At 38.8% G+C, this 230,686-nt stretch carries 178 protein-coding genes, 2 tRNA genes and 2 pseudogenes (2 of these 182 running past the window's edge); 81 read left to right on the top strand and 101 right to left on the bottom strand.

The features are described from left to right. From ACSSS3_RS13925 to ACSSS3_RS13905, 5 genes are all read right to left on the bottom strand, one after another. On the bottom strand, nt 1-606 hold the 5' portion of the coding sequence (locus tag ACSSS3_RS13925; protein ID WP_442845141.1) for an MG2 domain-containing protein. It extends 2,100 nt beyond the left edge of the window; 606 of the gene's 2,706 nt are visible here — the first part of the coding sequence; the start codon lies at nt 604-606; the stop codon falls past the left edge of the window. A 445-nt stretch (nt 607-1,051) separates the two neighbouring features. Then, nucleotides 1,052-1,411, bottom strand: a complete 360-nt coding sequence (locus tag ACSSS3_RS13920; protein WP_442845140.1) for a PA14 domain-containing protein — start codon at nt 1,409-1,411, stop codon at nt 1,052-1,054. Between the two features lie 100 nt (nt 1,412-1,511). Next, nucleotides 1,512-1,706, bottom strand: coding sequence for a hypothetical protein (locus ACSSS3_RS13915; protein WP_442845139.1), 195 nt, complete (start codon nt 1,704-1,706; stop codon nt 1,512-1,514). A 108-nt stretch (nt 1,707-1,814) separates the two neighbouring features. Next, complete coding sequence (locus ACSSS3_RS13910; protein ID WP_442845138.1) at nt 1,815-2,078, bottom strand: sulfatase-like hydrolase/transferase; 264 nt, start codon at nt 2,076-2,078, stop codon at nt 1,815-1,817. A gap of 280 nt (nt 2,079-2,358) precedes the next feature. After that, on the bottom strand, nt 2,359-4,050 hold the full coding sequence (locus ACSSS3_RS13905; RefSeq protein ID WP_442845137.1) for a helix-turn-helix domain-containing protein: 1,692 nt from the start codon (nt 4,048-4,050) through the stop codon (nt 2,359-2,361). An 834-nt stretch (nt 4,051-4,884) separates the two neighbouring features. Here ACSSS3_RS13905 and ACSSS3_RS13900 point away from each other — a divergent pair. From ACSSS3_RS13900 to ACSSS3_RS13860, 9 genes are all read left to right on the top strand, one after another. Next, nucleotides 4,885-8,100: a SusC/RagA family TonB-linked outer membrane protein gene (locus tag ACSSS3_RS13900; RefSeq protein WP_442845136.1), complete on the top strand. Its 3,216-nt coding sequence runs from the start codon at nt 4,885-4,887 to the stop codon at nt 8,098-8,100. An 11-nt stretch (nt 8,101-8,111) separates the two neighbouring features. After that, nucleotides 8,112-9,554 carry a SusD/RagB family nutrient-binding outer membrane lipoprotein gene (locus tag ACSSS3_RS13895; RefSeq protein ID WP_442845135.1) on the top strand — a complete coding sequence of 481 codons (1,443 nt, stop codon included), beginning with the start codon at nt 8,112-8,114 and terminating at the stop codon, nt 9,552-9,554. 65 nt (nt 9,555-9,619) lie between these two features. Further along, on the top strand, nt 9,620-11,275 hold the full coding sequence (locus tag ACSSS3_RS13890) for an alkaline phosphatase family protein (protein WP_442845134.1): 1,656 nt from the start codon (nt 9,620-9,622) through the stop codon (nt 11,273-11,275). A gap of 9 nt (nt 11,276-11,284) precedes the next feature. Continuing rightward, nucleotides 11,285-12,652, top strand: coding sequence for a (R)-1-hydroxy-2-aminoethylphosphonate ammonia-lyase (gene pbfA / locus ACSSS3_RS13885; protein ID WP_442845133.1), 1,368 nt, complete (start codon nt 11,285-11,287; stop codon nt 12,650-12,652). After that, on the top strand, nt 12,649-14,232 hold the full coding sequence (locus ACSSS3_RS13880) for a fibronectin type III domain-containing protein (protein ID WP_442845132.1): 1,584 nt from the start codon (nt 12,649-12,651) through the stop codon (nt 14,230-14,232). The genes pbfA and ACSSS3_RS13880 overlap by 4 nt, the downstream gene beginning before the upstream one ends. A 7-nt stretch (nt 14,233-14,239) precedes the next feature. Further along, a complete protein-coding gene (locus ACSSS3_RS13875; RefSeq protein WP_442845131.1) occupies nt 14,240-15,283 on the top strand; it encodes an alkaline phosphatase family protein in 1,044 nt (347 codons plus the stop codon). A 156-nt stretch (nt 15,284-15,439) separates the two neighbouring features. Continuing rightward, entirely contained in the window at nt 15,440-16,717 is a 1,278-nt protein-coding gene (locus ACSSS3_RS13870) for a DUF5690 family protein (RefSeq protein WP_442845130.1), read from the top strand. Next, nucleotides 16,707-17,861, top strand: coding sequence for a TIGR03364 family FAD-dependent oxidoreductase (locus tag ACSSS3_RS13865; RefSeq protein WP_442845129.1), 1,155 nt, complete (start codon nt 16,707-16,709; stop codon nt 17,859-17,861). Before ACSSS3_RS13870 ends, ACSSS3_RS13865 begins: the two co-directional genes overlap by 11 nt. Before the next feature lie 6 nt (nt 17,862-17,867). Further along, nucleotides 17,868-18,566: a phosphonatase-like hydrolase gene (locus ACSSS3_RS13860; protein ID WP_442845128.1), complete on the top strand. Its 699-nt coding sequence runs from the start codon at nt 17,868-17,870 to the stop codon at nt 18,564-18,566. 17 nt (nt 18,567-18,583) lie between these two features. Here the strand turns inward: ACSSS3_RS13860 and ACSSS3_RS13855 are convergent, their stop codons facing one another. From ACSSS3_RS13855 to ACSSS3_RS13825, 7 genes and pseudogenes are all read right to left on the bottom strand, one after another. Beyond that, nucleotides 18,584-19,165, bottom strand: coding sequence for a helix-turn-helix domain-containing protein (locus ACSSS3_RS13855; RefSeq protein ID WP_442845127.1), 582 nt, complete (start codon nt 19,163-19,165; stop codon nt 18,584-18,586). A gap of 217 nt (nt 19,166-19,382) precedes the next feature. Then, nucleotides 19,383-19,490 (bottom strand): annotated as a pseudogene (locus ACSSS3_RS13850) (transposase); the annotation flags it as partial. Between the two features lie 518 nt (nt 19,491-20,008). Next, nucleotides 20,009-22,315 carry a GAF domain-containing protein gene (locus ACSSS3_RS13845; protein WP_442845126.1) on the bottom strand — a complete coding sequence of 769 codons (2,307 nt, stop codon included), beginning with the start codon at nt 22,313-22,315 and terminating at the stop codon, nt 20,009-20,011. A 29-nt stretch (nt 22,316-22,344) separates the two neighbouring features. Further along, entirely contained in the window at nt 22,345-22,944 is a 600-nt protein-coding gene (locus ACSSS3_RS13840) for a TetR/AcrR family transcriptional regulator (RefSeq protein ID WP_442845125.1), read from the bottom strand. 7 nt (nt 22,945-22,951) lie between these two features. Beyond that, nucleotides 22,952-24,220 (bottom strand): TolC family protein, encoded by a 1,269-nt coding sequence (locus tag ACSSS3_RS13835; protein ID WP_442845124.1) that lies wholly within the window; start codon nt 24,218-24,220, stop codon nt 22,952-22,954. A gap of 15 nt (nt 24,221-24,235) precedes the next feature. After that, entirely contained in the window at nt 24,236-27,358 is a 3,123-nt protein-coding gene (locus ACSSS3_RS13830; RefSeq protein WP_442845123.1) for an efflux RND transporter permease subunit, read from the bottom strand. 18 nt (nt 27,359-27,376) lie between these two features. Then, nucleotides 27,377-28,402 (bottom strand): efflux RND transporter periplasmic adaptor subunit, encoded by a 1,026-nt coding sequence (locus tag ACSSS3_RS13825; RefSeq protein WP_442845122.1) that lies wholly within the window; start codon nt 28,400-28,402, stop codon nt 27,377-27,379. 370 nt (nt 28,403-28,772) lie between these two features. On the opposite strand from ACSSS3_RS13825, the gene ACSSS3_RS13820 reads away from it, so the two are divergent. The 5 genes from ACSSS3_RS13820 to ACSSS3_RS13800 all read left to right on the top strand — a co-directional run bounded on the left by ACSSS3_RS13820 (nt 28,773) and on the right by ACSSS3_RS13800 (nt 33,930). Beyond that, complete coding sequence (locus tag ACSSS3_RS13820) at nt 28,773-29,516, top strand: helix-turn-helix domain-containing protein (RefSeq protein ID WP_442845121.1); 744 nt, start codon at nt 28,773-28,775, stop codon at nt 29,514-29,516. A gap of 1,163 nt (nt 29,517-30,679) precedes the next feature. Next, the gene (locus tag ACSSS3_RS13815; protein WP_442845120.1) at nt 30,680-31,294 is read left to right on the top strand and encodes a class I SAM-dependent methyltransferase; all 615 of its coding nucleotides are present in this window, start codon (nt 30,680-30,682) and stop codon (nt 31,292-31,294) included. Nucleotides 31,295-31,967: 673 nt separating this feature from the next. Next, nucleotides 31,968-32,546: a Crp/Fnr family transcriptional regulator gene (locus ACSSS3_RS13810; RefSeq protein ID WP_442845119.1), complete on the top strand. Its 579-nt coding sequence runs from the start codon at nt 31,968-31,970 to the stop codon at nt 32,544-32,546. A gap of 85 nt (nt 32,547-32,631) precedes the next feature. Beyond that, the gene (locus ACSSS3_RS13805) at nt 32,632-32,955 is read left to right on the top strand and encodes a putative quinol monooxygenase (protein WP_442845118.1); all 324 of its coding nucleotides are present in this window, start codon (nt 32,632-32,634) and stop codon (nt 32,953-32,955) included. Nucleotides 32,956-33,378: 423 nt separating this feature from the next. Further along, nucleotides 33,379-33,930, top strand: a complete 552-nt coding sequence (locus ACSSS3_RS13800) for a DUF998 domain-containing protein (RefSeq protein ID WP_442845117.1) — start codon at nt 33,379-33,381, stop codon at nt 33,928-33,930. Nucleotides 33,931-33,968: 38 nt separating this feature from the next. Here the strand turns inward: ACSSS3_RS13800 and ACSSS3_RS13795 are convergent, their stop codons facing one another. Beyond that, nucleotides 33,969-34,193, bottom strand: a complete 225-nt coding sequence (locus ACSSS3_RS13795) for a transposase (RefSeq protein WP_442845116.1) — start codon at nt 34,191-34,193, stop codon at nt 33,969-33,971. A gap of 437 nt (nt 34,194-34,630) precedes the next feature. Between ACSSS3_RS13795 and ACSSS3_RS13790 the strand changes: the two genes are divergently transcribed. The 9 genes from ACSSS3_RS13790 (at nt 34,631) to ACSSS3_RS13750 (ending at nt 51,906) form a co-directional block, all read left to right on the top strand. Next, nucleotides 34,631-35,182 carry an RNA polymerase sigma-70 factor gene (locus tag ACSSS3_RS13790; protein WP_442845115.1) on the top strand — a complete coding sequence of 184 codons (552 nt, stop codon included), beginning with the start codon at nt 34,631-34,633 and terminating at the stop codon, nt 35,180-35,182. Nucleotides 35,183-35,373: 191 nt separating this feature from the next. Next, on the top strand, nt 35,374-36,534 hold the full coding sequence (locus ACSSS3_RS13785; protein ID WP_442845114.1) for a FecR family protein: 1,161 nt from the start codon (nt 35,374-35,376) through the stop codon (nt 36,532-36,534). 173 nt (nt 36,535-36,707) lie between these two features. Beyond that, nucleotides 36,708-40,298: a SusC/RagA family TonB-linked outer membrane protein gene (locus ACSSS3_RS13780; RefSeq protein WP_442845113.1), complete on the top strand. Its 3,591-nt coding sequence runs from the start codon at nt 36,708-36,710 to the stop codon at nt 40,296-40,298. Between the two features lie 10 nt (nt 40,299-40,308). Then, nucleotides 40,309-41,733 (top strand): RagB/SusD family nutrient uptake outer membrane protein, encoded by a 1,425-nt coding sequence (locus ACSSS3_RS13775; RefSeq protein WP_442845112.1) that lies wholly within the window; start codon nt 40,309-40,311, stop codon nt 41,731-41,733. Nucleotides 41,734-41,800: 67 nt separating this feature from the next. Beyond that, nucleotides 41,801-42,847, top strand: coding sequence for a thioredoxin family protein (locus ACSSS3_RS13770; protein ID WP_442845111.1), 1,047 nt, complete (start codon nt 41,801-41,803; stop codon nt 42,845-42,847). Between the two features lie 23 nt (nt 42,848-42,870). Further along, nucleotides 42,871-44,010, top strand: coding sequence for a thioredoxin-like domain-containing protein (locus ACSSS3_RS13765; RefSeq protein ID WP_442845110.1), 1,140 nt, complete (start codon nt 42,871-42,873; stop codon nt 44,008-44,010). Between the two features lie 203 nt (nt 44,011-44,213). Beyond that, the gene (locus ACSSS3_RS13760) at nt 44,214-46,277 is read left to right on the top strand and encodes a cytochrome c biogenesis protein CcdA (protein WP_442847429.1); all 2,064 of its coding nucleotides are present in this window, start codon (nt 44,214-44,216) and stop codon (nt 46,275-46,277) included. Next, nucleotides 46,274-49,066, top strand: a complete 2,793-nt coding sequence (locus ACSSS3_RS13755; RefSeq protein ID WP_442845109.1) for a M16 family metallopeptidase — start codon at nt 46,274-46,276, stop codon at nt 49,064-49,066. The genes ACSSS3_RS13760 and ACSSS3_RS13755 overlap by 4 nt, the downstream gene beginning before the upstream one ends. Nucleotides 49,067-49,092: 26 nt before the next feature. Further along, nucleotides 49,093-51,906 carry a M16 family metallopeptidase gene (locus ACSSS3_RS13750; protein WP_442845108.1) on the top strand — a complete coding sequence of 938 codons (2,814 nt, stop codon included), beginning with the start codon at nt 49,093-49,095 and terminating at the stop codon, nt 51,904-51,906. A gap of 969 nt (nt 51,907-52,875) precedes the next feature. On the opposite strand, the gene ACSSS3_RS13745 is transcribed toward ACSSS3_RS13750, so the two are convergent. From ACSSS3_RS13745 to ACSSS3_RS13705, 9 genes are all read right to left on the bottom strand, one after another. Continuing rightward, nucleotides 52,876-54,165, bottom strand: a complete 1,290-nt coding sequence (locus tag ACSSS3_RS13745; RefSeq protein WP_442845107.1) for a PepSY-associated TM helix domain-containing protein — start codon at nt 54,163-54,165, stop codon at nt 52,876-52,878. Between the two features lie 3 nt (nt 54,166-54,168). After that, entirely contained in the window at nt 54,169-56,598 is a 2,430-nt protein-coding gene (locus ACSSS3_RS13740) for a TonB-dependent siderophore receptor (RefSeq protein WP_442845106.1), read from the bottom strand. A gap of 480 nt (nt 56,599-57,078) precedes the next feature. Further along, nucleotides 57,079-58,557 (bottom strand): aminotransferase class V-fold PLP-dependent enzyme, encoded by a 1,479-nt coding sequence (locus ACSSS3_RS13735; protein ID WP_442845105.1) that lies wholly within the window; start codon nt 58,555-58,557, stop codon nt 57,079-57,081. Nucleotides 58,558-58,679: 122 nt separating this feature from the next. Then, nucleotides 58,680-60,827: a protein-disulfide reductase DsbD family protein gene (locus ACSSS3_RS13730; RefSeq protein ID WP_442845104.1), complete on the bottom strand. Its 2,148-nt coding sequence runs from the start codon at nt 60,825-60,827 to the stop codon at nt 58,680-58,682. A gap of 17 nt (nt 60,828-60,844) precedes the next feature. Further along, nucleotides 60,845-62,251: an alpha/beta hydrolase family protein gene (locus ACSSS3_RS13725; protein WP_442845103.1), complete on the bottom strand. Its 1,407-nt coding sequence runs from the start codon at nt 62,249-62,251 to the stop codon at nt 60,845-60,847. Then, a complete protein-coding gene (locus ACSSS3_RS13720; protein WP_442845102.1) occupies nt 62,251-64,257 on the bottom strand; it encodes a TlpA family protein disulfide reductase in 2,007 nt (668 codons plus the stop codon). Before ACSSS3_RS13720 ends, ACSSS3_RS13725 begins: the two co-directional genes overlap by 1 nt. A 9-nt stretch (nt 64,258-64,266) precedes the next feature. Then, complete coding sequence (locus ACSSS3_RS13715; RefSeq protein WP_442845101.1) at nt 64,267-65,682, bottom strand: RagB/SusD family nutrient uptake outer membrane protein; 1,416 nt, start codon at nt 65,680-65,682, stop codon at nt 64,267-64,269. Nucleotides 65,683-65,692: 10 nt separating this feature from the next. After that, nucleotides 65,693-69,253 (bottom strand): SusC/RagA family TonB-linked outer membrane protein, encoded by a 3,561-nt coding sequence (locus ACSSS3_RS13710; RefSeq protein WP_442845100.1) that lies wholly within the window; start codon nt 69,251-69,253, stop codon nt 65,693-65,695. A 104-nt stretch (nt 69,254-69,357) separates the two neighbouring features. After that, nucleotides 69,358-70,473 carry a FecR family protein gene (locus ACSSS3_RS13705; protein ID WP_442845099.1) on the bottom strand — a complete coding sequence of 372 codons (1,116 nt, stop codon included), beginning with the start codon at nt 70,471-70,473 and terminating at the stop codon, nt 69,358-69,360. Nucleotides 70,474-70,574: 101 nt separating this feature from the next. Between ACSSS3_RS13705 and ACSSS3_RS13700 the strand changes: the two genes are divergently transcribed. Continuing rightward, on the top strand, nt 70,575-71,153 hold the full coding sequence (locus tag ACSSS3_RS13700; RefSeq protein WP_442845098.1) for an RNA polymerase sigma factor: 579 nt from the start codon (nt 70,575-70,577) through the stop codon (nt 71,151-71,153). Nucleotides 71,154-71,393: 240 nt separating this feature from the next. Here the strand turns inward: ACSSS3_RS13700 and ACSSS3_RS13695 are convergent, their stop codons facing one another. The 8 genes and pseudogenes from ACSSS3_RS13695 to ACSSS3_RS13660 form a co-directional block, all read right to left on the bottom strand. Next, nucleotides 71,394-72,665 carry a site-specific integrase gene (locus ACSSS3_RS13695; protein ID WP_442845097.1) on the bottom strand — a complete coding sequence of 424 codons (1,272 nt, stop codon included), beginning with the start codon at nt 72,663-72,665 and terminating at the stop codon, nt 71,394-71,396. Between the two features lie 443 nt (nt 72,666-73,108). Next, the gene (locus ACSSS3_RS13690) at nt 73,109-74,212 is read right to left on the bottom strand and encodes a Fic family protein (protein WP_442845096.1); all 1,104 of its coding nucleotides are present in this window, start codon (nt 74,210-74,212) and stop codon (nt 73,109-73,111) included. 423 nt (nt 74,213-74,635) lie between these two features. Beyond that, on the bottom strand, nt 74,636-75,547 hold the full coding sequence (locus tag ACSSS3_RS13685) for a TPR end-of-group domain-containing protein (RefSeq protein WP_442845095.1): 912 nt from the start codon (nt 75,545-75,547) through the stop codon (nt 74,636-74,638). Between the two features lie 64 nt (nt 75,548-75,611). Next, nucleotides 75,612-76,016, bottom strand: a complete 405-nt coding sequence (locus ACSSS3_RS13680) for a helix-turn-helix domain-containing protein (protein ID WP_442847428.1) — start codon at nt 76,014-76,016, stop codon at nt 75,612-75,614. A gap of 81 nt (nt 76,017-76,097) precedes the next feature. Beyond that, nucleotides 76,098-76,403, bottom strand: a pseudogene (locus tag ACSSS3_RS13675) (hypothetical protein); the annotation flags it as partial. Between the two features lie 231 nt (nt 76,404-76,634). After that, nucleotides 76,635-77,633 carry a hypothetical protein gene (locus ACSSS3_RS13670; RefSeq protein ID WP_442845094.1) on the bottom strand — a complete coding sequence of 333 codons (999 nt, stop codon included), beginning with the start codon at nt 77,631-77,633 and terminating at the stop codon, nt 76,635-76,637. Nucleotides 77,634-77,698: 65 nt separating this feature from the next. Beyond that, entirely contained in the window at nt 77,699-78,949 is a 1,251-nt protein-coding gene (locus ACSSS3_RS13665; RefSeq protein ID WP_442845093.1) for a hypothetical protein, read from the bottom strand. A 68-nt stretch (nt 78,950-79,017) separates the two neighbouring features. Next, nucleotides 79,018-79,419 carry a helix-turn-helix domain-containing protein gene (locus ACSSS3_RS13660; RefSeq protein ID WP_442845092.1) on the bottom strand — a complete coding sequence of 134 codons (402 nt, stop codon included), beginning with the start codon at nt 79,417-79,419 and terminating at the stop codon, nt 79,018-79,020. A gap of 234 nt (nt 79,420-79,653) precedes the next feature. Here ACSSS3_RS13660 and ACSSS3_RS13655 point away from each other — a divergent pair, with 234 nt between their 5' ends. From ACSSS3_RS13655 to ACSSS3_RS13640, 4 genes are all read left to right on the top strand, one after another. Beyond that, nucleotides 79,654-80,469 (top strand): hypothetical protein, encoded by an 816-nt coding sequence (locus ACSSS3_RS13655; RefSeq protein ID WP_442845091.1) that lies wholly within the window; start codon nt 79,654-79,656, stop codon nt 80,467-80,469. Between the two features lie 85 nt (nt 80,470-80,554). Then, nucleotides 80,555-80,926, top strand: a complete 372-nt coding sequence (locus tag ACSSS3_RS13650; protein WP_442845090.1) for a hypothetical protein — start codon at nt 80,555-80,557, stop codon at nt 80,924-80,926. Beyond that, nucleotides 80,904-81,239, top strand: a complete 336-nt coding sequence (locus ACSSS3_RS13645) for a hypothetical protein (protein WP_442845089.1) — start codon at nt 80,904-80,906, stop codon at nt 81,237-81,239. Before ACSSS3_RS13650 ends, ACSSS3_RS13645 begins: the two co-directional genes overlap by 23 nt. Nucleotides 81,240-81,264: 25 nt before the next feature. Next, nucleotides 81,265-81,594 (top strand): hypothetical protein, encoded by a 330-nt coding sequence (locus ACSSS3_RS13640; RefSeq protein ID WP_442845088.1) that lies wholly within the window; start codon nt 81,265-81,267, stop codon nt 81,592-81,594. 778 nt (nt 81,595-82,372) lie between these two features. On the opposite strand, the gene ACSSS3_RS13635 is transcribed toward ACSSS3_RS13640, so the two are convergent. The 11 genes from ACSSS3_RS13635 to ACSSS3_RS13585 all read right to left on the bottom strand — a co-directional run bounded on the left by ACSSS3_RS13635 (nt 82,373) and on the right by ACSSS3_RS13585 (nt 106,354). Beyond that, complete coding sequence (locus ACSSS3_RS13635; protein WP_442845087.1) at nt 82,373-85,150, bottom strand: DEAD/DEAH box helicase; 2,778 nt, start codon at nt 85,148-85,150, stop codon at nt 82,373-82,375. Nucleotides 85,151-85,152: 2 nt separating this feature from the next. Beyond that, complete coding sequence (locus tag ACSSS3_RS13630) at nt 85,153-86,178, bottom strand: HamA C-terminal domain-containing protein (RefSeq protein ID WP_442845086.1); 1,026 nt, start codon at nt 86,176-86,178, stop codon at nt 85,153-85,155. A 72-nt stretch (nt 86,179-86,250) separates the two neighbouring features. Continuing rightward, nucleotides 86,251-87,495 (bottom strand): site-specific integrase, encoded by a 1,245-nt coding sequence (locus ACSSS3_RS13625; RefSeq protein WP_442845085.1) that lies wholly within the window; start codon nt 87,493-87,495, stop codon nt 86,251-86,253. A gap of 395 nt (nt 87,496-87,890) precedes the next feature. Beyond that, nucleotides 87,891-91,385, bottom strand: a complete 3,495-nt coding sequence (locus ACSSS3_RS13620) for a T9SS type B sorting domain-containing protein (protein ID WP_442845084.1) — start codon at nt 91,383-91,385, stop codon at nt 87,891-87,893. Between the two features lie 417 nt (nt 91,386-91,802). Beyond that, nucleotides 91,803-96,239 carry an RHS repeat domain-containing protein gene (locus tag ACSSS3_RS13615; protein WP_442845083.1) on the bottom strand — a complete coding sequence of 1,479 codons (4,437 nt, stop codon included), beginning with the start codon at nt 96,237-96,239 and terminating at the stop codon, nt 91,803-91,805. Between the two features lie 14 nt (nt 96,240-96,253). Next, nucleotides 96,254-101,338 (bottom strand): hypothetical protein, encoded by a 5,085-nt coding sequence (locus ACSSS3_RS13610; RefSeq protein WP_442845082.1) that lies wholly within the window; start codon nt 101,336-101,338, stop codon nt 96,254-96,256. Between the two features lie 128 nt (nt 101,339-101,466). Beyond that, nucleotides 101,467-102,069: a hypothetical protein gene (locus ACSSS3_RS13605; RefSeq protein WP_442845081.1), complete on the bottom strand. Its 603-nt coding sequence runs from the start codon at nt 102,067-102,069 to the stop codon at nt 101,467-101,469. A 56-nt stretch (nt 102,070-102,125) separates the two neighbouring features. After that, nucleotides 102,126-102,743 carry a hypothetical protein gene (locus tag ACSSS3_RS13600; protein ID WP_442845080.1) on the bottom strand — a complete coding sequence of 206 codons (618 nt, stop codon included), beginning with the start codon at nt 102,741-102,743 and terminating at the stop codon, nt 102,126-102,128. After that, entirely contained in the window at nt 102,740-103,276 is a 537-nt protein-coding gene (locus ACSSS3_RS13595) for an OmpH family outer membrane protein (RefSeq protein ID WP_442845079.1), read from the bottom strand. Before ACSSS3_RS13595 ends, ACSSS3_RS13600 begins: the two co-directional genes overlap by 4 nt. Nucleotides 103,277-103,298: 22 nt before the next feature. Then, nucleotides 103,299-104,462: a hypothetical protein gene (locus ACSSS3_RS13590; RefSeq protein ID WP_442845078.1), complete on the bottom strand. Its 1,164-nt coding sequence runs from the start codon at nt 104,460-104,462 to the stop codon at nt 103,299-103,301. A gap of 200 nt (nt 104,463-104,662) precedes the next feature. Beyond that, on the bottom strand, nt 104,663-106,354 hold the full coding sequence (locus ACSSS3_RS13585; RefSeq protein WP_442845077.1) for a helix-turn-helix domain-containing protein: 1,692 nt from the start codon (nt 106,352-106,354) through the stop codon (nt 104,663-104,665). Between the two features lie 226 nt (nt 106,355-106,580). On the opposite strand from ACSSS3_RS13585, the gene ACSSS3_RS13580 reads away from it, so the two are divergent. From ACSSS3_RS13580 to ACSSS3_RS13560, 5 genes are all read left to right on the top strand, one after another. Next, complete coding sequence (locus ACSSS3_RS13580; RefSeq protein WP_442845076.1) at nt 106,581-106,991, top strand: hypothetical protein; 411 nt, start codon at nt 106,581-106,583, stop codon at nt 106,989-106,991. Between the two features lie 469 nt (nt 106,992-107,460). After that, entirely contained in the window at nt 107,461-108,879 is a 1,419-nt protein-coding gene (locus ACSSS3_RS13575; RefSeq protein ID WP_442845075.1) for a GspE/PulE family protein, read from the top strand. Between the two features lie 105 nt (nt 108,880-108,984). Continuing rightward, complete coding sequence (locus ACSSS3_RS13570; protein WP_442845074.1) at nt 108,985-111,063, top strand: type II secretion system protein GspD; 2,079 nt, start codon at nt 108,985-108,987, stop codon at nt 111,061-111,063. 3 nt (nt 111,064-111,066) lie between these two features. Beyond that, nucleotides 111,067-112,173: a PilN domain-containing protein gene (locus ACSSS3_RS13565; protein WP_442845073.1), complete on the top strand. Its 1,107-nt coding sequence runs from the start codon at nt 111,067-111,069 to the stop codon at nt 112,171-112,173. Then, the gene (locus tag ACSSS3_RS13560) at nt 112,173-112,685 is read left to right on the top strand and encodes a hypothetical protein (RefSeq protein WP_442845072.1); all 513 of its coding nucleotides are present in this window, start codon (nt 112,173-112,175) and stop codon (nt 112,683-112,685) included. The genes ACSSS3_RS13565 and ACSSS3_RS13560 overlap by 1 nt, the downstream gene beginning before the upstream one ends. Nucleotides 112,686-112,745: 60 nt before the next feature. Here the strand turns inward: ACSSS3_RS13560 and ACSSS3_RS13555 are convergent, their stop codons facing one another. From ACSSS3_RS13555 to ACSSS3_RS13415, 29 genes are all read right to left on the bottom strand, one after another. Further along, a complete protein-coding gene (locus ACSSS3_RS13555; RefSeq protein WP_442845071.1) occupies nt 112,746-113,393 on the bottom strand; it encodes a hypothetical protein in 648 nt (215 codons plus the stop codon). 174 nt (nt 113,394-113,567) lie between these two features. Continuing rightward, on the bottom strand, nt 113,568-113,771 hold the full coding sequence (locus ACSSS3_RS13550) for a hypothetical protein (protein WP_442845070.1): 204 nt from the start codon (nt 113,769-113,771) through the stop codon (nt 113,568-113,570). A 537-nt stretch (nt 113,772-114,308) separates the two neighbouring features. Then, the gene (locus ACSSS3_RS13545; RefSeq protein ID WP_442845069.1) at nt 114,309-115,271 is read right to left on the bottom strand and encodes a hypothetical protein; all 963 of its coding nucleotides are present in this window, start codon (nt 115,269-115,271) and stop codon (nt 114,309-114,311) included. Nucleotides 115,272-115,374: 103 nt separating this feature from the next. Then, nucleotides 115,375-116,247 carry a hypothetical protein gene (locus ACSSS3_RS13540; RefSeq protein ID WP_442845068.1) on the bottom strand — a complete coding sequence of 291 codons (873 nt, stop codon included), beginning with the start codon at nt 116,245-116,247 and terminating at the stop codon, nt 115,375-115,377. Continuing rightward, entirely contained in the window at nt 116,240-116,899 is a 660-nt protein-coding gene (locus ACSSS3_RS13535; protein ID WP_442845067.1) for a hypothetical protein, read from the bottom strand. Before ACSSS3_RS13535 ends, ACSSS3_RS13540 begins: the two co-directional genes overlap by 8 nt. Nucleotides 116,900-117,166: 267 nt before the next feature. Then, nucleotides 117,167-117,457 (bottom strand): IS110 family transposase, encoded by a 291-nt coding sequence (locus ACSSS3_RS13530; protein ID WP_442845066.1) that lies wholly within the window; start codon nt 117,455-117,457, stop codon nt 117,167-117,169. Between the two features lie 283 nt (nt 117,458-117,740). Then, nucleotides 117,741-117,962: a hypothetical protein gene (locus ACSSS3_RS13525; protein ID WP_442845065.1), complete on the bottom strand. Its 222-nt coding sequence runs from the start codon at nt 117,960-117,962 to the stop codon at nt 117,741-117,743. Further along, nucleotides 117,963-122,375, bottom strand: coding sequence for an RHS repeat-associated core domain-containing protein (locus tag ACSSS3_RS13520; protein WP_442845064.1), 4,413 nt, complete (start codon nt 122,373-122,375; stop codon nt 117,963-117,965). Between the two features lie 39 nt (nt 122,376-122,414). Further along, nucleotides 122,415-128,021, bottom strand: coding sequence for a hypothetical protein (locus tag ACSSS3_RS13515; protein WP_442845063.1), 5,607 nt, complete (start codon nt 128,019-128,021; stop codon nt 122,415-122,417). A 128-nt stretch (nt 128,022-128,149) separates the two neighbouring features. Beyond that, nucleotides 128,150-128,752, bottom strand: a complete 603-nt coding sequence (locus tag ACSSS3_RS13510) for a hypothetical protein (RefSeq protein ID WP_442845062.1) — start codon at nt 128,750-128,752, stop codon at nt 128,150-128,152. 56 nt (nt 128,753-128,808) lie between these two features. Continuing rightward, nucleotides 128,809-129,426: a hypothetical protein gene (locus ACSSS3_RS13505; RefSeq protein ID WP_442845061.1), complete on the bottom strand. Its 618-nt coding sequence runs from the start codon at nt 129,424-129,426 to the stop codon at nt 128,809-128,811. Next, the gene (locus tag ACSSS3_RS13500) at nt 129,423-129,959 is read right to left on the bottom strand and encodes an OmpH family outer membrane protein (RefSeq protein ID WP_442845060.1); all 537 of its coding nucleotides are present in this window, start codon (nt 129,957-129,959) and stop codon (nt 129,423-129,425) included. The genes ACSSS3_RS13505 and ACSSS3_RS13500 overlap by 4 nt, the downstream gene beginning before the upstream one ends. Nucleotides 129,960-130,009: 50 nt before the next feature. Continuing rightward, complete coding sequence (locus tag ACSSS3_RS13495) at nt 130,010-130,972, bottom strand: hypothetical protein (RefSeq protein ID WP_442845059.1); 963 nt, start codon at nt 130,970-130,972, stop codon at nt 130,010-130,012. Nucleotides 130,973-131,073: 101 nt separating this feature from the next. Beyond that, a complete protein-coding gene (locus ACSSS3_RS13490; RefSeq protein ID WP_442845058.1) occupies nt 131,074-131,769 on the bottom strand; it encodes a hypothetical protein in 696 nt (231 codons plus the stop codon). A 39-nt stretch (nt 131,770-131,808) separates the two neighbouring features. Further along, on the bottom strand, nt 131,809-132,801 hold the full coding sequence (locus ACSSS3_RS13485; RefSeq protein WP_442845057.1) for a hypothetical protein: 993 nt from the start codon (nt 132,799-132,801) through the stop codon (nt 131,809-131,811). A 37-nt stretch (nt 132,802-132,838) separates the two neighbouring features. Beyond that, complete coding sequence (locus ACSSS3_RS13480; protein WP_442845056.1) at nt 132,839-133,801, bottom strand: hypothetical protein; 963 nt, start codon at nt 133,799-133,801, stop codon at nt 132,839-132,841. A 19-nt stretch (nt 133,802-133,820) separates the two neighbouring features. After that, a complete protein-coding gene (locus tag ACSSS3_RS13475) occupies nt 133,821-134,864 on the bottom strand; it encodes an interleukin-like EMT inducer domain-containing protein (protein ID WP_442845055.1) in 1,044 nt (347 codons plus the stop codon). Then, the gene (locus ACSSS3_RS13470) at nt 134,854-135,489 is read right to left on the bottom strand and encodes a hypothetical protein (protein WP_442845054.1); all 636 of its coding nucleotides are present in this window, start codon (nt 135,487-135,489) and stop codon (nt 134,854-134,856) included. The genes ACSSS3_RS13475 and ACSSS3_RS13470 overlap by 11 nt, the downstream gene beginning before the upstream one ends. 45 nt (nt 135,490-135,534) lie before the next feature. Beyond that, nucleotides 135,535-136,395: a hypothetical protein gene (locus ACSSS3_RS13465; protein ID WP_442845053.1), complete on the bottom strand. Its 861-nt coding sequence runs from the start codon at nt 136,393-136,395 to the stop codon at nt 135,535-135,537. A 5-nt stretch (nt 136,396-136,400) separates the two neighbouring features. Next, entirely contained in the window at nt 136,401-137,498 is a 1,098-nt protein-coding gene (locus tag ACSSS3_RS13460; protein WP_442845052.1) for a hypothetical protein, read from the bottom strand. An 11-nt stretch (nt 137,499-137,509) separates the two neighbouring features. After that, the gene (locus tag ACSSS3_RS13455; protein WP_442845051.1) at nt 137,510-138,607 is read right to left on the bottom strand and encodes a hypothetical protein; all 1,098 of its coding nucleotides are present in this window, start codon (nt 138,605-138,607) and stop codon (nt 137,510-137,512) included. Beyond that, complete coding sequence (locus ACSSS3_RS13450) at nt 138,604-139,533, bottom strand: hypothetical protein (RefSeq protein WP_442845050.1); 930 nt, start codon at nt 139,531-139,533, stop codon at nt 138,604-138,606. Before ACSSS3_RS13450 ends, ACSSS3_RS13455 begins: the two co-directional genes overlap by 4 nt. 102 nt (nt 139,534-139,635) lie before the next feature. Beyond that, nucleotides 139,636-140,622 carry a type II secretion system F family protein gene (locus ACSSS3_RS13445; RefSeq protein WP_442845049.1) on the bottom strand — a complete coding sequence of 329 codons (987 nt, stop codon included), beginning with the start codon at nt 140,620-140,622 and terminating at the stop codon, nt 139,636-139,638. A 147-nt stretch (nt 140,623-140,769) separates the two neighbouring features. After that, nucleotides 140,770-141,222 carry a prepilin-type N-terminal cleavage/methylation domain-containing protein gene (locus tag ACSSS3_RS13440; protein WP_442845048.1) on the bottom strand — a complete coding sequence of 151 codons (453 nt, stop codon included), beginning with the start codon at nt 141,220-141,222 and terminating at the stop codon, nt 140,770-140,772. Further along, nucleotides 141,212-141,544, bottom strand: coding sequence for a hypothetical protein (locus ACSSS3_RS13435; RefSeq protein WP_442845047.1), 333 nt, complete (start codon nt 141,542-141,544; stop codon nt 141,212-141,214). Before ACSSS3_RS13435 ends, ACSSS3_RS13440 begins: the two co-directional genes overlap by 11 nt. Next, on the bottom strand, nt 141,532-142,815 hold the full coding sequence (locus tag ACSSS3_RS13430) for a hypothetical protein (protein ID WP_442845046.1): 1,284 nt from the start codon (nt 142,813-142,815) through the stop codon (nt 141,532-141,534). The genes ACSSS3_RS13435 and ACSSS3_RS13430 overlap by 13 nt, the downstream gene beginning before the upstream one ends. Next, complete coding sequence (locus tag ACSSS3_RS13425) at nt 142,815-143,285, bottom strand: hypothetical protein (RefSeq protein ID WP_442845045.1); 471 nt, start codon at nt 143,283-143,285, stop codon at nt 142,815-142,817. The genes ACSSS3_RS13430 and ACSSS3_RS13425 overlap by 1 nt, the downstream gene beginning before the upstream one ends. Continuing rightward, nucleotides 143,286-143,945 carry a hypothetical protein gene (locus ACSSS3_RS13420; protein ID WP_442845044.1) on the bottom strand — a complete coding sequence of 220 codons (660 nt, stop codon included), beginning with the start codon at nt 143,943-143,945 and terminating at the stop codon, nt 143,286-143,288. 12 nt (nt 143,946-143,957) lie between these two features. Beyond that, nucleotides 143,958-144,734 (bottom strand): hypothetical protein, encoded by a 777-nt coding sequence (locus tag ACSSS3_RS13415; RefSeq protein WP_442845043.1) that lies wholly within the window; start codon nt 144,732-144,734, stop codon nt 143,958-143,960. 345 nt (nt 144,735-145,079) lie between these two features. On the opposite strand from ACSSS3_RS13415, the gene ACSSS3_RS13410 reads away from it, so the two are divergent. Then, nucleotides 145,080-147,263 (top strand): peptidase domain-containing ABC transporter, encoded by a 2,184-nt coding sequence (locus ACSSS3_RS13410; RefSeq protein WP_442845042.1) that lies wholly within the window; start codon nt 145,080-145,082, stop codon nt 147,261-147,263. A 1-nt stretch (nt 147,264) separates the two neighbouring features. Next, nucleotides 147,265-148,557: an HlyD family secretion protein gene (locus ACSSS3_RS13405; protein WP_442845041.1), complete on the top strand. Its 1,293-nt coding sequence runs from the start codon at nt 147,265-147,267 to the stop codon at nt 148,555-148,557. Between the two features lies 1 nt (nt 148,558). On the opposite strand, the gene ACSSS3_RS13400 is transcribed toward ACSSS3_RS13405, so the two are convergent. The 4 genes from ACSSS3_RS13400 to ACSSS3_RS13385 all read right to left on the bottom strand — a co-directional run bounded on the left by ACSSS3_RS13400 (nt 148,559) and on the right by ACSSS3_RS13385 (nt 155,120). Further along, nucleotides 148,559-150,736: a prolyl oligopeptidase family serine peptidase gene (locus ACSSS3_RS13400; protein WP_442845040.1), complete on the bottom strand. Its 2,178-nt coding sequence runs from the start codon at nt 150,734-150,736 to the stop codon at nt 148,559-148,561. A 50-nt stretch (nt 150,737-150,786) separates the two neighbouring features. Next, nucleotides 150,787-150,915, bottom strand: a complete 129-nt coding sequence (locus ACSSS3_RS13395; protein ID WP_442845039.1) for a hypothetical protein — start codon at nt 150,913-150,915, stop codon at nt 150,787-150,789. A 61-nt stretch (nt 150,916-150,976) separates the two neighbouring features. Further along, nucleotides 150,977-152,677, bottom strand: a complete 1,701-nt coding sequence (locus ACSSS3_RS13390; protein WP_442845038.1) for a helix-turn-helix domain-containing protein — start codon at nt 152,675-152,677, stop codon at nt 150,977-150,979. Between the two features lie 13 nt (nt 152,678-152,690). Further along, nucleotides 152,691-155,120 (bottom strand): aminotransferase class I/II-fold pyridoxal phosphate-dependent enzyme, encoded by a 2,430-nt coding sequence (locus ACSSS3_RS13385; RefSeq protein WP_442845037.1) that lies wholly within the window; start codon nt 155,118-155,120, stop codon nt 152,691-152,693. Between the two features lie 218 nt (nt 155,121-155,338). Between ACSSS3_RS13385 and ACSSS3_RS13380 the strand changes: the two genes are divergently transcribed. The 4 genes from ACSSS3_RS13380 (at nt 155,339) to ACSSS3_RS13365 (ending at nt 157,577) form a co-directional block, all read left to right on the top strand. Beyond that, nucleotides 155,339-155,719 (top strand): DUF7793 family protein, encoded by a 381-nt coding sequence (locus ACSSS3_RS13380; protein WP_228228412.1) that lies wholly within the window; start codon nt 155,339-155,341, stop codon nt 155,717-155,719. Nucleotides 155,720-155,762: 43 nt separating this feature from the next. Next, nucleotides 155,763-156,710 carry a helix-turn-helix domain-containing protein gene (locus ACSSS3_RS13375; RefSeq protein WP_442845036.1) on the top strand — a complete coding sequence of 316 codons (948 nt, stop codon included), beginning with the start codon at nt 155,763-155,765 and terminating at the stop codon, nt 156,708-156,710. Nucleotides 156,711-156,778: 68 nt separating this feature from the next. Then, the gene (locus ACSSS3_RS13370) at nt 156,779-157,216 is read left to right on the top strand and encodes a MauE/DoxX family redox-associated membrane protein (protein ID WP_442845035.1); all 438 of its coding nucleotides are present in this window, start codon (nt 156,779-156,781) and stop codon (nt 157,214-157,216) included. Between the two features lie 82 nt (nt 157,217-157,298). After that, nucleotides 157,299-157,577, top strand: a complete 279-nt coding sequence (locus ACSSS3_RS13365; RefSeq protein ID WP_442845034.1) for a DUF6520 family protein — start codon at nt 157,299-157,301, stop codon at nt 157,575-157,577. Nucleotides 157,578-157,636: 59 nt separating this feature from the next. On the opposite strand, the gene ACSSS3_RS13360 is transcribed toward ACSSS3_RS13365, so the two are convergent. The 5 genes from ACSSS3_RS13360 to ACSSS3_RS13340 form a co-directional block, all read right to left on the bottom strand. Beyond that, on the bottom strand, nt 157,637-160,459 hold the full coding sequence (locus ACSSS3_RS13360; RefSeq protein WP_442845033.1) for a M16 family metallopeptidase: 2,823 nt from the start codon (nt 160,457-160,459) through the stop codon (nt 157,637-157,639). Further along, a complete protein-coding gene (locus ACSSS3_RS13355; RefSeq protein WP_442845032.1) occupies nt 160,446-161,840 on the bottom strand; it encodes a RagB/SusD family nutrient uptake outer membrane protein in 1,395 nt (464 codons plus the stop codon). The genes ACSSS3_RS13360 and ACSSS3_RS13355 overlap by 14 nt, the downstream gene beginning before the upstream one ends. Before the next feature lie 4 nt (nt 161,841-161,844). Continuing rightward, nucleotides 161,845-164,844, bottom strand: a complete 3,000-nt coding sequence (locus ACSSS3_RS13350) for a SusC/RagA family TonB-linked outer membrane protein (protein ID WP_442845031.1) — start codon at nt 164,842-164,844, stop codon at nt 161,845-161,847. A gap of 801 nt (nt 164,845-165,645) precedes the next feature. Further along, nucleotides 165,646-165,813, bottom strand: a complete 168-nt coding sequence (locus tag ACSSS3_RS13345) for a hypothetical protein (protein WP_442845030.1) — start codon at nt 165,811-165,813, stop codon at nt 165,646-165,648. Between the two features lie 149 nt (nt 165,814-165,962). After that, entirely contained in the window at nt 165,963-166,097 is a 135-nt protein-coding gene (locus tag ACSSS3_RS13340; protein ID WP_442845029.1) for a hypothetical protein, read from the bottom strand. Between the two features lie 896 nt (nt 166,098-166,993). Here ACSSS3_RS13340 and ACSSS3_RS13335 point away from each other — a divergent pair. The 11 genes from ACSSS3_RS13335 (at nt 166,994) to ACSSS3_RS13285 (ending at nt 178,318) form a co-directional block, all read left to right on the top strand. Next, complete coding sequence (locus ACSSS3_RS13335; protein ID WP_442845028.1) at nt 166,994-167,242, top strand: hypothetical protein; 249 nt, start codon at nt 166,994-166,996, stop codon at nt 167,240-167,242. 536 nt (nt 167,243-167,778) lie between these two features. After that, nucleotides 167,779-167,991 carry a helix-turn-helix transcriptional regulator gene (locus tag ACSSS3_RS13330; RefSeq protein WP_442845027.1) on the top strand — a complete coding sequence of 71 codons (213 nt, stop codon included), beginning with the start codon at nt 167,779-167,781 and terminating at the stop codon, nt 167,989-167,991. A gap of 3 nt (nt 167,992-167,994) precedes the next feature. Next, nucleotides 167,995-170,316, top strand: coding sequence for an N-6 DNA methylase (locus ACSSS3_RS13325; protein ID WP_442845026.1), 2,322 nt, complete (start codon nt 167,995-167,997; stop codon nt 170,314-170,316). Further along, nucleotides 170,316-171,695 (top strand): restriction endonuclease subunit S, encoded by a 1,380-nt coding sequence (locus ACSSS3_RS13320; protein WP_442845025.1) that lies wholly within the window; start codon nt 170,316-170,318, stop codon nt 171,693-171,695. Before ACSSS3_RS13325 ends, ACSSS3_RS13320 begins: the two co-directional genes overlap by 1 nt. Before the next feature lie 2 nt (nt 171,696-171,697). Then, the gene (locus tag ACSSS3_RS13315) at nt 171,698-172,156 is read left to right on the top strand and encodes a hypothetical protein (RefSeq protein ID WP_442845024.1); all 459 of its coding nucleotides are present in this window, start codon (nt 171,698-171,700) and stop codon (nt 172,154-172,156) included. A gap of 6 nt (nt 172,157-172,162) precedes the next feature. Next, complete coding sequence (locus ACSSS3_RS13310; RefSeq protein ID WP_442845023.1) at nt 172,163-173,680, top strand: AAA family ATPase; 1,518 nt, start codon at nt 172,163-172,165, stop codon at nt 173,678-173,680. Then, nucleotides 173,667-174,359: a hypothetical protein gene (locus ACSSS3_RS13305; RefSeq protein WP_442845022.1), complete on the top strand. Its 693-nt coding sequence runs from the start codon at nt 173,667-173,669 to the stop codon at nt 174,357-174,359. The genes ACSSS3_RS13310 and ACSSS3_RS13305 overlap by 14 nt, the downstream gene beginning before the upstream one ends. 712 nt (nt 174,360-175,071) lie before the next feature. Continuing rightward, nucleotides 175,072-175,635, top strand: a complete 564-nt coding sequence (locus ACSSS3_RS13300; RefSeq protein WP_442845021.1) for a Crp/Fnr family transcriptional regulator — start codon at nt 175,072-175,074, stop codon at nt 175,633-175,635. Nucleotides 175,636-175,706: 71 nt separating this feature from the next. Next, nucleotides 175,707-176,633, top strand: a complete 927-nt coding sequence (locus ACSSS3_RS13295; RefSeq protein ID WP_442845020.1) for an alpha/beta fold hydrolase — start codon at nt 175,707-175,709, stop codon at nt 176,631-176,633. Between the two features lie 11 nt (nt 176,634-176,644). Beyond that, the gene (locus tag ACSSS3_RS13290) at nt 176,645-177,562 is read left to right on the top strand and encodes an NmrA family NAD(P)-binding protein (protein WP_442845019.1); all 918 of its coding nucleotides are present in this window, start codon (nt 176,645-176,647) and stop codon (nt 177,560-177,562) included. A gap of 624 nt (nt 177,563-178,186) precedes the next feature. Further along, entirely contained in the window at nt 178,187-178,318 is a 132-nt protein-coding gene (locus ACSSS3_RS13285) for a hypothetical protein (protein ID WP_262490528.1), read from the top strand. 80 nt (nt 178,319-178,398) lie between these two features. Here the strand turns inward: ACSSS3_RS13285 and ACSSS3_RS13280 are convergent, their stop codons facing one another. Then, nucleotides 178,399-178,857 (bottom strand): hypothetical protein, encoded by a 459-nt coding sequence (locus tag ACSSS3_RS13280; RefSeq protein ID WP_442845018.1) that lies wholly within the window; start codon nt 178,855-178,857, stop codon nt 178,399-178,401. 175 nt (nt 178,858-179,032) lie between these two features. On the opposite strand from ACSSS3_RS13280, the gene ACSSS3_RS13275 reads away from it, so the two are divergent. Further along, on the top strand, nt 179,033-180,046 hold the full coding sequence (locus ACSSS3_RS13275; RefSeq protein WP_442845017.1) for a hypothetical protein: 1,014 nt from the start codon (nt 179,033-179,035) through the stop codon (nt 180,044-180,046). A gap of 123 nt (nt 180,047-180,169) precedes the next feature. Here the strand turns inward: ACSSS3_RS13275 and ACSSS3_RS13270 are convergent, their stop codons facing one another. Next, the gene (locus tag ACSSS3_RS13270; RefSeq protein ID WP_442845016.1) at nt 180,170-181,036 is read right to left on the bottom strand and encodes a DUF3037 domain-containing protein; all 867 of its coding nucleotides are present in this window, start codon (nt 181,034-181,036) and stop codon (nt 180,170-180,172) included. Continuing rightward, the gene (locus ACSSS3_RS13265; protein ID WP_442845015.1) at nt 181,033-181,884 is read right to left on the bottom strand and encodes a HipA family kinase; all 852 of its coding nucleotides are present in this window, start codon (nt 181,882-181,884) and stop codon (nt 181,033-181,035) included. The genes ACSSS3_RS13270 and ACSSS3_RS13265 overlap by 4 nt, the downstream gene beginning before the upstream one ends. A 684-nt stretch (nt 181,885-182,568) precedes the next feature. Here ACSSS3_RS13265 and ACSSS3_RS13260 point away from each other — a divergent pair. The 3 genes from ACSSS3_RS13260 (at nt 182,569) to ACSSS3_RS13250 (ending at nt 185,279) form a co-directional block, all read left to right on the top strand. Further along, nucleotides 182,569-183,858, top strand: a complete 1,290-nt coding sequence (locus ACSSS3_RS13260) for a hypothetical protein (RefSeq protein ID WP_442845014.1) — start codon at nt 182,569-182,571, stop codon at nt 183,856-183,858. A gap of 563 nt (nt 183,859-184,421) precedes the next feature. Then, entirely contained in the window at nt 184,422-184,841 is a 420-nt protein-coding gene (locus tag ACSSS3_RS13255) for a thioredoxin family protein (RefSeq protein WP_442845013.1), read from the top strand. After that, nucleotides 184,842-185,279, top strand: a complete 438-nt coding sequence (locus ACSSS3_RS13250) for a hypothetical protein (RefSeq protein WP_442845012.1) — start codon at nt 184,842-184,844, stop codon at nt 185,277-185,279. Nucleotides 185,280-185,482: 203 nt separating this feature from the next. On the opposite strand, the gene ACSSS3_RS13245 is transcribed toward ACSSS3_RS13250, so the two are convergent. Next, complete coding sequence (locus ACSSS3_RS13245; RefSeq protein WP_442845011.1) at nt 185,483-185,737, bottom strand: helix-turn-helix transcriptional regulator; 255 nt, start codon at nt 185,735-185,737, stop codon at nt 185,483-185,485. 1,002 nt (nt 185,738-186,739) lie between these two features. Here ACSSS3_RS13245 and ACSSS3_RS13240 point away from each other — a divergent pair. The 12 genes from ACSSS3_RS13240 (at nt 186,740) to ACSSS3_RS13185 (ending at nt 201,630) form a co-directional block, all read left to right on the top strand. Further along, entirely contained in the window at nt 186,740-187,096 is a 357-nt protein-coding gene (locus tag ACSSS3_RS13240) for a DUF6970 domain-containing protein (protein ID WP_442845010.1), read from the top strand. A 129-nt stretch (nt 187,097-187,225) separates the two neighbouring features. Further along, entirely contained in the window at nt 187,226-188,047 is an 822-nt protein-coding gene (locus ACSSS3_RS13235; RefSeq protein ID WP_442845009.1) for an RteC domain-containing protein, read from the top strand. 257 nt (nt 188,048-188,304) lie between these two features. After that, on the top strand, nt 188,305-188,589 hold the full coding sequence (locus ACSSS3_RS13230) for a helix-turn-helix domain-containing protein (RefSeq protein ID WP_442845008.1): 285 nt from the start codon (nt 188,305-188,307) through the stop codon (nt 188,587-188,589). A gap of 3 nt (nt 188,590-188,592) precedes the next feature. Further along, nucleotides 188,593-189,309, top strand: coding sequence for a hypothetical protein (locus ACSSS3_RS13225; RefSeq protein ID WP_442845007.1), 717 nt, complete (start codon nt 188,593-188,595; stop codon nt 189,307-189,309). After that, complete coding sequence (locus ACSSS3_RS13220) at nt 189,293-189,955, top strand: ATPase (protein ID WP_442845006.1); 663 nt, start codon at nt 189,293-189,295, stop codon at nt 189,953-189,955. The genes ACSSS3_RS13225 and ACSSS3_RS13220 overlap by 17 nt, the downstream gene beginning before the upstream one ends. Before the next feature lie 111 nt (nt 189,956-190,066). Next, nucleotides 190,067-190,843 carry a LytR/AlgR family response regulator transcription factor gene (locus tag ACSSS3_RS13215; protein ID WP_442845005.1) on the top strand — a complete coding sequence of 259 codons (777 nt, stop codon included), beginning with the start codon at nt 190,067-190,069 and terminating at the stop codon, nt 190,841-190,843. A gap of 1 nt (nt 190,844) precedes the next feature. Continuing rightward, on the top strand, nt 190,845-192,446 hold the full coding sequence (locus ACSSS3_RS13210; protein ID WP_442845004.1) for a sensor histidine kinase: 1,602 nt from the start codon (nt 190,845-190,847) through the stop codon (nt 192,444-192,446). 96 nt (nt 192,447-192,542) lie between these two features. Continuing rightward, nucleotides 192,543-195,101 (top strand): zinc-dependent metalloprotease, encoded by a 2,559-nt coding sequence (locus ACSSS3_RS13205; RefSeq protein ID WP_442845003.1) that lies wholly within the window; start codon nt 192,543-192,545, stop codon nt 195,099-195,101. 5 nt (nt 195,102-195,106) lie between these two features. Further along, complete coding sequence (locus tag ACSSS3_RS13200) at nt 195,107-198,403, top strand: SusC/RagA family TonB-linked outer membrane protein (protein WP_442845002.1); 3,297 nt, start codon at nt 195,107-195,109, stop codon at nt 198,401-198,403. A 9-nt stretch (nt 198,404-198,412) separates the two neighbouring features. Further along, nucleotides 198,413-199,729 carry a RagB/SusD family nutrient uptake outer membrane protein gene (locus tag ACSSS3_RS13195; RefSeq protein WP_442845001.1) on the top strand — a complete coding sequence of 439 codons (1,317 nt, stop codon included), beginning with the start codon at nt 198,413-198,415 and terminating at the stop codon, nt 199,727-199,729. Between the two features lie 88 nt (nt 199,730-199,817). Continuing rightward, complete coding sequence (locus ACSSS3_RS13190; RefSeq protein ID WP_442845000.1) at nt 199,818-200,855, top strand: hypothetical protein; 1,038 nt, start codon at nt 199,818-199,820, stop codon at nt 200,853-200,855. 145 nt (nt 200,856-201,000) lie between these two features. Next, nucleotides 201,001-201,630: a M48 family metalloprotease gene (locus tag ACSSS3_RS13185; protein ID WP_442844999.1), complete on the top strand. Its 630-nt coding sequence runs from the start codon at nt 201,001-201,003 to the stop codon at nt 201,628-201,630. Between the two features lie 235 nt (nt 201,631-201,865). Here ACSSS3_RS13185 and ACSSS3_RS13180 read toward each other — a convergent pair whose 3' ends face one another. Continuing rightward, complete coding sequence (locus tag ACSSS3_RS13180) at nt 201,866-202,081, bottom strand: hypothetical protein (protein ID WP_442844998.1); 216 nt, start codon at nt 202,079-202,081, stop codon at nt 201,866-201,868. Nucleotides 202,082-202,117: 36 nt separating this feature from the next. Next, nucleotides 202,118-202,711 carry an N-acetylmuramoyl-L-alanine amidase family protein gene (locus ACSSS3_RS13175; protein ID WP_442844997.1) on the bottom strand — a complete coding sequence of 198 codons (594 nt, stop codon included), beginning with the start codon at nt 202,709-202,711 and terminating at the stop codon, nt 202,118-202,120. A gap of 159 nt (nt 202,712-202,870) precedes the next feature. Between ACSSS3_RS13175 and ACSSS3_RS13170 the strand changes: the two genes are divergently transcribed. The 9 genes from ACSSS3_RS13170 to ACSSS3_RS13130 are packed head-to-tail and all read left to right on the top strand — an operon-like array spanning nt 202,871 to nt 210,153. Beyond that, on the top strand, nt 202,871-203,158 hold the full coding sequence (locus tag ACSSS3_RS13170; protein ID WP_442844996.1) for a hypothetical protein: 288 nt from the start codon (nt 202,871-202,873) through the stop codon (nt 203,156-203,158). 11 nt (nt 203,159-203,169) lie between these two features. After that, nucleotides 203,170-203,454 carry a hypothetical protein gene (locus ACSSS3_RS13165; protein ID WP_442844995.1) on the top strand — a complete coding sequence of 95 codons (285 nt, stop codon included), beginning with the start codon at nt 203,170-203,172 and terminating at the stop codon, nt 203,452-203,454. Next, nucleotides 203,441-205,870, top strand: a complete 2,430-nt coding sequence (locus tag ACSSS3_RS13160) for a TraG family conjugative transposon ATPase (RefSeq protein ID WP_442844994.1) — start codon at nt 203,441-203,443, stop codon at nt 205,868-205,870. The genes ACSSS3_RS13165 and ACSSS3_RS13160 overlap by 14 nt, the downstream gene beginning before the upstream one ends. 19 nt (nt 205,871-205,889) lie before the next feature. After that, a complete protein-coding gene (locus ACSSS3_RS13155; RefSeq protein ID WP_442844993.1) occupies nt 205,890-206,489 on the top strand; it encodes a conjugal transfer protein in 600 nt (199 codons plus the stop codon). Nucleotides 206,490-206,491: 2 nt separating this feature from the next. After that, the gene (locus ACSSS3_RS13150) at nt 206,492-207,334 is read left to right on the top strand and encodes a hypothetical protein (protein ID WP_442844992.1); all 843 of its coding nucleotides are present in this window, start codon (nt 206,492-206,494) and stop codon (nt 207,332-207,334) included. Nucleotides 207,335-207,344: 10 nt separating this feature from the next. Then, nucleotides 207,345-207,962 carry a conjugal transfer protein TraK gene (locus ACSSS3_RS13145; protein WP_442844991.1) on the top strand — a complete coding sequence of 206 codons (618 nt, stop codon included), beginning with the start codon at nt 207,345-207,347 and terminating at the stop codon, nt 207,960-207,962. A gap of 17 nt (nt 207,963-207,979) precedes the next feature. Beyond that, nucleotides 207,980-208,909, top strand: a complete 930-nt coding sequence (traM, locus tag ACSSS3_RS13140) for a conjugative transposon protein TraM (RefSeq protein ID WP_442844990.1) — start codon at nt 207,980-207,982, stop codon at nt 208,907-208,909. Between the two features lie 11 nt (nt 208,910-208,920). Further along, the gene (locus ACSSS3_RS13135) at nt 208,921-209,769 is read left to right on the top strand and encodes a DUF4138 domain-containing protein (protein ID WP_442844989.1); all 849 of its coding nucleotides are present in this window, start codon (nt 208,921-208,923) and stop codon (nt 209,767-209,769) included. A gap of 6 nt (nt 209,770-209,775) precedes the next feature. Further along, on the top strand, nt 209,776-210,153 hold the full coding sequence (locus ACSSS3_RS13130; RefSeq protein ID WP_442844988.1) for a hypothetical protein: 378 nt from the start codon (nt 209,776-209,778) through the stop codon (nt 210,151-210,153). A gap of 51 nt (nt 210,154-210,204) precedes the next feature. Here the strand turns inward: ACSSS3_RS13130 and ACSSS3_RS13125 are convergent, their stop codons facing one another. The 14 genes from ACSSS3_RS13125 to ACSSS3_RS13060 all read right to left on the bottom strand — a co-directional run bounded on the left by ACSSS3_RS13125 (nt 210,205) and on the right by ACSSS3_RS13060 (nt 223,142). Further along, on the bottom strand, nt 210,205-210,984 hold the full coding sequence (locus tag ACSSS3_RS13125; protein WP_442844987.1) for a hypothetical protein: 780 nt from the start codon (nt 210,982-210,984) through the stop codon (nt 210,205-210,207). Nucleotides 210,985-210,988: 4 nt separating this feature from the next. Beyond that, nucleotides 210,989-212,278, bottom strand: a complete 1,290-nt coding sequence (locus ACSSS3_RS13120; protein ID WP_442844986.1) for an amidohydrolase family protein — start codon at nt 212,276-212,278, stop codon at nt 210,989-210,991. A gap of 207 nt (nt 212,279-212,485) precedes the next feature. Then, nucleotides 212,486-214,063: a type IV secretory system conjugative DNA transfer family protein gene (locus ACSSS3_RS13115; RefSeq protein ID WP_442844985.1), complete on the bottom strand. Its 1,578-nt coding sequence runs from the start codon at nt 214,061-214,063 to the stop codon at nt 212,486-212,488. An 8-nt stretch (nt 214,064-214,071) separates the two neighbouring features. Further along, nucleotides 214,072-215,103 carry a MobB family relaxase gene (mobB, locus tag ACSSS3_RS13110; protein WP_442844984.1) on the bottom strand — a complete coding sequence of 344 codons (1,032 nt, stop codon included), beginning with the start codon at nt 215,101-215,103 and terminating at the stop codon, nt 214,072-214,074. 11 nt (nt 215,104-215,114) lie between these two features. Continuing rightward, the gene (locus tag ACSSS3_RS13105; protein ID WP_442844983.1) at nt 215,115-215,486 is read right to left on the bottom strand and encodes a BfmA/BtgA family mobilization protein; all 372 of its coding nucleotides are present in this window, start codon (nt 215,484-215,486) and stop codon (nt 215,115-215,117) included. Between the two features lie 455 nt (nt 215,487-215,941). Next, nucleotides 215,942-216,073, bottom strand: a complete 132-nt coding sequence (locus ACSSS3_RS13100; protein WP_442844982.1) for a hypothetical protein — start codon at nt 216,071-216,073, stop codon at nt 215,942-215,944. 62 nt (nt 216,074-216,135) lie between these two features. Then, a complete protein-coding gene (locus tag ACSSS3_RS13095; protein ID WP_442844981.1) occupies nt 216,136-216,585 on the bottom strand; it encodes a JAB domain-containing protein in 450 nt (149 codons plus the stop codon). 10 nt (nt 216,586-216,595) lie between these two features. Beyond that, entirely contained in the window at nt 216,596-216,976 is a 381-nt protein-coding gene (locus ACSSS3_RS13090) for a DUF6876 family protein (protein WP_442844980.1), read from the bottom strand. A 73-nt stretch (nt 216,977-217,049) separates the two neighbouring features. Next, nucleotides 217,050-217,388, bottom strand: coding sequence for a single-stranded DNA-binding protein (locus ACSSS3_RS13085; RefSeq protein ID WP_228231454.1), 339 nt, complete (start codon nt 217,386-217,388; stop codon nt 217,050-217,052). A gap of 769 nt (nt 217,389-218,157) precedes the next feature. Further along, nucleotides 218,158-218,994, bottom strand: a complete 837-nt coding sequence (locus ACSSS3_RS13080; protein ID WP_442844979.1) for a DUF932 domain-containing protein — start codon at nt 218,992-218,994, stop codon at nt 218,158-218,160. Between the two features lie 204 nt (nt 218,995-219,198). After that, the gene (locus ACSSS3_RS13075) at nt 219,199-220,482 is read right to left on the bottom strand and encodes a site-specific integrase (protein WP_442844978.1); all 1,284 of its coding nucleotides are present in this window, start codon (nt 220,480-220,482) and stop codon (nt 219,199-219,201) included. Between the two features lie 228 nt (nt 220,483-220,710). Further along, nucleotides 220,711-220,785 (bottom strand) — tRNA-Pro (locus ACSSS3_RS13070). Between the two features lie 87 nt (nt 220,786-220,872). Further along, a tRNA-Ser gene (locus tag ACSSS3_RS13065) sits at nt 220,873-220,956 on the bottom strand. 140 nt (nt 220,957-221,096) lie between these two features. Beyond that, nucleotides 221,097-223,142: an HD family phosphohydrolase gene (locus ACSSS3_RS13060; RefSeq protein ID WP_442844977.1), complete on the bottom strand. Its 2,046-nt coding sequence runs from the start codon at nt 223,140-223,142 to the stop codon at nt 221,097-221,099. A gap of 254 nt (nt 223,143-223,396) precedes the next feature. Here ACSSS3_RS13060 and ACSSS3_RS13055 point away from each other — a divergent pair, with 254 nt between their 5' ends. Together ACSSS3_RS13055 and ACSSS3_RS13050 are read left to right on the top strand one after the other, a co-directional pair. Then, a complete protein-coding gene (locus ACSSS3_RS13055) occupies nt 223,397-224,572 on the top strand; it encodes an acetyl-CoA C-acyltransferase (protein WP_442844976.1) in 1,176 nt (391 codons plus the stop codon). 169 nt (nt 224,573-224,741) lie between these two features. Beyond that, entirely contained in the window at nt 224,742-225,491 is a 750-nt protein-coding gene (locus ACSSS3_RS13050) for a C40 family peptidase (protein WP_442844975.1), read from the top strand. 187 nt (nt 225,492-225,678) lie between these two features. Here ACSSS3_RS13050 and ACSSS3_RS13045 read toward each other — a convergent pair whose 3' ends face one another. Further along, nucleotides 225,679-226,839: a THUMP domain-containing class I SAM-dependent RNA methyltransferase gene (locus ACSSS3_RS13045; protein WP_228231443.1), complete on the bottom strand. Its 1,161-nt coding sequence runs from the start codon at nt 226,837-226,839 to the stop codon at nt 225,679-225,681. Between the two features lie 75 nt (nt 226,840-226,914). Here ACSSS3_RS13045 and ACSSS3_RS13040 point away from each other — a divergent pair, with 75 nt between their 5' ends. Together ACSSS3_RS13040 and ACSSS3_RS13035 are read left to right on the top strand one after the other, a co-directional pair. Next, complete coding sequence (locus ACSSS3_RS13040; RefSeq protein WP_442844974.1) at nt 226,915-227,583, top strand: ZIP family metal transporter; 669 nt, start codon at nt 226,915-226,917, stop codon at nt 227,581-227,583. Between the two features lies 1 nt (nt 227,584). After that, a complete protein-coding gene (locus ACSSS3_RS13035; protein ID WP_228231441.1) occupies nt 227,585-228,013 on the top strand; it encodes a DUF4268 domain-containing protein in 429 nt (142 codons plus the stop codon). Here ACSSS3_RS13035 and trhA read toward each other — a convergent pair. After that, entirely contained in the window at nt 228,010-228,645 is a 636-nt protein-coding gene (trhA, locus tag ACSSS3_RS13030; RefSeq protein WP_442844973.1) for a PAQR family membrane homeostasis protein TrhA, read from the bottom strand. The two genes, ACSSS3_RS13035 and trhA, sit on opposite strands and share 4 nt — an antisense overlap. 176 nt (nt 228,646-228,821) lie before the next feature. On the opposite strand from trhA, the gene ACSSS3_RS13025 reads away from it, so the two are divergent. Together ACSSS3_RS13025 and ACSSS3_RS13020 are read left to right on the top strand one after the other, a co-directional pair. After that, nucleotides 228,822-229,628 (top strand): 3-keto-disaccharide hydrolase, encoded by an 807-nt coding sequence (locus ACSSS3_RS13025; protein ID WP_442844972.1) that lies wholly within the window; start codon nt 228,822-228,824, stop codon nt 229,626-229,628. Then, nucleotides 229,628-230,686: the 5' portion of a Gfo/Idh/MocA family protein gene (locus ACSSS3_RS13020; RefSeq protein WP_442844971.1), read on the top strand. Its footprint extends 414 nt past the window's final position; 1,059 of the gene's 1,473 nt are visible here — the first part of the coding sequence; it begins with the start codon at nt 229,628-229,630; its stop codon lies off the right edge, out of view. The genes ACSSS3_RS13025 and ACSSS3_RS13020 overlap by 1 nt, the downstream gene beginning before the upstream one ends.

Here is a 230,686-nt window from a genome sequence, read left to right as displayed (position 1 = left end):
GTAATCGAGACTGTAGTTTTCGTTTTTTCCTTTACCTAGAGCCAGCGTATCTTTTTTGTCATCAAGAGTTATGAATACGGTTAGTTTATTCCGGTGGGATGAATTAATAGCTTTTGGGTTAAAATGAACCTGCAAATGCCTGTTGTTCTCTTCATCCTCTATTAAGCTTATGTTTTCAATGGGGTCTACACCTTTATCATCTGCACCAAAAATGTAAATATATTCTTCAAAGAAAAAGTCGTTTTCAAAATTCTCATTCCACCGGGTGTAAGCTCTCACCAGGTATTTGCCCTCGCTTGCATTTTTATTTAAAACAAAATACCCCTCGCCAATTCCATTTTCCAGTTTGATCAATTGTTTTTTATAAAGGGTTTCATCTTCCTGGATGAGTTCTACGTGCAACACCCCACTTAAAGTAGAAGGCGTATGCTGTGAAGCATTTAAAAGAATACTTTTAAACCAAATGGTATCTGTAGTAGTGTATAAATTCCGGTCTAACTGAAGGTATATTTTTTCTGCGGATACAGCTTGTGAACTTATTAACTTAGGCTCTTGTGACCAAACAGCCGTCGTCATTAAAACCAGGAGGACAATTATATTTTTCATACACTGCAGAAGTACAAGACGGAAAGGCTGGTTAAATCAGGAATTTCATTCGCTTTTAAAGGAACAGGGCTTTTAAAGACGAAAGACAAACCAATCAAAATGCTCTTGTAAGATAGTGAATCGTGAATTAAAATCTATCAACTCGCTCACTAAACTGCTCAATATCAAAACCTATCAATAAATAAGGTATAAATAAAAAGGTTCGGTTACTTCAAGTTTATGATCTTCTCGATTGAAATTTCACGTTAAAGCCATCCTAAGCTTGAGGCTATTTTAGGTTGAAGAGATGCGAATTTATGAGAGGTTCAGAAACAACTTATAAAATAAATTTAAGAAATAGCTTAAACCCCTAAATCTGAACAGCTGTCTCCTGAAACTTCAGAAATAAGAAAGGCTTTCAATTTGATTGACAAAAAGATCCCGGTTCTGTGAAAAGCAAATTTGATTACTCTATCCAAAATTCATTATTCACGTTACATTCACTTCGCATTTCAATTGTCCAAGAGAGATCAAATGGTGCTACTTTATCATCTGTATTCCTGAAGTAAATTTTCACTTTATGTAATCCTTTTTGAAGATTGACTCTGCGTTTTAAAGTACTATTTGGTTTATCAAAATCAGCGTCAAAAAGTAAGGCCCTGTGTAGTTTTACCAAGCATTGCTCCTTCGTATTTAAGCTAAACGTATAACTGTCGTCTTCAGGTATTTCAATAAATGCTTCCAGCAAATAGTAATTACTTTTTAGATGCTGTAAATCTTTAACTTCGGCATATTTTTTTTCGGTTATAGGTTTTAGAAGATCCAATTTAGGAAGATACGGATACTGAACATCAAACTCTTTAAGAATAAAACCCTTTGAAATTTTAAGCCCTTTTAAGGAAGGAATACCTGCATCATCATAAGGCCTAATATAATCGAGCAGCGTAGCATAAAAGTATCCCCCCTTTAGGACTGCCTACTTCCCAGCCTCCTTTGTTAATATCGTATCCATTTGTTTCAGGGAAAGAATCGCCATCGCCCAGATGCCATTTACCGGCAAAGAAAGTAGCATAGCCAACGGCCTTTAAGGCTTCGGGTAGTGTGATTGCCTGCTGCCGCAACTGATGCCTGTAAGTTGCAGGAAGCGTTTTGTCATATCGGTTTAAATCGCGCCAGGCTTCGCCTTCCGGTGCTCCGATCCAATCTGTAATTTCGTGACGGGCGGTAAACTACCCCAGCATAATACTGGCCCGCGATGGACTGCAAACCCTACTGGCGGCATAAGCCTGAGTAAAAACGGTTCCTTCGTTAGCTATACGGTCAATATTGGGGGTCTCATAATACCGGCTGCCCGTGATACCCAGATCGTGATACCCCAAATCATCTGCAAGAATAAAAAGAATGTTGGGACGCGAAGAAGAATCAAAGGTTTGAGCTTCCAGAGAATTTGAAAAACCCAAAAGGAATAGCCAAAATAATAGCGGTTTATACATACGCCTAAAATAATAGTAGTCCTTTAAGGATGGGGGTACTTCAAATTCAAATACGGGGTTAAATCAATCAACCAGCAATGGCATATCTGTTTATTTGTACTTAACGTAAAAAATACACTGCAACCTTCAAGTCACTTAATGCTGCAACACCCTATTAAGTTGCATATCGTTCAAATACCTACGAATTTTCAGTTTAGATTTAGCGAAAAACTGCGCTACTGAACCGGAGAAATTCGTTTCAACGACTACTATTTTGAAATTGAAACCTAAACTAAAAGTTTCAGCCTAGATTTTTAATAAAAACAGATGGGTATAAATTGGTGATTCTTTTGAAGGCTTTTGAGAAAGATTCAGCACTAGAGTAACCAAATTCTTTGGATATAGCTTCTATTGTATAGGATCTTAAAATGGTGTCGCTCTTTAATTTATTTACTGCTTCAGCAATTCGAAGCTCGTGTATATAATTTGCAAAAGATTGCTTTTTGTAGGCATTTATAACTTTTGAAAGATAAGAGCTGTTGGTTTTTAAATGAGAAGAAACATTTCTCAATCCTCCTATTTTGATAAATTCTTTTTTAGCCTCAAAATCATCTAGTTTTTTGAGAATATCTTTTACTACAACAACATCAATACCTAAATCAAGGGTAGAATCTGCATCCTTTTGCTCATATGTAACTACCTGCTCAGCCTGCTGCATTTTTTGTGATGTATCCTTATTTTTAGGATCTGGGCTCCTAAATAGAAAGCCTCCCTCCAAAAGCATGGAGAATTTATCAGTTACTTCAGCCCTCTTAATGAATAGAATTATTAAAACAAAGAGCAATAAAGTCGCTATAATCAATAAAAAAACCAAACCTGTTTTATTGAATTCTGATTTTGAAATGATTGCAGAGGAATGATTGAGGGAGTTACTTTTGCTGTTAATGTATTTATTTAACTCTTCAAAACGAGATTTTTCTTCATTCTGAACGCGAATAAAACGATCTATATATACCTGCTGCATTTCAAAATTCTTTGCGTCGCTGGCATCGCAGATTAGAAAACTGTATAAATCATTCAACTGTTGCGGAAAAACCTCACTATCAACAAATAAAGAGTCGGCTCTAATAAAATCTTTTTTAGCTTCTGCATAATTTCCTAAAAGTTGCTTCGCATTAGCCCTATCAATTAAGAAAGTTATTCTTTTGCTTAAATCAAAATCCGATGCGTCGGATCGCTCATAAAAATTGAGTGCCGTTTCATAATCCTGCCTCTTAAATGCAAGGTAACCTTTATCGTGATTAACCGTATTATTGTATTCACTAACTTTAAGTGTATTGACTAGACTATGAGCCTTCACAAAAAATGCTTCTGCCATATCCAAATCGTTGATATCTAAGTAAGAATAAGCGATACTTTGGCATACCTTAAAATAGGATTCAAAATATTTGCTTTGGAAATCATTTTGCTTTTCAATGATTACCAAAGTTTCCCTTTCGTACTCGATATTACCGCTTCCAACTAATTTATGAATTGCAGAAATACCCATTCTGTAAGTCAAAACCTTATCTAAATCACCGTTTAAGACAAACTGCTCTGATTCCTCAAAATTAACTAACGCATTTACAAAATCATCTTTGATATAGTAATAAAACCCCTTTAGTAAATAACCGATTGCAGGGTAACTTTTATGATTTTCCAGATTTTTACTTACCTGAATAATAGAATCGGCATATTTTAAATTGGTGTCCGTATCATATACCCTCGCCATAAGGTCATATCCTCTGGCTAACTTGATCTTATCATTTGATGCTTTAGCTAATTCTAAATAACGATTAGCAATAAATTGTAAACTATCTAAATCAGCAAATGAATCGTAATATTTTAAAAGTTCCTCTTCAGAAAGTCTTTCAAACCTGTTACTTTTCTGTGCCTGTAAGCTTACTGATATGAGTGAAATAATGATGAAACAATATTTTATATTAAAATACACGGGCTCTGGTTTTAGTCAAAATCAATAGTGAAGAACCTGATTTTATTACAAATGTTAATTAAATGCAAATATAAATAATACATCAGTCACTTTTCGATCTTTTAAATGATTGCACATAATATAAAGCTCCCCAACATAGAAGTACTAAAAAATATCTGCCACCACATAAAAAGAAGCCTGCGGAGATTCCTGAAAAATTAAAAGATACAAGGAGTATTAGTTCTTATGCGATGTCCTTAGAAATAAAAGGCGTTTAGATCCTTTACGCTTTGCCGCTTTTACAATTACTTAATTTTCCAAACATGGTTTAAAATTACTTCGACTCCTAATTGAAGTAAAATTGAGGTTTTTGGAATCGAAATTACTGTCCCGGATTTAGAGATACCTAACTTATAAATGTTGTGGTAATTGCAAACATTTTACATCCTAATAAAAGCATACGCTTTGAGATTTATTTATTAATCTGTATGGTTATTGTAGGACGGGTCACTCAGAATATATTAAATCTAATAATTCTACGAAGTGCTGATATTCATACCGTTTTAATACACTGAGAATATTCATTAATAACGCGCTGTTAAAAATTATCTGGCTCGACATTTACCTATTCATTATACAATATCAATTTTCAGGTTTAAGATGGAGTTAACATTTCACATCAATTACAAACGATTTCGTTAGATCTGATTTAAGATTAAGTTAACATACTTAGCATTTAGGGCATAAATTCTTCAAGTCCAAATGATGATTTCTTAAACCATTAATATTTACATATAATCAATTTTAAATCAATTTTGCTATCAATAATTTACTAATAGTAACATTTGATACACAATGAAAAAATTAATTTATGTAACACGTCTCCTGTTATTTCTCGTAACCTCTGTGCTTGTTGCTCAGAATAGGACAGTACAGGGTACGGTAACTGACACGAATGGAATGCCTTTACCCGGAGCCAGCGTTGTCGTAAAAAACACAGATACCGGAGCCGTAACAGACTTTGATGGAAACTTCACCATTAATGTTCCTGAAACCAATCAACTTTTAACGGTAAGCTTTATGGGGTTCAAGCCTCAGGAGGTAGATGTAACCGGAAAAACGTCCTTAACAATAAGCCTTGAGGAAGATGCTCAGGGTCTTGATGAAGTAGTCGTAACCGCTTTGGGTATCAAACGCGAAACTAAAAAACTAGCCTATGCGGTTCAAAAAGTAGAAAGTGATGAACTAACCGAAGCTAAAGAAACCAATGTGATTAATTCTCTTGCCGGCAAAATGGCTGGTGTTCGGGTTACGGGAGGTAACAGCGGTGTAGGCTCGAGTTCACAGATAATTATACGAGGTGAAAACTCGCTAAACCCTAGTCCGAACGCCAATTCTCCTTTATTTGTCGTAGATGGTATCCCTATTAATAACAATGTAAATAATACCGGTGGTGAGGGCAACATGGGAGTTGATTATGGCAACGGCGCGATGGACATCAACCCTGATGATGTTGCTGAAATGACCGTTCTTAAAGGACCAAATGCAACCGCATTGTATGGATCCCGTGGAGCAAACGGCGTAGTGTTAATTACTACCAAATCAGGTAGAGGAACTAAAGGAATAGGTGTTTCTATCACCCACAACTCTACGGTGGAAACCCTGCTTACCTTGCCGAAATATCAAAACCGTTATGGGCAGGGTTCTAATGGTCAGTTTGCGTTTAATGACGGTGGACAGAACCGCTCTGTAACCGGAGGTATTAATGACCACGTTGATGAAAGCTGGGGACCTGCACTCGATGGTCAACTCATTCCTCAACACGACAGTCCAACCACAAGTGGTTTTAGAGCCGGTGATGTGGATCTTAGACCACGCAATGCTGATGGCACATTTGCAGACGAAATAATTGCTACTCCCTTTATTTCAAATCCAGATAATATCAGGGATTTCTTTGAAACCGGCTTTACCATGAGCAATAACGTCGCTCTTACCGGCGCAAATAAAGACGGTAATTTCAGGGTCTCCTTTACCGATCTCAACAGCCAAAGCATAGTGCCTAATTCCAATTTTAAAAGACGCACCTATGCAATTAATGGGGCTTATGACTTAACCAACTGGCTTAAAGTAACGGCTTCTATGAACTACATCAATTCTAATTCAGACAACCGTCCCAACAACTCCTACGGAACAGAAAACGTGATGTACTTATGGATTTGGTTTGGTCGTCATATTGATATGAATTCGTTAAGAGATTATTGGCAGCCTGGTTTAGAAAACCAACAGCAGTTCAATTACAATTACAACTATCATGATAATCCATTTTTCACGGTTTATGAAAATACAAACGCCTTTAACCGGGATCGCGTTATTACCAATTTGCGAGCAGATGCTAAAATCACTGACGGTCTAAACTTTATGCTACGAACCGGTTTGGATTATTCCAATGAATTGGATATGCGCAAGAGAGCATATTCTACACAGCGTTTCCCCAATGGTCAGTACCGTGAAGATTACATCTATGCACAGGAACAGAACACAGACTTTCTGCTGTCTTACACTAAAATCCTGACGGAAGATTTAGATTTTGGGATATCTATAGGAGGTAACCATCGTGTAGCTAAAAACCGCTATCAGCGCATCAGTGCTAACTCACTTTCTATTCCTGCTATATACAATTTCGGGAACTCCGCCGAGCCTTTGACCACTAGCGATTACGACAGTGAGTTTAGAGTAAATAGTGTCTATGCCTTTGGTAATCTATCTTATAAGGATTACCTCTTTCTTGATTTAACTGCGCGAAATGACTGGTCTTCTACCCTACCCAAAGATAATAACAGCTACTTCTACCCTTCTGCCGGTTTAAGTATGATACTTTCTGATATGCTCAAAATGCCTGAAGCTATAAGTTTTGCCAAATTTAGAGCAGGATATGCTGTGGTGGGTAATGATACTAACCCTTATAATCTTGCTGCCACCTACGGGTTTGGAGACACGTTCAATGGTTTTTCAAGGGTATATAGTCCGTCAGAACTGAAAAACTCAGATCTTAAACCCGAAAAAACAAACTCTATTGAATTAGGTGCCGATGTCCGATTTTTCGGTAATCGCCTTGGGCTTGATGTCGCCGTATATCAATCAACTACTAAAAACCAAATTATTTCTCTTCCGGTATCTAACACTTCTGGTTTCAGCTCTCGTGTAATCAATGCCGGTGAGGTTCAAAACCGAGGTCTCGAAATTACTTTGAATGCAACTCCTGTACGAACAGACAATTTTCGTTGGGATGCTTCTGTAAACTTTACTACAAATCGCGGTAAAGTTATTGAACTCACAGATGGTCTTGACTTTTACACGATTAAAAGTAATTACCTAACGGTGGGTGCCGCAGTTGGTGAACGAATTGGGGATTTATACGGCACCGGTTTTAGAAAAGTAGAAGACCGTAATAGCCCGTTTTTCGGTCAATGGATCATTAATCCTGATTCCGGTTTACCAATTGTAGATAATACCTTAAGAAAATTAGGAAATTACAGTCCTGACTTTATGGTGGGCCTTCAGAATAACTTCACTTATAAAAATTTCAATTTCAGCTTCCTTTTTGATTGGAGGCAAGGTGGCGAATTTCACTCCCGTACTGTAGCCATTGGCGGAACAACGGGAATGCTTGATTTCACGGTTCCCGGTCGTGAAACTGGAATTGTAGCTGAGGGAGTAATTGATAACGGAAATGGTACATACACTCCAAATACCAAAAACGTATCGGCTTCCAATTATTATTCACACGTATACAACCGAAGCAACGAAGAAAGTTCCATGTTTGATGCTACTTATGTAAAACTACGTGAAGTCAAACTTGGATATAATCTTCCAAAAAAATGGTTTAAGACCGTTCCCTTTACATCAGCTAGTATTGCGCTGGTAGGTCGTAACCTGGCCCTATGGACCGAGAACGACCACGTAGATCCCGAGACCATTTCCTTATCAGGTGGATCAATAGTACCGGGAGTTGAAGATATGGCACTCCCCAGTACCCGCAGTTTCGGTGTAAACCTAAATCTTGAATTTTAAGACCAAAAACGATGAAAAAAGTCAACCTTATACAGATACTTATCGCTGCCTGTTTCCTGTTTACAGCCTGCACCGATAATTTTGAAGAAATCAACTCAAACCCTAATGCTCCCGAAGGGGTAAGCGCCAATCTGCTTACTTCAACTGTAACATCAGAAATTACTCGTACTCTAACTGAGGAAGGTTATAGCGATGGAAACACCATCACTCAGCTAATGGCTAAAAACAACTTTCCGGGATTTGCTCAATTTGACTGGGGAGATCAGGGAATGTGGAATTTCTTCTACGGAATCCTTCCGGAAATCAATGATATTCTGGAAATCTCAAGAACAGAAGAAACCCAAAACAGCACTTATGAGGGAATTGCTCTTACGCTTAGGGCATTATGTTTCGCTAACCTTACTGATCTATATGGCAATGTTCCATACACCCAGGCCCTATCCGGTAAAACAGAAGGTATCTTTACTCCGGTTTACGACGCACAGGAGGATATCTATGACGGCCTACTACAGGATTTAGCCGATGCAGATGTAGCATTAGCCAAAAATCAATCCATCAGAGGTACAACCGGTGATGTGATTTATGATGGAAATCCCTCTAAATGGCGTAAACTGGCAAATTCCTTACGCCTGCGATATTTATTACGCATCTCTAAAAGACGGGATGTTTCACAGCAGATGCAAGCCATCATCAGTGCAGGTAATTATATTAATAACAATGCAGACAATGCCATCCTTACTTACAGCGGTACATCTAATACAGACTCCTGGCCACAAAGTACCGGGCGAATTGGAGGTTTTGATGAAAAAAGTCTATGTATAACCGCGCTTGGGTATTTTACAAAATTTAATGATCCTCGTCTTGATATCTGGTTTGATCGCAACAGCAATGGCGATTGGGTAGGAATGCCTATAGGCCTGAATCAGGACAATGCCCGTGCCTTTGATGATGCAAACAGTCCCAGCAGGCTCGATGTAAATCTTTTTTATTACTCTGCTACAGACGCTGAAGCATTTATAATGAAAAATTCTGAGGTACAATTTATTCTGGCAGAAGCTGCTGAGCGTGGGTTTATTTCAGGTAATCCTGAAACATTTTACAACGCCGGAGTACGTGCCAGTTTAAGTTATTGGGGTGTTTCAGAAGCAGACATAGCCGCTTATCTGGCACAACCTGCTGTTGCCTACGATGGTTCGCTTGAATTGTTGCTTACGCAAAAAACTATTGCTTTGTGGAATGTAGATTATCAGGGCTGGTTGAATTACCGAAGAACAGGGCTTCCCGCTTTAAAGCCGGGACCAGACACTTTAAACGGTGATCTTTATCCGGTGCGATTTCTTTATCCTTCATCTGAACAAACCCTTAATACGGCAAATTATAAAGCTGCCGTTGCAGCTATGGGAGGTGATAACATCAATACTAAAGGTTGGTGGGAAACCGGAACCCGATACTAATTTCTAAACTTAAAAATTTGGTTAGGTTGCCCTGAACGGGCAACCTAAACCTATTTAAATAAAATATGAAACATACACTCAAAATTATATCTATACTGACGGCTTTAATAGTGATATGCTCCTGCTCTTCTCCAAAGACACCTGATCTGGGCATCAAACACATCATCGTCATTGGCATAGATGGCCTAAGTCCCGATGGGATCAGGCAAGCCTATACCCCGGTACTCGACAGTCTTGTTCAAAACGGGGCTGCGACCTTTGAAGCCCGCTCCGTTTTGCCCTCCAGTTCCAGTTCTAACTGGGCCAGTATGCTTATGGGGGCAGATACCGAACAACACGGCATTACTTCTAATGGCTGGGAACTGAACAATCATACCCTACCGCCTGTTGTAACCGCTCACGATGCCCATTTTCCTACGATCTTCACCCTGTTCCACGATCAAAGACCCGAAGCTCAAATAGGTGCCATTTACGACTGGGATGGTTTTGGCCGACTTTTTAGTCCGGACGATGTTGATTTTAATATAGATGGCGATCACGAAGACGGCACTACCCGGGAGGCGATCGCCTATGTTAAGGAACATAAACCTGACTTTACCTTTATTCACCTGGATCATGTAGACTACGCCGGGCATAGCGAAGGTCACGGCACTCTACCCTATTACCGGGCCGTGGAAAAAGCAGACAGTCTCATCGAAGCAATCATTCAGGCGACAAAAGATGCCGGAATCTTTGAGCAGACCCTCTTTATCGTATCTTCAGATCATGGAGGCCTTGGTACCGGGCACGGAGGCGAATCTTTGGCAGAAGTGCAAATCCCTTTTATCCTCTATGGCGCGGGTGTAAAAAAAGGATACACCATTGAAGAAACAGTGTATCAATACGACAATGCGGCGACCGTTGCTTTTGCTGCTAATCTGAAGACTCCGCAGGCTTGGATAGGCCGACCTGTGAAAAGCGCATTCGAAGGTTATGAAAAACCGGTATTGACTTATGCCGCCCCCAAACGTCTACAAGCACCGGTTTTACTTCCGGCAAATGGTCCCTATGCCCCTGCGGGCGGTTTGTTTATAGATGAAAAAACCACCGTTACGATCACCAACCCCAGTACAACGGGAAGCATCAAATATACTCTGGACGGTTCTGATCCTTCCGCCGAAAATGGGCTGGACTACACCACTCCTTTTGAATTAGACAGTACAACCCTTGTAAAGGCTGTGATTATCGATGATACAAAGGCTACCAGTACCCTTGCTTCGGGTAGTTACAGATTGATCCCTTCCACGCATCAGGCAGGTGTGTCGTATGCTATATATAAAATGAAAGAAGCAACCCGTTTGCCCGATTTTGAAACGCTAAGCCTTTCGCAAAGCGGAAATACCATGGAAATAAATACCGAAATACTGAACGCTCTTAAGGAAGCCGGCAATACTGCAATCATTTTTAGGGCAAAACTAAAGATTGATAAGACAGGAGAATATACGTTTTACACCAATAGTGACGACGGCAGCAAATTGTATCTCGACGGAAAATTAGTAGTTGATAATGACGGCGACCATGGCGTGCAGGAACGCAGCGGCAGCATCAAGCTCAGTCAGGGCTTGCACGATCTGCAAGTGGACTATTTTAACGGCGGCGGAGGCTATTACCTGGATGTGCAGTATAAAGGCCCCGGCCTCGGTAAGCAGATCATTCCCGCTAATAAACTAATTAAGCCCTAACTTATAGGTATGCAAAAGCCAGGACTCTCAGATCACGAACGCATCGTTGAAGGGGATATCAACCAAAGTGCAGCCCGACAAAACTGGATGAATGAAGCCGTAGATGCCGAAACCAAAAAGCTTTTGGAAAAAGATGCCCAATACTTTTTGCACCAGGCTTTGTCGACGCCTTGTCTTGATGTGTTGAGTCACGCACAAGGCCCATTTCTCATTAACAAAAACGGAAAAAAATATTACGACTTTCACGGAAATAATGTGCATCAGCTGGGATTTTCACATCCAAAACTTATTGCAGCCCTTAAACAACAGCTAGACGCGCTCACGTTTTCTACCCGCAGGTATACCAATGAGACCGCAATTGCTTTTGCCGAAAAACTTACCAGTCTAACCCCCGGCTTAGACAAAATCCTGTTGACGCCCAACGGAAGTTCGGCGGTGGGTATTGCACTAAAACTGGCGCGGGCAGTTACAGGCAAATACAAGGTTTTGTCTTTTTGGGACTCCTTTCACGGGGCTTCCTTAGATGTGATCAGCGTAAGTGGAGAGTCGGTTTTCAGGGAAAATATGGGTCCTATGATGCCGGGTGTCGAGCGGATACCACCACCCATCACCTACCGCGGAATCTATGAGGGTAATGAGGATAAGGCGATTGAATATCTGGAATATGTACTTTCTAAAGACAATCAGATTGGTGCTTTTCTGGCAGAAACCGTTCGCAATACCGATGCGCAGATTCCTTCTAAAAAATTTTGGCAAACCGCCCGAAAACTTTGTGACCGGTTTGGAGTTTTACTCATATTGGATGAAATCCCTATTGCCCTGGGGCGTACCGGAAAACTTTTTGCCTACGAGCATTATGACATCATCCCGGATATTCTTTGCCTGGGCAAAGGCCTGGGTGGCGGTATCATTCCACAGGCAGCCATTGTGACCAAAAGTGAATATGATCGCTTTAATCACATTTCACTCGGCCACTACACTTTTGAGAAAAGTCCTATGGGAGCCGCAGCCGGTTTGGCCACCCTCAACATTCTGGAAGAAGAAAACATTCTGGAACACGTGGCAACTTTAGAAGAAATAATGCTGAGTAAATTGACAATGCTTCAAAACCAGTTTCCGCTCATTGGTGATGTGCGCGGCATCGGACTGCTCTGGGGACTCGAATTGGTAAAGGATCCTATCTTCAAGGAAGAAGCGCTTCAGGAAGCCGAAGCCATTATGTACGAATGCCTTAAAAACGGACTCAGCTTTAAAGTGTCTAAAGGCAACGTGCTACAACTCTGCCCCGCACTTACGATTACTGAACACGAACTGGAAGAAGCACTTGGCATTCTTCAAAAAGCATTTCAAACGATCACAACTCAATACAAACTATGAAAAATTATATTTTAGTAACCTTATTCAGCCTTAGCCTCTGCTTTCCCTCCTTTGCACAGCAGAATGACTTTGTTGTAGAGCCGTATTTACAAGATGCAGAACCCACTTCAATCATCATCAAATGGGAAACTGCTACTTCAGGCGAAAATCTGGTAGAATGGGGTACAACACCCAAACTGGGCAAAAAAACCACGGGTAGTTCATATCCCGTAAACTTTGGCGAATCCCGCCTACACGAGGTTCAACTTACGGGACTGGAACGCTTTACCACCTACTATTACCGGGTGAAGACCGGCACCTTGAAATCAGACATATTTCAATTTAAAACTCCGCCTTTTTCAGGTGAAGAAAAACCGTTTAACCTGATCGCCATGAGCGATATGCAAATCGATAGCAGTGAGCCTAACAAATTTAATGAGGTGGTCAACGAAGGTATTTTAAAGTATTTAGACCAGGAATTTGGGGGCGAGTTGCCAGACAACCTGGCGCTGGTTATGATTCCCGGGGATTTGGTTTCTGACGGTACCGTTTATGAGCAGTGGAACGATCATTTTTTTAAACCTGCATCCAAGTTGTTTGCAGAAGTACCGGTATATCCTGTACCCGGCAATCACGAGAAAAATTCGCAGTTTTTCTTTACCTATTTCAGCCTTCCCAAAAATGGCGATGCCGCTTATGCCGAGCACTGGTGGTATAAAGATTATGGTAATGTGCGCATTATAGGACTGGACTCTAACTCAGGCTATCGCGATCTTAGGGAACAATATAAGTGGCTGGAACAAATATTAAAAGAAACCGAAACCAATGAGGATATCGATTTTGTCTTTGCGCAGCTCCACCATCCCTACAAGTCTGAATTGTGGATTCCCGGCGAGGAAGAACACACAGGGAAAGTAGTGAAAATGCTCGAAGCCTTTTCAGACAAAACCGGAAAACCAAGTATTCACTTTTTTGGTCATACACACGGCTACTCCCGCGGCCAGTCGCGCGATCACAACCATCTCTGGGTCAATGTGGCTTCGGCAGGAGGTGCAATTGACAACTGGGGCGAATTTGAAGGCCGCGATTACGACGAGTTTACCGTTACCCAGGATGAATACGGCTTTGTAATGGTCGAGTTAGATCCCAATCCTGCAGATCCCCGGATTACTCTAAAACGCATCAGTCGGGGCAATACCGATAAAAGCCGGGATAATGAGCTTCGGGACAGCGTAACTGTTTTCAAACTGAATCAAAAACCTAATGCTCCTTTGGCTCTTTCACCGAATAACAAAACGGAAGCAATCACCGGTGTTACTTTAAAAGCAAGCTCATTTGAGGGCGGAAGGCCTTCCAGCACACACACTGCATCGCACTGGCAAGTGGCAACTTCACCTGATTTTGAAAAACCTGTCGTGGACAGCTGGAAACAATCTGAAAACTGGTATTACGAGGAAAACCGTCAAAAAAACGACGACCTAACAGATGAAAGTTTAAGGCGGCTGGCTCCCAATTCTAAATATTACTGGAGGGTGCGTTACCGCGATCAATACCTGAGCTGGAGCGACTGGTCGCAACCTGCAACGTTTACCACCAACTAATTTAAATATGATGATCAAAAAATTAAGTATTCTCGTTTTGCTTATTTCAAGCAATTTGCCCTCCCTTAAGGCACAAACCCAGATAGACGAAAAAGTGATTTTAATTACGCTCGATGGCTTTCGCTGGCAGGAACTTTTTACCGGTGCTGACCCGCTGCTCATTCGCAACAAAGAGTATGTGGATGACACCACCGCTTTAAAAGCAAGTTTCTGGAGGGAAACACCCCGGGCGCGACGCGAAGCATTGCTTCCCTTTATTTGGACTGAAGCGGTTGAGCTGGGGGAATTACACGGGAACCGAAACAGAGGCAGCAAGGTAAACCTCACCAACACTATGTGGTTTTCGTATCCCGGTTATAACGAAATCCTTACCGGTAAGGCCGATGATGAACACATCACCAGCAATGATAAGATTTACAATCCAAACGTAACGGTACTGGAAGAACTCAATAATACAGATACATACCGGGGTAAAGTGGCCGCTTTTGGCAGCTGGGATGTCTTCCCCTACATTATCAATGATAAACGCAGCGGTATCCCTGTAAATGCAGGATTTACGCCTGCAAACGGAATTGATTTGACCCAGAGGGAGGTTTTCCTTAACAAGCTTCAACAGGAGATCCCGAGTCCCTGGGGAAGTGTTCGCCTGGATGCCTTTACCCACAACTATGCTTTAGAGTACCTGAAGAAAAACCATCCCGTACTTACCTATATCGCCTATGGCGAAACCGATGATTTTGCCCACGATGGTGAATATGATGCCTATCTCCATGCTGCACACACCACCGATGCATTTCTTAAAGAGTTGTGGGAGTTTGTTCAGACTGACGGGTTTTACAAAGACCAAACCACCCTGATCATCACTACAGATCATGGTCGCGGCACACAACCGCTCGAAACCTGGAAAAGCCACGGAAGTAACATTCCCGGCGCCGATGAAACCTGGATGATTATTTTGGGAAGTCAAGCTAATTCTAAAGGCGAAGTCACAAGCCCGGAACAACTGTATACTACTGAAGTTGCCAAACGCATCCGGAAGAGTTTAAAATGACAAAATGTTTACAATTACGAAACATAATTCAGTTTTGAATATGATATTTTTACCTCAAGTAACATCTTTAAGTGTTTCGTTTAAGTTTGTTTTTATTGGATTTTTTTTAAACCAGCCGGCAGCATATTTCCGGCTGGTTTATTTCAACCTGAAATCATGGGTATAAAAATCGAACAGCTCAAGTTTATCAGCCGGGCGTCTGTTGCCGCCTTTGGCGCCTACTTTTGTATGTATGCCTTTCGAAAACCCTTTGCAGTAGCCACTTTTGAGAACCTGACCTTTTTAGGGATTGATTATAAAATACTGCTTGTTATCGCGCAGGTACTGGGTTATATGCTTTCCAAGTTTATAGGCATAAAGGTCATTTCTGAACTACAGGCCAAACAACGCTTCGTGTATTTAGTTAGTCTAATCGGACTTTCAGAAGTAGCCCTGATACTTTTTGGCTGGGTTGCCAAACCCTACAACATCTTCTTTATGTTTTTAAACGGTCTGCCTCTGGGAATGATCTGGGGCATCGTTTTCTCGTACTTAGAAGGCAGAAAATATACCGAAATACTGGGCGTTTTATTATGCACCAGCTTTATCGTCTCCAGTGGTGTGGTCAAATCGGTAGGCTTGGCCGTAATGAGCGGTTGGGGTATTTCCCAATTCTGGATGCCCGCCGTTACCGGAGCCCTGTTTATGCTTCCGCTTTTGTTTTTTGCCTGGGCACTGGAGACCATTCCGCCCCCTACCCAGGAAGATAAAATCCTACGCGTAGAACGGGTACCGATGAAACAAAAAGAACGACTGGCCGTACTGAAGCAATTTGCGCTTCCGCTGGTGACACTTATTGTATTTTATACCTTGCTGACGGCGTTTAGGGACCTTCGGGACAATTTTGCAAGGGAACTCTGGGACAGTTTGGGATATGCCGGTGCTATTTCGGTGTACAGCAGTTCTGAGACCGCAGTTGCAATTTTGGTACTTAGCATCCTGGCATCGGTTTATAAAATAAAGAACAACCTCAAAGCTTTACTTACCTATCATGGTATTTTACTTATGGGTACGTTTGCCATAGGCAGCTCCACATTTTTGCTACAGGCAGGGCTTCTTGATCCGTTTTACTGGATGGTAATTTCGGGCTTTGGGCTGTACACCTGCTACGTGCCTTTCAACGCGTTGTTCTTTGATCGGTTTATTGCAGCGTTTCGTATCAACGGAAATGCAGGCTTCCTCATCTATCTTGCTGATGCCTTTGGTTATTTGGGCAGTATAGGCGTTTTGCTTTATAAGAATTTTGGCCTCAGCAGTATTTCGTGGCTTAGGTTCTTTGTAAACGGAGCTTATGTACTGGCCTTTTTGGGCACACTTAGCGTTGTTATTTCCTATTTCAACCTGCGCAGGAAGCACCGTAAAAGCCATTTCAATGCTCTGGCTTATGAAAACTAAATATGACCTTCTCATAATAGGTGGCGGTGTTTTGGGCACCTTTCACGCCTATCACGCCCTTGGTAAAGGGTTAAAAGTTGCAATTCTGGAAAAAGACAACCGCCCGCAGGGTGCAACCACCCGGAATTTTGGGCAGGTAGTACCTTCGGGAATGAATACCAAATGGCAACATTATGGGCGCGAAAGCCTTCGAGTTTACAAGGAAATTCAGAAAACTTTTGACATCAGTATGCGCCAAAACGGTTCGGTTTATCTGGCTTCGAATGAAGAAGAAGTACAACTACTAGAAGAACTTGCAGCTATAAATAAGCAAAACGCATACCCCTCTTCATTACTCACAAAAGCTGAATGCCTGTCTAAATACCCTGGCTTGCGTGCAGACTATGTAAAAACCGGATTGTTCTTTCCTGAAGAAGTAACCGTTGAGCCAGGCACAATGATTCATCGTTTGCTTAAATATCTGATTGACTTTAAAAAACTGGATTTTTATGCCAATACACAGGCCATATCTCTGGAGCAAAATACAGAAGAAGTGCACATCAATACCGCCACCGGGAGTATTTTTAAAGCAGCAAAAGTCCTGATCTGTAACGGCAGCGATTTTAAAACCCTTTACCCTAAACTATTTGCGGAAAGCGATCTGCAACTTTCAAAACTTCAGATGCTTCAGACCAAACCGCAACCCAATTACAAACTGCCCGGATCTATCCTGACCGGATTATCTATCAGACGTTATGAAGCCTTTGCCGAATGTCCTTCGTTTGCTGCGATTAAAGCCAAAGAAAATCCCGATACTCCGGAAAAGAAATGGGGCGTGCATATCTTATTTAAGCAAGCCACAGATGGTTCAATAATCTTAGGTGACTCGCACGAGTATGCTGATGCCGGGCGGGCTGAAGACCTGGGTTACGGACTTAATATGGACATTGATAATTTTATGATTGCCGAAGCCCAAAAGATTTTTGATCTGCCCACGTATGCAATTCAGGACCGCTGGTACGGTATCTACTCGCAATGCAAAACCCGGGATATTTATCTGGAAAACATTGGGGAACGCATACACATCGCCACCGGAATAGGCGGTAAGGGAATGACCGGAAGTGCCGGTTTTTCTAAAGAACACATAAACACCCTTTTTAATTAAAGCCCTATGAATACCATAAAGCTTGCTGTTTTTGATATGGCAGGAACCACCGTTAATGAACACAACATCGTTTATAAAACCGTACAAAAAGTCATCAATGACCTGGGGTATAAGGTAAGTCTGGATCAGGTGCTTAAGTATGGTGCCGGGAAAGAAAAGCATCAGGCCATTATTGACGTTTTGCAAAACTGCACCAGGTCTAAAGCCATCAAACAGGAAGCTCAGACCGCCTTTGCCGCATTCAAACCTGCTCTGGAATCAGCTTACGACACTCAGGAAATCGGCACTTTCAAAGGTATATTGCCTTTCTTTAAGAAGCTGAAAACCCACGACATCAAAGTCGTTCTTAACACGGGTTATGATGCCAAAACGGCTACTAAAATATTGACTAAGTTGGACTGGAAAACAGGTCGCGAAATAGATTTAATGGTAACCGCAGACGATGTAGAAAACGGCAGACCAAACCCTGATATGATTTATAAAGCCATGCGTGAATTCAATATCACGAATGCCAAAGCAGTTCTCAAAGCCGGGGATTCTGAAATAGACATTATTGAAGGGAAAAATGCAGGCTGCAGACTTACTATAGGTGTGCTAAGCGGGGCTCAGAACCGGCAACAACTGGAAGCCGCAAAACCCGATTATATCCTGGATGTGATAACCGATCTTGAAGAACTGCTTTTTGGCGAAAACCTGTTTCATTAAACAGGACTGGCAAGTTGCTAGTTTTCTAAATCTGGTAAATAAAAGTAAATCACCAGCATTTTGGTGGGGATATCACCTCTGTTGATAGGCACATGAGGAATTCTTCCGTCAAAAAAGATGGAATCGCCTTCATTTAAGATGACCTCTTCGTCCCCTATGAAATACACACAATTTCCGCTGAGCATATATTTAAACTCGTAGGCATTGGTCTCTACCTTGGCACGTTCAGAACCTGGTTGTATTTCGAGTAACACAGCTTCAAAGGCTATTGATGATAGTGCCTTTCCAAAAATCGATTTATACTCAAATCCACGGGCATCAACTTCCTTCTCCAGGATTGCATAATCTGCTTTACGCGAAACCAAAAAGCTGGCCTTTCCCCTTTGGGGCAGACTACCAAAAAAGTCGGCTACAGCTACATCAATCGCATTAATTATATTTAAAAGAACTGGCAGTGATGGAATGGTTCTTCCATTTTCGATACGCGATATTAATCCGTTACTCACTTCTGCATCTGCTGCAATTGTACTAATGGTAAGTCCTTTCTCCTTTCTAATTTCTCGTATTCGCTTACCAATATCTATTATATAATCATTCACTTGTCTAATTTTTTAACAACGCTAAATATCCTAAATGTTTTCATTCAAAAAGCCTTATTGAACAAGATTTCCTTGAATCTTAAATACCAATTACTCCAGAGTTGCGAAATATCATTCAACAATATAAATCTTTCAATAAGTAATTGAAAATGCTCCACATTAGGAATACTCGGGTAAGTGGAATACTGAAATTAAAACACAGAAAAAGATTATCTATTTAAATGGCCGGACGCTTTTTGAGCAGTTCGGGTTCAAAACTACTTTGACGGTCCTGCGGGGTATCAATCTCAAAAGAGCCGAGACCAGTCTTGAGGTTTTTCTTTCCCTTCCCATTACGCTAATTATTCCCGGGGTCGGTCATCAATGTCCAGATGCTCATCCATATCGGCAGAAAGGGCTTTTCTATGAAGTTCTTGAGCACAGGACAAAAAGCATCATCCTTACAAACAAACTCTTATCTGAAAAAACTGATGAGGCACTTTCTACTCAAATTCTTGATTCCCTTTTGGTGTCATAATTCTGTTTCATTCAAATTAATGAATATATCAAATAAGACAGAGTTTAGTTTAACCCTTCCAACTTCCTCGTTATTAATTTTCCATTCCATGAACTCCTTATCCTCCAGTTCCTGTAGATTAAGGAGTAGTGCTCGTCTAACACATTTTAAATATATGATATTGAGATGCTTATAATATAAATCTGCAACTTAATCAAAATACGATGGGTACTAGTTGAAAATGAAATTAAGTGTTTAAACTTCCGAAAAATATTGTAGCGTATTAAATGCTTTTTTTGTCGGATAAAAAGGTCTGAAGTATGCGTTTTACCTCTTCTCCTTAACTATCAGTTTTCGAACCTTTCATAATTTGGTTTTACCCGAATAACTTTCAATCCACTAATTCCCTGTAAGTCTTCGACTTCCAAGACTTCCAAATCTGGGGTTAAATATCCCTTATGCTGAAGGTATTTAGCATATCGTATGTAGTCTTGTCTATCACGCTCCCTCTGGTATACGATAGCAATAGTATGAGGTGCTGTAATTCGCTCTGAGGTTCCTTTTACATGTGCCTTATCAATTCTTTTTTTTACCATTTCATAACGTGCATTATAAGTACCGTCTACATCGAATTGCTTTTCATCAATTCGGAATCGGATGGAAAGTGGTGCACCATAAACAAATATTAGGGAAGACACCTCTAACTGACATGGGAGCTGTCTGTTTTGTTTGTGATGAAGAAACTCCATCTCACAAATAGTTTCCAACTGAAACAATCTTAAGTTATCAATATAAAATTTTCCAAATTTTCGATCAGGTGCTATGGAAGCTCCTATATAGAGGTTATGTTCTACTCCGTCAGTTTTGAATCTCTCGTAGTAGTGCGGAAACATTTTCTGAGCCTTTAAGTTTCTGGCATCTAATAAAGACGTAAGTGAATTATTAATCATCATAATGGTATCATCCATATCCCGTCTGGCCTTAAAGAATAATCCTGTATTCTTATCAGTAAGCCCAAAATAGGTATTAATAGCATCTTGATATTTCTGCTCACACAAACTCGAAAGAATAGGATGTATCTCCTGCACTATAAAATAGTGTACGTGTTCCAACTCATTTTGAAAGAACGCCTCTAATTCGGTCTCAAAATTCTTCAGCGTAAATAGCGTTTGCTGTATTACAGGTACAGGATATGCCTCTTCCAAAAGACTAAATAATGATTGCAGGTATTTCAGCTGTGCCTTGAGATCCTGTAAGATAGCTTCATTTTTTTTCAAAGAGGAATCTTTGATATCTGTTTGTCCATAAAGAGCGTAGACATCTTTAAATACAATATCCTCAAATACCTTATTTTCACGGTTTAAATGATTTATACCGAAGGGATCGATTTTTTTTATTACTTCTTCTCTAAATTTCCAATAAACACTGGGGTGAATGGAAGTATATTCCCTTTGAATCACTGCCTCTATCTCATTTTCCATCTCCAAAACCAAGCGTTCAATACTATCGGTAAGAATGGGTATCACCAGCTGTAATTTTTCTTCTATAACTGCATGGATTGCCCCTCTTTGAGCTGAATAAAACAGTACTACACCTATGGGTTTTTGCTGCCGTATTGCAGGAGCCAGGATACAACTTGCGATTCCTTCAGCGACTAACTGTTTTGCTAAGCCCATCGCTTCCTTCTGTGAACAATTGCTCGTGTCTGATATAATCAAAGGGCGATTATTGGATAGGACTTGCAGCATACAGTCGTGTACAACTTGTTCAAGATGTATTTCCAGTGACGTTGATTGCGTAATCCCATCAAAACGTCGAAGTGTACCGAACTGCTTTTGAGCGTGATCAAAAAGGTAAAAACTTCCGTTGAGATCACAAATATTGAATAGCGAGCGAAACAGCGGTAAAATCTGTTGCTGCACATCTAAATCTGAATCAAGGGATCGCACCAATATAGATTTCAATTTTGAGATGGCTGTCTCTGAAGTTACCTCCTGTAAACTAACGACCATAAAACCCCTGAGTACATAACTTTCAACCGGAAAAAAACGTTTCCAGATCTCCATATCAGGACCGCTATCCAACAGGAACTTTATTTCTTCGGGCTTTATTTTTCTGGTGCGATTGGTAGTCTTAATTTCTGCAAAATCTAAATGATAGTTCAGTTTATAATACTGAATAACTCCCTTAGCATCGGGAATATTCATTATAATGGGAAAATCTATCTTCAGATCATATTTATAAAGCGTTTTTAAAATGTAACAACAGGCGAGGATATAAAAATTTTCGGCAGAAATATTATCTATCGTAGGTTTATAGTCAGTTCCTGCTTCTTCTAAAATTGTTGAAAAGGCTTTATTTACATAAAAAAAATGGGTTGTAAAAGGAGCAGCTATAGCTTTAATTTCCAAATGTGCCAAAGGTTGGGTGAAGAGTTCATTTAATACAGCTCCTACAAGTTCATTATTCAAATAGTCCTTCGAAGGATCCAATACCGATTCGGCAAGCCCCGCAGCTTCGACATCCCTAAGTAAGGTCTGGGCATAGCTACTTTTATAGTTTTCTGCATCACTGGCCAGCTTTTCCCAATATGCAAGCATCTTTGTTAAGGACATTTCTATACAAAAAGGACTTTCATCGTAGATTTTTCTCATAGATGAGTACATATAATGAGATGAAAAAATTATTCGGTAGTTCGTAAAGAGAGATAAACTTCTCCTTTCTGGGTTGCAATACTTCTTAAAAACATATAGGCTATATGTCTGGAAATTTGATGCCTTTCCTCTCTTTTAAGTTGAACATCGTGCAAGAGTTGCTCCTGTTGATAGCAGTACACCTTTGCATCAAGTTGTTTGTCAATGGTGTTTTTATAAAACCCCTCTTTTATTCCCCTGTCTAAATTTTGAACGATAAAAGGTTCAAGCACATGTTTTTTTTGATACTCGATGATTTCTGTTACATCCGGATAATAACGTCTCAATTTTACAAATACATCAGGTAGCACATACCTGAACTTTTTTTCAAAGAAAGAATCATATGCCAACATTTCTGCCATAGCATTGGGCGCTAACTCACCATTCAATCTTAAAAACTGTTCCACATCCTTGCTATAAATGAGTACCAGTTCCATAAGCATTGCTTCCTTACTTTCGAAGTATCGGTAAAAGGTTTTCTTAGAGATTCCGCAGCTTGAAGCTATTTTATCAACAGAAGCCAACCTTATCCCCTGCTCCAGAATAAGGTCGACTGCTTTATCAATAATATCGGATTTCTTATTGGCCATTGTATAACTATAATGTTCCTGTCGTTTTCTTATAGGTTGCCAAATTAATCCTATATTCTACCTTGGCCTCTACCAGAGCCAGTATTGCTTGTTCCCAGATTACCTGTGCTTCCAGAACATCATTACCGGTTATGGTTCCAACACTGTACCGATCATTGGCGAGTCTCAAATTTTCTTCTGCCTGTTGCAAGGAAGCTTCTGAAAGCAGTATTTTCTGATAGGACTGATTTACCTGCATTTGCGCATTAGTTGCCTCCAGGCTATAGAGCTCTTTACTATCCTCCATTTCCACTCGAGCCGCTTCTACCTTGAATTTTTGTTCTTTGACACTATTTTTGTTCCTTCCCCAATTAAAGATAGGAATCGATACACTTAGCATCCCGTAATACGTATACATCTGATTGGTCGTATCTGAAAAATTCACTCCATCCCCATATGCTGCAAGACCACTTAAAGAAAAACCTACTTGAGGCAATCGGTCTGCCTGCAGTATCTTGGTTTGGTATTCATTAATTTCCAAACTTTTCTCCAGGATTGCTATTTCAGGACGTTTGTCAATGGATCCTTGTTCTACAACAGGTTGATAGGTGTAGTCAAGTGCTTCAACCAATGTAAACTCTGAATCTGAGGGATGACCTATAACCTGTGCCAGGGATAGTTTGCATATTTTTAAGTAATCTTTAGCCTGAAGGATGGATAATTCGGCATTATTCAGGTTAACTTCAGCACGTAATAAATCATTTTTATAGGTCAATCCGGCATCTACCGAATTTTTAAACAATTGTCTCAAATCTTTTAACATGTCCCTGTATTTATTGGCAACCTTAACATTTTCGGTCGCCTGCACCACCTGCCAATAATAGGTCTCGACAGACAGTAATACCTCAGCTTCCGTCATTGCCTTTTGACTCTCGTAAAGCTCAACTGATTTAGCTACCCTCTTTTTACCATAGCGCATTTTATTTCCGGAATAAATATTTTGTTTTATATCAAGTCCTGCATTAACCATCTCAGATGGTAATAGCGTACTTAAAGGATCTCCCAAATGAACCCCCTGCAACGAGCCATCGAGGGTGGGTAATGCTGAAGCATTGGTAGAAGCCATAGCCGCTTTGGCAGCATCAATATTATAAGTTGCTTTTTGTATCTTTTTATTATTGGCAAGCGCCATGGCACGACACTCTTCTAAAGTGTATTCTTTAGTTTGTGCTATAATACCTCCCACCATACCTAGTGAAAGCAGTACTAAAAAATATAAGGTTCTTAGTGTTTTCATGATTTTCCTTGTGATTTAATGACGGTAAGACGCATTTTGGATTTGCATATCATCTTGATTGTCTGATTCAGGGCTTTCCGGCTTAATAAATTTGTAATACATCACCGGAATGACAAACAAAGTCAACACCATGGATACTAACAATCCAAAGGCCAGTACACTTCCCAATGGTGCCCATAACGGAGACTTGCTTATAATCATTGGTACCAATCCCACAGCACCAGCTGCCGAGGTTAAGAAAATAGGCCTCATTCTTCGCTTGGCAGCTGTTAAAGCGGCTTCTTTAATTGTATAACCATGGTCTTTGATGAGCTCATCGGTATAATCAACCAAAATGATTCCATTTCGTACTACGATTCCTATCAATGCTATAATTCCCATAAATGCTGTCATTCCCATAGGGTTTCCAGTTACAAACAAGCCCAGGAAAGCACCTAAAAGACTCAATAAAAAGGTAGATAGTACAATAAGTGCCTTAACCAGTGTCTTAAACTGAAATAATAAAGTCAGAAATATTAAAATTATACTCACTGCCAGCGCAGTAAGCATTCCCGGCATATTATCTGCACTGGATTCTGCATCTCCACCATAAGCAATTCGTATCCCCGATGGAAGATCTAATGCATCAATTTCAGGTTGTATTTCCGCAAGAATACTTGCGGCTTTAATTCCAAGTTGGGCTTCTGAAAGTACGGTAAGCGTTCGTAAACCATTTCGGTGTGCGATAACTCCAGTATGCCAGCTAGGCCCTATTTCCGCTACTTCCTTTAACGGAACTCCAATTCCATAAGAACTGGTTACATGCAGGTTTTCAATACTACTCAGTTCATCTCTGTTATTGGCATCGAGTCTTATGAAAATATCAATAGGCTTATCTTTTTCCCACACTTTGGAGACAGAGTATCCTTTTAATCCTGATCCCAACGTCTGGGTAATGGCTTCATTTGATACCCCTAAGCGTGATGCAGCACTCTCATTGATACGTAAACTGATCCCTAAGTAATCTTCCTCATAATCACTACGTACCCAATTGGTACCATTTGCGTTTTCCAGTATAGAGATGATCTTATCTGCCACCATCTGTTGGTCTTTCATATCCTCACCAATCACCCGAATGGCTATGGGTGCTCCTTCCTGAAGACTCAACTGCTTAAAACGTACATAGCCATCGCTTAAAAAACCTTCAAATTTGGGACGGTATTCATTAACCAATTCTTGCGTAGCTTCATCACTAATGGTGGTAATTAACAACTGTGCAAAATTTCTGCGTGGACTTTCAGGCGAATAAGAAGTATGAAATCGAGGAGCGCTGGTTCCTATAAAGCTAGCAATGCTCTCAATTCTTTCATCTTTTCCTAAAATTTCTTCTACACGTAATGCAGCAGCCTCTGTTTCCTGTAAGGCAGTGCCGCTAGGTAACCAAAGCTCTACACTGAACTGATCCCTTTCACTCACAGGGAAAAACTCCTGCTCAACATTTCCGGCTATTACAAATGCCAAAACAATCGCTAGCACACCTCCCGCTAAGGTTAATTTAGGTCGTTTAAAGCAGTAGGCTACTGCTTTGTCAAATAACGATTGCATACGATCTAGCAAGGATTTCCTGTGTTTTTTTTCCGGATCTTTCTCATGATGAAGCCCTTTCTTGATAAAGACAAAACACATATACGGGGTTAAAAACAATGCTATCAACATAGATGCAGTTAGTGCCACTGCTATCACCACCGGTAAAGAAGCCATAAAGTCTTTGGCGATCCCTTCCATAAAAATAGCAAGGGGTAAAAAGGCAAAAATAATGGCGAGCGTAGCGGTAAAAATAGAAAGTGCTAATTGTTTGGCTGCTTTGTAAGCAGCTTCCCATGGAGTGATTCCTTCATCCAGTTTATCAATATAATTATCTACAACCACAACCGCATCATCTACCAACATTCCAAGGACTATAATTAGTCCGGCAAGTGAAACCTGATGCAATTCGATACCGATAATATTCATGATTCCAAACGTCACCATAACTGCAATGGGAGCTGCTAAAGAAGAAACAGCTGCCATTCTAAAGGGTAATAACAACATTACAACGACGACTACCGATATAATGGCCAATCCAAATTCGAGCATAAAGTGACTAACACTATGCTCAACTACTTTAGGCTGGCTGAAAATGGTATTAATGTTAATGTCGTCTGGAAAATCCTGTTGAATTTCTGTAAGTCGTTCTGTAATCTTCTCTCCAAAGGCTACAATGTTATTACCGGATTGCATTTCAATAGATAAAAGCACAGCTCTTTCATTACCCAGTCTGATATAAGACGCTTCCTCTTCATAGCGGCGTTCTACCTTCGCTACATCCTTAAGCCGCACAACTACTCCTTTGGGGGTTGTGTAAATAATCTGATCTGCTATTTCTTTTTCTGAATGGTATTGACTTTCAGTAAATACAGGTATGGTATTTTCATTAACGGTTACCTCTCCTGAATAGCCGGTCACATTATGGTTTTGCAATACCTGGGTAATTGTTCCTACATCAAACCCATACTGTTGCATTTTTCGATCATCAAGGGTTACATAAATTTGTTCCTTTTGCTCTCCCGATCTATTTATTTTAGATACCTCTGGTATCGTCTTCAAATTATCTTCCAGTACGTCCAAGTAATTTTCAAGTTCCCTATAGGAGCGGGTAGCAGAAGATATGGAGATAATCTCTGCAGAAACATCGCTAAAATTACTATTAACTACAGGCCCTTGCACGCCCGATGGCAGCTCTTGTTTCAATTCTGAATTAAGCCCGTGCTGTAAGGTGGACCAAAACTTTTTACGATCTTTTACCTTTGAAAAAAGTTCAACGGTAACAAATACCTGACCATCTTTGGTCTGAGAGCGCGTTTTACGCTTATCGATTTCTTCAAAAGAAAAGAGGTATTGCTCCAGTTTTTCTGTAACCTGTTTTTCTGTTTGAATTTCGTCTGCTCCTGGATAAAATGCATATACCATGGCTACCGGCATATCTATCTCAGGATTCTCTGCCCGAGGCATATTAAAAAGAGAATATATTCCAAAAACTACCAGTAAAGAGACAACTACAATAGTGACCTCTTTGTTCTTCATGGCAGCTTCGATAAAATTAATTTTTCGTGTTTTCATTATTCTTGTATCGCGCTGTTAAAATGTTACTGCTACTCCATCTTTTAATTGGGTCATACCGGATACCACCACTTTATCTCCGGAATGTAAGCCTTGCTCCACCACGATGTCCTGCTTACCGGTAATCGAGCCGATAGTAATACGTTGACGAACGGCCATATGCTTGTCGTTGACCAAAAAAACATAGGTCAAATTATCAGCATCTCTCACTACTGCTGTGGCAGGAATAACAATTCCCTTTCTAACTTTGTCAGAATAAATAGTTACTTCTGAGAACATTCCGGGCAGTAACAATTGTTCCTTATTATCTAACTTCACTTTTACCTGATACGTTTTAGAAATATTATCCGCTTGCGGATTGATGATATTGATTTCACCTGTAAGGGTATCATTTAAAGTCGGTACAAAAACAGCTACCTTCATTCCCTTGCGTAAGGCTCCTACCTCAACCTCAGGAACGGCCATCGTTGCATAAACCTTATCGGTTTTAATAATGGTAAAAGCACTAATGTTGGGTCCTGCGGTGCTACCTCTTTCTATATTTTTTCTGGTTATTATGCCTGACATAGGAGCGAGCAGTTTACAGTCTGATAAGTCCTTAGCACTCATGCGCTTGTTAGCTTCTGCCTGCTCTAATTGCGCTTGTATCCTTTTAAAATCACTCGCAGGTAAACTTCCCTTATCATACAATTCCTTCTGTCTGGTATATAAGTCAAGTGTCTGCTCGTAACTTGAGTTAGCAATTTGATAGGCATTGCTATAAGAAGTTGCGTCTAATGTGGCGAGCAATTGACCTTCCTTGATATATTGTCCCTCCTCTACAGCAATACTCTTAACAATCCCAGATACGGCAAAACCTATCTGAGCTGTATTGTCCGGTTCGATATCGGCCGAATACAATAACTCTTGGTCTATTTCCGATTCGGAAATGGTTTGAAATGCCACTTTAATTAATTTTTGTTTAGGTGCTTCTACTGTTTCCTGACAACTAATAACAGTGAATACCAGCACAATGGCTATTGAAAAATTTTTTAATTGATTCATAAAACGAAAATTGAGTTCTATATTTATACTAATTACATCGACAAAAGTAGTGGCTCCTTCACCCGTTAAAAAGAGCCATAAATCTGTAAGATTGGTCTAATTGTCGTTTTTTTTAGCTACTGATAAACTTTTCTTTTCAATAACAACAGCGTGAGCCTTCACTAAACTTACTGGGTAAGTTTTTCTAACTTTGAGAAAAAGTACCTGCATGTCCCGAAATAAAAATGTTGACCATCACGTATCTTTTGAGGAATTATATACAATGGAGAACATTCTCCACGACGGTCTTTGGATACGGTGTGATGTTTCAATACCTGATATAAGTAAGCTTTACAGGTATTTTAGAAGTGACTTTTTTCAAATTGTCCTTATGAAAAAAGGAAGTACCGAACACAGCGTTAATCTTAGAAATTACAGAGCTAAATACAGGGATCTTATAACCGGCACGCCTTATGATATTAAAAAACTCAATGGCTCTGAAAATTGCATTCATTCCATATTGCTATTTACCAGTGATTTTATCAAGGAATCAGGCACCGGAAAATATGCTTCTGAATTGTTGCATACTTTAACCTCAGGACATTCTCCCCAAAGCAGTCTTGATAATCGTGACTTTAAGGCGGTTAATGCTAAAATGAACGAATTACAGAAACTTTATCAAGAGCAGTCTCAACATCGCTATGGAAAAGAATTGCTTTATTTAGCATTTGCCTCGCTACTCTATGAAGTAGCTGCAGTCCGACAGAAATATTCTACTAACATCAATGCACCGCTCTCGAGAAAAGAACATATAGTTTTGAACTTTATTCATTTGGTTAAAGAGCATTTTAGACAACAGCGAAATTTGGCATTTTATGCTTCAAAATTAAACATCACTCCAAAATACCTCACCGAAACAACCAAAGCCATTTCGGGAAAATCTGCCTCAACCATCATTGAAGGCATTGTTAACGAAGAGGCTATGATGCTTTTGGATAACCCAGCCCTAAGTATAAATGAGATTGCAACGATGCTCAATTTCAGCGATCAATCGTTTTTTGGTAAATTCTTTAAAAGGGGCATTGGGATTAGCCCAAAAAACTACCGAAACACTTTAAAGCGAAATCAAGATTGAAACCCTTATTTTAATACCTGGCTTGTCGAACCTTAAGCGCCAAATGCAATTTTAAATTATAACGGGCTAGCCCGCCGTAATTACTACAATATGCTAGAGGTCAAGTGGAGTATTTTTGCTGATACCTGACTTAGTCAATTTAAGACATCAATCCAGACACCACTTTTTTGATTAGATATTAAACATATACTGTTAACTACCTATTCAGTCCGGGTGGCAGTTAATTTGAAAACCTCCTTACCCCCTATATTTCCTGTATCTAACAGCTGAATTACCGGGTGTAATCACCAAATATTTACTTCATTTAAAAGAACATTTAGACTGATGGTATTTGATCATCTTTGATAGAATAGAAGTGGAAAAAGTAATCTAAAGCCTTTAACGAGAGTAGGGTTGATATTAAACGCTGCTTAAAAAACTTTAGTCCTCAAAGTTGATTTCATAGCGTGTACTAAATCCCATACCTGTGGATAGGAATAGTTTTTTGGATGCCAAATCCTGAAAATTACGCATCTCTGTTTTCAATTGTAAATCAAGAACCGATTAAACTGGTTAATTTACTGAAATACAAAAAAATATTGAGCCGATTAAGGTCAATAATCGGCTTAAAAATTTATTATGGATTGTCTATTTATTTATAAGAACCCGCTTATAATTTTATCTATTTCAGTATTAGAATAAAATTTTATAAAGTTATTTCAGAACGGGTCACTCTTCTCAGGAACGAAATATATAGAAGCTTTCCTCCTCTCTACTTCTATGGTATAAGGCGCTTTACGTCAGGATTGGTCTTGGATTTACTTTTGTAAAACCACTTTTAAACCGTATCCAACTACAAAATCTGTGGTAAAGTGTGGTAGGAGTGTGGTTGCACTGTGGTAGGAATGTGGTAGCATCTGGAGGATGCCTGCACGTCAACTGCCCGTTAATGGAGAGCAGAACAGGCTAGATTAAGAGATTAACAGGTATAAAAGCTTAGGTCTTTTGAGGGTATTACTTTGATTTATAATGATGGAAGCTACGAACGATTTGGTGGGCCTCAACTTTTGTGGAGATATGCATATATTTAGCGATACTATAAAGATAGAATTTAACCGGTTGTGTTATTCATACTTTTTGGGCGATTTTAAAATGAAACTACTCCACATTAAAAGTATACAACAATGACAGAATTTTGGGAAGAGGCATTTAAGGAAAAGAAAGAAATGTGGGGTTCAGAACCTGCAAAGTCTACCGTTTTGACAAATGATTTCTTTATTGAGCATAACATAAAAAATGTTCTGATTCCGGGAATTGGCTATGGAAGAAATGCCCAAATTTTCATAGACAGCGGAATGACAGTAACGGGAATAGAAATTTCTCAAACTGCTATTGATTTAGCTCATGAACATTTTGGGAGCGCATTGAAAATCTATCATGGTTCTGTAACTGAAATGCCTTTTGACAAAAATAGGTATGATGGAATATTTTGTTATGGATTAATCTACTTACTGGACAAAGACGAAAGAAAGAAACTGATTCAAAGCTGTTTTAACCAGTTGACTGAAAACGGATTTATGGTTTTCACTGCAATTACAAAGGATGCTCAGACTTACGGACAAGGCACAGAAATAAGCAAAGACCGATTTGAAATGTTTGGTGGTGTTAAAATCTTCTTTTACGACAAAGAAACCATAGAAAAAGAATTTGGTAAAACTGGGCTTTTTGAAGTAACGGAGGTATCAGAGAACTATCCATTTTATATAATAAAATGCAGAAAAAGTAAAGAACAAAGCTGAGGAGAAGCCACCTCTAATAAGCACTTTATACTAAATGCTAAATCCTAGCCACGCCAATCGCTAACTTTGCAATGATGGAAAAACTAAGCTCGATAAGCTTACGATCGCTGATGATGAATCCCGGCAGAGGCAGATTCTCCAAATTACCAACCAGCCCTAATTTTAAAAATACTACCGGATCAATACTCTTTTGACGACGTCTACCGTAAAAGTCGCGGATGAGTTCATAATGAAAATCAGGGTTTAATGCTTCCTTTAAACGTCTGTAAAAGTTAGTGACCGTACGCGCTCACTCAATCGAAAACTGTTGAAAAGCTGCTCGTGATGTACTTTTACTTCGATAAACTCAGCACAGGTTTTTCCTGAATACCATGAAATTACAACTCCATTGTAAAATCACAAGTAAGCCGTATGTTAGCTTTTTACTAACTTGTGCAACAGGCATAATGGGTATAAAACATAGGACATACAATGATTCTCGTAAGATTTCGCCACCTATTAACACTGCTTCGTTTGGAAAATTAAGTGCTTCGAAATGTCCTAAGTTTCATTCCTAAGCCCTTACCTGCAAGGCTATCGCCCTCTTAGCCCAACACAAGAAAAAAATTATCAGCACAGGCAATCATTAAGAATTACATTTAACAGACAAAGTGCTTTATAACCGTATCCAACAATGACAGAAGAATTTTTTAGGTATACAGACCAGTTGGTAAACTTCACAAAAGCAGACAAAAACTTGTTGGCATCTGCATTGACTTTTAGGCAAGTCAATGCCAAAAAAGAACTCGTTTCTTACGACAAGCAAACAGATGAATTATTTTTTGTACTCAATGGCTGCATACGGAAATACTATGTAAAGGACGGTGAACAAATCACTAGTTACATAACGACTGAAAATAATTTCATTGGTGCGTTTGACAGTTTTATTACAGAAACAAAAAGCAAAGAAATAATTGAAACGCTTGAAGCCTGTGAATTACTTGTTCTCAATAAAAAAGATCTGGACAGACTTTACGTGGAAATTCCTTTGATGAATGAGTTTATTAGAAAATTTTTAGAGCAAATGCTTATTCAGTTCAAACAAGCACAGACATCATTTATTTTAGAAAGTCCCGAAGAACGATACAAAAAACTTATTTCAAAAAACCCTGATATATTGCAAAGAGTTCCGCAACATATGCTTGCCACTTATCTGGGCGTAACAGCCACTTCATTAAGTCGCATCAGAAAAAGAATTTTGGAGAAATCGTAGTCAATTTTCTTTCTTGTCTTTTGTAAACGTTTTTTTCTTCCCTTGTATCTAACCTTGCATTGTCAAATTTTAAAAACAATAAGCAATGAAAGAGACAGGAAATAACTATGTTACAGTGCTGTGGGAAGCACAGGCAAAAGTTGGCAGAGATGCTGAAATGAAATCATTTATTACAGGTGTTGTTACGAGCTCTCGTTATGACCAAGGCTGCATTGACTATGAGGCTTATGAAGTAGAGGGGCAAACTGGGAAATTCATTATTTTTGAACGTTGGGAAAGTACGGCAGCTCTTGAAGGACATCTTCAAAGCCAAAGGATGGTTGAAAAAGCACCACAGCTTTTAGAAATGATGGAAGGTTCTATTGAAGAAGGAATACGCCTGTTACAATCATTTCGTCCAAAACAATGAGTTTATCAATGTCAGCATAAACGTCTACGCAAAAAGCCTTGCTGATAATCAAGTGGATGGCTCCTCCACCAAATGACAGAGTGCAGCCCTCACACCACTCCCAAGCTTCGGGATACGGGTCTCGTACCTGCCTACCGGCAGGCAGGTAAGGCGTTTCGTAAAATTCAAGACCCTTCCTTTAAGATAATTCGCTAGTATACTCTCAAAATATCGTTGTCCTCAACGTTTTGGGTTGATCGTGATCCTTAGGATTGCGCTTTCGGCTATTGGCCAACCTCGCATACGGGCTGTACTCCAGACATAAGCCTCAGGATTAATAAGCAATAAAACGCATTCCTCTCCCGCTAATTATCTAGAGATATTGATATATTTAGCGTTGATATAATAAGTTTGCAATAAGGCAATTCCACCAGCACATTCGTAATGTCTTCTATTCGAACAGAATATTCAATGCTCACAAAAGCAATAAGCGAACTGGGTTCGGTAGATGCACCAAATAAACATATTTGGAATTTCATCGGCTATTTCTTTACCGGTATATTGATAGCTTTTTATTCCATAGGTCTTTACAAAAATGTAACTGTAAACAAATCGAGCCAATTACCCCTTTATGGTATTTTATTGAGTGGCATTTTTATGTCCATTTCTGGAATATTTGCAGGCGATTTTGACAATCCCCAATCAACCACAATGGTAATCCACACTATTGGAAGTATCGGGAGCTATATTTTCTTTCTCATTGGAGCTTTTACCTATTCAAAAGTGATGAGCCAAACCGAGTATTGGAAGTCTGCAAAAAAGCCAACCCTGTTCTTTACCATATTAACTATTGTGTTTGGAACTTGGTTTATCGCCTTTCCTAATATTCCTGCATTGGGACAGCGAATTGTTTTCCTCTTCTATTTTTTATGGATATTCTACACCGGAATTAAACTTTATCGACAACCGAAAAAAGCCCGGTTGCTAGTAAAATAGTTGGTTTTGTCTTATTCAGTAACTTACGTTAACCATGCCTAAGGCTTGTAAGATTCACTTAGAAGGACAGAATTAAGAGGTTTTCTGCTTTTATACCGTTGAAAACATTGGAAGTTGATGTGCTTTTTAATGTTGTAGGCAATGGCAGCGAGCTGCATACACGTATTGGCCTGCTTTGATCCAATGGAATTAACCTTCCTTAACCCCACGAAATGAGTTAACGTTCCGAAGATAGGTTCTACCGTACCAGGCCTGTATTTCATACACCTGCCCTGTGGACTTTCATACCTCTTGATTGATGTTGAGGTTTTCCATAAGGGTTACAGAGCTAAGCCTTTCATCCAGGCCGGGATCTATCGGAGTCGTGGGATTCAAAATTTCCGATTTATTGGTATCTATTCCCCGCTTGTAGATATCATTTGTCACCGGATGTTACTTCAATGCTTCATTGGTAAATCCCACCTGAATCAATTCTTCAATTTGATTTTGATTTAAACCCGATTCGATTTAGTTTTCTGTAAATTGATTATTCAGAATAATACTACCATTTATAATAATATTGCAATAAGCGTAAAAATTTAGGAGCTAAATACATTAAACTTAAAAATTCAATTCCTCATTGCGTAAATGATAATTTTTCTAATCTGGCAAGTATATTCTGACAAACATTCTATATTTAGCAAAACTTTAGGCTTTTAAATTGACAGAATTAGGCTTAGATACAGCAGAATTTAAAGTGATCTATAAATCACTTTACCCCTCTTTATGCCTTTTCGCAAAAAATTACCTCACAGATCTTCAGATTTCTAAAGATGCGGTTCAGGAAGTATTTATACGTGTTTGGGAAAACAAGGTATATTTTGAGAATGAAAGTGCAGCTAAAAGTTATTTATACACCGCTGTTAAAAATAAATGCCTTGATATATTGAAGTCTAAATATGTGCGAGTTATTGACCATCAGTTCGATCTGGAAAAAATGGAATGGCTTGAGTCTGATCGCTTTTTTTATACAGGAGTCGTGCGTTCAGAAACCACTTACCTCATTGAGAAGGCTATGAAAAGTCTGCCTTATCGATGTGCTCAAATCATTAAACTCAGCCTGAACAATTATAGCAACCAGGAAATTGCAGACAGCCTCTCGCTTTCTATAAATACGGTAAAAGCTCAAAAAAAGATTGCCTACAAAAAAATGCGCCCTCTTTTAAAAGAATATTATCAGTTGCTTGCGATTATTATGATTTCCAGCAATTAGCTTGTTTTTATATCAAAAATAAATCTGCTGAAAGAAAATCTGAGATTAGATGCGTTTCTGATTATTTTTCCCGCCAAATTACGCCCGTTCACTATTCTTTTCAATCCCATTTGCAAAACAATTAAAAAAAAATTAAACTTTTTTTAACCCTCTATTAATATTTAATCGTTCTAGAGTTAGAGAACTCATTTATGATAGATTTTAAAGAAATTCTGGAATACAGTAGAAAACTTTCAGAAGGCTTTTTAAAAGGCAAAAAAAATAAGCTCCTTAAAAAAGAGCATTTTATTTCTGTTGAAGATCAGGAAAATCTTCTTAATGATTTGAATGATAAAAGCTATTGGGCCGAACGCGAAAAAAACCTGGCTCAAATAGATACAGATATTGCGTGGAAAAATATTCAGACCAGAATTCACATTCCACAAACCAATAAACGTAACTATTGGAGGTATGCTGCTGCCGCAGTTGTCCTTTTTGGGTTAGGATTAGGTAGTTATTATTATTCCCCTTGGGACTCTTTTTTTCAGGTCAACAAGAATTTAAATCATCAAATCATCGTTTCAGGTTCTGACAAAGCCGTCTTAACGCTTGAAGATGGTAACGAGATAGAACTTGCTGAAAACACTTCCTTTAGTTCAAAGGATGCAAATCTGGCTGATAATAACCTTTTATACAATCCTCAGGAAACTACGAGTGAGGTAAGATACAATACCCTTACCGTTCCCAGAGGTGGAAAATTTCAGGTTCAATTGGCAGACGGCACTCGGGTTTGGCTTAACGCAGATACCCAAATAAAATATCCGGTCTCGTTTATCCCTGGAAAAACAAGAGAAGTAGAACTCGTTTATGGAGAAGTCTATTTTGAAGTTACAGACAGTAAACTTAACGATGGGTCGCCTTTTATTGTAAACCAAAACCGGCAGAAGATAGAAGTTTTAGGCACAGAGTTCAATATAAACGCATACACTGAAAACAACCTGATTTATACCACTTTGGTTGAAGGAAGTATCGCTATTAACACAAGCCGCAGCAGTTCTATCCTCAAACCGGGTCAGCAGGCTATAAATAAAGCTGGAATTAACGATCTGGAAATTATATCTGTTGAAACAAGCTATGCTACAGCCTGGAAAGACGGCTTCTTTATGTTTCAGGACGAAACACTGAGCAAGATGATGCAACAACTTTCAAGATGGTACGATGTAAAAGTTGAATTTTTAAGTACCGAAAAACAACACTATACCTTCTCCGGAAGTCTAAAACGAACAGACCGTATTGAAAAATTATTAAATAACCTGGAACTAACAGGTGAAGTTGAATTTGAAATAAAAGATAAGACGATTATGATAAAATAAGCCTATAAAAAAAGGAATTAAAGTCAGCACCTACCACAGTAACAAACTAAAATTCCTTTTAAAAACGAATTACTTAAATCAACTGAATGTCTAAATAATCCTACCACAAATTTATGAAAATTAAATTGACTCCCACCCATGGTGTTACATCCCATGGAATTCACCTATTGCTAATGAGAACATGTATCTTTTTGCTGTGTGCAACCGCATTTGCCTTCAGCCCTAATTCAGGTTTTTCTCAAAACGCCCCCATCACTATAACTGAAAAACAAATGCTTTCTTTAGAGGAGGTATTCGACCTGATTAAAACCCAAACGGATTATCTGTTTGTTTACCGGTCTGACGGTCGAATGAAAACTCCCTTTATCGAGGTGAATGTTGGGGTCGTAAAAACTTCAGATTTACTGAACAGGGGTCTTGATCCAATTGGGTTTACCTACCGTTTTGAAGACAATACTGTTATTGTAAAAAAGAAAGACTCACCCACACAAACAGAAAATCAACAACTTTTACAGGTTACCGGTGTAGTTAGAGATTCCCTGAGTGTTCCACTGGCAGGAGCCACAGTACGGGTCAAGAACACACAAAGAGCAGTTTCAACAAATCTGGAAGGCGAATTTAAATTGGCTGATATTGAAGCCGGCTCGGGCCTTGTCATCAGCTACATTGGGTTTTTAGATCAGGATGTGCTTATCACTCCCGAAAACGCTAAAAACCTAATAGTTGTTTTAAAAGAGGATGTGAATGCCTTAGATGAGGTAGTACTGGTGTCTACCGGATACCAGACTATAGCTAAAGAACGCAGCGCTGGTTCGTATTCAAAACCCGACATGGAAGTCTTTCAAAACCGAAGTAGCAGTTTAAATGTTGCTGATCGGCTTGATGGTCTTGTACCCGGTCTTACCATCAACCGTAGTCCCGGAGCAGAAATCTTTAATCCGGTATTGGTAAGAGGTTTATCTACACTTCAGGTATTACAATCAAGTCCGCTAATCGTTGTAGACGGTATTCCCGTTGCAGATATCGCACCGCGCACAGCAAGTGCCAACTACATCTCAGGATTGCTAAATATAAATCCTCAGGATATCAGAGATATTACGGTTTTAAAAGATGCGACTGCGGCTTCTATTTGGGGTGCAAGAGCTGCCAATGGGGTAATTGTTATCAATACCAAAAGAGGGTCTCAAACCGGCGAGGTTGAGTTCAACTACAACACCTTTGTTACGATGGAGGGTCGTCCGGATCAGGGCTACTTAAATACTATGAATAGCAAGGAATTTATTCGGACAGCAGAAGAAATTTTCGATCCGGAACTACAACCTTACCAAAATGTCACAGATTATACTACTAGTGGTAACGGGATTCCTCCTCATGAACGTATTTTGTACGATCGCTATCGTGGAGTTATAAGCGATGTAACTGCCAGACAACGCCTGGATAGCCTTGCTGCAATTGACAACAGAGGCCAGATCAATGAGCTGTGGTATCGCCCATCCCTACTTACCTCTCACACACTATCCGTTTCTGCCGGTAAAAAAGGCTATACGTTTTACGGTTCTGGAAACTATGCCAACACTCAAAGTACACGCCCGGGAGAAAAAGACAACCGCTATAAACTCAACCTAAGACAGAATTTTGAACTGGGAAAACGCTTTAAGTTTGATGTAATTACCGATTTAACCCATCAGGATCAGTACAGTCCCAACAACATCAACGTAAACAGCCGTTTTCTACCATACCAACTCTTTAAGGATGCAAACGGTAACAATCTGGAGTTAAACCATATGACTGAGCTTAATGATTCCATTAGAAATGTAATGGAAGATGCCAGCCGATTGGACCTAAGTTATAATCCGTTAGGAGAAACAGGCTATGCCTCGTCAAAGACTAAACGCAAATCCATTCGAAACATTCTGGGTGTAGAAGTCGATCTTTTTAAAGGTCTAAGCTTTCAGGGAAGATATGGGTATACCGTTAATACCACAGATTCCGAAGATTATATTGATCATTTGGCCATTGGCCAGCGTACCGAATTGGCCGAATTCACAGTGGTATCCAGTCCCGGTGCCAGTCCACAATACAGACTGCCCTCTACCGGCGGGAAGTACACCACCCGTAATACCAATGTTGAAGCCTATACCGTAAGAAATCAGTTGTCCTATGCTATGGACTGGAATGACAGACTACATCAGTTAAATGTTCTGCTCGGGCAGGAAGCTCAGGAACAGATAAGCGTATCTAAATTTAACGAGGTAAGAGGTTATGACGATCGTTTGCAAAGTTATGAGCAGGTAGACTATGGCACGCTGACAAGAGTTGATAATGTGGTGAAACCTAATGCTTATAACCTGCCTCAATATGGTCTCGTATTTAGCAGTCTTTCATCACAGCGCTATTTTGGCCGAAATGAAACCACTTCCCGATTTTCTTCTTATTATGCAAATGCGGCATATACTTACAATTTCAAGTACACCGTAAATGGAAGTATAAGAAATGATCAAAGTAATCTATTTGGTTTAGATAAATCAGCTCAGAACAAACCGGTATGGAGCGCCGGTGTTAAATGGGATCTTGGAAAAGAAGCATTTCTTGATAAAGCAGAATGGATTAACTCATTGTCAATTAGAGCTACCTATGGGATTGCTGGGAATGCTCCGGCACCGGGAGAAGCTGCTTCCTTTGATATTTTGACACCCACATCAAGTTTTTTCTTTCCGGAGACCGGCTTAAGAATTCTTACACCCGGTAACAGCAAATTGAGTTGGGAGCGTACGGTAACCAAGAACCTGGGACTGGACTTTTCCTTAGGTGGCCGTTTTTCGGGATCAATTGATTATTACAATAGAAGAACAACCGATTTGCTCGGTCTTATCCCTACTAATCCATTTACGGGCTACAGCAGCGTAACGGGCAATTTGGGGGATCTTGAAAATAATGGTTACGAAATGGGCATACAGAGTCTCAATATAGCCGGTAGAGATTTCTCGTGGTCGACGACCCTCAATATTGCAAAAAATGATAACGAGGTAACCTATCTCAATCTAACAGAAGAAACCTCTGCTGGTAATGTACGGGTAAACGAGCTTTTTGTGGTGGGATATCCTTCATTTGCGCTTTTCGCATATGATTATGCGGGGCTTGATGAAAACGGGGATCCTCAGGTACGTCTTGCAGATGGCACAATCACTACAGACCCCAATGCTACAACGCCTGAAGACATAAAATTCATGGGAACTTCTCAACCAAAATGGAATGGTGGTTTTGGAAATACATTTCAATACAAAAGCCTGTCTTTAAATATAAACACCACTTTTAGTCTTGGCCATGTGATGCGTCGCGATGCTAATACTTTTTATCAGGGGACACAACTGGATGCAAACACATACAATTTTACTTCAGGTAATTTACATCGGGAATTTTTACAGAGATGGAGGGAACCTGGTGATGAACTCACGACAGATGTACCAAGACACAGCAGTACACCAGACGGTAGCCGCAACACCAACTACTATGTGCTGGGTGATTCCAATGTTATAAGTGCATCATTTATAAAAATCAGGGATATTAATCTGGTCTACCGCTTGCCCAAAACTATTTTTGGCACCACCGGTCTTGATCAGGTTACGGTTAGGGGACAGGTTTCCAATATACTGCTCTGGGCAGACAATGATTACGGTATAGACCCTGAGTATCATTTTTATACAGGAAGCAGAGCACTGCGACAGGGACCAAAAGTCACACTAGGCCTTAATGTACAATTCTAAACCTATTCTTATGAAATTCATATTTAAACACCTTTATATCCTTTTGCTAAGTGTAGTATTTACCACTACCGTGACTTCATGTTCCGATGAGTTTCTGGAAATCATCCCAAAAGGCAGGCTCATAGCGGAGAAAGTGGTTGACTACGATAAAATGTTCTACAATCTCAACCTCGTCAATATGAGGAGTACCAATGCTCAGGTACCTATGGGAGCAGAACTTGTTGCTTTTGAACCTTATTTTACTGCGACAGATTTACGTACCCAACGCTTGTACAAATGGGAAGGACGTATATATGAAGATGAGCAAAATGCTGCTGAGCTTGAAAACACAATGGAAAACCTCTACATCTATAATAAGATTATTAATGAGGTGATGAGTGCTACCGAAGGTTCTGAACAGGAAAAAGCATCACTTCGGGCTGAGGCACTTGCCGGTCGTGCGTGGGTTTATTTCATGGTGACAAATTATTACGGACTTCCTTATAATGAAGAAACCTCAGATACAGACTTAGGCTTTCCTATCGTACTTGAAGCAGACCTGGTTGCTAATAATTTTACCCGTGCTACCGTTGAGGAAAACTATGAGTTAATGGTTAGTGACCTTACTCAGGCTATACCTAATCTTCCGGTTCAGGTAGAAAGCAGGTTCCGATTTTCAAGAGCTGCAGGAAAAGCCCTATTAGGAAAGGTCTACACATTCATGGGTAAATTTGAAGAAGCCCGTCCTATGCTGGAGCAGGCACTTTCAGAAATGAATAATATAGGCATTGAAGCCGGGCTTTTAGACTATAACAAGGGTTACAGAAGTCAACGGGTAGATACAGACCCCGAGAGTCTTTATGGAAAACAAATTATAAACAACTGGGCCAATACGAGTAATGAACTTGTGGTTAGGTCTGAAGTCATGGATCTTTATGAAGAAAGTGATTTAAGATTAAAGGCTTTATATGTCAAAACATCACGGGGTAACAACGCGGTGTATCCTGTAGAAGGGGTTTACCGAAAACAAATAGGTTCTGGCCAGACATTTTATGGTGTACGGGTACCTGAATTGTATTTACTTCTGGCGGAAGTACGCGCAAGACTTAACGATTTAAATACTGCCACAAGTCTTTTAGAAGATTTTCGGGCTCATCGCATGCCCATTACGGAAGCTGGTGTACCCGCCACAACAGCATCAAACCGGGAGGCCTTGCTTCGTTATATTTTTGATGAGCGTCTACGTGAATTTGCAGCATTAGGTTACCATTGGTTTGATATGCGCAGACTTACCGTTGACGCGGATCTGCCCACACCTGTGAGTGAGTACTCCCATATTTTATACAATGCAGAAGGAACTGTTCTAGAAGAATATACTCTTACCCAGGACCGATTGGTGTTACGTTTTCCACAAACTGTAATCGATCAAAACCCAAACCTCATCAATAATAATTAATTAGGGTGAATGAGGTTCGAAATAGAATAACCTCTAAAGTAGAACCTCTTTTTTCAAGTAAAAAATCATGAAAAGAATAATTCTTTTAATACTCATTATACACACCTATTCGCTAAGCTTTGCTCAGGGCGTTCAATTTTCCGGTACCGATTTAGATGCGGCCTTAGTAAAGGCTAAGGAAGAAAACAAGGCGATATTTATAGATTTCTACACCAGCTGGTGTGCACCCTGTAAAATTATGGATAAAGATGTGTTTACCCAGAAACAAGTGGGTGACTATCTCAATTCCAAATTTGTTAACCTTAAAATCAATGCAGAAAAAGAAGGAAAGGATCTGGCAGCAAAATACGGCATACGCGCCTACCCTACTTTCGTAATGCTCGATAAATATGGTAATTTGCTTCACATTTTTGCCGGGGGTATTCTTGATGGGGAAAAGTTTATCAATACCGTTGCAAATACCTTTGACCCTCAAAAAGCCTTTGGTAGTTTAAAACAACGAGTAGAAGCCGGTGATAAAAACAACGATTTACAGGTTGCCTATCTTGAGGCTTTAATGAACACCCATACCGAAAACCCGGAACCACCGGTTAATGACTTTTACAACTCATTAAGTGATCAGGAAAAAATAAGCGATAAAACCTTATTTATTTATGAAGCTTTTGCTCCTTTCGGTTCTGAAAAAGCAAAATTTCTTGAAGAGAATCGCGCCCAATTTAGAAAGGTCGCAAATACTCAAAAAGTAGACTCCATTCTCAGAAGTAAGTATGAAACCTATTTTGGCCAAATTGCTCAGGGATATGTCCAGGGTAAAACCTTAGAAGACGTGAATAAGACCGAAAAGCATGTTTATACCTTGGACTTTCAGGATCTAAAAGGCTTGCCAGCTATAATTGCAGGGGCCAAATTGCAACTCTCTGAAAAAGGAAAGGATACATTCATAAATCAGTTAAACGAAGTCCTGCCCGGTCTTTCTGATAACGAGAAAGATCTGATGCTTTACACGCTTTTACCCGGGCTTAAGAAGTTTTTTTCTCAAGAAGAAAAGCAAAATTTAATGGGGCTGGTTTCTAATACCAGTGTACAAAAATATCTGGAACGAAGCCTGTATTAAGAATTGAATAAAAAATAAAACTCATGAAAAAAGCAGCTTTTTTTATCCTTCTTGGGGTATTTGCACTAACTGCCTGTAAAAATACAAACGACACCTCTTCAAACGATGGTGGCTATACCATAAACGCAGAAATCTCCAAAGCTTCAAAAGCATCTCTGGCCATTCTAACCTATAAACAAAATGACTCGATTATCTCTGATTCTGTTGCTGTAGAACAGGGGAAATTCAGGTTTCAGGGTCAGGTAAAACATACCACTGAGGCTACAATACGTTTGCGACATGGTGATAGCTTCCCTGAACAAGAATGGCAGGCAGATAGCTTTCATTTTTTTATAGAAAATAGCACTATCACGCTTACCGCTACAGATTCTATTAAAGATGCAAACATCATGGGTTCAATTGCTACCCATGAAGCTCAGGAAATTGATGCCCGGACAACTCCCTTAACCAATGAGATCATTGCACTATACGACAGGATGGATGGGAGAAGTAAAGAAGATAGGCTCATCACCTACGATACCATTCAAAAATATGTAGACAGTATTAGAACGGTTACTCATGAGTTTATCTTGGCTCATCCCAACTCATATGTAGCCCTTCAGCGTTTTCAGCGTCATGAAATGCCAAAGGACTTCGATCCTACTGAAGCTGAAAAGAACTTCAACGCCTTATTCGATGAAGAATTACAGCAAACCGAATTGGGTAAATCTATAGCCGAAAAAATAAGGATTGCCAAAAAATCACAAATTGGTAAAGAAGCTCTAGATTTTTCTCAGGAAACACCAGAAGGGGAATCGTTTAACCTGAGTTCCCTCCGCGGGAAGTATGTGCTGGTCGATTTTTGGGCCAGTTGGTGCAAACCCTGTCGTGCTGAAAATCCTTTTGTGGTAAAGGCATACAACAAATACAAAGATGAAAATTTTGAGATTGTAGGCGTTTCACTCGACGCATCTAAAGAATCCTGGGTTGCGGCTATAGAAAAAGATGGTCTTCCCTGGGTACACGTAAGTGATCTTAAATACTGGAAAAATGAGGTAGCCTTACAATACGGCATCAGCTCAGTACCTGCAAACGTACTGATTGACCCCGATGGGATTATCATCGATAAAAACCTACGCGGCGAAGCCCTGACTGAAAAGTTGGGAGTGATTTTCCCAAATTGATCTCTAAATGAGTTACTCATTAGGATAAACCATGTGACGTACTCAGCCTTAGCCTTAAACCCAATATTCAACCGAATTTTCTCAATCTAAAAATGGGCTAAAAGCCTGTTTTTTGGATTGAGGGTCGGTATCCTATTCATCATAACCCCCTCCTTAACGTGTTTTTAATCAACAAAAAATTCCGCTCGCTGCGTTTTCTTGCAATGCTGATGCTCGTGCTTCTTTCAAAGCCGGTTTATTCACAGATTTACGATCCGGTTACCTGGGAAACCCGGGTAGAAACGAAAGGCGACAACTCATTTGATTTAGTTGCTTCAGCAAGTATTGAGCCGGGCTGGCACTTATATACCCAAAATCTTCCGGAAGGCGGTCCTGTATCTACCTCTTTTGACTTTCCTTCTACAGATGGATATCGCTTTGTGGGTAAAGTGGAGCAATCTGAACCCATTACGTTTTTTGACGATATTTTTGAGATGGAAACCTCCTACTATGAAATCAAAGCGACATTCACGCAACGTGTTAAAATTCAGAATACCTCTTTAAAAGCGATTACTGCGGAAGTTACTTTTATGGTTTGTGATGATACCCAATGCCTCCCTCCTGCTACTGTAGATCTTGTATTTAAATTACCTGCAATTCCCACAAAAACTGAAAAAACGGTGATAACAACCGAAAAGTCAACACCCGTTCAGACAACAGAATCCGTCAATCCGGAAGTACAGGAAGATTCTACAGAAGTTGATGAAGATTCAGAGCCAGTTATACAAACGCAAACTGCAGAAGAACCATCAGATACAGAGCCTATTGAGGATACAATCGAAACGCCACGACCTGAATCTGACAAAAGCCTTCTGACCATTTTTATCCTGTCCTTTCTTTCTGGTTTTGCAGCCTTACTCACCCCTTGTGTATTTCCAATGATTCCGCTTACGGTAAGTTTTTTTACCAAGCAAAGTAAAACCAGAAGTCTGGGCATTCGCAATGCGATTTTCTACGGCATCTCCATCGTGCTCATCTACGTATTGCTGGGTTCCTTGGCTACCTTGATTTTTGGTGCCGACTCCCTAAATGCACTTTCAACCAATGTATGGTTCAATCTGGTATTCTTTGTCCTGCTCGTCGTTTTCGCCGTTTCTTTTTTAGGCGCATTTGAGATTGTACTGCCCAGCAGCTGGGGAACAAAAATGGACAATCAGGCCAATCGGGGAGGCATTATTGGCATCTTTTTTATGGCGCTTGCTCTTGCCATTGTTTCGTTTTCGTGTACGGGTCCCATAGTTGGAACATTACTTGTACAGGCTGCTTCAAAAGGTGGCCTGGCTCCCATCTTAGGTATGCTTGGATTTTCGCTGGCAATTGCACTGCCATTCAGCTTATTTGCCGCGTTCCCGGGGTGGATGAATTCGCTGCCTAAATCGGGGGGCTGGCTCAATACCGTAAAAGTGGTTTTGGGTTTTCTGGAGCTGGGACTTGCATTTAAATTTTTGAGCAACGCAGACCTAGTCTTGCAGCTTCACCTGCTCGAACGGGAAACTTTTCTGGCAATCTGGATCGCTATTTCGGCTACTTTAGCCTTTTATCTTTTTGGTAAACTAACACTTCCGCACGATAGTCCACTGCCGCACATTTCGGTAGGCAGATTGAGTCTGGGAATTCTGGCTCTAACTTTTACGATTTACCTCATTCCCGGTTTATGGGGAGCGCCTTTGCAATGGATTAGCGGGTTTCCACCTCCTCAACAATACAGCGAGTCGCCCTATGGTGTAGGCAACAGTAGGGGAAGTTCGGCCTCTGAAATCATTCTTCCCCCAGGGGCAGAATTGGGCCCCCATGACATTCCGGCTTTTAAAGACTATGAGACGGGGATGGCTTACGCCAAAATACAGAACAAGCCGGTACTGCTCGATTTTACAGGTTATGCCTGTGTAAATTGTCGAAAAATGGAAGAACGCGTGTGGTCTGACCCCAAAGTGCTTCAGGTTCTAAAAAATGAACTCGTGCTTATCTCCCTGTATGTTGATGATAAAAAAGACTTACCGAAAGCAGAACAGTATGTTTCTGAAACGACAGGAAAGAAAATCAAAACCATCGGTAATAAATGGAGTGATTTTCAAATCAAAAAATATAAAGCAAATGCACAGCCGTATTACATTATTCTGGACCATTCCGGGGATTCTATGAATAAACCCACGGGTTATACACCAGATATCGATGCGTATTTAAGCTGGCTACAGAAAGGCATCAACACGTATAAAAGACAACAATGAGAACACTTATCGTAATTTTCTTTCTGTACTTGTTTGAGTTTATCTGCCCCCAGGCACTGGCCCAGGTAAAACCTGCTGCAATGAGTCGCGGTGTTCTTCCTAACGGAATGCAGTATTACATCATGCATAACGAAAACCCAAAAGGCCGTGCCTCTTTTTACTTTGCGCAGCACGTAGGTTCTATTTTAGAAGAAGACACGCAACGAGGGCTGGCTCATTTTCTGGAGCATATGGCCTTTAATGGCACGCAGCATTTTCCCGATAAACAAATGCTGAAATATCTTGAAAAGAACGGTGTGCAATTTGGTAGCGAGATCAATGCGTTTACCAAATATGACGAGACCGTATACAGTATAAAAAATGTACCCGTTCAAAACCCGAAACTAATAGATTCGGTACTACTTATTCTGCACGATTGGTCGGGCTATCTCACATTAGAAGACGAAGAAATCGATAATGAGCGGGGCGTGGTTTTAGAAGAATGGCGCACCCGTTACAATGCTCAGAAGCGAGCACAGGACTCAGTAACGGAACTTGGTCTTCTGAAAAATTCCAAATATGCGGAGCGTTCTCCCATAGGTCGTATGGAGATCATCACCACTTTTCCTTACGATACATTACGCAGCTATTATAAAAAATGGTACCGTCCCGATGAGCAGGCTGTTATAGTGGTAGGCGATATTGATGAGCAAGAAGTGACGCAAAAAGTAAAACAGCTTTTTGGCAGCATTCCGCTCCGCGAAAATTTACCGAAGCGTCCGCGATTTGACGTGCCGCTTGAAGAAGAATTTATTTACCTGCCTATCAAAGAAGACGAGATTCGCATTCCTTCAATTGCCTATTATTTTAAACACAAGCCCTCCCCTTCCCTTAGCCAACAGGAAGAGCTGGAACGTGAACTTAAACTGCAGCTTGTGCGCAGTGTTTTGGATGCCAGGTTAATTGCGAAAGCAGCCTTACCCGATAGTCCTGTTTACAGCGCACGGGCTTCAACCGAAGTTGTGGTACAGGCTTTAGAAACTTTTAAAGTAGATCTTCAGCCTAAAAAAGACAGCCTAGTTACTGCCATAGAATGGATGGCAACCGAGTTAAAGCGTTTTGCCCTGCACGGTGTGACCGATAAAGAATTTAATCAGATCAAGTCTTCTCAAAAAAGGAATTTTCAAAACCGAATACAGGAAGGTGGAAGTTCAAATATTTTCCATGCAATTGCCATTTATGAAGCTTTTTTTAAGAATCAAGAGGTGCCAGATTATAAATGGAAAAACCAATACCAGTTGGACTATCTGCAATCTATAGAAAAAGAAGATCTGGCTGATCTTTTTGAAACGTATTGCCAAAGCATCAGTAAAGTGCTGGCCATTTTAGGCTCAGAAGAACTGGATTACCCCGACCGGGCAGAAGTTTTAGCTATTTTTAAACAAGTGAAAGCTTCTCAGCCCGCTCCCTATAAGGAGATCGTAGTTGAAGACAAAAAACTCGAGCCTCTTGATCTCACTGAAAGTGCCATCGTATCTAAAAAACAGCTTCCTCATCTCAAAAGTACACGGTACATTTTGGCAAATGGGGCACAGATTTATCTCGCCAAACCCATAAGCCCGCTCGAAGGAATCTATTTTAAGGCCGTGAGCCCTGGAGGTCGTTCCGTACTACCCCAGGATCTGTTGAGCAACGCCTTATACGCTCCGCTGTTCAGTCTTGAATCTGGTGTGGCCAATCTATCCAAAAAGGAGCTTAGTCGCTCGGGTGAGGTTGTTTTGCCTTCCGTGAGGATTGAAGAATATCAGGAGATACTGGAGGGATACTCTGGTTTAGATAATCTCGAAAAGTTATGCAAAGGTATTCACCTCGCATTTATGCAGCCGCGTTTTGATGAAAGCACTTTTGAAGGTAGCCGTCAGGAACTGGAGCACCTGCTGATGTTAATGAACGGCAGTGTCGTCAATCAACTTGGAGACTCGTTACAGATGGCTAAAACCAGTTACTCGGAACGTGAAGTGCACCTTAATGAACAATTGCTAGAGGAACTGGCTCTAAGCAAAATGCAGCAAGCTTATAAAGACCGTATTAAAAACGCGGCTGATTTCAAGTTCATATTTATGGGTGATGTAGATGAGCAAAGGTTTGAAAACCTGATTCAAAAATACCTGGGGAGTATTCCCGGTAACTCAAAAACTGAGGAATTGGTTGATCATAATCTGATACCGGAACCGGGAATTCACAAACTTCATCTGGCAAGAGAAATGCAAACCCCTCAGGCCTATGTATCGTTTTACCTGACGGGTGATTTGGATTATAATGCGGCCAATGGGCTCGCCATGCAAGTTGTTGAGCAGCTTTTAGCCAAACGCTATATGGAAAGAATCCGCGAAGAAGAAGGCGGTTCATATGGCGTACGGGTTAAGACCGATTTAAAACATCTGCCTAAAGGAGCTTTTGAAATCACCATTAACTTTAGTGCAAATCCTCAAAAAACAGACCGACTGGTACGTATTGTTTATGATGAACTCAACGCCGTTAAGGAGGAAATTGATAGTACGGCTTTTAAAGAAATTAAAAGCAACCTCTTAAAAGCACATCAGGAGCAATTTGAAAATAACCGCCTTTATTTCAACAGTCTTGTGACCAGCATCGAAACCGGCATTGCGCTACAAACCAGCGCAGAGCGAACGCAACAACTCGAAAAATTGAGTAAAAAAGACATTCAGGCTGTTGCCCGTAAAATAATGAACAATCCTCGTGTAGTCGAAGCGCTTTTAGTACCCACTGCGGTAACTACTCAAGAATAAATCCTTTAAAAATTACATTCAAAATAATGAAAAACAGAGTCAAAAACTTAACATTCATACTGGCTATTTTCAGCCTTCAATTCCTTCAAGCTCAGGAAAAGGACACGGGTGATATTCAAACTGCTGATCTCACTCAGGGAGTCCTTGATAACGGAATGCATTATTACATCATGCATAACGAAGAGCCTAAAGACCGTGCTTCCTTTTATTTTGCACAAAATGTAGGATCTGTCCTGGAGCAGGATGATCAGCAGGGCCTCGCCCATTTTTTAGAACATATGGCCTTTAATGGTACCCAAAACTTTAAAGACAAAGGCATGCTCGAATATCTGGAGCAAAACGGAATCAAGTTTGGATCTGAAATCAATGCCTTCACCAGCTTTGATGAGACCGTTTACAATATCAATCGCGTACCCGTAGCCAATGAAAAGTTACTTGACTCGGTTTTACTGGTGCTGCACGACTGGTCTGGTTATTTATCACTCACTGATGAAGAAATAGACAAAGAGCGCGGTGTAGTAAATGAAGAATGGCGCTCCCGCAACACGGCAGGATTTAGAGCCAATTCCAAAATCTGGCTTTCCGGATTATTAGAAGGTTCTGTTTATGGCAAGCGCATGCCTATTGGTCAAATGGAAATTGTAAATAATTTTGAATACAATGCATTGCGCGAGTATTATGCGCGCTGGTATAGACCCGATCAACAGGCGGTGGTCATTGTTGGCGATATTGATCCTAAGGTTATGGAAGAAAAAATCGAATCGATCTTCTCGTCCATTCCACTTAAAGAAAACCTTCCGGAACGTCCGCTATTCGATGTTCCACTCAACAAAGAGCTCATTTACATTTCTTCACAGGATGAAGAACTTGGTGAACCGGTGGTGCAGTACATGATTAAAACCAATACCGAAGATTTATCTGCCAAAGAACAGATTGAGCAAAATCTGATTAACGGAGTTCTCGGTTACATTTTCAATAACCGTATGGCAGAACTTACCCGCGAAGAAACAAGTCCGGCGCTTGGAGTGAGTTTTGGGGTTCAGGAATTTGTGCGGCCCCTACAGGTGGCAAGTTTAGGCATTTCACCGAAAAAAGACAGTGTATTGACCGCGTTAGCATTTGGCCTAAAACAATTAGGTGTTTTTGCGAAATATGGTGCAACAACAGGAGAGATCGAACGCGCCAAAGCAGCTTATACTACCAGTTTTGAAAATGCAAAAAAGAACATTGCCAAACGGGAAAATGCCAGTTATGCGCAGCAGATTTTCAGTGCTTTTTTTGACCAGATTCCTGTAACCGATTACGAATGGGAGCTTGATTACAAAAAGCAGCTTGTTGAAACCTTAAACAATGAGCATCTTCTCAATCAATTGAAGAAATACCAATCTCCGGAAGGCAAAGTAGTTGGTATAACCGGTTCTGATGCTTATGCATATCCTACAAAAGAAGAAATTGAAAGCACCATTGCTAAGGTCGAAGCTCAAACTTTAGAGGCTTATCAGGAAGAAGTCATGACCAAAAAACTGATTGAAGAGGAATTATCTGAGAGCCCTGTAATTTCAACCTCCAGGGTTGAAGGTATTGACGCGACCCAATATGTCTTAGGTAACGGTTTAAAACTGGTCCTGTACCCCACCACTTTTGATAAAGAAAAAGTGTATATGCAAGCCTTTAGTGAAGGCGGCAGTTCCTTACTTGATGCCGATGAATTACCGGACGCCATGATGGCCACACAGGTGGTTGCTCAATCGGGGTTGGGTGATTTAAACAAAATAGAACTGGGTAAACTGCTAGCCGGCAAGCAAACTTCGCTTTCGGTAAGTATTGGCAATGAAGGGGAATCTCTCGGAGGCAACAGCTCTCTGGAAGATCTCGAAACCCTCTTACAATTGGTTTACCTGCAATTTACTGCACCACGATTTGAGACCGAAGCTTTCCGTATCATTAAAGAAAGTATGCAAAAGGGACTGATCGCACGTCAAAACAATGTACAAAGTGCGTTTCAGGATTCGTTAAGCATGGCTAAATCAGGGTACAGTGAACGAACCGTACTCTTCAGTGAAGATTTTATAGAAGGTTTAGACCTGTTAAATATAGAAACCATTTATAAGGAACGAATTACCAACGGCACTGACTTCACCTTTGTCTTCGTAGGTGATTTTAAAGAAGATCAACTCTTAAAACTGGCTCAAAAATATCTGGGAAGCATTCCCGGAAACGGCACTACAGAATCTACAGTAGACCACCAGCTAAGACCTAAAAGAGGGAAAACGCTTGTACACCTCAGCCGGGAAATGCAAACACCCCAAACCACTATTCAGGTATTTTTAAATGGTGATCTCGAGTACTCTCGCAAAAACAGCCTTATTGTTTATATGATAGGCCAGTTGCTTAATAAAAAGTATATGGACCGTGTGCGTGAAGAAGAAGGCGGAAGCTACGGCGTGCAAGTGGGCAGCAGCCTTTCAAAGAAGCCGAGTGAAGAATTTAATCTGGTGGTAAGTTTCAATTGCAATCCTGAAAAGGCCGAAAAGCTGCTTGAGATAGTTTATGACGACCTGGAACGCTTACCAAGAGAACTAGATGCTGATGATTTTCAGGAAGTGAAAAACAATATGAAAAAATCGGTTGCTGAAAATCAGGAAAACAACAACTACTGGCTTAGAAATATTACCGGAAGCCTTCAAAAAGAGGAACCTGTCACTACAGAGGAAGCCTATATGAAGCAGTTGGAAGCTGTAAGCATAGAAGATATTAAGAATGTAGCAGCACAGATTAACGCTGTGCAACTCAGGATTGTTGAAGGCGTATTAGCTCCGGCATCAAAATCTTTAGATTGATTCACCGCACTTGTATTTGAATTAGCCTTCAATACTCCATATTGAATTGATCCTTGAATGAGTGCTAAACATCGCGGTTTAGCACTCTATTTTAATTTTAGTCCATATTAAAAATTAAACCCGGTAGTTCTATATAACCTATTAATATGAACAGTTTACCAAAAGAGCAAAAAAAAAGAACTTGAACGTTATTTTGAAACCTATCGGAAAAACACCATAGGTATTGATCACCAGTTTGAATCGGTTTACGGAATACAAAAGCTTCTATATGCAGACTGGGTCGCCAGTGGCAGATTATACCGGCCTATTGAAGACATTATTTGTAACCAAATAGGCCCTTTGATATCAAATACTTTTAACCAAGGTTTCCGATAAACTGTACAGAGTTACTTACGGCTACATCATTGCCTTAGCAATTCTTTTAAAGCGGGATGAGAAGCGAGCGTACGGGAAGTTAAGTTAGCAGAGCAGTCGGGTTTAACCCGCCTGACCGGACGGGCAGGTTTAGAATTGGTTAGGTTCTGCCTGCTTTTTCGCTGTACCGAAAAACAAGTAAAGCCTTAGCCATTAGAAACCCCTTAAAATGACCAGGACGGCACCTGATTTTTCAGGAATTGCGAGCAGAAGCCAGAAAGATCCTGCCGTGAAATCCGATTAGGAAAATCAGGATGCCGGCTTTCCTATTTAAAAAAGCGGACGAATCTGTTTTTTGGGAGTGAATGAAATGCACCCAAAAGCTCAGCAAGCGGGTAAATGCAATGAAAGAATCAAAACAACAGATGGGTCCAAGACTTCGAGCGAAGCTCTTTTACCGTAATGGAGCATGGCGGAATGGAGGGAAATGGGGTGAATGACTGGATGACTAAAAGCTACTCTTTACAAATAACAATATCAGATTTTTGACAACGTCATATAAGAAATCACAGTTGATTATAAGATACTTAGATATTAGATTAGCCTTACTGATGGTCAGGTATTTTGCACAGCCTTTTTCAGTCGTTTCTCAAAAATGTACCAGCTGAAAAAGATAAAAACTAACCACCCCAGACTGATATAAAGTAATGGACTTAAAGCCAAATTATACTTTGTGATCAGCGCTAAATACATACAACAAATCAAAACACCAAATAATCCCCAGTTAAAGAATCGCCAGCGTCCCATAATGGGTTTACCGCTATTTTTTCTTTTAATGCTATGACGCTTGCAAGTAATCCAAATACCACTTAGCACTAACGACGAAATGCCACATCCAAAAACGAACCAAATCACTTTTGTCAATAATCCGCCCCAGTACCCAAAGTGCAACGGATCGGCAATATCATTTAACCACATCGTCGTGCTAATCTCGGATGCTTTTTGAGCCCCCAAAACTGTGTTTGATCTGGTATCAAGATAGACCCGATTAGCCCGCTGTCGTACTAGAGGTACATTACTCATTCCGGTAATCCCCAAGATATCACCGGGCTTTTGAGGTATATATAAATTGCCCGGTATCAATCCCGGAATTTCTTTTTGAGCCAATTCTATAGCCTGATCATAATCAATGGTGTAGGTCAAATTAGTATTCTTATCGCCTTCGCCATTATAATCTGCTTTAGGTGGTAAAGGGTTTACGGTATCTCCTACTCCGGCAATATTTGCTCGCTCTATAAAATACCAGATCCCGGTAATTGAGAAGAGAAAGCTAAATGGAATTGACCACAAGCCTACCAGCCGGTGAAGGCTTCTAAAAAAAACTAAAGCCCCTTTATTTATTTGTAAATCAAATAATTTACGCCACCATTTTTTATAAAAGAAAAGTGCGGTAATTAAAGAGACTAGTAACATAAAGCCAAAAAACAATACCAGAAAATTCCCTACCTGAAATGGTATAAACAAGTAATAATGTAAATCCCTGAAGAAACGCTGAATGGTCAAGGATGCTTCTCCCTGGATAGCTCCGGTATAGCGGTTAGCAAATACATAACTGAGCTGTTCATTTTCAGTTTTGTATATAATATCACACAGATAGGGTTCATCCGGTCGCATCCAATACGTAATACTGGCATCAGGATACAATTTTTTAAAGTTGGATACGATTAAATTGCGCGAAGCCAATTCCTTTTGCGGGTTGGCCCTGATATCTGGATTAAAAAGCCAGTCCATTTCGTGGCTCAAGGTAGCCAGCGTACCGGAAAAGCATACTATAAAGAATAAGATGCTCAGCCGTGTACCTATCCAACTGTGGATTTTAAAAAAGTTCTTTTTAACTGCTTTCATCAATTAAAAGGTATATCCTACACTGAGTAAATAATTGCGAGGGGTGCCTGGATATAAGCGTGTATAGCTGTACCCCCCCACCCAGTGCGTTTTATCAAAAACATTATTTACTAAGAACCGAATATTAAATCTGTCTACTTTATACGAGACACCAGCATCCATAACTACATAAGAAGGAAGTTGTAAAGTAGGTTCTAAGGTATTACGCTTTCCGACAAAATTGCTACCAAGAGTTATCCCTAAACCTTCTAAGTTCTTTTCGGTAAATGTGTATTTACCAAAAATTCCTCCCTGATGCAATGGTGCATTTTCCTTACGGGTATTCACCTCATCAGGGTCATCACTTTCAGAAATGATCGCTTCGTTATAGGCATAGTTTGCAGTAATGCTTAGATTGGGTAAAATACGACCATTTACATCTAATTCAATACCCTTCGATTGCTCCTGACCACGTTGCCTTAATAACTCGGGGTTGGTGGTATCATTAGCATTAACCAGAATATTATTATTTTCGATATAGTACACAGCAAGATTAGCTGCCAGACGTTTATTAAAAAACTCACCCTTAGCACCCGTTTCAACCATATAGGCCGTAACGGGATCAAATGGTCCGCCCGCTTGCGGATTGTTTAAAGCAGCTACTCCCTGAGGCTGAAAACTTTCGGTATAGGTTCCATAAAGATTTATATCAGGATTTACTCCATATACCAGACCAACACGTGGCAGAAATTTATGTTGCGTTGTGATTTGCTCATCAGGCTGGTCAAAATTAGAGATATCATTGTAATATTCCTGTCTTCCGCCCAGCAGGAATTGAAACTTTTGCCATTTGATCTGGTCTTGCACATAAAACCCATAGGTATAATACTTAGTAGGATCTGCAGGTGAATTGGTAAAGATGTAATCGCTTAAACGCGCGACATTATACGTAGGGTTTTGTAAATCAAAGTGCGGTACATTAGGTATCGGGTTTCCATTCTCATCACGTAAAAAATTTGGAAAATCGGCAGCCCGGGTTGAAGCACCACCTCCTTGCAACAAATAACCCCTGGCAAAAGATTGAGCATTACCTACCGGTTGTTGTTGTGCATTATAATCAAACCCAGCCACAATTTTATGCTCTAGTGCACCGGTGTTTGTTTTATATACAAAATAGGAAGAAAGGTTGTCTGCAATGGTTTGTCCCTTACGGGTTATTACCTGCATTCCCATTAAGGTAGGTATCGGGTCACCATTGGCATCTAAAGCAAATTGATTAGAGGTGCGGTGTTCTTCCAAATCTTCCTGGGCCACATATTTTATGTAAGAAGCATTAAAAGAAAGGCTTTTTGAAAACTGATGGTTTAAGGATAGTGTTGAATAGGCCACATCCGTTTTATGAAAATCACTGGTCTGACCGATGGCAAAAGACACGGGTGTAGAATAGATGTCGCTCCCTGAAGTAGCCCCAAATATAGGTTGCCCACGATCTAGTTTCCCGTCGAAACGGGTAATAACCAGGTCAAAATTAATTCGGGTCTTATCAGTAGGTAGAAAAGAAATAGAAGGAGCGATAACGTAGGACTTTTTCTCCTGTAAGTCTCTAAAAGAATCTGAGTTTTCATACGCCAGGTTAAGCCTGTACAATAGGGTTTTACTGTCATTTATTGGCCCTGTAAAGTCCGCCGTCGTTCGTAAAGTATTAAAGCTTCCTAACGTAAAGTTGATCGCTTTGCGGTCTTGTTCCAATGGTTTTTTGGTTACCCGGTTCATTACTCCTCCGGGTATGGAATTCCCAAACATAGCAGAAGCAGGGCCTTTAATTACTTCTACCCGTTCGATATTGGCCAGGAGGGGTTCAGGGCCAAATAGGCCTACTACCCGCAAACCATTGATGTACGTATCCCCGGAACGAAAGCCTCTAAAAGTGAAGTCATCGTAGTAGGAGTACATATTCACTCCGCTAATGTTCTTGATAATGTCATTTACACGGTAGGCCTGTTGATCGGCAAAAACTTCCTTAGTCACATAACTCACGGCCTGAGGAATATCTTTAATTGGAGTCGCCGTTTTCGTTGCAGCAAAGGTCAGGTTGTTTTTATAGGATTTCTCACTTCTCCCGGTTATTTCTACTTCCTGTAACTGCTCACTTGAAGGGGTCAACGTGAAATTAATTTTTAGTTTTTCATTTGCATCCAGAGTTATTTGTTTTTGTTGAGGCTCAAAGCCTAGATAACTTACGCTCAGTATATAATCACCAGAAGGAATATTAGAGAATTTATAGTTACCCTCATAATCTGCTGTAGTTCCTGAATCCTGGGTCAATTTAATATTTGCTCCAATGAGTGGAATTCCATCGGGATCTGTCACCTTTCCGGATATGCTCGTGGCTTGTGCTCTTAAAAAAGAAATATTGCATAATACTGCTAAAAATAAAAAAGTATAGGTCTTCATGATTGGTTTGTTTAACGCCTCAAAAGTAGAAAAACATTTTTATTTAGACTAAGTATAAATAAAATATGAAGTATTTATTCCAATAAGGCCCTTTCTTGTTATTCGCGAAATTTTTCAGAACAGCTGATGCAGGTGCTATTCAAATCAGGTTCACTTTTGTATTAAAAGTATCATTGATTCACTATCAATATCTTAAGGAAGCTTTTAATTCAAAAAAAAAATGAAGATCCCTATCGTAAAATCCGGTTAAGAAAATCAGGATGCCCGCTTTCCTATTCAATAAAGCGGACGTATCTGTTTTTGGTGAAAGAATGAAATGCTCTCAAAAGCGCAGCGAGCGGGTAAATGCAATGATGGAATTAAAAGAACAGATGGGCCCAAGACTTCGAGTGAAGCTCTTTTACCGTAATGAAGCATGGCGGAATGGAGGGAAATGGGCTAAACTAATGCGTTAATTTCATATTAGAAACAGCTTCCCAATCAAATACGTTTGAAAATAAGCTTCATCTTCTCTCGCAATTCCAAATCATCCTGAATTAAACTATCAAACTCGTTTGTCTGAGGGTTATACTCATAATCAAATTTCCACACTTCTCCATAACGGATAATTTGGCCCAGCGCTTCAACAATAGTCTGAACCTCAACATTCGTCATAATGGGATGTAAAGAAACCCTTACCCAGCCGGGTTTATCAGTTAAATTGCGGTTTTCAATATTCTTCATTAAAGTTTCTGACTGCTCGCTTTCTATTTGAAATAAATAATGTGCAAGACTACTGGCACAGGACCAACCCCCGCGTACCTGTATTCCGAAACGGTCATTAAGCAACCGAACCACAAGGTTGTAATGCATCCCCCTGATGTTAAACGATACGCAACCAATACGCTCTTCGTCCCGATTGCCCAATACTTCTATTTCAGGATACGTACTAATGCCTTCGTAAAACAAATCGAGTAGTTCTTCCTCCCGTTTTTTCATAAGAGCAGTATTCATTTGTTCCTTAAGTTTAATACATAACGCCGTACGGATCACCTGCAAAATTCCGGGTGTTCCGCCGTCTTCGCGGGTTTCCAAATCAGCATGATAGCCATAATTTCCCCAGGGATTGGTCCATTTTACGTTGCCTCCACCGGGTGTATCGGGGTGCGGGTTTTGCTGTAAGTTTTTATTATAAACCAAAACACCACAAGTGCCCGGTCCTCCTAAAAATTTATGGGGTGAAAAGAAAATCGCATCGAGTCTTTGGTCTGGACTCTCGGGATGCATATTGATATTTTCGTAAGGTGCCGAAGCAGCAAAATCTACAAAACAGAGTCCGTCGTGGGCATGCATAACGGCTGCCAGCTCGTGATAGGGAGCAATCGCTCCGGTAACATTAGAACAGGCCGTAAAGGATCCTATTTTAAGTTTTCGATCCTGATACTTTTGAAGCTGATAATCTAAATTATGAATAGAAATCTGCAGCTTATCGTTAGGCTCTACTAGCACCACATCCACATCCAATGCCTGCCAGGGCACCTGATTGGAATGGTGCTCCATATGGCTTATAAACACAACCGGTCGTTCCGAAGAACCGGGCTGATAAGTTTTTCCTTTAAGCCCCATAATACGGTGCATTCTGGCGAGTGCTCCGGTCATTCCGGTTCCGGTGGTGACCAAAACATCATCGTTACCGGCATTTACGTGACGCTTGATGATCGCCCGGGCCTCGTGATAAGTATAAGTAGAAGCCTTTCCTGTCTCGCTCGAAAAGGAATGCGTATTGGCCATTAAAGGGCCAATTTGTTTACAGATAATATCTTCTATAGGTTGGTATAACCTACCGCTGGCAATCCAGTCGGCATACAACTGATTTTGGATACCGTATACTGTTTTAAACTGATGATTTACACCAATGGTATTACTCCTATACTGGTCGAAGTAAGTCTCCAGATCTTCAGATGTCTGTGTGTGCTGCATAATGTATTTAATCGCTTACTGCCATAAATCAATGTGATTTCTATAAAAGAGGGAGAACTCAAAAACCAACCATTCGAGTTCTCCATCCATCTCAATTCAACACCAATTAAAACAATTCAATTTCAATTATAATTTTCAATTCCATCCTGTAACCAGGCCAGGTATGATTCAATATCAGGATCGTAGGCTGTGGGCTCGTTAAGTTGATTTCCTTCAAGATCTACAAGCACGTAATAGGGTTGCGCATTGGCCCTATATTTCCTGATCTGAAAATCACTACATTTGTTCCCGATTGTCTTGATCTGCTTGCCTGTGGTTTCAGATTTGTACTGCTCACTTTCAGGCAGTTCGCGCTTATCGTCTACATAAAGTGAGATCAGCACCACATCCTCCTTCAGAATCTGTAGGATTTGTGGGTCCGGCCACACGCGTTCTTCCATCTTGCGGCAGTTTACACAAGCATAACCCGTAAAATCTAAAAGCGCCGGTTTGCCCTGGCTTTTGGCATAGGCCATCCCCTTTTCATAATCCTTAAACGTTATAATATCCAAAGGCCCCAGTTCTGCGTGGGGTGGAATTTCTGTTAAAGCGGAATTACCCCCTTTGCTGTTCCCTACCCCGTAAGGCGACTCACTGTATTGCAGAGGTGGTGGAAAACCACTGATCCATTGCAAAGGAGCGCCCCAAAGACCGGGGATCATATAGATCACAAAGGCCAAAACAAAAAGACCCAGTCCCAGTCTGCCAACTGAAATATGCTGCAAGGGGCTGTCGTGCGGCAGGGTGATCTTACCAAACAAATACAAAGCCAACCCTCCAAAAATAGAAATCCAGATGGCCAGAAAAGTCTCGCGCTCCAGCAGGTGTAGTTGTAAAACCAAATCTGCATTGCTTAAAAACTTAAAGGCAAAAGCCAATTCCAGAAAACCCAGTACCACTTTCACCGTATTGAGCCAGCCACCGGATTTGGGCAGCGTATTCAACCAACCCGGGAAGGCGGCAAACAAGGCAAAAGGAAGGGCGATGGCCAGTGAAAAGCCCAGCATTCCCACAATGGGAGCTATTCCTCCCTTAGAGGCTGATTCTACCAGTAAGGTTCCCACAATGGGACCGGTACACGAAAAGGAAACAATGGCCAGAGCCAATGCCATAAAAAAGATACCGATGATCCCGCCGCGGTCTGCCTGCGAATCAATTTTGGTCGCCCACGAACTGGGGAGTACCAGTTCAAAAGCACCCAGAAAGGACGCAGCAAAAAAGACTAAAAGTCCAAAAAAGACCAGATTAAACACCACATTAGTCGAAAGCGCATTGAGCGAATCGGCGCCAAAAATGGCTGTCACTACAGAGCCCAGCACCACATAAATGACGATGATGAAAAGACCATAGAGCAAGGCATTTTTGATACCACTGGCACGGGTTTTACTTTGTTTGGTAAAAAAGCTTACCGTCATTGGGATCATTGGAAACACGCAGGGCGTGAGCAAAGCCGCAAAGCCTCCTAAAAAACTTAAAAAGAAAATCGTGAGAAGGCCGCGGGATTCTTCAGTTTGTTTTTCCTGTGAAACACTTAAAAAAATGGGGAGCGCCTCTTGAGCTGTGTTAATTTCCGATACTGAATCGGTTATAGTTTCGTTTTTCTTTAATTCAGTCTGTTGATTTGATGTGGTGTCCTCTACTTTAACCGCTTCATTCAGATTACCGGTCATATTTTTCTCATGGACCGGTGCTTTTTGCTCTACACGCTCTGTCGCAGGCTGTTTGCTCTTAGGTTCGGTTTTTAAAGATTGTTTTGCTTCCGGGGAGATGTTGAACTGAAACTCCTTGGTTTCAGGTGGAAGACAGCTTTCATCATTGCAAACCATGAAAGTCATAGACCCCGTAATCGTAAATGCCTCAGGGATTTTACGCATCAAGCGCTGCGTAAAAAGTGCTTCAGTTTCAAAAAATTTAATCTGCATTTCAAAAACCGGATCATCAACTACCTCGCCTTTGGGTTCCTTAACTTTACCTTTTAGCTCGTAGTTTTGTGAGTTTTTAAAATCAAAAGAAGTAGCTATAGGTCCTCCTTCCGGAACATCCTGTGAATAAAGATGCCAACCTTCTTCCAAATTAACCCGTATTTGCAATTCATATTCCCCTGCTTCCTTTTGTTCTACAGCGGTCTCAAAAGATACCGGATCATAAATCTGAGCTTTCAGGCTTTGAAGACCAAAAATCAGGCTTATGACAAACAGAAATACTCTTATAGAATTATAATTACGGGTCATTTTACAAATTTGCTTTTTTATTTGTTGTCTACTTGTGCATACTGTTTAAGAATCCAGTTTGCAATGTCTTGCAAAACTTCAGGAGCAAAAACTTCATCCAGAGTACTTATTTCTTCGGAATTACAGTCTATACAATGCTGATACATATGATTGAGCTCAGAATAGATTTTAGTAGTAACAATAGGCGCCCGGGTAAGGTTTTGTTTAAATGACGCTACATTTTCTTCTGCCGGTACCAGAATATCGGAAGCACCGTTCAATACAAGAACCGGAGCTTGAATCCTAGGTAAATACTTTTGGGGATCGTACAAAATCATTTCTTTATAGGCATTGGTCTTAGCACTGTTATAGAAACGGTAAACCAGCGTCTGGTCGCGGCCGTCAGCCAGGTTGATCGCTTTTAAAGTTTCCGGACTTTTATCCTGCATCCAGTGAGATACTTCTTGCTGTAATTGCGACTCCAGGCTATCTGGCTGCCGATTTCGGTATACAGTTTCAAACAAGTTTCGATACAGGTTCATTTGCAGCTTAACAATACTATCAGGTAATTTATGGGCTTTGAGAACTGCAGTATTTTGAAGGTCTAGAATCTTAAGTCCCGTAACCCCAACGCCCGAAAGGCTGACCATAAATTTCACATCTGCGTGCTCTGCCGTGAGTTTTGAGGCGACCACTCCGCCTTCGCTATGCCCAATCACGCCTGTAAACCCACTGTCTATATCGGGGGCGTATTTTAAATAGTTGAGTGCTTCGCTGGCATCTGCGGTAAAATCGCTTAGGGCTGAGGTCTGAAAAACCCCGGTTGTGTTTCCGACACCCCGGTCGTCCATTCTAAATGAAGCTATACCCTCACGAGCTAAGGCATCTGCCAAAACTGTAAAAAACTGATGACCGCTGTAGGTGTAATTCCGGTCGTGCTGGCCGGTACCATTGAGCAACAAAGCCAGTGGATAGTGTTTTTTATGCTTCGGGATTACCAAAGTACCTCCATACTCAATACCGGTCTCCTTTCCGGTAAATACTATATCGGTACTTTTGTAAGGAAGCACTCCCCTAGGATGCTGGGGATAGGTATGCGGCTGCAGACCGTTTACCTGACGAAAATACACCAGGTTTTTCCCGTTATAATTAGTAAACAAGGCCGTAAACGAACTGTCGGGTACGTCTGACAATTTAATGGTAATGTTGAACTGCCTGTTTTCTAAAAAAAGGCTGTCGTGCTCCCGCCGTTCTACAAGTGGCAGACGCTTATAATAATACTCAGGGCTACTTATGAAAAAGGAATCTGTAGTAGAAGAAACCCGGCTTTTCTCGAGGAGCAGACGTTTGGCTTGTAATTGACCCTGCCAAAACTCCTGCCCCCAGGAAAGGCCTGTCCACAGGACAAAAAGCAAAAGCACTCTATAGGTTTTGCTTAAAGTCATTAGGATTTAGGTTCTGATTTTAAAAATTCTACAATGGTTTTGATCTCGTCTGCCAGTGCACTGGGACTGCCACTGTAGCCGGTAGACCGCCATCTCAAATACCCATCCTGATCAATAATCATTTTTTGTGGAATACCTGAAAATTTAAATGCCTCGGCATATTTAGAATAAACCGCATCAGGCTTACCCGTCTCCGGATTAACCGCATCGTAAAGTACCTCAAAAGGATAGTCTTTTTCAGCAAGGAATACTGCGGTTTTAGTTTTGTAATCTTTCATGTACTCCTGGGTATCTAAAAAATAAAACTTAACTCCAGAGTCATCTTCATAATACTCAACGGCCATCTTCATTCCAGGCATCGCTTTTTTACAAGGAGCACACCAGGTAGCCCACATATCAATCACCACGATTTTGCCCAGCTGATCTTTAAGATTTACCGTACCGCCATACGAACTCTCTAAAGAGAAGCCTTCTATGGGCTTTTTGACGAGTTCACTAAGCACGCGCTTTAATTCTTCTTTGTTCTGGGTGCCCTCTTTAAGACTTTCTACGTAAGCATCAAAATCGGATGCTGCATTCCCGGCTTTTAGAAATTCGGTCTTCAGCACGTCAAGCATTACTGGTGAGGTATTGTTAACTTTTAGGCAAGCAGCGATAAAGTCAGCAGCCTCCTTAATTTTGTTTTGACGTTTTAAATTGAGGGTGTAGAACTCATTATATTCTGTATTTTCATACTTGAGTTCGTCTTCAATTTTGTTCAGATAATAAGATTCTTTCTCATACTCCTTCAACTCATGTAGAATTTTAGCATAGGTAAGGTATCCTGAACTTGCACTACTAATCGCCTGTTTTTTCCATTCGTTGGGCGAAAGCTTACCTCGGTAGGCTTTGGGTACCTGGTTTTCGTGATGTTCAACCTCCGGAAAAATGCGATCTGCAAAAAGCTTTAAACTATCTACAGGCATACTCTCATTGTTATAAGGGATAGTCACAAGATGCCAAGCGTAGTCTATTAAATTAGTAAAGGAAGTATTATTTAGATTTTCAAAAACAAAGTTATAATCCTTATCCCGAACGATGTAGGTGTAGGCTATACTGCGATAGAGCTTATCTGCGTAAAGTGATTCGGTATCTGTATAGACATCGATGAACTTTTGTTCAGGGAATTGCTTACGAAAAACATTGAATGCCTTTATTCGTTTTTCGGCCTCTTTTTCGCCATAAGCAGATCGAATGGCACGATCTCGAGCCAGAACGCCATCCGGATATCTGGAAACCAAAACCTGCCCGACAGAATCTGTAAAAACCCGTTCGTTTGTTATCAAATCAAGGCTGCGTTGAATATCGTATTGCTGATTGTTGTTAAGTGAATCAAGGCTTAATATATAACGCACCTCATCTTTTATCCGTTTAGTTTGATCTCCGCTTTTGGTACGCTGAAGCAAACGCAGACCGGGATAAAAAATGTGTTCTCTGCTTAAAGGATTGTCTCTAACCTCATTATTGATCCACATGAGGCTCACCGGATCTTTGATGTAAGATACAGAATCAAGCTGCTGTGGAAAATCTTTATTGATGTTAGGGTTTCGCATAATCCCCCAGCCCGAGTACGAACCGGGGGCTTTACTAATCATCCATGTATAGGTATTGGCACCACCACGATCAACGGTTCCATGCGCAAAAAAAACACAATTTATCAATGCGATGCCCGGCTCCAGCACAACTTGGGCCTGCCAATTATTTTCACTGCTTTCTTTAAGATTCAGATCCTTTACATTCCACTTAAAATCTGCATAAGTATACAGAATACCACTAAGGCTATCCTGTTCCTTAAGCTGGGTCAAAGAAGCATTATAGTTTATGGTTACCCTATCCCCTGCCTTAGGATATTTAGGCATAATGCTAAAAATGGGATCTTCAGATTGCCCAAACAGTACTGTAGAAAAGTTTAACAAAACTAAAAGTACTATTGAAAAGTGATTTTTTATTCTATTTGAAATACGCATCGTTCGATTTTATGGGTTTTGCTCCAAATTAGGGGCATATTGAAATAAACCAGAAGCAAATGGAAATTGATAACGGTTGTCTCCCGGCTCAAGGGTATAAACCTTATCTAAATAAGGGTGTGTAATTGTTTTTGCAAAGCGTGTTTCTTTATTGAGACGCTTAAGGTCAAACCAACGAAAACCGCCTCTGGCCATAAGTTCTCTGCGACGTTCTTCCAGTACTTTCTCCAAAGCTTCATCTGCGTTTGCGGCGGTAAGCGGCTCGTAATCTTCAGCCGTAAAGCGTGCCTTCCGCAAGGTGTTGATGCTAGCCATAGCTTCCTCAGCGTTACCTGACCTTGCTTCTCCTTCTGCTTTTATTAGTAACATCTCCCCGACGGTAGGCCCTCCATTTCGTGACTCCCCTGTAAGACGGGCAACACAATAACCTCGGCCATCACTAACCGCATTAAAGGTCAAAGCGCTTAGTGGACGGGTATAGAATTTGTAACGCAAATCGTTTTTCTCAAACGTATCCAGAAGTTCATCGTTTAAGGTTAGCAAAAGGGGTGCGTAGCCATAGGAATTAAGGGCTTTTTTAGACAATATTAATTCCGGATTACTGATACGTTTTGGCCAACCAAAATCTGGAGTATTTAAATAATCCTCCATATTGAGGAGCGTGCTTTGTAAGTTCAAAGCACTTTCGGCTTCTGCCTGTGCGTCTTCGTAACGCCCCATGTAGAGATAGGTTCTCGCCAGTATAGCATGAGCACTAGCCAAGGATGGGAAACCTACTTCTGTCCCTGTGCGGGTTGCGGGCAGGCCTCCTTCTATAGCTGTTTGCAGGTCACTAATAATCTGGTCATAGACTTCCTCAACAGTAGCCCTTGTAATGTCTTCAGTCACCGTGGGTTCTGTAAAAATAGGGATCCCTAAATCTGTTGCAGACGTTCCTTCATCATAGGCTTTTCCAAAAATATTCACCAAATTAAGAAAGATATAAGCTCTATGTACTAAAGCTTCAGCCTGTAGAGATACTTTTTCAGCTTCAGTACCATTATTGCTTTCCAAGACTTCTGTAATCACAACATTGGCGCTGTAGAGTCCAGAATACATAACTTCTAAATTGCTATCTCTTTCGCCAGCATAATAAATGGAGTCTGACCATTTATAGGTCTCTTTAAATGGTCTGTAAAAAGCGGATGTACCGTAGTTATTTTCAAAATACGCTGCATACTCTTCAGTCATCGCGATATCATCAGAAGCGACATCTACCAGACTGTAGGACACATCATAGATTGAAGTTTGATTTAAAAGATACCGGTAATTTTCGGTCTCCTCGGGGTAAAGGCGACCTTCTGTCTTGATATCAACGTAATCATCACAGCTTACAAAAGCTTGGGTGATAAATAAGAACAGTATATATAAAGAGTGTCTTTGCATAATCATAGAATTAAAAGTTAAGGTTAACACCTACTGAATACATTGCCGTAGGAGGTATACGTATGAGGTTACCACTGGTGTAAGGAAGGAAATCTGGATCTATATCATCATCATTTGCTCTCCAGATCAAGCCCAAGTTACGGGCAGTAAGCGATAAAGAAGCGTTGCGCAGGAAAGTATTGGCTACCAGATCAGAAAAATCATAACTCAGTGAGATTTCACGCAGACGTATATGATCGCCATCTATCACACGGTCATTACTGTATAAATAGCGGTTAAGGCTATAGCCTCCCAGACCTTGTACTCCAGGTACATTGGTTGTTGCCTCATCACCCGCTTCGCGCCAGCGATGTGCAATATCTGTGTGCAAGTTATAGCCGTTAAAGGTACCATATCTAGACACATAGCTTCCAAAACCGGGTTTGAACAACACATAATCAAGCTTATAGGTTGCCAATGCATAAAGGGACAGCTTATTATATGTGAATGTTGTTGCAAAGCTTCCATAGTATTTAGGAGTACTCGTACCCATATATTGCATATCCTCAATTTCAGTTAAAGGGGTGAAGGCATTAACGACTTCTTCATTGCGGTCATATACAAGAGTAGCACCATTCTCATCCAGACCGGCTGATCTGAAGGCGAAAATGCTGTTAAGCGGGTAGCCTACTATTGGTGGAGTACTCCCGGTACCATTGAGGTACGTAGAATAATTTTCGTAACGTGAATCTGTGACTTCATTTTTATTGTACGATAAAATGAAGTTTGAATTGATGCTGAAATTGGTAGTTCGTATCCATTCGCCATTGAGATTAATATCAACTCCTTCGCCCCGCAATGTTGCCGTGTTACGGGTAAGCGTATTGTTAGGCAGGCCGTAAAATTCTGATACCGGAAAATCCTGAATGAGGTCGTCACTATTCTTAACGTAATATTCAACACTACCCCCCAGTCTGTTATCAAACAGGTTAAAATCAAGTCCAAAATTTAGCACGCCCGTCTTTTCCCAGCGCAAAGCTGGGTTTGCAGGAGCAGTGACGAAAGCATAAGGTTGCTGCGATAAATCATAATCAACATCAGCAATGGAGATATTGGTAAATGGGTATGTGGTAAGACTAATGTTTCCGTTAAAACCATAAGTAGCTCTAAAACTCAGGTTATTAATCGTTTCAACATCCTTTAAAAAATCTTCACGACTCATGTTCCATTTTAAACCAGTGGACCACAATGGCGTACGTCTGTAGCTTTTATCTACACCAAAATTATTGTAATCATCTAAACGTACACTTCCCGATATTACATACTTAGCATCAAAGGTGTAGGCTGCATTTGCATAATAAGATAAAAAGCGACGTTTTTGATCTGTTGCTGTCTGATTATAACTAATATTAGAATTATATCCATACACACTTGTATAAGTTGTAGAGGGTAAATCAATCGAACGCTGGGTACTTTCATTATATCCAAAAAGGGTACCGCCATTTACTTCTGTACGTATTTCGCGCAGTTCAATACCTGCAATAGCGTCTATGGCGTGACGATCAAATGAATTATTATAATTAAGCTGACCACGCATGGTTTGGCTACCTGCGATATATTGATTCTTCTGAAAAATAGAGCCTAAAGGGATACCACGAGTAAGCTGCCCGGTATTTGGGTCCAGATATGTGGCCTGATTGATTTTATCTCGTGTATAATATGTATTCTCATTGTAAATGTTATTATTATTTTTAACAGACCGTTCGATAAAGTAACTGCCCTGAGCTGATAATCCATTTAGAAGAGGCAAGGTTATGCTGATGTTAGCAGAATAATTCTGTTCCTTGATATTCTTATCAGAGTTGGCTAATTCATCCAGATAATTGTAACTCCAAGGCAAATAACCCGCCTCCTCAAAATTTTGTATATCTGCACCGTAAAAAGTTCGGTAATAATCTACTGAGTTACCCTCTTCATCAACAATTTGATTATAGGGTAAAAAAGTGTTAAGCGATGCCGAAAGTGGGCTCGTCCCCAGACCATTCTGATCAAAGTCAAAAAATGAGCCTTTAAGACTGGTTGAAACCTGCGCGAAATCAAACAATTCAAAATTTTGATTAGCAGTTAAGGTTAAACGCTTACCATCTACACCCTTGCTCTGTGTTTCTTCTTTAGCATAAGAAGCCGAAGTGAAATAGGTGTATTTATCTGCACCTCCGCTTAATGAGAGGTTATAGGTAGTAGACGAAGCTGCCTGTAGCAGGTAATCTTCAATCTGATTGTAATTGTTACGACCGCGCAATACAGCCAGCTGGGACTCAAGCTCTGCATCACTAAGCGTCCCTCGCTGGTTTTGCAACATTAGTTCAACTCCGGTACTCACGGGCACCGAACTAAACAAACTGCCTGTCGTAGATGGATCATAAATAATACCTTTATCTACCAGCTCCTGCTCCAGGTCAAGAACCTGGGCCGAGTTCATAAGCGGGAGACTTGCTAAAGAAGGCTTGCTTGAAAAGGTATAGTTTTGGCTAAAGTTGATACGGGTAGCCCCTCTTTTCCCTTTTTTAGTATCAATAACAATAACACCGTTTGCAGCACGGGCTCCATAAATAGAGGCTGAAGCAGCATCTTTTAAAAAGGTGATTTTCTCAATGTCATTTGAATTCAGGTTTTTGATATCTAATTCTGAAGGCACACCGTCAATTACTAACAGCGGATTGTCATTAGCCTGATAAGTAGACTGCCCACGAATTCTAAAGTTGTAGCTGGTATTCCCTTCGGTTTCCCCCAAAAGATTGCTGTATACAAAAGTATTATCAGACTCCAGGATGTCTACTTGCAAGCCTGCAACCCGGCCTTCTAGCTGGTGCATTACGTTATTTACAGGAACTTTCTCCAATTCTTCTGCCTTAATAACCGAAAAGGAACCGGTAGAACGCTCTTTCCGAATGTTTTGGTAACCGGTAGATAATACAGTTACCTCATCCAGACTGTTTACATCTTCCTGCATCACTACATTTATCATTTTCTCCTCTCCTACCAGCTTTTCTTGTTGTTTAAATCCTAGAAAACTAAATACCAGAGTATCACCTGAAGCCGCAGCTATACGGTAATTACCATCATCATCGGTCACAGCTCCTGTTCGCGAACCTTTACGCCATACGGTTACTCCCATTAGCGAGTAACCAACAGGATCACTTACATTACCATAAATCTCTTTTTGATCTAAAAGTCCAGTATTTTCTGCTGGCTGTTCTTTACTCGCTGGTGAAGGTTTAGCCTTAAGAATAATCTGCTTTTTTTTAATGATATAGTCTACCGGTAGATCACTGAAAATCTTTTGAAGAACATCTTCAATAGCTGCGCTGTTAGTTTGTACCGTAACTTTCCAATTGTCCTGAAGTAAATCTTCACGATAGAAAAATTTGTAGTCGCTTTGCTTTTTGATTTGTTCAATAACTGTAGTGACTTTTACGCCTTCCAGGTCAATACTGAATTTCTGGGCACTCCCTTTAAGTGCAAACATCTGCAAGGCACAAAACAAGGTTAAAATGACCGAAGCCTTCATCTTTAAATGCTTTATTTTCATAATTTTGAAAACTGTTAATTGTTGTAGGAAATAATTAATTGTGAATTAGAGAGGATGTTGACGCATCCTCTTTTTAATGAGTTAGAATTTTAATTCATTGGCGATTAGTTAATTGTTATTATGTTGTTTTCGTATGAATATTCAAAAAAGTCTATCGTTGCGAACGCATCTAGTACATCTTTAACGCTCTCTGTATTCAGATCAAAATCCCCATTAAAGCGGGTTTCTCTGAGCGCCGGATTCTTATTTATGATTTTCACTCCATAACTGCGCTCTATTTTCTCGACGATGGTTTCAAAAGGTTCATCAATAAACAGCAGTCTGTTTTCAATCCAAGCAATATTATTTGCGACCTGCACTTTGCTTACTGCTATTTGATCAGAAGAATATTTCCAGACACCTGCTTCTCCGGGAACCAAAGTTGCTTGCAAAGCACCATCAACCAGCTTTACCGAGCCCTCAGCAAGGGTGGTCGTAATCTCGTGTACTCTGTCATAAGCATTTACGTTAAAACGCGTTCCTAAAACTTCAACCCGTAGCTTTTCGGCATGAACCCGAAAAGGATGATGCGCATCTTTGGCAACTTCAAAAAAGCCTTCTCCGGTGAGGTAAACGTCTCTGGTTCCAGTCTCCGAAAAATGAGCCGGAAAACGCAATGTACTCTCTGAATTGAGATAAACCCTACTACCATCTGCAAGCAACAGATTCAGACGCTTTCCAGGAGGCACTCTAAGTGTATTGTAAGTTGTTGCCTTTGAGCTCGAAGGAGTGAAATCAAGTACTCCTTTCTTTTGAACTCCCAACGCATTACCTGCCGCGTCTGTTAGTGTAATCTGACCATCCTCATCAAGTGTGATGGTCTCTCCGTTTTCATAGGTTAGGGTTATCTGTCCGGGATTATAAACCTCTTCTCCCCCATTTATGAAGTAGAAATAACTTAAGGCACTACTAAGCAACCCTAAAATCAGTACAGCAGCATATCTGTACCAAGTTGGAAATGAAACTCTTCTTTTGGATACAGATTTAAAAAGAATATCAGTATTTGGCCGCTTTTCATTCCTTCGGCTTTGAAGAGTTAAAAGATAATCCTGTTCTACCGCATTTTTAAAATAATAGGCATTGCGTTTACTGCTTTTAACCCAACCCTCAAGCTCCTGAAGCTCCTCATCACTTATGCAATGATTCTGAAATTTTTGTATTAAATCGTCAACGTTTTCCATGCTTTACAATCATAAATCACCCTAGTGACGAAAAAAAACCGCATAACCCTTAAAAAAAAATTGATTTTTTTTTAACCTTTACTTCATAATGCATAATCCCTATGAATAACGAGGCATTGAATGAATTACTTAAAAAAGGTGATGAGCATTCCTTTGCCCTGATTTTTGAAACTTTATATCAGCCATTGGTAGCCTACTTAATGCAGTATGTAGGTAAAGCAGCTGATGCAGAAGATATTGCTCAAAATACGTTTATTAAACTCTGGGAAAAAAAAGACCAACTTGATTTAGACACTTCGGTTAAAAGTTACATCTATAGTGCTGCCTATAATTTGTTTATAGACACTTACCGAAAGAAGAAAAAACAGGAAACATATCTTGATCAGCTTAAAAATGAAACGCTGATTAGTCTTTCAGAGGAACCCGAAGATTCGCTTGAACATAAACTTCTGCTCATCTCTAAAGCGGTGGATTCACTACCCCCACGATGCAGGGAAATTTTTATAATGCATAAAAAACAGGGTTACTCTCATAAAGAAATCGCGAAACAGCTCCATATCTCAACCAAAACTATAGAAGCTCAATTGCGCATTGCATACACCCGCCTGCGAGAAGAACTCAAAAACAAGCCTGATTTGTATTTGACACTCATTTTTGGAAAAAGGCTTAATAGCATTTAGAGTTAAAAACAATTAATTCAAATGAAGCTCTTTCCAGAAAAGGAACATAAATGCCAAACCTCAATGTCATGAGCAACTATCGAAACAACCATTTAAATTGATAATCCAGTTCTTAAAAAGAACTGGATGAACCCTTTCTTATACCGAGCAACTTCTATTTATAGGTTCTATTAATAAACACTTAATAATTAATCAGGGATAGTTAATGCTAGATAAATTATAGACACATACCTCGTGCTTTTAGATATTTATTTCCAAACGATATGAAGATGATTGTGATTTTCTATTCTTCCTTAGTTTACACTGTAGCTCATACATATCATTGCTGATTTTCTGCTCTACTACTCGGGCATACTTTTGAGTTGTGGAAAGTTTGGTATGCCCCAACATTTTGGATACCGTTTCAATTGGCACATCATTTAGCAGAGTAACTGTTGTTGCGAAAGTATGACGGGCTACATGGAAAGTGAGGTTTTTTTCAATCTTACAAAGCTTAGCAATCCTTTTAAGATATTGATTTACCTTTTGATCGCTATACACCTGAAGGAGATTGTTGCCATTGAGTACTTCAAGCGTTTGATCATAGTAATTAAGAATACTTTTCGCTTCGTCTAGTAAGGGTAATTTTACTGGGGTTTTTGATTTTTGTCTTCGCAGCATTATCCATTTTTGCCCATCTATGCCCGTAATCACATCTTTCTTTTTGAGATTCTTTACATCAACATAGCTCAGGCCAGTATAGCAGGCAAAAACAAATAAATCCCTTACCAAACGCATTGAATTGTTTGAAATAGCTTTTGTACGAAGGATTTGAAGCTCCCGCTCTTCTAAAAACGGACAGTCAAAATCGTCATATTTTAGTTGGTAAAGTTCAAAAGGATTAAACTTTATCCATCGATGTTTCAACGCTAAAGTGGTAAACTTCTTTAAGCGCTCCATATGTTTCATTATACCATTATTATTTAACGGCTGAGATTTCCTAAGGGTCTTACAACCTCTCAGGTAATCTTCAAACTTGACAATAAAAGAATAATCTATTTGATTCAAATAAATATCGTTAGCTCTGTATTCCTTATTTACAAATCTTAAAATGTACTTTTCTGTCGCAGTATAGTTCTTGGCAGTTCCTGGTGCTAATTTTTTCAAATCATTAGCTCGATGATATTGAATTAAATCATTTAATTTAAGTACCGGTCTATCTTTTCCCGTATAACGTAATTTAATAGCCTTAGCAGTGATAGGAAGTCCCTCCGCCTTCAGTTCACGATAAGCTACTTTTAGATTAGAAGCTATTTCATCTAATTCATCGTTAATTAATTTTGCATTAGTTCTGCGCTTAAATACTCTCTTTGATTTCTCGCACCAATCCTGTTCTAGTGCGGAGTGTTTAGTGCTTAGATCTACTCTAGTGCTATCCAAGGAAATTCGAGCATAAACAGGAAATGTTTGATCTTTCCTAATAGCGCTTTTTTTGATCCAAAAATGGACATTAAATGTGTGTGAAGTAATCATAACCTTCGTTTAAAATTGGAAAATCCGTTAAACGAAAGCCAAACCGTCCAAAAGTCAGTACCGGTTATGTGCCTTAAATATAGAAATTAGTTTCCTAAAAAAATAGGACACCAAATAGGACACCAAACTATATGCCTACAAATGGGCACAAAAAAAACCAGTAAAAATGTATTTTACTGGTTTTCATTTAATTAGATATTAAACATATACTGTTAAATATCTATTTAGTCGGGGTGGCAGGTAATTTGAAAACCTCCTTACCCCCTATATTTCCTGTATCTAACAGCTAAATTATTGGGTCTATTCACCGAATAATTCACTATACTTTAAAGAACATTCAAAATGATCTGATTTGATCGTATTTGATATTATAAAAGTATAAAAAATAATCTAAAGCCCTTAATAAGAGTAGGGTCGAAGTCAAAAGCTCCTTTAAAAAGGATTCAATCTTCAAAGTTGATTTCATAACGTGTACTACGACCCTCCCCTATAGGTATGAATACTTTTTTTGCTGCTAAATCCTGAAGGTCACGTGTTGCTGTGGCTTTTGATGTTTTGGTGAGTGCTATATACTTTTTTGCAGTCATTCCCCCTTCAAACCCTTCCGGTTCTTCATCAAGCATACGATTAACGACCTTTAACTGACGTTCATTAAGGGAATTTCTATTACGATCAAAAAAACGAGCTTTTCTCAAAGTAAAAGCAACAAGCTCTTCCGCTTGAGATTGAGCTTCTAAAACAGTATTGACAAAATAGATAATCCAATCGGTAATTTCATTGGACTGCTGGGCTTTTTTTAAAGCCTTATAATAGGCTTGTTTATCGTGCTCTATTGCTTTTGAAAGACTCAGCAGAATTGGCCGGTTTAAGTCTTGAGATAGCGCCTTTTCAGAAAGCGCTCTTCCTATCCTTCCATTACCATCTTCAAAAGGATGAATGCTCTCAAAATACAGATGTGCAATCGCTGAACGGATAAGTGGCTTTTTAATAGGGTTGGCTCCTTCTGGATGAGATTCATTGAACCATTTTATAAAAGCTTGCATTTCATTCGGAAGCAAATGGGAAGGCGGAGCTTCAAAATGGATCTTCTCCCTGCCCCAGCTCCCGGATACGATCTGCATCGGTTCGGAGTGCTTACGCCATTGCCCGGTATTAATGCGTTTAGCACTCGCTAATAGCGTTCTGTGCCATTCGAATAATGCCAGGTCTGTTAAAGGTTCTGCAAAATTTTGCCTAACCCGCACCATTAAATCCCCTACACCTCGTGCCATTGGGTCTTTGACCGTTTTGGGTGTACCATACCCCATATTGTTTCGTATAGAAGACATCACATCTTCCCTGCTCAGGTATTCTCCCTCAATTTCTGATGTTTTAACAGCCTCAGCAACCATTAGCGATAAGATAGCTTCCATTTGCATCGTATCTGAAAGTCCTTCCAATATACCATTAACGCGACCAGCCCTTTGGCTGAATTCAAAGAGCTTCTTTTCTATTTCAGTTGTTGTATACTTAAAATTAGGCCAGTCTTCGTGTTGCCAATTATACATGATGAGCCGATTAAACTATTTAATTAGCTCAAATATAGTGAAAATATGAGCCGATTAGCACTTCTAATCGGCTCATACTGCTATTTAAGCCTAGAATTTGAGTTTAATTTATTATTATTTGGGAAAAGTAAATTTGTTGAGGACAGCCTTGTATAGCTATAACAGGATTTATTTACTAATCTGTATAGCTAATTTAGGACGGGTCAAAATCACACCTCAGGCAGGGCAACTCCCAGGCAAAGGCATAGCAAAGCCTAGGATAGAGTATGAAGAGTGTATGAAAACGGGTTTTGAAAAGCAGAAAATTAAGATTTCATTAACAATAAATAGCACATTTTTTTAATCGCCCATTGAAGGCAGATAACTCAACAAGTCCCCCATCTCCAAAATTTCCTAAGCCAGAGATTATAGTCCTTTAACTAGCTATTCCTGAATATACAAGAACCCATTAGCTTGCGCATACGCTTCTATGGATTCTAAGCCTACTGCTTTTCGTCTTTGGTTTACGTTTTCAGGGTTGAGTATGGGCCAAATGACATTTTGCTTTTTAGTAGTATCCCACAGGGATTGGGTACCGTAAATTTGTTTTTGGTCTTCCCGCATCAGAATGCGATCCAGTAAAAAAGCCAGATACCGGGCTTTAGACTTGCCTTTCGCTACCGATATTTCCAAAAGCGGCAGGTACTTTTTTTGAATATCCAGAGGTGCGTGCTGAATTACCAACCATAAAGTCTGGTTGGCCAACTCCCCTACCTCTTGAATACCCGGCCATCCTTGTTTTTCAATCAGAATGATGACTTGATCTAGAACGATACTATCGTTACGGGGCATTAATTCATTCCGAAACCAGTTGTACGCTTTAGACTCGCGACCAAAACGCGTTTCCGCATCGGGTAATAGCAAACGAATGGTTTGATCCTGCATCCGCAAGTCTTCAAGTTGTTTTTTAAGCTCCAGATTCAACGAACTCAAATAGTCTGTTTTCAATGCCGGAATAGCATTTTTAAAAACAGACCAGTTTCCAGATTCTTTTAAGGCCGTCAAATCTGGATATTGCTGCAGCCAGTCTATATCTTCCCAGCCGTGACTTATCGCTTGTTCTAAATAGTCAAATGCTGTTTTCGTTTGGCCTGCCAAAGCGGCCGTACAGGCCGCATTGTAATAATCGGAAGCAAAACCCGGATGTATTTGAAAAGCCTTCTCCCATAGGATAGCGCTCTCCTTATAAGCTTTGGCCTGGTATAAGGCTGTTGCATCGATTACATAGGCATCATAGGTTTGACTGCACAGATTAAACGAACTGAAGAAAATCAAAATCAGGAATAGTGCTCTCATAGCAATTACTTTAGTTCACAAAAGTAATTTTCAGGAAGCTCTTAAAATTGTATAAGTGGGACAGCTACTCCAGATTCCAGAAAATAGCATTATCTAAATCAGATACTTGTCTGGTGAATTTTATAGGAGTGGAGTGCGTAATCTGTTTTACGTTTTTAATAAAATCAGACTGGTCGTAAAAATGGGCTACTGCTGCCTGGGTTAAACTAATGGAATTAGCCTCGAGATACCGCTCCAGTGATTTTCTAAACTTCAGGGTTTTTAAAAATGTACGCGGACTGCAATTTAATTCCTGTTTAAATACGCGGTACAGGGCCTTACGGTTGGGATAGTAAATCTTTAAAATCGCTTTTGTAGCAATTGACTGTTCAACTTGTAAGACTTCTTCTAAACATTGACGAAAGTGCTCATTAGTTTCCGATTTTAATTGGTTTTTTAAAAATGCATCTAACAACTGTGTTTTCTCCACGAAGGTAGGGGCATTCCAGATTTCATCCCGAAGCGTATCCAAAGCGGGATTCCATTCATTAAACGCGGAGATCTCCGAGTGATTAAATAAGCTAACAGGTTTTTCGACAAAGCGGCTTATGCCGTAGGGTTTAAAAATAATGCCTGTTTTTTGAAACGGACCGTTAAGCTCCACCTGATGCGGCCGCTTTCGAAGGGTAGAATACAATACAGAACCTTTGGCTTTATCCGGATGTACCACAGTCCTATCTCCTTCTGTTTTTGCAAGAGAATTTTTATAAATGGTAACCGCATGTTTGATGTGGGGATAATAGGTAAAGCGCACCTGCCCGTTTACATCCTCACTACAGTGAAAGTAATACGAATCAATATACCCTTGAAGCGCCTTAGCCGGTTTAACGGAGGTAAAAAAGGTTGGGTTTTGTACATTTTAGAGGGATTGCCCTATATATCTTTAATGTGTCAGAACGGAATTAATTTAACCTAAAGCTGTGCTCTATATGACTAGATACCAATTTAATAACTTGAATCTATATCGTCTAAGGCTTTTTTACTCGGTAAAACCATATTAGTCAAAAACCATCGAAATTAATTGATCCGAATCTTCTTGTTGTTTGACTTAAATTATCATAAAATCTTTAAATATTTCTGGATTAAGGTTACTATTATTAGCCAAAAACTGCATAATATCTTGAGTGTACTTTCTTGTTAAATCTGGGAATTTTTCAACATGCTTAGTCTCAATTTTTACCTTATTCGAGTAAAAGCATTCACTTAAAATTAATTGTAGCAACGCTGGTATTTGCGCAGAGGCGTATGTGTGTTGAGAGAATCTAAAACTCATATTAAGAAACTCCCCCTGCCAATTTGGCTCAAATTCAGCATCTGATTTAGTAGCCTGACTAACTAAATCATGTATTTTTCTTTTTTCATTTAAGGATTCAGCACCACCATAAAGCATATTTGTAATAGACTTACTTATATCCGAAAAATTTAACATCATGGCATCGCTGATTATTTTTAAAACTGCTATTGAAAATAATTCAGCAACTCTATAGAAGATAATTTTTTCATTTACTGTAATTGCCTTTTTATCAAAAAGTTCTGATTGCTTAGGAAAATTTAAAATATGTAGAAGATTATGAATATTTTTCCAGTCTTCTCGATTCCAATAATCTAGAGAAATATACTCGACGAGCTTTTCATCCGCTTTTTTGAAATCCTTTAAAGCATTAATGTACTTAAGATATTTTGCGTTTTCAACCCTTAATTGCCTATCAATATCAAAATCCTGTCCAAGAAGTATTTGACGTATTTCCGATTCGGTAATACATCTAATTTTATTTTTTAAAGCTACTTCTCGCGCATTTTGATGTATGCGACTTTTTATTAAATAGCCTCTATCTAAATTATAATAATCAACAATTCCGACAAATTTAAAAAGTTCTTCCAAGGCGCCTGTATCTCCACTCTTACACTCAGATCCTATAGTAAAAAAAGACAAGTCACTATTAAAGCGATATCCAAAAACATCAATATCCGATATATCGTGAGTCTGAAATGTTTTGATATAACTTTTAGTTCTTAATGCGACTTCAAAATGAGTAGAAAATCCCATACTTTCGAATAAGATTTTACACAGAAGTTTTAAGTCCAGATCTTTATTTAGTATTGTTTTACTCATTATTCTATACCTCTCAGTAAATCATTAATTCTATTAATCGTTGAATGCGACTTTTCATATTGATTTTCTCTTAAGAAATGAGTTCGAGTCTGAGTAGGATGAAGAATATTGCCCGGTATCAATATTTTTTTTGCTATTTCCTCCGAATCCTCAAATTTGGAAGTATCTCCTATTTCAAGCATTTCTAATGCCATGTATACAACTAGTTTATTTTCATCATTATCGATAAAATGAACTTCATATTTAGAACCTGAAGGTATAATTTTGACTAAACCTAAGTTCCTTGCTGGCTCATATTGCATTAAGCTTTCGGAATGCCCTTTGATAAATCCCCTATTAACAAGAGCATTTATTAATCTATCAGGAGCAAAAATTTTAGTAATACCAGCAAAATTCTCACCGTACCTTACACAAGAAATTAAAACCCTTGCTTTATGCAATAAATTTTTTTCCAATTTCCCAACTCCTTTTCTTGGAGTAAATAAAAACTTTTTGAGTCCAGAAGTCGAGTTTACTGATAATGTAGGTACGCAACCAAGCTCAATTGCATCGTGTAATACCTTATCTTCATTGAAACGACCATCAGGTAAACCTTGATAAGATTTAATTCTATCAATTGATTTCATAAAATCCTCTGAATTGTGATTCTTTAGCAGTTCAAAAATCTTATCAGGATTGTCGTCCCAATAAACTGGGCTGTAAATGATACTTTCAGAATCTGCTGGAGATGTATAAGTATCCAATAAGGAAGCACCTTTACAAACGTCTTTTATTTGATCATAAGAATTAATATCTAAATCAAGCCCACTTATAACTTCTTTTTCCTTGTGTGGAAAAGCACTAAGCTTTTCTAAAATCGCAAGTGTTTTCTGAGCTAAATCACTGGTGTTTTCCGATATGAAATAATCACCTACTCCGCTATATGTTTTTTGCAAATCTGGTACAACTACATCTATCCTTTTTATTTCACTTTTACCAGTGTGATACTGGAGTCGTACAAAGCCGAGAGCCTCTAAATGCGTTAATGCCTCCTTTGCTAGCGGCTTTGAAATTTTTAGCTCACCTGAAGCAGCATAAAATGGCTTTAAATCCTTGATCGTTTCATGATCTTTTATAGTTGTTGCTATTTGTATTGCTGATCCTAAGCCTTTTAATAAATCAAACTCAGTTTCAATTATAGCCCCCGTACTTTGAACTAGTCCATGATGGACATCGTGTATTTTTACACCTAATGATGTTTTTTTATCCATGAATTTCTATTCTTTTTAAATACTGCTTAAAGCTAATTTTATAAAAATTATCCTGAGTTAAAAATTACTCACATTGGCTTTTTTAATCTTTCCAAATAGCTCACTTTATCCTTTTCTGCCTGAACCAAACGCTCGTATAATTTCTTGTTATCCTCGTAAGCTTCAATCAATTTATCTAATGGATTGAAAGTACAATTATAGTTTAGGGATGCAGATTGATCGTGAAATGTATTACCAATAATATTAAATACAGCTTCTTCAGAAAAATTCTCTATTCCCTCTTTAGTAACTCCCAAAACCTGCGCCACCCGTTCCAGTTTTTCATCATCCACCGTTTCACTTTTTTCAAGAGTAGACACACTTTGTTGGCTAATGCCTAGTTCTTCGGCAAGGGTTTCCTGCTTCATTCCGCGCAGTTCTCTAATGCGGGCAATTTTACGGCCTATATGATTGGGTTTGGTGGTAGTCATCTGCTTTATTTTTTGTTAGTACACTTAAGTTCTGCCTTTTGGTGCTGGTAAAATACAAGTTTATACAGGTATTTCACAAGCCGCGTTAGTAGGGTACGCGTCATCTCCGCTATACTTTTAAAGGATAACAGAAACCTGAAACACTCAGAGTTAATCAAAAGTAAGGCTTTTCTTTTAAAAGTTTTAGTAAATGAAATTCAGCCGGAGTTTAGTTAATCCTTTAATCGCCAGCCCATGAAAACACCAGCCAGCACCAGCCCTGAAATCCATAAAGTAATAGCGGTCATCCGCAGCTTATGCAAAGTGCATACGGTTTATCTGATCAGGCAACTCCAGGTTACAACAACTCACGAGTCTGCCACTAGATTATCCAAAATCAGAAAACCGCGTTCCCATTACGTGTTTACAATGCTAATCATAAGTAAAGATCAGGTTTCTGATCCCAAAATATTTATGAATGAGGTATTCAATAAGACTCAGGAACAGATTACCCTCTATTCCATTCATTACACCCTCAAGGAAGCCAACAATAAAATCAACTACGGCTGCAATTTCTTAAACCGGGTACTCAGGGAAGGTACTTTGCTATATACCGAAGACAACCGGATTGAACTACCCGGCTCTTACCTATGCCATCCCGATGTGTTTCGCGAAATCAAAATGCATTGGGATAAAAGGCTGGAACACGCACTGTACTTTGAGGAAAAATCTACAATCTGCGAAGAAAACCCGAGCAATCAGGGAAGATACCTGCTGTTACAACAGGCCATTCAACAAGCCTGTCTGGGATTGATCTATGTTTTCTGGGAATATCAGCCCTCCTATTATTCCCTTCCCTATCTCCTGCACCTCTGTGAGCAGTTTTCAGAAGTTCCAAAGATCATCTACCCTAAAAAATCCTTTCGATCTCAATTGATGTATTCCCGTCTTTGTCACGCCCACTTTAACCTAAACGAAAAGATACCCGAAGATCCTTCTGAATCAGACTCCCTTAAAGCGGAACACCTGACTTATAAATTTATTCAGGCCGCTCGTAGAGAGGCCAATTAAAAGCTTGAGGAACTGAAAAAACTGCACCACCTAAAAACAAGTGATGATGAAAACCAATAAAATCAATAAACTAAAACTTAAATGTTTGAGCAAAATAGCCAATTCCCATTACGGTTTAAAGAAGGAGCAAAATGCCCGGTATACGTTCAGGACTGCGACGATTCCTTTTGACGATCATACCGATTACCTCTCGAAAGCAACTGCATTACTTGAAGTCTGCGTTCTTGCTCTGGATGGTCAGGGAAGTTTTCATTCTAAAACACTCAGTCATCAGGACCTTGACACCTGTGTAAAAACGGTATTAGAAATGGCTATAGAAATGATGCCAAACGATGATATGTTTAAATACCAACAAATCCTGGCTATTCTCGAAGAAGATACGGAAGGGAGTCACTTTCCTGAAAAACTCAAGAAACTACTTAAATCGAATGCTGATGAAAAAGAAGAAAATGCTTAAACGCCTTAAACAGGTAGGTGAAGACCACCTGAGAAAGCTGAGACCTCACCCCCACTTTAGAGATCATCAACAAATTTGCTTCCCGGTTCAGAATCATCTGCATCTGATGTTCTTGATAGAAGACCTCATTAAAGTGAGCGTAATGGCTCTAAATGGTATCGAACGCGGAGGTGATCGGCCTATAAAAGAACCCGAACGCAGTATTTCAGAAATTCTGAAGCACGCCCTCGACCTTCTTCCTCTAGAAGAAGCGGAGTTTATTGATAAAATCAACAAAATCTTAAATCAGCAGACTACAAAAGACTATTTCTGAAGCTGCAACATTAAAATCAAGAACTATGGAAACCAAGAAACTTTTAGATCAGCTCCTGGAGCTTAAAAGGAGACATATTGAATTGATTAATGATACCCGGAACATAAACTACACCTGTGGCCTGGCTTCTAATTACTCGGAACTCATGCATCGGATTGCCGACCTACTTAAAACTTCTAAAAAGGCTTTGGAAGGTATGCACGCCGTTCCTGAAACCAATCCAACGGAAATCGAATACAATGTAGCTGATGTTATAGGGATTGCTATTAAACTGCTTCCATTTTCCGAAATGCAGTTTATAGATGAAACAATGGAGTTGTTAAGTGAAGAATCATCAACGCATACCGATCACTAAACCATTTACTTATTTCATCTTGAGCAAATCCTTTTTTGCTCAACTGAAATAGCATTGTAGATCAAAACGCATACGGAATTTTGGTGTTTCATTTACTTCCTCCAGAGCCGTCGCAATACCTTTTTTGATAGTTGTCACCTTCGGGATTTTAAATTAGAAGAGGGCTATAAATAGGAAGGTAGAGCCGACCGTTTTATGCGCCCGACTAATTTAGAATCCTGTACTTTTGCTATCCTAAAAGGTATGCTGTGGGAAGTGTATTAAAAAGAAAATAAATCACGAAAGTAAAAGATTGTCCATTCCAGGTTAGGATGCTCAGCGAACTCAGGTCAAAAATGGCTAACAAGATTTAATACTATAAAATTGACATTTTTGGCCTGTGTTCAAGACCTTTTGGACGAACCTCTTTCCCCGAAACCTCGTGCAGGGGAATGTGGTGAGGACTACCTGAATTATCCTTCTTTACCCCTATCTAAATAGGATTTGTCGCAAAAATCAGCCTGTTTATAGGGATTAAAAGCACATTTGTCGCAAACTGTTCAAAACCCATCAAAAAACAGATGCTTAAAACACTGAAATAAAATGAGTTATATCTCTATAACATCGCGCAGCGTGTTACCCTCTTGCTACTCATTTTATATTCGCTACGCTACTAAAAATGGTACTTTCAATTTGGGTAATAGATTATCTATATTTCTTAGAGCTTTGTTTGTTAACTTAAATGTATGAATTTATGTGACTTGGCAACTCCCATATTTTATACGTATCAGTCTTGTCATTATTTACTATCCTCTTTTAATAGTTTTAACCTTTTTAGATACCTGTTATAAATAGGTTTTAAACCATTTATCGTATTCTTTGTGCTCAACCAATAAGTTATTGTATGAGCTGCTCTATACTCAGGCGTTGTAAGTTGTTTGTATCTTTTTGAAACACTTATAGCAACTGATCGAGAGATTCCTCCAGAAATTAAATTTCTAACATCTTTGTCCCGAGTCCCTAATTCTAAAGCTGTAGGAAGCCCCATGGTAATTTTATATTCTTCCTTTTCTTCTTCTGTTAGAATCGAATCCAAAACGTCTACTAAAAGCTTAGTGTATTTTACGAGTAAGTATGTAACTACAGAAGAATTTACTTTAATAATTTTATTAATTAACTTATTAACCTGATACTTATCATTAGGATCTAATCGTTCTTCAGGCAATACTCGACTATCAGTTGAATAAAATTTAATATCATTATCAATAAGTTGCTTATAACTGAGACCTTGCAGCCAAGTAGTAGCGTGAATTGCTAAAACAGTGGGGTTCATATTGATTATACTGTATCGCTCAAATGCCTCTTGGCTTAAATTAAAAATGTTTTCCAAACCCTGAAATATTGTAAGTAACTGCCAAAAGAAAGGTCGGTCACTATTTGGTTTGCCTTCTACATCCTCTCGTCGTCTTCTTTTCTCTAAAATTGGATTTGGAGTGATGACCCAATTTGAAATATCACCATTTTTCACTTTTAAATAAAGATCATTTTGAAGAATAGGATCTATGGATTGATTTTCAATAATTATCTTTCTAGGGACTTCAAGACTATTCAAAGTTTGCTTAAGCATTTGAACATGATCTTGAATTAATAATTCAGGAACTCCTTTCCCGTAAAGATAATAAGCAATGTTTTGTGGATTTTTTATATATCGGTTTCTAATAAATAGAGTAAGCTGCTTTTGCTGATAAGTGGCATTTTTATCTATTTTATCATCCTCATTTAGAACCTCTATATCATTAATATTTAAACCTAAATATGCAAAATTATATTGAGGAATATTCCTAGTCGAATAGGTTGTTATTTCTTTTTCATAGTCCGCGTCAAAGTATTCAGAAGGAAGTTTGCCTTTATGATCTGGTTTTTCAATAAAATAAATAGTCCCAAAAAGAGATTCACTTAATCTTCCTGCTCTACCTATTAAGTTTCCAAATTCAAAATCTGTTAGATCATCTAGATTCTTTCGAGGGGCAATAATAAATAGATTATTGGCTGGTAAGTTTACCCCCTCAATCAAAGTAGAAGTGCAAAATAGATTATTAATTTCCCTATCTTGAAACAGCTCTTCTACTTCCTTTCGAATAATATCAGGCAATTTTCCGTGATGAAAGGCAACTCCTTTTTCCAAACACTCAATTAAAAAGTAATCTTCGTGAAACTCATCTTTAAGAAATTCTATTAGTTCTTGAACACGCTCAGAAATTTCCATTTCCTCTATTGACTCTTGATATTCTTGTGCCCATTTCTCAGCATAATCCCCTCTATTACTGTAAATGAGATTAGAATTCTCTGATGCAATAAGATTTATTAATCTTTGAAGTATGTTGCCGTTAGTGCCATTTTTGAATAAGGATTCTGCATTAAAATTAGTTTGGGCCTCTATGAAAAAAGGTTTATTAATACCATCTCTCACTTCTACTTCTATATTTTGAGAGTCATTATACCTTATAATTTTTTTGAATTGAATTACCGGTGATAATCGAGTAACAATTGATTTTGCCACTCTTTGAAATAGCTCATTATAGGTTTTTTCTGGATTTAATATATGTGGCCCGGCAGTTATTAATTGAGCTTTAGGGAATTGAATAGATAAATCTTCGAAAACATTTTCAAAAGTTGCTCCTCGACCTTGCTCGTCCTCTACACCTTGAATTTCATCAATAAAAATAAAATCAAGTTTTATTTTAGATTCTAAATCCGCAGATAACAATTTTATACACCTTTCAGGTGTAAGAATGTAGAGAAGCTTGGGCTCTCGATAAACTTCTTTTAAAAAGTCTTCTTCTTTTTCAGATATTTCATCATTGTCTTCGATATAAGCAGTACGTATGAGAGTGTTGGAGTATGTAAGCTCAACTCTAAACTCTTCACTCACTTGATTTATTAAAGCCCTACTGGGAACAACGAATAGTGCCTTATAATTACTTCTTATAAAAAAAACTTCAGCTAGATATTGTTTAATTATAAATGACTTTCCCGAAGAAGTTGGTGCTGAGACTGCTAAGTTCGAAGTTTCATTTAAACCGTTCCATAATTTCCTTTGGAAAGAAGTAAGTAGAACAGCACCTGCGTCTGTATTAATGGTATTATGTTGTCTTTGCAAGCTTAACTCAAGAGATAAAAGACCATCATAACCTAGAAATGGGAATGGACTTTTTGAAGGGGAGCCTTTCGAAATTAACTCCTTAAAGAAACGAGTAGCAGTTAAATTACCTAATCTTGAAAATAGTACATAACATACTCCAATAATATAAGTATTCTCTTTCTTTTCAGTATTGGTGAGATATAGCAGTGATGCAAATCGCTGTGCTCTAATCCTATGATCTTCGATATCACTACTTGCTAAAATTGAACACAACCATACCGCTTTTCGCAACAGTTTAAATTCTATTTCTTTTTCTTTATTTCTAGTATAAGAAAAATGATTGCTATGAAGAAAATTGAAATTTATAATAGAAAAAACTTCAAGAAGGGAAGTGTGATTAAAGGCTTGGTCTTGTAATTTTTTTTCTCCTTCCATCCTTATAAGAGCTTATCATCCATAGCTGCCCTAAATTTTGATACATCATCAACAGGAAAAAGAAAAAAATCCAAAAAACTGTGTTCTAAATTTTGATTTTTGATATGATTGGTTACAAGATCAAAGACCTCTTTCTTTTGTTTTAATCGGTTTAAAAGTTCTTTTGAAATCAATTCTTTAAAGTCATCCCTTGAGGTAGCTTTCTTCTGAATATCCAGGATGAAAGCACGCTCATACATTAAAATGATAGGATGTACTAGGATCTGAGATTTATAAGCCTCAGTTTCTGGATCTAACCGATCGTATAATTCATCAATATCAACTCCTTCTATATCATATATATCGATATTGTCCCGAGCAATTAAAAGTTCATGATTCCGGTTATGAGCACTTTCTCGATCATTATGATATCTATTTATTGATCCCAAAGCATCTACTATAGCCCCTGATAGGCTTTGCATTATTTTAGATTCACCGAATAAAATAGCTTTTTCATTATTGTAATCACCTAAAAAAACACCATCACTTCCTTTAACTTCATCATTTACATTTGTTAAATGTTTTATTTTATGTGCAATCATTTTACAACCAAGAACACTTTCTACCAAGGCAAAAAGTAAGAGTTCGCCATATTTTCCGCCTATATAACTCTCTCCTTTTTTACGAAAAAAAATACGGCTTCGATTAAAGATTTGACTCCAAGTATCTCTTTCAACTCGTTCACTTTCCTCAGCAACTAAATTCAAAATATCTGCTTCCTCAATATTTGGATTTGCCTTTCGTATAGCAACTTCATTACGCTTTTGTTGTCGGGATATATCTTTTTCAATTTCTTTAATGCTATAAACATAATATGGAATAATTTGAGAGAGAAAATTACTTAAAGAAAGATAATCCAACTGAGTAGATGAAGGCATTATAGTATAAACCCGCATATTAACCTTATCACCTATCTTTTCCGTTAGATGAGAAATTAATTCTTCATCAACCCATCGTCTATTAATTTGAATAAGACTATTTCCTGACATAAATCACTTAAAATCATTAAATATAACAAGATTTAAGATAATTTATTAAAATATCCATTTTCCTAATTAAAACTAATTATTACCACACATTTTCTTCTCTATAATTACCTGATCCAATCTTCCCATATCCTTGCTAAGCTTATCTTCCATAACTCGCGCGTAAATCTGAGTTGTAGATAGCTTGGTATGACCCAAAACTTTAGAAACGGTTTCTATAGGTACACCATTTGACAACATAACCACGGTGGCGAAGGTGTGACGGGCAGAGTGAAAGGTGATTTTCTTTCGAACTCCAATAGCGAGCATGATATCTTTCAAATACTTATTCATTTTCTGATTAGAGATCACCGGAAAGACCGCATTTGAATCCTGTAAAATGTTGTGTTCTCTATATTTCTTAAGAATCGTATTTGCGGAGTGCAACAAGGGTATTTTAACCGACTGCTGGGTTTTCTCGCGCTTAGTATAAATCCAATCTTTACCGTCCATTCCCTTGACCAATTGATCTGTGGTCAGTTCTTTCAAATCGATATACGATAAACCGGAATAGCAAGAAAACAAAAACAGGTCTTTCACCCGTTCGAGCGATGCACTCTTAAAATAGGTCTCTTCCAGTTTTCTCAATTCGCGTTCCGTTAAAAACTGGCGGTCATTCTTCTCAAATTTAAAAGAATAACTGTGGAATGGATTTTTAACCAACCATTCCAGTTTAATAGCCAAGTTCAGGAGCTTTTTAAAGCGTTCTAAGTGCTTCATCGTTCCATTTGGCCCACAGGGCTTCTGTCCCTTTTTGGGTTTAACCTTACGCAGGAAATCTTCAAATTCGGTTATGAATTGATAATTGATTTGCTTTAAGTATATATTATTAGTTTTCTTGATTTCTTTTAAAAATCGGGAAAGGTATTCCGCTGTAGTATAATAGTTCTTAAGCGTACCCCATTTGAGAACCCCTTGCATCTTGTTATTGTGATATTCAATGATATCCAACAGCGTCATATGATCCTCGTCAAAACCTAAATAATAAGCTTTGATTCGATCTGCTGTGATAATCGAGTCTTTATCCAAAAGCTTTTTATGGGCATCAAGCAACTTGGAGTAAACCTGGTCTAAATAACTGTTTAAATTTCTTGCTTTTGCTGTGGTTCCCCGGACTCTTCCCTTGGAAGGGTCCCAATTATTCACTGAAGTTTTTCTTTTTAAGCTCATTTCTGAGCATTTTCCATCTACGGTTATCCGGGCGTAAATAGACAATTCTGGTTTGTTCCGATTTAATTTTCTAGTGAAGAATAATACGGAAAAGGTAGTAAAATCAGGCATTTCGAGCGTCTTTTAATGAAACATTAGTTTTTCAAAGACGAGAGTCAAACCTTTCAAAATGTCCTTCTAAGATAGTGAATCGAGGTTAAAAATGTATTCACCGAATCATTCACTAAACTGCTTGATATCAAACCCTATCAATTGATAGGGTATAAAATAAAAAAGCCTGTAAATCAATAGATTAACAGGCTTTTAGTTTCCACTTATATGTGGTTCGTCGGGGTGGCAGGATTCGAAAACTCAAATTTACCACCTCAATACCAGTACTTTACTAATAAAATTCTAAAATAGGACACCAGTTAGGACATCAAAATGAACATTTTTGGCTTTCATAAATATAAAAATATATAAATACTGTTATAATTTATTGCTTCAGCTCGATTGTTTTTGTAGTCTTATCTTTTTAAAGTAAAATGACCTTTATGAACTTTATCGCCATCATATTCAAAAAGAAACCAATATTCTGATGAAGGTAAAGGATTACCTAAGAATGTTCCATCCCAACCTGATCCTGACGGATTAAGCTGCTTTAAAAGTTTACCAAAGCGGTCAACTACAAAAATTTTTGCGTCTTCGTAATTATAAGCTCCTTCAATATTCCAGGTATCATTATAACCATCACCATTCGGAGTGAAAAATTTAGAATAGCCTATAGCGACTATATTCTTAGTAAGCGTTCGGCATTCTAAGGCATCGCGAACGTAAACTATATACTCCCCCGGGGAAATGGTAAATTGAGGATTACTTTGATAGTTAAATCCGTCGACGGAATATTCAAAGTCTCCAACACCTTTAGCATCGATACTTAGGGTTAGTCGATCTGAAAAGCCACTGATTTCAGTAGTAAAGCTTTCTGGAGCACCGGAGGAATCAACTTGAAATTCAAAATCCATAAAACAGGTTACACCTTCTAAACTTTGAGAGACTTCAAGAGTGTATCTACCTGTTTCTGTAATCTTCAATTCGGAATTAGTGCTAATGAGTTTATCAAGTTCATTATACCACGTGTAGGTTTCATAATCACCTCCTGAAACCAGTAATTCGGGAGAATCGGGACAGATGACATACGTTTTTTCTAAAGGAGGATCTGCCATTTTATTTACTAAAAGATTAAAATCCTTTAGAGCATAACAATCGGGATATAAACGGTTTTCTATCCTAGCATAAATTAAAGTTTCCAGTTGGTTTGTTCGATAATCTGAGCTATTTAGCGCATTTTCACCAGCAATGGCATCTGCTTCATTAGTATAATAGCTAACCCTAAATTCATCAGGATTTTGACCATTTAAAATTTCCAAATCCTTTTGACTTAGATCAAATTGGTAATTCAATTGCTCGCTGACTGCACAAACAACAAGATTTTCAGGCTTAAATGCCATGGGTGTTTTGTAAACCTGTATATCAAATGTCCCGGTTAAAACACAATCATCTAAAGTTCGATTTACTTTACGGTAAAAGATCACATTCAAACCTAATTTTGCTTCATAACTTGATATAGAACTAGAGCCGCTGTTTGCATCCTCCTGGGTAAGATGTAAACTCACTTCAAATACACTTTCATCCTGGCCTCCAAGTATTTCTGGTATTTTATAAGTAAGCTCTATATATTCGACTAAATCATTATCAGCATCACATAGCTCAATAGCAGCGATATCTGTAAGTGAGGGTGACTCTACTACCTCAATTCTAAAAGATTTAATATCGAAACAGGCAGTTTCCATTTTATGCTGTAAACGCACAAATACCATTTGCTCCTTAGCCGTTACACTTCGATAATCTACAGGATTTAAGGAATTCAAGTTCAAATTTGCATCTGCATAGGTTCTGTGATAGCTCAGCATAAAATCATTCAGATCCTTTCCGTCTAAAATCAATTCATTTTGATCATTCAGATTAAAATACGCGAAGCCATCATTATCTATATCGCAGACCAATAAATCAGGCAGGTCAGGGATTAAAATTTCATCAAAAACTTGTATGGTAAAATTTCCAACTGCATAGCAGTCTTTACTATTCTTATTTTCAATTCTGAAGTAAATGATCTCCTTTGGCTGCTTATTAGCATATAATCCATTAATGGAATTTGAAGCAACCTTAGCATCTTCTTCTGTCCTGTAAAATGACACTTCAAAAATTGAACTTGCATTGGAACCCAAAATTTCCGACAGCTTTTGTGTGAAATCAAAATCATATTGCCCTCCTGGCGCACAAACCAACCAATCTGAAACTGCCTGAAGTGTGGGGGACTGGCTAAGTTCCACATAAAGTGTTGTTAACGCATAACATTCTGTTGCTCCCCTACTCTCAATACGTGCCACTAATTCTTGTGAACCAAAATTAGCTTCGTAGTTCTCTGGTAAAGTGTTTTGCTTATTTAAAGCATCGGTTTCTGTTTTGTACCAGGTTACATTAAAGTCGCCAGCGGATTGATTCTTCAGAACCTCATTTGTCTTCGCCAGCAGATCTATTTCCTGTGCTCTTTGGATTCTACATTCTATAATTGCTGAAGGTTTATGGGCAACAGGTGGTGTATAGATCGTAATTTCCTCTTCCTGTTCAGAGGTCTTGCCGTCCTGGGCTGTAACTTTAAGTTTTACAAGATACGTTCCCGGGGCGTGGTAAGTATGTGTGGTTTCTGCTTCTGTTGATGTAAATCCATCCCCAAAATCCCATAAAACACTTGCAATTTCTAAACTGGAATCAGCATTAAAATGGGTTTCTTCACCAAAACACAAGTTTTCAATATCAAGACCTACATTAAAATAGGACTGAATGAAAGGGGGTAAACCCAAACGAACCGTTCTATTTTGAGTAGGAACCTGATCCAAACGCAGGTCTGCTTCCAGACCAGTCTTATTGGGATAGTTAATGACACTTAGGGCCTTGCGATCCTGATTAGCCATATAAAGTTTTCCATCTATACCCAGTTGTAAACCATAAATTGCCCTTTTGGGAAAGATTTCACTGGGAAAGTACTCAAACTCACTGTTTCGAACATCAGCAGCGGTAACATCATATTGGAACACGTTATCACGAGTACTGATGTAAAGCTTTTTACCCGATGGTGAAAATTCGGCTCCAAAATAAATTTCGGCACCTTCCGAAAGTGTAACGGGGTTAGAAACCTTACCGGTTGAGGCATCAAAATCGAGTAATTGCGCCTCTACTCCCCAATGACAGACGGCTAATTTAGTACCGGCAGGCGAAACCTTCATAGTCCCTAAAGTCATAAATGAACCATTTTCTATAGGATCGAAATTAGGATCCTCAATCACCGTACCCGCATTACTAATAATCGGATTGACTGAAACCCCGTTCTCCGTAATCAAATAGGCCTGAAAGGCATTATTCCCATAATCATGGGCCAGTACCCATACATCTTTACCATTTGCGTGTAATACGGCATTTAACTTTTCTGAAGTTTGATTATCTAATTCAATGTTTTTTTGAGTAATAGCACCTAAACCCCCATTAGCAGTTATATCAACCTCTGAATAATTTAAACCACCCAAGGCTTGGTAATACACAGTAAATACATAATACAAATCTGAATTACCCGGTTTGGGTATGATAATAGCTGATTGACTGGAAGAAGGATGGGCCAAAAGCCCAGTACCGTCTTGCATAATATTGTGGGTACGGTCCCAAACAGAAATGCCATCTGTATAAAAAAGCAATTCGCCATTTGCACTAGATATGGTGGCACAACCTTCTGTGGTACTTAATTGACCATCCAATAAAGCAACGGGAGAGCCACTATTAAAATCCATCCCGGCATTATATCCAAAATACCATATAGCAGCTTCTTTTTGAGACCAAAGGCAAAAACTTGAATGAATAAATATTAAAAGGAAAAGTACTTTTTTGAGCAAAGAATAAAAACCGTGCATTTATAGGAATTGTTAGAAACAAATAAATACCTCTAATAATTAAAATAAAATTTACCTAGTAAACTTTTAATCATAACTAAGTTTATATGTTGCCAAGATTGATGGCATGAGTCGCAGACTCTCGCCAGCGGGGTAATTACTTACAGATGTACGCAAGTACACTCTCACTAATTTTAGATCTTATTATCTATTTAAATATTATATTGATCATTATCAATAAGACTATTAAAAAAAAATTAATTTTAATCTTATTCAGAAAACCTTCGTAAACATAATCGTAGTTACTTAATGTCAAATTTTTATCGGTTATATATTTAAACAATTCTTCAAAATCAATTTTATTTTTTTTCAAATACATAAAAGATCTATATGTATTGAAAAAAATACAGGACACTAAAAATACTAAGAATAAAAGCTTCATAACTTCCAAGTTATAGATCCTTGAAAACGTACATCAATTTTACCACCAATTCCTAATAGACCATAATTGTATGTATGTCCCCAATCCTCTTGTAAACCCCCATGAATAGTTATTGAATTATCTCTAACATTATTACTGATTTTTAGCTCTGTGTATGGTGTCCCCCCCCCAAATTCTGGAATTACATTTAAACTTTTTGGTAAGAGTAAGACTGGAGTTGAAGCTCTTGGTCCAAATACAATTCCATATGGTATAAACTCCGCCTCGTATTTCAATCCCCACTTCTGATCAAAACTACCATTTTCTATTGAAGCTGAAAATGCCTTTCCTTTAATTTTATTATTTTTCAAAAAGTAATCTATTTCAGAATTAAAACCTAAGCTTCTATCATCATTTAAAAAATTAAATTTTGCTGATATTATATCAAACTTTATTAAAGAGCTACTAAAACCCTTTGCTCCGCCATCCCTTCTCACCTGAACACCAAAATCAATTTTAGGAGTTATGCTTAATTCTGTCACATTGTGTTCTATTTTACCTAAAAACGCGTAACCAAAATTTCTACTCGTTCCAATATCTATATTATATCCAGTATTCATACTTCCCTCCATCTCTCCTACTCCAGAATTCCAGACCCATTGATCGAAATCATTTTTATATACTTCACCGCCATTCCACATTTTGTGCCACGATGCTCGTATCCACCCAAATAGCCCACCATCAGGATCAACTCCATTAATTGGATTATTCCCCATTCCCAAGTATGGACTAGCATATTGCCCATAAGGATCAGTCGTTAACCACCTACCAATTCGTGCATCCCAAAGGCGTAATTCAAAAGCTTCTTTACCGGTCTCCGAGTCCTTTTCCTGTCCCTGGTATTTATAGCGGTATTGCGATTGGTTCCCGTCATTATCCCTACCAGGTAAAGGCATCCCAAAAGGATAATAATCGGTTTTTACAATGGCAACAGCCTGTGATCCATTTCTTTGAGCTACAGCCCGTACATTACCCAAATGATCGGTAAGTTCGTATAAATAGTTGTTATCTGCAAAACTGGTTTGGTTTAGGCTGGTTCTTTTGGCTACGCCTATACGCGAAGCTCCATAAACCGGGTGTTCTAAAGTATTACCTGTGTATATAGCTATAACACTACCTGCGGCATCCCGTACGTAGTAATAGGTATAGCTCAACGTACTGCCGTTCCACACTTCCTTTTTGACCCGTTGGCCTTTATCATCGTAGGCAAAACGTACAGACTGGCTACCATTGGTCACCTCGGTTACCAGACCTGCGGTATTGTAGGTGTAGGTGGTACCATCCTGTGTATTATGGGTCAACTGTCCTATTTTGTTATAAGTATAATTTCCCGGGTTCTGGTCTTTGATATCATTGGCATCAGCATTACCGGTTACCACATCATCCACATAATCCAACTGGTTCGTGTTATCTTTATATTTGTAGTCAAGATTATCCATCTGCCCGGTTGCACTGTTTCGCTTTAGCTTTAAGATATTGCCATTAGCATCATAGGTAATTCCTTCTACACGGTAAGCACTACTACTCCCCGGCCCTATGCTCGCACTGAAATTCGTCCCTGAAGCAGCTACAAAACCGGGTTTAAGTGTGATGCTGTTTGTGGCGCGATAGTCTCCGTTGGTGGGAGATTCTAAAATTAGGTCTGCCGGGGTGCCGTCACTTGATAAACCCAGATTAAAATCAGCCTTTTCAAGCCAGTTGTTACGGTTGTAGTCGTAGTAATAGTTGCTCTTGGGCATTCCGTGGGTCTTCCACTCTATCCCTTTGATGTTTCCGTTGTACTGATCTGTACCTAAAGCGGATTTATCTATAGGCTTTGGTGTGCCTGTTCGCATATAGTCGTCGCTGTTGTAGTGAATGGTCATCCCGAAGAGATCGTTGTCATCACCTCCGGGGTCTTTGGCCGCTGTAAGATCCGGGTGGTTGATACTTTTTAATGCACCCTCCAGGGTATACACATAATCCATTCCCTGTAATCCATTACCAATCTCCTTTCTCCTTAAAGCTCCCGTCTCATAATAATCGTAAGTTGCCTGTACTTTTAGGTCTGCATCACTGGCACCGGTTTTTACCTCTGTTAATTGTCCCACTGTGTTATAAGTGTACTTGTGAATGAAACGCTCTGTGGGAATATGCTTCTGATAGTCTACCCGAAGTACTTCGCTGGTTACAGGGTCGTAACTGTAATCTATAGTTTTAGTTCCCAAACCGGCAATGGTCTGAACCATCCAGGTCACACGCCCGTATACGTCATAACTGTAATAGGTCGTACTGTTAGCATTGTTGGTTTTAGCTACATTTCCCGCCAAAAAGCCCGGACTTGCATAACTGCTGTGCACACTAGCCAAAAAACTAAGGTCCGTTGAACTAAGCTTATCGTAAACAGTGCTTTGTACTTCAGATCTTGTACCTGATGGTAAATCCCCATCCGGGTTTGCGTTTGTAAAGACTGTACTCTTAACTACACCACTTTCTACCGGCCGCCCCTTGCTGTCATAATTGGTATAGGAGAACTCGGCATCGCTAAAATTATTGTTTTTATCCGGATCCCGTTGTTTACTATTTTGAGAATAGCGTATTTGGCCATCCTTACGGTATTTAAACCAAGCCTCGCCCTCATCGGGGCTGCTGGTATATTCCAACTGACCCAACGAATTGTATTTAAAAATACTCTTGAGCTCATCTCCCAAGGGCTGAGTAGTACTGACAAGCCTGCCGGCCTTGTCGTATTCATTAAGGCTGTAATCGTAATAATTCTCTTTATAGGTTATTGTAACGGTATTGGGAGTATACGCATCCAGATTGGTTACAGCTACCCGATAAAAACCTTTTTTCAAGGAGGCGCTACTGGCTGTTGTGGTTTCTTCGGAAATAAGGTTAAATAATTGTATTGACACACCGGAAGTATTGCTGATGCTTAAGCCTCCTGATCCACTTCCATCAGGTACGTGGTGTATGTCTACATAACCCTGCTCACCTATGGTGACTTGAGAAGAGCGTGCACCTACCTCCCCGCTACGTGCTGCCGCAAGGGTTTTACCATCGGTATCAGTAAAAACCACGGATTCAACTCCGCGCACATCACGTACAACTGTTTTAAGGGTTTTCACATCGTTATAATAGGTATCTCCAAAAGCAACGGACCTACTGAGCTCCTGACCGGCTTTCATCGTAAACGAATAGCCTTGCTTCCAATCGCCTCCTTTTTTGTTACCTCCCAAAGATTTTAATGCTTTACCCGGATTTAATTCACTATAAACGGTACGGCTGTAAGGGCGGTTGGTTATATCCTGATAACTATTCTTTTTTAAATTATCAGTTGGGTTATCTACATTATTCGTACTATAATACCAGCCAATGGTATTTTCCGCAGTACTTACTGTCGCAGGATCCTGATCACCGGTCTCAAAATCGACATGATCAAAAGTGTTGCCTGAGGCATCTAAAATAAGATCGTCCCGGTATAGAAAATCTGAAGGTATATCACCATTAGTAGGAGCGCTCAAAGTTTTCACAGCAGGTCTACCCTGAGAATCGTAAAGAGTTTGAGAAGCCCAGGTTTTTCCCGTTTTAATATCTATAGATTGGTTTTGAACAACCTTCCCTAAATCGTCATAATAAGCTTTGGTTTTTCCTTTAACCACTTCATCCCGGTCATATTCCGTAATCTGGATAGTATTCCATAATTCATTAACAGTAGCCCCTGCAGGTGGACAACCGGTATTCAAATCCTGAACAGCAGGGCAGGCATCGGTATTATCCAATACCCAATTTCCAAAGGGTTCACTACATTGATCCTTAAAATTATTAGGGTCTCCAAAACGATCCTGATCATCATCCCGATACCATCGCTTCATTTGAATTGAGGCGTCATTATCATCACAATCTTTCTTCGTGGTAGCGTACCAGGTAGTTTGAGTGGAAGGGTTACTGCAACGCATAAGGGCTGTAGCATTTACATCCCCTTCCCCATCTTTATCCCGGTCAATGTAATAGGCTGTCAGTTCATTAGTTATTGAAGGGTCAGAATCATCACAATCTCCATTTACCTCAGACCAGTTGCCAAGAGGTTGCAAACAGCTAAATTTGGCACCAGAATTCACTCCATATCCGTCGTTGTCATTATCGGGATACCAGGTTCGAGGTTTTATACTAGCATCATTATCATTACAATCCTCAGCTATAAAAACATATCCCGATGGCCTTTCACAAGTATCAATATAAAAATTAGGGTCTCCAAACCCGTCACCGTCCCTATCCCTGTAAAAACGCGCAGTAGGTTGCCCGGGCTCGCAATCAAGCTCGTCGATGGGTTGAAGTACCTGTTGACCACTTAGGGTGAGAATGCTTAAATTAAAAACCGACAGTACTATAAAAACTATTCTTTTTTTCATCTTTGTATCCATTTTTAATTAGTACCATCATAAGGTTCCAAAATAGGACCACCTCCGCCACCTGAGCAGGCTCTAAAATGGATGATTGTGGTTTCGTATGTTTTACCGGTTTCCATATCCTTTACCTGACACTTAATATAATTGACGTTGTTAGGGCAATTAACTGTACTAAAGTTCACACTTTGATTTGTCCATTTGCCATAAGTCAAATTATTTTGATCTGTACTTTGTGCCCAGCGGTACTGATAGTTTCCACTTCCTCCAGAAGCCGTTGCTTTAACTTCCGACGAGTAATAATCTTCGGGATAGTCCATCCGTAAATACAAGGACAAGGGATCATAGGTTTCCGCAGGCTCAAGTATGCCATTACCATTAGTATCCAGTTCAGCTACCCGCTTGTAATTGTAATTGATCTCTTTAGCAAGTTTAAAGCCACCACTCTTGCCCCCTTCATCCTGTACTTCTGCGAAAACCCGCTTTAAGCGTCCGGCTTCGTCATACTCGTAACGCGTTCCCATGTTGTTGGCTCCCAAGATGTGGGTAAGCTCATCCCACTCATTGTAAACATAGGAGGTGAGTGAAGATTCTACCGGATAAACCCGGAAATCATCAAATATTCCCGTAGCTGATTTATTGTATACATAAACCTCGCTGCTAGAGCTATTTTGGGTGAACTTAAAATTATACTGCACCCATTGTCCGGCAAAGACTGTTTCCTGGGCAATCGGAGCGATCTCTGCCTCACTACCAACTTTTAATCGCGTATTGGCATATCCCGAATTCTTCTTAACCCAAACACTTGCCCGGTACTCCCCGGAAATAGGTTTTACAATAAAAGCTTTGGCATTGGCATTGGCCTGTACTGCTGATGAACCCGAATGGGTATTTGATGTATTAATACTCGTACCTGTTCCTGTACTTACCTGACCACCAAAATAGCGCGTAGTGGTATCCAAATCTTCAGCCCCTGAATAAAAATGAGCCATATATGGGGCATTACTTACAGAGAACACCTTAGTCTCCTTATCCCCCATCTTAGTCGATACATAATTGTCATTTGCATCAAAAACCTCTAATGGCATTGAATAATGATCGTAAGTCTTAGTGGTGCTTACCCTAAACCAATCTGGATTAGTCTGTGTATCACCCAAGCCCCATTTAAAACCATCAAAATCTCCGGAATATCCTAAATAACTCCCATCCAAAGGATCTGTAGGGCCTTTCCAAACATAGGTCTGATGCTTCCGCCATACTTTATCATTGTTTGACACACTTGGTTCCTTGCCTCCTTTATAATCATAATACTCCCAATTATTGTTCCAGGTAGTAATATCTGCCCCTATGGTTTTCCATTCATTTCCAATCTTAATTTGGGTGAGATTACCCGCATTTTGAACCAACATATTCCTATTGCTGGGATTATCTACCTTACTGCCCATCTCAGGATATTTAGTATAGGCAGGAACTGCTTTTGTTTTTATCTCCAAACCATCACTGGTCTCGGTTAAGGTCTCAAGGGGTTGGCCAGTATTAAAATCAAATTCAGAAACCAAGCTTTCCTCAATCAAAGAATTATAAATTAATCTGGATCTTTTTACGGACACAGGTAGAGTAGTTTTAATAATAGTACCTATGAGGTATTCACTTTTCCTTCGTTTTACATTAACATCCCAATTTGGTAATACACCTAAAATGGGGTCATTTCTATAGTCGAATACAAAATCTTCCTGCTTTTCGATAAAATTATAAGCTTCTTCCACTCTCCCCAATTTTATGTCTTGTGGTGAGGACAATTCGATGAAATTGGATGTTATTAATTGATCATTAATATTAAAATTCTTTTGAAAGATTGGATATCCTATAGTATGAAAGTTATCAATAATTCTTTTGTCTAATATTTTTAAATCCATAAATCTATCATTATTCCCGGTATAACTACCATCTCTTAAAATCTCTCCGGCATCAAAAGGACCTAAATTACTTCCTAAAGAATTTTCTATCTTAAAAAACTCATCGAGGTTAGTAGGATCATCTGAGTAATCTATATTTTCAAGACTAAAAACATTAAATCCATATTGCTTTTTGTTTATCAGTTTATTATTCTCTCCATATGAATTAATTTGAACGTTACCATAATAAACCTGTGGCATTGGCAGTAAATCAACATTTTTTGGCTCATTTTCTGGAACATATAAAGAAACACCTGAAGTTAATTCAGTCCCAAATTTTTCATAAAAATAATCTTCCCTACCCTTAAGTTTCCCGCTTGCTTTTAATTGGATATTTTTTACCCGCAATCCACCACCTAATAATTGCTCCCTTTGAAAATCAGAATTGGAAATACGCCCCTTTTCTTCCTTGCGTAAAATTGAATAATAGGAATCAGATTCATAATCTATAAAAATATTTCCTCCTGTTGGAGTAAGAATATTTTTAAGACTCCAAGCTTTTGGATATATAGAATTAAACCCCCATACATCATCCTGGTCCTGAAAATTAAAATTAAAATCATAATAACTAAATTTATAAGGTGGTATTAATTTCTTTCCTGATTTTCCTCCTATCAAGATTTTATCCAAATAAATTGAGTTTTTTGATTGAATAGTTGGATCAGAGTATTTAAATTCTATAACTTTCTTTGCCTTTGAAAATAACGCGGGATCTATATCATCTACATCTAATATATTTCCCATATTCTCCGTTTGCCAATTCCTTTCGTGTATCTTCCTTTTTGTTGTACCATAATATTGACCCAGAACGTTGCTTTGTACATATTCTTCTTCAATCCAAAAACTTCCATTTACTCCAAGAGTATTATTTATTTCACAATTAATATTTGTAGCATCATCATTTTTAAGTAAAACAATTTTGTCTAATTTTAATGAATTCTGAGAAGGGGTATTAATGAATTGTTTGATTTTCACATCATCAAATTGGATATTCATTTGTGAAGTATTAATACTTTTTACAACGTCAGTATATATTTTAGGTGAATATTTACTCTCTCCAACCTTGAAATTTTTTCCTTTACTATCAGTTCGAAGACTTTTAACAAATAAAGCGGAATGACTACGTGTTTTAACTTTATTCAAATAATATACTTGTTTTATACCATTTGATTCGATATGTATTTCTGAGTTTGGGGGTCTTTCGCTTGGACGTAAATCATCATCACTAGTTGATGTAGATTCTCCTCTTCTAGTGTTTGCATAGGCATATCTACTTGTATTTAGATATTTCCTAATCACTTTTTCTCCACTCCACGCAAACCCGTCAGACCATTTTCCATAATCAAACCTTATCCAGTAGCCAAAATCATCGTTATCTGGATAATTTCTACTAACATCGTTTTTTATATAATCGGGACCAGTTATGGCAGTTAAAAGCCAATGCGTAGCGTATGGTGTATATTTCCTAGTTTCACTAAATTCTGAACTTGAATTATCTTTTGAAATATTACCATATTCATCTAATTCATTTACATATTCACGAATAAATTCTTCTTGTTGATATACTGGTAAGGAATAATGATATGTCTTTCCATCGGAAACAGTTATTTTAAAGCCTCCAATTGCAGAACTATTGACATTTTCAAATAATTTATTTAAATAGTCATCATTTTTTGAAGGGGACTTATGAATTACTAGACCAGATTCTATTGCGTTTCCATTAAGCATTTCTGCAACTGTAAAACTTTCAATAAAATTAGCGTCAGTTTTACGATTAGAGTTTAAATCATAATTATTATAGGTTTTTCCATTTTGGTTTAAATTTGTATTGAAGTCAGATGAAAAATCATCAATATCCGATATTGGCAAGGTCTTATCCAACTGCATATTTAAATTTCTATTATGCAATGTAGACTCCACAAAAGACGATTGAACGTTATTAAAATAAAAATGTATATTATTATTCAGTGAAAATTCTCCAATTTTATTTGGATCAATTATCGATGATTTTACTGATCTTTCGACCTCATAGTTATCTTCATTTTGAAAACTCCTTGTACCAACTCGCGATTCACTAACTACAAAAGACTTTTTCAAATGTTTCGGAGAGAATAAACCATTTATACCCTGCGCTGAAACCATATAGCTATCATATGCAGGAATATTATTATTAACATCAAATATTTTATGAGTTTTAAGGTGTAAATCATGAGCGTTATCTACTTCAAAATTTGTTTCTGAAAATGGATTTAAAACACCATTAATTTGAAATTCGCTACTATCATAGAGAGAATAATGCGTTTTTTTGTAGTTTAAACTTATTCCCCAAAAGGGAGCTTGAAAAGTAAAACTTCCAACAAAGGAACTCCTCGCGGTTAATTTGTTACTGAAATTTGAGCGAAATGGAACACTCATTGTACTACCTATACCTTGAGATGAAGCATTAAATCCAATACCTCCTGAACTCATGTTTATTCCCAATCCATTCTTAGAATCACTTAATTTATTTTCTTCGAACGAAAAAGTTATTGATGTATCTCCTGTTTTTGACCATTTTGTTACTCCAATGCCTATATTGGTATCTGGAATGTACATATTTGCTCTAATCCCTACTCCCTTTTCACTATCATAACTCACTGGTCCTAAATTCAATCCAACAGAACCGTAAAACCCTTTGTTAGTATTATAATTTAGACTAAGTGCAAGTGAACTCACCTGTGTACCTAAATTTAATGTACTTTGAAAATCAGTGATAGTCTGTCCTTGATTATAGATAATATTTTCAACTTTAGCATTGTACCAATCGTCCGGATAAACATTGACTGATCTATTGATTGCTCCTGGATTTAAAGTCCATCCCAAACCTACCCAAGAGGCTTCTTGATCCATTGCTATTCCTGCGTGATAGGATAGTGCAAGTGGATAACCTCCTTCAGGACTCGGCACATTTAATAATGGTAGAACATAACTCAAATCCCCTGTAGCCAAGTTAACCATATCCGTAGCATCTACCGGTTCAAAACCTGCTGCTTCGGGCGAGTAAGGTCCATTATTATTTGCATAAAGCATATTGTATGGAAGCAATGCATTGAGCATGATCACGTTTAAAAATAACGCAAGGATCTTATGTGAGCGTTTTGTCTTTCTCATATCCCTTTGGGTAGTTTTCATTTTCATTTTTGGTAAGCTTTAACAATTCCAAAACAACTAAAACCAAGGCTGGTTTTCTAATTTTCTATCTCGGTATTTATAAATTCAGACTACTACTTAAGCCTTTATCAATCACAGTTTTCATTGTAATACGTCACTATCGCCCGCAGGTCTTGTTTACGATAGTCCTTCGCTTCTATTTTCTCTACCAGCTGAGGGCAATCTTTAAAATAATCACTCGCTGCTTTGATGAAATTTTTAGTAAAAAGCTGATTGGAGCCCAGATGGGTCATCCCTGTTTCTGTTTCTCGCTTCAGGTAGAAGTTGTCTATATTGTAAGCATAACCACCAAAGCCCATTCCCATTCCTCCGGCTGCTCCAAAACCCATAGGTGCCCCCGGGTTATAGCCCTGCCGGTTGGTAGTATACAAACTCACCCTACCTGTGACAATCTCCTGTACCACCAGCTCATCTTCCTTATCTGCTAACGGTAATTTGATGTAGCGCTTTATGCCCTCATTGGTGTTGTACTCCGCCTGAGCGATCTCATCAAAAGTGTAGGTGACGCCATTGCCCTGACGCTCCGTTTTAAACTTTACTTTTTTGTATGGGTTTTGGGTAGCAAAACCTTTGGCCACTTCCCCATTTTCCATATATAGGGTGACCGGGGCCAGTGGTGCTGCACAACTCATCAGTACAGCCACTGACAACAGGGTGAAAACAAATTTCATCTTCTTATAATTTTATGTTCTATTTGGCCGACTTTACAGCTACGAAGCCGTAAAATCTAAAATTCTATCCCGGGCTGATCTGTAAAAACAGATTTGGGAAACTTAAAGGACACCTCCCCGGTTCCAAAACCAAGGTCCTGAAGCGTTAAGGTAAAATAATCACCTTCTGCCCGTTCTACCTCTTCTTTGGGGTAGACCAGCATCATGGTTGTTGAGCGGCTCATCCCATACATTCTGGGGTATACATAATCTGCAAGGGCTACCGTATCCCGCGTAGCGGTAATCAGATTGAGTTTATCTCCCATCCCAAATGCCAGGGTGTTGACCATTGCTCCAAACCGGTTACGGTCTGCTGCCAAACCGTTTAAAAGCTCCTGATTATTCTTAGACATAGACAGGTTAAAATACAGATACGAGCCGTACTTAGAACGCAGGCTATCCACCTCCTCTTGAGTATATCCGGTGCTGAGCTCCTGAAAAACCAACAGGTCTGTAGGGCGGTAAAGCATACTAAAATCTACACCATTAACTACCTTAGACACCAGATACTCCGAATCTTCTGCGGTGATATACTCGGTTAGCTCGTCACTCGAATTGAAGGTAGGTGTAGAACACGAACTCACCCAGAGTGTCAGTGATAGTACAACCAAAAAGCTTAAGCAGCTTCGTATCATTTGCCTGTGAATTGCGTGTTAAGCTCTTCAAGCACTTCATCAGTAAGGTCTGAGCCGTCCTGCGCGTACATAATCGTCCCGCCTCCAGTGGCACCAAAGATAATGCGATAGCCTTTTTGCTCGCCGTATTCCTTCACAAAATCATTGATGTCATTGATTACCGTTTGGGTAATCTTCTGATCTTCCTGCTGAATCTGCTTTTGCACAGCCTGCTGATAGCTGTTGATTTGTTGCTGCTTGTTGGAAAGCAATTCCTGCTTTAACTCCAGCTCTTTCTTTGACATCGAGCTGCGTTCTTTCTCATAGTTCTTTAACTCATTCTGCCAGTCGGTAAGCAAGCTGTCTGCATTGGCCTTTAGGGTATTGGCCTTAGCCTCAAATTCTTTTTTAACCACAGCGGTACGTTTATAACCGTCTAAAAGCCGGTTGACATCTACATAAACCAGTTCGCTGCTGTTCTTTAAATAAAAAAACGTGAAAACACCGAAAACCAAGGCTAAAACACTAATAACTAAAGGGGTAATCTTACTCATACTAAAAATTAAAATTTATTTTTTACTTTATAACGGTCACGTATATAACCTGCTGCTTTTCTAAAATTTCAAGACGTTTTAAAAGGCCATTTAATAACTTCTCCTGCTCAGTCAAACGAGATGTCAATTCTTGCTCACGGGAAGCACGTACTTCTAATTGGTTGTCTTGTTCAATCGCATATAATGTCAACTCTTCAATTTTTCTCAGCAACAAGGCATTCATAGTTCCCAATTCTATACCATTAGCATTTTTAACCTCACTTTGGCTAGGAACTTCTGGTAAGTGGTTATTTGCTTCTATATACGTCTCAATTTCTTTTAGAGTCATTAAATTATAGTCCCGATCAAAAACATAATCAGGCCAGGCAGACTGTAATTGCACTTTCACTTCTTCAGCTATAGCTTTACCCTTAACGGCAAATGTATAACCTGAGGGTATTTGTTTTGTATTAATACCAACCACATTAGCCGCAAACTCTCCATATATCAAAGGGATCTCATTTCGTGAATTTTCTATATAAAGACTCGAACTCCCTGCTTCATTTAAACCAGCTTCAAAACCGATGAAAACATTACCAGAGCCTTGATTATTATATCCTGCTTGATAACCCAACATAACACTATTAGAACCAGACGTATTTTTATAAGCCGCATTTCTGCCCAACAATACATTACGTGATCCTTGCGTATTATCGTGTCCCGCACGTAGACCAATATATACATTATCTGATCCTGTAATATTATTAAGACCCGAAGCAAACCCTAATAAAATATTCGAGGAACCTGTAGTAGTATAAAAACCACTTCTATAACCTAAAAATGTATTATCGGCACCCGTTAAACGAAAACCACTACCATTACCAACAGCAGTATTATTTAGGGCAGCATTAGCCTGTTGGCCCGTTTGATGTCCGATAAAAACATTATTATCTCCCGTACCAAAACCATATCCTGAAGATTTACCAATAAATGTATTATTAGAACCCGTTGTATTTTGCTTACCTGCTTCAAAGCCTATAAAGGTGTTGCTTGAAGCTTCGCTTTGAGTGATTGAACCCGCAGCTCCTCCATAATAAGCACTAAAACTACCCAAAGTTCCTGAATTGGTTCCATAATTTGTCAAAGTCTGCCCAATTACTGTAAATGGAAAAAACGCCGCTGCAAAAAAATAAATTGATTTCTTCATTTAACTATAAACTCTATTTAAGATTAATTGTCAACATTCTAATCTCATATTTAATCTTCAGCAAAGATGCATTTCAGCCTACTTCAAATCAAAGTTTATTGGTCGGCTTTTATAAAAATCGAGAGGAAATGAATTTAAAACTAAACAAAGAAATCTCTATATTAAAACGCCATTTAAAATTCAAAATCCGTTCTTAGATTTTATCCTAGATTTTTAATAAAAATCGAGGGGTAAAAATTGGTGAGTCTTTTAAAGGCTTTTGAAAAAGATTCTGCACTAGAGTAACCAAATTCTTTGGAAATAGCTTCTACTGTATAGGATCTTAATATGGGGTCGCTCTTTAATTTATCCACAGCTTCTGCGATTCTTAGTTCGTGAATATAATTAGCAAAAGATTGTTTTTTATGGACATTAATAACCTTTGAAAGGTAAGAGCTGTTGGTTTCTAAATGACAAGAAACATTTCTCAATCCTCCTATTTTGATGAATTCCTTTTTAGCCTCAAAGTCATCTAGCTTTTTAAGAATGTCTTTTACTACAACAACATCAATTCCTAAATCATTTGTAGAATCTACATCATTTTTTATAAGAATAGCTTCCTGCTCAGAAATTATATTTTTCTGTAATGTATTCTCCTCCTTATAGCTAGGGCTTCTAATCAGAAAACCTCCTACCAGAAACGTTGATAATTTATCAGCTACTTCTCCGCTTTTATTTAACAGCGCTATCACAACAAACAGTAATACCGTCGCTATGATCAATACAAAAAAAAGTGCTAATTTATAGAATGTTGATTTTGAAATGATTTCAGAGGAGTGATTCCAATATTTACTTTTGCTATTGATATATTTATTTAAATCCTCAAAACGAGATTTTTCTTCATTTTGAACGCGAATAAAGCGATCTATATATACTTGCTGCATTTCAAAATTCTTTGAGTCGCTGGCATCGCAGATCAGAAAACTGTATAAATCATTCAACTGTTGCGGAAAAACCCCACTATCAACAAATAATGAGTTGGCTCTAATAAAGTCTTTTTTAGCTCCTGCATAATTTCCTAAAAGTTGCTTGGCATTAGCCCTATCAATTAAGAAAGTTATTCTTTTACTTAAATCGAAATCAGAAACAGAGGCCTTGTTAAAAAAATCAAGTGCAGAATCATAATCCTGATTCTCAAAGGCAAGAATTCCTCTGTCGTGGAATATAAAACTTTCATAATCATCAAGATTTAACTTATCAACTAGTTTTTGTCCTTTTAAAAAATAAAATTCTGCATTTTTAAGATCATTTATATCGAGATAGGAATAACCAATACCTTCGCAAACTTTAAATAAAGCATCGTAATATACCAATTCAAAATCCTCCTGATCTTCGATGAGTTGAAGCGTCCTTTTCTGAAATTCTATACTACTGCTACCAACCAATTTATGTATTGCAGAAACTCCTAATCTATATGTTAGAATTTTTTCGAAATCACTCTTCAAAATAAACTGCTCTGACTCCTCAAAATTAACTAACGCATTTACAAAATCATCTTTGATATAGTAATAAACCCCCTTTAGTAAATAACCGATTGCAGGGTAATTTTTATGATTTTCCAGATTTTTACTTACCTGAATAATAGAATCGGCATATTTTAAATTGGTGTCCGTATCATATACCCTCGCCATAAGGTCATATCCTCTGGCTAACTTGATTTTATCATTTGATGCTTTAGCTAATTCTAAATAGCGATTAGCAATAAATTGTAAACTATCTAAATCAGCAGTTGAATCGTAATACTTTAAAAGTTCCTCTTCAGAAAGTCTTTCAAACTTTTTACTTTTTTGTGCTTGGACATTTAATGAGAAAAGTAATACAATAAGTAAGCAATATTTTTTTTGCAGATACACAGATTCTAGTTTTAACCAAAATCAATAGTAGGGGATATGATTTTTTATTATAAATGTTAATGAATTACAAATTTAAATAATAAAAATGTTATACTTCAATGTTTTTAGGTCATTAAACGTTTAACTTAATGTTAAATTACATCTTGTTGTCTGATTTTATAAAAGCCGACTACTAATTAAAGTCAAGTTAAAGCTGATATATTACATTTACGACAAGTTTAAATCTATGAGAAAATTAAATAACAATAAAGTTGCGGCATTCAATCTTAATGAGATGTTGTTTACCTTGGCTATAATTGGTATTTTATTACTATTAGCCTTGCCCAAACTACTACCATTGATATCAAAAGCTAAAAGTATGGAAGCTCAAATCCAACTTAAGTATATTTATAACTTACAGACCCAATATTTTTACTTGAATTCAAAATATGCCGATGATTTCAATACACTTGATTTTGAATCACCGAGAACAGTAAATGAAAATGGCACATCAAATTATGTTTATGAAATTATCCAATCAAACAACAATCAATTTAAAGTTAGAGCTGTTGCAATTACCGATTTTGACAGGGATGGAATAATGAATGAATGGGAGATTGATGAGAATGGTAATCCAACGCAAACAGTAAAAGATTGATTTTTATAATTAAACTTATTCTTCTAACTTCTCTTATAATTATTTTCATACAAGATCTTGAAAATAGGTTAGTTTACTGGTTTTTATTTCCAATAGTGGCTATTTCCTTTATAATATTGCATCTGGATAGAGCAGGATATCTGCAATTTTTAATCCATAGTGCTATAAATGGAATTATTATCACTACAGTAGTAATTGTTCTAATTCTTTATTCAAAGATAATATTAAAAAGAAAGTTCTTTGAGTCATTTGGTTTAGGTGACTTATTGTTGTTTATTTCTTTGGTTTTTTCGTTCGGACCAATATCATTCATTGTAATGTTTACATTCTCTATATTTTTTAGTCTTGTCTTTTCACACTGTTTTATTTCCAAAAGACAGACGGTACCACTAGCAGGTACAATTTCATTATTCTTCTGTCTCATAATGATCGTTGACTGGCTCGGATTTTATCAAAACCTTTACCTTATATGAAGTCTATAGATTTCGATATTCCTATTGAAATACAACAAATAATTGCTTCTGATGAAGCCTTTGCCTACAGGGCTGTACCTTTAGGCTACACCAATTCATCATATCAATTTATTACGGATAGACAAGATCTTGAAAAAATTAAAATTGAATTGCAGGTCATCCTCGGGATTCCTTTAACAATAAGACAGGAAAGTTCTATCGTAATAGATAAATTGTTAAGTACAAATTACAGAAGATCTACTAGTGAAGAGGCACAGGCTATAAGCTATACGCAAGATTTTCTCGAAAAAATTCTACTTACAGCTAAATCAATAGGTAGCAGCGATGTTCATTTCGAACCCTATGAAAATAAATGCAGAGTACGCTATAGACTTGATGGTAAATTAAAAGAGCAATTTTTTATTCCCATTGACGAATATCCCATTATTATCAATAAAATTAAGAACAAAGCGTCTTTAGATATTGCTCAAAACAGGCTACCTCAGGATGGAAGAATAACGATGCAATTGGGAAATACTGAGTTTGATATACGTGTTTCAACCTTGCGAACTTTGCATGGGGAGAGTATCGTATTGAGAATTTTAAGTAAAGATACTAGCAATATTCACCTGGCGGATTTAGGCTTCACAGCTGATGAGTTAAAAACGTACAAAGAAGCTATAAAGAGCCCAAATGGGATAGTCCTGATATCTGGACCTACAGGCTCTGGAAAAACAACCACACTGTATGCAACCCTAAAACTTCTAAATGCACCAAGTACAAAAATTCTCACTATTGAGGACCCCATTGAGTACACACTAGAAGGGGTAAATCAGGTACAGCTTCGTGAAGATATCGGTTTGGATTTTGCAAGTGCTATGAGAACCTTTTTAAGACAAGATCCAGACGTAATTATGGTAGGTGAAATACGAGATGTGAAAACAGCTAATATGGCCATCAGAGCTGCGTTAACGGGTCATCTTGTTCTATCTACAATTCATACAAATTCTGCATGGGCAACCGTATCAAGACTTATAGATATGGGCGTCCCTCCATTTCTTATTGCCAGTACTCTTAATATAAGCATTGCCCAAAGACTTGTGCGTAAACTCTGTATAGTTTGTAAAACAGAAGCCCCTATAAACAAAGATGAATTTCCTAAAAACTATAAAATTCCGGATAATCTTATCACACATTATATTGCAAAGGGTTGTAAACATTGTCACCAAACTGGTTATTCCGGGAGGATAGCTATCTATGAAATTATTCCTATTGGAAATGACCTAAAAAATGCTATAAAATCAGAAAAGTTAAACATAGACAGTTACTTGAAACAAAATAATATACCGCAGCTAGGTGATCACGCTGAACGATTAATAAAAGAGGGGCTCACTTCGTTAGATGAAGTTTTCTCGCTATTGGTCAATGAAATTTGAAATATGAGGCATTATATCATTTACATCATACTTTTTTCCTGTTGCTTTTGTTTGGCACAAAGTGAAACTGACCGAATTACTCAATTGCGCTATAAATTAGAAAGTTTGGAAGTTGATGTTCCAGGTTTGGATGAAAAAATTAATGTTGATTTACAAAATACTACATTACCTAATTTTCTTGTTGCTATTTCCCGAGTTCATAATGTAAATATTAATGTGAGTAATTCGCTTGATCAAATAACCATTGCTAATAATTTTACAGGAGTTAGTATACAGGATGTTTTACTCTTTTTATGTAAAGAGTATCAATTAACAATTGAAGTTACCGGTTCTATTCTAGCTGTTAAAAATTATGTACCTCCTACAGCTCCGATACCCGTCAGGGAAATACCTATCAACTATAACCCCAACCGTGAGTCCTTAAGCCTTGATCTAAAAGAAGATTTACTATATGAGGTCTTCAAAAAAATTACCGAAGTAAGTGGGAAAAATTTAGTCTATAGCCCAGGATTGGAGAATAACAGACTTACCGTTTACATACAAGAAATGCCTATCGAAGCAGCCTTGGACAAACTAGCCTTTTCTAACAATCTTATCGTAACAAAAACAAAAGACAATTTTTTTGTATTTGAAAGTACAGAGCCCTCTGATACAGGAATGACATCGGGACTAGGCGCATCTAATTCTCAAAGACCTATACACAGAAGAACCTCAAACTTTTATTTTAAAATACTTGATACCCTTAGAAATACTATTGAAGTTGATTTTGAAAATACCCCCATTGCGAATGTTGTCTATGACATAAGCAATGAATTGGGCAAAGATTATTTTCTTGCCTCGCCACTAGAACAGGTAGGAATTACAAGTCTAAAAGCTACGGATATTTCGTACGATCAATTACTCAAAATTCTCTTTGAAGGAACCCAGAATGGTACCAATTCAAACATCCCTCAATATGATTCTAATATTCAAAGAGCAAACCAAAATCAGCAAATTGAAGGTCCTAACAACAAAAATTACTCCTATAAAAAAATAGACGGCATCTATTATTTTGGTACAGTTGATCAACTCTCAGTACGTACCGTTCAGATTATTCCTTTGATGCACCGTTCCATTGAACTTATGAATGATCCGGTACGTACAGGAAGAACTGCCGGAAGAACCGTAGGTTTTAATCAAGGGTATACCAGCTTTAATGACCTCGGTAATTCTAATTTCAGCAATGGCAATAACAGCCAAACTTATAATCAACAAAGCAGGTATGAGCAAAATCGTGAATCTCGAAATTCAGGCAGTACAGATTTTTTAGAGATTATCCCCGACGAAGTAAAAAGGGGCCTTGATATACGCGTCGATAAAGAACTTAATAGTTTTTTGGTAAGTGGTCCTGATGCAAATGTACAGCGTTTCAAAAACTTCATTGAAGACATAGACAAGCCGGTTCCGGTCATATTGATTGAAGTAATGATACTTGAAATCTCAAGAAATGCAACCCTTGAGGCAGGAGTAGAATGGGGTCTGGGTACTGAACCCTCACAAACTCAGGGAAAATTATTTCCTGACCTTAATATGCAACTCGATGCAACTACCGTTAACCGGATTCTTGGCCGAATAGATGGAAGTAGTTTCTTTAATATCGGTAAAGTCATGCCTAACTTCTTTGCTTCAATAAAAGCTCAGGAATCTAATGGAAATTTCAAAGTGAAGTCTTCTCCTAGAATAGCTACTTTAAATGGACATCGCGCTTATTTTAGCAACGGCCAAACAAGCTATTATGCTGTAACCAATCAAACATTTATTGGTTCTCAAAATCCTGCAACCTCAGAGATAACAAACTATCAACCTATAGATGCTGAACTTTCTCTGGACGTAAGGCCTTTGGTCTCAGGAGACGGCATAGTCACTTTAGATATGAGGGTTATTCAATCTAACTTTAATGGTGAACGAATTGCAGAAGACGCTCCTCCAGGTATAAATTCAAGAGAATTTACTTCTCTCGTGAAAGCAAGAAATAATGATATTATTGTTTTGGGTGGATTGGAAGAAAAATTGAAGGACGATACCGGAACAGGTGTTCCATTTCTATCTAAAATACCCATACTAAAATGGTTATTTAGCACACGTACCCGAAAAGATAGCAGATCAAAACTCACTGTTCTTATTAAGCCAACTATAATATATTAGGCTATGAGTAGTTTTAAGAAATTAATGCACTCTTTAAAAGAAGGAACTTTACTATTTTCTTTAGAGATACATCAGTCAGATACCACAATATCCTATCTCCTCGTCAAAGCAAAGCTTATAAAAAATGAATTAGAGATCCTTGAAAATAAAGAGTTTATCAAACTTGAAGAAGTATTTACATTAATTCCTAAAAACAGCCAATTATTTCTTATATATAATACAGCTCAGGTAATAAAAAAAACGGTCCCGCTTCAAAAGGATTTGTTTAAAGCCATTAAGCAGGCATTTCCAAATCTCCAGCCTGAAGATTTTTATTATGAAGGCTATTTCACTGAGTTGGAAACCGAGCTAGCGCTTTGTAGAAAAGCACCCCTAGACGAAATAATTAAAATTTGTCAAGATAACAAAATCTACGTTACTGGTTGGAGTCTGAATTCTATATTATATAAAAGTCTGGAAAATAAGCTAAAGGAAGCAACTCTTAACACTGAGGAAAAGTATTTGATAGCATTTTCGGGAAATTATACAGAAGCTACAAGTCGAAGGTTTACTGAATTTAGTTTTGATGATAACCAAACACAGCAAAAGAATGTATTTTATAATGAGCGCTTTTATAGTTTAGGTTTACCAGCAACAATTGTGATTTTACTTGGCTTACTAATCATTAATTTTTTGTTTTTTAATAGTTATTATTCTAACATCGAAGAACTTAGACAACTCAATGCACTTAATAATTCTCAAAGAGAATTAGCATTAAAGCTTACCGAAACAGTTGCTAAAAAGGAAAAACTGCTAAAAGACGTTCAACAATCCAAAAATTCAAAAACCTCTTATTATATAGACCAAATATCCTCTGGTTTACCCCAGGAAATACTCTTACAAAAATTGGAATATCAACCTGCAACAAAGGCAATCAAATCAGATCAAGCTATTGAACTGGAAGATCTGAAAATTTTTATTGAAGGAGAATCTAAGGATAATCGCTCATTATCCCTATGGATTTCGGAGCTCGAAAATCTTCCTTTTGCGACACAGGTTAACATAGGTAACTTGGAGCAAACACCTGGTAATCTATCTAAATTTCAGTTAATCCTTATACTTCAGGAATAATGATTCTCGTCACGAAAAATAAAATTTTAATAGTTGGTTTTATACTAAGTCTTTTAGTTTGCTATCTGGTTGCTTTTTCAGAAACGTTGGCCTTAAAAGACGAATACAAACACTTAAAAAAAAATCAGGAGATTTCGCAAAATTTACCTTCACAGATAACTTCATTAAAACTCAAAAATCGCGAATATGATTCTATTCTAACCGCTTATCAACTTAATGGGACGTCTCTACAAAATAATCTTTTAGGCCGCGTTGATCGATACGCTAAACTGAATAAGCTTGAAATTTTAAAAATTGATGAGCCCCACTATTATAAAGAACAAGAATTATTGATTACCAGTTACGGGCTAACACTAAAGGGTGATTTCAATAATTTATTGGGTTTGATTTATGAATTAGAACAACACAGCAATTTTGGTCAGATAGTTTCAGTGGAATTTAATAAAGAAACGGACTACCGATCAAAAGTTTCTCATTTAGAACTGTCGTTTATAATTCAGGCATACAATTAATTTTCTTGCAAAATTTTTAGCCATAAAATATAATAAGTAATTGTAGTTTTCGTGAATTCTTTAATTATTAATATCCTCCAAAGTTTTTATTCGCTCTTCTTGATCTAATATGTATAGTGTTAGCTCCTCTATCTTCTTAAGTAATAACATATTCATTTCTCCGACAGTAATCCCATCACTTTCAAATTCAGAAGCTGAGGGTATCTCTGGTAAATGTTTATTTTCTTCTATATAAGATTTTACTTCATCTAACGGTCTTAGAGAGTAACTTGCGTCAAATACATAATCTGGTGCAGGAATGGATAGATCTACTTTTATTTCCTGACTGTGTATTTTTCCTTTTACAGTAAGTCTTTCATCTGGAGTTGAAGTACCTATACCCAGGCTACCATTTTTGAATGAAAAATTTGGCACCCAAACATTATCCTGATATCTTCTATATCCGATCTCAAAACTTCCACTTGGTTCATCACCAAGCTCTAGCTTTAATAAAGTCTGATCAGAAACTTCATCATCTCGATAAAACATAGTGTTATCGTGGTTTTGGCCTAAATCGGAATCAAAAAATTGAATACTAAATGACCTAAGACTACTGTTGACAATCACCTGATTGGATGTCGTAACTGTACTTCCTGATTGATTCCATTGAGCTTGTAAAACAGTATTAAAACCTATTAAACATAGGACAGATACGAAAGTCGTTCTCATAATTTAAATTCTTTTATTTTCGAGTTAATTCTAATTTTTTAATCCGTTAAGAAGTTCCATTTGATATAAGGTTAATTCTTCTATCCTTTTAAGGAGAAGCATATTCATTTCTCTAATTCCACCTCTTCTTTTTCATTAGTTCGGCGGAATCAACTTCAGATGTCCATTTTTTATTTAGGCATCAACCTTATGTAAATTACTATGATCATAATCGGTTTTAAATACATAATCAGGAGCATTAGAAACATCTACCATCACCTCCTTTGCTTTTAAATTCCCGTTTACATCCAGCCTGCCCTCAAGCCACAAATCTAAATTTATATAAAACTTTTTATTTAAAGAAGTGGTGACAGCTTCAGCCTCAATAAATTCACCCACAATATAGGATGGACTACTTGTATTACTCTAGAATAGAACTCGATAATCTCCGATAACATTTTTTTACTACATTTAATTTGAGTCATCTAGTGTAGCTTCTTAGCGTGATACTGTAATATTATTTCGATTTAAAATATCATACGCACGGTAACCGGAAGCAGCCTGAATGATTTCAAAATCAGACTGACCATTTAACTTACCAGTAAATTCTCCGGAACCATACACAAATAACCTTCAATTCTTACTGACAGTAGTATAGTCACCAATGACCAGCTCCCCGGAAAATGCCGAAGGACTCAAGGTATTGCTTTTTAGGATTACTTTATAAGCCCCTTTTAATCTTATAACCAGAATTGGTCACTAGCATCGATGGTTGCCTCCAATCTGGAAACTATATAATCATCTTTTTTAATCACATCATAATCTCTAAAACCGCTAGAGCTTTGATGAATTTTAGTGTTATCGTGAGAGGGGGGATTCATTCAACTGCGCTAACAGAAATGTAACAATCAGAAGTACACTTATCAGGATTAAAGCTTATTCACGATTTTCCAATTTACGGAGACGATTATTAATCTGCTTGAGCCCTTTATCTTGATCAATAATGTAAAGTGTTAATTCTTCAATCTTCTCCAGAAGTTTTAAATTCATAATTTTAAGGTTTAAACCTTCCTCTTCCATGTCTTCCGCTGAAGGAATATTGGGTAAATGACCTACTTGCATTATATATTTTTCGATTTCAGCGGGTGTCAAAAGTTGGTATTCTGGTTGAAATACATAATCTGGCGCAACAGCACCGGCTAGGTCAACCCGTACCTCTTGAGTATGTATCTTACCTTTGACCGTTAATGCTTCATCTGGAGTACTGGTATTGATTCCCTGTTTACCATCGTGAGTAATTCTAACCCGCTCTTTTTGATTTCCATTACTGTTTGTCGTAAACGAAAATCCTACGTCGGTTGCCCAGCCGCCTGTAAGGATTCCACGAACTTCTGCTCTATAAATTTCATTGGCATCACTATTGACAAATTTTACAGCGCTTAAAACCGTGTTTAACGCACCTCCAGATCCTCCGTAATAATTTTGACTGGAAAGACGTAATGCAGGCATGTTACCCGTGATGTGTAAAATATCTTTGGGAAACTTAACTCCGAATCCAAAAAAGCCCTGCGAAAAGTTGATGGTATTTTCATAAGAACCTGCCGTCTGGCGGAACCTTAAAATAAACGGATCATCAAGCTCTTGAAAGGTAAGAATTGCACTCCCTGCATCATAATCAGTGAATATACGTCCCCCATCATCTGATCCGGAATCTAGATATAATGAATTTCCATACGGGCCATAAACATGAAAGGATTTTTGTGGATTAGCTATACCTATTCCTACTGCGCCATTACTGGGAAATATATTTGTCTGCGCCACAACACTGATATTAATAAACAAAAGAAATAGAGTAATCTTTAATGGATTGATATTGATATAAGTAAACTTTGTTTTCATATTATTTAGGATTTTCTAATGATTCTAAACGTCTTTCAAGCTTTTCAATCAGTTCTGCTTGTTTTAGAATTATGTCTTCCTGTTCGCTATTCCTTTGATTCTCCTAAATTAGATAAAGGGTAATTTCTTCTATTTTTTGTAGAAGTTTAGCATCCATCTCACCAAGGAATATTCCATCTTTTTCAACCTCAGACGCAGACGGAATATCCTTCAGATGCCCATAATTGCTAATATGCTGTTGTACCTCAGCCAGAGTTGGTAATACATAATCCTTTTCAAAAACAAAATCTGACCATCCATTAAGATCTACCTTAACTTCCTTTGAATGAATGGTTCCATTTACGGCCAGCTTTGCATCGGCATTTGTTGTTCCTATCCCAAGATTACACGAGCTGGTTATCATAAGATGTGAACCACTACCGTGTTTTCCACCCGCATAAAAATTGATATCACCGGTGGGGTGTGCATTTGTTATATAAAACCTCCCCCTATTTCCTAAAAGTCCATATCCGCTAAGCCGCACCTGTTCCTGTACTGCATTCGGATTACCGGTATCTATACCATTTACAATTAAGGTATTGTTAATTTTGACTTTACCATTGACATCAAGTTTCTCACTGGGATTAGCAGTTCCTACTCCAACGTTACCTTGATAATCGTTTAAAATTAATCCACCTCCTTGACTACCTGCTCTAAGGTATATAGCCCCATCTGTAGTTAAATTCTCTAAAACAAATTGATTATTAGTTGATGAAGAAGTTCGCATCTTAAATTTAGAATCAAACAAAATCCCGTTATTACTACTGAGATTTGATAAATGTAATCGAGCTCCAGGATTCGTCGTACCTATACCTACATTACCTGTGGTTGGAAATGTATTTTGAGCTAAACAATCAAGATTTCCAACAAAAAAACCGATAAAAATTAGTACCAATATATTTAAGTAACTCCTATTATCTAAAATTGAATTATTCATAGCCGTTTTGGTTTTCAAGTTTGTTTATGCGCTGTTCCAATTTTCTTATTAGCAATTCCTGGAGTTTGTTAATCTCCTTTTGCTCCTTAGTTTCTTTATTCTGTCGCAGTATATAAAGTGTAAGTTCCTCTATCTTTTGAATCAGTTTTGCATCCATTTCTCCCAGAAAAATTCCATTCGCCTCAACTTCCACAGCGCTTGGAATATCTTTTAAATGTCCGTTTTGATTAATAAAAGCTTCCACTTCAGCCAATGAAAGTAAATTGTAATCATTCTCAAAAACAAAATCAGACCAACCACTTACTTGTACTTTTACTTCTCGAGCTCCGATGGAGCCCTCAACAGCTAGTTTATGATTACCTGTATTATCAGTACCAATTCCCACTGCTCCATTTGTTTTTATTAATAATTGGGGGAGTCCAGAAGCAGTTTTGAAACCTAGATTTTCATAGGCATTCATAGAGGCATTTCTAGAAGAAATATAATTTCCGTAATTAGGGTTTTCCGTTGAAGTTCCAGCTGCTGCAATATTTATTGCTCCCTCATTAGTCCTAAAAGTAGCTATTGTTTCATTTCCTGAGATTCGAGAGACATCAATCAAAGAGAGAGGATTATTTGTACCAATACCTAACATCCCATTTAACAGCGTCATATAAGTCATAGTTTTGGCAGAATTACCGAACTCCAGCCTATTCGCCCCTATACCTCCTGACTGGCTCCAGATTGCACCACCTGAATGAAATTGTATAAAAGCTTTTGGCCCCGTGCCAGCTCCTAGTATCCGAATTCCACCAGCGCCAGCGATTCCCGGATTTTGAGTTATCGATAAAATGGGTTCATCTCCAAATAATTCTAAATTATAATTAGGACTGTTGGTACCAACCCCAACATTTCCTTTAGCACATCGGTTTTTTTTCCTTTAACATTTTTTTGTTTGACTACCAGAAGTGAGTATAACTTCAAAACCAGACCTCTGTAAATCACTAAAAAGACTCTGCCAATAAAAACCAATACTTTCCATTGCTACTGTAGTAATCCCGTGCAAGTTTAAATAGGAGATGATGTCCTGATGATCTTTTGTGTAAACACCAAAAGAACGAATATTATCCGTGTTTTGATCAACAGCAACGACATGTATACGTGAACCTATATCAATTCCAGCAACGTCAGGATTGATCATAGGTAATAACATTTTTTTATCTCTCATCATTTATTGGGTTTAGAAACTTCAGAGAGACACATTTATATGTTTAAAAGTTTTCTTTACGGGATTCCTTAAAAGGATCACCAAATTATTCGTCAAATTGTCTCAACTAAAAAGTGTAGACTTTATTTATCTGCACCAGATTTTAGGAAGGACTAAAAATAAGTGCCATTTAGTATTCCGGTTTCGTTCTGAAGTTATATCCTAATTTACAAAATGATCAATCTAGTTGTCTTCTATCTTCGATTTCTCAGTCAGAAATATTATGATTTTAGAACGACTCATTGTATTAGATTTTAATCTCTCCAAATACACCTAATGACAACAATTCATCAATAAAAGTTTTACTACTCTCTTTAGAAACTTTTACTTCTATTTTATTTCCTGCAATTAATTTATCCAATAAAAGTTTGGATTCTATTAAACTATTATCTGTTTTTTCAAATAAATATTTGATAAAATCTAATCTATTAAAAGACGGTTTAAAAGACTTTATAACTATATCGACCATTTAAAATTTAAAATTAAAATGTTGTACCTTACCGGGGTTTGCGCCAGTTGTTCTTTTAGCTGTATTGATTATTACATTACTTGCTCCATTTGCGTTAGCGAATTCTCTAGCAAAATTCCTTATGCCTGTTATTCCTATTTCTCCTGCAAAGTCTGCACCATTTATAGTAATTGTATTTCCGTTTCTTGAAAAGAATCCACCTACTTGAGTTTTTACCCCGTGAACTGTACCAGACATTATAACATAATTATCTTCAGCTACATCAACAGCCATTTTAACTCGATTAGCATTTACAGTATAATTAATAGTTTTTGTACCTGCTGAAGCAGCTAAACCACCAGAAAAAGCATATTGTCTTGGTTTTTGAGTTCTGGCATTTGCAAAAACAGTTGGAAAAGCTGCTGAATATCCTGCGCCTATAGAAGCATTGGTCATCATACCTAATCCTTTCCATTGTTCTTTTAATTCTCTGTCAATGGATAATATTGGATTTTGTCCTTGTGGAAAAAACATCTCGATTGTTCCTTTAACACCAACAAAATCTTGATAGGACACATCGCCTATTACTACAGTTTCCAATAGATTTGCACCTAAGACACTTGTTGTAAGACTGTAAGTGTCAGAATCAAAATCATAACCTATCCCTTGTCCATTTGGAACTTGCTCTATACCTAATTTTAAACAGGCTTCAGGACAAGCTGTACAATCTGTACAACCACCATCAATATCTATAGTAGATACTGGATTGTTACCCATTCCAAGATATGGCGAGTGGAACTCTCCATAAGGATCAGTCGTCAACCACCTACCAATCCGTGCATCCCAAAGGCGTAATTCAAAAGCTTCTTTGCCAGTCTCCGAGTCCTTTTCCTGTCCCTGGTATTTATAACGGTATTGCGATTGGTTACCGTCATTGTCCCTGCCGGGTAAAGGCATCCCAAAAGGATAATAATCCGTTTTTACAATGGCAACAGCTTGTGATCCATTTTTTTGAGCTACTGCCCGAACATTACCCAAATGATCAGTAAGTTCGTATAAATAGTTGTTATCTGCAAAACTGGTCTGGTTTAGACTGGTCCTTTTGGCCACGCCTATACGCGAAGCTCCATAAACCGGGTGTTCTATGTTGTTACCGGTATAAATAGCTAATACACTACCTGCGGCATCCCGTACATAATAATTGGTATAGCTCAATGTACTGCCGTTCCAGACTTCTTTCTTGACCCGTTGCCCTTTATCATCGTAGGCAAAACGTACAGACTGGCTACCATTGGTCACCTCGGTTACCAGACCTGCGGTGTTGTAGATGTAAGTAGTACCATCCTGTGTATTTTGGGTCAACTGTCCTATTTTATTGTAGGTATAATTTCCCGGGTTCTGGTCTTTTATATCATTGGCATCTGCATTACCGGTTACCGCATCATCTACATTATCGAGTTGGTTCTTGTCAGCCTTATAGTTATAAGTAAGATTATCCATCTGCCCGGTTGCGCTGTTACGCTTGAGCTTTAAGATATTGCCATTGGCATCATAGGTAATCCCTTCTACGCGGTAAGCGCTGCTACTCCCCGCTCCTATGCTCGCACTGAAGTTGGTCCCTGAAGCAGCTACAAAACCGGGTTTAAGTGTGATGCTGTTTGTGGCGCGATAGTCTCCGTTGGTGGGAGATTCTAAAATTAGGTCTGCCGGGGTGCCGTCACTTGATAAACCCAGATTAAAATCAGCCTTTTCAAGCCAGTTGTTACGGTTGTAGTCGTAGTAATAGTTGCTCTTGGGCATTCCGTGGGTCTTCCACTCAATCCCTTTGATGTTCCCGTTATACTGATCTGTACCTAAAGCGGATTTATCTATTGGCTTTGGTGTGCCTGTTCGTAGGTAGTCGTCGCTGTTGTAGTGAATGGTCATCCCGAAGAGATCATTCTCATCACCTCCGGGGTCCTTGGCCGCTGTAAGATCCGGGTGATTGATACTTTTTAAAGCACCTTCCAGAGTATAGACATAATCCATCCCCTGCAATCCATTACCAATCTCCTTTCTCCTTAAAGCTCCCGTCTCATAATAATCGTAGGTTGACTGTACTTTTAGGTCAGCATCACTGGCACCCGTTTGTACTTCTGTTAACTGTCCCACTGTGTTGTAGGTGTACTTGTGAATGAAACGCTCTGTGGGAACATGCTTCTGATAGTCCACCCGAAGTACTTCGCTGGTTACCGGATCGTAACTGTAATCCATGGTTTTAGTTCCCAAACCGGCAATGGTCTGGACCATCCAGGTCACACGCCCGTATACATCATAACTATAATAGGTGGTACTGTTACTATTACTGGTTTTGGCCACATTCCCTGCCAAAAATCCCGGACTTGCATAGCTGCTGTGCACACTAGCCAATAAACTAAGGTCCGTTGAACTAAGCTTGTCGTAAGTAGTATTTTGGGTTTCCCATTTCTGACCGACAATACCCTCATCGCCATTCAAACCACTAAAATTGTAACCTTTATAACTATTGGTAGGTGAATTTTTCCAAACACCACTTCTTACTGGTCTACCCCTATCGTCATATTCCGTAAAAGAGAATTCAGCGTCATCAGTTGCTTTATTACCATCGGGATTTTTTTGCTTACTGTTTTGTGAAAACGCAATTTGACCATCTTTGCGATATTTAAACCAGGCCTCTCCTTCATCCGGGCTGCTGGTATATTCTAACTGACCCAACGAATTGTATTTGAAAATGCTCTTGAGCTCATCTCCCAAAGGCTGGGTAGTACTGATAAGCCTGCCCGCCTTGTCGTACTTATTAAGGCTGTAATCGTAATAATTCTCCTTATAGGTTACTAATATGGGATCCTCAGAGTCATAATATTCTGTGTTTCTCACAGAAATCCTATAAAAACCTGAAGGTATGTAGGCATGTGGAGTTGAGATTAATTCTTCTGTGGTTAAATCATAGATATCCAGATTAAACTTTGAAAAATTAGATATTGTTAGGCCAGAAAGGCCCGATGGTATATGTACATCTATAAATCCTTGCTTACCTATTTTGACTTGCGAACTTCTCACAGCAGTTCCGCCGCTTCGTGCTGCGGCAAGGGTTTTACCATCAGCATCCTCAAATACTACAGACTCATTTCCGTGAACATCACGAACTACCGTTTTAAAAATAAGATAAGAAGAATTGTACTTAGGATCATTAAATGCGACACTTTGCGTAAGTTCCTGACCGGCAAGCATCGTAAATGAATAGCCCTGTTTCCAATCGCCTCCTTTTTGGTTTCCGCCAATTGTTTTTAAGGTCTCCCCGGGAATAAGCTTACTGTAAATCGTTTTGGCGTAAGGATAATCAGTTACATCCTGATATTTTGATCGGGTATTTCGATTACTATAATACCAACCCAAGGAATTCGACTGTTCACCAACTTTAATCAAGGTATTTGAATCGTTGTCATAATCTGGCGCAGCTAATGTGGCACCATCTTCACGCTTAATAAAATCAGGTTTAAATAAAAAATCTCCGCTTTTTATGGGTGCGCTTATTGTAGATAATTTGGGCCTCCCCTGAGAATCATAACGAACCTCTGAAGCCCAAACGGAATCTGTTTTTTTATCCCAGACCTGGGATTGCTCCATGTTTCCAAAAGAATTGTAATAGGTTTTAGACTTGGCTTCTTCCTGGCCTAAAACATTATAGGTTTTAGTAAGTAGCCAGTTTCGGTCTTCCTTGGCTTCAACTACAGGACAACCTAGATTCTCTCCGTAATTATCCGGACATTGGTCCCTGTTGTCACTTACATATCCATTGGGCTGATCACAGTCCTGCACAGAAACATTAGGATCCCCAAAGCCATCCCCGTCAAAATCGGAATACCATCGTGGTATTGCGTCTACTGTATAGTTTATGGTAAGAGCAGTACTCCAGACTTGTGATGCGTTATCTCTTGCCCTTAAATAATAACGCGTTCCTGATGTTCTTGTTACAGAATAGCTTGCAGAGCCTGTGCTGGTACCAGTTGAAGAACTTTGCCAATACCAGGTCACTCCAGATGGGGGGCTATTTCTTCTTATTGTCGTACTCCCACAGTTATTTGTTATTGATTGAATAGTAGGGCGATCTGGAGGGGATAAACCTTCATCTATACTACCATCACAGTCATTATCTTTTCCATCAGCAAGTTCTGTCGCCCCCGGATAAATATTAGCATCCGAATCATTACAATCTCCTAATCTAGATGCGTAACCATGAGGTGGATCACAGGTTTCTATGTAAAAATTTGATTGCCCCCAACCATCTCCATCTTGGTCTCTATAATATTTTAATGGATAATCGCAATCAATTTCATCTATTGGTCGAATAGTGGTTTGGGAAAATAAGGATCCTGTGATGAAAAATATAGAAATGAGTAATATTACTTTTTGCATAATGTATTACTTTAAAAGCTAAAGGATTCGTGCTAATTATTATAAATACACTGGTGGGCTTCCAGGATTAGGATTAGTTGAGGAACAATTATCTAAAACTTTTACGGGTTCTGAATAGGGATAATTATGTCCTTTAAAATTCCTTCTAAAGCTTGAGTAAAGCACAAAACCTCCATTAAACGATTGTACCTTGTCTTCTACCTTAACCTTACCGCTGCTTGATTCAGGATTTGCTATCTCGTTGTAGATTGCCTTTAGGTTTCCAGCATCATCATAGACATAAGCTGTAGACATATTAGTGCCTCCATTTATGTGAGTTAAATACCCCAACTGATCATACACATAAGAAGTCATCGTTGATTCAGCGGGATGAAATCTAAAATCATCAAAATTTATTGTACCCGAACCACTTTGTTTAACCTGTACAGAGACCGTTTGGTTCACTCCGACTTCTATGTAATAATTCAGTAACCTCCAGCAAGATGCATCTACCTGTTCTGAAGGTTGAATTTGATTCCCATTAAATATAACCTGAGGCAATAATGACGGGTTTGAAGTTAGTCCGATACTTGGTTTATGCCAAAATGAGATCTTATAAGTACCCGGTTGCAAAGCCTTACTTAGATCTGTCTGACTGGAACCACTTGAAGTGCTCAGACTATAGACGGTCTCTCCATTAGATTGTGTTTTGTATGAATATAATCCGGTATGGGCCTTGTTATCCCTTAGTGGATTAACCTGATTCTTAAGCAGGAATGAAGCACTTGAACTGGAAGCATATTCCGCATTATCAGCGTATGATGCAGAAGCACGGGAATTCACTACCGCACCTACTTTAGAATCCTTATCTACCATAAAAGTAGAGGCAAAGTTCCCATTGATATCTCTCACTTCTAAGGGAGATGACCAGTGATTGTATCTCGTTATCTCAGACACTTTCTGCCATTTAGAAGATGAAGGCGTGTTTGTACTCCAGTTAAAATTATCCTGATTCGCTGTTATTGTACTTATATAGTTTCCGTGTTCAGGGTCGACTGCATCTTTCCAAATATACTGGGACTGCTTCCGCCAAATTCCAGGTCCTGCATTGGAATCAAAAGCAGTATAATCCAGATTAGAATAATTCCAGTTATTCTTCCAGGAGGTCAGCGATGCGTTTAGTGTCCTGTCTGCACCGTTAATAGTTGCCGTGGTAATTGATAAGGCCTCCTGACTTAACATATTAGCATTTGAACTATTCAATACTTTAGATCCCATAGCCGGATACTTTGTATAGGCCGGAATTTTTTCGCTAGTGAGCTGGGTACCATCAGAAAGCTTAGTAATTGTTTTTCTAAAACTACCCAGCCAGGGATCAACGTCTTTAAATTCCTGACTTGTCTCTACACCTCCAGAATAAACCCTGGTTTTCCTAAGCATATTGTTGTAAAGTGTTTTTGAAGAAATACTCAATAGCCGTTTGGTATTGGTAATACTTGTACCCTTCTCATTGGTCTCAAAGACAGTCTTCATTGAATTAAAGGTCTCTTTCGTAATACCTTTATTTAATTCTCCATAATTTGTACCATTTACAATTTTATTCCCGGTGAGGATTTCTCCATTGACGTACTCATTCTCGGTACGCATCATCAATTGTCCCAGCGAATTAAAGTTTTCAACTGATTTAATTTGCCCCAACAATGCGGTGTTAACGTGAATATCAATCTTTTTAGCCTGAATCTTATGTGAAGCAGTACCCGTAAAACCCGAGATATTATCTTCTACTTCTGCCCAAAATATACGGTCTTCTGTATCCGCATCTGCATCCAGAGCCTCCATTTCAATTTCCGGATTAAAAATATTGAAAACAGGTTTTAAAACATGGTGCCTGTATCGGGTTTCACTGGTATAGTCTTCCTCATTTGCTCCAGATGTCTTCATCGTTACATACTCGTACATAACTCCAGGGCCTGGTATTTCTGACTGGTATGGTACAAACTTCACCCCATCCACTGGAGCATAGGACGTTATACCGCTACTCTTACCGGTGAATGGATTGGTATAATCATAAGTAGTTTTATAAGTAGTAGCTCCATCTGTAGTTTTTAATTGCTTAACCCGAAGCCCTCCTCCGGTTTCATCTTCAGGAACTTTATTAGCAATAAGTTTATAAAGCATAGTATGCTTTTCACCTACGCTGTTTCCTAAAAGAGGAACTTCATTTCTATTTTTAGCTTCGTACTCTCCAGACCCTCCCCCGTTTGCTTTGTAAAAAGTTCTATTATTAGCTCTAGAAATATCAGTACCTATATGAACACCAGAATTATCGTTTAATCGTATCTGTACGTGAGATTGTGAAATTGCTACCAATCTACAGTTCTTTTGAGAATTTACATTTATTCCTCCCCACTCACTTGGATCCAAAAAGTTGTTTCTTGATCTTCTAGCTATCCATAAGTCGAGAAAAATATTACTATCTGCATTAAAATACTTTCTAAAATCATCCACTTTGTCTGATTCTAAAATATTCTCCTGATTTTCGATTATTATATCTGTGACGCCGCCGCCAAGGTTTGTACATCTAAATTGTAAATTCTCTTGGAATACTCTTCTTCCAAAAGCTTCTATCCAATAATCATCTTCTTCATAATCAATATCAATACGTGCGCCGGTAGGCATAGAAACTGATTTTAAACTCCAGGCTTGAGCCTTATTACCCGAACCATCAATACCATTGTAATCTCCCTGCATATAGCCCCAGTTATCTCTAAAATCTCTTTTTTGCTCAACATAAGTTTTTATCTGTGCTGGAGTTGGTTTGGTGGTACCAAAGCTTTGAGGAGGAGCTATATTCTTCATCTCCTTAAAGAAATAATCAAATCGAATAGGAGGCATAAAGTCTCGTAAATTCCGATCTTTATAATGAACCGCATTTAAGCTCAGTTTACCCTTCTCACTATTACCCAGCTCCGGATTGGAATGGTTGGGTGCAGCCGCAGAGCTTGCAGAGCCTTTAGCCAATGAATAATCCTGTTCCAGATCAATAACCTTTAGAGCATTTTCTTTAATAAATGATGTACTAACATCATTTACATCAAGAACATTACTTTCAAGCTGCTTTCCATAACGATAGTAACTTCCATAAATATTCTTAAAATACTGTGATTCCCAATTTGGTGCATGTGACGAATCCCTTTGATATGGGGTTGAAGTGCTATTTTGATATTGTAAACCTAAATTACCGCTAGCTCCCTTCGATAATTTTTTCCCAACATCGCCATCAACCAATACAATTCTTTTGAGTCTTAAAGAGTACTCACGGGAATAGCTTACTCCATTCTCTCTAACTTCTATATCTGGATCGGTATAATTGAGTGAATTAGGACCATCATTATCACCCGAATTACCTAATATTTTTGAACGACCATTATTTAAATTTTCAAATTTAAATTTCAAATCCTTCCCGATTGCGTCATAACGAATATCTTTTACAAACAATGCTGTTTGATTTCGGGTATTTATTTTATCTAAATAATACAATTGCTTACGGCCAAAACTATAACCCCCTTTATCTTTATCTTCAATTTTGTCTAAAATATTTGTATTATAATTATAGCTTTTATCAGGATAAGGATCCCTCCATACAAAACCATCAGACCACTTACCGTATTCTAATTCCACCCAATATCCATAATCCTCTTTATTGAAGGTTCCCAACTTATTATTTGATTGATCTGGCCTATCTACATAATCTGGTCCTGTTACAGCGGTTAATAACCAGTGCGTTGCGTATCTGGAAAACTCACGCCGCTCATTAACATTGTTTGCATTAAATGAACCATTTTCCTGTTCGTCAATAAGATTACGATGAACCTGCTCATAATGATAAACGGGTAATGCATAATGATAGGTCTTTCCATCTGGAGCTGTGATTTTATAACCTCCAATACCAGTAGGATCAAATAAGGCCGAATTACCCCGATCATTATTACTTACTGTTGAAGGAGAAATCAATCCGCGATTTCCTGCATAACCAGAATAAATCTGCTCATTTGTAAATACCTCTACATAATTGGGGCTTTTTGCTCTCTGATTTGTAGAAGAAAAACCATTATGATTTCCTTCATCAATAAAACTTGAAAGAGTACCACCGTTCGAAGTATTAACTAAATTATCAATTGTGTTTGTTTCGTTCTGGGTAAACTGACCGTCAAAATAAAATAACGCAGGTTTGCTTCTATTATCGCTATAATTATAGTAACCTAATGTTTTAATAGGCAACGAATTTTGTGGCGCATTATCTCCTGGATCAATTATGACAGATGGTGACGAGCCCGCATGCCAAAATACATGAATGTCTTTATCGTTAGCATTACTTGTACGCACTCCCTTACCTGCAATTATTGTATTTTCAAATAAATTAGGAGTCAAATTACCCATAAGTCCCTGAGCAGATACGTTATAATTATCATACCCTATGAAATCAAAATTTACATTTTCTATCTGCTTGGAATAATCCCCAACAAATTCTTCTTCAGTCTGAGGTATTGAAGTACTATATGTATCTAAACTTGTTGCTCTATTGATATAGTCATAGAAACCTGTATTAGAATTAACATCGTAGATTTTCGGATTATGCCCCGTAACACTTGGTGTCGTTAAGGGATAATGATCATTTGAGTAAAGTGCTCCCCAACTATAATTTTCAAAACCTTTCTTGATATTAACTTTTACTTTACTTTGATTATAGCCCAGTGTTATTGGTAATCCGACAAAATGTAAAGGAAGAGCTATCGCAAATGACTGTTGACTAACACTTGCGTCTCCTACAGATAATTCCCTGCTTTGAACAGAACCTCCCGATCTTGCTGATGCGCCAGCACTATTCGAATAGTTTGATCCTGCACCTACACCGAAAGATCCAGAGCCATCAAAGGAAACATTCAAACTGTTACTTACATTACTAAAATCATTAGACCCTGAATCCTGGCCCTTTGCTCCTACACCTAATCCAAAAGACACTTTCTGTGAAGTCAAAGAGTACGATACACCTCCGCCAATCCCGGCATTATCTCCTAACCCTATACCATAGCTTAAACCTACACTCACATCTCCCCTGGTATCAGCAGATATAGAGCCTCCTACGCCCTCAAGTCCTAAAGTAGCAAGACCTGCAGATACATTTACGGAGCCAGAAAGACCTTTACCACCTCCCCAATTCGCGCCTGCACCCACACTTATGGCACCTGGTAAGCCTACTGATACCGACACGCCATGATAAGTTGTCTCACTATAAAATGAATTAAAATCAATACTTACCCCATTCTTAAGGTCGTCAGGAGTATTGGTAACCGAGCGGTTTATAGCACCAGGGGTTAAATACCAGCCGAGACCTACCCAGGAAGCATCTAAATCTGAGGTGATTCCTGCATGATACGATAAGTTTACAGGATACCCCTCTACATCTAAAAGTGGTAAAACATAAGTTAAATCTCCCGTAGAAAGACTGACCATATCCGTAGCATCTACCGGTTCAAAACCTGCTGCTTCGGGTGAGTTTGGTCCATTATTATTTGCATAAAGCATATTGTACGGAAGCAGTGCATTGAGCATGATCACATTTAAAAATAACGCAAGGATCTTATGTGAGCGTTTTGTCTTTCTCATATTCCTTTGGGTAGTTTTCATTTTCATTTTTGGTAAGCTTTAACAATTCCAAAACAACTAAAACCAAGGCTGGTTTTCTAATTTTCTATCTCGGTATTTATAAATTCAGACTACTACTTAAGCCTTTATCAATCACAGTTTTCATTGTAATACGTCACTATCGCCCGCAGGTCTTGTTTACGGTAGTCCTTCGCTTCTATTTTCTCTACCAGCTGAGGGCAATCTTTAAAATAATCACTCGCTGCTTTGATGAAATTCTTAGTGAAAAGCTGATTGGAGCCCAGATGGGTCATCCCTGTTTCTGTTTCTCGCTTCAGGTAGAAGTTGTCTATATTGTAAGCATAACCACCAAAGCCCATTCCCATTCCTCCGGCTGCTCCAAAACCCATAGGTGCCCCCGGGTTATAACCCTGCCGGTTGGTAGTATACAAACTCACCCTACCTGTGACAATCTCCTGTACCACCAGCTCATCTTCCTTATCTGCTAACGGTAATTTGATGTAGCGCTTTATGCCCTCATTGGTGTTGTACTCCGCCTGAGCGATCTCATCAAAAGTGTAAGTGACTCCCTTGCCCTGACGCTCGGTCTTAAACTTTACTTTTTTGTATGGGTTTTGGGTAGCAAAACCTTTGGCCACTTCCCCATTTTCCATATATAGGGTGACCGGGGCCAGTGGTGCTGCACAACCAATCAGTACAGCCACTGACAACAGGGTGAAAACAAATTTCATCTTCTTATAATTTTATGTTCTATTTGGCCGACTTTACAGCTACAAAGCCGTAAAATCTAAAATTCTATCCCGGGCTGATCTGTAAAAACAGATTTGGGAAACTTAAAGGATACCTCCCCGGTTCCAAAACCAAGGTCCTGAAGCGTTAGGGTAAAATAATCACCTTCTGCCCGTTCTACCTCTTCTTTGGGGTAGACCAGCATCATGGTTGTTGAGCGGCTCATCCCATACATTCTGGGGTATACATAATCTGCAAGGGCTACCGTATCCCGCGTAGCGGTAATCAAATTGAGTTTATCTCCCATCCCAAATGCCAAGGTGTTGACCATTGCTCCAAACCGGTTACGGTCTGCTGCCAAACCGTTTAAAAGCTCCTGATTATTCTTAGACATAGACAGGTTAAAATACAGATAAGAGCCGTACTTAGAACGCAGGCTATCCACCTCCTCTTGAGTATATCCGGTGCTGAGCTCCTGAAAAACCAACAGGTCTGTAGGCCGGTAAAGCATACTAAAATCTACACCATTAACTACCTTAGACACCAGATACTCCGAATCTTCTGCGGTGATATACTCGGTTAGCTCGTCACTCGAATTGAAGGTAGGTGTAGAACACGAACTCACCCAGAGTGTCAGTGATAGTACAACTAAAAAGCTTAAGTAGCTTCGTATCATTTGCCTGTGAATTGCGTGTTAAGCTCTTCAAGCACTTCATCAGTAAGGTCTGAGCCGTCCTGCGCGTACATAATCGTCCCGCCTCCGGTGGCACCAAAGATGATGCGATAGCCTTTTTGCTCGCCGTATTCCTTCACAAAATCATTGATGTCGTTGATTACCGTTTGGGTAATCTTGTGATGTTCCTGCTGAATCTGCTTTTGTACAGCCTGCTGGTAGCTGTTGATCTGTTGCTGCTTGTTGGAAAGCAATTCCTGTTTTAACTCCAGCTCTTTCTTTGACATGGAACTGCGTTCTTTCTCGTAGTTCTTTAACTCATTTTGCCAGTCGGTAAGCAAGCTGTCTGCATTGGCTTTTAAAGTATTGGCCTTAGCCTCAAATTCTTTTTTAACCACAGCGGTACGTTTATAACCGTCTAAAAGCCGGTTGACATCTACATAAACCAGTTCGCTGCTGTTCTTTAAATAAAAAAAAGTGAAAACACCGAAAACCAAGGCTAAAACACTAATAACTAAAGGGGTAATCTTACTCATACTAAAAATTAAAATTTATTTTTTTACTTTATAACGGTAACGTATATAACCTACTGCTTTTCTAAAATTTCAAGGCGTTTTAATAGTCTATTTAATAACTTCTCCTGATCAGCCAAACGAGATGTCAATTCTTCCTCACGGGAAGCACGTACTTCTAATTGGTTATTTTGTTCTTCTAGTTGTTGATCCTGTTGAATCGTGTATAATGTTAATTCTTCTATTTTCTGAAGCAACTTTGCATTCATTTCTCCAAGAAAAATACCATTCTCTTCTACTTCAGTCGCACTGGGTATATTATCAAGATGTCCATATTTTGCAATAAACTCTTTAACTTCACCCAATGAAGGCAAATCATAATTCTTATCAAAAACAAAGTCGGCCCATCCAGTTTCAACCTTAATTTCGTTTGCTCTAATCGCCCCATTCACTCCAAGCTTAAAATCTCCAGAATTACTTGTGCCTATTCCAACAAAGCCATCATTTCTAAAAAATACTAATCGCTTATTTGAATAAATACTTACACCCTGATCTGGATCTGTAGGAGTATAAATACGTACCTCACTGGGTATAGTAGAGTACTCCGAGATTTCTAATGTCGGCGTAGGGTTTAATGGAGCATAACCCAAAATTCTGACATCACCTCCTCCGGGTCTTTCACCTATAATTTCATTTTCACCAATAAATATGTCGCCACGAACATCAAGGGTACGCTTCGGCTCCGTGGTTCCTATACCAACCCGTAAAGAATTGGTATTAAGATACATTATATTGTTTCCTGGTTTTCCATCTACAGTATTTATATCTGTGAAATAAATATGATCATCGCTCATTATCCTTAAATTACCAGAATAATCATCAATCCTTGAAAAATAATTTGCCCATGATTGGTTACCCCAAATCAGACCTTTCATTGTAGTTCCATTGTGAAAACGAAACCCATCGAGAGATTGTTCTTGTCCGGTTATTACATTGGTTAAAAGCATTAAACTTACTAAGACATAATTTTTTTTCATATTTAATTGTCAGTTTATAAATTACACTTTTCCAAAATCAGATATGGATTGAGCAAATAAGGTTTCTCATAATTATACATTACCTTATTATTCAATTAATATTATTTTACACTTTTTTCAAGGTTATCAATTCGCCGAATTAGCTCCTTATTCAGATCTTGTTCCTTAATTAGATATAAAGTAAGCTCTTCAATTTTCTTAAGTAATAGCATATTCAGATCTCCTACTTCAATACCGTTTTGTTCAAATTCTTTTGCGGAAGGAACTTCGGGTAAGTGTCCGTTTTCGTAAATAAACTGTTTAACCTCCTCCAGGCCTTTTAATTTATAATCGGCATTAAAAACGTAATCAGGTGCTGGTACAGAGAGATCAACCTTTACTTCCTTTGCGTGAATCTTCCCGTTAACGGCAAACTTTTCGTCAGGACTTTGGGTATTAACCCCTATATTTCCATTGGGCAGGATTATCAAATGACTTTTATTATCACCTGCCCCAAAATGAACCGGATTGATAGTTCTTGAACCTATTTCAACCCTACCCCCTTCTACTTTAAACTGTGCTCTTACAGCAGTGTGATTAGGTCCGCTAAAATTTTGCAAGGATAGTTCTGCCCAAGTATTAGTGGGTGCTGTAAAAGTTCCTAAAAAACCGGAGCTCCCTTCAACAAGTAAATTTCCTTTTACATCTAGTTTTTGTGAAGGTGTGGTCGTTCCAATACCTACTCTATTACCTGTATCGGTAACTTGACCACAAGCAAACGAGCTTATTAATCCAAAAAATACTACTAAACATTTCATTTACAAAATCTTTAAATATTACTCTCGCTTTATTACTACTCAATTTGTAATCTTTACACCTTCTGCCCATTTGAATATCTTCTCATTCTGCAATTCAAGATTCTCTATCTTCGCATTTTGATCTATTATATAAAGGGTCAATTCTTCGATCTTTTCAAGAAGCTTCAAATTCATTTCCTTTAAATTCAGGCCTTCTGATTTAAATTCTGCGGCTGACGGTATGTTAGGAAGGTGTCCATTTTGATCAATATAGGCTTCAACTGCATTGATACTCCATAAATCGTATCCTTCCTTAAAAACATAATCCGGAGCGACTGCACCGTTTAAATCCACTTTTACTTCCTGTGCATGTATCAGACCCTTCACAGCTAATTGGGAGTCCGGATTTGATGTACCAATACCTACAAATCCGTTAGATTGTACCGTGAAATGTGATTGCCACAAATTACCATATGTAGTACCTACCACAAATTTATCGGACAGACTGGTCAGATTGTCACCGATGTTAACTCTTAACTCAGAAACATCATAACTACTATTGAATCTGGATATCCATAGGGGGTCTGTATTTAAATGAGCCCCCAGAAAATACAATTTATTACCATAACTGTTATTCTGCGTAGCAGCATCCGAAAGGTTAGAGCCTAAATTTATATGCCCATTTACTTCAAAGGAGGTACCGGGTGAAGAGGTGCCAACACCCACTCTTCCATCTCCTGCGATATGCATTCTTATTTTTGGGCTACCCCCATTATAAGGCATAGTCAAAAATTGAAGATAGGTATCCCAAGATCCTCCACGGTAAGCTCTTATTACGGCTTCACCGGCTGCGGCAAAATCAAAATTGATATCCCGAGCACTGCCAGCACCAAGGGGTTGATTAGGCCCCACAATGGTAAGCTCAGGTATATTATCATTTGTAGAAGATCCTATTTTTAAATTTCCGCTTGAACTATTGTCGCCATTGGTATCCCATTGGCTGAATAATAATGCCGGAAAAGCCAATATTAAGACTAAAGATGGTATTTTCATTTGATAAGTTTCATTAGCTAGACGAAATTTGAAATATCTATTCTCGAGTTGATTGATGAGATAAGACAGAGAGTCTATTATTGATATTTTTATTCTGCAATTCAAGATTTTCTATCTTCTCATTCTGATTGATAATATACAGGGTTAATTCTTCAATTTTTTGTAATAACATTGCATTCATATCCCCCAAGGAAATTCCATTCTTTAGAATATGTTCCTTATTCGGGATTTCCGGTAAATGCCTATTGCTTTTTAAAAAAAAATTGAGATCCTTAAGTGGCATCAACTTATATTCTTTGTCAAAGACGAAATCGGGCCAACTTGACATTTCAACTTTTACTTCACGAGCTCCTACAGAACCTTCTACTGCAAGCAAGTGATCTCCTGTGGTTTTAGTACCAATACCTACACTTCCATCTCGTTTTATGGTCATAAGGTCTCGGGCAATCGGAGCTTCAAGAGCTCTAAATACCACTATATCACTAGATGATGAGCCTATATTGAGTGTCGTCGAAGTATAAAACTCATTAGGATCCATTATCAATGCATTGGTCCCGTCATTTATATGTAAAAAACTTCGGCCTGGCTGCCATTCTCCGGCTATTGTTCCCGTATTTCTGATCTCAACACGTCCTAGAGGTGTTATTGTGCCAAAACCAAAATTCCCAGAATTAGTTACGACACCCCGATCAAAACCCATTGTTTTATAACGTATGCTTCCTGTTTTTGCAGCTAGATAAAGTTGGTCGCCTACCTGAGTAATTTGGTTATCATCCATTCCTATACCCTGCTGCACCTCACCAACTAAAAGCCATGAATAATTCAAATTATCTGTAGGACCTATAGTACCATTGCCTATAACATTTAGAGCAGTACCCTGTGGACTTACCGTACCCACACCCACTTTTCCGGTTGTGGGAAGTGTATTGGTCTGACCAATGGCTAAAGGACTTAAAAAGAATAACCCCAGTACCAGAACTGATTTAACTTTTGTGACCATACAGGATATATTATCGCTATTAATTTTCACCGAATTTTTCTATTAGCTTCTTAAACTGGGCTAACTCGGCATTTATAGATTGAAGATGTTGCTGCTGCTGCTCTATCAAATTTTCCTGCCGCTCAGATTCATGTTCCTGTTTGATTATATATAGTGTTAACTCTTCAACTTTCTTTAAAAGCAACATATTCATAGTTCCTACAGATATACCTTCATTTTCAAATTGAACTGCCGATGGCACCTCTGGTAGGTGTTTGTTATCGCGAATGTATTTTTCAAGTTCCTCAAGGCTAAGCAATTGATAGGAGTCCTTAAATACATAATCCGGAGCAGGGACTGAAAGATCAACACGAACTTCTTCTGCATGAATTTTTCCTTTTACAGTTACTAATTCATCAGGATTTATTGTTCCAACACCAACCTTACCACTATCGTCTACAATCAAGCCTGGTTGATCATAATTTCCATTAGCTTTTAGAAGTACATTACTTGCACTAGTTGCAATGAATCCATCTTCAATTAAAAAAGTCGAAATAATTGCAAAATTGCTCCCGCTCTGCGCTTTTTGCATTGTTTCAATAACTGTATTATTGGTCTGACCAATATTTGCACCATAAAATAATGCTGCATAAGGCTTTCGCCCGCCACCTCTACTATTGGCTAATTTATAAAGTCCTAATCTTCTAGCTGCAACCCGTAAATTATCAGTTATATTAGTTTCCCAAGCATCTCTTGAGCAAAGTATTCCTATCTGTCCTCTTGCTAAATTATTTAACGCTGTAGCAAGCGCTTCTGATTCTGCTGGTTTACCATATGTGTCATAATTATATGATGAAATGTGTTGCTGAGTAGTTGCATCAAGTATGGTTAGGCTTAATCCTCGGGAACTTACAGTTGCACCCGTAACAGTATTATTAACTAAAACCTGATCATCAAGTTTTACTTCTCTGATTTTAGAATTATCATTATTCCCAGTCCCTCTTACGAAGAGCGTGGCCTGTCCATTTACCGTACTAATAAAAAAAAGAAAAAAACTGATGGAATAGATTAAACTAATTTTCATTATGTATTTCTTGTTTAGTTTGTGGATTTACTATCTGCTTTTTTAAACGAGATAAATCCTCTTTCTGCTTATTTACTATTTCCAGAAGTTGTAATTGATAAAGTGTCAATTCCTCAATCTTTTTTAACAAAAGCATATTCATTTCTCCTACAGCTATACCTTTGTCCTCCAATTCAATGCCTGAAGGTATTTCTGGTAAATGACCATTTTCTTCAATATATTTTTTAACTTCCTCCAAAGATTTAAGTTTATAATCTGATTTAAAGACATAATCAGGTGCAGGGACTGAAAGATCAACACGAACCTCCTCTGCATGAATATCTCCTTTAACAGTTAATTCTGCGTCTGGGTTAACCGTTAAAATTCCTACCCGACCATTAGCCATTACCGTAAATTTAATTCCTTGAGCCGGCTGAGCAGTCCCAGATGACAATTGTAAGATTCTAGAAGTTGCCGAGGGATCTACTTGATTGACATAGAGTGCTGCTCCTGCAGAATTGTTTCTAACCAAATGATGGTAATCTGTTCCATTCAAATTAGACCTAAATACCCCAGTATATGTGGTTTGACCAATTAGTTCTCCTATGAAACAAAAAAATAGAAGATAGTATAAAATAATTTTCATATCCGATAAATCATATATTGATTTGAAATTCCTACTAATTAACTCTTAATGAGTCATCAAGATTTTTTTTATTTCCTTATTATCCAATTCCAGGCTTTTAATCTTTTCACTTTGATTGATAATATAAAGGGTAAGCTCTTCAATTTTCTTTAAAAGCAACATATTCATAGTTCCTACAGATATACCATCTTTTTGAAATTCATCGGCCGATGGTACTTCTGGTAGGTGTTTGTTATTGCGAATATATTTTTCAAGTTCTTCAAGGCTTGGCAATTGATAGGAATTCTCGAATACATAATCAGGTGCAGGAACGGAGAGATCGACCCTGACTTCCTCTGAATGTATTTTGCCCTTTACAGTTAATTTTTCATCGGGTGAAGTAGTGCCTATACCAACTTTGTAATCCTTAATTCTTAATACCGATAAGCCAGAATCATCTGTGAAACTAAAACCTCCATCAGGATTACTACTTCCCATTGAATTTTTAAATCGAATCATTCGATTAATTCCTCCTGAAGAAAATTGTTCAATACCTCGGCCAGGCCAATCCCAGTAGATAATATTACCCGAGCCTTGAAGTCTAATATTACCATTTATATGGAGTTTGTCCAGGGGATTAGATGTACCTATACCGACTTTACCGCCCTTTGCATTTATATAGGTATTTCCTTCACTATAATAATTTAAATAGGTATGATACCCTGTTCTCGAGTCTAAATGCAAGTTCCCATTTGTGGCAACAACAGAGGCAACATTAGGATCATTTCCGTTACCGCCCACTCTTAAATAGGCATTCCAGGTAGAATTAGGCCCATATAAATGAAAACTGTTTCCCGACATAGGTGTAGATTGGCTTTGAGCTATAAGGCTTGTCAGCAAAAGAAACGTTAGTAAAATAAACTTCATAAAATTCAAGACTTAGTTAATATAGCTACTTGCTTCGTTAACCGATCAATTAGCTGTTGTTGTTTTTTATTCTGTTCATCTTGTTGAATTAGATAAAGGGTCAGTTCTTCTATTTTTTTCAAGAGGATAGTGTTCATTTCACCCAATTCGATACCATTCGACTCTATTACCGTGGTTTCACTTGGTACATCCGGTAAATGCCCATTTTTTGAAATATAGGCTTTTACTTCATCAAGGGACTTTAAATTATAATCTGATTTAAAGACATAATCAGGCCAGGCTGATTGAAGTTGTACTTTGATTTCTTCAGCGATTGCTTTACCCTTTATTGCAAAAGTATACCCTGATGGTATCTGTTTCGTGTTTATCCCAACGACATTCGCTCCAAAGTCTCCAAAAATCAAGGGGATATCATTTCTTGAGTTTTCAATATAAAGTTTTGACCCCCCTGTTTCATTAAGACCTGCTTCATAACCCAGAAAAACATTTCCAGATCCTTGACTAAAATAACCAGCCTGATACCCTAACATCACGCTGTTGGAAGCAGAGGTGTTGTTATGTGCAACATTTCTTCCGAGCATCACATTACGCGAACCAGATGTATTATTGTTTGCACTTCTAAGCCCAATGTAAATATTGTCAGAGCCATTAAGATTACGGTAGCCTGCATCAAAACCAAGAAATACATTTGAAGACCCTGTAGTAGTATTAATTCCACTGTGAAATCCTAAGAAAGTATTATTACTAGCATTCAAATTTAATCCAGCGGCTGTACCAACGACCGTATTAAATTGCCCGTCCAAAATATCCCTTCCGGCTCCCGCTCCAATTAAGACATTATGACTTCCTGAATTATTATTAATTCCAGACCCATTTCCTATGAAGGTATTGGAGTCCCCTGAAACGTTACTTTTACCCGATTCGAACCCCAAAAACGTATTAAAACTTGATTCTGAGGTAGAAGATTGTCCTGCATTGTTACCCACGTGAACATTATAATTGCCGCTTGTCCCTGAATTAGTCCCGAGGTTGGTAGTGGTTTGAGCATTTGCAAATGATGCTAAGCTCAAAAAGCTATAGAATATTACGCCCTCAAATTTCATAGTAATAATACTTAATTTAGTTGTTTTTTAATAGTGTGTATTTCTTCCTGCTGAGTTTTAATAATATTAATGAGTTCATTAAGCTTTTTTTCCTGAGTTATGGTATATAAGGTCAATTCCTCTATTTTCTCAAGAAGCAGTGTATTCATCTCGCCGAGCTCTATTCCTTCATTCTCAGAAACTTCTTTGGCACTTGGGATTCCGGGTAAATGTCCCCGAGCATTAATAAATGATTCCAAATCTTTAAGGTCTGGCAAGACATAATCTGATTTAAAAACATAGTCAGGCCAGGCAGCTTGTAGCTGCACCTTTACTTCCTCAGTGATTGTTTTACCATTTACCGCAAACGTATAGCCCGAGGGAATGTCTGCAGTATTTATTCCAACAACATCGGTATTAAAATCTCCAAAAATTAAAGGGGTATAATTAGAAGAGTTCTCGATATATAATTTATTACTGCCTAGTTCATTATAACCCGCACCATATCCTAAAAAAACGTTGCTGCCCCCCGTATTGAGATATCCAGCTTTATACCCCAATACTACATTATTAGAACCGTTCAAGTTTGAATAACCGGCATCTTCCCCCACGGAAACGTTTCGCGAACCGGATTGATTTTTTTGACTTGCTTTTCTGCCCAATGCAGTATTATTAGATCCTGTAGTATTACCAAAACCGGTATCATATCCTACAAACGTGTTGCTATTTGCTGAGGTTGTACTTCTACCTGCACTTGTTCCAATTAAAGTGTTTGCTGTTCCAGTAAGGTTTACGCCGGCAGCTGAACCAAGTATAACATTTCTTGAACCCGTAGCATAACGCCCTGCAGAAACTCCAATGAAAACGTTATGCTCTCCGGTTTCTAAATTAGTTCCAGAAAGTGACCCTAAAAAGGTATTACTAAAACCCGTGGTATTATTTAAACCAGATTCAAAACCAATAAAAGTATTATTATGAGCCTGCGGAGATATAGATGCCATACCAGCAGACTCTCCTATATGTACTCCAAAACGCCCACCCGTTCCTGAATTTAAACCCAGATTAACCGTATTCTGCGCAGTCAATAATGCGGAGTGTGCGTACATTATAAATATCAGTACTCTTTTCATTTACGTAAATGCTTTATTTGTTTTTCATGAATATTCAATCTTTTTTCCAACCGAATAATATATAGTGTTAGCTCCTCTATCTTTTGCAAGAGTTTAGCTTCCATTTCACCCAGCATCAAACCATCCATCTTGACCTCTTCAGCACTTGGCACTCCTTCCAGATGTCCTTCGCGTTTTATAAAAAGTTCTACTTCCCGAAGTGAAGGCAGCGTATATTCCTTCTCAAATACATAATCCGGCCAGGAATTCATATCTACACGAACCTCTTTAGAATGAATGGTTCCATTAACCGATAGTTTTGAGTCTGGAGTTGTTGTCCCTATACCTACATTTCCATTCCCTGTTAAGGTAAGCCGTAATTCGCCATTTGTTTTTAGACCAAATAGATGTTTACCCGTATCAAAGACATCCTTAAATTCAAGACCCCAACTATTCCCTCCACTTGAACTTGCTCCGCCATCACGAAAGAAATAGATACCGTTACCTGTGTTTCTAGACATTCCAAATAAGGTATTACCAGATATTCGAAAATTACCTTGAAGGTCTAATGCCTGTGTGGGGTTAGCTGTACCTATACCTACATTTCCGTTAAAAAAACTTTTATTTGAATAAATCTGGAAATTCTCGATATTTTGATTTGACGTTTCAAACTTTGTAATGCGAATATTACCTATTGCGCTACTACCTCCAGATTGGATATAATTATACCCATCATTATGACCCGTAAAGAATTGTAAGGAGGGGGATGATGAATGATTTGGATCTCCAAACAGGACCTTTTGACCAGCTCCATAAACGTGTAAAATTCTACTAGGACTATCAGTTCCAATTCCAACGTATCCGTAGGTTGGAAATTTATTTTGTGATAATAAATGATTACCAAACCCCATTAAAACAAACAGGATTAAATGATTTAAAGAATTCACTTTTTAAAATTATTTGTGAACCCAAAAAACTTCATTTTTCTGTTGTAAATCAAGCTTTACAAGTCTTGATTTATAAATTCAGGGTAATACAAAAAATGTTGGTTAGCCAATTACCTCACTTAACCCAAACATCGGTAAATACATCGCAATGAGAATGACGCCCACAATCACAGCTACAATCATAATTATAATTGGTTCTAATGCAGTGGAAAATATTTTGGCCTGTTGGGTTACCTGCTGGTTGTATAATTCATTCAAGCGCTTAAATATAAAATCAGTCTGATTGGTTTCTTCCGAAACCTGAATAAGCGAAATCATCTTTTGATCAAAAATGGATTCTTCAGCCATACTTGCACTCAGACTTTTCCCTTTCAATATTCGCTCCTCTACTCTTCCCAGGGCCTGCTCTATAGGATAAAAGGGTATCATCTTTTTCACCAGACTCAAGCTGCGTAAAACAGGAACCTTTGCACTTACCAGTAAAGAAATGGCCTGAGTAAATTGAGCAAGATAGGTTTTGCGCACAAAATTACCGATATAGGGTATTTTCAATATTATCTGGTCCCTAAACCTGCGATATCCCTGCTTTTTTATGTAAAGCTTTCTACTAAATAAAAGGGCTGTAATTATTAAAAGCACTAGTATTCCATAATCTCCAATAACATTAGAAACCCTAACAATCAATTTGGTTATTAAAGGAAGTTCGACGTTGTTTTGCTTAAAAATTTCCTGAAACATAGGTACGATAAAGCGCAACATAAAAATCACTGAAAGCGCTGCCACACTCAAAACAATAATAGGATAAGTTAAAGCGCTAATCAAATTTCGCCGCTGTTCATTTCTTCGAATGTAGTAATCACCTAAAGCTTCTGTAACCTGATCCAAGGTACCTGTAGTCTCCCCTATTTTTAAGGAATGGTACTCGTAGTCTGAAAACTCTTTTTTTTCTTTAGCGGCCTCCGAAAAATCTTTACCGGCTTCAATGCGTTCAATTAGACTATAAATGAGGTTTTGGTCAAATTTCTTCTTTTGAGAATTGGCTAAGAGCTTTAAAGCATCTTTTAACCGAACTCCTGCTTTAAGAAGCAAGCTCAATTCAACATAAAAGGCCTCTTTCTTTTTGGATCCAAATGGTTTATTGAAAACAATTATTTCCTTCTTAAAGATAGACTCCGTAGAAGATTGAGAACGATTGCTTTTAACTTTTTGTACTGGCTCTATTTTTATTCCCATGACCTACTCACTCATATAAAGGGATGCATCACTATTTTTAAAGACAAACAACTCCCGATCGTTTTGGTCAAGCTTTATTGCATCAATTAATCCATTTTCAAGCTCTCTCCCCAAAAAAAATGCTTGTACTTGAAATCCTCCCGGTATAGTATCCCTGTTCCGTATACAGTATTCAGATGTAAATACATATGTCGCTTTTCTATTCATTCCTGAAAATGAGAGTTCACTGTCAACCTCATTATAGTAAACGTATTCAAAAGAATTAAAATCGATCCATAATGCTGTTTCAAGCTTATCGAATTTTTGGTTTTCGCTATAATTTGATTCAATGAGGTTAACCTGTTTGGTCACCAAATTCAGGATTACAAATGCAAGGCCCACAACTATAGTAGTAATGACTAGTACAACCAACATTTCACTTAAAGTAAAAGCCTTAAGCCGCTGCCTACTCAACATAGGGTAGTATTTTATTAATTTGCTTTTTAGACATTTCCCGCTGAGCAACGATCTCTACCGTTAAAGGTTTTTCATCTAAACGTTTTAAACTTATTTCCCAATCTTTATACGATTCCATATAAGGTAAATCCAACTGACCGCTATTCAACTGATATTCTAAAGTGTTAAGTCTCATTTCAATATCATTCGTGTTGGCAGTAACATGGTTTCGAAATAAACTATTTAAAATCATACTGGAAATGACAAAAATTATAAGTATTAAAACGGTTGCTACCAGCGTTTCTATTAGGGTAGAACTTCGAACTTTTTTTAATAGACCCATTTAGCTACATTTTTAGTTGTGGAATCTAAATGCAATCCAGAAAACTCTGATGTCAAGATATTACTGTTAATTGTCCCATCATAAATGTGGTTACGGTAAACCGAACCAAATTCTCGGGAAACAAAAGTACGAGTCAAAACAGAACCATATACATTCCCTTTTAATTCCAAGCTTTGCTCACAATAAATCTCCCCGTATATGGATGCCCCCTTATCTATGAATACCTCCGGTTGATAATTAAAATTGGGTTGATCGCCTAAAAAGACCAAGCTCCCCATTACTACAGATTCACTTCCGATTTTAATTGAGATACTGGTTTCAGAATCAGCTTCTGTACTGTAATTGGCTTCTGAAACCAGAACTAATGCACTTGGAAAATTCAAATTTACTTGATTTCCGATCTCTATTGATTTAGAAGCAAAAATTTGAAGGTTCCCTTCCACTCCTGATTGTATAATCACCTCAGGTGCAGCTAAAATTACATCTTTAAGGTAAGCATCAGGAGCTACTGTTATCTTTGTATCCGAATGAATTATTATGTTTCCCGTAATTGTATCGTTTAGGGTGAGTTCTCGGGAATCAATGATCCATTTAGTTTCCTCTTTAAATGAGTTATATCTAGGTTTTCCAGTATAGCGTATTATATTTCCTGATTTATTTGGAAGACTCTTCCTTAAGCGCTCAATTTCCCTGATAAAATGTCCTTGCAGTTGAGGTAAAGTCTCCGAATTATCAATCTCTATTTTTCCATCAACGAGTGTGTTGCCAATAAAGTAAGTACTACCTATACTACCGGGATTCACACCATACTCAGAAAGCGTTACGTCACCTATTATCGTACTAGTCCCTACCAATACTAAAGGAGAAAAAGTGTTGGCTAATACCAAAGCATTCCTATTTTCTTTCTGACCTTTACTTCCTATTAAAGCATTGCGTTCAAAGGTGTAATTCTTAGATGAGGCAACACTCTTTACGTGGGTATAAATGCCCCAGGAAGTAGCAGAAACCTGCACTTCCTCAAACTCTTTAAAATACGGAGCTTTAAATACTATATCGTATTCTGTAAATTGCCGATCTCTTTGAAGTGCATAATAGACGCCTTTGCTTGCATTCTTTATAGTTTCTTCAAGTAAGCTATTTTGAGATCTAAAACGTTGATGTGTATAACTCAACAACACAAAAGAACTCAACATCAAAAGAATTAAGACTCCAATTAACAATGTAAATTGAAGGGCTCCTGCTTTAATTTTATGTAAGCCCCGTAACCCCACTATTTTTTAATAACCTTACGCTTACCCTTAAAACTAATACTAATTTCACTAGCATTACCCCTGACTAAGGTAACCTCTTGTATACTCTCACCAGCACTTAAAATGGCTTCTGTACCGTTTACAGATACTGAAAAAACAGTCTGCTTGGCTTCGGCGCTCTGTACCGTTCCACGGTATTCTATAACAGGAAAAATTATAGTATCCCTAACTACAGGCATCGATGTCAGTTTTGCTTCAGGCTTGTCTTTTTTCTCGGGAAGCTTTCCAAGAAAAGGATCACGGTAATTATTAAGTATATTAAAAGTTTCTTTTTGATTCCCAAGTTCACTTTTAAATTCAGTGGGGGCTTTAGGCACTATGAATGGATTATCTGAAGGGTTCAAGGCAGAATAAATTTGATATCCTATAACACTCCATATGGCAATTACCACAATAGAAAGTGCATAGGTTTTAATTTTATTCTTTGTCATTTAATCTAAATTAATTTCAAGGCCTCGCTCGGAATACAAGGTATTTTCCCGATCATTTTCCGCACGCACTTTCCATATATATGAACCCGAATTCTCAAATGTATATTCAAAGGAAGTCGTTAAAAATATATCTGAAATTAATACTTCTTCACTATTTTTTACTAGAAGTTCAAAGCGATATACATCTGCTTCTACAAGAGACTCCCAATTAAATGTTACTCTAGGAGTTGTAAATTCTATATCAGCTTCTGGAGAATTAAGAACCACCTGCTTACCAATTAAAGATGCATCTTCAGACACGCTAAACTTTTGAACACTTGCAATTGTCGTATATCCTGAATTCGATGCCCGTATACGCCAACTGTAATTTCCAGGCTGGAAGGTCTTCATTATATTATACTTTGTGTTCGAAGAGGTATCAACTACGATTGTATCTAACAAAATCTCACTGGCAACCTGAAAATCTGGTGCTGCAACCTGAATAGAATAAGCCTCTGCAAAAGCAACCGGATCCCAACTAAAGTTAACATTGCTGCTAGACAAGACCGTTTCATTTTGAGGTGCTAAAACGACTACCTCATCTTGTGAAATATCAGCGACACTTACAATCTCCTCACAAGACACCAACCCAATTAATATAAAAATCAAAATTATTCTCAAAATGGTCGTGTTTTAGTAGCTAAATAAATTTTTCTCCTTTTTAAGTTTCGTCCCATCGTGCCTAAGGTCGTCTGAACAGGGCTTACCGCTTTTAACAATAGCCATCAGCTTTGGCTCATTACGATTATCTAATCCCCAGCAAAATTGAGAAATCTCATAAGACAATATCAGTCCCTCAGAAAACAATACTTCAGAAAGTTGATTGTTCTTGCTGATTATTATACGTGGTATGCTTTGATAATTTTGCCCCAGAAAAACAGCATCGGCTGCCTTTACTCGTTCTAAATCCCTTTCAGAAAGTACCCAATCAATTCGGGTAATCAAATCAGGGTTTGAATTCATCAAAATCTGTTGCTTAAGCTCCGCATTTTCATCGGCATTAACTGCTTCCAGGAAACCCGACTGATCCTGAAGCTCCAAGCGAACATATTGGGGTTTATTGGGCAAACTATCTACGTAATGTATCTCAAAATCAAAGGCTCTCTGTCTTCTAAGTTTTTTATAGGCTTTGTAGTCTAAGCCGTTAAAAGTTTTAAAAACTGGAGTTAAACGAATTTTCTCACCCAATTTTGGGATTCCTAAGGTTTGAAACTCTTTCGTCGTCAAAGTAGCGTCCAGATTTCCAACCATACCGAGCTCTAACGGTGTCGATTGTGGTGTAGCCAGAATGCGCTCATAGGTAGTGCATGATGAAAACACACAAAAACTAAAACAAGCCAAAAAAGTAATTAACCTAATCCTTAAATAAATCATAAAGCTATTTAAAAGTTCGAAATTAAATAAAGCCAATTTAATTCTAGGACTTAACTGCTCTTGATTTATAAATTAAGGGTAATTTTAAGATAATCTTCAACCATACGATCCATAATTTTAGAGAAATCAGATATATCTCTTTTGGAGTAATGATGCTTACTGCTTGAATTTTCACCTGAGCACAATGTAGACTTCTACTCCATTTTTGGTTTGTTAAGTCTATAGTCAACTAATAGTAACTTCGCTCCTAAGAGATTTGAAATAGTATTTATTTTACGTTGTTACTTACGGTTCTTCGAGAAGATAAATGTAATTTACAATTAATCATTTTAACTCATTATCAATGCATTAAACCTTATATTTAATAGTAATAATTAAGGTTTGAAAAAGTTCCCAACATACCGGCAACCTGATTCCAAAGACTGCGGTCCCACCTGCCTTAAAATCATAGCCAAACATTATGGTCAAAGTATTTCAATCCAGTCATTAAGAATAATAAGTGAAACCACTCGCTCTGGCAGTAACCTTTTATCTCTTAGTGAAGCTGCTGAGCAAATTGGATTCCGGTCTATTGGCGTCCGTATCAATTTAGAGAAGCTTAAAGAAGCACCCCTACCCTGTATTCTTCATTGGAACAAAAATCATTATGTCGTTCTCTATAAAATAAAGAACGATATTTTTTACATATCTGACCCAGCTCACGGACTTCTAAAATATTCAAAATCAGATTTTATAAAATCTTGGATAGGTAATAATGCAGACGACTACACCGAGGAAGGTATAGCATTATTACTCGAACCTACCCCAAAGTTGTATGATTCCGATTTTGAAGAGGATTCCAAGTTTGGCTTTGGATTTATTTCAAAATATCTCCTTCAATACAAAAGATTTTTAGTCCAATTGATTATTGGCTTAATTGCGGGAAGTTTATTACAGCTTATTTTCCCATTTCTAACGCAAAGTATTGTTGATGTCGGGATACGAAATCAGGACATACAATTTATCTATCTGATATTAATCGCACAGATATTTTTATTTCTGGGCAGAACAGCCATTGAAGTTATACGAGGATGGATTCTTTTACATTTGAGCACACGACTTAATATATCGTTGATTTCAGATTTCTTTATCAAATTAATGAATCTACCCATCGCATTCTTCGACACCAAGATGACCGGGGATATATTACAACGCATTAATGACCATAAACGGATTGAGCGGATACTTACTTCTTCCTCCTTAAATGTACTTTTCTCTTTTGTAAACCTGATCATATTCGGTATCGTTTTAGCCTATTATAATTTTTGGATTTTTGTTGTCTTTCTTGGTGGTAGTATTTTATATTTCCTATGGATAAAACTCTTCCTTAAAAAACGTGCTGACCTGGATTATAAACGATTTTCTCAGGTTAGCCAAGAGCAAAGCAAAACCATTGAACTGATCAATGGGATGCAAGAAATCAAACTGCATAACGCTGAAAAACAAAAACGCTGGGGATGGGAGTTTTTACAGGCCCGATTGTTTAAAATTTCGGTGGAAGGTCTGGCATTAGAACAGTACCAACAAGTTGGGTCAAATTTTATCAATGAGCTTAAAAACATTCTTATTACAGTTTTATCTGCAACTTTGGTAATTAAGGGCGAAATCACCCTGGGTATGATGCTGGCCATCTCATACATTGTAGGACAACTCAATTCTCCCATATCTCAACTTATCAATTTTGTTCGCGAGTATCAGGATGCTAAGATATCGCTGGACCGACTAGGTGAAATTCACAATAAAGAAAACGAAGAGAATACTACTCAAAAGATCAGTGACATCAATTACGATTCCGACTTGAAATTACAGCGCGTCTCTTTCAGATATACAGGTTCTGACAAATTGGTTCTTGAGAATTTAGATCTTTTGATTCCTGCAAAAAAAGTAACAGCCATCGTTGGGGTGAGCGGTAGTGGTAAATCTACGCTCATCAAACTACTTATGAAATACTACTCCCCCATTGAAGGAGATGTCTTTCTGGCAGCACACAAATTAGAAAATGTATCTCAAAAAACCTGGAGATCTGTTTGTGGAGTAGTTATGCAGGAAGGCTATATTTTTAACGATACCATAGCCCATAATATAGCTATTGGTGAAGACTACATTGATAAAGATAAACTGGCTAAAGCTGTTGATATTGCCAACATCAAAGATTTTATAGAGTCTTTACCTTTATCTTACAATACGAAGATAGGAATGGAAGGCGTAGGTTTAAGTACAGGTCAAAAGCAACGTCTCTTAATCGCGCGGGCAGTTTACAAGGATCCCAAATATTTGTTTTTTGATGAGGCCACGTCTGCATTAGATGCCAATAATGAAAAAACAATAATTGAAAAACTCAATTCATTTTTTGAAGATCGAACCGTAGTTGTGGTCGCACATCGATTAAGCACCGTTCGTCATGCAGACCAAATCGTCGTGCTTGATCAGGGAAAAATTATTGAGATTGGAAATCATCACGAACTCATTAAGCAAAAAGGGTCCTATTATAATCTGGTAAAAAATCAACTCGAACTCGGAAAATAAGATGCCGGAAAAACTTGAAAATATTGAATTGCGTAGTGAAGAGGTTCAGGAAATCCTTACCCGTGTTCCTAACTGGATGATTAGATGGGGTAACACTTTATTTTTGAGTCTTATCGTAATAGTTTTAGTGATGGCTTGGTTTATCAAATACCCGGACATTATTCAAACTACTGCTTTTTTAACTACTGAAAACCCTGCTGAGAAAATCTATGCTAGATCAACGTCCAGGATTGACAGTATTTTTGTAGAAGCTAATCAGCAGGTATTTTCAGGACAACCTTTAGCCTTATTGGAAAACACTGCTAATTATTCCGATATTGTATTCCTGGACTCCCTATTGGACACTATGGAAGTTTCTGAAAATGAATTCTTCTTTCCAATAGATGATTTACCGCTGCTCTTCCTGGGTGAAGTTGAGCAGGCCTATGCCAATTTTGAGAATAGCTATATTTCCTATTCGATAAACAAAAACCTACGCCCCTACTCTAATGAAGCCAAGGCTCAGCAACTGAAGCTATCCGAATTAAAGCTTCAGGTCTCTAATTTAGAATCTCAAATACGCATCAATAAGAAAGAGCTGGAGTTTAAAGAGAATGATTTGGAACGTATGAATACGCTTTATGATAAAGGCGTCATTGCCGAACAGGAATACGAAACCAGGCAAATTGAATTTCTTCAGGCCCAGCGTAATTACGAAAACCTAATCAACCTACGCTCTCAGCTCAGAGACGCAATCAATGCTACGAGTTCAAATTCACGGTCTACAGACATCAACCGCACTAGGGAATCGTTATCGCTTTCTAAAGCGTTGATTCAGTCCTTTAATCAACTCAAAAAGAGCATAAAAGATTGGAAATATGTATATCTATTAGAAGCAGAACAGCCTGGAAAAGTAACTTTTATGAATTATTGGAATACAAACCAAACCGCCAATCAGGGTGATGTTATTTTTACGGTAATTCCCAATGACAGCAAAGGCTATTTAGCGAAACTCACCGCTCCGGCTCAGAATTCAGGTAAAATCAAAACAGGCCAGACTGTAAACATCAATTTGGCCAATTATCCCGAAAATGAATTTGGAGTACTGAAGGGTACCATAAGAAGTGTCTCGGCCTTACCTGACGAAGAACAGAACTACATCATTGATGTGAGTCTCCCGGATTCCTTAGTCACCACCTATGGTAAACCTATTGATTACAAACCGGAAATGCCGGGTTCTGCAGAAATCATTACGGAAGACTTAAGATTATTAGAGCGTTTATTTATTCAATTCAAGCAATTACTCGATCGTTAAGCTATTTATGATACTGAAATAAGGGATGGCCGGTTTGCCAAAACGCAAAAGAAAATACATCTACATATTCCAGATACATCTGTGATATTTCTGAGCTTCCCTGATGGCCGGATTCCTTATGAATGCTAAAAAGTACCGGATCATTTGAAGTGGAACTATTCTGAAGCCGGGCAACATACTTCCCGGGCATCCACAACGGCACTCGTGCATCGTTGTCGCCTGCGGTTATCAATACTGCTGGATAATTAGTGCTACGTATGTTTAAATATGGATCCATCCGCTTTAATCCAACAACACCTAAAGAATCGCTTATACTTCCGTATTCATCCTGATTAGAGCCTCCACCATCATCCCGGTTCTCACTTCTAAAGGGATTCATAACAGGAACCTCAGCAATTGCTGCTGCAAACAACTCGGGTTTTTCATTTAGTGCTCCTCCAATTGTTATTCCTCCTGCACTCGAACTATAAATTACCGTCTTTTCCGGAGCTGTAAATCCCTTATCAATTAGATATTCGGTAACAGCAATCAGGTCTTTCCAACTGTTGCATTTATTGAGTTTCATTCCCTGCAGGTGCCACTCCTCCCCTTTTTCACCTCCCCCTCTTACGTGAGGTATACAGAGAATACCACCTAATTCTACCCAGCTTAGAAAAATTGGTGAAAAGAAAGGAGAAATAGTAGTACCGTACGCACCGTAAGTGTAGAATAAAGCAGGATGAGTACCATCACGAGTGAGGTTTTTATTGTAAATCAGAGACACCGGTATATACTTCCCATCATCCGCTTTTACCAATAGTTCGTTACTGACTATATCATTAAACTCGTCAAAACTAGCCGCTGTTGTAAGAGGCTCAGTGGTTAAAGTCTTTGTTTTTAAATCCAGATGATAGCGGTCACTTTCCGATGTCCAGCCCGACAGGTTAATCCACAAGTCCGAACTTCCCGCCTGAGTTTGATAAAGCTCAATGGCCCCCGGTTTGTAAGGCAAGGCTATGGAATCTCTTTTAAAACCATCAGAGGTATATAAACTGGCCTGAGTGCCATATTTAGTGGTAGTATAACAAACCCCGTTTTCGGTTACTACAAAAGAGTCTAGGATTTCATTTGATTCTGAATCGGCATACTGCTTAGAATTTTTGAAATCTGGGTTTAGAATCGGTACCCTATTAATCGTATTGGTGTTCTTAAGTTTATTAGTGCGGTAGTAATACTTATCTCTGTAAAACTGACCTTCTGAGGTATAGACCTGATCTTCTTTAGTATAAAAAGGTTTCCAATTGGGTGTACCCTTTTCAAGATCGGCTATAGGCGTTATGTAAGCGTCCCAGAAATTATCTACAGTCGCCAAATAACCTACAGCATATTCAGCATCTTTGGAATCAATAGTTGCAATGGGATAAACTTCATCGGTAAGGTTTAAATTCGTTTTGGTTTTAGTACCAAAAACAGAGACCAGAGAATCTGCCGGTTTCCCTAAGCTATGCAGTACCGTCTCGGTATACTCAGAGCCGTCCTCACCAAATGAAAACTGTAGGAATAGAAAACCGGTATCATCCGGCAGCCAACTGATTCCTAAAAAGGAATCAGGCCACGCGTTAAGTAGAACTTCAGAATAACGGTAATTTTTTTCGAGATCAAGAATAATGATTTCTGATATTTCATATCCCGAATGAGTAAGTGCTACAGCTACCTTATTTCCTTTCCAACTAGGTTTAAAATAGCTTATAGTATGGTTGGTATCATAATCATAGGATTTAGGATCAAACAACAGCTTTTCTTCGGCTTCATAGGAGTCCCGATAGTATAAAGATGCATATTGCTCTTCTGCATTGCGCTTTAAATAAAAATACCTTCCGCTCTCCGAGACTTTAACGTCTGAAACATGCGCAGCAGCCCGGCTTCCATAATCTGTAAACTTATCCAATAAGAGATTACGTCCGGTTATGTTGTTTAATACCGTATCTGCCAGCTTTGCCTGAGCTTCATACCAGCCTTTGATTTCTTCCTGCTCCAGTTGTTCCAGGTGCCGGTAAGGGTCAGTTACTTCTATTCCAAAATAAGTTTCCTGAACATCTTTAGAATATATCGCGGGATAGTGTAATTTGGGTTGTACCCGCTTTTGAGAATACGAATGGAGTGGGAAATAAAGGAAAGTAAGAAGCCATATATACTTCATCAGTTCGGGTTTTAAAGCCCCGGTAGCTCCGGGGCTGATTAAAACTAAATTTAAAGACCGTGCTTAGGTACTTTAAGTTTGTCCCTGCGTATGGGACCTTTGTCTGCAAATCCACCTAAGATAGTCTTGGGATTTTCAATCCTGAATTTCTCAAAGGATTTTAAATTGGGTTGTTTCATAATACAAGGTATTTAATTAATAGTAATTGTTAATCATTTATTTTACCTAAGTAAATAGTATTCAGCTTTCTACAGATCGTAATTGCTTTAAATAGTTTGAAGGTTTCTCCCCTACTTTTCGCTCAAAAGCTTTAGAAAACGAGTAGGCCCGTTTAAAACCAACTTCTTCACCCAAAGCCTGTATTTTATAGTATTGAAGCTGGGGATCATCCTCCAGCTTTTTGAGTAGGTGTTGTACCCGTAATTCATTGATATAATTGGAAAAATTTATGCCTTTAACTTCATTGATTACCCGTGAGAGATAGGCTGAGTTGGTGTTCAGATCTTTGGCTAGTCCGAAAAGGCTTAATTCAGGATCTAGAAAGGCTTCCCCCTCTTCAAACTTTTGCAATCGGTGCAGCAATACGGTCTTAATTTCTTCGGTAAGAACCGGCTCCGTTACTTCTTCATCGTTACTGAATCTTTTACCTACCACAGACGTTGCTGATTGAGATAAAAAGAGCTGTTTACGCTTGGATCTCGAGCTTATAAACAGACCGGCGAATAGGACCATCAGCACCAGTAAACTATACCCCAAAATTTGTTTTCGATACTTCTTTTGTAACGCTTTCCTTGCAGAATTTACTTCTTCCAGAAGTCTGGGTTTTTCTACCTGATTGAGATAGCTGTCAGTTACAAAAAGCTTGTTAGCGTTGATAACTGAATCAACTGCTAATGCCCTCCGTGTATAATACAGCTCCTTGTCTGGATTCTGCCTGTTCTTGTTATAACCAATCAAATAAGTATAGACTCCTTTAAGCTCCGGATATACTTCCTGATTTAGTGAGTAAACCGAATCGATCTTTTTAAAATAGTCATAGGCTAAAGAGTTATCACCGCTTTTTTTAGCAATCTGTCCCAGATAGTAATAGGAAACCGAGACCACAGAAAGGTCCTCCGAGATTGCCGGTAAAGCCTCCTTTAAAAGCCGTTCCGCTTTTTCAAAATGACCTAGATAGTATTCATTGACCCCGTTGGAATGCAGAAAATCATAAAAGAACAGCCGGTCGGGAGTACTCAAGGTTTTGTTCAATCCGATTTCGATAAGTCGGTCTGCCTCTTCATACTCTTCCGCGCGCTGATAAGCCAGTTGCAGATTATGTAGGGTGATTAAATAATCTTCCAAATATTCGGTTTCAAAATCAGGCCGTGATTGTAGATAAGCGATATGATTCTCATAGATTTCAATAGCCTTACTATAATTACCCCATCGATTTTGAAAGGCTCCTAAAGCCTGACTGATCTCAATCTCCTGTTCTCGATTTCGATTCAATCGGGCCAAATCATAAGCTTTATAATAGGCTTTTAACGATTTAACATAAGCTCCGCTTTCGTAATAATAATAGCCCTTTAGCATATAACCCAATGCAGGATAGGTATAATCCCCACAGTTTTGGGAATACAGAATGACACTGTCTGCGTAGCTTAAATTGGTTTCGGTATCGTATAAACGGGCAGCGAAATCAAAAGCCCGTGCCACTTCAAAACTGTCTTTGGCCAATCGGGCTTTATAGAGATAGGCTTCCGCAATCAGCCTTTGCTGCCGGAAGGCTACGGCTTCATCATCATAAGCCGCTCTCAGTTCTGGGATGCTCAAACCTTTAAGATAGTTTTGGTAGTAGCTGGCATGCACATCGGGGTGGTGTAACTTTTCGGTATCAGCTACTCCCTGTTGCGGAAAACCAAGTGTACAAATCCATATCCAAATCCCAAATGACGACATGCTTTCAAATGTATTAGCTTAATTTATCAGTAGCTCCCTGTAAAACCCCCAGTGATTCCAGCTTGTAATTATCCCTGACCTGAACATAACTCACATTTTCAATAACTTCTGCTCCCAGTTTCCGCTTCTCAAAACCGGCGGTCATTCCAAAATCAATACGTTCCATCCCCAATTCCTTCGCTCTTAAAATCGTGTGATAAAGCAATTGCCTGTAGACCCCATATTCGTTGACATATTCATAATCGAGACCAATTAGATTCGGCACGTAGGTTTTACCCGATTTATAACAAAACATTACGCCTAAGATCAATCGGTATTTGTCGTCGTCATCATTACAGAGTACAATGAATTCATATGCACTATGGGCGTTCATATTCTGGAATAGCTGAAAGGGATAGGTGAAGGTATTGAGGCCCAAATTGGCTTTTTTAACCTTCTTATATAATTTATAACAGCGTCTTAATTCCACCCGATTTAATGAAGGGCGTATTTGAACATCAACGTGCTCTTGAAAAGTTGCGATATCCTTTCTAAAATGGGCGCGTGACTTTTTACTAAGACTGCTTATAAAATCAGCACTGCTCTCCCAGTCAAATTGTTCAAACCGGGCAGATTCGGGCATATCCATACGCACAAAGCCCTGTAAATTAAAATGTTTATGCAAAGGGTTGTCTTTCCTAAAATCACGAAGCACAATCATTTCAGCCTGAAACTCCCGTTCGAGATCTTCCAGTACACGGAAAAACACGTTTAAAGCTTCCAGCCAATCGGTATGATCAAAATCAATATATAGATGATCGCCTTCGGTGATAAGCGATCCCAGACTCAAGACCCTGGAGGTTAAATGATAGGGATTCCTCTTACGTTCTTTTTCCAGATATGCAGATACCTCTTTTTTAGAAAAGATATCATCTTTCCACAGCGCACACGTAAGATAAGTCATGAGTACAGGCTCCTGATTGTGCAGAATAACTACATACCGAAACTCCCAGTTGTTTTCCTGATCTTCATTGCCGCCAAACGATTCTTCCAATAATCTAAGACCCTCCCAATCGTATATGCTCTTCCCTCCCATATAGGTATTCCACAGTTGCTTATCAATGCTTGTAATGGTCGATTCCAGGCTGACCTGAAACCTGCCGGTATATTTTGAGGCATCCAGAGTATCAGATGCCTTAGCCTCGGGTAGTTTAAAAGCCCTGCGCACCCGTTGCAGGGAAGTTTGCGTATGCTCGAGCGCCAGCTTGTAGTTTATGGACAAGGCGTCCACCAGGCCGGTTATATCCTCAAGTTCGTTATGGGTAGAAATGGTGATGCGTACTCCGGTATTCTTAACAGGTACTGCAGGAAAAATACCCAGATTGGTGTAAAATCCATCCTGCATCATCAGTTTAACCAGTTCATAACCCGTGGCGGGTGTTCCCGTGCCAATAAAATGTACCGGGGAATCATTGTGATCGATTAGTGGCAAATCGGTCTGGGACAGCAACCTGTTAAAATGGCTTATCCGGTTTTGTAAATCCTGCTGCCGTTCATAAATCTCATCCGATAAATGAATTTTTGAAGAAGTGATTGCCGCGGCCACCGAAGCCGGTTCCAATTGTGCGGAAAAAGTAAGCGGACCTCCAAAGTTCTTAATCCGGGAATACAATTTGCGATCTGTAGTAACCACAGTAGCCCCGCTTGCTCCAAAGGTTTTGCTTAAGGTACCTATTAGCAAGACCTGTTTGGGCAATTCCTTGAGCACACTCATTACATACCCGCTACCGTGCTTACCCTTCCAACTCATGCCGTGAACATCGTCGAAATACAGATGCAATTGCGGGTATTTCTTAACCAGACCCATCAGTTCGTCAATCGGTGCAAAATCCCCGTACATGGAATATACCCCATCAGCGAGGTACCAAACCTTCTCTGCTCGTTGCCCCAATTCCCTGAGTTTTTCTTCGAGCATGTTCAGGTTATTATGCCTGATCATCTCTACCGGGATGCCGCGCGATTTCAATACCTCTGTAGCGTGATGTACACTCCAATGCACCTGATGATCCAGAATAACGGCATCCTCATCGCGCACGGCTGCTGGCAAAACCGCCAGATGCCCCAGGGTACTGTTTTTGGTAATAATTACCGGGGTATTATAAATAGTTGCCATTTGCTGCTCCAGTTCTTCATACAGCGGATGCGAGATGTAAGATTTGGAAAGTGGAAACTGAGTCCCGCAGTCCCGAATGGCCTGAATGGCTGCTTCTTTAAGGCGGGGATCCTGCTCAAGCCCTAGATAACCGGTAGTACCAAAGTGATAGTGTTTTGTCCCATCAATCTCCATATACCTGCCACTAAGGGTACTACCGCTGGCATACAAATGAAGTACCCCTTCTTCTTTGGCGCGTACCATCACATCGTCAACCGAATCCAAAAAATTATTGTGCTTAATCTTTGCCATAAGTAGATAGATTTTAAATTTGTTATTGAAGCTAGATAATTATTTCCTAGCCTCTATTCTTTCCCCCTACGCAAAGCGCTTTTTATCCCTTAGAGACAACTTTTAATCCCTTAAAGGCAATTAGTTGACTCCAAAAGCCTGTAAAGGATCATAAAATCCCTTAGAGACAAGTAATTATATGAGTTGAACATATTATTTATATTAATTTGGTGCGGATTATGATTATGCACAATTTTTTAGAAACCGATTATGCCAGGATGCGAATTGCAGATTCCATCCTGTTTTTTGAGTACAAGCCTACCCAGATACGAGGTATCGAGCTTGCCAGGCGTATTGTGTCAGATCGCATTCAATTTCAAAATGGACGCGCATATCCCGTATTATGCGATGCCAGTAAGCTTCTGGATGCAGACACCATCGCAAGGAACTTTTTTGCCTATGAAGGCACGTTGCTGACTAAAGCCATTAGCTTTTTGGTACAGCCTATTCACAATAAAGCCAGGGCAGAGTTTTTTGTCCAATCTAATACACATCTGGTCCCTACCGGAATTTTTACCAACGAAGAACAAGCACTAGACTTTTTAAAGTCTTATATCTAAGTAACGCTATGACCTTTAGTGTAATGAATAAATTAATACCGGTATGGAAACAGAATTTAATACTAATGACGACGAAAGAATCTCCCTAATTAAGAAAATGATTATTGAGATGGGAAGGGGTAACTTAAATTACCGTATTCCTACCACTACAAATGATGATGAGATTGAAGCCATCACGGTCCTGATCAATATGCTGGCCGACAAGCTCTCCGAATATTTTGAAAACCTCTATCTGATACAAAGCAGAAAAACCTATGAACATCTTATTGACATAGGTTTTGTATTGGATGAGGATTATAATATTCAAGGGGTCACATCCTCTTACAAGGACTATATTCCTATTAAAAAATCCCGCCTGATTGGAATGAAGTTTAAAGAACTCCTGGATAAAGAATCTCAGGATCTTTGGTCTAAGGCTATTGCAGAGATCAACAAGTTCCCCAAAAAATTAAATTTAAATTTAAAAGGTAAAAAGAAGCTTAAACAACCGATCACGTTCTTTTTGAATGAATTATATCCCAAAGAATCCAAGTCTAAATTTTTATTGACCGGCGTACGTACTGTAAATATCAGGGAGCACCTGGACAGTATGTATTCTGAATCTGAAGGAGAAAATCACTATAAAAATTTCCTTGATCTTTCGGATTCGGTTTTAAAAAATGAAGAGGATATCAGCATCATCAAACAGATTCACGCCCACATTGAAAAGAATATCGCTGAATCTCTGGGATCCTTACAAGAACTTGCTCACGAGTTTGGAACCAATGAGTTCAAACTAAAAAACGGATTTAAGGAACTTTATGGAATCACGGTATTTAAATTTCAAATGGAAGAACGCCTCAATTATGCCAAAACTTTGGTAGAATCCTCTTCCATCCCTTTAAAAGCTATTGCAGTCATGATGGGTTTTAAAACCTCTTCTCATTTTTCACGCTCCTTTAAAAATCACTTCGGTAGCACTCCCCGGGAATTGAGGAAAGCGGGGAATTAATCCCTTAGAGGTAAATCATTATCCAAAATTGTCAAGTATTCTTTCGGAACTTGCAGTAAAGTTCTGATATGCAAACCTTAAAGTCTCAAAGCACAAACATCAACCTGGGTATTTCTCTGGCACTTAGCCTGCTTTGGATGTATGCCGCTACGGCTAAAGTAATCGAGTTTGACCAGTTTAAAATACAGATGAGTCAGGTCGGTTTTCTAAAACCATTTGCTGGAGTACTGGCATGGATTATCCCGTTTGCAGAATACAGCCTGGCAGCCTTGCTGCTCATATCTGGAACTCGCCGGCTGGGGTTAATAGGTTCTGCAGTATTGATGAGTGTATTTACCGTATATATAGCCGGGATGATCAGTTTTAGTCCGCAACTGCCATGCTCCTGTGGGGGGATTATCAATAACCTTACCTGGCAACAGCATCTGATATTTAACCTGCTTTTTACTGGCTTGGCTTATTGGGGCTGTTACCGTTTTAAACACTTTAAAATAACCAACATTTAAAATATGAATCGTGTGCACGACGATTAGGGAGAGCCGAAAACCTTCGAATTCGAGTAGGCATAATCTTTTAATACTTTTTATTATGAAAAAGTCTAAAATAATGATCCCGGTGATGACACTGGGGCTGGCAGTAGGCCTGGCTTTTGCCAATACCGCAAACCAGTCAAATGGATGGATTGACCTGGATGGTACTCCTACACAATTAAGCTCCGACCCCTGTACGGGAACCGGATATGATTGTAAGGTACGTTTTGAGGAAGATCCTAACCAACAGGTTTTTGAGGTATATGATGATATGTTATTGACTATCCCAAAACAAAGTGGTGTAGAAACAACATACGTCATTCCCGGCACACCTTAAACCAGGTTTTTAAGGTGTTTTAAATGCCTCCCCATAGCCGCTTCTATGGGGAGGTTATTTTAATTACTAACTTCAGGGACTCCCTTACCCATAAAAATATACCGATGTTCAGGCACCAGTTTTTCCTGTATAAAAGACTGAATATCCCCAGGACTTACAACTTCTAAATAAGCTCTAACCGCTTCCGGATCGGGCAGTTGCAAATCCCATTTATAATAGCGATATCCTTTATCTATAATGGATTTACCCGTAATTCCCATTAAATAAAATCTACTTTTAATCGCATTTAATTCGCTCTCAGATATAGGATGTTCTTTAAACCAGGATACCAACTCCTCCACATCGCTTATCAGCATCTGTTCCATCCCGACAACCGTTGGCAATGTAATTACCAAATTGCCGCGTTGCATATCTATATTCGAATTAGAAACGACGTGTACAATATAAAGGCCTCTTTTTTTAACATGACGCAGTTCCCATAAGCGGTTATTAATTACTTCCCGCATCAGTTTTAAGTTAACCTGTGCTTTCCAGTCATCCCGGGCTATAGGATAGGAATATTGTAATCTAAGGTTCAGATCGGAAGGCAGTATACCGGGAATTCTAAACGTCTTCTTTAAAGGTCCTTTAGGTAAATAACTTACAACTTTTTCTTCCCGTTTTACCTGATTTTCAGATACCCGCAGATTACCCAAATAGGTTTCCAAAAGCGGTATGACTTCTGTTTCGCTAAAATCTCCACTCAGCAGAAACAAAAACTCCTGAGGATGTTGAAATAAGCTTTGATAAATTTCCTTCAATTCAGTCATAGTAGATAGCTGTACCGCCTTATAACGTTCCTCAGCTGTTAAACCAGGATTTACTTCCTTAAGAACATTCTTACTAAGTACGGTTAAATCGTGTTCCTCCCTCCCGTAAGGGGGGTTCTTGTAAAATAAGAATTCATCCTCCTTCCAATAGGTAAAGGCTTCGGGATCCTCCCGGGGTGCAGACAAATACAAATGAGCCAGTTGTAACAAAGCTTCAATACGCTCGGCCGGGGCCTGCAGTTTTATACCGGATTCTTCCTGGTTTACATACAAGGCCCTGCCGTAAATCATTCCCAGATTGGTAAGCATGCGTTGCATTTCAAAATGGGTATAAGCACCCGCCCCCGAGGTATGTACCCACTCCGGTACAAGCTGGGCTCTTATAAAGTCCTCTTTATTCAGGTTACTGGCACCTGCATTGCGGAAGCCATGTAATTTTAGTGGAGCACCCTCCTGAGGGTAAAGTACGACCCGCGCACCATTAGTCAGTTGTATTAGTTGTCCTCCTAAAGTATCATTACCCAAATCTCTAGAAGGAACACGAGGCAACCGGGCAAGGAGCGAATCGGATATCAACTTCGTTTTCAGCTCCTCATTTGCCTCCGTACCTACCCCCAGTTTAGCCTGATCCAGCCAACTGCGGAACTCAGCCTCATTTAAATTTAATACAGCGGCACCTTTGGGGGCCAAAATCCCAATATCCTGAGGCCCGTCTCTTAAAAAGGCTTTGAGCTCCGAATTTACAGTATCATACGAGAGCCCATTTAACCAGCGCTTCTTTAAAGCAAGCTGATCAAATTCCAAAGATTCCTCTGCCAGCATCCGTTGATCATAAGTACTCAATACCGCTCCCAAAGTATTGTTATCCCTTTGATCAATAGCGTTTAATTCCCTTTGCCGGTATTTCTGATAAGCAGCCTGATCAACACCCTGTTTCTTAAGCTGATTAAGGGCGGTTGCCACTTCCTCCACTGCTCCCCGTTCCCTTCCCGTAAAAGTTTTTAGGTTTAGTCCCAGTGCAGGCAGTTCACCAGATTTATCAACACCAAGTGTATAATGCAGCTTATAAGTCGTAGGTATTTGAGGCAGGTGATCTCCAATAAGCGCATACAACATTTCATACATCCACTTTTGCTGTAAAGCTTTAGGTTCTGCTTTTGGAGGGATCCGGTTACGCCAGTATAAATCGATTTTCGTTTCGGAGAGCTCCGGTTCATCAGTTTCAAGCTGTTCCAATTGTATAAATTGGTTGGGGCGTTGTAAATACTCCAATTTAGGATAAACCAGTTTTTTAGCAGGAGTAGCTTTTAATTTTCCAAAATAGCTTTCCATATCCTGCGCTGCCCGATCCAGATCGGTAATAGGCCCCACCATCATCAGGGTAGCCCGCTGGGGATGATACCAGTCGTTATAAAAGGAGGATACAGCATCCCTATTAAAACCTTTAACGTGATCAAAATAGTGTTCCGGTCGTACAGCCGGAGCATAAACTTTTGAAAGGTTCCAGAACAGGCGCTCTTCATCGTATCCTAAATGACCATTTCTATGTATGTACTCCTGATAAAAACTGCCGTGTTCCGCTGCTAGGTTTTCAGGAGTCGGTTTTAAACTTCCCCCAATGATTCGGCTTAGCAAATCCAACTCTGCAGTATAGATTTCAGAACCTACCGTATCAAAAAGGAAAAGGTAGCAGGTATGTCTTACATTGGTATATCCCTGCCAGGGATATTTTCCGCTACGAACAGCCTCCAGTAAAGCACCGCCTTTGGCAGTAGCTTCATCCAAATAAATTGCAAAGGGCAAATGCTCCAGATAATGGGCCAGGTGCGTTTGTCCTTCCTGTTCCATTTCATAACCCGTATTTACATATAAATTCATAGATACGTTTTGTCCCTCCCAGGCTGCTTTAGAATGGATCAAATACCGCATCCCGTTATCCAGAGTACCACTACGGATACCGGTTTCTATGGTATCTGCTTCGGTTTGACCATACATAAAAGGACTGTATACCAGAAAACAGATCCATACCAGGCTAAAGAAATTCAATGATTTTAAACGATTAATATCCTGCATTTTGAGTGAGATTAGGCTTCTTTAATAATTCGGCTTCGGGGATGGGGTATAGCAAATCGGTTTCCTGTATTCCTTCCAGTACTTCCAGGGTCTGGCCGGTACGTTTTAAATCCAGCCAGCGATGCCCCCATTCGCTAAAGAGTTCGTAATGACGCTGCTGCATCACCTCGTCAAGCAGCTGTTCCTGGGTAATTGCCGGGGTATAAACCAAAGGCTGCAGATCGGCACGCTCCCGTATAACATTCAGGTCAGCTACCGCCGCTTCCAGTTTGCCCTGCCGGGTACGGGCCTCTGCCCGTATCAGGTACTGCTCGGCCAGACGCATGACCATGGAGTATTCGGTATAGTTAGAACCTGTAGCGTTGTATTGAATCTTGTATTTATAGGGATAATAGTAGGTTTCACTACTGCTGCTAAAACTCCCAATCCAGTTTTCTTGCCTTTGATCCCATGCTTCCCAGTCCTCCATAAAGTTTTCACTCAGGCTGACCGGGCTCCCGGTTGGGGTGATGCGGATCAGCAGATTGCCATCGCGGGTATGGGTAAACGTGCCGCCCCAGCCCTCGGGTGATATTTGCCACAGAGCCTCCCGACTGTTGGCTAAAAACACCGTATTTAAATCATCAGGCAACTCATACAGATCATTCGCGGCCAGTACTTCACTGCTGTAGATTTCCGCCTGCTCCCAGTCCTCCCGATACAGATGCACCCGCGCCAGCAAGCCCAAAGCCGTAAAACGATTCGCCCGGGTCCTATCATTATCAGGATAGCCGGTATCCAATAGTTCGGCTGCACGGTTTAAATCTTCCAAAATCAGATCATAAACCTCAGTTTGTGGACTTCGGGCTTTTAAAGCATTGACGGTATAATTGGTTTGGGTAATCAAAGGCACATCCCCGTATAAATTGGTCAGGTAGAAATACGCAAAAGCCCGTATAAATCGGGATTCGCCTTCCAAAGCAGCACGGTTATCCGGACTTAAACTGCTGTTGTCCGCAACCCCCTCCAGAATCGCATTACACATATAAATCGTGTTGTAAGCGCCAGACCATAAAGCCAGATTCAAACTATTTGTAGCTTCCAGTTGATGCGCGGCAAAGGCTTCCATTTCAGGTACTGCATTGGTTACGGTATAGGTATCAGCAGAGAGCCCGCCCAAAAAACTGACACTTTGGTTACCTCCTGCTGCAAAGGCCGTATTAAACAATTGAATATAGACCCCGTCCATCGCCTCGCGGGCGGTGGCATCATCGCTAAATACCGTCACACTGGTGATGCGGTCGTTCGGTACTTCAACTTCTACAAAAGATTCACAGGCGCATAGCAACAACAGCACCGGTAAGCATAGCAGGTGTAGATGGTTATTTCTAAAATGTTTCATATCGTTAAAAATTAAGTTTAAGCCCCGCAGTTAGCGTGCGTAAAGCGGGTAAGGTGGTTCCGGGGGACTGAGGATCCAATCCTCTGTAATCCGTAAAGGTCACGAGGTTCTGCCCTTGCAAGAACAAGATGCACGAGTTTATCCCCAGTTTTTCAGTAGGGAGCTCATAGCTTAGCCCCAGCGTTCGCAGTCGTAAAAAAGAGGTATTGGTATAAATACCGTCACTGGTCTGAAATCTGAAATAAGTTCGTAAGGCATCCAGTCCCTGAGAGAGTTTTTGAAACGATGCCATATCTCCCGGACTTTGCCAGCGCCGTTCGTAATCTTCCTGCAGTATGGGGCCCAATCTGCCGGGAACTCCTGAGGAATAATACTGCTGGCCGTCCTGTACGACGAACTCCCATAAAAAATCCAGGCTCACCCGCCCATAGCTAAACTGGTTACGAAACCCGCCAAAGAGCGTGCGGGTAAGATCTTTAACCACCACGCGGTCATCGAAATTATACACCCCATCTTCATTGACATCCACAAACGTGTACAACCCCGTCTCGGGGTCTACCCCGGTATGGTCATAGAGAAACTGAATGTTAAGGGACTCCCCTACTTTGTAGGTATTGGCATACGAACTCTCTTCTATTCCGGGAAAAGACACCAGGCGGTTTTGAGGAATACTCACATTCAGCGAAGCCTGCCAGCTAAAGCGCCCTGAGTTTAGATTTGTGGAGGCTTCAAACTCCCAACCGGTATTTTCAACGGTAGCATCCAGATTGGCCTGTACACTGGTAAAACCCGTGATAGCAGGCAGGTTATAGCCCACCAGCTGATTGGAAGAGCGATTGCGATACCAACTCGTATTCAGACGTAATTGATCCTTCAGGAAACCCAGTTCTAAAGCCAATTCCAGTTTGCGGTTGCGCTCCCACGAATAAATGGGGTTCGTGAGTTGGGTGGGATACAAACCTCCCCCTCCCGGGGTGGCCGAATAGGTATCCAGATACCCGTAATCCCCTATTTGATCGCTTCCGGCCGACCCATAACTGCCGCGCAATTTGGTAAACGATAAAAAGGGCTTTAGACCTTGCATCCAGCTTTCTTCACTCAAAATCCACGCTCCACCAACAGCCCCAAAACTGGCAAAACGCCGGGACGGACCAAAACGGCTGCTGCCGTCCCGTCTTCCGGTTAGATTCAAATAGTATTTACGGGCGTAATTAAGACCGATACGCCCAAAAGCTGCTGCATAGGCATATTCACTTGTGCTGTTATCGGCCACCACCACCTGCTCTGCAGCTGCGAGATTTCCCAGTAACTGATCGTTGGAATACCCAATACCCACTATATTAAGCGTTGAGCCCTGGCGATGCTGAAAGGTACTCCCTAACAGAGCATCCAGATTAAACTTCCCCCAGGTATTGCGGTAATTGAGTTGCGGTTCCACAATCCAGGATTGGCGCCCTGCACTAAGATGTATGGAGCGGGAGCGTGCATTCGCCCAAAGAGCGGGATTATAAAACCGGATGGGTTGCTGGGTGACCTCCTCACTAGTTAGCAGGGTATAGCCGGTATTTAACCGTGCTTCCAGTTGTGGGGTTATGGCATAGTTTAAACTCAGGTTGCTAATAAGCTGCTGCACCCGGGCTTCACTCTCCCGGTATAAAGTGGCAAGTGGATTACTCCAACTCGAGTCTTCCCAGTTTAATTCTCCGTCATCGGTATATAATGCCGGTGCATTAGGCGCCAGAGATAGGGCGGTACTTACAAAGCTGCTCCCGTCAAACTGCCGGTTGTTGTCACTGCCAAAGGAGGTGCTCAATTGCAACTTAAAACGCTCGTCACTGCTGCGGTGATTGAGGCTCAGGTTTGCAGTGAGTTTGGTATACTTAAAATCACCAGGAAACACCGAAGTCTCACGTTGATAGCCCACACCCAGGTTGTAATACGTACGTTCGCTCCCACCACTCACGCCCAGATTCACTCCGGTGGTTTCCGCAGTCCCCCCAAAAAGAGTCTCCTGCCAGTCTGTATAGCGGTCCGGGTCCCACAAAAGCAAATCAGGGGAATTCGATTCCGTAGGGGTTGTGCCGTCATTGGCAAAGGCTTCCTGCCTTAGGCTGATGTAATCAGCTGTGGTAACCAAATCCAGTTTGCGGGGTACCACACCGGCCCCGGTATAGATCTGTGCGTTAAACCGGGTCTTTTGCTTCCCGCCTGTACCTTGTTTGGTGGTGATCAGGATTACGCCATTGGCCCCACGCGAACCGTATATCGCGGTAGCATCGGCATCTTTAAGCACTTCGATGCTTTCAATATTCGCAGGGTTCAAGGTATTGAGTGGGTCTATCCCTCCCAGGTTAGGTGATGTAAGCCCGCTTGAACTATTAAGTGGTGCGCTGTCTATAGGTACGCCATCTATGATATACAGCGGCAGATTTCCCGAATTCCCGAAGCCGCTGCGCAGACTATTCTGACCACGGATTTGAATACTGGGCGCATTACCTGGCACCCCACTGCGCTGCACAATAGAGACCCCTGCCATCCGGCCTTGCAGGGCGGCTAGCGGATTGGTCACCGGCTGCCGCTCGATTTCTTCGGCGGTCACCCGGGCGATACTCCCCGTTTGTTCCCTGCGCGTGGTGTTGTAATACCCGGCATTGATGGTGACTTCGCCCAGATCAGTAATATCCTGCTGCAGTTGGATAGTAAAGCTGGTTTGATTCCCTACCGGCAGCAATAAAGTCTTAAACCCAATATAGCTGATACGCAGGGTATCCTGAGGCGAGGCCTCCAGTTCAAAGCTCCCATCCATATCCGTCTGGGTACCGGTGTTCGTGTTTTTAAGGGAAATACTTACCCCGGGAATGGGGTTGTCATTCGTATCAGTAACCCTCCCGGTTACCTGATTTTGAAGGGGTGAGGCACTGGCCCAAAAGGCACTCAGGCTCATTAAAAGGCATAAAAGCCCCGGCAACGCAGCCCCCGTAAGGCGCGTAGTCTTATTTTTCATAACTTCGTCGTGTATATTAAACAATAGTTTTTGTTTAAGCTCACGCCTTCCCCCGCTGATTCCACTCTGAGGGGAAGGTCTGGAGCTTAAAAGCTTCTCTTTTTCACAGACCCTAAGGTCTGTCAGCTCTTTTTTTATGGCTAATTCAAACGTTCTATAGCAATGTTCTAAAATTTACTTCTTAAACTTTCTTTTCTCAGTATAGCAGGAAGTTTCCGTTGTACTCGCTTGATTCCTTTCTTTTGTCTTGATACAAAAGAACCAAAAGATCAAGGCTCACAAGACGGTATCTAAATTTATCGTTCGCTGCACTGCATTCTTTCTAACTAAAACAGCCCAACGCGGCAAGCTGGCTCATTCGCTAGAATAGTCCACCGGACTATTCTTTAACGCTCTGCCCTAAATTTTACGATACCTTCTTGTAGGCCGTTTCCAAAATTGGAACTAAGAATATCATTCTTTAGTTCGCCCTCGGTTCAGAATAGCCAGGGCAGAGCGTTAAAAAAAGGTCTTGTAGACCTTTTTAGCGAATGAGCCAGGTGGCGCATAGGCTTTAAGATCGCATCATTTCCTGGCATGCTCTACATTACTTTTAAAATAGCAAATGCAGCGACGCGGAGCTGACAAGGCGGTTTTCGCCCTTAAGGCGAAAAATTCCTAAGCGAGGGGCTCTTTTCTTTTGGTTCGTTTTCTTTGGACAAGCAAATCGACGATAGGAGATTCACGAGCTCCAAAACCAATAAGCAACAGCGAGCTAAAGAAAATGAACAGAACAGATCAAAACATCTTATAAAACCTTCACTAATTCACCGGTGTGCTTAAACCTACCCGGTATAAGCCCAGGCCGTTTGCACCAGGCAAACCGGCATTTCCCACCCAACTACAGGCTACCTCGTAGGGAAATAACCCATAACCCACGGGTGCATTAGCGGTATAGGACGTGTACCCGTAAACACGTGCGTTATACATAAGTTTTATTTTTTATGGTTTATGTATTTTGATTAATCAGAATAGTGCTGCTAAAGCAAGATTCTTACTTCTATTCTTGTTCTCTTTCTTTTTTGCATTGCCCAAAAAAGAAACAAAAAACGCTAGGCTTATTTTTACATCCTTGAAAACTACGCAAACTCCTTATCGTGCGGATGGCAAACCGCTGCGCTAAGCCATCCTCCACTGCCCATCGCTGCGGCGTTTGCTTGTTTTACTACAGATGTAAAAAGTAGGCCGTTTCCAATAGGAACTAAGAATATCATTCTTTAGTTCGCCCTCGGTTCAGAATAGCCAGGTCAGAGCGTTAAAAAAAGGTCTGGTAGACCTTTTTAGCGAATGAGCCAGATGGCGCATAGGCTTTAAGATCGCATCATTTCCTGGCATGATCTACTTTACTTTTAAAATAGCAAATGTAGCGACGCGGAGCTGACAAGGCGGTTTTCGCCCTTAAGGCGAAAAATTCCTAAGCGAGGGGCTCCTTTCTTTTGTTGAGCCTGCCCTGAGCGATAGCCGAAGGGTTTCTTTGGAGAAGCAAAGAAAATGAACAGAACATCCTTAGAATCTGTAATTACACATATCCGAAGGATTTCCTTAAACAGGCAATTGCAATCAAGGAGAATCGCGAGCTAAAGAAAATGAACAAAACATGCTATAGAACCTAAAAATCTCCTCAGATCAAGCTAATGCTATCGTGAAAAACAAATACAACACCTTGTGTTAACTCATCGGCAAAATCACATTAAAAAATTAAACACCTCACCCCGTGCGGGATGTTGACCATTCTGGTCGATAATTTTGTAGGGGGAGTTTAGGGGTGCGAAGCTGTAATGAGAAGAAACAGGTACTTTGAAAAAGTAAGTTGAAGATTACGAAAGTCCTTAACACAAAAAAGGACGTGAGGGATCAACTTATCGAATCAGGGCACTGGTATGCCTACGTACAACAAGTAGTCCGCCCACGTCCCGGGTCCGTGAGCATCCTAGCTTATCCTCTCGTACGTTAAAAATTACCAGTTTTTGATTCGAGATTCAAAGCGAATGCTTCTAATATGTTACTTAAAGAAGTTTCGCAAATATATAATTATGAGGTAAATATAAAAGAAATATTTTGTAATGCAAATGCATTACAAAAAAATATAATGGAATAGGCAAATTGCTATATGCCGCAACTTAGTGAAGAAGATAAAATATTAAAGAAAAATATCAGAGAGCGTATTAATCAGCTACTGGATGTTTATTTTGAATCACAAACTGACGCTTCTAAAAATCTTGATATTGATCGTCAAAATTTTAACGCTTGGATAAACCCCAAAAGTAATCGAGGACCTACAATATATTCAATTAACAAGTTTTGTAAAACTGTAGATATTAGTCTTTCTGAGTTTTTTGATTCTCCAATTTTTAAATGATCTTTGATTTAACTTAATCTAATTATCGTAGATTATTTATTATCCTCCATGATCTCTGTTTAAAAGATCCCCATAAATGCTGCTCTTTAATAGTTCGTTGTAATTTGATATTGAGGTATTTGCTTTGGCTCATTTTTTTATGAGGGCTTTGTTAAGAGGAGTTTGTCTCGAGTTAAACTTTGTGGTAACTGCAAATAGAATCGATGAAAAAAGTATTACATGAAGTTTTATTCTGTTTTTTGTTTTAAAAAATATGAGAATTACGATGTTCTGTAATTGCCTATAAACCAAGTCTATTTTCACAAACACAACCAGAAACGCATAATAGCTTATCTACCTATATCATAAAACACTATAACGTTTTGATATAACGCAATATTTGAATTCTGAAAAAAAAGGCCTGCATCATAGTAAGGGTAATTTAGGCTTTTGAAGTAAAAGAGTTTTCTTTCCTAGAAAATAATCCAATCAAACTATAGTATAATCCACTGATTAAACTTTAAAAGTAGATATATTAGCATTAAATGCTAATTCATATGAATAAAAAAGCAATTAACAGATTGAAGGTTGTACTAGCGGAAAAAGGTAAGACTAATAAATGGCTAGCAGAAAAGCTCAGTAAAAACGAAACAACTATATCAAGGTGGTGTACTAACGAAGTGCAGCCATCTTTAGAAAACTTAATTGCCATCTCCGAATTATTAGCTATAGATGTCAAAGATCTTATAAACTCTACAAATAAAATTTAAATTATGTCATTAGAGCTACAAATAAGCGGTAACAAAATATATTCTCCTCTACTAGGGAAAGAGTTGATAATGACTCCTGAAGAACGCGTAAGACAAAAATTCATTTGCAGATTAGTTAATCATTACGAATATACTTTAGAGCAAATGGCTCAAGAAGTAAAACTAACAGGCTCTAAAAGAGGAACAGGAAGAGCAAGTGCGGATATTGTGATATGGCGTAGCAAAGAGGATAAACTCAAAAAGTTGAATCCAATTATTGTGGTAGAATGTAAAGCCGATTACATTACCATTAAATCGGAAGATTACTATCAAGGTCAAAACTATGCTCGCTTTGCGAATGCTCCGTTTTTCGTTACTACTAACGAAAAAGAAACAAAAGTTTTTAAAGTCAATTTAGCGGTTACACCTAAAACATTAAGTGATGAAATTTTAGACATTCCAAATGCTAAAGAAGCCAATAGCAATGATAAAATTCAGAAGTTATTAGAGCAAACTAAAGCATTTGAAAGAGACGAATTTTCTAAACTACTTTTTCAATGTCATAACGTAATTCGTAATAATGACAAACTTTCTCCAGAAGCAGCATTTGACGAAATAAGTAAAATCCTGTTTATGAAAATCAGGTATGAACGAAATCCTGATGAAGATAATATTTTCACATTAAAGCAATTTGAAAAACAAGAATCTAATTACGAGAAAAATATTCGTCCTGTTAATGTAAAACGTAATGGTCCAAAAGACGATATACCATATATGGATTATTGGTTTGAACTAACCAAAGATGAATTTGAAGAAGATGAGTTATTTGATGTCAATGATAAAATAAGAATCAAACAAGGTTCATTTAAAGAGATAGTAAAAAAATTACAGAAATACAATCTTTCTACTACATCTGATGATGTTAAGGGTATTGCGTTTGAACAATTCTTAGGCGGAACGTTTAGAGGAGAATTAGGGCAGTTTTTTACCCCAAGAACCGTAGTAGATTTTATTGTAGAAGTATTAGACCCACACGAAGATGAAGTAATATGCGACCCTTGTTGTGGTTCTGGAGGTTTCTTAATCAAAGCTTTTGAATATGTAAGAGAAAAGATTGAAAACGATATTAAATTAGAAAAAGACAAGGTTAACAAAACCTTTGATGAGATAAAAACAACAGAACAAGATGAAGAAAAGCTAAATGATATTTCTAATGAAATCATTCACAATTTAGGCTTTGAAACACAAATTAGAAAACGTGAAGAACAAGAAAAAGCCAAAGAAGCTGGCAAATACATATCTCGTTTAGAAAAATTATCATCCGCTTGCATCTTTGGTACAGATGCCAATCCTCGAATGGCTCGTACTGCCAAAATGAATATGATTATGCACGGAGATGGTCACGGAGGTGTGCATCACAGAGATGGTCTATTAAACATCAACGGAATATTTGAAAACCGTTTTGACGTAATTCTTACCAATCCGCCTTTCGGAGCAAGAGTAGAAAAATCTTTATTGATTACTAAAGCAGACCAATTAAAGGATGAAAAGCGTATCGCAAAATACAAGCAAATGTATGGAGACGAAACATACGCTAAAGCTATGCTTCAAGTAGATAATAATATAGATAAACCATTACTAAATACCTTACATATTGGTAAAAACGGTATGAGTGGTTTAACGGAAGTATTGTTTATAGAAAGATGTATCCGCTTATTAAAACCAGGTGGAAGAACAGGTATCGTATTGCCTGAAGGCGTTTTGAATACACAAAACTTAGCAAAGGTTAGAGAATACTTTGAGAGTACAGCAAAAATCATCTTAATTACCTCTATTCCGCAAGATGTATTTATGAAAAGTGGAGCTACAGTAAAATCCAGTTTAGTATTCTTAAAGAAGTTTACCAATGAAGAAACTAAGCAATGGAAAGACTACACCGCCCAAGCCACTAAAACGGTTAAAGCAAAATACAAAGACGAGTTAGAAGAAATTAAAACCAAATTAGCCCTAAGAGGTAAAGATGCTTTAGATGCAGCTTCTAAAAAAGAACTACGCCAGAACAAAAAGAAAATAGAAGCCCAAATACAAGAAGAAATAAAAGCTATTGTAAAAGAAAAATTTGATTACGATATAGCTATTGCAACAGTAGAAAAAGCAGGCATTAGTAGTACTGGTGGTGTAATAGATAACGAATTAACGCATATACAAACAGAATATACACCCTACCGCATTAAAAATGAATTATGGAAAGAACTCAAACCTAAGTTTGAGTACAAGTGGAGTAGCAAAACTGGTAAAGTAGAACGTATTAAAAACAATACCGAAACCCAATTAATAGAATGGTAATGGATGTAGGTACTATGCAAAATATAAATTTCATTAGGTTTTCTGAACTCTATAATTGGAGTGTTAGCCATTTATTGGGTCAAGACTTTGAATACAACAAAAATTTCCCATTGGTTAAAATTGGTAAGTTTCTTACCAAAAACAATAATGTTATTAATCTTGATAATGATACGATTTACAAAAGAGTAACAGTAAGCGGAAACAATGGAGGCGTAAGACTGAGAAATACAGAAATAGGTAAAAATATTGGAACAAAAAGACAATTTATTGTAAAATCAGGGCAGTTTATATTATCAAAAATAGATGCTCGTAATGGTGCAATGGGCTTAATTCCAGAAGATTTAGAAGGAGCTATTGTCACTAATGATTTTCCAACGTATGATGTAGACACTACTGCTATCTTACCTCAGTTTTTACTACTTATAACAACAACTAAAAAGTTCATTGAGTTTGCTCAAACCTGTAGTAGCGGTACTACCAACAGACAAAGAATAGACCTCAAAAAATTCTTAGACGTTCAGATTCCTTTACCACCCTTAAATGATGCAGACGCTATAAAGCAAGGTTTATCAACAGATATTACTCAAGAAAAACTCGTAGCAGAATACAATCAAAAAATAAAAGAAGCGGAACAAGCTAAGCAAAACGCAATAGATAAAGAAGTTGAGATTCAAACCTATTTATATGACCAGTTAGGTTTGAAAAAGATAGAGAAAAAAGAAGCTAATAAAGGATTGACATTTGTTAGGTTTAAAGATTTAAGTTTTTGGAGCTTAGACACTATTTTTTATTCTAAGAGTAGTCGTTTTAACCAAAAAAAGATTGGTTTGCTATGCGATATTAGTAGTGGTGGTACTCCATCTCGTTCCCGTTCAGATTATTTCGGAGGTAATATTCCTTGGATAAAAACAGGAGAATTAAACAATGAAGTTTTAACTAATACAAGTGAATTTATTACCGATAAAGGACTGAAAAATAGTAGTGCTAAACTTTATGATGAAGGAAGTGTAGTAATGGCAATGTATGGAGCAACAATTGGTAAAACCGCAAAACTTGGTGTGAAAGCAACTACAAACCAAGCCTGTGCAGTTATGTATAATTTCTCCAATGAAATAATAAATGATTATTTGTGGATTTATTTACAGTCTCAAACGGAAGTTTTAAAATCAATGGCTTATGGTAGTGCTCAACCAAATATAAATGCAAGAATGATTTATGATTTAGAAATACCTATACCTTCAATAAAAGAACAAAATTATCTAATCAAAGAGTTTTTTAATAGAAAAGAAAAACTGAACCAACTCTATTTGAAAGCTGCAAATTTCAAAGAACAAGCCATCGTAGATTTTGAAAGCGTGATATTTAAAAATAATAAATAGTTATGAAGCAAAAAACAATCATACAAGTATGGGGCAAACAAGGATGTGGTAAATCAGGTACTATCAAAATCCTAAAAGAAGAACTCATAAAAAACTATGTAAATACTTCACATACGTACACCTTACCATTACCAGGAGGAGATATTTCAGATGTTCTCAATTGCTTAGGCTATAAAGTAGGTATAGAAAGTATGGGCGACTATTTGTGGGCTTATAACTTACACGACCGCTTAAACGATTATGTATTAAAACATAATTGCGATTTAATTATTTGTGCCAGTAGAGTTAGAAATGACGTGTCTCGTCATATCAAACATTTGGCAAATACACACGGCTATAGACTTATTAAAGTCACTAATTACAGAGGAGACGAGCCTCCTTTTACACCAGATAGTTTAAATCAGCCTTCAGCAATTCATTTAGCAAATTTGGCACATCAAGTTTTAACAGGATTAATTTAATAAGATATGCAATTATTAAACCTATACATAGAAGATTATAAAGTACTGCAACAATTTGATATTCAATTTTCAGAAGACTTCACAGTAGATGATAGTCTTAACGTGATTATTGGTAAAAATGGTGCAGGCAAAACAACATTAATAGAGTGTTTGTTAAAAATATTTTCTTCACTTTATAGTTGCAATAAAGTAGAAGATGTATCAAAAATTACAAATAAAAAGTTAGGCTTTCAATTTACATTATCCTACTTCATAAGAACGGAAAAAATAATTGAGGCAGCATCTACTTTTTCTGAACATAAGATTGATTATGTAAAAGTAACCGTTAGTAATATTAATAAAGAATGGCTCATCTTAGAATATGAGGATAAAAAATTAATCAATCAAGATGTTAATAATTTCCTTTTTAAGTCTCAATACACGCTACAAGATTTATTACCGAAAAACACTGTACTTTATTATGCAGGTTTTGACAGTAGATTAAGTGGTTTTGTTCAAAATTATACTTCAGATTATTTTAAAGGATGGTTCACATTTTTAGAAAATGATAGCAAAGGGTTAGATATTAATGCACCTGTTTTTTATTTTAACCCAATACAGTTTAACTTATTATTGTTCTCTATTTTCTGCAATCAAAGTTCAGATATAGCAGTTTTCTTTAAAGAGAAATTTGGTATTGTAGGTTTTACAGAGATTATTCTAAAAATGAAAATGCCTACTTGGCACAGAAGTAATCCTGCAAGTGAATATTGGGGAGCAAAAGGTATTTTAAAAGAAGCCTTATTAAAGTTTGAAAAAGCAAGTCAACACACAGAAGTTTCAAAAAGGAGTATAACGCATTCCTACTTTATTCCTGATGTTCTAATTGGATTGGTTGGTTTTAGTAGTGAAGATTCATTTACAAGCGAAAAAGAGGTTTTTCAATCTTTAGTAGCATTAGATATAATGGGCTTATTAGACGAGATTCAAATAACATTAGTAAAAGACACTAACGGGATTAATAGTGAAATTTCAAGTCAAGATTTAAGTGAAGGAGAAAAGCAATTAATCTCTATTTATGGTCTAAAACAAATTCTTTCGTCAAATGAAGAATCTTTATTTCTATTTGATGAACCGGATACGTTTTTACACCCAAAATGGAAAAAAGAGTTCTTCAAAAACATTTATTACGACCAACAGAACACAAAAATTCACTACGGAGATTTTGATATTATTACTACGCATTCTCCAGAAATCATAGGAAATATAGACTTAAACACGTCATTAAAAAGGTTGATTGATGGTAAAATATATGATAGTCCATTGTTTGTAAAAGGGAGAGATTATAATTCAATCTTATATGAGGCGTTTGATTCAGTTAAAAGAGGAGAATTTGGGAGAGTATTAATAGATGAATTTTATAAACTTCTTGAAAGCAAGCAAATAGATTTAGCTAAACAAAAATTGGATGAAATTATAAATACATTCGGTTTAGATGATGTAGAGACACAGAAAGCAATTGATAATTTTGATGATTACAATTGATATGAAATACATTAATAAACAAATAGCGTTAGAGCCCCAAACTTTAACATCATATCGTAATACTACGCCAAATGCAAATTATAAGGGTTTTATAGATACAGATAGTTTATTGAAAAAGGCTTTATTGAACGAACAGGGTTATTTGTGTGGCTACTGTATGAAAAAAATACCTGAAGCTAATGGCAATTACGTGTCTGTTGAGCATTATATATCACAAGAAAAACACATAGACTCTAATCATACTGAGCTTAGACATAGGCAATATTCTTTACGCTATAATAATATGCTTGCAGTATGTGTAAATAATGGTATTCATTGTGATAAATCTAGAGGAAATATACCTTTTAAAGTATTAAACCCACATCATACTTCTTGCGAGCAAAGAATAACATACACATTAACAGATAAAGTTGAAAGTAAAAATAATGAATCTGTAGATTTTGATATAGAGTTGTTAAAACTCAACTGTCAAAATTTAAAAGAGTTGAGAGGTTTTTTTTGGTTTGAAGCCAAAGAAAAATTGAAAAAAAAACATCCAAAAGGTACTTGGACTAAGCAAATTATTGAGATCGAGCGTCAAATTTATATAGATAAAAAAGCTGGTAAGTATAAAGCATTTTGCAATTACATAATTTTTAGATTCAATCATCTTTTGAGTTTGCCTAAATATTCTAAATGATAAGCTTATGTATAAGCTTATGAATAACCTTACTATAAATATCATCACATTCAAACATCCTTCTATTCATAAGAAGTTTGGATTTTCCTTATAATAAAAAGAAAGGATAACTCACCTCCGTTGTCACGCGATTGTATCGCTCAATTTAAATGAACTATATCAAGGCTTTCCAAACGCCCACGAACAGGTGCATTGCGAATGGAATAGGAAACGCATCAGCAGCTATGCTTTAGACCACGTTATTCCGTTTTCAGTGTGGAGAAATAACGCCCTCTGGAATCTGCTGCCTTCAGCTGCGCATATCAATGCTCGATAACGCGATAAGATCCCTGCTCCGGTGCTTATAGCACGCCAGCTAGGGAGTATGCTATAATACTGGGAATTACTTCACGAGCATCATCAGAATCGCTTTCAAAAAGAAATTCAGATAGCGCTTTTAGGTAATAACACCTTTGACACCTGGAAACAACAGGGCATTTCACAACTACAAAACTCATGTAACTACCTCATAGAAACCCGGGGTTTTGAGGCGTGGGATGTGAGAAGAGTTTAAGGGAACTCAAAAAAGTTTCTAGACTTTCCTGAATTAAATATATTGGGATAGCTTCGCAACTACGATCATTTAAAGCATATTCAAGAGGTTTTAGGTTGGGTCTCAATAGTAGTTAAAATCCAATTTTTAATTCATAAAGCTTAGCACTAAGGAGATTATATGAACGAGTTTACAAATTTTATTAAATCCCGGGTGCTTATTAACGAAGCCGACCTTGCTATGGTTCTCTCAAAATTCAAGAGTACACCTGTTAAGAAAGGAGCGCTTGTATTGAGAAAAGGACAAATTGCCAATCAATACTATTTTATAAAATCAGGAGGCTTGCGTCTTCATTACGGCGCATTTGAGGAACAACATACGTCATGGGTGTTTTTTGAAAATGACTTCTTTACCGAGATCACAAGCTTACACGCGCAGGTACCTTCCCGTTTCAATATTGAGGCCATAGAAAACACGGAACTTCTGGTAATCAGCAAAGCTGAAATGGATCAGCTTTACAAAAAGCTTCCGGTATGGCAGGAGTTTGGAAGAAAAATCTGGGAAGAGATGTGTATCAGACAGGTAGACCAAAACCTGAATTATCAAACCTTATCTGCCAAACAGATCTACCTCGAACTACTCAAAAATTCTGATTTTGTAAAGAAAATACCCATCAAACAGTTAGCCTCTATCCTGGGGATCACTCCCAATGCACTGAGCAGAATCCGCAAAGAAATCAAGTAATTCATTACCTACCAATTGGTAGTTTTTGCAGGATTTTACCACTATACATTTGTAAAAATTTAAAATTACAAATGATGAAAACGCAAAATCAATATGCTGATGCTGAGCTGATAAAAAATTGGCCCGGCTTTGTGAATAATTATGCCACAGTAAACGGGTTAGAGCTGCACTATGTTACAGGAGGTAAGGGTCAGCCCCTGATTTGCCTTCCAGGATGGCCGCAAACCTGGTATTCTTACCATCCTGTTGCTCAGGAGCTTTCCAAATCATTTCAGGTGATTGTAGTAGACATTAGAGGAATGGGCAGCTCTGAAAAACCCGAATCGGGTTATGATAAAAAATCTATGGCAGCCGATATTTTAGCATTGGTTAAGCATCTGGGTTTAGGTAAAGTAAATCTGATGGGGCATGATATTGGCGGAATGGTAGCCATGAGTTTCGCTTTTAACTATCCTGAATTTTGTGATAAGCTTATCGTACTGGATGGAGCACATCCCGGAGAGGGAATGCTGCACATGCCACTCATCCCGGCCGAAGGTACTTTTGCAGGTAAGATGGATGCAAACATGCCTTACCCCTGGTGGATGGCGTTTAATCAGGTTAAGGCCTTACCCGAAAAATTATTGGAAGGACGTTTTCAATTCCTGCTTGATTACCTTTTTGAATACGTGATGATCGATGAAACGAAAATGAGTTCATTTGAGCGTGAAATTTATGCTGCCGTTTACAACGATCCCGAGAGCATTAGGGCATCTAATGCCTGGTATCAGGCTTTTGCAAAAGATATAGAGGATTCCAAATCCTATCAGCAACTACAGATGCCCGTATTAGGCATCGGCAGTTATGTAAGCTATAATTATATGAAGATGGCTTTGCCTTACCTAGCAAACAATTTGGAAGTTATAGGAATTCTGGATAGCGGCCATTATATGTACGAGGAACAGCCGGAGCAGGTTATTGAAGCGGTGGTAAACTTCTTAACTGAAAATAAAAAATAAGGAGATATATTATGAAGAAATCGATTTTAGTGGCAGGTGCTACCGGTAATTTAGGAATGAGAATATGCCGGGAGCTGTTAAACAGAGAGGCCATCGTGACGGCTATAGTACGTCCCACTACCGAACCTCAAAAAATAGAAACACTTTCAAAAATGGGTGTACTTATTCAAAAGGTAGACCTCAATAGTACCGGAGAAATAGCCGATGTCTGCGAGGGGAAAGACCTGGTTATTTCGGCTTTGGCAGGTTTGGAGGATGTGATTGTAGATTTACAAAAACGAATCTTGGATGCTGCCCTGGAAGCAAAGGTGAAACGATTCATTCCTTCCGATTTCTGTACCGATTATACAGATTTAGTACCGGGCGAAAACCGCAACTTTGATCTAAGAAGCGTATTCAGAACCTATCTGGATAGCACTTCCATACAGGCATCTTCCGTGTTTAATGGTGCCTTTGCAGATATACTTCAATACAATACTCCGATTTTAAATCGGAAGGACCAAAGCATTGGTTATTGGGGGGAGAAAGCCGACTGGAAACTGGACTTTACGACGATAGATGATACCGCTGCATATACTGCGGAAGTGGCATTGGACGATAAGGCTCCCAGAGACTTGCAGATTGCGAGTTTTCAAATAAGCCCTAATATGCTACAGGCTGCTGTAAAAGAACTAACAGGTAAAAGTTTTAATCTTAGACAGCTATCGAGTATGGAAAATTTTGCGGAGTTCATTAAAAAACAAAGAGCAGATAATCCTGCAGGAGAAATGGAATTGTATGCTAAATGGCAGCAAAGTCAATATATGTATGCTATGTTTTCAACACAGCATCAGCACATAGCTAACGGGCGGTATAAAAACCTTACCTGGACTTCAGCTTTAACTTATTTACAATCTTTTTTGAGATCCGATTTTGCTCTTACACGTTAATAGCAAACCCATATAAGTTACATTGGGCTACAAACTTGGGCTGTTGAACTACTTTTAAGCATTTCACCCCCGTTGCCAAGCGACTGTATCGCGCAATCTAAAAAGCTATATCAAGACTTGCGCGATACTCAGGGTGAGGTGCACTGCTTATGGACCGGAAAACACATCAGCAGCTATGCTCTAGAACACGTAATTCCGTTTTCAGCATGAAAAAATAACGACCTCTGGAATCTGTTGCCTTCAGCTGCGCGTATCAATGCCCGGAAACGCGATCAGATTCCGTCTCCGCAGCTTATAGCGCGCCAGCGAGGGCTTACTAGAATACTGATAACTACTCTACGAGCATTAATACAATTGGTTTCAAAAAGAAATTCAGATAGCTCCTTTGGGTAATCATGCTTGTGACAACTATAAACAACAGGGCATTTTACAACTACAAAACTCGTGTAACTACCTGATAGAAACCCGGGGTTTTGAAGCGTGGGATGTGAGGTAATCTTTGAGAATTATAAAATGTATTCCTGTTGATGGTTTTGTTAGTAAGTATCTGTTAAAGAGCGTTTTGATTAAGTATCTATTCGTAACTTTAAATAGAATCTAATACAAAACTTAAATACTAGTATCATGGGAATCAAACCAGGACCTAAGCGTATTGCCGATTCAACCGGCAAACCAGACCGCAGACAACGAGACAACAAAAGCACGCCGGGAAATACCCCTTCCTTAAAACCGCATAAGCATAAGAAGGGAGATTAGATTTAGGCCATTTCTAATCTTAGAAAAGTTTCATAGATGCAATTCTTGAGCTTCAAATAGCAAATAGTTGTTCATTTAAATTAGCCATTTTTCAATTCTTCAAACCATCTATCACTTATATCTTGCGGAAGTAAATCTTCTGTATTTGACCAATGTAAATTATAATCCAGCTTTGAGTTGAATGCATTAGTTTTGGGTTGGTAATTCATTTTTAGTTGAGTTGGGATATCTCGATCATAATGCTGAAATAATTGAATTATAGCGGTGAACTCTTTTCGTATGGCTCTTAATACTTCTATTTGATATTCATCTGAAATCTTATAGTGATGATTGCCGAAATTAACTTTATGTCTTTGTCTTAATTGGCCATTTATTTTATAGAAAAAATCCACACCATACGAGTTCTCCTCAAAAGAGCAACACACTAAAACTTCATCCACATGCTGCTCATCAAACTCAACGTATTCATAAGCATAATCAATAATTGATTTAGCTAGTTTTTGATATTGACTATCAAATGATTTTTTGAAAATACCCATGAAAATCTTCAATTAGGTTTAGTTTTTTCAATTCATAAATCTTCTAACAGGCAAATAACATCAATAGAACCCACTTACTTAAAAAAAGGCTTCAGGTAAGCCTGAAGCCCTGGTAGGTGAATAATGAAATAATTGCCATAACTTCATTTATTCATTTTAAAGATAGTAATTAAGTATGGCAGTTTTAAACCAGTTTCAACAATATTCGCAAGGAGAAAATACCGTAACAAATAATATTCTTTTAATGCTCTCTAATCTCTACGAGATAAATCCTAAGTATTATGAGGAATTTATTAAAGGACTTACTGAAGATTCTGAGCAATACGAAGTAATACCCTCGTTTAAGCAGCAGGTTGGAAATCGTGGAAACGGAGTTATTGACGGACACATTCAGATCAAAGCCTCAAAAATTATAATCGAAACTAAACTGCATGGCTTAGAATTAATTAACAAATTGGTAAAGTACTCCAAAAGCTTTGATCCAAATGAATACAAATTGCTAGTACATCTTAGCGCTTCCAGATATTCTGAGAGTGAAATCAGTAAAATAAAGAATAGACTAGGTGAACTTAAAGAACTTGGAAAAATCAATTTTCAATCTGTGACCTATCAGGACTTGGTTGATCAATTAAAAGAGCTTGCTGCTAACTATCAGTTTGAACATTACTTACAGAGGCTAAACGAACATTTTGAAAGTTACTGTTTGAGTATGTCATTAATGCCAAAGAGCAACCATGTTTTAAGAGCAATGGCCTGTGGACAATCTTATGATCTCAATGTCAAACATCATTTTTACTTCGACTTAGCATCGCGAGGTTATAGTGACTTTAAATATTTGGGAATCTATAAATGGAAATCTGTAAGATACATAGGTCTCGTGGAAAATATGATTGTGGCTGATTGGAACGAAGTGAATGGGATTCATATCAAAAGCTCTAAGTTTCCGGTTACACAGGAACAAGAACGCAGATTGAGTGAGGCGATCAAAGAGTCAAGTGCTGAAGGTTGGGGAGTAAAAAAAGACCATCGCTTTTTCTTGTTGAAAGACTTTAAAAAGACGGACTTTCGAAAGGAAAGTCCGGGAGGAATTTTTAGAGTTAGATTTTTTAACCTCGAAGAGGTATTAGAACAAGTTCCTGAAGATATAGCGCTGATTGCCGAACAACTAAAAACAAAGAATTGGAAGTAAAATGTGTATAAGGTATCAAGATAAAGGCATAAATCGTTAAGTCCGCTTCCCTTCTGCTTCGGGCGGTTCTCATAGTTAATATTCACTAAGATTTAACTCAGTATAAAATTCAGTTCGAGAGTCCTAATCAGGCGTATGACTTAAAATAGCAGCAATCGCGTTATGAGCATACGATTCAATCCGCTCCTCTTCTATTACGGTCGCCTTTTCAAAACGTTCCAGCAAATGCAGTGAATGATCATATTCTTTAAAAAGTTTCTTTTGGGTAGGTTTTCCTACCAAAAAATCAAACTGTAAAGACGTGGTCAATGCGGTTTGCTGTAAATCGATAATCAGCCCTAGTGTACGATGGGCTTTATCTGATATTTTCTTAGCGTCAGTAAGATCAAAATTTAAAGGCTTTACCAAATGCCAATTTTCATTTTGCCAGGCATAGTCAAATCGAAAAGCAAGCCCGGCCTCATTGGTAAGTTTATAATTCTTTTGAAAAAGACCAGGGTCCACTAGGCTTTCTAATTGTTGTTGTATGGGTTCATAGAATTTAAGACCTAACTGATGTTCTTTATTCACCTGAACCTCTTTGTTTTCCAGAAGAAAAGTAGAAACCAGATAATCTATGATTTCCTCATCAGTCTTCTCATATTGAAAATGGGTACGTGCTTTGGAAAACTGTAACGCGCTGCTATCTTTTTGAAGGATATAGCTCGATATAAAGTAATCAAAAGAACCATTAAGTTCAGATAAAAAGAAAGGATCTAAGCGTTGCGCAAGTTGAGTAACATTAGAATTTATCAACTTCAAATACTGTCTAATCGACTTTTCGGATATCTGGTCATAAACCGATTTAATTCGGGTTAACCGTTCTGCGTGTTTAAAATACAGAGAGTTACTTTGCTCAAAATAGACAAATACACCCACATTTAAAGACTCTCCCAATACGGCAGAATGCTTATAATGTAAAATACTATATGTATATTTTGACTCGTTCATAAAACCCGTTTGTTCAAAGACTTAATAAGGGTACTTCGGTTTACCTTGCACCACTGCAAGTATGCAAAAATAGTGCTTTTTTCGCCATGGTCAATTCCATAGGTTTCGAAGTCCCGAAATAGGGCCTCTAAAAAGGACAGATCTAAAGTTCTCAAGTATTCATCAAATTCTCCAAAGAGCTCCCTTTTGGGTTTCCGCGATTTCAAAGCCTTATAGAATATGTGTTTCTTATAAGAATAGGTATCAAACTTTAAGCCGTAATCAAGTGCTTTATCCAATGCGTGAATATCAAAGAAATGTAAGGACTGCTCGTGATCAATTAAGAGAAAATCTTCATCTTTAAGCAATAGATTAGGCTTGTTTCTAAATCCACCCCGATCTGCATTCAAAATCAAATTATCGAAGGCAAACACAAGCTCCAAATCATAATTTTTAAGATAACTACTTTTTAAAGAATCGGTGTACAATAACGTTCCCTCGTGATAAAAGTTGCAGAATTTGTATCCCGGTTTGAGCATTTTAAGGAAATCGGTACCATATTCCGGGCTTAGTAAAGCGGTATCAAAATCTATAATTCCATATTTAGGTACCGGTAAATTAAACTGTGAAGCTAATTCTGAAACAAGAATTTCTTTGGCGACCGCAAAATTTTTGGAAACATAATCTGCTTTATAAAGTTTAAGAACATAGGGATTAATAGTTCCCGATTGATCTTGAGCTTTAATGACAACGGGCATAGTACTTCCCCCCACTAACCTATTCTGAATACCTACAAATTTCAATTCTTCAATCACTACGAAGCTCTTAAGTACTATGAAAGTATGAAAATCTTGGGAGATTGTTGTCATGCTGCTTTTAGAGCTCTTGGTATCAAGTTTATTAGGGGGAGCAAATAACTAATTTAAGCTAACAACTAACCCTAAACAAGGGCAACTCCCAGTCAAAGCCTAGGCATCCCCTAGGATAGTGTATGAAGAGTGTATGAAAACGGGTTTTAAAAAGTAAAAATTTAAGACTTTATTAAGAATTTTGAGGGTTGCTGATTCAGCTCTTATCCGCGCCAGAATTGAGGAAGTAATCTGTAATACGATCTACCATTCTGTTAGCTGGATTTGGGGACTCCACATCTCCTGGTTAAGTTCCAGTTTACTTGGGACATCGCTCTGAGATCAGTCTGAGCTATACAACTATCTAACAACTTTGCTACCGTATTCAACCACAAAAACTGTGGCAATGTGTGGTTGGAGTGTGTGTTCAGTGTGGTAGCAGTGTGGTAGCAGTGTGGTTTCACCTAGAAGATGCCTGCACGGAAACTGCTAACTGTCTAGATGCAACGTGGGCTCTTTACAGAGGTGAATGGGTAGCAATCGAGATGGGTTGTAAAATGTGCTTCAGGCCCTATTAATGGTATATGAGCATAATCATAACTCACTGATGATTAGTAACAAAAGTGTTGATATCCCGCTAATCGCTTTGATAAAGGAGTATATTTGGGTTGATATAATTAGTTATGCAAAATATAAAAACATCCTATGAAATTAAAAATTGACGACTGGATTGAACAGGAAAGGTTTTCTATAGCTGTAAATGTTTTGTTGAAAGATTCATCTCTATGTTATAAGGCTGGGGCGTATAGAGCATCCTTATTATTTTCTTATTTAGGTTTCCTAACTATCTTGAAAGAACGTATAATAAGTGCAAATAAACCACAAAATTATATTGAAGGAGAATGGAATAGTTTAATCACTAAAATAAGAAATGAAGATAAATGGGAAGAAGCAGTTTTTGATTCCACACAACAGAAAGTGAAGATTGATCAAAGCACTAAAGATATTCTTCGAGATCCAGTTTTTTCGATTAAAGATGATACAAGAGAACAAATTAAATATTGGAAAAATAGAAGAAATGATTGTGCTCATTTTAAAGAAAACAATATTGACTATTATCATATCGAATCGTTTTGGGCTTTTTTGGAAAGTAATCTCCCTAAAATTACAATAGAAGGTGGACTAAATACTCTCATAAATAAAATTAAGGATCATTTTAATCCAATCCTGACACCACCAGACAAGGATTTTACGTATTTAGTTAAAGATATTGAGCATTCAGTCGAGCCCTCAAAGTTGTCTGATTTTTGGGATAAATTTATTGTTCCAAGCGAATGGGACTTTCGTTTATCTAAAACGAGAAAAAGTTTTTTAAAAGAATGTTTTAGAATCAGTACTGAAGTTGTAAAAGATTCGATAGTAGATAAACTAAAAGAGAATAAATATTATTTGATCGATTTTCTGGACACGAATCCAGAATTATTGTCAAACTTTAATTTTACAAGTCAGGAAATCCGAAAGTTATGGTCATTAGATTTATCAAATTCAAATAATCCTATTGGTATTTTAGCATCTTTATTAAGAAATGCCTTAATTCCTATGGATCAAATAGAAGAAGCTAATAAATCGGTTTTGAATAGGATTGAAGATTATTCACCCAATGTTATGGAACATCATACATTAGAAAATAATAATTTTCTCTCTGCTTTCAAATCTGAAATAATTGAGAATTCGAGCTTTATTGGTTTCCAATCATATTTGTGGGTGAATCATAGAGCTGACTTAATATCTGGGATAATAAAATCTTTCCCAGCTGATAAGGATATAATAGTCAAATTATCAAAACATTACGATCAAGACTACAGTTCAGAATGGTTGCTTCAACGTTTTGATTACCACATAGATAATGGAGACCAGTTTGCTGAGAAATATAGAGTTTTAGTCCAAAATGAAAATTTAAGTTTATCAAAAAAATTGGAAAAATACTTTGCATAGTCGAGTAGGTAAAGAGGAGTTTCACCCTTAAACGGCTGACAGAACCGTACTTAAACCCCTTGATTTATACGGCTATTGTCATGTATTCAGTTGGGTCTATTTGTTTTAAAAAACTTGTATCCAAATTCTCAATGCTAAAGGGGTCGGGACATGATTTTGAAATAACTCTAAGTCATTTAAGGGCTTATATCTTGTTTGCTTTGAGGTCTTTGTACTTGTTGAGATCCATATGATCATAGGTGGTGCAGATAGTAGAACACCATTATAAACCTTCTCACTTAACTTAGTCTGTGGCAGGCTTTGCGGCTTACTAATGCTTCAAAGAGCATGCTCTGAACATAGCTAAAGGATTCCCATTACCCATAAAAAACCTGCCCTCAGGCAGGCTTGCATCCTTTAGATTAATACTTTACCTTTCAATAAAACAATGTATAAGCAATAGCGGGCTTATTGCCAAATCCAAGATATTTGCTTTTAATAAAAACCAGTACGTAACTTAAAGATATGTGCTGGTTTATTCGCTACTGCACATACGCTGGGACATTAGGCAAAAAACGAAACAAATGAAGTATCTGATAATTCTAATAATGATTTTTGGTTTATCTGAAAATATAAATGATGAAACCATTGATTGGAACACAAATTTAGAATCCGCAATGGAATTGGCAGATTCTGAAAATAAACCAATTTTCATTTATTTTGGAGCAGATTGGTGTGCACCTTGTAGGATTACTGAAAACCAAGTGTTTTCTGAATCAAAGTTTATTGAATTCTCCAAAAAATATATTATGGTGAAAATTTATGATGATTTCAATAAGGAAAATAAAAAAGGGTTTGACTATTATCAAGAGAAGAAAACTGAATATAAAATAACTTCAATACCAGTATTTGTAATAGTAAATAAAAAAGTAGAAAAAGGAAGGTTTTCCGGGATATTTCACACACCAATGGAATTGATAAATAAAATTAATTCTTATAAATAGATGGAGAAAAAAGACATCATAGAAGTTAGATTAAAAATTTTAGCATTGATTGGTGCACTAATTTCATTTTTTTACGGGATTTACAAATATCAACAAGTTAACGACGATAATTCTTCAAAGGCATTTTGGGAACAGCAATTTCCAATTTACAAAGAATTATGTGAAAATACTGCAATAATTGCTGTCACAAATGATTCGATTAAAAGTTTAAGAGCAACTGAGAATTTTTGGAGAATGTATTATGGAGAAGCTCGTATGGTTGTTGATTGGCAAGTTCATGAAAAAATGAGTAATTATGCTTCGATTCTAAAAGATGTAGAAAGAGGGTTTAAAAATAAGCAAGAATTAAAAGTAGCCTCATACGAATTGGCTACTGAATGTCGTAAATCAATTTCAACATCTTGGGATATTCCGTTAAGTGAATTAAAAACAGAATAAGTACTTGTACCTAATAAAGCAGGCGAACATGACCTGAAAGCTCTCGTTGACACCCGCATACGGCAGGCAGGTACGACGGTTATTTACATCAAAACCTTACTTTAGTCTAGATCCCAGCATACTCTCCAAACCTCTTAGTATTAAACGTTTTTAACTAATTATAGTCTTCAATACTAGGCTGCCGGTTACTGGTCAACTGTAGTTTATAAACCCATACCTTCCAGATCTAGTGAGACAACCCGGTTACGCAATTCATAAACCAGTTGGGTGTTGGTTTTGCAATTGAATTTTTTACGCAGGCTGCGAAGGTGTTTGTCAACACTGCTCATGGAGTTGGCCTCTATAGCGTAGAATTCCAGAATTACCGGTATTTTACCTACAGGAACTCCGTGAGCCAAAGCACTTAGAAGATAGCGCTCATATGGGCTGAGATTGGGCATTTTAGCAGAGGTTTTCATCTTTAGCGTTTAGATAAAGATAGTTGAAGCGATTTAAAATGTCAATTCATAAATCCCATGTTATCCTAATAACGCTAAAACAAGTCTTAAACTATAAAAACTAATTATCGGACTGGTAAGCAGGCCAACTGTAGGGAGTTGACCTGTTTTTAATTTTCTTACCAGCTGTTTTATAGAAGCTCCCATTGCAAGAACACGAATAAGGTGTATTTCATAGTTCGTTAGAGACATCCTTATATCACATTTTGTAAATACTACAGCTTTGAATAACAGAAATTATTCCTTTCCGGAGACTCTACAAAATACGTAAGGCTATATTTTTTCAGTTTTAGTAGAACTCAACTACAAAGCATTGTTTTTGTGATTAGTAACCTAAAATAAATCTTATTTAATAGGTCGTAATTCGTGAATCACGACTACATCAACTTGACTCCAAAAGCTGAATGTACTTCATTTGTACAAGCAAAATCAGATAGGCCATTCCAACGAAATGGATATGTGATAAGCGTCAGTTGCTTTGTGCAATTCATCCCTAAAAACTTCAAAATTTTGGAATGGGATAGCATCTCAAAATTTTAAGTGGATACCTTTTAAGACTAAATTTATTTAATTTAGTTAGCAAGCAGGTCAACTGTAGGGGGTTGGCCTGTTTTTTCTAGTATTACCTTTAATACGCAAGCCCCGTATTTCAAAATATTTTCCTTTGATTTAAAAGCCTAAAGCGAAAATTATGATGAGAAGTAATTTTCCTATCGTATTTGGCTGTGCTGATCGTATCTTGTTATAGTCATGAAAGCAGGAGATAAAAACACAGTACCTGCATAGGATAAGTGATTATTTCTGAAACAGTATTTTCGCATATCTAGCAGTTCAATTCAAATCACTTCGTTTAGGCTTTTGAATATACCATTTTAATAGGACAGCTTGCCAATCCAGTCAAAGCTTTTGTTTTAGAGGCTGTGATCTCGTAAATGTACTCTAAGGGTAAAATATTTAAAACACATGAAATCCTTATTAATTAAAAACTTAAAATTCCTAAGCCTAATTCTGATAGCCTGTTGTATTTGCTGTGAAAAAGAACCCGTAGAAGAATTACCTATTTGCCTCCAGGATACGGTTTCTTATGTCTTAGAAAGACCAGTACAGGATCCAAGAGCCTCTATCGAGAAATGGAAATACAAAAATGAAGAAGTATATTTAATAGCTGCAATGAATTTTCCAGATGGGGAATCTTTCGTTGTAACGCTAGATTGTAAAACTACCATTTGTAGTTTCGGAGGTTTTGATGGTCCTCAAAATGATTGCGAAAACTGGGAAGACGCTACTTTTATCAAGACCATCTGGGTTGATAAAAGATGATTTGCAGCTACATTTTATAAAAATCAACAGTATTTCTAACTAATTTTTATAAATCCAAACATCCCCCATTACCAAAAAAAAGCAAAACCCATCAATTCCTATTAATTTCTGCTTTCTAAGCAGGAAGTGATGGAATGGGATTTACGTATCCGGGAATTTAAAACAAGACTCAAACGTCTGCACAAAGAACAGGCGTATAATCCCCAGCTGTATACGTTATGCTTAAACTATGTGGCCCAGGTTCAAAAGCAACTGGAACAGGATTTTAAAGCTATATCAGATCTACAAGAAACAGAAGAAATCTACTTTTTTAAGCACATTAAACCCATTGTTTGTGCACATAACCTGTTCTACCGGAAGATTATCCAATTGCAGCACGAGAAACCTTTAAAAGCGCTTAAAACACAAATAAGGTTTTACAAAAAACAACTCGATATAGAGTACCGCTTCAAACTGCGACATAAAGCCTTTGCCTACTACCTTAAATCAAAACAAACCCATTTAGACGCGATCTACTTTATACGCAGGGAACCCCTCCCCTACGATCCCGATGATCTCAGGCTCCAATACAATCTAAATTATTCAACACCTCGAGATTTTTTGACGGCAAAACTGGCAGGCGCAGCACTGCTTACCGAATACCTTAAAACCAAAATTACGCAATTAGCAGACCGCCCAACAGTTGAACCTGACACCCCCCATTTAGACTGGAGCGGGTCGCGAACTGATCTTATCGAACTTACCTACGCCCTGTATCACGCTAAAGTCATTCATAAAGGGAAAGCCGACATTATTGAAATCGCCCGGGCCCTAAGTAATTTCTTCAATATGGATCCCGGTGATGTTTATAAAACCTATTCTGAAATCAAATCCCGTAAAAAAAGCAGAACCAAATTCCTCGACGAGATGGCTATGAATCTGACATTGGCAATGGACCGTGAGGACTTTTAAATCACCCCACTCCGGTTCACCCCCGAAAAGTAAAATCAGCTGTACTAACTGCTTAGCCATTTTCAAAAATTCCCTTCATTCTGTGATGAAATACCGGTTTTTGACGGCTGTTAAAGTTTAACCGGGGCTCCGGTTTCCCTGGGAACAAACGGGTACAAATCCCCTCAAATTCGTAGAACGAAAGTCAAACCGGGATTGGGACTATCAAAAAAAAAGAATAACCACGATAGTCCCTTTCTTTTTAAAAACGTTTTACTATGCCAGCAACACTTATTACCACAGACGATCTGCGTGAGTTCAAATTAGAACTCCTCAAAGAAATCAAAACCATTATCAACAATCAGGGAACCCAAAAACTCAAAAAATACCTCAAATCTTCTGAGGTGATGGAGTTGCTTCAGGTTAGTCCAGGCACTCTGCAAAACCTACGCATCAACGGAACCCTGCCCTTTACCAAAGTGGGCGGCATCATCTACTACGATGCCCAGGATATTCAAAAAGTAATGGAAGACAACCGGGTACACTACGGTCTAAAACCCTGAAGTATGAATTACATAAAGCTTCTGCACGCAGCATTTACGCTTTTCTACGACGACGAACGCTTAAATCCTACCCACATCAGCCTCTATATGGCCTTGTTTCAGGAATGGAACAGTTCGCGCTTTAGCGAAGGCTTCTATGTAAGCCGTGGGGTATTGATGCGTGTGGCCAAATTAGGCTCTAAGACCACCTACCATCGCTGTATGACCGAGCTTAACGATTGGGGATATCTTACCTATCTGCCGTCTAATAATCCCTATAAGGGCAGCACCATTAAGATGACCTTATTTGAGACCAGTGATGAACCGGTAGCAGACGGGTCTGATACCAGACTGGAACACGTAGCGGAACACTACCATCCCACCACGATACCGCAACTGGGACACTACCGTCCCGATAATGTACCGGTAGTAGGCCGCCACCGTCCCATAAGCGGACAAGCACTGGTATCTACTACAAACAATACAAAACATGCAAACAATATAAAACAGCCAAAGGACTATTTGGCCGTTTTAGAATTTTTTGAAGAACAACACGCAGATGCCACAGAAGCAGAAAAATTTTACGATCACTACCGGGCAACAAACTGGGAAGATGCCGGGGGGAAGCCGATTCGGGATTGGCAGGCTTTAGCCCTCAGCTGGATTAAAAACGAGAAACCCGATTTCGAGTCGGACAACCTGCGAACCATCAAAAACAAGGATTATGGAAAACCCCTCTAAAATCATTGAAGGTGGCGTAGAGTATAGCCTGGGAACGTTTAACGGTAAAAAAATGCTCTATGATTTTCCCAAAGTGCTGATCTACCTCAATGCCAAAGGCAAGCTGGAGTTTGGTAATAAGTTTCGCATTCATGAGGAAGATCAGGAGATCCTGCGCAAGCTCTGCTCCTACTTCATTCGCGATAAAGTGTATTGCGAATCTCAGGGCATCGATATCGAAAAAGGCATTCTGCTTTCCGGACCGGTAGGCTGTGGTAAAACCAGCCTGATGAAACTATTGCGTTTTCTGGTGCCCCTGCAAAAACCTTACGAACTCATTCCCTGTCGCAACATCAGCTTTGCCTTTAATCATTTGGGGTTTAAATCGATTGAAGCATACGGCAATTCCAAATACTACTGCTTTGACGATCTGGGTGTAGAACCGGCCGGCCGGTATTACGGTAAAGACCTCAATGTGATGGGGGAAGTATTGCTATCGCGTTACGAACTTTATTTAAGCACCAAACGGCAGCTTAAAACCCACGCCACGACCAACCTAAACGCAGACGAACTCGAAGCCCGCTACGGCAACCGCGTACGCAGTAGAATGCGTGAGTTGTTTAACCTGGTGGCTTTTGACCGGGATTCTAGAGATAAGAGGATTTAAGTGGGTGCATCCAAAAGATGGTTGTGAGACATCTTTCTGTATTATTCGTGTTGAAGTTTCTTAACTTTGGCCGTCTCTATTAATAGTATCTAATTTAAACAGACCGTAAGGATGGAAGTGGTAATAGTTGAAGATGAAGACCTTGCAGCGGATTCGTTGGAGAAGCTTTTATTGCAGTCACCTTATAATCTTACGATAAAAAAAAGATTGGAAAGTGTATCTGAGGCCCTTGCCTGGTTTAAAGAACATCACTGTGATCTGATCTTCAGCGACATCAGTTTGGGGGATGGAGACAGTTTTGAAATATTTGAGGCTTTAAAGATTAAAACACCTATCATATTTACTACTGCTTATGATCAGTATGCCATTCAATCCTTTCAATTTCAGGCAATAGATTATTTATTAAAGCCTTACAATAGAGCCAGCCTCAACCGAGCTCTTGAAAAGTTTATAGCGCTGTCAAATCGTAAAGAGGAGACTCCTGATAGCCAGGATTTAGAAAGCTTAATAAGCCAGTTAAGAACCATTCCTGAAATAAACACATACCAAACCCGATTTTTAATTACGAAAGGCGATTTATTAGTCTCTATAACCAGTGAGGATATCGCCTATTTTATGGCTGACGATAAATCCCTTTTTCTATTTACCCGTAAGGGGGAAATATTTTTGTACGATGATACCTTATCGAATCTGGAAAGAAAACTTTCACCCCGGGATTTCTTCAAAGTAAATCGAAAATTTATTGTAAGACATAACTCTATAAAATCTATTATAAAATACAGTCAAAGTCGCCTGAAAGTAGAGCTACAACCCCAACCTAGTTTCAATGATCCCATTTTAATAAGTGCAAAAAATATACAGTCTTTTAAGGACTGGCTAAATAATTAAGATGGGTTCAGCAAAACTGCTTACGCGCTTCAAAAAACACAAACGATATTTATACGCCAGCCTGGCTCTTATAATAGTCTTTTTTGTTATAAGTGCTCTTATAACCCCTAAAATCACCTCAGTTGCTGAAAATTTATTAGAAGATGTTGTTCAGGAAAATCTGATCTCTAAGAAGAATAGTATTGCTTTTGAATTTAATAATCTGAACAGTTTTTTAGTGTATTCTGAAAACCTGCTGGCAGATTCTCATCAAAATCAGGATAACCAACTTGTAGAAAAACTTCAATTTACTTCAGATCTGGCCCAAACATCTCCCCTTATAACAAATAGTTTCTCCTATACCCTAACCCCTAAAGGTATTAACAATCTCTATAGCACGAAAGACATCCTTTTTAAAAAGGGGTTGCCTCTTGAGTATCTCAAAGCTGAAACGCGGTTTACAGATACCATTTTAAAACCTATTGGTCAAGTCATTTACAGGAAATTTTATGTGCAAAAAAGCTCGAATAATTTAAGTTATGTGGTAGGATATGACCTGGATTTGTTAGCTTTTTGGAATTATTTTTCAGAAACCAATGAAGCGCGTATAGGATATACAGTTGTTACTACCGATACGGGAATATGCATTTTACATCCCGATCCCAAATTTATTGGTAAAAAGTTAGATTCGTATTTTACAAAGGTTTCAACTAAAGAGGTTTTAAATCCAACATTTCCTTCAAATAATACGCCGTTGACCGATGAAGCAACTTCAGAATATTTAAACCTGAAAGTAAAGCGGTACTTTGATAAAGTACAGGTTGGAAACTCATCATTGATTATCATTGAAAGCTTTCCTCTTGACCTCATTCTTAACGAACGAACACAACAAATAAACAGTTATTTTCTTTGGATAAGCCTCCTTGCGTTTGTGATATTCATGTTGATGTTACTGGTTTCCCGATATCAATTAAGAGAAGAGTTTCTGGAAAATCTAAAAATCGTAGAAGAAAAGGAGCAACTCATAAACGCAAATGAAAAGTATCAAAAAGAAAATGCTCTTTTACAATTGAACCAGTTAAAGAAGAAAATGAACCCTCACTTTCTTTTCAACAGTCTAAATTCCCTACATATACTGATCGAATCAAAACCGGAATTATCTCAGGAATTTCTTATGAAGCTGGCAGATGTATACCGCTATTTGCTGGAGAATAAAGAAGGGGATTTGATTTTGCTAAAGAAGGAGCTTAAATTCTTAGACCAATATTTTTTTCTTCAAAAAATTAGATTTGGTGAAAGTATACGTGTAGTTAAGAACTACAGCGTTGATGAATCATTAATTCGCTCCACTAAAATTCCCTTTCTTGCTTTGGAAACCGTAGTTGAAAATGCTATTAAACACAATGAATTTACAAAACAGAATCCGCTACGAATTGAACTCATTTTATATCAGGATCGTATTGAGGTGATCAATACCTATACTCCAAGAAAAAACAAAACTGTTGAAAGTCACAAACTGGGATTACGCTACCTGAAAAATACCTATAGGTTTTATGATTGCGATGGCTTTAGTACAGAAATTTCAGATGGAAATTATAAATGTATTCTTCCCTTGTTACCTTAAAATCGAATTTCACTCCTAAAAAACAAGACTTCACTCCATTTGCTTTTTATTAACTTATCAAATAACGGAGATTTAGCGTTAAAATAATCTAAATCAATGGAGAAATCTTTAATTGCTTCCGTCTTCGTGAGTCGGTTTTTCATCCTTGTAGCACTTTTTTTGTATCAATCTCAATTTGCTCAGAAAGATAAAGACCAAAACAAAGATAGAGCGGAGGATATTGAAAAGGTAATTGATTCTTTAACCGATGCGGACCAGAAATTATCATACCAGCATTTTTTAAAAAAAGGTAACCTCAAAAAAGGTTTATTCAATGTTTACAATCTGGAAGGTGACTATTATTTTGAAATCCCGGATTCTCTAATATCTAGAGATTTACTGGTCGTCAATAAAATATCGAGCGTACCTTATGCCCTGAACGGACACGGGCTAAATAAAGGGATGGCTTTTGAAACCAAGCTGATTCGATTTTATAAAGATACTATTCGAAAGAAAGTGTGGGTAAAAACCATCAATCCGCGAGTACAATCTCCAGCTTCAGATGCCATAACCCGCTCTGTTAAAGATAATTTTGGAGAGTCAATAATCGAAGAATTTGATGTCAAAGCTGAAAATATAGATTCAACTTCGGTCTTTATCAAAATAAATAAAATATTCAACGGGAAGGAAAAAAGCTTTAGTGACATCCTGGCAAATACGGGACTCGGAGGTAGTATTAAAACCGATTTATCCATTCTGGAAGAAGTAAAGACGTTTCCTGAAAATATCGTGGTAAAATCACTTTTAACCACATCCGTAAGTGAAGGAGGCGGACCTGCTTTACCCCTATCTATTGGGGTGACCACAAATCTTGTTCTGTTGCCAGCAGATATTATGAAACCAAGATTTGGAGATAACCGCATCGGCTATTTTGGTACACCTATGGACTACTTTTCAGATGTACAGCAGGAAGTTGAAACGAGGCAACTAATAACCCGATGGCGACTTGAACCAAAATCGGAGGATATCAAAAAATACAATCAGGGAATACTTGTTGAACCCAAAGAACCCATAATCTATTATATAGATCCTTCTACCCCTCCCCAGTGGGTGCCTTACATAACAAAAGGGGTTTTGAATTGGAATAAAGCCTTTGAAGAAGCCGGTTTTAAAAATACCATTCAAGTCAAAATTCCCTCGAAAGAAGATCCCGATTTTGATATAGATGATGTACGTTATTCTGTAATCACTTATGCGGCCTCAGAAAATCAAAACGCGATGGGTCCTTCAGTTGTAGACCCCAGGAGCGGACAAATTTTGGAATCGGATATTATTTGGTGGCATAACCTGATGAAAGGTTTACATTCCTGGATTCGTGTTCAAACAGGCCCCATTGATCCTTCAGCTAGAACTAATAGGTTTTCAAATGAATTGATGGGAGAAGCTATTCGGTTTGTTTCCTCACATGAAGTAGGTCATACCTTTGGACTTAAACATAATATGGGAGCCTCCCACAGCTATCCTGTAGATTCATTGAGATCGAGATCTTTTACTTCAAGAATGGGTGGGACGGCACCGTCTATTATGGATTATGCCCGTTTTAATTACGTGGCACAGCCCGAGGATAATGTTGTGGATATCACCCCGGAAATCGGTATATATGATAAATACGCTATTGCATGGGGTTACCGGTGGATTGAAGGTAAATCTGCTCAAGAGGAACTACCCATTTTAAATCAATGGATACGCAAACACGAAGATGATCCGCTCTATTTTTATGGTCCCCAACAGGCAGATGTGATCGACCCCAGATCACAAAGTGAAGATTTAGGAGATGATGCGGTAAAAGCAAGTGAATACGGTTTAAAAAACCTAAAGCGGATCATTCCCAATCTTCTCAAGTGGACCGAAGAACAGGGCCAGGACTATTATAAAGCATCAAAGTTGTACAAGGCTGTCATTGACCAATGGGAGCGTTACAATCATCACGTAATGGCAAACATAGGAGGGGTTTATCTCAACAATGCCATATATGGAGATGGAAAAGACGCTTACGTGCCTGTGCCAGCAGCCATGCAAAAGAGAGCATTGCATTACCTGATAGAGCACGCGATAAAACCGCAAAAATGGCTTTTCACCCCTGAAATTACCGATAAAGTTTTTGCAGTTCGCGATGCTCCTGATGGAGAACGCTATTACTCCCCGGTTTCCATGCTTCGTATTTATCAGACCAATGTAATCTATGATTTAGTGGATACAGATCGGATCATGCGCATAACTGAAAATCAGGTTCTTGAAGAAGCGGGTAATCCCGTATTTACAGAACAATACCTATTTGATCAATTGTATGATGCCATTTTTGAAAAAACTCAAAAAGGCAAATCTTTAGACCTATATGACCGGATAACCCAAAAGAATTATGTGGATGTTCTCACTGTAGACCGTAATAAGCTCCTTGAAAAAACTAAGGAAAATACATTGTCGGAAAATTCCAAACAGTTTAAAAACGTGCACTTTTCATACCTGCCCCGTGTTTCAGATGCAGGAACAAACAAGAGAGCAGCACTTGAAAACGTATTGTCCTTGTTGCAAAAGAAAAAGAAACGAGGTGATGAGGCAACCCAGGCGCATTATCGGGATCTTATTTCCAGAATTGAATACAATTTGAACCATTAGAGCTCATGAAGAATTTAATATATCTGATGATTTTCGTTCCCCTCCTTTCTACTGCTCAGAAAAAGCAGAAACTGGTGAGCGGTACTGTTGTTGACGCGACTATGAACATGCCCATTCCTGGTGCTTCCGTTTACATCTCTTCATCAATGGTAGGCAGTAAAGCTAAGGAAAAAGGCGTGCTGGATGGTGCTATGCTGGGAACTACCACAGATTTTGACGGGAATTTTGAGCTTAGAATCGATGATACCGTAAAATCGCTTGTTGTATCCTATATGGGTTTTGAAACCAAAACCATTGATGTGTCTGGCTCCGCTGCTAACCTGACTATTATTTTAGAAGAAAGTACTCAGAATTTAGACGAGGTACTGATTACGGGCTACCAGAAAATTGAGAAACGCAAAGCTACATCCGCTTACTCCACAATTGGTGTTTCTGAAATTCAGCAGGCGGGTGTGGCAACAGTAGACCAAATGCTTACCGGACAACTCCCTGGTGTTTTTGTGCAGCCTACCAGTGGTGCTCCAGGTGCCCCTTCTAAAATTTCCATACGTGGAACCGCAACGTTAAACGGTTCGTCCGATCCGCTGTGGGTTTTAGATGGTATTCCGTTAGAAGGAGAAGACATTCCCAAAGAGTTCCGTGATAAAGATAATATTGATAATCTTCAATCCTTCCCTGTTGCAGGCCTTAATCCCGAGGATATAGAGAGTATCACTGTTTTAAAAGATGCTGCCGCGACCTCTATTTATGGAGCACGAGCTGCTAATGGCGTTATTGTGATCACCAGTAAGAGCGGTAAAAAAGGTGGAATGCGCATCAATGCCTCGGCAAACGCATTTATTACTCAAAAACCAGATTACAGCAAATTAAATCTGATGAACGCTTCTCAAAAGGTAGATTTTGAATTGTTTCTGGCCAGCCGTGAGGATCTTAATTACCAAAAGGATCGGGGTGATGTAGCTCGCATATTGAATACCTATAATTCTTATGATACATTTCAAAACAACGGATTTTCAGCATTAGATCCGGAAGTACAAAATGCCGTCAATAACCTGAGAACGATAAACACAAACTGGGGAGATCAATTATATCAGATGGCAGTCAACCAGCAATACAGTTTGAGTATATCTGGAGGGAATGATCAAAATACCTATTATTTTTCTGCCGGTATTTTTGATGAAAAGGGCGGTACCATTGGTACCGGACAACAGCGCTATAACATCACCTTAAAAGATAATTTTAATATAACTAATGATTTTAAAGTTGGTGTTTCGGTATTTGCCAGTCAGAATAAAACATTTTCTTACATCACCGGTGCCGACTCGTATACCAACCCGGCCTACTATGCCCGTAATGCCAACCCCTATTTACGTCTCACGGATGATCAGGGGAATTACGTTTACGATCCTGATCTGGTAGAGCGTTCTGACCTTAACCTCAACTATAATGTACTGGAGGAGCGCAGAAATACCAGTCATGATTTGGTAGCAAATTCTATAAAATCGATCTTAAATGCAGATTATGATGTAACCGAAGACCTTCATTTATCTACACAGCTGGGTTTGCAATTTGACTTTAACCGAACCGAAAAATTCAGTGATCAAAACAGCTATTATACTCGAAAATACAGACAGCGTTCTCAATACGCTACCCCTACTGGCGATGCCTATTTTATGCCCGATGGTGGAATAATTCAAAACTGGAATACGGACGTTTTTCAATATAATTGGAAAAGTACTGCCAATTACAATACCACATTTAATAATCTTCACGAACTGGATGTAATGTTAGGCACAGAGTTTCGAAGGAATAAAACTGAAGAAATTCAAACCAAAGGTTTTGGCTATAACCCTAATACGCTTACCACCATTCCTATAACCGATGAGCGGGTATTAACCAATTCTTTATTTGACCCGCTTAATAAGCGCTACAATGAGAATGCTTTTGCTTCGTTCTTCAGCACAGCATCCTACACCTATGACCGGAAATACACGGTATTTTCAAGTTTAAGATATGATGGCTCCAATCTATTTGGTGTAAATCCTAAATACCGATACCTGCCTATCTGGTCTGTAGCAGGATCCTGGAATATACATCAGGAAAGCTTTATGGATACATTGAGCGAGGTAAGCAATCTTAAATTGAGAGCCTCTTATGGTATTCAGGGCAATATTGATAAAAGTACCTCTCCCTATGTCTTGGGGGTTTATGACAATGTCTCCATTTTACCCGGAATGAACGAAGAAATTATTCAGGCCTTGGGAGCCCCCAACCCCAATTTAAGATGGGAAAAAACTACTTCAACGAATATAGGTATTGATTTAGGTCTATTTGATAACAAAGTCTTTCTGGTTGGAGATTACTACTACCGTAAGAGTACAGACTTGATTGGCCTGAGAGCAGTACCGCTGGAGAGCGGGTATAATTTCATCAATACCAACTGGGGAACGGTTAGCAACAGGGGCTTTGAACTTGCTATAAACACAGTTAATATCTCCAATACTAATTTTAAATGGACCAGCGGTTTAAATATCTCGCAAAATAAGAGCATTGTTGAAGACATTCAAATACGCGAAGAAAATTTTAAACCCTCTTTAAAAGGATATAGTGCAAATGCCATATTTGCTATCAAAACTGCCGGTTTAGATCGTAACGGTCTCCCTTTATTCTGGAAAGATGGGAAAAAGGTTTCCGCTGTGGAATTTTATAATTTGGAAGCAGGTACCGATGGCAGCCAGCTAACCCGCCAGGAACACCGGGATCTGTATTCCTATGTAGGTGATGGCGCTCCGCTACTTAGTGGAGGGTTTAGAAATACTTTTCAATACAAACAGTTTGATTTACGCATACTAAGCAATTTTATAATCAACCAAACTGTGCAGGCAGCCCCAAGCTATTTCCCTACACTAGCTCAGCCGGGGACGAATTACAGTACCGAAATTTTAAATGCCGGTACCGGTAATTTGCCTGCACTCATTGGTGCTAATTCACCCGGTTTTAATACCGACCTGGTTTACAGTTGGTACAATTCATTTGATGCAGGAAGAACTTATAACGATTTGGATATTTGGGTTAAAGATATGTCCTACATCCGTATCAGCAGTATCAGGCTCAGTTATGCTGTGCCTGGCAAACAGTTGGAGAAATTTAACATCTCCGGTTTAAATTTTAATGTAGAAGGTCGAAACCTTTTTGTCTTTGGCAGCGATTATGACGGATATTTTGATCCGGAGACCTATGGAAGTCTTTATGCCCAACCTATTCCAAAGGTTATATCTGCAGGATTTAATCTCACATTTTAAATGATTTTTATGAAAAAACTGGTATATATCTATTTAGTACTGATTACTTGCGTATCCTGTGATGATTATTTGGATATCAAACCTGTAGGGCAGGTTATTCCAAGTTCGGTTGAAGATTATAGAAGTTTCTTGACAACAGCTTATAGCATAAATAATCTGGGAAAGGTTCTAACCACTTACCGCAGTGATGAGTTAAAGCTAAATCCAGATAGTCCCGGCGTTGAACAATATGCTGACATCTATATTTGGAATGATGAAAATCCAGGTCCATTGACGAGGAGTTTCCCATACGCCAGTTTTTACAGCATTATTTTTTACTGCAATCACATTATAGAAAACAGGAACGAGATAACAGGCGATTCAGATGCTATTGATGAGCTTGTGGGAGAAGCTTATGCCCTTAGGGCTTTGCAATACTTTAATCTGGTAAATCTATATGCTAAGTCTTATGATAAATCAACGGCTGATCAGGATCCTGCAGTACCCATCGTAACTAAATACGAAACTGATGTAGAATACCCGGTAAGTTCAGTACAGGAAGTATATGATAAGATCTTGGATGATTTGAACTGGGCAGAAGATTTGATCAATATGGATAAGCAGGATGTGGGTTTAAATTATCGATTTTCAACAGGGGCGGTTAAGGCTTTTCAGGCTCGTGTTTATCTCTATCAAAATGAATGGCAAAAAGCGATTGATCACGCTAATGCGGCTTTGAACCTTCATTCCGAATTGCAGGATTTAAATGCCGATGCCTCCCGTATGCCTTCCGAATACAACTCTGTAGAATCTATTTTGGCATTGGAAACAGTGGCATCTTTCGACATTGCTAACAATACAAACATTTCCGATGATTTAATCGGAATCTACGACCAATCAGCAGATTTACGTTTTAACCTGTATTTCCGACCGGTTTCGGGAGGAAGTTTCCGCAGTAAAAAAAATGCAGATACCAAATATAAAGTGAGTTATCGCACGTCAGAATTGTATTTGACCAAAGCGGAAGCTTTTGCCAGGCTTGGTCAAACAGAAGCTGCAAAACCCCCACTGCTTGAATTGGCCAAAAACAGGTATACGGCCGAAGGATTTGCTGCCTATCAGCAAAGTATTGACGCTTTAAATGAAGAAGAACTGCTTTCGGCTATTCTGAAAGAACGCAGTAGGGAATTTGCCATTGAAGGACACCGCTGGTTCGATTTAAGGCGCACCACACAGCCTGAAATAAAAAAAACCTTTGATGGCCAACGCTATACATTAGAAAAAAATGATGAGCGGTATTCTATTCCCATCCCCAACGATGCTATAATCAACAACCCTGATCTCTAAAACCAAAAATTAAACCGGGCGTTGCGTTGTTATCTTGCGCAAAGTCTGAGAACAAAAAAAGATAACATAACACTATAATTAATTATTTATGAAAAGAACGTATTCTTTTATCCTTAGCCTTTTTGTAGTCGCAATGACTATGGTTTCCTGCTCAGATGATGACAATGTTACACAATCATCACTTGCTGAAATCACCGATTTTACACTTGATTTTACCGGTTTAGAAGCCGATGATGTAGATTATGACCTGGGAACCGATATTACAGTAAGTGTACCTTACGGAACTTCCTTAATTGGTGTAATCCCTGCTATAAGCATTTCTGAAAATGCCAGCATTTCACCGGCTTCAGGAGAAGCTATAACTTTTGAAGACGGTGTGGCCAAAACCTTTACCGTAACCGCAGAAGACGGTTCAACAAAGCAGTACACAGTAACTGTAAATGTTCGCCCGGAAGTAGGAAGCGGCTCTAGGATACAAACTTATACTAAAAGTTTAGATTTGGGTGGTTTTGCTTTAGAAGATTCTTGGTCTTATGAGTATGATGAGAATTCAGGTTTCGTGAATAAATATTCGGTATCTGAAGCCTTTACGGAAACAGTATTATTTACTTTGATTTATGATGATAAAAATCAGGTTATTGAAAAAACAGCTGAAGGACAACGAACAGTTTACACCTATGAAGACGGTATAATCACGAAAGCTGAGGAATTTGAAGACCAGGAATTAAAATACACCTTCGAGTATACTTACAACGATGATGATTTAATGGTAAGAGAAGAAAGAACTAATCACCAAGGGGATGAGCCTGTTTTAGATGACCTAAAAACTTACGAGTATGATGCAAATGGAAATGTTACAAAATACATTACCGGTACAGCTCAAAGTGAAAACAATACTTTTACAGCTAGCTACGATACTAAAAATAATCCTTTTAGAAGTATTTATCCAAAGGCCTTTGCTGCGATAAGTGTCTCAGGATTTGATGGAGTAAACACAAATAATGCAATAATAAGAGATGATGCTGAAGTTTCTTATGAGTATAACTCAGACGACTATCCTGTAGAATCTTCATATTCGACTTCTGAAGCCGTTATTACAAACACCTTCACCTATTACGCAGAATAATTAGCCAATTGATTTTATATTCTTAGTTAAAGAGGCTGTCTATAAGCCAAGACAGCCTCTTTTTTTTCGGCTGAACTACAGAATATTTTTAAAAATCCATCGGAAGCAATAAACAACTAAAAAAACCTTCTTTTATCCTGATAACATGATGAGAAACACGTTATTAATTCTATTTATTATAGGAATCGTCACCTCCTGCAACAGCAATTCTTCGGAAGATGATCAAAAAATACTAACTAAACAAGAACAATTATTTCATCTCTATACTCACGACATAACTCCGCTATTTGAAACTTATTCGGAACTGAATATTCCTGATGAATTACATATAGATGAAGAAGATCATACTGTTAATGCCGGAGCGGCATTTGGGTATATTGAAGTGAGCAGAGGCCTTGTAGAACTGGACGATCCATCAATCCAAATTTTCGTTCTTGCCCATGAGCTCGCACATATCGCTACGCTTACCCAAGCGGAGACATTCAATCTACGAGGTGAAATCCCAGCCGGAATTGAGACTAATGACTATAAAAAAGCAGAATATTTGGCCGATTTAATTGCGTTTTACCAAATCTCGAAAAACCAAACCGAGATTTATGACCTGTTAAAACAAAAATTTGGTTATTTGGAAGCGTTACTGGGGAATGGCGATTTTACACATCCATCCGGAAATAGGAGAGTTGAGTCTCTGAAAACCTATTTGAAGGGAGTCAATACAACGGATGCAGAAACTGCATTTGCAAATAGATTTAGAACAATCTGGAATATGCCTTAATTCTAAAGTACAATTGCTGAACAAAAGCATTATAACTTTCAATAATTCTATTACATTGTTTTAAATGGTAAAAAATAGCTACTCACTAAATAGATCCCAATGATCGCGCGGCAATCTGCTTTTAAGTGACGCACTAGAAGCCCGTTACGGTAACCGCGTAAGCAGTAGAACGCGGAGGTTGTTTAAGCTAGTGGCGTTTGACTAGGATAGTAAGGATAAGCGGATTTAAATAACCTCAGTCTTCCCATCCACAAAGTCCCCTCCCTAACTTTTTGGCCTCCTCCAGGCTAACTTCGCTTACGTCTGTAGAGCAGTTGCTCAAGCCTCTGCAATTCTTTTTAAAATGGTATTTTTTGCTGCTCTTGCCTTTGCAGATATACACGTTACCCGCATTAAATTGAGGTAACAGCGTGAATAAAACTAGCGTTACTAAAACTATTCCTGTTTTCATAATGTTTGACTTGTAATAGCCTGAAAGATAACCTTTTTAGTTTAAGCAAGGCTGTTTATTTATAAATCCCAACTCGACCAGCACGACCGGACAAACATCTTTCAGGTCCCGCAAGACTTGAAAATTTGCAAACTTAACACCCCGATTCCGTTGCCCGGTATGCCTTACCAAACTTTTCCCAAGGACAAGTCCCAGCCAAATCGATTGCCTGGAATATCGGTTCTCCTGATTAGATACAAAGACTTCTACACCAGAAGCATTACGATTCGGCGCATCGTTATAATGCAGGGAAATATAATAATCCGCTCTAAGTATGCGAGCTAGTTTTGTGCGATCTCTAAGACTGATTAAGGTATCGGTATATCGGGTCAGGAAGTATTCAGCCGGCTTCCCGTCAAATTCATTAAGCTGACTCATCTTTAAAGCGATTTCCAGTACCAAATCCTTCTCCTGAATTCCATTTACCCCTACTGCCCCGGAATCAATTCCTCCATGTCCGGGATCAATTACTACTCGAAAAGGCTTGTTCAATTCCTGCCCGAAGATCAAACTAATTTGAAGCAGAAGCAGCATCCAAATGACGTTTTGGAGCTTTTTTCCAAGTCTGGCATTTTGAGTTATTAACAGCACGACGTTCAATTTTAATAGGTTTTGATGGGATTTAAAAGCAAATGAAATCAAATAGAATCAAGAATTATTTTATTCACAATTAATTGATTTTCAATTATTTAAAAATAAATATAGATAATTTTCTTCTCACTGATTTCCAATCTTTTAAATCTTAGAATTATGAAAAAATCAAACGCTTTATTCGCCGGTATGGCTTTGCTATCTGCTCCCCTATTTGCCCAAATAGGTGGTATTGAAGATTCGGTAAACGATGTTTCCGATACCATACGTACCGTATTCCCCATTCTCCTGGGCGTTATTTTCCTGGTGGGTTTTCTTTTTAATGCCGGACACTTTTTTGGAGAGAATGCCGACTTAAAAAAAGGGATCACCCGCGTACTGATATTTGTACTTATAGCCGGAGGTGTGGTGGGAATCTTCACGTACCTCATAGACATCGTAGTTTAAATTGGTATCCAATGAAGAGCTACGCGGTCTATAGAAACATCCGGAAACGGGCGGTCATCTTCGGGCTGCCGGTTTCCCTGTTTGCGGTTCAAATGTGCGCGCTTATCGCCTCCTTGCTGATCGTCATCTTCTCCTTCAGCATGCTGACCATCTTGGTTGCTTTAGTAATCCATGTCCTGCTTTACGTCTGTTTATCCCGACTACAAGGCCTGATGCAATTTCTGCAGTTCGCCAGCGCCTTTCCGAATCTCATCAGTACCAAACAAAACACCGGCCTTTCCTATGATCACGATTAAAAACAAAAACTTCCATCCCATAGCAGCCACCAGCGATCACCTGATATTTTGCAGTAACGGTAATGTGGTGTTGGGTTACCGGCTCGATTTGCCGGAGATCTATTCCCTTTCTGAAAAGGACTTTGAGGAATTGCATTCGGGCTGGTTTCAGGCCTTTAAAACGCTGCCAACCGGCACACGGATCCATAAACAGGATTACTATCACAACACCGCCTTTGATGCCTCCTCCCTGCCGGATGAGTCCTTTCTGGGAAAGGCTACCCAAAGCTATTTCCAAAATCGGGAATATACCGCGCATACCAGCTACCTGTTTTTTGTGCTAACCCATAAATCCAATACCCATGCAACCTACACCAATCCCTTCCGCAAGATCCTCAAAAACCTACCGAACACTCTGGATGATGCTGTACGCCATTTTACGGGAGCTGTTGAAGATGCTGTTAGCTTCCTCAATTCGGGTAAAAAAATCAAACTGAATCCTCTAAATGCAGACGACTTCCAGAAGCTAACCCATACCTATTTCAACGGCTTTAATGATTGTCTGAATACCGATATCCTGTTGGATAAAAACCGCATCAGCATTGGTAAACACCGCTTTGAGGTACTGGCTGTAAATAGTGAGCTGTGCTTTGGAGAGCAGGTAAAAACCAGCAGTATTGACGAACGCTTTACGGCTGATGATTTTCAATTTCATAAGGGATTTATAGACGGACTCGGACTCACCCTTAGTGAAAACCACGTCGTCAATCAAATCCTGATTCTGGATGACAAGCATAAGTGGCGTAAAATACTGGATAAGAAAGTTGAAGAACTCAGCAAGAGTTCCAACTTTGGTTCTCAGAATCGGGTGGTGCTGAAAAAGATTCAGGAGATCCTGGAACAGATCAATACCGATGAGAGCTCTCGGGTGATCCGCGGACAGCTGAGTGTGCTATATTGGGCAGAGAGCCAAAAGCAACTGGATGCCATTGGGGCGAAAATCAAAACCGAATTCAAGGAGCTGGATATTGTTCCCTACTATCCCATAGGCGAAGCCAGAAAAAACTACTTCCTAAATTCCTGGTTCGGATTCGCTTCCCATTTTTCAGATGAAGACCTGTACGTTACCGATCTGAAGCACGCGCTGTGTCTGATGCTGAATAGCACCAATTACAAGACCGACCCTAAAGGCATCCTCTTTAACGACCGCCAATATAATATTCCGGTACTTAAAGATGTTTGGGATGAATCTAAAAAGCGCATCAAGGCCCGTAACTTTGCCATCTTTGCACCCACCGGAGAAGGTAAATCCTTTCTGGCCAATAACATCCTGCGGCAGTTTTACGAAGAAGGGGTGCGTCTGGTAATTATAGATCTGGGAGGCTCGTATACCAAATTTGCCAAACTCTATCCTGATGAACACATCATCCTGCGTTATGAGGCCGGGAAGAATCTGGGGATTAATCCATTTTATACCCCTGAAGGTGAAATCCCTTCTGCAGAACGTCTGGAAGATCTTACCGTATTTCTTTTTGAACTCTACCATACCGAAGGCAGGCAGGCTAAAGCCCAATCGGTTTCCCTTAAAAAAATACTTACCGCTTATTACAGAGCTAACCCATCGCAGCACTCGCTCAACGGATTCTACGACTTTGTTTTTAGCAATCGAAAAGACCTGCTGGCGCAACTTAAAATCCATCCCGACTACTTCGATATTCAGGCGTTCCTTCACGTGATGTCGGAGTATGTTGGCGATGGTCTATACAGCTACCTGTTTGAAGTAGACGAAGATCAGACCTATACCCTGGAAGATAAGCGTATGATCATCTTTGAGCTGGACGAGGTCAAAGACAATAAGGAGATTCTTTCGGTAATGCTGAAGCTCATTAAAACCGCCATACAGCGCACCATCTGGAAAAACAAGGCCGAACGGGGAATCATCCTTTTTGATGAGTTTGCCAAGCAGCTCAAGTTTGAAAATGTGCTGGAGAGCGTCGAGTTTTACTATCAGGCGATCCGTAAACAAAACGGGGCGATTGGTATCATTCTGCAATCCATAAACCAACTGCCGGGCAACGCCACTTCAGCAAGTATTTTGGAAAACACGCAGGTGATTTACAGCCTGAATAATGAAAAAGGCTATGACGAACTCGCCCGCAGGCTTAACCTTTCGAGTCACGATCTCAATCAATTAAAATCCATCCGCAACAAGCTGAGCGGCTCCCGGAAGTACACCGAGATTTTTATCAAGATCGGTAAGGAGAGTAACATCTTCCGCCTGGAAGTTCCCCCTGAAGTTTATGCCGCCTACCTCACAGACGGTAGTGAAAATGAAGCCATCCTAAGCCTTTACGAGCAAACTCAGGATATGAAAAAGGCCATCAAACAATTTATAAGTCCCTCGCGGCCAGCTCAGACCGAAATACAAAAACAATAACCTTTTAATTCATACCACCATGAAAACACACCTCACACGTCACATCAGGAAACTAGTCCTGATATCAGCCCTAATCACAGTATTATTAACGCCCGGCCGTGCCACGGCTCAGGGAATGCCGGTTTATGACAATACCAATTTTGTAAGTCTGGTCAAGTCTTTATTGGAATCAGCCAAACAAACCACCCAACTCCTTAAAACGGTGGAATTCCTGAAACAGCAAAAAGAAAATCTGGAAAAGGTTAACAATGTGGTCAAGCAGCTTAAGGCCGTAAAGGAAATCGGAAAAAACAATGCCCGTCTTATTCAGGTGATGCGGCAGGACTTGCGGGAAATTCTGAACTCTCCCTACATCAAACCCGATGAAGTAGTACGCATCACGGAAGCCTTTAATCAGTTTGTAGACAATTCGCTGGAGGCGATGGACTTTATAGACGAGATCCTATCCAGTAATTATTTAAAAATGTCTGATGCAGACCGTGCGGCAATCTTAAAAGAAAAAGAAGCGGAGTCTAAAGAAATGGTGGCTACGATCAATTTAAAGACCAAACGCTATAAGGAGATCATCGCCTTTCGGAAACTGCAGGATAAAATCAATAACCGCGAAACCGGATTTTAAAGATGGCTGCGCTTGTGATCTTAGGAATCGGTTTGGAGTATGTAGATACCATTTTTGATACCATCATCGCCAGTCCGGTAGCCCAGTATACCATTACCGGTATGAAAACCCTGGCGGTGCTGTTCTTTCTGGTGAACATCCTGAAAAAATACAATGAAGGTATTGCAGACCGCTACGGATATACCTGGGGTTTGAGTCCCGGCGAACTGGCTAAGAATTTTGCGGTGGTACTGGTGGCAATCTTTTCCACGCAAATTCTGGGCTTCTTTGACGGTATTCTGGTCGCTATTGAGTCGCAGTATCGCGATACCGCTCCTGCCCTATTACCGCTACAGATGCAGGAAATCCCCATTGAAGAGGAAGTAGGGATGTTTGAGGCTGCCAAAGCAGCTATGGCCTTACTCTATGAAGCGCTGGTTACCCCTTTGTTTGGTTTTAAAATCTTCGCTTTTATCGGGGGCATCATCTTGTGGATTCTGGATTTATTCATCTATCCCTTATTTCTGGCCGAGCGCTTCTTCCTGCTGGGCATTATGCAGGCCTTTTTTCCACTGATCATCAGTCTGGCGGTATTTGAAAAATTCCGCTCCCTGGCTTACGGGTTCTTTAAACTTTATGCCGCAGTCTATATGCTGGTACCGGCATTCTTTCTGGTCAATGTATTTATCAATGCGATTTACACGGAGATCAACGAACACTTCTGGCTCAATCTGTTTGGAAGCGATTACGGGCAGGAGTTTTTTGCCCCGGTTATTCAATTAGGCTCTATAGGTTTTATCGTTTTTCTAAAATTCAAGCTCTACCGCCGGGCCATCTCGTTTACCCTTCGCTTATTCACGGCTTAAACTAAGTACTATGAAAACACCTTATTTCTCCATGTATTCCACCTTAAAGACCAACCGGCTCATCGTTTGGCTGGTCGTTTTGTGCGCAACACTATCCAGTATGTTTTCTGGGTGGATGGCGTACAGCATTTATCAAGAATCCCTTCAAAATGCTTTTGCAATCAGTACTAACGGAGAAGTCATTCCCTTAAAGCTGGTTGATCAAAACGAAAATCTGGAGGTGGAATCTTTGGCTCATCTCGAATTATTTCACGCGTATTTCTACGATATCGATGCCAGCAATTACGAAAGTAATTTAGAAAAAGCCCTGTGGTTAGGTAACAACTCGGTTGATAATACCTACCGGCAGAAAAAGACCGAGGGCGTTTACAACCGCCTGATTCAATACTCTTTGGTACAGAACGTACTAGGCATGGAATCGAAAGTAGATTTAAATGCCTATCCCTATGCGTTTCAAACCACATTGGTTTTTGAAATCAATCGGGGCAGCATCACCGATACCTACGAACTCATTACTACCGGTAACCTCATTAAGGTAGACCGCAACTTCCCACACAATCCTCACGGATTGCTGATTACCGATTTCTTTGAAAAAAGCCTGCGCAAAATTGATGCAACAAGCAGGTAAATCTAAAAACCAAGACTATGAAAATCCAAAAAAACAAACTCGTCTTTGCCTCGATTATCACGGTGATCATTATGTTTTTAGTCTCTTATGCGATGATGCTGGCCAACCGCGATCAGGAGCCCGAACTTCTAAAAGAAACCCAGGTTCCCGAACTGGAAGTAGATCCGGAGATCTACCGGTCTAAACTGGATGCAATTAATGCGCTAAAAGAAGAACGGAAGAGCACGGCTCCCAGTGTGTATAACGAACTCCTGATGGATTCGCTTGGCTACTTTGATCCTGAATATCCGGAGAACCAAAAGCAACGCATCATCGACAGCATCTATGCATCTGCACGCATCAACTACGATACGGATACCTACTCCGAGCCTGACGATAAAGAAGAACCATGTTCCTATCCTCAAACGGATTCAAAACTGGATTCTCTGGAGCGCATCCAAACCCGCAAAGTTGAAGTTCAGGAACTGGGACTGGAGCATCAGCTGTTCTTTGCAGCCCGACCTCAATTAGTTTCAAATCCGGCTATAGCCCGCGAAATTATTCCGGTTGTAGTAGATGGCGATCAGGTGGTTAAGGCCAACAGCCGCCTGCGCCTGCGAACAACGGAAGCAACGGTTTATCAGGGCAGAACGATTCCTAAGAACACTCATGTGTTTGGCTTTATAAGCTTTCAGCCCAACCGGGTGATGATCCGTATTGAGAGTATTGATCAGCAACCGGTAGACCTGGAGGCATTTGACCTGCAGGATTCACAGGAAGGTATTTACGTGGAAAATAATTTTCGGGCTGAGGCCACACGGGAAGTGCTGGACGATTTAATGCAGGAAGTGAATATCCCTGGAGTACCTCAAGTAGGCGGAGTCAGTCAGATCCTGCGCCGGGGAAACCGTACTGTTAAAGTCACCGTGCTTAATAATTATAAAATGTTGCTTAAACCAGTTAACTAAATCTGTATCCTATGAAAAATCCAGTCTACGTTTCCGTTTGGATGGTATTGTTATCCTGCTTCAATGCGAAAGGGCAAAACCAGAATTCTATACAATTAGACACCATCTATGCCAATGATTATACCAATGTGGCCCTGTTCTTTCCAGAGCCCATTCGTCAGGGAATCACAGGTTCGTCAGATTATGTCTTCAGTTTCAACCGGGATTCAGCCCAGCATCTAGGCCTCTTACAGGCCAAACCCGGAAAACCCAGTAATTTACTGGTCATCAGCACAGTGGGTTCGGTTTTTTCGTACCTTGTAATGTACAAAGAGTCAATCGATCAGTTCACTTATTTTATTGACCCTTTAGATCGTATTGGTTTTGAGAACCACAACAGTATTGACCCGATACACGTCTCTGAAGAAATCATGACTTCTTCAGAGACCGCCCCCTTTCCCTACGACCGGTATTGTAAATACCTGATTCAGAAAAAACAAAAGATTGGTCGGTTAAAAACCCGGAATCAGGGAATTATCCTGAGCGTCGAAAACATCGTTTTTCACAAAGATGCCCTGTATTTTGTCTTGCAATTGGAGAATCGATCCGGTTTGGATTATGATTTCAATTACCTGAATCTGTCTACTCAGACCCGTTTAAAAGGAAAACGTAAGTCCATGCAAAAACTGCTCAAAGAACCGCTATATACCCACGAGGTTCCCGACAAAATAAAAGCGGGAGAGCTCAGGTGCTTTCTTTATGTGGTACCTAAATTTTCCCTAAGCAGGGATCGGAGGCTGATTGTAGATTTAAGCGAAGCCCGTGGGGAGCGCGAACTGCAACTCAAAATCAATCCCCGATTTATAAACTATCCAAACTAAAAGACTATGAAAACAATTTCAATACTATTCGGAATTATTCTGTTTACAGCCTGTTCCAATCCACAAAGCAAAAGCCCGGAAGAAGTCACCCAATTGGTCCTGGAAAGCTTTTATGCGCAGGATAATGAAAAATTACAAATGTATACCACCCAAACCGGGTACCAGGGTCTTAAGCAAATACAAAATTTCTTTATAGAGACTTCCGAAACAGAAATGGATTTTAAAGTAGTACAGCAAACACAGGAAGGAGATACCGCCTGGGTACAGTGTACCATCAACTATTTGGATAGACCGGAAACCTTTAAACTCGTAAAAGAAGATGGGCAATGGAAAGTCACGGAAAAAGAGCTTCAAGAGAAGAGTCTGTTTAAAGCTCGATTTTAAATCTAAAGAATACCCAAATATTGAATGAGTTAGATCACGTTCTTAAAATACTCATAATTTGCCGCTTTTTAAAAACTCAAAAGCGAAAGCGTCTTTGAATCCATTCAAAGTAACTAATTCTCTACAATGGCCAAATGCTTCTTCGTAGACCTTATTTTTTTCATGAGGATTATCACATATGTATGAAATGAATTCAGCAGTAAATCTTCTGGCTGTTTTAATATTAACTTTTTTATTTATTGCTAAAACATTATTACAGGACTTCACAATTACTTCAGCAATTTTCAGAGACTCGCATGCGCTTAAAACAACACACTCAGTGTGATTTGACCTTTTTTCAAAGAAAAGCTTAAGATCTATAGCGTCTATAGGGGCATCTACTCCATAATCATCTTTTAAGAGAAGAGCATTATCAAGTCCATGACAAGAAAATATTACTATATCCGCTTGATAATTTCGCCATTTGTTTAAGATATTGCTCATATTAGGAAAGACAGATTCGAATTTCACATCTTTTCCTTTAGTAATATTTTTTAGGTCTAATATTTCCTCATGAACTTTAATATCAGAAAGCCCTATATTTTCGGAACCTACAAAAAGAATCTTTCGGTTTCTTACATCATTCAATTTATCTAATAGCAACGGGTTATCATCTAATAAATCAGCCATATTATTCAGCACTTCCCTTTTATTATCAGGTAGTGCCATTGGTAAAACCTCTTCAAAGCGACTTTTGTAATCTTCATTTAGATAACCATCAAAAATGTGTTGATTAATTTTTTCTAAATTATTACTATTATCATCCTTTAGGAAATCTTCAAAATTCATCATATTCTTAGTGTTGAAATAGATATTTATAAGGATTATTTAAACATAATCTTTCCTTCAAGTTGTGCTCCTCAATACCTTCTTGTAAACTTTGGAGAAATTGAGTTTGCTCAACGAGCAAATTCCCTTCTTTGTTAACCATCCAATAATCAGTACCAAAAAGAGTCTTATCTGCTATATCGTCATTTAAAAACAAAAATGATTTTAAACTTTTATTTAAGTTCGTTTCCACTAAATTGTAGGAGAAATCAGCGTAAACATTTTCATATTTTCTCATAAAACCAAAAATAGTCTCTTTACGTTGTTGTGGATCTTCCATTAAAGGTGCTGGATGAGATGATTTCCAAGTTTCATATCCTCCAAAATGAGCTAGATTTAATTTTAACTTTGGAAATTTCTCAAGAACATTTTCCCATCTTTTTGGGTCATTTAATTTATATGCTACTTCTTTTCTTTTATTTCCAGTAATATATACTTTATCCTTACCTTGATAAACCTCAATCTTCCTCAATGCTGTAGATACCGATTCCCCTCCACAATGAGATAGCACTGGAATATTAAATTCTTCACAAACCTTATATATGGGCCAAAGTCTGTAATCTGATGGATCATAACCTAATGCAGGATAAATTTTAATACCGAAAAATGTGTTCTCTCCATCAAATGCTTTATTAAACAAAGAATAAAGGTTATCCCCTCCTTTTAATTCTGCTCTTCTAGGATCACAATATAAAAAAGGTAGAATCGGAAAATCAGATGACAAAAGCTTCAGCTCTTCTATTTGCGATGAAAAAGTCTTTCTTATCTTGGTGTCCCAGCCGATTTCCAAATCCATCATTAAGGCTGTAGTAAGCACATTTTCTTTTGGCAAATCGAATGAAATAGCCAAGGAAAAGTTATCGATATAATGCGCATAAACATTTTTCATTCTTTTCATCTTTAAGAACTTAGTAGCCTTTATGACATCAATAACTCCTTTGGTTTCATTATTTTTATAAATCGTTTCCTGTAAACTATTAGAAGTCAAAGTATTATACAGATCATCTTCCCAGCCTGGGGAATATTCTTTACTCTCTTCATAAATTAAATTCTCATCAATTTTAAGCTCCAAACCTTCTGCACTCTTGAGACCAAGGAAATCTTTTAGCATTCTCAATAGAAAATACGACTTGTTTATACACTTGATATCAAAAAGGTGACAATGCACGTCTATTACATAATCAGTATCGAGCAATTCAAGTACCTTATCAGAACATCGAGAAAGGGGATTTTTATTTAAATGGTCGGTATCAATCATAAATTTTAATTTAAAATATTGATTATCAATTTAATAAATAAATTGATAAATATTAATACCTGCTATTAGGTATTTTAACTCAGGAATTCTGATTAGGTTGTTATATATAAAAACTTATCTTAAACTCTATTTCTAATAAATCGACTTCTGCACAACACAGAGGCCCTTATTCAATTTTATTAACTAATGACTTTATTAGATACAAAATCACCCTCTATTAATTTTAAACCGTCTCATCACTTCCCAGTGAATACGTTTAAAATTAGTATCGTAATCGGTCTCCGTATAGCGCTTGACTTTTTGAGGCTGCTCGCGTTTAATCGTATCCAGTTTAAACCGTACTTTACGGTCCATGCCATCCGCATAGGTAATAAATTCTCCCTGCTTTAACCGGAAAAACACATCCGCTCGCACTTTAGAAACCTCCCGTTCCCCTGTTGTCACACGGGTATCAAAATCCAGTGTATAGCCCTTACTCACACTTTTAGTAGGATTTTTGACAATTTCAAAAAAGCGTTCGTAGTATTTGGCGGTGTCGGGATCATTGACCTTTCCAAAAAACTGATAGGACAGATTGGCAAGAATGGCTCTGCTCGCCTTATCGCCATACATCATATCGTTTTGCACCTTATCCTGCATTACATAAATAGTTGCCACATCATAACTTCGCAGGGTTGCGGGGATGCGGTGCATATTGAGTAAACGTATTGTAGGAGCTTCTTCCATCATCAAAAAAGAAGATTGTTGTTCCCGTACACTCATTTGTTTAATTGCGGTATGCAGAATGGTCGCGATTACCGGTGAATAAGCCGATTCGTATTTGGGGTTATTGACCACACTAATCACCGCAGGATTTTCAGGACTGTTCAGGTTTAGCGGCACTTCATCTGCAGAAAGCGCCATAAAGATGCGTTTGGTACTGATGCGTTTTAGGGCATTAGCCAGCGTGCTCATCACTCCGGCAGTTTGCTTTTCAGAATCAATCCCGCTTATAAAAGCGCTGGCCATAATTCGGGAAGTCCGGTTTTCAGAAAGCCAAACAACCAGTTGTTTGGTATCCAGATACTGATAGAGCGCAATCATATGTGGCAGTGTACACAGATTTGGCAAATCTTCCTTTAAGCTCCAGATCATGCCGCATAAAAGTCCTTCGGCGGCATCATTAAAGAATTTAGAAGATCCCGTCACTACCTGTTCTTTTTGTTCGAGAAGATTTTCCAGTAATACACGAGCCACTTCATTGACACTTTCTTCATTGGGTAAATAGTGTGGAGCAATAGGATTCACCTTATGGATGACGTCATCGAAGGCGATTGTGTAAAACGGGATGTTCGACTGTTGGAAAAGCGGATAGGCAATCTCAGTAAGTTCAAAGTTTTTGTAATCGTGTATAATGCCACAAAACTGATGCTTTTGGAAATGCTTTAAGAATTGATAAACCAGGCTTTCGGTTTTCCCGCTACCGGCAGAAGCAATTACCGATGCTCCCCGTTTGATATTTTCAATCTGGAAGCGCTTGTTATGCGTTGTAAAATGAACCTGATATTTTGTGCGGGTATTTTGATTAGGTTTTGGAATAAAGACTCCAATACAGGTTCCCAGCAAAAACAGCGGACAGGTATAGTACAACAGGATCAAATACCAATCGCCATATAAGGTCAAAAGCGCTGAAGAGCAGCCTAAAAGCAAAAATCCAAATACCCAGGCAAGGCTAAAGAATCGCTTTGCCAAAACATACAGTGCTAATAAGGCGAGCTCTACAAGTATCAATTTAAGGATCTCCAAGGTAAAACTTATATACTGATGGAACTTGATTTCACTGCAATGCCCACTCCCCTTTTCAGGGCATTAAAGGCTTTGTATGCCAGTTGTACCTGATCCACCGGAACAGTTGGTGGCAATTTAATTCCGGCTTCCCGCATCAGTTTAAACGCGGCAGTACGCTCGGGATTAGGGAGCTTAAGAAGATTTTTGTAAAACTGGGTGGTATCCTTTACAAAATCCCTTCGGGAGGTGTATTGCTCCATAAAGTTACGCTCGTACTTGAAAAGCCTGTCAAATGTCTTTTCAGCCTGACTGAAAAAATAATCCCGATCAAAGCCACGCTTGATCTGCTTCCCGTTAAACTCCACCTCTGATGCCTTGTACTTACTTCCCGGAGACAGACTGATCGAATTGGATTGATCCTTCCTGCTTACGATTATGTGGATGTGACTTTGCGGCCCGGGCTTTTCCATTCCCTGAACAATGCGCTTGCCGTTGAGTTGATGGGGTGCCTCCTGTTCCAGACGTCTGATTTTATCCTGTAGCGCCTGAAGGTTACCCGTGGTGGTGCCGGTCTGAATGCGATAGACTTCATCCTTCAGGGCTTGAATTTTAGAAGCTATGGGCTGATTGGCAATTACTTCGCGATCTGTTCCTTTAAAACGGCGGGTAAGCTCAATTTTCGCAAAGTACTTAATATCCTCTACTCGTATGGGTCTGCCGTTGATCTCCCGACTAAAGGCTTTGACATAGTCTTGCATCAATTCACGGGTGTAGCGTTTTAATTCTTCCGGATGATTTTTTAAATGCTGTAATTCCCGCCTGGACGGATTAACGGTGATGGAATAAAACCGGGGTTCGCTACGCTTAAGTTTTGCGGTGTTGGAATCAATCTCCGCCACTACCCGATCCGGTTTGATATCATTCTCCGTTTGGTTGAAGAAATACTCAAAATTCACCAAGGTACGATCTTCGTTTTCTTTTTCTAAATAGCTGACAAAATCACTGGAACTCTGATTGAAATGGGTTCCTAATTTCTGAGGTGTGATGGTGATGTACATAGTGCTCTCATTTAAAAATCCTTTCCATCCCAATCTTCAAACCGTGCATCATCCAGTTCGTCTTCCCGTTTTACAATCAAGGGCTTTTCTTCCGGCGTTTCCGTCTGGGTAAATAGCGCTTCGAGCATGGCCTGGGTGGGTTTGGTTTGGTTCTTTTCCACGTCCTTGATAATCGCAATTACGGCATTGATGCGTTTCAGGAGTTTTGCTTCCAGGGTGCGTCCGGTAGGACCTAACTGTTCTTTGGGAGAAATCTCATTATACAGGAAAAAGTCGAGCATAGTCTCCATCGCTTCCGTGTGCGTTTTAAAGTGTTTGCGGGAGAATTCCTGAAATCGTTTAGCAGTTGTTTTCTTAAATCGAATGCCTAAAAATGGGTCCATAATTCGCTGATTTGTCGCAAATTCTTCCCATAAAACAGGCGCTTTGAAGGCATTTGTCGCAAATTATTGAGAATCAAAGTATTGATTAAATTTTAAACCGTTAATTTTCAATGTATTGAAAACGAAAAGGAATCTGTAACAGCGCGCAGCGTGTTACCCTCTTGCTATTCCTTTTCGTTCGCCGCAGGCGAACAAAAATCCCTACAATTTGGTTACCAGATTATCATCTGCAACCCTTGCTTTTTCTCTGGAAAAATTTCCGAAATGTTAGTATTTGCTGGGTAGGTATATCAGCGAAAGTCAAAAAATGGATACCCCTACTTTTAAAATGTGTGCTGTTTGTCAGCCTTTTAAAGATACGTTATTTTGTGAATTTTCGGGATTTCAAAAACAAAAAACGCCCCGTTTTGTGGAGCGTTTGTAGATTGCCGTTTTGAGTTTTTATATGTAAACACTTAGCTATAGGAATATAAATTCCGCATCGCTTCTTCATCCAGCATCTGGTCAATAGGAGTATGATGTTTCAAAGCGTTATTCATCAGCTCCCTGCCGTATTTCTTCTTGACGTCTTCCCTTGATTTAGCCAAAAGTCGCTCTTGTGCTTCCTCGCTTAAATCGGTAAAATGGAGATAAATCAGGGTTCTGAATTTTAAAGAATTCCTTCATCCGCAAAGCTGAAGTATTTGCCTGATGGGGTTAAAATGATGTGATCTAAAACTTTGATGTCCAGAAACTCCCCTGCGCTTTTGATTTTACTTGTAATGCTCTTATCGGCTTCACTGGGATTAAGTGTTCCGCTGGGGTGGTTATGGGTCAGGATCATCCCCACCGCCAAAGATTTCAGCGCAACCGCAAATATTAGTCTGACGTCTACCAAGGTGCCGGTTATTCCGCCCTGCGAAACCTGAAAAACTCCTTTGATCTGGTTGCTGTTGTTGAGCAATACGATTTTAAAGCATTCAAAAGTGGCGATATGGTCTTTATCCCAGTTCTTGTAAATTTCCGCTGCAGCCTGCGTCGAAGAACTGATTTTAATCCAGTCTGTAGCTTTCTGTCTTGTAGAATACCGAAGCTTGATTTCGTTGAGTTGTGTTTGCATAACGATCGGCTTAATATTCGTTGGGTAACATCAGGATATCGTCTACAAAAAACAGGCGCAGTTCATCTAAAGGAAAATCGGTCAAGTCATACTCCTGTTCAAAAAGGGTTATGCCGTTGCCTTCTCCATAAGTGATTACCGCTTCTTTGTGGATTCGTGTTTGATCTTTTTCACAGTACCGCTTAAACACAGCCACTATAAATCCGTGTTTGGCTCTAAAGCGTTTAACGACTGCTGCTATATCGGTAAGCATCCAGTAGCAGCCTGCCTGCTCAGCCAGATAGTGTACCCCTTCAGTGTATTTGTAATGGAACAGCGGTAAGGTGTAATACAGAGCACTTCCGCTGAATTGCTTAAGGTTTTGGGCTAAATTGATATTTGAATTTTCCATGGTGATACGAATTAAGAATAAGTAAAAGGCTGGGCTCTGTTTCAATCAACAGGGCCCAAGCCTTTAAACCGGTTTAAGATTTGCTGCCCATTAAAAGGATTTCCGAAGCTTCGATTTCGGTTACATAGCGGGTTACTCCCTCTTTGTCCTCATAACTGCGGGATTTGAGTTTTCCGCTTAAAGCCAGTTCTTTACCTTTAACTACATAGTTCTCAATGAGGTCTGCGGTTTTACCCCAGGCGACAACGGTGTGCCACTCGGTAGTCTGTACCTTTTCGCCTTTATCTTTTTTATAGAATTCATTGGTGGCGAGGGAAAAGCGTGCGACTTTGCGGCCGCTTTCCAAATTGGTGATGGTTGGCTCCTGACCAACGTTTCCGATTAACTGTACATGGTTTCTTAAAGTTCCCATAATTGAAAGAATTTAAATGCCTGTAAAAAGGCGGTTACTAATTCCCTTTTCCATTTAAGCGTTCCTGATTATTGGAACTGAACTTAAATTTTAAGGGGTGTTTGTTTGCCTTCTTACGTGCGTAGCACAATGGATGAGGTGGGTTTTGTCAAGGCTTTCCGGGAACAAATCAGGAGTGTCTGCGACGTAGTAAATCCTCCCTGATACAGGGATGGATTTCAAGGAAGTAGAAACCTTATTTTTCTAGGAAACTCCGTATAGCCTTGACAAGTTCCATAAGAGCCTTAGCAATTCTTTTAAAGCCGGATGAAAAGCGAGCGTACGGGAAGTTAAGCGAGCGGAGCAGTCGGGTTTAATCTAGAATTGGTTAGGTTCTGCCTGTTTTTCGCTGTCCCGAAAAACAAGCAAGGCCTTAGCCATTAGAAACCCCTTAAAATGACCAGGACGGCACCTGGTTTTTCAGGATTTGCGAGCAGGAGCCAAGAAGATCCTGCCGCAAAATCCGATTAAGAAAATCAGGATGCCGGCTTTCCTATTCTAAAAAAAGCGGACGTATCTGTTTTTTGGGAGTGAATGAAATGCACCCAAAAGCGCAGCGAGTGGGTAAATGGAATGAAGGAAACAAAACAACAGATGGGTCCAAGACTTCGAGTGAAGCTCTTTTATCGTAATGGAGCCTGGCGGAATGGAGGGAAATGGGCTGAGCGAATGGGTAACCAAATATTGATATGAATCCAGTTTTTTAAAGGAACTGGAAAACCTTTATGAATTAAGCCATTTCGCAAATAGTATTAAACAGCTTTTTATCTAATCGCTCCTGTTGCCCAAAACTTTTCTTTAAGATGTTGTGCAAAACTGAATTAAAGGCATTATAACCTAACCATAAGTTTGGAGTTTCTTTTAATGCCAGGGCCTCATAGTCCAAAATTTCTAGTACTGATCTCGATTTCTTTGACGGATTACTATTGGTATCACTGCATTCGTATCGAAAGAGTTTAATTTGATCTAAAACAACCTTAACGAACTCACGAGTATCTATGATTTCGAAATCCCTCATCTTATGAAACTTTTGAGTTATAGTGTAAAATTCGTTATCTAAAAACCGTTGGAAGAGATTTGTCAGACTAGGCATAATAAGATCTGTATTGTTTTTACTATGCTTTATTGAAAACTCGATTTCAGCTTGAGAAACGTGTAACCCATTAGAGCATATTTGACGGTAAAATCCAAAATGGCCCGAAGTCTTTTCACTTCCATCATAGGAATTCTTAAACCGAAGCATCGGTAAAATACTGTCTGCCTCATTTTTAATACTAAATTGACTCGAGTCATCGACGATAAAATCAGTAACAAAAGACCGGTCATTTTTGTTGATCGTTCGTTTTATAAACATAAGACCGGCATCTTTAAGCATTTTTTCTGCTCTACCGAAGAATACCTGATTTGAGATGTGACCGTAACTGTTTGAAACTACATTAACGATTTTACCATTTGAAATAACGGCATTTTCCAGACCCCTTCGAGATTCCATCTGGGTCAAACTTTTAAGAGATATCAGTTCATTAGAAACAAAAATCTCATCCTGCTGCAAATTTTGTAAATACATAGCTTATGAATTTAGATTAAACAATATTTGAGCATTGAATCAAACGGAAGACAAAATTTTAAAGTGGAAAGGAAACGGAATAAAAAAGGGCGGCGTAGCAACCTGGCTTTATGCCGTCCCTTTTCCGTAAAAATTTTGCGAGTTTAACTTTCGGGAATATTGATTAGATAATCACATACTCCAATTTTCTAATATTGATATAGATTATCGTACGATACGAAGGTTACTCAAATGTTCGCTTTTTGAGTTAAAGACTTTTTTATTTTTCCTTAGTTTAGCCTGTAGCTCATACATATCATTGCTGATTTTCTGCTCTACTACTCGGGCATACTTTTGAGTTGTGGAAAGTTTGGTATGCCCCAACATTTTGGATACCGTTTCAATTGGCACATCATTTAGCAGAGTAACTGTTGTTGCGAAAGTATGACGGGCTACATGGAAAGTGAGGTTTTTTTCAATCTTACAAAGCTTAGCAATCCTTTTAAGATATTGATTTACCTTTTGATCGCTATACACCTGAAGGAGATTGTTGCCATTGAGTACTTCAAGCGTTTGATCATAGTAATTAAGAATACTTTTCGCTTCGTCTAGTAAGGGTAATTTTACTGGGGTTTTTGATTTTTGTCTTCGCAGCATTATCCATTTTTGCCCATCTATGCCCGTAATCACATCTTTCTTTTTGAGATTCTTTACATCAACATAGCTCAGGCCAGTATAGCAGGCAAAAACAAATAAATCCCTTACCAAACGCATTGAATTGTTTGAAATAGCTTTTGTACGAAGGATTTGAAGCTCCCGCTCTTCTAAAAACGGACAGTCAAAATCGTCATATTTTAGTTGGTAAAGTTCAAAAGGATTAAACTTTATCCATCGATGTTTCAACGCTAAAGTGGTAAACTTCTTTAAGCGCTCCATATGTTTCATTATACCATTATTATTTAACGGCTGAGATTTCCTAAGGGTCTTACAACCTCTCAGGTAATCTTCAAACTTGACAATAAAAGAATAATCTATTTGATTCAAATAAATATCGTTAGCTCTGTATTCCTTATTTACAAATCTTAAAATGTACTTTTCTGTCGCAGTATAGTTCTTGGCAGTTCCTGGTGCTAATTTTTTCAAATCATTAGCTCGATGATATTGAATTAAATCATTTAATTTAAGTACCGGTCTATCTTTTCCCGTATAACGTAATTTAATAGCCTTAGCAGTGATAGGAAGTCCCTCCGCCTTCAGTTCACGATAAGCTACTTTTAGATTAGAAGCTATTTCATCTAATTCATCGTTAATTAATTTTGCATTAGTTCTGCGCTTAAATACTCTCTTTGATTTCTCGCACCAATCCTGTTCTAGTGCGGAGTGTTTAGTGCTTAGATCTACTCTAGTGCTATCCAAGGAAATTCGAGCATAAACAGGAAATGTTTGATCTTTCCTAATAGCGCTTTTTTTGATCCAAAAATGGACATTAAATGTGTGTGAAGTAATCATAACCTTCGTTTAAAATTGGAAAATCCGTTAAACGAAAGCCAAACCGTCCAAAAGTCAGTACCGGTTATGTGCCTTAAATATAGAAATTAGTTTCCTAAAAAAATAGGACACCAAATAGGACACCAAACTATATGCCTACAAATGGGCACAAAAAAAACCAGTAAAAATGTATTTTACTGGTTTTCATTTAATTAGATATTAAACATATACTGTTAAATATCTATTTAGTCGGGGTGGCAGGATTCGAACCTGCGACCTCCTGCTCCCAAAGCAGGCGCGATAACCGGGCTACGCTACACCCCGATTGATTTCAATCTGTATTGTAATTTATCTCGAGCTTGTCAAGAAACTACACTTCAATTGAATTTCGGTTATCTTTTCAATTTGTTGCGGAGAGACAGGGACTCGAACCCTGGCGACGGTTACCCGTCGACAGATTAGCAATCTGCTCCGTTACCACTCCGGCACCTCTCCTAAGAACTAACGTCTCTGTCTCAAAACGCGGGTGCAAATATATATTTAAACTTTTGATCAACCAAAGCTTTTCAGGCTATTTTGATAAGAAATTTTAATTTTTATTCTAACTGATTGATTCTAAGAATTCCGCCAAAAAACTATTCCGGGTATTCAATCCGCAAATGGTAAATATTATTAAGCTTTAGTTTTAAAACCTTCTTGATCGTCTGTATTTCTTTAAACGTAATGTTTGCATTTAAAAACTGATTTTCGTCCATCTGCTTATTGATAATTTTCTCTACAAACGAGTCAATGAGCACCGAAGTTGGGTTTTTAAGACTCTTACTGGCCGCCTCCACGCTATCAGACATCATCAGTATCGCAGTCTCTTTACTAAACGGCAATGGCCCCGGATACCTAAAGTCTTCTACATTCACCTCCCCGTCCTGCTCCTGAGCTTTTTTGTAGAAATAATAAACCGTACTCGTCCCGTGATGCGTTCGTATAAAGTCTATGACGCGATCAGGCAGGTTGTTTTTACGGGCGATTTCGATTCCATTTAAAACATGATCAATGATGATACGGGCGCTTTCATCAGGCGATAAGTCTTCGTGTGTATTAATCCCGGTGGACTGGTTTTCGGTAAAATCTGTTGGGTTGACCATTTTACCGATATCGTGATACAGAGCTCCTACCCGCACCAACATAGAATTCGCTCCTATTTCATTCGCAGCCGCTTCAGCCAGATTGGCTACATTCAAACTGTGGTGAAAGGTTCCCGGCGCTTTGTTTGCCAACTCTTTCAGCAATTTGGAATTCGTATCGGTAAGCTCAAGCAATGATAAATCACTTACCAGACCAAAAATCTTTTCGTAGGCATAGATCAAAGGCTGCACAAACAAGGTTGCGAGTCCGGTAATGATAAACATACTAAAGGTTTCCCACTCCAGATTGTCTATCGTGCCTTCATGAATGATGTGAAAGGCGAAATAACCCAGGATATAAATAAACGTGATTTGCCCAACAGATATAAATAGATTGGCGCGCTTATACAGCTCAGAAACCGTAAGAATGGTTACAATACCCGCAATCACCTGCAAAAACATATACTCGGAAGTATTGGGTACAATAAACCCCAGAAGTAATATGGCAATGACGTGTGTAAACAACCCCAGGCGCGCATCAAAAAAGGCTTTAATAACCAGAGGTAAAATACAAAGTGGCACTACGTACACATAATTTGCATCATACTTAACGATGAGCGTGGTAAACAACACCATAAGGATGATGTTGAAAAAGATAAAGGTTACTTTGGTATTGTTTTCAAAAACCTGCTCCCGGTAGTTACGAATGAATAACAACAACATCGTAAGTGCCACCGAAACTAAAAGCACATAACCAAACACAACCCAGTTGTATTTACTGGCTGTCCAGGTTTGCGATTCGTATTCCGCCTGAAGGGATTTTAGAATCTGATAGGTTTTCTGCTCAACGATCTCACCTTTGGCTACAATACGACTGCCTTTATTTACCACTCCCTTGGTGGGTGCTATTTTGCTTAATTCGGCATTCAGTTCTTTTGTAGTGAGTTTTTCGTCGTAAAACACATTAGGCTGTACAATGTCGTAAAACAGTTCCTTAAAACGGTTCACGGCCTGCACATAAGGTCCGTTTACCAGGCGTCTGTTTATTAATGTGGTAATCTCATCGGTCGTATTGAGGTTTTCAATAGAGGTTTCTTCAACCTCATTACCGCGTCTCAGGTAAATCTTACGGCCATCTTCAAACGCGCTAACGTCACTTATCACACCGTATTTGTAGATATCATCCAGTATTTGAAGGCCGAAAGTCTTGAGTTCTTTTTGGCGATTTTTAAAAATCGAATCGGTAAAGACCGAAGCAAACTGATTTTCATAAGCCGCTTTGGCTTCATTGGCTATATCCTGATCGTAATTGAAATACGGAATAATGTTATCGCGGGCTTCTGCCCGCTCCACTTCAAGCTGCTCGTCGCTCTTTAAAATAGCAAAATCTACCGGCGCATAAAGGTTATCGTACTGCCAGGGTTTATTCTGTTGAAAATCAAACTGAAACTTTCCGCTTTTGGGAAACAGGTATACAATGAGAATGGTGCTTGCAATACACAGTAGCACCTTGTAAATAGAACCTTGATTTTTGTAAAAACGGTTTAATAGGTCACTCATAAAAAGATTCTGGGAACAGGCAAATTAGTGTAATTAGGTCAGATATATTCAGAATACAACAAATTATGATTTCGGTAGAATTAAATGTTCTTAAAAAAACCAACTTATAACCTGATGCCCTGATCAATAGCTTCGCATCCCGTAAAAATACTAAATAATGCGCTTTCACCTAAAGACTAAAGCCTTGCTAAAATATAACGTTTTCGTACGGTATTCTTTAAATTTGCAGAACACATAAACCAAGATACACTATTATGCAAAAGGAAATTGTAATTGTCTCTGCGGTACGCACGCCTATTGGCAGTTTTTTAGGGAGCTTATCTTCACTTACTGCTGTTCAACTGGGCACTGCCGCTATTAAAGGGGCCTTAGATAAAATAAATCTCGATCCCAAACTGGTTAACGAAGTCTTTATGGGCAATGTCGTTCAGGCCGGGGTGGGACAGGCTCCTGCACGACAGGCTGCTTTGGGGGCAGGAATCCCCGATACAGTGCCCTGTACCACGGTAAATAAAGTCTGTGCTTCGGGTATGAAAGCAGTCATGCTTGCCGCACAATCTGTTGCGCTGGGCGATAATGAGATTGTCATCGCTGGCGGAATGGAAAGCATGAGCCAGATTCCGCATTACGTGCACATGCGTAACGGAACTAAATTTGGCCCGGCCACACTGGTTGACGGGATGCAGAAAGACGGTTTGGTAGACGCCTATGACGGCAATGCTATGGGTGTTTGTGCCGATTTGTGTGCCAAAGAATATGAGTTTTCCAGAGAAGATCAGGATGCTTTTGCAATTGAAAGCTATAAGCGTTCTGCCACTGCCTGGGAAGCCGGAAAGTTTGACGACGAAGTTATTCCCGTTGAAGTACCTCAAAGACGTGGGGAGCCTCTTGTCGTTAAAGAAGACGAAGAGTTCAAAAACGTGCATATGGATAAGATTGCAAGCCTGCGTCCCGCATTTTCTAAAGACGGCACCGTAACTGCTGCCAATGCATCTACCATCAACGACGGTGCAGGGGCTGTTATCGTGATGAGCAAAGCGAAAGCAGACGAACTGGGTCTGGAAGTGCTTTGCACCATTAAAGGTTATGCCGATGCGGCAACAGAGCCTAAATGGTTTACCACCGCTCCTTCTAAAGCTTTACCTAAAGCACTTGATAAAGCCGGAATCAATCAGGATGAAGTCGATTATTTCGAATTTAACGAGGCCTTCTCGGTTGTGGGTCTTGCCAATATGAAAATTTTAGGCCTTGATGCTTCAAAAGTGAATGTAAATGGAGGCGCTGTATCGCTGGGACATCCTTTAGGATGTAGCGGTGTGCGTATTTTAATAACACTTATCAACGTCTTAAAACAGAATAATGCTAAGCTGGGAGCTGCCGCGATTTGCAATGGTGGCGGCGGTGCTTCGGCAATGGTGATTAGCAGATAAATTCAGCTTACAGGGCAAATGTTAATAATCTATTTGGTACAGAAAAATCATTTGAATTACTTTTACTCACGAAGTGAGCTTTGGTTAAAAAGAAGCTCCGATTTTTTTGTTCAATGAAATGCTTCGCAACATAATGCAGAAGTTGTTTACCAAAATTTGAATCAGCCTGATGAATTATGGCATTTGCCCTTTAAGTATTGTACCTATGCGTCTGGAACCTTCAGATGCCGGCGAAATGGTAAATCAGGTGCTTTATGGAGAACACTTTAAAGTGCTCGAAATCCGTAAAAAATGGAGCCGCATTCGCTTAGCTCACGATAAGTATGAGGGCTGGATAGACAACAAGCAGTATAAAGAAATTACCGAAGAAGACTACTTTGCAGCAGATGAGCGCACGCCGGTTTTAGCTACCGATTTGCTACAGATGGCTACTTCTTCAGACAATCACGTATTGAGCATTCCGCTTGGTGCACAACTGGCCAATCTGGATCTTACCGGGGATCAGTATGAAGGCAATACCATTTCCGAAAAAAGAGACAAAAGTGCTTTTGTGAATACGGCACTTCTGTATTTAAAAAGTCCATATCTGTGGGGTGGCCGAACGCCTTTTGGCATCGACTGCAGTGGTTTTACGCAAATGGTCTATCGTCTTAACGGGCACGCTTTATTTCGTGATGCTTCGCAACAAGCCGCTCAGGGCGAACCCTTAAGTTTTATTGAAGAATGTGAACCGGGTGATCTGGCCTTTTTTGATAATGAGGAGGGCCGTATCGTGCACGTGGGGATCATGCTACAGGACAATCACATCATTCACGCACACGGTGAAGTGCGTATCGACCGCATTGACCATACAGGCATCTACAATGCCGAACGTCGCACCCATACGCATAAACTTCGGGTGATTAAAAAGGTGGTATAGCTTATTGGGTTATTGGGTTATTGGGTTATTGGGTTATTGGGTTATTGGGTTATTTAAAAGTAATTCTACTTCTTTCGCAGTTCAGTGCTAAAACCAGTTAACTGTTAATAGTTAATTGGGCATTTGTATTAAATACTCTATTCGGAAAACTCATAATTCTGCATTCCGAATTCTGAATTATAAAACGCTACTCCTGCTGATATTTCGCCTTCTTAGAACCCGCGTAGATATCGTATTTTACCAGGCGCGACTCCAGCGAACCGTTGTACAACTTAATTTTTCGGGAAGTGCGCAGGCCTACGTGCTTTAAAGACTCCAGATTGGAAGTGATAAACCAGGCTTCGGTATCCTTATAATTTTGCTTTAGGGTATCTCCTATATTTTTATAGAATGCTTCCATTTCTACCGGAATCCGTTCGCCGTATGGCGGATTAAAAACCATATGCAAATGACGCTCCTTCTCCTTTTCGGTCTTGAAAAAATCGGCCTGTTCGAGCGTAATGAATTCATTCAACCCCGCATTATTGATGTTTTCCTTCGCCTTTTCAATAACTGAAGGATCCAAATCGTAGCCTTTGATAGTAAAATGAAACTCCCGTACCTTTTTGAGCGCCGAGGCTTCTATAACATCAAACAGATCAGGATCCCAATCATGCCAGTTTTCAAAACCAAATTGTCTTCGGTTTAAATTAGGCGGAATATTACAGGCGATCATCGCGGCCTCAATGAGCATTGTTCCACTACCACACATCGGGTCCATAAAATCGCTGTGCCCTTTCCAGCCGGCGAGCATCAAACAGCCCGCTGCCAGTACTTCATTTATAGGTGCGATATTGGTAGACAAACGATAGCCGCGCTGATGTAAAGACACACCACTGCTGTCAAGAGAAAGCGTGCAGCGGTTCTCCCGAATGTGTACGTCTATACTTAGGTCCGGGAACTTTAAATCTACGTCAGGCCGGTCGCCCGTTTGCTCTCTAAATTGATCAACCACTGCATCTTTGGCCTTTTGAGCCACAAAAAGGGAGTGAGTAAACTGCTCGCCGCTGATGGTTGCATTCACCGCAAACGTATCGTTAACGCGCATATACTGGCTCCAGTCGATACTTTTAACAGCTGCATAAAGTGCGTTTTCATCTTTGATCACAAAAGATTTAAGTGGCTTTAAAATCTTAATCGCGGTTCTGCAGCATAAATTAGCCTTGTACATAAAGCCTTTATCCCCTGTAAAACTTACGCTTCGGGTGCCTATCGTTATATCGCCGGCGCCCAGTTCACGCAGTTCCTGGGCTAATAATTCTTCAAAACCAAACAAGGTTTTGGCCAGCATTTTAAAGTTGCCTTCCATCCTAAAAATTTAGATTGCAAAAATAGGTTAATTTTACCGGCTTAGTACGACTAACGACGCCTAGCCATTTAGAATATGATTTTTAGTTTACCTGTAGCCGCCGTTCTGGTAGGATTTCTTATTGCTTATTTTTTAAAACCAGCAATCAACAATGCCGTAAAATTATTGCTCTCCTTTAGCGGTGCTTTTTTATTATCGATAACCATTTTTGAGTTTTTACCCGATTTATATGCTTCCGGTTCAAAAAATACCGGTCTGTTTATTATGGGCGGATTGCTCCTGCAAATTTTACTGGAATTCCTTTCCCGCGGTGCTGAACACGGCCATTTACACCTGGATAACGAAAGACGCCAGATTCCGTGGTTGCTCCTTATAAGTTTATGCATACATTCGGCTTTTGAAGGCTTTCCTCTTGCCGAAAATAAAGATCTTGTTTACGGGATCGTCATTCATAAAATCCCCATTGCAATCATCATCAGCTCCTTTCTACTGGTCTCAAACATCAGCCGCATTCAGGTATTGGTATTCCTCCTGATCTTTGCCTTAATGACTCCGCTAGGCAGTTTTCTGGGACAGTTGGATATTTGGTCACCCGTCATAAAAAGCAACATCAACGCGCTGGTAGTGGGTATTCTACTGCACGTTTCAACCACGATTCTCTTTGAATCTTCAAAAAACCATCAGTTTAACGCGAGTAAATTTGGAGTGATCCTGTTAGGAATTGGTTTAGCTTACATCCTGTAATATGTTCAGCAAAGAAGAATCAAAACAAATACGTCAGGATTTCTGGATCTTTTTCGGAAAGCGCTATCCGCGAAAATGGTTGCTTTACGATACCAAGGTCAAGGAAATCAATCTCAAATTCAGTTTTGACAACCAAAAAGCTCAGGTTTCTTTCGATATTGAAACACACGACGAACTCATTCGGGAGTACTATTTTGAGAAATTTGAAAGCCTGAAAAATCTATTGAAAGCTGAAATCTCTGAAGATATCAGTTTAGAACAAAACTATTTGCGCAGCAGTGGCAAGATCATTTCAAGAATTTATGTGGAGAAAACCGGAGTAAATATTCACAACAAAACGCACTGGCCGGAAGTCTTTGACTTTTTCAACGAACACATGCAGAAGTTTGAATTGTTCTGGTACGAGTATCAGGATTTTATCACAGCCTAAATCACATCGGTCAGGATAAACAGGAAGTGACAAATACTGCCTCCCAATACAAAGAGGTGCCAGATAAAGTGATTGAAGGGAATTTTCCGAACCACATAAAAAACAATGCCCAGCGTATAAAACGCCCCGCCCAGCATTAAAAGCTGAATGCCCTGCTCTGAAGAAACGGCGACCAGATTATCCCAATCCAGTACGATTAACCATCCCATCGCCAGATACAAAATCAGGGAAAGCGCTTCAAAACGCCCGGTAAAGAATAGCTTTAAAAGCGTTCCTACCGCTGCAATACCCCAGACCGTCCAGAAAATAATCCACCCGTTGCGGTCAGCTAAAGATATTAACGCTACCGGGGTATAGGTGCCGGCGATTAAGAAATAAATACTGATGTGGTCTATTTTTCTAAAAATCTGTTTCCACGAAACGTGCGCAACCAGATGATAAACGGTAGATGAGATATAGAGAATAAGGACCGAAAAACCGTAAAACAGAATACTTAAGGTGCTGTAATCAGACTTGTAATGATCTTCAGTCAACAGCAAATAAATTCCAAAAATACCCATCAAAACTCCCATTCCGTGGGAAAAGGCATTCCAGAATTCTTCTTCTCTCCAATTAAGGTTCAGGTGCTTCATAGGGGCAAGTTACTTAAATATACGCTCATGTGACTTTATCTTACTTTGAGAAACAGCCTGAACAGGTAGTAGCCTTTTCAAGCCAAAACTTTCAAAAGTCTTCAGAATACCTATTCCTGTTTTTAGTATTTTTAGTCAGGCTCTAAAACTTAATCCTCCTTCAATTTCTATTTTTTATGATTCAGACCAAAAAACTATCCTTCTTCAAAGCATTTATTTTAAGCATTTTAGCAGTAAATACAATTGCCTGCAAAAACAAAACCGAACAAGCGGAAAAAGAAATGGCTTCTCAACCCACAGAACAGGATTGGACCTATCTTTTTGACGGGACTTCGCTCGAAGGCTGGCGGGGTTATGGTATAGATTCACTTCCGCCGGGCTGGACGGTCAAAGACAGCGTGCTTACGTTTGATACAGAATTGGGCCTTGAACAAAATTATAAAGGCGGAAAAGACATCATCTACGGGGCTGAAGAGTTTGACAATTTTGAACTGTATCTGGAATGGAAAATCCCGCAAGGCGGAAACAGCGGCATCTTTTACCATGTGAAAGAAGGCTATTCGGGTCCACCCGAAGTTGCTCCCGAATATCAGCTTATAGATGATGAGAATTATGCCAAAATACATGATCTCACGAGCTACAACTCCCAATTTGGAGCAGCACATCCCGAAGAATTACAGGACTGGCAGAGCACGGGAGCAGATTATGCGATGCATACTCCAGACCTGTCTAAAAAACAGCTCAATCCTGCCGGAGAATGGAATACCACCAAAATAGTCTTTACCCCCGAAAAAGTGGAACATTGGCTCAATGGTGAAAAAATTCTTGAATTTGTTCCCTGGTCTGAAGAATGGCAGCAAAAAAAACAATCGGGTAAGTGGGACAACGCACCCGATTACGGCAAATTTAAAACAGGTTATATTGGGCTGCAGGATCATTCAAGCCCTATTTGGTTTAGAAATATTAAAATCAAAAGCTTATAATGGCAGCACAATACAATAAAAGAAGAGATTTCCTTAAGAAAAGTGGGATTGGCGCTTTAGGGCTGATGATCTCCGGAATCGTTTTGGCAACCGAAAACCAATCTGTAACAAAAGTATCAGGATTAAATAAGGATACAGAAATCATTCGTACGGCGCACATAGGAGTTGGCGGTATGGGTGCCGAAGATTTAAAGGCTATGGCTTCGCATCCTCAGGTCGTTATAAAAGCCCTTTGTGATGTGGACGCGATCAATTTAGCTGTAGCCCATAAAAATCATCCTCAAGCCCGAATATTCTTTGACTACCGCGCAATGCTCAAAGAGTTGGGAGACGAGATCGATGCCGTGGTTATTTCGGCTCCAGATCATATTCACGCACCGGCTGCGCTGCTCGCAATGCAAAACAACAAACCGGTTTACTGCCAAAAGCCCTTAACGCACTATGTATCAGAATCCCGTGAAATGCGTCAATTGGCAGCTGACAAAAATCTGGTGACCCAAATGGGTATTCAGGTGCACTCGTTTTACGATTACAAGTTAGCAACCCTTCTCATACAATCGGGCATTATAGGCAAAGTACACACCGTTCACGCCTGGTCTCCCAAAAACTGGGGCTATAACGGCCCCGAACCGGAAGGATCAGATCCTATCCCCCCGCAGCTAGACTGGAGTCTGTGGTTAGGCACAGCACAGGAGAGACCTTACAAAGAAGGCTTTTATCATCCCGCAAACTGGAGAAAACTGATTGATTATGGCTGCGCGACACTGGGAGATATGGGAGTGCATATTTTTGACACACCATACAATGCATTGGCATTAGGCGTTCCTCAAATTATAAAAAATGACTGCCGCCCTCCTAATGATTTCGGCTATCCGGAACAGAATACGGTAACTTATGAGTTTCCGGGTACCCAATACACGACAGAAAGTTTAAAATGGATCTGGTATGATGGTCCGGGTGCACCTTTACTAAATGAAGATTTAATCCTTCCTGACTCAACAAATACAAAGTCCAATTCATCAAAAAATGAAAATCTAAAAGATAAAACCTCTTTAGAT

The organism is Leeuwenhoekiella sp. H156 (assembly GCF_052218455.1).
Lineage (GTDB): Bacteria > Bacteroidota > Bacteroidia > Flavobacteriales > Flavobacteriaceae > Leeuwenhoekiella > Leeuwenhoekiella parthenopeia.
Note: the sequence above shows the minus strand (reverse complement) of the source record. Positions and strands in the feature narration are given on the sequence as shown.

Coding starts and splice junctions, on each gene's coding strand:
- ACSSS3_RS13640 (WP_442845088.1), top strand. CDS start 81,265: ATGGAAACCAAGAAACTTTTAGATCAGCTCCTGGAGCTTAAAAGGAGA.
- ACSSS3_RS13125 (WP_442844987.1), bottom strand. CDS start 210,984: ATGATGAATTTTGAAGATTTCCTAAAGGATGATAATAGTAATAATTTA.
- ACSSS3_RS13880 (WP_442845132.1), top strand. CDS start 12,649: ATGAAAAATTATATTTTAGTAACCTTATTCAGCCTTAGCCTCTGCTTT.
- ACSSS3_RS13025 (WP_442844972.1), top strand. CDS start 228,822: ATGATTCAGACCAAAAAACTATCCTTCTTCAAAGCATTTATTTTAAGC.
- ACSSS3_RS13690 (WP_442845096.1), bottom strand. CDS start 74,212: ATGTATAATTGGCAACACGAAGACTGGCCTAATTTTAAGTATACAACA.
- ACSSS3_RS13900 (WP_442845136.1), top strand. CDS start 4,885: ATGAAAAAATTAATTTATGTAACACGTCTCCTGTTATTTCTCGTAACC.
- ACSSS3_RS13805 (WP_442845118.1), top strand. CDS start 32,632: ATGAAAGAGACAGGAAATAACTATGTTACAGTGCTGTGGGAAGCACAG.
- pbfA (WP_442845133.1), top strand. CDS start 11,285: ATGCAAAAGCCAGGACTCTCAGATCACGAACGCATCGTTGAAGGGGAT.
- ACSSS3_RS13575 (WP_442845075.1), top strand. CDS start 107,461: ATGAAGTCTATAGATTTCGATATTCCTATTGAAATACAACAAATAATT.
- ACSSS3_RS13490 (WP_442845058.1), bottom strand. CDS start 131,769: ATGAAATGTTTAGTAGTATTTTTTGGATTAATAAGCTCGTTTGCTTGT.
- ACSSS3_RS13395 (WP_442845039.1), bottom strand. CDS start 150,915: ATGAAACAACCCAATTTAAAATCCTTTGAGAAATTCAGGATTGAAAAT.
- ACSSS3_RS13725 (WP_442845103.1), bottom strand. CDS start 62,251: ATGACTTTAAGCAAAACCTATAGAGTGCTTTTGCTTTTTGTCCTGTGG.
- ACSSS3_RS13535 (WP_442845067.1), bottom strand. CDS start 116,899: ATGACGCTGTTAAATGGGATGTTAGGTATTGGTACAAATAATCCTCTC.
- ACSSS3_RS13730 (WP_442845104.1), bottom strand. CDS start 60,827: ATGACCCGTAATTATAATTCTATAAGAGTATTTCTGTTTGTCATAAGC.
- ACSSS3_RS13405 (WP_442845041.1), top strand. CDS start 147,265: ATGCCGGAAAAACTTGAAAATATTGAATTGCGTAGTGAAGAGGTTCAG.
- ACSSS3_RS13495 (WP_442845059.1), bottom strand. CDS start 130,972: ATGAAAAAAAATTATGTCTTAGTAAGTTTAATGCTTTTAACCAATGTA.
- trhA (WP_442844973.1), bottom strand. CDS start 228,645: ATGAAGCACCTGAACCTTAATTGGAGAGAAGAAGAATTCTGGAATGCC.
- ACSSS3_RS13210 (WP_442845004.1), top strand. CDS start 190,845: ATGGGTTCAGCAAAACTGCTTACGCGCTTCAAAAAACACAAACGATAT.
- ACSSS3_RS13050 (WP_442844975.1), top strand. CDS start 224,742: ATGAATTATGGCATTTGCCCTTTAAGTATTGTACCTATGCGTCTGGAA.
- ACSSS3_RS13510 (WP_442845062.1), bottom strand. CDS start 128,752: ATGAAATTTGTTTTCACCCTGTTGTCAGTGGCTGTACTGATTGGTTGT.
- ACSSS3_RS13525 (WP_442845065.1), bottom strand. CDS start 117,962: ATGGTCGATATAGTTATAAAGTCTTTTAAACCGTCTTTTAATAGATTA.
- ACSSS3_RS13560 (WP_442845072.1), top strand. CDS start 112,173: ATGATTCTCGTCACGAAAAATAAAATTTTAATAGTTGGTTTTATACTA.
- ACSSS3_RS13875 (WP_442845131.1), top strand. CDS start 14,240: ATGATGATCAAAAAATTAAGTATTCTCGTTTTGCTTATTTCAAGCAAT.
- ACSSS3_RS13220 (WP_442845006.1), top strand. CDS start 189,293: ATGGAAAACCCCTCTAAAATCATTGAAGGTGGCGTAGAGTATAGCCTG.
- ACSSS3_RS13120 (WP_442844986.1), bottom strand. CDS start 212,278: ATGATTGATACCGACCATTTAAATAAAAATCCCCTTTCTCGATGTTCT.
- ACSSS3_RS13435 (WP_442845047.1), bottom strand. CDS start 141,544: ATGGGTCTATTAAAAAAAGTTCGAAGTTCTACCCTAATAGAAACGCTG.
- ACSSS3_RS13565 (WP_442845073.1), top strand. CDS start 111,067: ATGAGTAGTTTTAAGAAATTAATGCACTCTTTAAAAGAAGGAACTTTA.
- ACSSS3_RS13160 (WP_442844994.1), top strand. CDS start 203,441: ATGATCACGATTAAAAACAAAAACTTCCATCCCATAGCAGCCACCAGC.
- ACSSS3_RS13530 (WP_442845066.1), bottom strand. CDS start 117,457: ATGATGAGAGATAAAAAAATGTTATTACCTATGATCAATCCTGACGTT.
- ACSSS3_RS13400 (WP_442845040.1), bottom strand. CDS start 150,736: ATGAAGTATATATGGCTTCTTACTTTCCTTTATTTCCCACTCCATTCG.
- ACSSS3_RS13735 (WP_442845105.1), bottom strand. CDS start 58,557: ATGCAGCACACACAGACATCTGAAGATCTGGAGACTTACTTCGACCAG.
- ACSSS3_RS13515 (WP_442845063.1), bottom strand. CDS start 128,021: ATGAGAAAGACAAAACGCTCACATAAGATCCTTGCGTTATTTTTAAAT.
- ACSSS3_RS13280 (WP_442845018.1), bottom strand. CDS start 178,857: ATGGGTATTTTCAAAAAATCATTTGATAGTCAATATCAAAAACTAGCT.
- ACSSS3_RS13470 (WP_442845054.1), bottom strand. CDS start 135,489: ATGAAAATTATTTTATACTATCTTCTATTTTTTTGTTTCATAGGAGAA.
- ACSSS3_RS13150 (WP_442844992.1), top strand. CDS start 206,492: ATGGCTGCGCTTGTGATCTTAGGAATCGGTTTGGAGTATGTAGATACC.
- ACSSS3_RS13385 (WP_442845037.1), bottom strand. CDS start 155,120: ATGGCAAAGATTAAGCACAATAATTTTTTGGATTCGGTTGACGATGTG.
- ACSSS3_RS13795 (WP_442845116.1), bottom strand. CDS start 34,193: ATGAAATACAGGCCTGGTACGGTAGAACCTATCTTCGGAACGTTAACT.
- ACSSS3_RS13215 (WP_442845005.1), top strand. CDS start 190,067: ATGGAAGTGGTAATAGTTGAAGATGAAGACCTTGCAGCGGATTCGTTG.
- ACSSS3_RS13270 (WP_442845016.1), bottom strand. CDS start 181,036: ATGAACGAGTCAAAATATACATATAGTATTTTACATTATAAGCATTCT.
- ACSSS3_RS13245 (WP_442845011.1), bottom strand. CDS start 185,737: ATGAAAACCTCTGCTAAAATGCCCAATCTCAGCCCATATGAGCGCTAT.
- ACSSS3_RS13290 (WP_442845019.1), top strand. CDS start 176,645: ATGAAGAAATCGATTTTAGTGGCAGGTGCTACCGGTAATTTAGGAATG.
- ACSSS3_RS13035 (WP_228231441.1), top strand. CDS start 227,585: ATGTTCAGCAAAGAAGAATCAAAACAAATACGTCAGGATTTCTGGATC.
- ACSSS3_RS13180 (WP_442844998.1), bottom strand. CDS start 202,081: ATGAAAACAGGAATAGTTTTAGTAACGCTAGTTTTATTCACGCTGTTA.
- ACSSS3_RS13755 (WP_442845109.1), top strand. CDS start 46,274: ATGAGAACACTTATCGTAATTTTCTTTCTGTACTTGTTTGAGTTTATC.
- ACSSS3_RS13205 (WP_442845003.1), top strand. CDS start 192,543: ATGGAGAAATCTTTAATTGCTTCCGTCTTCGTGAGTCGGTTTTTCATC.
- ACSSS3_RS13595 (WP_442845079.1), bottom strand. CDS start 103,276: ATGAGTAAGATTACCCCTTTAGTTATTAGTGTTTTAGCCTTGGTTTTC.
- ACSSS3_RS13055 (WP_442844976.1), top strand. CDS start 223,397: ATGCAAAAGGAAATTGTAATTGTCTCTGCGGTACGCACGCCTATTGGC.
- ACSSS3_RS13655 (WP_442845091.1), top strand. CDS start 79,654: ATGAAAACACCAGCCAGCACCAGCCCTGAAATCCATAAAGTAATAGCG.
- ACSSS3_RS13890 (WP_442845134.1), top strand. CDS start 9,620: ATGAAACATACACTCAAAATTATATCTATACTGACGGCTTTAATAGTG.
- ACSSS3_RS13815 (WP_442845120.1), top strand. CDS start 30,680: ATGACAGAATTTTGGGAAGAGGCATTTAAGGAAAAGAAAGAAATGTGG.
- ACSSS3_RS13390 (WP_442845038.1), bottom strand. CDS start 152,677: ATGTCGTCATTTGGGATTTGGATATGGATTTGTACACTTGGTTTTCCG.
- ACSSS3_RS13315 (WP_442845024.1), top strand. CDS start 171,698: ATGAAGCAAAAAACAATCATACAAGTATGGGGCAAACAAGGATGTGGT.
- ACSSS3_RS13455 (WP_442845051.1), bottom strand. CDS start 138,607: ATGAAAAGAGTACTGATATTTATAATGTACGCACACTCCGCATTATTG.
- ACSSS3_RS13080 (WP_442844979.1), bottom strand. CDS start 218,994: ATGTATTTACAAAATTTGCAGCAGGATGAGATTTTTGTTTCTAATGAA.
- ACSSS3_RS13305 (WP_442845022.1), top strand. CDS start 173,667: ATGATTACAATTGATATGAAATACATTAATAAACAAATAGCGTTAGAG.
- ACSSS3_RS13425 (WP_442845045.1), bottom strand. CDS start 143,285: ATGACAAAGAATAAAATTAAAACCTATGCACTTTCTATTGTGGTAATT.
- ACSSS3_RS13760 (WP_442847429.1), top strand. CDS start 44,214: ATGCTGATGCTCGTGCTTCTTTCAAAGCCGGTTTATTCACAGATTTAC.
- ACSSS3_RS13860 (WP_442845128.1), top strand. CDS start 17,868: ATGAATACCATAAAGCTTGCTGTTTTTGATATGGCAGGAACCACCGTT.
- ACSSS3_RS13545 (WP_442845069.1), bottom strand. CDS start 115,271: ATGAAAACAAAGTTTACTTATATCAATATCAATCCATTAAAGATTACT.
- ACSSS3_RS13300 (WP_442845021.1), top strand. CDS start 175,072: ATGAACGAGTTTACAAATTTTATTAAATCCCGGGTGCTTATTAACGAA.
- ACSSS3_RS13840 (WP_442845125.1), bottom strand. CDS start 22,944: ATGGCCAATAAGAAATCCGATATTATTGATAAAGCAGTCGACCTTATT.
- ACSSS3_RS13485 (WP_442845057.1), bottom strand. CDS start 132,801: ATGAAAATACCATCTTTAGTCTTAATATTGGCTTTTCCGGCATTATTA.
- ACSSS3_RS13325 (WP_442845026.1), top strand. CDS start 167,995: ATGTCATTAGAGCTACAAATAAGCGGTAACAAAATATATTCTCCTCTA.
- ACSSS3_RS13350 (WP_442845031.1), bottom strand. CDS start 164,844: ATGAAAAATAAGACTACGCGCCTTACGGGGGCTGCGTTGCCGGGGCTT.
- ACSSS3_RS13645 (WP_442845089.1), top strand. CDS start 80,904: ATGAAAAAGAAGAAAATGCTTAAACGCCTTAAACAGGTAGGTGAAGAC.
- ACSSS3_RS13785 (WP_442845114.1), top strand. CDS start 35,374: ATGATAGATTTTAAAGAAATTCTGGAATACAGTAGAAAACTTTCAGAA.
- ACSSS3_RS13705 (WP_442845099.1), bottom strand. CDS start 70,473: ATGGAAAACGTTGACGATTTAATACAAAAATTTCAGAATCATTGCATA.
- ACSSS3_RS13660 (WP_442845092.1), bottom strand. CDS start 79,419: ATGACTACCACCAAACCCAATCATATAGGCCGTAAAATTGCCCGCATT.
- ACSSS3_RS13750 (WP_442845108.1), top strand. CDS start 49,093: ATGAAAAACAGAGTCAAAAACTTAACATTCATACTGGCTATTTTCAGC.
- ACSSS3_RS13910 (WP_442845138.1), bottom strand. CDS start 2,078: ATGTATAAACCGCTATTATTTTGGCTATTCCTTTTGGGTTTTTCAAAT.
- ACSSS3_RS13765 (WP_442845110.1), top strand. CDS start 42,871: ATGAAAAAAGCAGCTTTTTTTATCCTTCTTGGGGTATTTGCACTAACT.
- ACSSS3_RS13275 (WP_442845017.1), top strand. CDS start 179,033: ATGGCAGTTTTAAACCAGTTTCAACAATATTCGCAAGGAGAAAATACC.
- ACSSS3_RS13225 (WP_442845007.1), top strand. CDS start 188,593: ATGAATTACATAAAGCTTCTGCACGCAGCATTTACGCTTTTCTACGAC.
- ACSSS3_RS13355 (WP_442845032.1), bottom strand. CDS start 161,840: ATGAAACATTTTAGAAATAACCATCTACACCTGCTATGCTTACCGGTG.
- ACSSS3_RS13155 (WP_442844993.1), top strand. CDS start 205,890: ATGAAAACACACCTCACACGTCACATCAGGAAACTAGTCCTGATATCA.
- ACSSS3_RS13130 (WP_442844988.1), top strand. CDS start 209,776: ATGAAAACAATTTCAATACTATTCGGAATTATTCTGTTTACAGCCTGT.
- ACSSS3_RS13770 (WP_442845111.1), top strand. CDS start 41,801: ATGAAAAGAATAATTCTTTTAATACTCATTATACACACCTATTCGCTA.
- ACSSS3_RS13870 (WP_442845130.1), top strand. CDS start 15,440: ATGGGTATAAAAATCGAACAGCTCAAGTTTATCAGCCGGGCGTCTGTT.
- ACSSS3_RS13170 (WP_442844996.1), top strand. CDS start 202,871: ATGAAAAAATCAAACGCTTTATTCGCCGGTATGGCTTTGCTATCTGCT.
- ACSSS3_RS13460 (WP_442845052.1), bottom strand. CDS start 137,498: ATGAAATTTGAGGGCGTAATATTCTATAGCTTTTTGAGCTTAGCATCA.
- ACSSS3_RS13085 (WP_228231454.1), bottom strand. CDS start 217,388: ATGGGAACTTTAAGAAACCATGTACAGTTAATCGGAAACGTTGGTCAG.
- traM (WP_442844990.1), top strand. CDS start 207,980: ATGAAAATCCAAAAAAACAAACTCGTCTTTGCCTCGATTATCACGGTG.
- ACSSS3_RS13200 (WP_442845002.1), top strand. CDS start 195,107: ATGAAGAATTTAATATATCTGATGATTTTCGTTCCCCTCCTTTCTACT.
- ACSSS3_RS13505 (WP_442845061.1), bottom strand. CDS start 129,426: ATGATACGAAGCTACTTAAGCTTTTTAGTTGTACTATCACTGACACTC.
- ACSSS3_RS13090 (WP_442844980.1), bottom strand. CDS start 216,976: ATGGAAAATTCAAATATCAATTTAGCCCAAAACCTTAAGCAATTCAGC.
- ACSSS3_RS13780 (WP_442845113.1), top strand. CDS start 36,708: ATGAGAACATGTATCTTTTTGCTGTGTGCAACCGCATTTGCCTTCAGC.
- ACSSS3_RS13695 (WP_442845097.1), bottom strand. CDS start 72,665: ATGATTACTTCACACACATTTAATGTCCATTTTTGGATCAAAAAAAGC.
- ACSSS3_RS13075 (WP_442844978.1), bottom strand. CDS start 220,482: ATGATTACTTCACACACATTTAATGTCCATTTTTGGATCAAAAAAAGC.
- ACSSS3_RS13500 (WP_442845060.1), bottom strand. CDS start 129,959: ATGAGTAAGATTACCCCTTTAGTTATTAGTGTTTTAGCCTTGGTTTTC.
- ACSSS3_RS13440 (WP_442845048.1), bottom strand. CDS start 141,222: ATGTTGAGTAGGCAGCGGCTTAAGGCTTTTACTTTAAGTGAAATGTTG.
- ACSSS3_RS13235 (WP_442845009.1), top strand. CDS start 187,226: ATGGAATGGGATTTACGTATCCGGGAATTTAAAACAAGACTCAAACGT.
- ACSSS3_RS13260 (WP_442845014.1), top strand. CDS start 182,569: ATGAAATTAAAAATTGACGACTGGATTGAACAGGAAAGGTTTTCTATA.
- ACSSS3_RS13320 (WP_442845025.1), top strand. CDS start 170,316: ATGGATGTAGGTACTATGCAAAATATAAATTTCATTAGGTTTTCTGAA.
- ACSSS3_RS13520 (WP_442845064.1), bottom strand. CDS start 122,375: ATGCAAAAAGTAATATTACTCATTTCTATATTTTTCATCACAGGATCC.
- ACSSS3_RS13345 (WP_442845030.1), bottom strand. CDS start 165,813: ATGTATAACGCACGTGTTTACGGGTACACGTCCTATACCGCTAATGCA.
- ACSSS3_RS13095 (WP_442844981.1), bottom strand. CDS start 216,585: ATGCAAACACAACTCAACGAAATCAAGCTTCGGTATTCTACAAGACAG.
- ACSSS3_RS13600 (WP_442845080.1), bottom strand. CDS start 102,743: ATGATACGAAGCTGCTTAAGCTTTTTGGTTGTACTATCACTGACACTC.
- ACSSS3_RS13775 (WP_442845112.1), top strand. CDS start 40,309: ATGAAATTCATATTTAAACACCTTTATATCCTTTTGCTAAGTGTAGTA.
- ACSSS3_RS13540 (WP_442845068.1), bottom strand. CDS start 116,247: ATGAATAATTCAATTTTAGATAATAGGAGTTACTTAAATATATTGGTA.
- ACSSS3_RS13240 (WP_442845010.1), top strand. CDS start 186,740: ATGAAATCCTTATTAATTAAAAACTTAAAATTCCTAAGCCTAATTCTG.
- ACSSS3_RS13590 (WP_442845078.1), bottom strand. CDS start 104,462: ATGAAGAAATCAATTTATTTTTTTGCAGCGGCGTTTTTTCCATTTACA.
- ACSSS3_RS13810 (WP_442845119.1), top strand. CDS start 31,968: ATGACAGAAGAATTTTTTAGGTATACAGACCAGTTGGTAAACTTCACA.
- ACSSS3_RS13230 (WP_442845008.1), top strand. CDS start 188,305: ATGCCAGCAACACTTATTACCACAGACGATCTGCGTGAGTTCAAATTA.
- ACSSS3_RS13800 (WP_442845117.1), top strand. CDS start 33,379: ATGTCTTCTATTCGAACAGAATATTCAATGCTCACAAAAGCAATAAGC.
- ACSSS3_RS13380 (WP_228228412.1), top strand. CDS start 155,339: ATGATTATGCACAATTTTTTAGAAACCGATTATGCCAGGATGCGAATT.
- ACSSS3_RS13330 (WP_442845027.1), top strand. CDS start 167,779: ATGAATAAAAAAGCAATTAACAGATTGAAGGTTGTACTAGCGGAAAAA.
- ACSSS3_RS13135 (WP_442844989.1), top strand. CDS start 208,921: ATGAAAAATCCAGTCTACGTTTCCGTTTGGATGGTATTGTTATCCTGC.
- ACSSS3_RS13375 (WP_442845036.1), top strand. CDS start 155,763: ATGGAAACAGAATTTAATACTAATGACGACGAAAGAATCTCCCTAATT.
- ACSSS3_RS13480 (WP_442845056.1), bottom strand. CDS start 133,801: ATGGTCACAAAAGTTAAATCAGTTCTGGTACTGGGGTTATTCTTTTTA.
- ACSSS3_RS13665 (WP_442845093.1), bottom strand. CDS start 78,949: ATGGATAAAAAAACATCATTAGGTGTAAAAATACACGATGTCCATCAT.
- ACSSS3_RS13670 (WP_442845094.1), bottom strand. CDS start 77,633: ATGGGATTTTCTACTCATTTTGAAGTCGCATTAAGAACTAAAAGTTAT.
- ACSSS3_RS13745 (WP_442845107.1), bottom strand. CDS start 54,165: ATGAAAGCAGTTAAAAAGAACTTTTTTAAAATCCACAGTTGGATAGGT.
- ACSSS3_RS13555 (WP_442845071.1), bottom strand. CDS start 113,393: ATGAGAACGACTTTCGTATCTGTCCTATGTTTAATAGGTTTTAATACT.
- ACSSS3_RS13720 (WP_442845102.1), bottom strand. CDS start 64,257: ATGCGTATTTCAAATAGAATAAAAAATCACTTTTCAATAGTACTTTTA.
- ACSSS3_RS13335 (WP_442845028.1), top strand. CDS start 166,994: ATGCCGCAACTTAGTGAAGAAGATAAAATATTAAAGAAAAATATCAGA.
- ACSSS3_RS13255 (WP_442845013.1), top strand. CDS start 184,422: ATGAAGTATCTGATAATTCTAATAATGATTTTTGGTTTATCTGAAAAT.
- ACSSS3_RS13165 (WP_442844995.1), top strand. CDS start 203,170: ATGAAGAGCTACGCGGTCTATAGAAACATCCGGAAACGGGCGGTCATC.
- ACSSS3_RS13340 (WP_442845029.1), bottom strand. CDS start 166,097: ATGATATTCTTAGTTCCTATTGGAAACGGCCTACTTTTTACATCTGTA.
- ACSSS3_RS13060 (WP_442844977.1), bottom strand. CDS start 223,142: ATGAGTGACCTATTAAACCGTTTTTACAAAAATCAAGGTTCTATTTAC.
- ACSSS3_RS13625 (WP_442845085.1), bottom strand. CDS start 87,495: ATGCCTGATTTTACTACCTTTTCCGTATTATTCTTCACTAGAAAATTA.
- ACSSS3_RS13830 (WP_442845123.1), bottom strand. CDS start 27,358: ATGAAAACACGAAAAATTAATTTTATCGAAGCTGCCATGAAGAACAAA.
- ACSSS3_RS13310 (WP_442845023.1), top strand. CDS start 172,163: ATGCAATTATTAAACCTATACATAGAAGATTATAAAGTACTGCAACAA.
- ACSSS3_RS13105 (WP_442844983.1), bottom strand. CDS start 215,486: ATGGACCCATTTTTAGGCATTCGATTTAAGAAAACAACTGCTAAACGA.
- ACSSS3_RS13250 (WP_442845012.1), top strand. CDS start 184,842: ATGGAGAAAAAAGACATCATAGAAGTTAGATTAAAAATTTTAGCATTG.
- ACSSS3_RS13685 (WP_442845095.1), bottom strand. CDS start 75,547: ATGAGAGCACTATTCCTGATTTTGATTTTCTTCAGTTCGTTTAATCTG.
- ACSSS3_RS13580 (WP_442845076.1), top strand. CDS start 106,581: ATGAGAAAATTAAATAACAATAAAGTTGCGGCATTCAATCTTAATGAG.
- ACSSS3_RS13610 (WP_442845082.1), bottom strand. CDS start 101,338: ATGAGAAAGACAAAACGCTCACATAAGATCCTTGCGTTATTTTTAAAC.
- ACSSS3_RS13360 (WP_442845033.1), bottom strand. CDS start 160,459: ATGCAGGATATTAATCGTTTAAAATCATTGAATTTCTTTAGCCTGGTA.
- ACSSS3_RS13700 (WP_442845098.1), top strand. CDS start 70,575: ATGAATAACGAGGCATTGAATGAATTACTTAAAAAAGGTGATGAGCAT.
- ACSSS3_RS13365 (WP_442845034.1), top strand. CDS start 157,299: ATGAAAAAGTCTAAAATAATGATCCCGGTGATGACACTGGGGCTGGCA.
- ACSSS3_RS13865 (WP_442845129.1), top strand. CDS start 16,707: ATGAAAACTAAATATGACCTTCTCATAATAGGTGGCGGTGTTTTGGGC.
- ACSSS3_RS13635 (WP_442845087.1), bottom strand. CDS start 85,150: ATGGAAGGAGAAAAAAAATTACAAGACCAAGCCTTTAATCACACTTCC.
- ACSSS3_RS13145 (WP_442844991.1), top strand. CDS start 207,345: ATGAAAACACCTTATTTCTCCATGTATTCCACCTTAAAGACCAACCGG.
- ACSSS3_RS13630 (WP_442845086.1), bottom strand. CDS start 86,178: ATGTCAGGAAATAGTCTTATTCAAATTAATAGACGATGGGTTGATGAA.
- ACSSS3_RS13820 (WP_442845121.1), top strand. CDS start 28,773: ATGAAAAAAGGAAGTACCGAACACAGCGTTAATCTTAGAAATTACAGA.
- ACSSS3_RS13715 (WP_442845101.1), bottom strand. CDS start 65,682: ATGCAAAGACACTCTTTATATATACTGTTCTTATTTATCACCCAAGCT.
- ACSSS3_RS13475 (WP_442845055.1), bottom strand. CDS start 134,864: ATGAAAATTAGTTTAATCTATTCCATCAGTTTTTTTCTTTTTTTTATT.
- ACSSS3_RS13465 (WP_442845053.1), bottom strand. CDS start 136,395: ATGAAGTTTATTTTACTAACGTTTCTTTTGCTGACAAGCCTTATAGCT.
- ACSSS3_RS13370 (WP_442845035.1), top strand. CDS start 156,779: ATGCAAACCTTAAAGTCTCAAAGCACAAACATCAACCTGGGTATTTCT.
- ACSSS3_RS13285 (WP_262490528.1), top strand. CDS start 178,187: ATGGGAATCAAACCAGGACCTAAGCGTATTGCCGATTCAACCGGCAAA.
- ACSSS3_RS13620 (WP_442845084.1), bottom strand. CDS start 91,385: ATGCACGGTTTTTATTCTTTGCTCAAAAAAGTACTTTTCCTTTTAATA.
- ACSSS3_RS13195 (WP_442845001.1), top strand. CDS start 198,413: ATGAAAAAACTGGTATATATCTATTTAGTACTGATTACTTGCGTATCC.
- ACSSS3_RS13740 (WP_442845106.1), bottom strand. CDS start 56,598: ATGAAGACCTATACTTTTTTATTTTTAGCAGTATTATGCAATATTTCT.
- ACSSS3_RS13895 (WP_442845135.1), top strand. CDS start 8,112: ATGAAAAAAGTCAACCTTATACAGATACTTATCGCTGCCTGTTTCCTG.
- ACSSS3_RS13045 (WP_228231443.1), bottom strand. CDS start 226,839: ATGGAAGGCAACTTTAAAATGCTGGCCAAAACCTTGTTTGGTTTTGAA.
- ACSSS3_RS13190 (WP_442845000.1), top strand. CDS start 199,818: ATGAAAAGAACGTATTCTTTTATCCTTAGCCTTTTTGTAGTCGCAATG.
- ACSSS3_RS13605 (WP_442845081.1), bottom strand. CDS start 102,069: ATGAAATTTGTTTTCACCCTGTTGTCAGTGGCTGTACTGATGAGTTGT.
- ACSSS3_RS13835 (WP_442845124.1), bottom strand. CDS start 24,220: ATGAAAACACTAAGAACCTTATATTTTTTAGTACTGCTTTCACTAGGT.
- ACSSS3_RS13825 (WP_442845122.1), bottom strand. CDS start 28,402: ATGAATCAATTAAAAAATTTTTCAATAGCCATTGTGCTGGTATTCACT.
- ACSSS3_RS13845 (WP_442845126.1), bottom strand. CDS start 22,315: ATGAGAAAAATCTACGATGAAAGTCCTTTTTGTATAGAAATGTCCTTA.
- mobB (WP_442844984.1), bottom strand. CDS start 215,103: ATGTACATCACCATCACACCTCAGAAATTAGGAACCCATTTCAATCAG.
- ACSSS3_RS13295 (WP_442845020.1), top strand. CDS start 175,707: ATGATGAAAACGCAAAATCAATATGCTGATGCTGAGCTGATAAAAAAT.
- ACSSS3_RS13040 (WP_442844974.1), top strand. CDS start 226,915: ATGATTTTTAGTTTACCTGTAGCCGCCGTTCTGGTAGGATTTCTTATT.
- ACSSS3_RS13185 (WP_442844999.1), top strand. CDS start 201,001: ATGATGAGAAACACGTTATTAATTCTATTTATTATAGGAATCGTCACC.
- ACSSS3_RS13710 (WP_442845100.1), bottom strand. CDS start 69,253: ATGAAAATAAAGCATTTAAAGATGAAGGCTTCGGTCATTTTAACCTTG.
- ACSSS3_RS13615 (WP_442845083.1), bottom strand. CDS start 96,239: ATGAAAAAAAGAATAGTTTTTATAGTACTGTCGGTTTTTAATTTAAGC.
- ACSSS3_RS13265 (WP_442845015.1), bottom strand. CDS start 181,884: ATGACAACAATCTCCCAAGATTTTCATACTTTCATAGTACTTAAGAGC.